217 protein-coding genes, 2 tRNA genes, 1 other RNA gene, 5 pseudogenes and 1 riboswitch (2 of these 226 running past the window's edge) are annotated in these 230,686 nt (G+C 32.3%); of the genes and pseudogenes, 80 read left to right on the forward strand and 145 right to left on the reverse strand.

Annotated elements, in window-relative coordinates:
• The 6 genes from EQ029_RS08910 to rihC form a co-directional block, all read left to right on the forward strand.
• Positions 1-114, forward strand: partial view of a DUF5011 domain-containing protein gene (locus EQ029_RS08910; protein ID WP_011276172.1) — the 3' portion only. The gene continues 204 nt to the left of window position 1, outside the view; only the last 114 of its 318 coding nucleotides appear in the window; its start codon lies beyond the left edge, outside the window; it ends in the stop codon at positions 112-114.
• Between the two features lie 295 nt (positions 115-409).
• The gene (qoxA, locus tag EQ029_RS08915) at positions 410-1,534 is read left to right on the forward strand and encodes a cytochrome aa3 quinol oxidase subunit II (RefSeq protein WP_011276173.1); all 1,125 of its coding nucleotides are present in this window, start codon (positions 410-412) and stop codon (positions 1,532-1,534) included.
• Positions 1,534-3,522: a cytochrome aa3 quinol oxidase subunit I gene (qoxB, locus tag EQ029_RS08920; protein ID WP_011276174.1), complete on the forward strand. Its 1,989-nt coding sequence runs from the start codon at positions 1,534-1,536 to the stop codon at positions 3,520-3,522. Before qoxA ends, qoxB begins: the two co-directional genes overlap by 1 nt.
• Positions 3,512-4,117 (forward strand): cytochrome aa3 quinol oxidase subunit III, encoded by a 606-nt coding sequence (gene qoxC / locus EQ029_RS08925; RefSeq protein ID WP_011276175.1) that lies wholly within the window; start codon positions 3,512-3,514, stop codon positions 4,115-4,117. Before qoxB ends, qoxC begins: the two co-directional genes overlap by 11 nt.
• Positions 4,114-4,404 (forward strand): cytochrome aa3 quinol oxidase subunit IV, encoded by a 291-nt coding sequence (qoxD, locus tag EQ029_RS08930; protein WP_011276176.1) that lies wholly within the window; start codon positions 4,114-4,116, stop codon positions 4,402-4,404. The genes qoxC and qoxD overlap by 4 nt, the downstream gene beginning before the upstream one ends.
• A gap of 142 nt (positions 4,405-4,546) precedes the next feature.
• A complete protein-coding gene (rihC, locus tag EQ029_RS08935; protein ID WP_011276177.1) occupies positions 4,547-5,446 on the forward strand; it encodes a ribonucleoside hydrolase RihC in 900 nt (299 codons plus the stop codon).
• A 62-nt stretch (positions 5,447-5,508) separates the two neighbouring features.
• Here rihC and EQ029_RS08940 read toward each other — a convergent pair whose 3' ends face one another.
• Positions 5,509-6,684 (reverse strand): serine hydrolase domain-containing protein, encoded by a 1,176-nt coding sequence (locus EQ029_RS08940; RefSeq protein ID WP_011276178.1) that lies wholly within the window; start codon positions 6,682-6,684, stop codon positions 5,509-5,511.
• A gap of 458 nt (positions 6,685-7,142) precedes the next feature.
• Here EQ029_RS08940 and EQ029_RS08945 point away from each other — a divergent pair, with 458 nt between their 5' ends.
• The 4 genes from EQ029_RS08945 (at position 7,143) to EQ029_RS08960 (ending at position 13,787) form a co-directional block, all read left to right on the forward strand.
• Positions 7,143-8,399, forward strand: coding sequence for an LCP family protein (locus EQ029_RS08945; RefSeq protein WP_057504778.1), 1,257 nt, complete (start codon positions 7,143-7,145; stop codon positions 8,397-8,399).
• 18 nt (positions 8,400-8,417) lie between these two features.
• Positions 8,418-8,888 (forward strand): DUF2538 family protein, encoded by a 471-nt coding sequence (locus EQ029_RS08950; RefSeq protein WP_011276180.1) that lies wholly within the window; start codon positions 8,418-8,420, stop codon positions 8,886-8,888.
• 138 nt (positions 8,889-9,026) lie between these two features.
• Positions 9,027-9,449 carry a GNAT family N-acetyltransferase gene (locus tag EQ029_RS08955; RefSeq protein WP_037557885.1) on the forward strand — a complete coding sequence of 141 codons (423 nt, stop codon included), beginning with the start codon at positions 9,027-9,029 and terminating at the stop codon, positions 9,447-9,449.
• A 252-nt stretch (positions 9,450-9,701) separates the two neighbouring features.
• A complete protein-coding gene (locus tag EQ029_RS08960) occupies positions 9,702-13,787 on the forward strand; it encodes a GW dipeptide domain-containing protein (protein WP_053022722.1) in 4,086 nt (1,361 codons plus the stop codon).
• Between the two features lie 284 nt (positions 13,788-14,071).
• Here EQ029_RS08960 and EQ029_RS08965 read toward each other — a convergent pair whose 3' ends face one another.
• Complete coding sequence (locus EQ029_RS08965) at positions 14,072-14,491, reverse strand: MarR family transcriptional regulator (RefSeq protein WP_053020233.1); 420 nt, start codon at positions 14,489-14,491, stop codon at positions 14,072-14,074.
• Positions 14,492-14,677: 186 nt separating this feature from the next.
• Positions 14,678-15,118 (reverse strand): TspO/MBR family protein, encoded by a 441-nt coding sequence (locus EQ029_RS08970; RefSeq protein WP_230197429.1) that lies wholly within the window; start codon positions 15,116-15,118, stop codon positions 14,678-14,680.
• Positions 15,119-15,358: 240 nt separating this feature from the next.
• Here EQ029_RS08970 and EQ029_RS08975 point away from each other — a divergent pair, with 240 nt between their 5' ends.
• Complete coding sequence (locus EQ029_RS08975; protein ID WP_011276185.1) at positions 15,359-16,366, forward strand: acyltransferase family protein; 1,008 nt, start codon at positions 15,359-15,361, stop codon at positions 16,364-16,366.
• 128 nt (positions 16,367-16,494) lie between these two features.
• Complete coding sequence (locus EQ029_RS08980; protein WP_057504779.1) at positions 16,495-17,658, forward strand: aminotransferase class I/II-fold pyridoxal phosphate-dependent enzyme; 1,164 nt, start codon at positions 16,495-16,497, stop codon at positions 17,656-17,658.
• A gap of 102 nt (positions 17,659-17,760) precedes the next feature.
• Here EQ029_RS08980 and menB read toward each other — a convergent pair whose 3' ends face one another.
• From menB to EQ029_RS09000, 4 genes are read right to left on the reverse strand one after another with little or no spacing between them, the layout of a single operon-like run.
• Entirely contained in the window at positions 17,761-18,579 is an 819-nt protein-coding gene (gene menB / locus EQ029_RS08985; protein ID WP_011276187.1) for a 1,4-dihydroxy-2-naphthoyl-CoA synthase, read from the reverse strand.
• The gene (menH, locus tag EQ029_RS08990) at positions 18,572-19,375 is read right to left on the reverse strand and encodes a 2-succinyl-6-hydroxy-2,4-cyclohexadiene-1-carboxylate synthase (protein WP_011276188.1); all 804 of its coding nucleotides are present in this window, start codon (positions 19,373-19,375) and stop codon (positions 18,572-18,574) included. Before menH ends, menB begins: the two co-directional genes overlap by 8 nt.
• The gene (gene menD, locus EQ029_RS08995) at positions 19,362-21,032 is read right to left on the reverse strand and encodes a 2-succinyl-5-enolpyruvyl-6-hydroxy-3-cyclohexene-1-carboxylic-acid synthase (protein WP_057504780.1); all 1,671 of its coding nucleotides are present in this window, start codon (positions 21,030-21,032) and stop codon (positions 19,362-19,364) included. The genes menH and menD overlap by 14 nt, the downstream gene beginning before the upstream one ends.
• A complete protein-coding gene (locus EQ029_RS09000) occupies positions 21,022-22,389 on the reverse strand; it encodes an isochorismate synthase (protein ID WP_011276190.1) in 1,368 nt (455 codons plus the stop codon). The genes menD and EQ029_RS09000 overlap by 11 nt, the downstream gene beginning before the upstream one ends.
• Positions 22,390-22,568: 179 nt before the next feature.
• On the opposite strand from EQ029_RS09000, the gene EQ029_RS09005 reads away from it, so the two are divergent.
• Positions 22,569-23,507 carry a 1,4-dihydroxy-2-naphthoate polyprenyltransferase gene (locus tag EQ029_RS09005; RefSeq protein WP_016931372.1) on the forward strand — a complete coding sequence of 313 codons (939 nt, stop codon included), beginning with the start codon at positions 22,569-22,571 and terminating at the stop codon, positions 23,505-23,507.
• Positions 23,508-23,605: 98 nt separating this feature from the next.
• Here the strand turns inward: EQ029_RS09005 and EQ029_RS09010 are convergent, their stop codons facing one another.
• Positions 23,606-24,160 carry a GNAT family N-acetyltransferase gene (locus tag EQ029_RS09010; RefSeq protein ID WP_016931371.1) on the reverse strand — a complete coding sequence of 185 codons (555 nt, stop codon included), beginning with the start codon at positions 24,158-24,160 and terminating at the stop codon, positions 23,606-23,608.
• 186 nt (positions 24,161-24,346) lie between these two features.
• Between EQ029_RS09010 and EQ029_RS09015 the strand changes: the two genes are divergently transcribed.
• The gene (locus EQ029_RS09015; protein ID WP_011276193.1) at positions 24,347-24,577 is read left to right on the forward strand and encodes an NINE protein; all 231 of its coding nucleotides are present in this window, start codon (positions 24,347-24,349) and stop codon (positions 24,575-24,577) included.
• Between the two features lie 78 nt (positions 24,578-24,655).
• On the forward strand, positions 24,656-24,757 hold the full coding sequence (locus tag EQ029_RS12785; protein ID WP_011276194.1) for an SAR1012 family small protein: 102 nt from the start codon (positions 24,656-24,658) through the stop codon (positions 24,755-24,757).
• A gap of 76 nt (positions 24,758-24,833) precedes the next feature.
• Here EQ029_RS12785 and EQ029_RS09020 read toward each other — a convergent pair whose 3' ends face one another.
• Positions 24,834-25,052: an IDEAL domain-containing protein gene (locus tag EQ029_RS09020; protein ID WP_011276195.1), complete on the reverse strand. Its 219-nt coding sequence runs from the start codon at positions 25,050-25,052 to the stop codon at positions 24,834-24,836.
• Between the two features lie 213 nt (positions 25,053-25,265).
• Here EQ029_RS09020 and EQ029_RS09025 point away from each other — a divergent pair, with 213 nt between their 5' ends.
• The 6 genes from EQ029_RS09025 (at position 25,266) to EQ029_RS09050 (ending at position 28,053) form a co-directional block, all read left to right on the forward strand.
• Positions 25,266-25,850 carry a competence protein ComK gene (locus tag EQ029_RS09025; RefSeq protein WP_011276196.1) on the forward strand — a complete coding sequence of 195 codons (585 nt, stop codon included), beginning with the start codon at positions 25,266-25,268 and terminating at the stop codon, positions 25,848-25,850.
• 152 nt (positions 25,851-26,002) lie between these two features.
• A tRNA-Asn gene (locus EQ029_RS09030) sits at positions 26,003-26,077 on the forward strand.
• 3 nt (positions 26,078-26,080) lie between these two features.
• Positions 26,081-26,169 (forward strand) — tRNA-Ser (locus tag EQ029_RS09035).
• A 593-nt stretch (positions 26,170-26,762) separates the two neighbouring features.
• On the forward strand, positions 26,763-27,236 hold the full coding sequence (locus EQ029_RS09040) for a PH domain-containing protein (protein ID WP_011276199.1): 474 nt from the start codon (positions 26,763-26,765) through the stop codon (positions 27,234-27,236).
• Positions 27,237-27,306: 70 nt separating this feature from the next.
• A complete protein-coding gene (locus EQ029_RS09045; RefSeq protein ID WP_011276200.1) occupies positions 27,307-27,882 on the forward strand; it encodes a hypothetical protein in 576 nt (191 codons plus the stop codon).
• 87 nt (positions 27,883-27,969) lie between these two features.
• Positions 27,970-28,053: an Ltp family lipoprotein gene (locus tag EQ029_RS09050; protein WP_227528431.1), complete on the forward strand. Its 84-nt coding sequence runs from the start codon at positions 27,970-27,972 to the stop codon at positions 28,051-28,053.
• 47 nt (positions 28,054-28,100) lie between these two features.
• Here the strand turns inward: EQ029_RS09050 and lplA are convergent, their stop codons facing one another.
• Positions 28,101-29,090, reverse strand: a complete 990-nt coding sequence (gene lplA / locus EQ029_RS09055) for a lipoate--protein ligase (RefSeq protein ID WP_016931368.1) — start codon at positions 29,088-29,090, stop codon at positions 28,101-28,103.
• A 200-nt stretch (positions 29,091-29,290) separates the two neighbouring features.
• Here lplA and EQ029_RS09060 point away from each other — a divergent pair, with 200 nt between their 5' ends.
• Together EQ029_RS09060 and EQ029_RS09065 are read left to right on the forward strand one after the other, a co-directional pair.
• Positions 29,291-29,467 carry a YkvS family protein gene (locus tag EQ029_RS09060; protein ID WP_011276202.1) on the forward strand — a complete coding sequence of 59 codons (177 nt, stop codon included), beginning with the start codon at positions 29,291-29,293 and terminating at the stop codon, positions 29,465-29,467.
• Between the two features lie 16 nt (positions 29,468-29,483).
• Positions 29,484-30,086, forward strand: a complete 603-nt coding sequence (locus tag EQ029_RS09065; protein ID WP_011276203.1) for a CPBP family glutamic-type intramembrane protease — start codon at positions 29,484-29,486, stop codon at positions 30,084-30,086.
• On the opposite strand, the pseudogene EQ029_RS09070 reads toward EQ029_RS09065, so the two are convergent.
• The 8 genes and pseudogenes from EQ029_RS09070 to EQ029_RS09105 form a co-directional block, all read right to left on the reverse strand.
• Positions 30,069-31,755 (reverse strand): annotated as a pseudogene (locus EQ029_RS09070) (IS1182 family transposase). The gene EQ029_RS09065 and the pseudogene EQ029_RS09070 sit on opposite strands and share 18 nt — an antisense overlap.
• A gap of 321 nt (positions 31,756-32,076) precedes the next feature.
• Complete coding sequence (locus tag EQ029_RS09075; RefSeq protein ID WP_016931306.1) at positions 32,077-33,588, reverse strand: bifunctional metallophosphatase/5'-nucleotidase; 1,512 nt, start codon at positions 33,586-33,588, stop codon at positions 32,077-32,079.
• Between the two features lie 113 nt (positions 33,589-33,701).
• The gene (locus tag EQ029_RS09080) at positions 33,702-35,060 is read right to left on the reverse strand and encodes a TrkH family potassium uptake protein (protein ID WP_011276205.1); all 1,359 of its coding nucleotides are present in this window, start codon (positions 35,058-35,060) and stop codon (positions 33,702-33,704) included.
• 18 nt (positions 35,061-35,078) lie between these two features.
• Positions 35,079-36,998, reverse strand: coding sequence for a S1C family serine protease (locus EQ029_RS09085; RefSeq protein WP_011276206.1), 1,920 nt, complete (start codon positions 36,996-36,998; stop codon positions 35,079-35,081).
• 249 nt (positions 36,999-37,247) lie between these two features.
• Positions 37,248-38,045 carry a TerC family protein gene (locus tag EQ029_RS09090; RefSeq protein WP_057504912.1) on the reverse strand — a complete coding sequence of 266 codons (798 nt, stop codon included), beginning with the start codon at positions 38,043-38,045 and terminating at the stop codon, positions 37,248-37,250.
• 298 nt (positions 38,046-38,343) lie between these two features.
• The gene (locus EQ029_RS09095) at positions 38,344-39,906 is read right to left on the reverse strand and encodes a peptide chain release factor 3 (RefSeq protein WP_033079602.1); all 1,563 of its coding nucleotides are present in this window, start codon (positions 39,904-39,906) and stop codon (positions 38,344-38,346) included.
• Positions 39,907-40,161: a YueH family protein gene (locus tag EQ029_RS09100; RefSeq protein ID WP_011276210.1), complete on the reverse strand. Its 255-nt coding sequence runs from the start codon at positions 40,159-40,161 to the stop codon at positions 39,907-39,909.
• The gene (locus tag EQ029_RS09105; RefSeq protein ID WP_057504913.1) at positions 40,151-41,635 is read right to left on the reverse strand and encodes a UDP-N-acetylmuramoyl-L-alanyl-D-glutamate--L-lysine ligase; all 1,485 of its coding nucleotides are present in this window, start codon (positions 41,633-41,635) and stop codon (positions 40,151-40,153) included. Before EQ029_RS09105 ends, EQ029_RS09100 begins: the two co-directional genes overlap by 11 nt.
• A gap of 415 nt (positions 41,636-42,050) precedes the next feature.
• Between EQ029_RS09105 and EQ029_RS09110 the strand changes: the two genes are divergently transcribed.
• Both EQ029_RS09110 and ltaA read left to right on the forward strand, forming a co-directional pair.
• Positions 42,051-43,226, forward strand: coding sequence for a diglucosyl diacylglycerol synthase (locus tag EQ029_RS09110; RefSeq protein ID WP_057504914.1), 1,176 nt, complete (start codon positions 42,051-42,053; stop codon positions 43,224-43,226).
• Positions 43,204-44,400, forward strand: coding sequence for a lipoteichoic acid biosynthesis MFS flippase LtaA (gene ltaA / locus EQ029_RS09115; RefSeq protein WP_029376686.1), 1,197 nt, complete (start codon positions 43,204-43,206; stop codon positions 44,398-44,400). The genes EQ029_RS09110 and ltaA overlap by 23 nt, the downstream gene beginning before the upstream one ends.
• Before the next feature lie 88 nt (positions 44,401-44,488).
• Here the strand turns inward: ltaA and EQ029_RS09120 are convergent, their stop codons facing one another.
• Entirely contained in the window at positions 44,489-44,998 is a 510-nt protein-coding gene (locus EQ029_RS09120) for a YjcG family protein (RefSeq protein WP_011276214.1), read from the reverse strand.
• Between the two features lie 180 nt (positions 44,999-45,178).
• Positions 45,179-45,943 carry an esterase family protein gene (locus tag EQ029_RS09125; RefSeq protein WP_016931310.1) on the reverse strand — a complete coding sequence of 255 codons (765 nt, stop codon included), beginning with the start codon at positions 45,941-45,943 and terminating at the stop codon, positions 45,179-45,181.
• Between the two features lie 286 nt (positions 45,944-46,229).
• Between EQ029_RS09125 and cozEa the strand changes: the two genes are divergently transcribed.
• Entirely contained in the window at positions 46,230-47,315 is a 1,086-nt protein-coding gene (gene cozEa, locus EQ029_RS09130; RefSeq protein WP_011276216.1) for a lipoteichoic acid biosynthesis protein CozEa, read from the forward strand.
• Between the two features lie 123 nt (positions 47,316-47,438).
• On the opposite strand, the gene fabI is transcribed toward cozEa, so the two are convergent.
• The 7 genes from fabI to EQ029_RS09165 all read right to left on the reverse strand — a co-directional run bounded on the left by fabI (position 47,439) and on the right by EQ029_RS09165 (position 54,471).
• Complete coding sequence (fabI, locus tag EQ029_RS09135; protein WP_011276217.1) at positions 47,439-48,209, reverse strand: enoyl-ACP reductase FabI; 771 nt, start codon at positions 48,207-48,209, stop codon at positions 47,439-47,441.
• A 325-nt stretch (positions 48,210-48,534) separates the two neighbouring features.
• Entirely contained in the window at positions 48,535-50,379 is a 1,845-nt protein-coding gene (locus EQ029_RS09140; protein ID WP_011276218.1) for a monovalent cation:proton antiporter family protein, read from the reverse strand.
• A 9-nt stretch (positions 50,380-50,388) separates the two neighbouring features.
• Complete coding sequence (gene mgtE, locus EQ029_RS09145; RefSeq protein ID WP_053031017.1) at positions 50,389-51,774, reverse strand: magnesium transporter; 1,386 nt, start codon at positions 51,772-51,774, stop codon at positions 50,389-50,391.
• A gap of 21 nt (positions 51,775-51,795) precedes the next feature.
• On the reverse strand, positions 51,796-52,659 hold the full coding sequence (locus EQ029_RS09150; RefSeq protein ID WP_053031013.1) for an RluA family pseudouridine synthase: 864 nt from the start codon (positions 52,657-52,659) through the stop codon (positions 51,796-51,798).
• A complete protein-coding gene (locus EQ029_RS09155; protein ID WP_011276221.1) occupies positions 52,656-53,465 on the reverse strand; it encodes an NAD kinase in 810 nt (269 codons plus the stop codon). Before EQ029_RS09155 ends, EQ029_RS09150 begins: the two co-directional genes overlap by 4 nt.
• Positions 53,466-53,477: 12 nt before the next feature.
• Positions 53,478-54,107: a GTP diphosphokinase gene (yjbM, locus tag EQ029_RS09160; RefSeq protein ID WP_011276222.1), complete on the reverse strand. Its 630-nt coding sequence runs from the start codon at positions 54,105-54,107 to the stop codon at positions 53,478-53,480.
• 16 nt (positions 54,108-54,123) lie between these two features.
• A complete protein-coding gene (locus EQ029_RS09165; RefSeq protein WP_011276223.1) occupies positions 54,124-54,471 on the reverse strand; it encodes a UPF0738 family protein in 348 nt (115 codons plus the stop codon).
• Positions 54,472-54,716: 245 nt separating this feature from the next.
• Between EQ029_RS09165 and EQ029_RS09170 the strand changes: the two genes are divergently transcribed.
• From EQ029_RS09170 to yjbH, 3 genes are all read left to right on the forward strand, one after another.
• Positions 54,717-55,298, forward strand: coding sequence for a CYTH domain-containing protein (locus EQ029_RS09170; protein ID WP_011276224.1), 582 nt, complete (start codon positions 54,717-54,719; stop codon positions 55,296-55,298).
• 87 nt (positions 55,299-55,385) lie between these two features.
• A complete protein-coding gene (locus tag EQ029_RS09175) occupies positions 55,386-55,751 on the forward strand; it encodes a truncated hemoglobin YjbI (RefSeq protein ID WP_011276225.1) in 366 nt (121 codons plus the stop codon).
• 23 nt (positions 55,752-55,774) lie between these two features.
• On the forward strand, positions 55,775-56,572 hold the full coding sequence (yjbH, locus tag EQ029_RS09180) for a protease adaptor protein YjbH (protein ID WP_037535471.1): 798 nt from the start codon (positions 55,775-55,777) through the stop codon (positions 56,570-56,572).
• A gap of 407 nt (positions 56,573-56,979) precedes the next feature.
• On the opposite strand, the gene pepF is transcribed toward yjbH, so the two are convergent.
• From pepF to spxA, 4 genes are all read right to left on the reverse strand, one after another.
• Positions 56,980-58,788: an oligoendopeptidase F gene (gene pepF / locus EQ029_RS09185; RefSeq protein ID WP_011276227.1), complete on the reverse strand. Its 1,809-nt coding sequence runs from the start codon at positions 58,786-58,788 to the stop codon at positions 56,980-56,982.
• Positions 58,789-58,852: 64 nt separating this feature from the next.
• Complete coding sequence (locus EQ029_RS09190; protein ID WP_033079607.1) at positions 58,853-59,812, reverse strand: competence protein CoiA; 960 nt, start codon at positions 59,810-59,812, stop codon at positions 58,853-58,855.
• 100 nt (positions 59,813-59,912) lie between these two features.
• Entirely contained in the window at positions 59,913-60,635 is a 723-nt protein-coding gene (gene mecA / locus EQ029_RS09195; protein ID WP_033079608.1) for an adaptor protein MecA, read from the reverse strand.
• Positions 60,636-60,833: 198 nt separating this feature from the next.
• Positions 60,834-61,229, reverse strand: a complete 396-nt coding sequence (spxA, locus tag EQ029_RS09200; protein ID WP_011276230.1) for a transcriptional regulator SpxA — start codon at positions 61,227-61,229, stop codon at positions 60,834-60,836.
• 288 nt (positions 61,230-61,517) lie between these two features.
• On the opposite strand from spxA, the gene trpS reads away from it, so the two are divergent.
• On the forward strand, positions 61,518-62,507 hold the full coding sequence (trpS, locus tag EQ029_RS09205; RefSeq protein ID WP_011276231.1) for a tryptophan--tRNA ligase: 990 nt from the start codon (positions 61,518-61,520) through the stop codon (positions 62,505-62,507).
• 15 nt (positions 62,508-62,522) lie between these two features.
• Here the strand turns inward: trpS and EQ029_RS09210 are convergent.
• A pseudogene (locus tag EQ029_RS09210) lies at positions 62,523-64,191 on the reverse strand (IS1182 family transposase); the annotation flags it as partial.
• A 329-nt stretch (positions 64,192-64,520) separates the two neighbouring features.
• Between EQ029_RS09210 and EQ029_RS09215 the strand changes: the two are divergent.
• Entirely contained in the window at positions 64,521-65,834 is a 1,314-nt protein-coding gene (locus EQ029_RS09215; protein ID WP_138927307.1) for an ISL3-like element ISSha1 family transposase, read from the forward strand.
• Positions 65,835-66,082: 248 nt separating this feature from the next.
• Positions 66,083-67,784, forward strand: a pseudogene (locus tag EQ029_RS09220) (IS1182 family transposase).
• Positions 67,785-67,872: 88 nt separating this feature from the next.
• On the opposite strand, the gene EQ029_RS09225 reads toward EQ029_RS09220, so the two are convergent.
• From EQ029_RS09225 to opp3b, 5 genes are read right to left on the reverse strand one after another with little or no spacing between them, the layout of a single operon-like run.
• Positions 67,873-69,531: a peptide ABC transporter substrate-binding protein gene (locus tag EQ029_RS09225; RefSeq protein ID WP_033079765.1), complete on the reverse strand. Its 1,659-nt coding sequence runs from the start codon at positions 69,529-69,531 to the stop codon at positions 67,873-67,875.
• A gap of 27 nt (positions 69,532-69,558) precedes the next feature.
• Positions 69,559-70,503, reverse strand: a complete 945-nt coding sequence (locus tag EQ029_RS09230; protein WP_011276234.1) for an ABC transporter ATP-binding protein — start codon at positions 70,501-70,503, stop codon at positions 69,559-69,561.
• Entirely contained in the window at positions 70,496-71,575 is a 1,080-nt protein-coding gene (locus EQ029_RS09235; RefSeq protein ID WP_033079766.1) for an ABC transporter ATP-binding protein, read from the reverse strand. The genes EQ029_RS09230 and EQ029_RS09235 overlap by 8 nt, the downstream gene beginning before the upstream one ends.
• A 17-nt stretch (positions 71,576-71,592) precedes the next feature.
• Entirely contained in the window at positions 71,593-72,660 is a 1,068-nt protein-coding gene (opp3C, locus tag EQ029_RS09240; RefSeq protein WP_033079767.1) for an oligopeptide ABC transporter permease, read from the reverse strand.
• The gene (gene opp3b / locus EQ029_RS09245) at positions 72,660-73,586 is read right to left on the reverse strand and encodes an oligopeptide ABC transporter permease (protein ID WP_011276237.1); all 927 of its coding nucleotides are present in this window, start codon (positions 73,584-73,586) and stop codon (positions 72,660-72,662) included. The genes opp3C and opp3b overlap by 1 nt, the downstream gene beginning before the upstream one ends.
• A gap of 250 nt (positions 73,587-73,836) precedes the next feature.
• On the opposite strand from opp3b, the gene EQ029_RS09250 reads away from it, so the two are divergent.
• Complete coding sequence (locus EQ029_RS09250) at positions 73,837-74,214, forward strand: DUF3899 domain-containing protein (RefSeq protein ID WP_057504878.1); 378 nt, start codon at positions 73,837-73,839, stop codon at positions 74,212-74,214.
• A 72-nt stretch (positions 74,215-74,286) separates the two neighbouring features.
• Here the strand turns inward: EQ029_RS09250 and fabF are convergent, their stop codons facing one another.
• Positions 74,287-75,531, reverse strand: coding sequence for a beta-ketoacyl-ACP synthase II (fabF, locus tag EQ029_RS09255; protein ID WP_011276239.1), 1,245 nt, complete (start codon positions 75,529-75,531; stop codon positions 74,287-74,289).
• 13 nt (positions 75,532-75,544) lie between these two features.
• Positions 75,545-76,486: a beta-ketoacyl-ACP synthase III gene (locus tag EQ029_RS09260; RefSeq protein ID WP_016931174.1), complete on the reverse strand. Its 942-nt coding sequence runs from the start codon at positions 76,484-76,486 to the stop codon at positions 75,545-75,547.
• Positions 76,487-76,691: 205 nt separating this feature from the next.
• Here EQ029_RS09260 and EQ029_RS09265 point away from each other — a divergent pair, with 205 nt between their 5' ends.
• Entirely contained in the window at positions 76,692-76,886 is a 195-nt protein-coding gene (locus tag EQ029_RS09265; protein ID WP_011276241.1) for a YjzD family protein, read from the forward strand.
• A 293-nt stretch (positions 76,887-77,179) separates the two neighbouring features.
• Here EQ029_RS09265 and clpB read toward each other — a convergent pair whose 3' ends face one another.
• From clpB to EQ029_RS09280, 3 genes are all read right to left on the reverse strand, one after another.
• Complete coding sequence (clpB, locus tag EQ029_RS09270; protein ID WP_057504879.1) at positions 77,180-79,789, reverse strand: ATP-dependent chaperone ClpB; 2,610 nt, start codon at positions 79,787-79,789, stop codon at positions 77,180-77,182.
• 294 nt (positions 79,790-80,083) lie between these two features.
• Positions 80,084-81,910 carry an acyltransferase family protein gene (locus EQ029_RS09275; RefSeq protein WP_011276243.1) on the reverse strand — a complete coding sequence of 609 codons (1,827 nt, stop codon included), beginning with the start codon at positions 81,908-81,910 and terminating at the stop codon, positions 80,084-80,086.
• A 446-nt stretch (positions 81,911-82,356) separates the two neighbouring features.
• Positions 82,357-82,665, reverse strand: coding sequence for a metal-sulfur cluster assembly factor (locus tag EQ029_RS09280; RefSeq protein ID WP_033079770.1), 309 nt, complete (start codon positions 82,663-82,665; stop codon positions 82,357-82,359).
• A gap of 200 nt (positions 82,666-82,865) precedes the next feature.
• Here EQ029_RS09280 and EQ029_RS09285 point away from each other — a divergent pair, with 200 nt between their 5' ends.
• Positions 82,866-83,690, forward strand: coding sequence for a Cof-type HAD-IIB family hydrolase (locus EQ029_RS09285; RefSeq protein ID WP_011276245.1), 825 nt, complete (start codon positions 82,866-82,868; stop codon positions 83,688-83,690).
• Between the two features lie 81 nt (positions 83,691-83,771).
• The gene (locus tag EQ029_RS09290) at positions 83,772-85,094 is read left to right on the forward strand and encodes a CoA-disulfide reductase (RefSeq protein ID WP_011276246.1); all 1,323 of its coding nucleotides are present in this window, start codon (positions 83,772-83,774) and stop codon (positions 85,092-85,094) included.
• Between the two features lie 73 nt (positions 85,095-85,167).
• Here the strand turns inward: EQ029_RS09290 and EQ029_RS09295 are convergent, their stop codons facing one another.
• The 8 genes from EQ029_RS09295 to EQ029_RS09330 form a co-directional block, all read right to left on the reverse strand.
• On the reverse strand, positions 85,168-85,569 hold the full coding sequence (locus EQ029_RS09295) for a YisL family protein (RefSeq protein WP_011276247.1): 402 nt from the start codon (positions 85,567-85,569) through the stop codon (positions 85,168-85,170).
• 365 nt (positions 85,570-85,934) lie between these two features.
• Positions 85,935-86,840 (reverse strand): fumarylacetoacetate hydrolase family protein, encoded by a 906-nt coding sequence (locus EQ029_RS09300; protein ID WP_033079771.1) that lies wholly within the window; start codon positions 86,838-86,840, stop codon positions 85,935-85,937.
• 125 nt (positions 86,841-86,965) lie between these two features.
• Positions 86,966-90,643, reverse strand: a complete 3,678-nt coding sequence (addA, locus tag EQ029_RS09305; protein WP_053020160.1) for a helicase-exonuclease AddAB subunit AddA — start codon at positions 90,641-90,643, stop codon at positions 86,966-86,968.
• Positions 90,636-94,124 carry a helicase-exonuclease AddAB subunit AddB gene (addB, locus tag EQ029_RS09310; RefSeq protein ID WP_037570615.1) on the reverse strand — a complete coding sequence of 1,163 codons (3,489 nt, stop codon included), beginning with the start codon at positions 94,122-94,124 and terminating at the stop codon, positions 90,636-90,638. The genes addA and addB overlap by 8 nt, the downstream gene beginning before the upstream one ends.
• Positions 94,125-94,286: 162 nt before the next feature.
• A complete protein-coding gene (gene lepB / locus EQ029_RS09315) occupies positions 94,287-94,859 on the reverse strand; it encodes a signal peptidase I (protein ID WP_011276252.1) in 573 nt (190 codons plus the stop codon).
• Between the two features lie 14 nt (positions 94,860-94,873).
• Positions 94,874-95,398 carry a signal peptidase I gene (gene lepB / locus EQ029_RS09320; protein WP_053021626.1) on the reverse strand — a complete coding sequence of 175 codons (525 nt, stop codon included), beginning with the start codon at positions 95,396-95,398 and terminating at the stop codon, positions 94,874-94,876.
• A gap of 4 nt (positions 95,399-95,402) precedes the next feature.
• Complete coding sequence (locus tag EQ029_RS09325; RefSeq protein ID WP_037557736.1) at positions 95,403-95,975, reverse strand: TVP38/TMEM64 family protein; 573 nt, start codon at positions 95,973-95,975, stop codon at positions 95,403-95,405.
• Between the two features lie 229 nt (positions 95,976-96,204).
• Complete coding sequence (locus tag EQ029_RS09330; protein WP_011276255.1) at positions 96,205-97,536, reverse strand: glucose-6-phosphate isomerase; 1,332 nt, start codon at positions 97,534-97,536, stop codon at positions 96,205-96,207.
• Between the two features lie 333 nt (positions 97,537-97,869).
• On the opposite strand from EQ029_RS09330, the gene EQ029_RS09335 reads away from it, so the two are divergent.
• The 3 genes from EQ029_RS09335 to EQ029_RS09345 all read left to right on the forward strand — a co-directional run bounded on the left by EQ029_RS09335 (position 97,870) and on the right by EQ029_RS09345 (position 101,597).
• Positions 97,870-99,072 carry an argininosuccinate synthase gene (locus EQ029_RS09335; protein ID WP_053021625.1) on the forward strand — a complete coding sequence of 401 codons (1,203 nt, stop codon included), beginning with the start codon at positions 97,870-97,872 and terminating at the stop codon, positions 99,070-99,072.
• Positions 99,065-100,447 carry an argininosuccinate lyase gene (gene argH / locus EQ029_RS09340; RefSeq protein WP_011276257.1) on the forward strand — a complete coding sequence of 461 codons (1,383 nt, stop codon included), beginning with the start codon at positions 99,065-99,067 and terminating at the stop codon, positions 100,445-100,447. The genes EQ029_RS09335 and argH overlap by 8 nt, the downstream gene beginning before the upstream one ends.
• A 187-nt stretch (positions 100,448-100,634) precedes the next feature.
• Positions 100,635-101,597 (forward strand): glycerophosphodiester phosphodiesterase, encoded by a 963-nt coding sequence (locus tag EQ029_RS09345; protein ID WP_065427463.1) that lies wholly within the window; start codon positions 100,635-100,637, stop codon positions 101,595-101,597.
• A 151-nt stretch (positions 101,598-101,748) separates the two neighbouring features.
• On the opposite strand, the gene EQ029_RS09350 is transcribed toward EQ029_RS09345, so the two are convergent.
• The 6 genes from EQ029_RS09350 to EQ029_RS09375 all read right to left on the reverse strand — a co-directional run bounded on the left by EQ029_RS09350 (position 101,749) and on the right by EQ029_RS09375 (position 109,133).
• On the reverse strand, positions 101,749-102,993 hold the full coding sequence (locus tag EQ029_RS09350) for a Glu/Leu/Phe/Val family dehydrogenase (protein WP_053022329.1): 1,245 nt from the start codon (positions 102,991-102,993) through the stop codon (positions 101,749-101,751).
• 107 nt (positions 102,994-103,100) lie between these two features.
• Positions 103,101-104,291, reverse strand: a complete 1,191-nt coding sequence (locus EQ029_RS09355) for an ornithine--oxo-acid transaminase (protein ID WP_057504880.1) — start codon at positions 104,289-104,291, stop codon at positions 103,101-103,103.
• 409 nt (positions 104,292-104,700) lie between these two features.
• On the reverse strand, positions 104,701-105,828 hold the full coding sequence (locus EQ029_RS09360; protein WP_011276261.1) for an NADH-dependent flavin oxidoreductase: 1,128 nt from the start codon (positions 105,826-105,828) through the stop codon (positions 104,701-104,703).
• A 28-nt stretch (positions 105,829-105,856) separates the two neighbouring features.
• Entirely contained in the window at positions 105,857-107,620 is a 1,764-nt protein-coding gene (locus EQ029_RS09365) for an IS1182 family transposase (RefSeq protein WP_428843960.1), read from the reverse strand.
• Positions 107,621-107,909: 289 nt separating this feature from the next.
• Positions 107,910-108,290 carry a S1 domain-containing post-transcriptional regulator Ygs gene (ygs, locus tag EQ029_RS09370; protein WP_011276262.1) on the reverse strand — a complete coding sequence of 127 codons (381 nt, stop codon included), beginning with the start codon at positions 108,288-108,290 and terminating at the stop codon, positions 107,910-107,912.
• A 246-nt stretch (positions 108,291-108,536) separates the two neighbouring features.
• A complete protein-coding gene (locus tag EQ029_RS09375) occupies positions 108,537-109,133 on the reverse strand; it encodes a peptidylprolyl isomerase (protein WP_016931161.1) in 597 nt (198 codons plus the stop codon).
• A 68-nt stretch (positions 109,134-109,201) separates the two neighbouring features.
• Between EQ029_RS09375 and EQ029_RS09380 the strand changes: the two genes are divergently transcribed.
• The 9 genes from EQ029_RS09380 to EQ029_RS09420 all read left to right on the forward strand — a co-directional run bounded on the left by EQ029_RS09380 (position 109,202) and on the right by EQ029_RS09420 (position 116,826).
• Entirely contained in the window at positions 109,202-109,582 is a 381-nt protein-coding gene (locus EQ029_RS09380) for a kinase-associated lipoprotein B (protein WP_011276265.1), read from the forward strand.
• A gap of 133 nt (positions 109,583-109,715) precedes the next feature.
• Complete coding sequence (locus EQ029_RS09385) at positions 109,716-112,127, forward strand: Na+/H+ antiporter subunit A (protein ID WP_037559131.1); 2,412 nt, start codon at positions 109,716-109,718, stop codon at positions 112,125-112,127.
• Positions 112,108-112,536, forward strand: a complete 429-nt coding sequence (locus tag EQ029_RS09390) for a Na(+)/H(+) antiporter subunit B (protein ID WP_016931159.1) — start codon at positions 112,108-112,110, stop codon at positions 112,534-112,536. The genes EQ029_RS09385 and EQ029_RS09390 overlap by 20 nt, the downstream gene beginning before the upstream one ends.
• Entirely contained in the window at positions 112,536-112,877 is a 342-nt protein-coding gene (gene mnhC1 / locus EQ029_RS09395) for a Na+/H+ antiporter Mnh1 subunit C (protein WP_011276268.1), read from the forward strand. The genes EQ029_RS09390 and mnhC1 overlap by 1 nt, the downstream gene beginning before the upstream one ends.
• Positions 112,870-114,369 carry a Na+/H+ antiporter subunit D gene (locus EQ029_RS09400; RefSeq protein WP_011276269.1) on the forward strand — a complete coding sequence of 500 codons (1,500 nt, stop codon included), beginning with the start codon at positions 112,870-112,872 and terminating at the stop codon, positions 114,367-114,369. The genes mnhC1 and EQ029_RS09400 overlap by 8 nt, the downstream gene beginning before the upstream one ends.
• Positions 114,369-114,848 carry a Na+/H+ antiporter subunit E gene (locus EQ029_RS09405; RefSeq protein ID WP_037559134.1) on the forward strand — a complete coding sequence of 160 codons (480 nt, stop codon included), beginning with the start codon at positions 114,369-114,371 and terminating at the stop codon, positions 114,846-114,848. The genes EQ029_RS09400 and EQ029_RS09405 overlap by 1 nt, the downstream gene beginning before the upstream one ends.
• A complete protein-coding gene (locus EQ029_RS09410) occupies positions 114,848-115,138 on the forward strand; it encodes a Na(+)/H(+) antiporter subunit F1 (protein ID WP_011276271.1) in 291 nt (96 codons plus the stop codon). Before EQ029_RS09405 ends, EQ029_RS09410 begins: the two co-directional genes overlap by 1 nt.
• A complete protein-coding gene (locus EQ029_RS09415) occupies positions 115,116-115,472 on the forward strand; it encodes a Na+/H+ antiporter subunit G1 (RefSeq protein WP_011276272.1) in 357 nt (118 codons plus the stop codon). Before EQ029_RS09410 ends, EQ029_RS09415 begins: the two co-directional genes overlap by 23 nt.
• A gap of 187 nt (positions 115,473-115,659) precedes the next feature.
• A complete protein-coding gene (locus EQ029_RS09420; RefSeq protein ID WP_037559145.1) occupies positions 115,660-116,826 on the forward strand; it encodes an NAD(P)-binding domain-containing protein in 1,167 nt (388 codons plus the stop codon).
• 203 nt (positions 116,827-117,029) lie between these two features.
• On the opposite strand, the gene EQ029_RS09425 is transcribed toward EQ029_RS09420, so the two are convergent.
• The 6 genes from EQ029_RS09425 to EQ029_RS09450 form a co-directional block, all read right to left on the reverse strand.
• Positions 117,030-117,407 (reverse strand): PaaI family thioesterase, encoded by a 378-nt coding sequence (locus EQ029_RS09425; RefSeq protein ID WP_037559148.1) that lies wholly within the window; start codon positions 117,405-117,407, stop codon positions 117,030-117,032.
• Positions 117,408-117,429: 22 nt separating this feature from the next.
• The gene (locus tag EQ029_RS09430; RefSeq protein WP_037559151.1) at positions 117,430-118,749 is read right to left on the reverse strand and encodes a Na+/H+ antiporter family protein; all 1,320 of its coding nucleotides are present in this window, start codon (positions 118,747-118,749) and stop codon (positions 117,430-117,432) included.
• A 189-nt stretch (positions 118,750-118,938) separates the two neighbouring features.
• A complete protein-coding gene (locus EQ029_RS09435; protein ID WP_037559153.1) occupies positions 118,939-120,408 on the reverse strand; it encodes a M17 family metallopeptidase in 1,470 nt (489 codons plus the stop codon).
• A gap of 210 nt (positions 120,409-120,618) precedes the next feature.
• A complete protein-coding gene (locus EQ029_RS09440; RefSeq protein ID WP_037559155.1) occupies positions 120,619-121,827 on the reverse strand; it encodes an NAD(P)/FAD-dependent oxidoreductase in 1,209 nt (402 codons plus the stop codon).
• Positions 121,828-122,192: 365 nt separating this feature from the next.
• Positions 122,193-122,552 (reverse strand): HesB/IscA family protein, encoded by a 360-nt coding sequence (locus tag EQ029_RS09445; protein WP_037559158.1) that lies wholly within the window; start codon positions 122,550-122,552, stop codon positions 122,193-122,195.
• 12 nt (positions 122,553-122,564) lie between these two features.
• The gene (locus tag EQ029_RS09450) at positions 122,565-122,810 is read right to left on the reverse strand and encodes a YuzB family protein (protein WP_037538976.1); all 246 of its coding nucleotides are present in this window, start codon (positions 122,808-122,810) and stop codon (positions 122,565-122,567) included.
• A gap of 354 nt (positions 122,811-123,164) precedes the next feature.
• Here EQ029_RS09450 and EQ029_RS09455 point away from each other — a divergent pair, with 354 nt between their 5' ends.
• Positions 123,165-124,229 (forward strand): NAD(P)/FAD-dependent oxidoreductase, encoded by a 1,065-nt coding sequence (locus tag EQ029_RS09455; protein ID WP_037559160.1) that lies wholly within the window; start codon positions 123,165-123,167, stop codon positions 124,227-124,229.
• Positions 124,230-124,310: 81 nt separating this feature from the next.
• Here EQ029_RS09455 and EQ029_RS09460 read toward each other — a convergent pair whose 3' ends face one another.
• Positions 124,311-124,631 (reverse strand): YuzD family protein, encoded by a 321-nt coding sequence (locus EQ029_RS09460; protein WP_037548965.1) that lies wholly within the window; start codon positions 124,629-124,631, stop codon positions 124,311-124,313.
• Positions 124,632-124,734: 103 nt separating this feature from the next.
• Here EQ029_RS09460 and EQ029_RS09465 point away from each other — a divergent pair, with 103 nt between their 5' ends.
• Positions 124,735-124,977: a NifU family protein gene (locus EQ029_RS09465; RefSeq protein WP_002433501.1), complete on the forward strand. Its 243-nt coding sequence runs from the start codon at positions 124,735-124,737 to the stop codon at positions 124,975-124,977.
• Positions 124,978-125,058: 81 nt separating this feature from the next.
• Here the strand turns inward: EQ029_RS09465 and dltD are convergent, their stop codons facing one another.
• The 8 genes from dltD to EQ029_RS09505 form a co-directional block, all read right to left on the reverse strand.
• Positions 125,059-126,249: a D-alanyl-lipoteichoic acid biosynthesis protein DltD gene (gene dltD, locus EQ029_RS09470; RefSeq protein WP_037559165.1), complete on the reverse strand. Its 1,191-nt coding sequence runs from the start codon at positions 126,247-126,249 to the stop codon at positions 125,059-125,061.
• Positions 126,246-126,482, reverse strand: a complete 237-nt coding sequence (gene dltC, locus EQ029_RS09475) for a D-alanine--poly(phosphoribitol) ligase subunit 2 (protein ID WP_011276285.1) — start codon at positions 126,480-126,482, stop codon at positions 126,246-126,248. The genes dltD and dltC overlap by 4 nt, the downstream gene beginning before the upstream one ends.
• 15 nt (positions 126,483-126,497) lie before the next feature.
• Complete coding sequence (gene dltB, locus EQ029_RS09480; protein ID WP_037559168.1) at positions 126,498-127,712, reverse strand: D-alanyl-lipoteichoic acid biosynthesis protein DltB; 1,215 nt, start codon at positions 127,710-127,712, stop codon at positions 126,498-126,500.
• A complete protein-coding gene (gene dltA / locus EQ029_RS09485; protein ID WP_057504910.1) occupies positions 127,709-129,166 on the reverse strand; it encodes a D-alanine--poly(phosphoribitol) ligase subunit DltA in 1,458 nt (485 codons plus the stop codon). The genes dltB and dltA overlap by 4 nt, the downstream gene beginning before the upstream one ends.
• 14 nt (positions 129,167-129,180) lie before the next feature.
• A complete protein-coding gene (locus tag EQ029_RS09490) occupies positions 129,181-129,309 on the reverse strand; it encodes a teichoic acid D-Ala incorporation-associated protein DltX (RefSeq protein WP_103262005.1) in 129 nt (42 codons plus the stop codon).
• A 440-nt stretch (positions 129,310-129,749) separates the two neighbouring features.
• On the reverse strand, positions 129,750-130,715 hold the full coding sequence (locus EQ029_RS09495) for a 2-hydroxyacid dehydrogenase (RefSeq protein ID WP_053030970.1): 966 nt from the start codon (positions 130,713-130,715) through the stop codon (positions 129,750-129,752).
• A gap of 17 nt (positions 130,716-130,732) precedes the next feature.
• On the reverse strand, positions 130,733-131,524 hold the full coding sequence (locus EQ029_RS09500) for a TIGR01457 family HAD-type hydrolase (protein ID WP_037559179.1): 792 nt from the start codon (positions 131,522-131,524) through the stop codon (positions 130,733-130,735).
• Positions 131,524-131,958 carry a DUF86 domain-containing protein gene (locus EQ029_RS09505; RefSeq protein ID WP_037559183.1) on the reverse strand — a complete coding sequence of 145 codons (435 nt, stop codon included), beginning with the start codon at positions 131,956-131,958 and terminating at the stop codon, positions 131,524-131,526. The genes EQ029_RS09500 and EQ029_RS09505 overlap by 1 nt, the downstream gene beginning before the upstream one ends.
• A 102-nt stretch (positions 131,959-132,060) precedes the next feature.
• Here EQ029_RS09505 and EQ029_RS09510 point away from each other — a divergent pair, with 102 nt between their 5' ends.
• A complete protein-coding gene (locus EQ029_RS09510) occupies positions 132,061-132,327 on the forward strand; it encodes a DUF3055 domain-containing protein (RefSeq protein ID WP_037548938.1) in 267 nt (88 codons plus the stop codon).
• 72 nt (positions 132,328-132,399) lie between these two features.
• Here EQ029_RS09510 and EQ029_RS09515 read toward each other — a convergent pair whose 3' ends face one another.
• The 12 genes from EQ029_RS09515 to sufC form a co-directional block, all read right to left on the reverse strand.
• Positions 132,400-132,792, reverse strand: coding sequence for a YutD family protein (locus EQ029_RS09515; RefSeq protein ID WP_011276293.1), 393 nt, complete (start codon positions 132,790-132,792; stop codon positions 132,400-132,402).
• Between the two features lie 108 nt (positions 132,793-132,900).
• Entirely contained in the window at positions 132,901-133,821 is a 921-nt protein-coding gene (gene lipA / locus EQ029_RS09520; RefSeq protein WP_029376689.1) for a lipoyl synthase, read from the reverse strand.
• A 132-nt stretch (positions 133,822-133,953) separates the two neighbouring features.
• A complete protein-coding gene (locus EQ029_RS09525) occupies positions 133,954-135,276 on the reverse strand; it encodes a bifunctional metallophosphatase/5'-nucleotidase (RefSeq protein WP_011276295.1) in 1,323 nt (440 codons plus the stop codon).
• A gap of 21 nt (positions 135,277-135,297) precedes the next feature.
• The gene (locus EQ029_RS09530; RefSeq protein ID WP_011276296.1) at positions 135,298-136,125 is read right to left on the reverse strand and encodes a sulfite exporter TauE/SafE family protein; all 828 of its coding nucleotides are present in this window, start codon (positions 136,123-136,125) and stop codon (positions 135,298-135,300) included.
• A 13-nt stretch (positions 136,126-136,138) separates the two neighbouring features.
• The gene (locus EQ029_RS09535) at positions 136,139-136,987 is read right to left on the reverse strand and encodes a DUF72 domain-containing protein (protein WP_011276297.1); all 849 of its coding nucleotides are present in this window, start codon (positions 136,985-136,987) and stop codon (positions 136,139-136,141) included.
• A gap of 124 nt (positions 136,988-137,111) precedes the next feature.
• The gene (locus EQ029_RS09540) at positions 137,112-138,185 is read right to left on the reverse strand and encodes an NAD(P)H-dependent flavin oxidoreductase (protein WP_011276298.1); all 1,074 of its coding nucleotides are present in this window, start codon (positions 138,183-138,185) and stop codon (positions 137,112-137,114) included.
• Positions 138,186-138,479: 294 nt separating this feature from the next.
• Positions 138,480-139,160 carry a hypothetical protein gene (locus EQ029_RS09545; RefSeq protein WP_011276299.1) on the reverse strand — a complete coding sequence of 227 codons (681 nt, stop codon included), beginning with the start codon at positions 139,158-139,160 and terminating at the stop codon, positions 138,480-138,482.
• A gap of 206 nt (positions 139,161-139,366) precedes the next feature.
• Positions 139,367-140,764, reverse strand: a complete 1,398-nt coding sequence (sufB, locus tag EQ029_RS09550) for a Fe-S cluster assembly protein SufB (protein WP_011276300.1) — start codon at positions 140,762-140,764, stop codon at positions 139,367-139,369.
• A 179-nt stretch (positions 140,765-140,943) separates the two neighbouring features.
• The gene (gene sufU, locus EQ029_RS09555) at positions 140,944-141,405 is read right to left on the reverse strand and encodes a Fe-S cluster assembly sulfur transfer protein SufU (protein ID WP_011276301.1); all 462 of its coding nucleotides are present in this window, start codon (positions 141,403-141,405) and stop codon (positions 140,944-140,946) included.
• A complete protein-coding gene (locus EQ029_RS09560; RefSeq protein WP_172458783.1) occupies positions 141,395-142,645 on the reverse strand; it encodes a cysteine desulfurase in 1,251 nt (416 codons plus the stop codon). The genes sufU and EQ029_RS09560 overlap by 11 nt, the downstream gene beginning before the upstream one ends.
• A gap of 40 nt (positions 142,646-142,685) precedes the next feature.
• Entirely contained in the window at positions 142,686-143,993 is a 1,308-nt protein-coding gene (gene sufD, locus EQ029_RS09565; RefSeq protein ID WP_011276303.1) for a Fe-S cluster assembly protein SufD, read from the reverse strand.
• A gap of 177 nt (positions 143,994-144,170) precedes the next feature.
• Complete coding sequence (sufC, locus tag EQ029_RS09570) at positions 144,171-144,932, reverse strand: Fe-S cluster assembly ATPase SufC (protein WP_011276304.1); 762 nt, start codon at positions 144,930-144,932, stop codon at positions 144,171-144,173.
• 354 nt (positions 144,933-145,286) lie between these two features.
• On the opposite strand from sufC, the gene popT reads away from it, so the two are divergent.
• Entirely contained in the window at positions 145,287-146,138 is an 852-nt protein-coding gene (gene popT, locus EQ029_RS09575) for a polyprenyl-phosphate transporter PopT (RefSeq protein WP_011276305.1), read from the forward strand.
• A 92-nt stretch (positions 146,139-146,230) separates the two neighbouring features.
• Here popT and EQ029_RS09580 read toward each other — a convergent pair.
• Positions 146,231-147,908 (reverse strand): annotated as a pseudogene (locus EQ029_RS09580) (IS1182 family transposase).
• 287 nt (positions 147,909-148,195) lie between these two features.
• The gene (locus EQ029_RS09585) at positions 148,196-148,390 is read right to left on the reverse strand and encodes a CsbD family protein (protein ID WP_011276307.1); all 195 of its coding nucleotides are present in this window, start codon (positions 148,388-148,390) and stop codon (positions 148,196-148,198) included.
• Positions 148,391-148,558: 168 nt separating this feature from the next.
• Here EQ029_RS09585 and EQ029_RS12600 point away from each other — a divergent pair, with 168 nt between their 5' ends.
• Positions 148,559-148,723, forward strand: a complete 165-nt coding sequence (locus tag EQ029_RS12600; RefSeq protein ID WP_016931019.1) for a hypothetical protein — start codon at positions 148,559-148,561, stop codon at positions 148,721-148,723.
• A gap of 47 nt (positions 148,724-148,770) precedes the next feature.
• On the opposite strand, the gene EQ029_RS09590 is transcribed toward EQ029_RS12600, so the two are convergent.
• The 7 genes from EQ029_RS09590 to EQ029_RS09620 all read right to left on the reverse strand — a co-directional run bounded on the left by EQ029_RS09590 (position 148,771) and on the right by EQ029_RS09620 (position 153,284).
• Positions 148,771-149,586: a MetQ/NlpA family ABC transporter substrate-binding protein gene (locus tag EQ029_RS09590; RefSeq protein WP_011276309.1), complete on the reverse strand. Its 816-nt coding sequence runs from the start codon at positions 149,584-149,586 to the stop codon at positions 148,771-148,773.
• A 20-nt stretch (positions 149,587-149,606) separates the two neighbouring features.
• On the reverse strand, positions 149,607-150,302 hold the full coding sequence (locus EQ029_RS09595; protein ID WP_053031113.1) for a methionine ABC transporter permease: 696 nt from the start codon (positions 150,300-150,302) through the stop codon (positions 149,607-149,609).
• Positions 150,295-151,320 carry a methionine ABC transporter ATP-binding protein gene (locus tag EQ029_RS09600; RefSeq protein ID WP_057504673.1) on the reverse strand — a complete coding sequence of 342 codons (1,026 nt, stop codon included), beginning with the start codon at positions 151,318-151,320 and terminating at the stop codon, positions 150,295-150,297. The genes EQ029_RS09595 and EQ029_RS09600 overlap by 8 nt, the downstream gene beginning before the upstream one ends.
• 84 nt (positions 151,321-151,404) lie before the next feature.
• A riboswitch (SAM riboswitch) is annotated at positions 151,405-151,510 on the reverse strand.
• Between the two features lie 57 nt (positions 151,511-151,567).
• Positions 151,568-151,864, reverse strand: coding sequence for a thioredoxin family protein (locus EQ029_RS09605; RefSeq protein WP_011276313.1), 297 nt, complete (start codon positions 151,862-151,864; stop codon positions 151,568-151,570).
• Positions 151,857-152,243 carry a toprim domain-containing protein gene (locus tag EQ029_RS09610; RefSeq protein ID WP_011276314.1) on the reverse strand — a complete coding sequence of 129 codons (387 nt, stop codon included), beginning with the start codon at positions 152,241-152,243 and terminating at the stop codon, positions 151,857-151,859. The genes EQ029_RS09605 and EQ029_RS09610 overlap by 8 nt, the downstream gene beginning before the upstream one ends.
• 191 nt (positions 152,244-152,434) lie before the next feature.
• Positions 152,435-152,815, reverse strand: coding sequence for a glycine cleavage system protein GcvH (gcvH, locus tag EQ029_RS09615; RefSeq protein ID WP_011276315.1), 381 nt, complete (start codon positions 152,813-152,815; stop codon positions 152,435-152,437).
• A gap of 115 nt (positions 152,816-152,930) precedes the next feature.
• On the reverse strand, positions 152,931-153,284 hold the full coding sequence (locus tag EQ029_RS09620) for an arsenate reductase family protein (protein WP_011276316.1): 354 nt from the start codon (positions 153,282-153,284) through the stop codon (positions 152,931-152,933).
• 141 nt (positions 153,285-153,425) lie between these two features.
• On the opposite strand from EQ029_RS09620, the gene EQ029_RS09625 reads away from it, so the two are divergent.
• Positions 153,426-153,749 carry a thioredoxin family protein gene (locus EQ029_RS09625; protein WP_011276317.1) on the forward strand — a complete coding sequence of 108 codons (324 nt, stop codon included), beginning with the start codon at positions 153,426-153,428 and terminating at the stop codon, positions 153,747-153,749.
• Positions 153,750-153,919: 170 nt separating this feature from the next.
• Here EQ029_RS09625 and EQ029_RS09630 read toward each other — a convergent pair whose 3' ends face one another.
• Entirely contained in the window at positions 153,920-154,459 is a 540-nt protein-coding gene (locus EQ029_RS09630; protein ID WP_011276318.1) for a nitroreductase family protein, read from the reverse strand.
• A 70-nt stretch (positions 154,460-154,529) separates the two neighbouring features.
• On the reverse strand, positions 154,530-155,255 hold the full coding sequence (aroD, locus tag EQ029_RS09635; RefSeq protein ID WP_037558439.1) for a type I 3-dehydroquinate dehydratase: 726 nt from the start codon (positions 155,253-155,255) through the stop codon (positions 154,530-154,532).
• A gap of 162 nt (positions 155,256-155,417) precedes the next feature.
• Here aroD and EQ029_RS09640 point away from each other — a divergent pair, with 162 nt between their 5' ends.
• The 3 genes from EQ029_RS09640 (at position 155,418) to EQ029_RS09650 (ending at position 157,343) form a co-directional block, all read left to right on the forward strand.
• Positions 155,418-155,840 carry an organic hydroperoxide resistance protein gene (locus EQ029_RS09640; protein ID WP_016931015.1) on the forward strand — a complete coding sequence of 141 codons (423 nt, stop codon included), beginning with the start codon at positions 155,418-155,420 and terminating at the stop codon, positions 155,838-155,840.
• Between the two features lie 262 nt (positions 155,841-156,102).
• The gene (locus EQ029_RS09645; protein WP_011276321.1) at positions 156,103-156,594 is read left to right on the forward strand and encodes a GNAT family N-acetyltransferase; all 492 of its coding nucleotides are present in this window, start codon (positions 156,103-156,105) and stop codon (positions 156,592-156,594) included.
• A gap of 131 nt (positions 156,595-156,725) precedes the next feature.
• On the forward strand, positions 156,726-157,343 hold the full coding sequence (locus EQ029_RS09650; RefSeq protein WP_011276322.1) for a LysE/ArgO family amino acid transporter: 618 nt from the start codon (positions 156,726-156,728) through the stop codon (positions 157,341-157,343).
• 186 nt (positions 157,344-157,529) lie between these two features.
• On the opposite strand, the gene EQ029_RS09655 is transcribed toward EQ029_RS09650, so the two are convergent.
• Positions 157,530-158,138 (reverse strand): histidine phosphatase family protein, encoded by a 609-nt coding sequence (locus EQ029_RS09655; RefSeq protein WP_011276323.1) that lies wholly within the window; start codon positions 158,136-158,138, stop codon positions 157,530-157,532.
• Between the two features lie 227 nt (positions 158,139-158,365).
• On the opposite strand from EQ029_RS09655, the gene EQ029_RS09660 reads away from it, so the two are divergent.
• A complete protein-coding gene (locus tag EQ029_RS09660; protein ID WP_011276324.1) occupies positions 158,366-158,608 on the forward strand; it encodes a hypothetical protein in 243 nt (80 codons plus the stop codon).
• Here EQ029_RS09660 and EQ029_RS09665 read toward each other — a convergent pair.
• Positions 158,600-158,803, reverse strand: a complete 204-nt coding sequence (locus EQ029_RS09665) for a sterile alpha motif-like domain-containing protein (protein WP_033079647.1) — start codon at positions 158,801-158,803, stop codon at positions 158,600-158,602. The genes EQ029_RS09660 and EQ029_RS09665 overlap by 9 nt on opposite strands.
• Positions 158,804-159,353: 550 nt before the next feature.
• Here EQ029_RS09665 and tsaA point away from each other — a divergent pair.
• The 3 genes from tsaA to lnsA all read left to right on the forward strand — a co-directional run bounded on the left by tsaA (position 159,354) and on the right by lnsA (position 160,521).
• A complete protein-coding gene (gene tsaA / locus EQ029_RS09670; protein ID WP_011276325.1) occupies positions 159,354-159,611 on the forward strand; it encodes a type II toxin-antitoxin system antitoxin TsaA in 258 nt (85 codons plus the stop codon).
• Between the two features lie 22 nt (positions 159,612-159,633).
• Positions 159,634-159,822: a type II toxin-antitoxin system toxin TsaT gene (gene tsaT, locus EQ029_RS09675; RefSeq protein ID WP_011276326.1), complete on the forward strand. Its 189-nt coding sequence runs from the start codon at positions 159,634-159,636 to the stop codon at positions 159,820-159,822.
• A gap of 117 nt (positions 159,823-159,939) precedes the next feature.
• Entirely contained in the window at positions 159,940-160,521 is a 582-nt protein-coding gene (gene lnsA, locus EQ029_RS09680) for a lipoprotein N-acylation protein LnsA (protein ID WP_011276327.1), read from the forward strand.
• A 47-nt stretch (positions 160,522-160,568) separates the two neighbouring features.
• On the opposite strand, the gene EQ029_RS09685 is transcribed toward lnsA, so the two are convergent.
• Positions 160,569-160,805: a hypothetical protein gene (locus tag EQ029_RS09685; RefSeq protein WP_016931008.1), complete on the reverse strand. Its 237-nt coding sequence runs from the start codon at positions 160,803-160,805 to the stop codon at positions 160,569-160,571.
• Between the two features lie 169 nt (positions 160,806-160,974).
• On the opposite strand from EQ029_RS09685, the gene EQ029_RS09690 reads away from it, so the two are divergent.
• Positions 160,975-161,721 (forward strand): membrane lipoprotein lipid attachment site-containing protein, encoded by a 747-nt coding sequence (locus EQ029_RS09690; RefSeq protein WP_037558435.1) that lies wholly within the window; start codon positions 160,975-160,977, stop codon positions 161,719-161,721.
• 68 nt (positions 161,722-161,789) lie between these two features.
• Here the strand turns inward: EQ029_RS09690 and EQ029_RS09695 are convergent, their stop codons facing one another.
• Positions 161,790-162,398 carry a GNAT family N-acetyltransferase gene (locus EQ029_RS09695; protein ID WP_011276331.1) on the reverse strand — a complete coding sequence of 203 codons (609 nt, stop codon included), beginning with the start codon at positions 162,396-162,398 and terminating at the stop codon, positions 161,790-161,792.
• Positions 162,399-162,534: 136 nt separating this feature from the next.
• Here EQ029_RS09695 and EQ029_RS09700 point away from each other — a divergent pair, with 136 nt between their 5' ends.
• From EQ029_RS09700 to EQ029_RS12605, 5 genes are all read left to right on the forward strand, one after another.
• The gene (locus EQ029_RS09700; protein WP_011276332.1) at positions 162,535-163,281 is read left to right on the forward strand and encodes a poly-gamma-glutamate hydrolase family protein; all 747 of its coding nucleotides are present in this window, start codon (positions 162,535-162,537) and stop codon (positions 163,279-163,281) included.
• Positions 163,282-163,356: 75 nt separating this feature from the next.
• Positions 163,357-163,644, forward strand: a complete 288-nt coding sequence (locus EQ029_RS09705) for a hypothetical protein (RefSeq protein ID WP_011276333.1) — start codon at positions 163,357-163,359, stop codon at positions 163,642-163,644.
• A 245-nt stretch (positions 163,645-163,889) separates the two neighbouring features.
• Positions 163,890-164,114 carry a hypothetical protein gene (locus EQ029_RS09710; RefSeq protein WP_011276334.1) on the forward strand — a complete coding sequence of 75 codons (225 nt, stop codon included), beginning with the start codon at positions 163,890-163,892 and terminating at the stop codon, positions 164,112-164,114.
• A gap of 127 nt (positions 164,115-164,241) precedes the next feature.
• Positions 164,242-164,973, forward strand: a complete 732-nt coding sequence (locus EQ029_RS09715; protein WP_037558430.1) for a hypothetical protein — start codon at positions 164,242-164,244, stop codon at positions 164,971-164,973.
• Between the two features lie 198 nt (positions 164,974-165,171).
• Positions 165,172-165,348, forward strand: a complete 177-nt coding sequence (locus EQ029_RS12605) for a hypothetical protein (RefSeq protein ID WP_011276336.1) — start codon at positions 165,172-165,174, stop codon at positions 165,346-165,348.
• An 875-nt stretch (positions 165,349-166,223) separates the two neighbouring features.
• Here the strand turns inward: EQ029_RS12605 and EQ029_RS09720 are convergent.
• From EQ029_RS09720 to EQ029_RS09780, 13 genes are all read right to left on the reverse strand, one after another.
• Positions 166,224-167,231 carry a hypothetical protein gene (locus EQ029_RS09720; RefSeq protein WP_138927308.1) on the reverse strand — a complete coding sequence of 336 codons (1,008 nt, stop codon included), beginning with the start codon at positions 167,229-167,231 and terminating at the stop codon, positions 166,224-166,226.
• A 343-nt stretch (positions 167,232-167,574) separates the two neighbouring features.
• Positions 167,575-167,936, reverse strand: a transfer-messenger RNA (tmRNA) gene (ssrA, locus tag EQ029_RS09725).
• Positions 167,937-168,142: 206 nt separating this feature from the next.
• Positions 168,143-168,613 carry an SsrA-binding protein SmpB gene (gene smpB / locus EQ029_RS09730; RefSeq protein WP_011276368.1) on the reverse strand — a complete coding sequence of 157 codons (471 nt, stop codon included), beginning with the start codon at positions 168,611-168,613 and terminating at the stop codon, positions 168,143-168,145.
• A gap of 24 nt (positions 168,614-168,637) precedes the next feature.
• Positions 168,638-171,016 carry a ribonuclease R gene (gene rnr / locus EQ029_RS09735; RefSeq protein ID WP_037558391.1) on the reverse strand — a complete coding sequence of 793 codons (2,379 nt, stop codon included), beginning with the start codon at positions 171,014-171,016 and terminating at the stop codon, positions 168,638-168,640.
• 42 nt (positions 171,017-171,058) lie between these two features.
• On the reverse strand, positions 171,059-171,799 hold the full coding sequence (locus EQ029_RS09740) for an alpha/beta hydrolase (protein ID WP_033079637.1): 741 nt from the start codon (positions 171,797-171,799) through the stop codon (positions 171,059-171,061).
• A gap of 225 nt (positions 171,800-172,024) precedes the next feature.
• Positions 172,025-172,258 carry a preprotein translocase subunit SecG gene (secG, locus tag EQ029_RS09745; protein ID WP_011276371.1) on the reverse strand — a complete coding sequence of 78 codons (234 nt, stop codon included), beginning with the start codon at positions 172,256-172,258 and terminating at the stop codon, positions 172,025-172,027.
• A 67-nt stretch (positions 172,259-172,325) separates the two neighbouring features.
• On the reverse strand, positions 172,326-172,796 hold the full coding sequence (locus EQ029_RS09750) for a hypothetical protein (protein WP_016930998.1): 471 nt from the start codon (positions 172,794-172,796) through the stop codon (positions 172,326-172,328).
• Between the two features lie 265 nt (positions 172,797-173,061).
• The gene (eno, locus tag EQ029_RS09755; protein ID WP_037558390.1) at positions 173,062-174,366 is read right to left on the reverse strand and encodes a surface-displayed alpha-enolase; all 1,305 of its coding nucleotides are present in this window, start codon (positions 174,364-174,366) and stop codon (positions 173,062-173,064) included.
• A gap of 154 nt (positions 174,367-174,520) precedes the next feature.
• On the reverse strand, positions 174,521-176,038 hold the full coding sequence (gene gpmI, locus EQ029_RS09760) for a 2,3-bisphosphoglycerate-independent phosphoglycerate mutase (protein ID WP_033079636.1): 1,518 nt from the start codon (positions 176,036-176,038) through the stop codon (positions 174,521-174,523).
• Positions 176,039-176,040: 2 nt separating this feature from the next.
• A complete protein-coding gene (gene tpiA, locus EQ029_RS09765) occupies positions 176,041-176,802 on the reverse strand; it encodes a triose-phosphate isomerase (RefSeq protein WP_011276375.1) in 762 nt (253 codons plus the stop codon).
• Between the two features lie 127 nt (positions 176,803-176,929).
• The gene (locus EQ029_RS09770; RefSeq protein WP_033079635.1) at positions 176,930-178,120 is read right to left on the reverse strand and encodes a phosphoglycerate kinase; all 1,191 of its coding nucleotides are present in this window, start codon (positions 178,118-178,120) and stop codon (positions 176,930-176,932) included.
• A gap of 163 nt (positions 178,121-178,283) precedes the next feature.
• Entirely contained in the window at positions 178,284-179,291 is a 1,008-nt protein-coding gene (gene gap / locus EQ029_RS09775; RefSeq protein ID WP_057504672.1) for a type I glyceraldehyde-3-phosphate dehydrogenase, read from the reverse strand.
• Between the two features lie 51 nt (positions 179,292-179,342).
• Positions 179,343-180,356, reverse strand: coding sequence for a sugar-binding transcriptional regulator (locus EQ029_RS09780; RefSeq protein ID WP_057504671.1), 1,014 nt, complete (start codon positions 180,354-180,356; stop codon positions 179,343-179,345).
• A gap of 336 nt (positions 180,357-180,692) precedes the next feature.
• On the opposite strand from EQ029_RS09780, the gene EQ029_RS09785 reads away from it, so the two are divergent.
• A complete protein-coding gene (locus EQ029_RS09785) occupies positions 180,693-180,911 on the forward strand; it encodes a hypothetical protein (protein WP_033079633.1) in 219 nt (72 codons plus the stop codon).
• Between the two features lie 66 nt (positions 180,912-180,977).
• Here EQ029_RS09785 and EQ029_RS09790 read toward each other — a convergent pair whose 3' ends face one another.
• Positions 180,978-181,709 (reverse strand): DUF4887 domain-containing protein, encoded by a 732-nt coding sequence (locus tag EQ029_RS09790; RefSeq protein WP_037558389.1) that lies wholly within the window; start codon positions 181,707-181,709, stop codon positions 180,978-180,980.
• A 207-nt stretch (positions 181,710-181,916) separates the two neighbouring features.
• On the opposite strand from EQ029_RS09790, the gene EQ029_RS09795 reads away from it, so the two are divergent.
• From EQ029_RS09795 to EQ029_RS09805, 3 genes are all read left to right on the forward strand, one after another.
• Complete coding sequence (locus tag EQ029_RS09795) at positions 181,917-182,096, forward strand: hypothetical protein (RefSeq protein WP_033079631.1); 180 nt, start codon at positions 181,917-181,919, stop codon at positions 182,094-182,096.
• Between the two features lie 305 nt (positions 182,097-182,401).
• Positions 182,402-183,301: a TIGR01777 family oxidoreductase gene (locus tag EQ029_RS09800; RefSeq protein ID WP_016930991.1), complete on the forward strand. Its 900-nt coding sequence runs from the start codon at positions 182,402-182,404 to the stop codon at positions 183,299-183,301.
• 22 nt (positions 183,302-183,323) lie between these two features.
• On the forward strand, positions 183,324-183,509 hold the full coding sequence (locus EQ029_RS09805) for a hypothetical protein (RefSeq protein WP_076684465.1): 186 nt from the start codon (positions 183,324-183,326) through the stop codon (positions 183,507-183,509).
• Between the two features lie 68 nt (positions 183,510-183,577).
• Here the strand turns inward: EQ029_RS09805 and clpP are convergent, their stop codons facing one another.
• From clpP to fakB1, 21 genes and pseudogenes are all read right to left on the reverse strand, one after another.
• Positions 183,578-184,165 carry an ATP-dependent Clp endopeptidase proteolytic subunit ClpP gene (gene clpP, locus EQ029_RS09810; protein WP_016930989.1) on the reverse strand — a complete coding sequence of 196 codons (588 nt, stop codon included), beginning with the start codon at positions 184,163-184,165 and terminating at the stop codon, positions 183,578-183,580.
• A gap of 628 nt (positions 184,166-184,793) precedes the next feature.
• Positions 184,794-185,738, reverse strand: a complete 945-nt coding sequence (whiA, locus tag EQ029_RS09820) for a DNA-binding protein WhiA (RefSeq protein ID WP_016930988.1) — start codon at positions 185,736-185,738, stop codon at positions 184,794-184,796.
• A gap of 131 nt (positions 185,739-185,869) precedes the next feature.
• Positions 185,870-186,856 (reverse strand): gluconeogenesis factor YvcK family protein, encoded by a 987-nt coding sequence (locus EQ029_RS09825; RefSeq protein WP_016930987.1) that lies wholly within the window; start codon positions 186,854-186,856, stop codon positions 185,870-185,872.
• A complete protein-coding gene (gene rapZ / locus EQ029_RS09830) occupies positions 186,853-187,767 on the reverse strand; it encodes an RNase adapter RapZ (RefSeq protein WP_011276388.1) in 915 nt (304 codons plus the stop codon). Before rapZ ends, EQ029_RS09825 begins: the two co-directional genes overlap by 4 nt.
• 198 nt (positions 187,768-187,965) lie before the next feature.
• On the reverse strand, positions 187,966-188,907 hold the full coding sequence (gene trxB / locus EQ029_RS09835) for a thioredoxin-disulfide reductase (RefSeq protein WP_016930986.1): 942 nt from the start codon (positions 188,905-188,907) through the stop codon (positions 187,966-187,968).
• Between the two features lie 63 nt (positions 188,908-188,970).
• Positions 188,971-190,410, reverse strand: a complete 1,440-nt coding sequence (locus EQ029_RS09840; RefSeq protein WP_016930985.1) for a tetratricopeptide repeat protein — start codon at positions 190,408-190,410, stop codon at positions 188,971-188,973.
• Between the two features lie 16 nt (positions 190,411-190,426).
• Complete coding sequence (locus tag EQ029_RS09845) at positions 190,427-190,906, reverse strand: acyltransferase (RefSeq protein ID WP_016930984.1); 480 nt, start codon at positions 190,904-190,906, stop codon at positions 190,427-190,429.
• The gene (gene lgt / locus EQ029_RS09850; RefSeq protein WP_016930983.1) at positions 190,903-191,751 is read right to left on the reverse strand and encodes a prolipoprotein diacylglyceryl transferase; all 849 of its coding nucleotides are present in this window, start codon (positions 191,749-191,751) and stop codon (positions 190,903-190,905) included. The genes EQ029_RS09845 and lgt overlap by 4 nt, the downstream gene beginning before the upstream one ends.
• A gap of 3 nt (positions 191,752-191,754) precedes the next feature.
• Positions 191,755-192,690: an HPr(Ser) kinase/phosphatase gene (gene hprK / locus EQ029_RS09855; protein WP_011276393.1), complete on the reverse strand. Its 936-nt coding sequence runs from the start codon at positions 192,688-192,690 to the stop codon at positions 191,755-191,757.
• A 336-nt stretch (positions 192,691-193,026) separates the two neighbouring features.
• A complete protein-coding gene (gene uvrA / locus EQ029_RS09860; RefSeq protein WP_016930982.1) occupies positions 193,027-195,861 on the reverse strand; it encodes an excinuclease ABC subunit UvrA in 2,835 nt (944 codons plus the stop codon).
• Positions 195,862-195,868: 7 nt separating this feature from the next.
• Positions 195,869-197,854, reverse strand: a complete 1,986-nt coding sequence (gene uvrB, locus EQ029_RS09865) for an excinuclease ABC subunit UvrB (protein ID WP_057504670.1) — start codon at positions 197,852-197,854, stop codon at positions 195,869-195,871.
• 450 nt (positions 197,855-198,304) lie between these two features.
• Entirely contained in the window at positions 198,305-198,532 is a 228-nt protein-coding gene (locus EQ029_RS09870; protein ID WP_011276396.1) for a CsbA family protein, read from the reverse strand.
• Between the two features lie 5 nt (positions 198,533-198,537).
• A complete protein-coding gene (locus EQ029_RS09875; RefSeq protein WP_016930980.1) occupies positions 198,538-199,179 on the reverse strand; it encodes a YfbR-like 5'-deoxynucleotidase in 642 nt (213 codons plus the stop codon).
• Between the two features lie 206 nt (positions 199,180-199,385).
• On the reverse strand, positions 199,386-200,204 hold the full coding sequence (locus tag EQ029_RS09880; RefSeq protein ID WP_016930979.1) for an oxidoreductase: 819 nt from the start codon (positions 200,202-200,204) through the stop codon (positions 199,386-199,388).
• Positions 200,205-200,604: 400 nt separating this feature from the next.
• Positions 200,605-201,462, reverse strand: coding sequence for a COG3942 and LysM peptidoglycan-binding domain-containing protein (locus tag EQ029_RS09885; protein ID WP_029376648.1), 858 nt, complete (start codon positions 201,460-201,462; stop codon positions 200,605-200,607).
• A 260-nt stretch (positions 201,463-201,722) separates the two neighbouring features.
• Positions 201,723-202,839 (reverse strand): peptide chain release factor 2 gene (gene prfB, locus EQ029_RS09890; protein WP_100208218.1). Its coding sequence is split into 2 segments (ribosomal slippage): positions 201,723-202,766 and positions 202,768-202,839, totalling 1,116 coding nucleotides; the frame shifts between segments, so codons are not numbered across the junction.
• Between the two features lie 103 nt (positions 202,840-202,942).
• Positions 202,943-205,480, reverse strand: coding sequence for a preprotein translocase subunit SecA (gene secA, locus EQ029_RS09895; RefSeq protein ID WP_016930976.1), 2,538 nt, complete (start codon positions 205,478-205,480; stop codon positions 202,943-202,945).
• Between the two features lie 430 nt (positions 205,481-205,910).
• Positions 205,911-206,489: a ribosome hibernation-promoting factor, HPF/YfiA family gene (gene hpf, locus EQ029_RS09900; RefSeq protein ID WP_016930975.1), complete on the reverse strand. Its 579-nt coding sequence runs from the start codon at positions 206,487-206,489 to the stop codon at positions 205,911-205,913.
• 61 nt (positions 206,490-206,550) lie between these two features.
• On the reverse strand, positions 206,551-207,225 hold the full coding sequence (locus EQ029_RS09905) for a ComF family protein (RefSeq protein WP_016930974.1): 675 nt from the start codon (positions 207,223-207,225) through the stop codon (positions 206,551-206,553).
• Positions 207,218-208,474 (reverse strand): annotated as a pseudogene (locus EQ029_RS09910) (DEAD/DEAH box helicase family protein). Before EQ029_RS09910 ends, EQ029_RS09905 begins: the two are co-directional and overlap by 8 nt.
• Positions 208,475-208,619: 145 nt before the next feature.
• Positions 208,620-209,486, reverse strand: a complete 867-nt coding sequence (fakB1, locus tag EQ029_RS09915) for a fatty acid kinase binding subunit FakB1 (RefSeq protein ID WP_057504669.1) — start codon at positions 209,484-209,486, stop codon at positions 208,620-208,622.
• A 143-nt stretch (positions 209,487-209,629) separates the two neighbouring features.
• On the opposite strand from fakB1, the gene EQ029_RS09920 reads away from it, so the two are divergent.
• Positions 209,630-210,271 (forward strand): YigZ family protein, encoded by a 642-nt coding sequence (locus EQ029_RS09920; protein ID WP_011276405.1) that lies wholly within the window; start codon positions 209,630-209,632, stop codon positions 210,269-210,271.
• 60 nt (positions 210,272-210,331) lie between these two features.
• On the opposite strand, the gene EQ029_RS09925 is transcribed toward EQ029_RS09920, so the two are convergent.
• The gene (locus EQ029_RS09925; RefSeq protein ID WP_011276406.1) at positions 210,332-211,417 is read right to left on the reverse strand and encodes a glycosyltransferase family 4 protein; all 1,086 of its coding nucleotides are present in this window, start codon (positions 211,415-211,417) and stop codon (positions 210,332-210,334) included.
• A 364-nt stretch (positions 211,418-211,781) separates the two neighbouring features.
• On the opposite strand from EQ029_RS09925, the gene gdpS reads away from it, so the two are divergent.
• From gdpS to pepT, 4 genes are all read left to right on the forward strand, one after another.
• Entirely contained in the window at positions 211,782-212,852 is a 1,071-nt protein-coding gene (gene gdpS / locus EQ029_RS09930) for a GGDEF domain-containing protein GdpS (protein WP_011276407.1), read from the forward strand.
• A 223-nt stretch (positions 212,853-213,075) separates the two neighbouring features.
• A complete protein-coding gene (locus EQ029_RS09935) occupies positions 213,076-213,837 on the forward strand; it encodes a threonine/serine exporter family protein (protein ID WP_011276408.1) in 762 nt (253 codons plus the stop codon).
• A gap of 16 nt (positions 213,838-213,853) precedes the next feature.
• Complete coding sequence (locus EQ029_RS09940; RefSeq protein ID WP_011276409.1) at positions 213,854-214,348, forward strand: threonine/serine exporter family protein; 495 nt, start codon at positions 213,854-213,856, stop codon at positions 214,346-214,348.
• A 14-nt stretch (positions 214,349-214,362) separates the two neighbouring features.
• Positions 214,363-215,592 carry a peptidase T gene (gene pepT / locus EQ029_RS09945; RefSeq protein WP_016930971.1) on the forward strand — a complete coding sequence of 410 codons (1,230 nt, stop codon included), beginning with the start codon at positions 214,363-214,365 and terminating at the stop codon, positions 215,590-215,592.
• A gap of 75 nt (positions 215,593-215,667) precedes the next feature.
• On the opposite strand, the gene EQ029_RS09950 is transcribed toward pepT, so the two are convergent.
• The 3 genes from EQ029_RS09950 to EQ029_RS09960 form a co-directional block, all read right to left on the reverse strand.
• Positions 215,668-216,789: a glycerate kinase gene (locus EQ029_RS09950; RefSeq protein ID WP_011276411.1), complete on the reverse strand. Its 1,122-nt coding sequence runs from the start codon at positions 216,787-216,789 to the stop codon at positions 215,668-215,670.
• Positions 216,790-217,098: 309 nt separating this feature from the next.
• Positions 217,099-217,419, reverse strand: a complete 321-nt coding sequence (gene ytxJ, locus EQ029_RS09955; RefSeq protein WP_011276412.1) for a bacillithiol system redox-active protein YtxJ — start codon at positions 217,417-217,419, stop codon at positions 217,099-217,101.
• A gap of 132 nt (positions 217,420-217,551) precedes the next feature.
• Positions 217,552-218,427, reverse strand: a complete 876-nt coding sequence (locus EQ029_RS09960) for an EMYY motif lipoprotein (RefSeq protein WP_011276413.1) — start codon at positions 218,425-218,427, stop codon at positions 217,552-217,554.
• Between the two features lie 109 nt (positions 218,428-218,536).
• On the opposite strand from EQ029_RS09960, the gene EQ029_RS09965 reads away from it, so the two are divergent.
• From EQ029_RS09965 to EQ029_RS09975, 3 genes are all read left to right on the forward strand, one after another.
• Entirely contained in the window at positions 218,537-219,052 is a 516-nt protein-coding gene (locus EQ029_RS09965; protein WP_011276414.1) for a GrpB family protein, read from the forward strand.
• Positions 219,053-219,141: 89 nt separating this feature from the next.
• A complete protein-coding gene (gene murB, locus EQ029_RS09970) occupies positions 219,142-220,065 on the forward strand; it encodes a UDP-N-acetylmuramate dehydrogenase (RefSeq protein WP_011276415.1) in 924 nt (307 codons plus the stop codon).
• Positions 220,066-220,097: 32 nt separating this feature from the next.
• The gene (locus tag EQ029_RS09975; RefSeq protein WP_029376644.1) at positions 220,098-220,412 is read left to right on the forward strand and encodes a CHY zinc finger protein; all 315 of its coding nucleotides are present in this window, start codon (positions 220,098-220,100) and stop codon (positions 220,410-220,412) included.
• A gap of 57 nt (positions 220,413-220,469) precedes the next feature.
• On the opposite strand, the gene EQ029_RS09980 is transcribed toward EQ029_RS09975, so the two are convergent.
• The 8 genes from EQ029_RS09980 to nrdI all read right to left on the reverse strand — a co-directional run bounded on the left by EQ029_RS09980 (position 220,470) and on the right by nrdI (position 229,323).
• Positions 220,470-221,507: a ferrated catecholamine ABC transporter substrate-binding lipoprotein SstD gene (locus tag EQ029_RS09980; RefSeq protein WP_046464730.1), complete on the reverse strand. Its 1,038-nt coding sequence runs from the start codon at positions 221,505-221,507 to the stop codon at positions 220,470-220,472.
• 154 nt (positions 221,508-221,661) lie between these two features.
• On the reverse strand, positions 221,662-222,699 hold the full coding sequence (locus EQ029_RS09985; RefSeq protein WP_011276419.1) for a ferrated catecholamine ABC transporter substrate-binding lipoprotein SstD: 1,038 nt from the start codon (positions 222,697-222,699) through the stop codon (positions 221,662-221,664).
• A gap of 115 nt (positions 222,700-222,814) precedes the next feature.
• On the reverse strand, positions 222,815-223,597 hold the full coding sequence (locus EQ029_RS09990) for an iron ABC transporter ATP-binding protein (RefSeq protein WP_011276420.1): 783 nt from the start codon (positions 223,595-223,597) through the stop codon (positions 222,815-222,817).
• On the reverse strand, positions 223,594-224,553 hold the full coding sequence (locus EQ029_RS09995; protein WP_011276421.1) for an iron chelate uptake ABC transporter family permease subunit: 960 nt from the start codon (positions 224,551-224,553) through the stop codon (positions 223,594-223,596). Before EQ029_RS09995 ends, EQ029_RS09990 begins: the two co-directional genes overlap by 4 nt.
• Complete coding sequence (locus EQ029_RS10000) at positions 224,543-225,511, reverse strand: ABC transporter permease (RefSeq protein WP_011276422.1); 969 nt, start codon at positions 225,509-225,511, stop codon at positions 224,543-224,545. The genes EQ029_RS09995 and EQ029_RS10000 overlap by 11 nt, the downstream gene beginning before the upstream one ends.
• A 249-nt stretch (positions 225,512-225,760) precedes the next feature.
• Positions 225,761-226,729: a class 1b ribonucleoside-diphosphate reductase subunit beta gene (nrdF, locus tag EQ029_RS10005; protein WP_011276423.1), complete on the reverse strand. Its 969-nt coding sequence runs from the start codon at positions 226,727-226,729 to the stop codon at positions 225,761-225,763.
• Between the two features lie 127 nt (positions 226,730-226,856).
• The gene (nrdE, locus tag EQ029_RS10010; RefSeq protein ID WP_011276424.1) at positions 226,857-228,962 is read right to left on the reverse strand and encodes a class 1b ribonucleoside-diphosphate reductase subunit alpha; all 2,106 of its coding nucleotides are present in this window, start codon (positions 228,960-228,962) and stop codon (positions 226,857-226,859) included.
• Positions 228,925-229,323: a class Ib ribonucleoside-diphosphate reductase assembly flavoprotein NrdI gene (nrdI, locus tag EQ029_RS10015; RefSeq protein ID WP_011276425.1), complete on the reverse strand. Its 399-nt coding sequence runs from the start codon at positions 229,321-229,323 to the stop codon at positions 228,925-228,927. Before nrdI ends, nrdE begins: the two co-directional genes overlap by 38 nt.
• Positions 229,324-230,111: 788 nt before the next feature.
• Here nrdI and EQ029_RS10020 point away from each other — a divergent pair.
• Positions 230,112-230,686, forward strand: partial view of a DMT family transporter gene (locus EQ029_RS10020; RefSeq protein WP_037558382.1) — the 5' portion only. The gene runs 310 nt beyond the window's last position; the window shows 575 of its 885 coding nt (coding positions 1-575); it begins with the start codon at positions 230,112-230,114; its stop codon lies off the right edge, out of view.

Consider the following 230,686-nt stretch of genomic DNA (forward strand, 5'->3'; position numbering starts at 1 on the left):
ACTGTAGATGGTCATGTTGATACTTCTAAAGTAGGCAAATATAAAGTGAAATATAATGTCATTGATTCAGATGGTGCAGAAGAAACTTCAACTCGATACATAGAAGTTAAATAATATGACAAATTTTTGAGATGAGATGAATAATCTCATCTTTTTTTGTGTCAAAAAACCTTGAAAACACTGAAAATGATAACGTTTCTCAACTATATGCGTATTTCACTTAAATTTGTCATTTTTCACAGAATAGACACATAATTTTAACAAATCTTACATTCCCCGTCATTCCTATTGTTTCTAGTTGTTTCCTATATATAATTATAATTTTTTTCGGATAAGTACTTGTAAATATTGCGTAATAAACTAAAATTAATGATAAGCCCTACATTTGTAGTATTAGGAGGTCAAAAAAGTGTCAAAATTTAAGTCTTTGCTTCTAATGTTCGGCACGCTAATTTTACTTAGTGGTTGTTCGAATGTTGAAGTATTTAATGCAAAAGGGCCAGTAGCAAGTAGTCAGAAGTTCTTGATTATCTATTCAATCATCTTCATGCTTGTTATTGTTGCTGTTGTACTTACCATGTTCGCTATTTTTATTTTCAAGTATAGCTACAATAAAAACAGCGAAACTGGTAAGATGCACCACAATTCTTTAATTGAAACAATTTGGTTTGTGGTACCTATCATTATCGTAATTGCTTTATCTATTCCAACAGTTAAAACTTTATACGATTATGAGAAACCACCAGAAAGTAAAGAAGATCCAATGGTTGTATACGCAGTAAGTGCTGGATACAAATGGTTCTTCGCTTATCCAGAACAAAAAGTTGAAACTGTTAATACTTTAACTATTCCTAAAAATCGTCCTGTAGTATTCAAATTACAAGCTATGGATACGATGACAAGTTTCTGGATTCCTCAATTAGGTGGTCAAAAATATGCCATGACTGGCATGACAATGAATTGGACTTTACAAGCCGATGAAACAGGTACTTTCAGAGGACGTAACTCAAACTTTAATGGTGAAGGTTTCTCTCGCCAAACGTTTAAAGTTCACTCTGTAGACCAAAGTGAATTCGATTCTTGGGTTAAAGATGCTAAGAGCAAGAAAACACTTAGCCAAGATGAGTTTGATAAACAACTCTTACCAAGTACACCTAATAAAGAATTGACATTCAGTGGTACGCATATGGCATTCGTTGACCCTGCAGCTGATCCAGAGTACATCTTCTACGCTTACAAACGTTACAACTATGTTCAAAAAGATCCTAACTTTGTAGCTGAGAAAGACTTGTACAAAGATGTTACTGATAAACCACAAAAACCAGCTCGTAAGGTTCAAATCACTAACGCTAACTATAAGCGTCATGGTATGAAACCTATGATTCTTGGTAACAATGATCCTTATGATAATGAATTCAAGAAAGAAGAAGATCATAACTCTAAGGAAATGGAAAAAATCAGTAAAAGTGCAAAAGACGAAAATGCGTCTAAATTTGGTAGCAAAGCAGACAATGATCATGGAGGTGGACATTAATGAATTTTCCATGGGATCAATTGCTCGTTAAAGGTAACTGGATGATTACAATGGCACAAATTGGTGCGCCATTCCTAGTTATTGGTTTAATCGCAGTAATTACTTACTTCAAGTTATGGAAATATCTTTACAAAGAATGGTTCACATCCGTAGACCATAAAAAAATCGGTTTAATGTACTTAATTTGTGCCGTACTTATGTTCGTTCGTGGTGGTATTGATGCATTACTATTACGTACTCAATTAACAATTCCAGATAATACTTTCTTGGAATCAAATCACTATAACGAAATATTCAGTACGCACGGCGTTATCATGATTATCTTTATGGCTATGCCATTCGTATTTGGTTTATGGAACGTAGTCGTTCCACTACAAATTGGGGCTCGTGATGTGGCGTTCCCAGTTATGAATAACATTAGTTTCTGGTTATTCTTCGTTGGTATGATTTTATTCAACCTTTCATTCATTATTGGTGGTTCACCAGCAGCTGGTTGGACAAACTATGCACCATTAGCTGGTGAATTTAGTCCAGGCCCAGGTGTTAACTATTACCTAGTCGCAATTCAGATTTCAGGTATTGGTACTTTAATGACTGGTATTAACTTCTTCGTAACAATACTTAGATGTAAAACACCAACAATGAAATTCATGCAAATGCCAATGTTTACTGTAACAACATTTATTACGACTTTAATCGTAATTCTTGCGTTCCCAGTATTCACAGTTGTACTTGCATTAATGACTTTTGACCGTGTATTTGGAACTGCATTCTTTACAGTTGCCGATGGCGGTATGCCAATGTTATGGGCAAACTTCTTCTGGGTATGGGGGCACCCTGAGGTTTATATCGTTATCTTGCCTGCATTTGGTATTTATTCAGAAATTATTCCAACATTTGCTCGTAAACGTTTATTCGGACACCAAAGTATGGTGTGGGCAACTGCTGGTATCGCATTCTTAAGTTTCTTAGTTTGGGTTCACCATTTCTTCACAATGGGTAATGGTGCTTTAATCAACTCATTCTTCTCAATCTCAACAATGTTAATCGGTGTACCAACCGGAGTTAAATTATTTAACTGGTTATTAACATTATATAAAGGACGTATTACGTTCGAGTCACCTATGCTATTCTCATTAGCCTTCATCCCTAACTTCTTATTAGGTGGGGTTACAGGTGTAATGTTAGCGATGGCATCAGCTGACTATCAATACCATAATACTTATTTCTTAGTAGCTCACTTCCACTATACATTGGTTACTGGTGTTGTATTTGCCTGCCTAGCTGGTTTAATCTTCTGGTATCCTAAGATGATGGGTTACAAATTAAACGAAAAATTAAACGCATGGTGCTTCTGGTTATTCATGATTGGATTTAACGTATGTTTCTTACCACAATTCATTCTTGGATTAGACGGAATGCCTCGTCGTTTATACACTTATATGCCTTCTGATGGTTGGTGGTTATTAAACGTAATCTCTACTATTGGTGCATTATTAATGGCTGTTGGTTTCCTATTCTTAGTAGTAAGCATTGTATACAGTCATATCAAAGCTCCACGTGAAGCTACTGGAGATAACTGGGATGGTCTTGGACGTACTTTAGAGTGGTCTACTGCTTCTGCAATTCCACCTAAATACAACTTTGCTATCACTCCAGATTGGAATGACTATGATACATTTGTTGATATGAAAGAACATGGTCGTCATTATTTAGATAACCATAATTATAAAGACATTCATATGCCAAACAATACACACACAGGTGTAATTATGGGTATATTCATGTTATTAGGTGGTTTCTTCTTAATCTTCGAAACTGTAATCCCTGCTGCAATCTGCTTAGTAGGTATTCTTGGTTCATTAGTTTACCAAAGTTTCGTACAAGATCATGGTTATCATATCCCTGCTTCTGAAGTTGCTGAAAATGAAGCTCGCTTAAGAGAAGCTCGTATTAAAGAAAGGGAGGCTGTAGGTCATGAGTCATGATACAAATACTGTTGATTCACGTACGCACGAAGGTCAATTAAATAAACTTGGCTTCTGGATTTTCCTTACAGCCGAATTCTCATTATTCGGTACCTTGTTCGCAACGTTATTAACGTTGCAACATGGTGGCGATTATGCTGGCAAAATGACAACAGAATTATTCGAGTTACCGCTTGTATTAATTATGACGTTTGCCTTATTAATTAGTTCTTACACATGTGGTATTTCAATTTATTACATGCGTAAAGAAAAACAAAACTTAATGATGTTCTGGATGATTCTTACTGTCCTTTTAGGTCTAGTGTTCGTTGGATTCGAAATTTACGAATTTGCTCACTATGTTTCTGAAGGCGTAACACCACAAATTGGATCTTATTGGTCTAGTTTCTTCATCCTATTAGGTACACACGGTGCTCACGTATCATTAGGTATTGGTTGGATCATTTGTTTATTAATTCAAGTGGCTACACGTGGTCTTAATAAATATAATGCTCCTAAATTATTCATTGTAAGTTTATACTGGCACTTCTTAGATGTTGTTTGGATCTTCATCTTCACTGCCGTATATATGATAGGGATGGTGTATAGCGGATGAATACAATCGTAAAACATACAGTCGGCTTTATTGCCTCAATCGTCTTGACGTTATTAGCAGTTTTCGTAACTCTATACACAAACATGACATTCCATGCTAAAACAACAATCATCTTTGGCTTTGCTTTTATTCAAGCTGCAGTTCAATTATTAATGTTCATGCACTTAACTGAAGGAAAAGATGGTCAAGTACAATCGTTCAAAGTTATCTTTGCGATTATCATCACATTAGTGACTGTTATTGGTACGTATTGGGTTATGCAAGGTGGACATTCTCACCACTTATAATTTAATATTTATCTCACACAAAGAACCTGTTATGAAACTCGTCAGAGTTTCAAACAGGTTCTTTCTTTATGCTTTCATATCATACCTGATTTAAGTTATCTTTAATTTAAATCATTTATTGTGAAGGAGATGCATTTGAATAATGACTTTACCTATAATCATAGATACTGATCCAGGAATTGATGATGCTGCTGCATTGAGTGTTGCCCTATTACATCCATTCTTCGATGTAAAAATGATTTCCACAGTCAATGGAAATGTCAGTATAGAAAAAACGACTTCTAATGCTCTGAAATTAAAAGCTTTCTTCAATAGTGACGTACCTGTTCACAGAGGTTCTGCAAAACCGTTAATTAATAAAGCAATAGATGCAAGCCAAGTTCATGGAGAAAGTGGTATGGATGGATACGACTTCCCATCTATATCAAATGACCAATTAGCTTCTACTAACTCAATATCTGCAATGAGGGAGATACTTTTACATTCAGACACCCCTATTACGCTTATAGCGTTAGGTCCACTTACGAATATTGCTCTATTGATAAGTACGTTTCCTGAAGTTAAAGATCATATTAGAGAAATTGTCTTAATGGGAGGAAGTTCAGGACGAGGTAATGTAACGCCACTTGCAGAGTTTAATATCTATAGTGATCCTGAATCAGCACATATTGTATTTGAGAGTGACCTTCCCATTACTATGATTGGACTTGATTTAGCACGACAATCGCTGTTAACTCATGACTATTTAGCATCATTTGAGCATTTGAGTAGAACAAGTGCAATGCTCTATCAAATCTTTCAACATTATAGAGAGAATGACTTCGCTAAAGGGTTAAAATTATATGATGTCTTCACTGTATTATATTTACTTGATCCTGAAAGCTATGAAACGATACTAGCTAGTGTACGAATTGAATTACATGGGACATTGACCAAGGGAGCTACAGTTGTTGATTACGACTCCCACTATCCAAATTGTAAAATTGTTACTTCAAGTATAAATAAGAACTACTGTTCAATATTTAAAGACACAATTAAATAATTCATTTAAATTAAAAAAGCTATAACAAAATGCATTTTTATTACATTTCGTTATAGCTCTCTTTATTTGGTTTCATAAATATTTTGACCGAGTAATTGATAATAAATATGAGAAATAATTGACTCATTTGACACTTTAGAATAATCAACTTTATTCGTAGCCAGTACAATAATATAATCTTCATTAAAATATACCGTGAATATTTGACCGAAAAACACACCATTAATTCGATTGACTTGAGGAGTCGAATAGAATCCATATCTATAAGATTCTGGATATTTAGTGCTTCCAATTTCTTGGAGTAAAGATGTTGTAACTGCTTGATTGAAAATATTATTTTGCTGTAAATCATTAACTAATCTAGCCATATCATGTGTAGACATAAATAAATTTCCTGCACCATAATATTGATCTAATGTATTAGGTTTCATCGTTTTTAGTTTCTCATTTTTCACTTTATATCCAGTAGCCATATTCTTTTTATAAGGCTTTTCATTAAAGAAAGCACTATGCTCTAAATGATAGGGTTCTGCTAAGAATTTATAATAATTTTCCACATAAGAATGATGCGTTACTGCTTCTATAACTTGCGCAAGAACTAGATAGTTAGCATCGTTATATAAATGCTTATGATAATATTTACTATTAATCCCTCTTCTTTGAATATCATGAACTGCCCCATCTAAACTCTTTGTATTAGGATTAGCACTAAATTTATATAAACCACTTCTATGTAACATTAAATCTTTCAAGGTAATAGTTTTATTTGTCTTAAACCAAGGCAAATACTTAGTAACAGGGTCATTAATATTAATTTTGTTTGATAATTCTAAGTGCTTGAGTATTAAGCCAGTAGTGAATTTTTGAGCTGATCCAATTAAATACATCGTATTTGCATTGCTTTTTTTCTTACTGCTAATATTTTGATAACCATAACCTTTATCAAGCATTAATTTTCCATCTTTTAAAACTGTAATTGATCCATTGAAATGGACATTTTTTAAATACGTATTAATTTGTTCAATATTATCATCTTTTGCTTGAACCGTTTTGAGCTTATCGACTGTTTTGTGGTTTTTATCACGATGTTCTATATAAGCCTTATTATCATTAACATTGTTATATTCACTGTCCTTGATACTATAGTTAGTAACTTTAATGACGAATAATATAATGAGAAGTATTAAAACAATTAATACTAAAATAAAAGCTATAATTTTTAATTTGTTATTTTTCATGGGGTCCCTCTTACGTCTAATTATAGAAGTATATCTAAATTAAAACCTATTCTATCTAAATCATTTTTTATTCGTTTAATATTTTATATTATATAACACAACACCATTGAATTCATCTCTTTAATCATACACCTATAATTTTTTATTACATCGTACTTTAGTATGATAAAGTGTTATCTAATATTGCTTTATCATCTTTTGTAAATTCTATTTTAATAATGTAAATTTTGTATTAAACTTAAAGTTGTAATTCTCTCCAAAAAGTAATACAATTTAAGGCTATGAGAGTATACATTATATATAATTGCACCATCCTTACAACTTTGAATACAAGCAAAAAATAAAAAATATAAATTTATTTTTGATTTTATACTTCATGTTAAATAAAAATATAACGATTTTTATTTTTCAAATCATAAAATCTCTTATAAAAGATAATATGTATAGGAGCAAATGCTATGAACCGATTTTTAAAATATTTTATGATGCTACTTACATTAGTACTAATCGTTGTTCCTGTAATTTTTATCATCAATTTGTATAAAACTTCTGAAAGTGCAATGCAAGCCTCATACGATAAATCTGATTCGAAGCGTCAATCAAACATACGTGAAGGAAAAGTAAATCCTTCTAAAGATGCTGTTTCAATCTTATTTTTAGGAATTGATGATAATGAAGGTCGTCGTAAAAATGGCCAAACTACAGAACATTCAAGAACGGATTCTATGATTCTTTCTACCTTCAGTCCTGAAAAGCGTCAAATACGATTACTTAGTATCCCACGTGATACGATTAGTTATATACCAAAAGTTGGTTATTACGATAAGATAACTCACGCACATGCTTACGGAGGACCTGTAGCAGCTATGGATTCTGTCGAGGCGACATTAAACGTTCCTGTTGATTACTATGTTCGAGTAAATATGGATGCCTTCGTTGAGGCTGTTGATGAACTTGGCGGTATTTATTATGACGTCCCTTACGACTTAAATGAGCCTAATACAGACGATAGCGGTAGAATTAAAATTAAAAAAGGCTATCAAAAACTTAATGGTGATGAAGCGCTAGCCGTTGCAAGAACACGACATCATGATTCTGATTTAAAACGTGGCGAAAGACAAATGGATTTAATTAAATTATTATTCCAAAAAGCTAAGAGCCTTGATTCATATGACAAATTAGATGATTTAGTACAAATAGTTGGGAAAAATGCGAAACATAATTTAACTTCTTCTGAAATCAAATCTCTAGCATCTATGTACTTATCTGACGACATTGAATTTAAAAAATCTCAACTTAAAGGTAAAGATGATTACTTACAAAATATTTACTATTATAATCCGAGCGTAAGTAGTATTATGAAATATTCAAATATATTGCGTTCTGATTTAGGACTATCTAAAATAACAGATAAGGATGAATTCTTAGATCAACGCGTTATTAAACATTACGGTACACTTATACCACTTACACCTCTTGATCAGTCTTTATTGAAAAATAATCAAAAAGATTCATCTTCTTCTGATGATAACAACGATGATTCAACAAATTCAGATAACAATAATAATATACAATCATCTGAAGAAAATAGTTCAAACTCAAATGAAGGTATTGACCAAAGTAGTCAAGGTAGTACTCAAAGTGATAACTACAATCAGACAAATAATTCTAATTCATTCAATAACAATCAAGATCAAATGAATCAAATTTACTAATTGAGAGGAGCACAAACTATGTCACGTAAAACATATGAAAAAGCTGCTAACATTAATGGTATGTTTAATGTTTTAGAGCAACAAATTATTCATAGCAAAGACATGGCATTATTTAGAAGTGAATTCTTTTACGTTAATCATGAACATCGTGAAAATTATGAAGCATTATTAGTCTACTATGGTGAAAATTCTGTTAATCCAATTGTAAATGGTGCTTGCTACATTCTTGCTTTGCCAGAAATCTTCAATAAAGTAGATGTTTTTGAATCAGATTTACCGTTCTCATGGGTTTATGATGAAAATGGTATTACTGAGACAATGCAAAGTATTAGCGTTCCTCTTCAATATCTTATTGCGGCAGCATTAGAAGTTACTGATGTAACATTATTTAAACCTTCAGGCTTTACAATGGGAATGAATAATTGGAATATTGCTCAAATGAGAATATTTTGGCAGTACAGTGCGATTGTTCGCCAAGAAGCCTTATAATCAAATAATTTCCACTCCTTTTTACAAATTTGTTGTAAAAAGGAGTTTTTTTATATCTTTAAATCATATAGAATAACTTTATACTTTTATAAATTTAATTTTTGCAACTTTTAATAATTACATATATGGGGGGGTAAGATGTTTGAAATAGTAAAAAACAAAGATATGTTATCAGAATGCTTTTATATTAGAAGAGAAGTATTTGTGAAAGAACAAGGTGTTCCCTTGGAAAATGAATTAGATTCATTTGAGGAAGAATCTATACATATTATTGGCTACGACAAAAAACATGTACCTTTTGCATGTGCGAGATTTAGACCTTATAACAACGCAGCAAAAGTAGAAAGAGTTGCTATTTTAAAACCTTACAGAAAAGATGGATATGGCAAAACAATGATGCACGCTATTGAACGTTTTGCAAAAGATAAAGGATACAATCAATTAGTTTTAAATGCTCAAGTACAAGCTCAAGGCTTTTATGAGAAACTAGGTTATATTCAAACTGGCCCAGTTTTTATTGAGGAAAATATCGATCATATAAAAATGTATAAGAATATTTAAACTATTTATATTCTAAATTCATAGAGTGCATGTAATTAATTAAATAAACTATCTCATTTTTTTAATAGTAGCTTAAACTAATGTATTTTAAATTATCATTGCTTAGCAATATCGTCCTTAGTAAAACCATAATTTGTTCACTATTTGTAAGAAAGTATTAAAGTTAGTTTACAAATAAGTTAAATCAAATCATAGTCAAAATTTTAATACTATAATAGCATTGTAATAATAAAAATAATGAGGAGTAACAATATGAAAAAAAAGTTTAATTTAAAATTTCCTTCGATGATTGCGATCACATTATTTGGTGCTGCATTTACTTCACAACATGCACATGCAGCTGAAGCGAATCAAAATTCGAATAATACAAATAATGTTATTGATGATCAACAAAATATAGAAAATGCTGAGCAAGCTAAAAAAGAAGTAACTAATTCAGCTCAAAATGTATCAGGGGTACAAACGTATCAAAACCCTTCTGATGTTAAAGCATCTGTTGCTACAGTAAGCAAAACGTATGATGCTAAATTAGATAATTTAGCGACAACACAACAGACTTCACAAGATCAACAAAGTACGCAAAATCAAAGTACTGCTAACACAAGCGCTACTAATTCAAATAGTGAGCTAGCTAAGGTTCAAGATAACGAGCAAGAAGTTTCAACTTCAAATAAATCTGATCAAACAACTAATATTAATAACACACATAGTAATACTGATGCTAATAAGCAAACATTGCAAGCTTCTAAAAACGCTTTATCATCATCTCAAGTTCAGTCAAATGATGATACGTCTGCTAATAGTAATCAAAACACTACACAATATGTTAATAATCAAATTGATGAAAGTAGCTCTAACTCACAACAAGAGAATAGTCTAACTTCATCAAATAAGAATCAATTGAATTCATCATCTGTTACTCCATCACAATCTAATCAAGTGGCTCAGTCTAACAACCAAATAGAGTCTAAGCAAAGCAGTGATAAGAAAGTAAGTACTTATAGTAATAATGATAATAATGCAACTCAAGTAAACGTAGATCAAGCTAAAACATCACAAGAAGCTAATACTAAGAATGCATCAGCATCAAAAACAACTCAAACATCTACAAGTAACAGTACACAATCAGGTTATTCTGGATTTAGATCTGTTGGTGGCAAAGGTGGTCCTGCTACTTCAGTAAAAACAGTTAAACGTTATGCAGCTAAAGCAACTACATCATCTTTACCGAAATATAAACCACAAGTAAGTTCATCAATCAACAATTATATTCGTTCGAATAACTTACAAGCACCTAAAATCGAAGAAAACTATTCATCTTATTTCCCTAAATATGGATATCGTAATGGTGTTGGCAAACCTGAAGGTATTGTAGTTCATGATACAGCTAATGATAACTCAACAATCGATGGCGAAATTAATTACATGAAAAACAATTACAATTCAGCTTTCGTTCATGCATTTGTAGACGGTAACCGTATTATAGAAACTGCCCCTACTGACTACTTATCATGGGGTGCGGGTCCAAATGCTAATGGTCGTTTTATAAATGTTGAAATTGTTCATACACATGACTATGCTTCATTCGCTAAATCAATGAATAACTATGCAGATTATGCTGCAACACAATTACAATATTACGGATTAACACCTAATAGTGCTGAAAATGATGGTCAAGGTACAGTTTGGACTCACTATGCAATTAGTCGATTCCTAGGTGGTACTGACCATTCTGACCCACACGCTTACCTACAAAGCCATAATTATACTTATAATGAATTATACGATTTAATTAATGAAAAATATTTAATTAAAACAGGCCAAGTAGCACCTTGGGGTACTACTTCAAGCAGTAGTAGTTCATCGAATACCAATAAAGGTGGTTCTAGTAATAGTGGTTCCACTACTACATCACCTAAATTAACTGTTAAGTCTAATAGTGGCTTAGCTCAAATTAAAACTGATAATAGTGGTGTTTACACAACAGTTTATGATGATAAAGGTAAAGCTACTAACCAAGTTCATAACACTTTATCTGTAACTAAATCTGCCACACTTGGTAAAGATAAGTATTATCTAGTATCTGACTACAATAGTGGTAAAGTTTACGGTTGGGTTAAGCAAGGAGAAACCGTTTATAATACAGTAAAATCTCCTGTAAAAGTAAACCAATCATATAATATAAAATCAGGTGCTACTCTATATACAGTGCCATGGGGTAACTATAATCAAGTAGCTGGAACTGTTTCAAAATCTAATACAGCACCATTTAAAGCAACAAAGTCTCAACAAGTTGGCAAAGCCACTTATTTATATGGGTCTTTAAATGGTAAAAATGGATGGGTTAGCCAAGCATTTCTATCTAATATAACTAAACCATCTTCTGGAAGTAAAACACCTACTGTAGATAATACTTTAAAAGTATCGAATCTTAAGAATACATTAGGTCAAGTTTCTACTAAGAATAAAGGAACGTATACAACCGTTTATGATAAAAATGTGAAAGCTAACGCAACTATTGGTGGAAAAACGTACAACATTACTAAGAAAGCTACGTTGAACAATAAAGATTATTACTTAATTTCTGATTATAACGGTAATACTTCACGTGGTTGGGTACCTGCTTCAGAAATTTCTGTTAAAACTACAACACCTAACAAAACTAATGCCACTTATTACGATATTAATGGAAATGCAAATATTTACGACACACCTTGGGGAACAGCTAAACAAGTTAAAGCTACAGTACCTTCAAGTGGTAAACAGTTAAAATCAATTGATAACCTTAAAGTTGGTAACGAAACTTACTTACACGGTGTAATCAACAATATTTGGGGTTGGATTAAATCAACTGATGTTAAACAAACACCTAAAGTAAATGCTAAATTTGCTGTAAACACTAAAGCTACTAAGCCATCTACTGCATCAACTCAAACTGTGTCTAAAGTAGCTCAAGTTAATGCGAACAACAGTGGTGCACGTGCAACTGTTTATGATAAAACAGGTAAAAATGCAACTAAGTATGCTAATCGTACTTTCAACGTTTCTAAAGAAAAAACAATTGATGGTAATACTTATGTGTTACTTCAAAATACTACGACAAATACACCTTTAGGTTGGTTCAATGTTAAAGACTTGAAAGTTCAAAACTCTAGTTCTGAACAAAAAACATCAGGTACTTATAAAATTAACAACAAAAATAATGGTCTATACTCAATTGCATGGGGTACAAACCAACAACGTTTAGATAATAAAGATTTAGCTAATAAATCATTTAAAGTATCTAAATCAGTTGTTATTGGAAACACAACTTATCTATACGGTACAGTTAACGGTAAAACTGGTTGGATCGCTAAGAATGATTTAACTTCATCAAATATTTCATCAGATAATGGTGAAAAATATCAATATGAATTTATTATCAACACAACTAATGGTTATTACTATGATGACCCTAGTTCAGCTAAAGCAACTTCATTAAAAGCTTTTAATGAACAAATTTTCCAAGTTACAAATCGTAAAGTCGTTAATGGTAAAACTTGGTATTATGGTAAATTAAGTAATGGCAAATATGTATGGATTAAAGATACTGATTTGAAAAAAGAATTAGTTAAATATTCAAAATCATATAGAACATTAAATCAAGTTGTATCACTTCAACAAAATGCGTACGGGGCTCCACCACAAGTTCAAAGAAATGGTTATGGTTGGTCAAACGCAACTTATAGTGAAATTAAAAATGCTATGAATACAGAAAAATTAGCTAAAGATGATACGCTTAAATACCAATTCTTACGCTTAGATCGCCCGCAAAATCTTTCTGTAGCAAGTTTAAATCAATTACTTAAAGGTAAAGGTGTTCTTGAAAATCAAGGTCAAGCATTCAGTCAAGCTGCTGCTACTTCAGGTATCAATGAAATTTACTTAATTGCACATGCATTAATTGAAACTGGTAATGGTCAATCTCAATTAGCTAAAGGTGCAAACATCGTAAATAATTATGTTACAACTAAAAGTGCTACAAAATATCATAATGTATTTGGTATAGCTGCTTTTGACGCTAATCCACTATACAATGGTATTAATTATGCTAAGCAAGCTGGTTGGAATTCAGTATCTAAAGCGATTATTGGTGGTGCTAAATTTATAGGTAAAGACTATATTAAAGCAGGCCAAAACACGCTATATAAAATGCGTTGGAATCCAGACCACCCTGCTACACACCAATATGCAACTGATATTAATTGGGCTAATGCTAACGCTCAATATTTAAAACAACTTTATAATGAAATTAAAGCTGTTGGTAAATATTTTGATATCTCAAGCTATAGTAAATAAATAACTATATTCACTAATAAATTGAATGAGACATAAAATTCTCATTTGAATTACCAAGATTCTAGGACATTAAGTTCTTGGACAAATTAAAAAGACAATTTCTATTGATAATCTATAGAAATTGTCTTTTTATAATTATTTTAATTATATATGTTGCTAGTTCGTACAATTTTAAATATTGAATTAAAAGTTATATTCTTTATGCCCATTTTACTATACTAAAAAAGCCCTATCGCTATAATGATCATTTGGATAAATTCATTAAGACAATAGGACTCATTTATTTAAATATATATATGACGACTATTTAGCTTATCTAATAGTTGATTTAAACTTTGAATTTCTTCCTTACTTAGACACTGACAACGTGCTTCTATTAACTCACATCTTGCCGTATTGATTTGTTGAATCAAATTACGAGCTTCTTCTGTTAGGTATAAGTCTTTGCAACGTAAATCTTCATGGGATTGTAGACTAGTTATATATCCTTTTTGCACTAATTTCTTAATCCATCTAGATACAATGGATTGTTCTCTACTAATCTTCATCGTTAAATCATATTGCGACAATCGATCATAACTATATAAAATTCTCAATAGTTCTAATTGATCATTTGTAATATCTGTACGTTGTCCAAAACGTCTATTAACCAAATTAAGGTCATTATTAGTTAGTGTAATAAGTATTTCTAGTTGATTATACATTGTTGTTCTACTCCACTTTTGTAATTGATAATACTATTATACTATGATTTTTTTATATGTCATGTACTTTCAATATTTTGTCACAATACAATTCTAAATAATTCAATTTTAATTTCATTAAGTTTTAAAGCAACTCGCTAAATATATATTTAAACTATGAATCATTGATTAAATCCATTGCTATTGTTATTTATAATTAGGATTGTCCTTGTTAAGGTAATAATTACCGGCATTTAAATAACTTGCAAATGCAGACCAAAGTACGTATGGAATCTGTAATAATCCAGCCACTCGATGTATTTTAAACATTGATACTGCATTAGTAACTACTGAGATAAACAACATGATACTCTCAATGAATGCAATACCTCTTACTTTCTTTTTAAAATAAAGTATCGACCATAAATAGTTTAAAGTTAACTGCGTATAATGTGTCACTTTAATTCGAGTTGTCTTTGTTTTATTTTTAGTAGTGATTAAATAAGAAACGCCCATTAATAAATATAATATTGGCCAGGCAATCGGAAATGCTTTTGTAGGTGGAGAAAATGGTGGTTTTCTAAAATTTTTGTAGTCCTGTCGTGATTCCTTTGCTATGATTCGACCGATGATACTCCCACCTACCATTGAATGTATCAGCTTAATTATGTCTTTTAATATGTTAATGTTGATCCACTCCTTTAATGTGATAACTTGCTCTTCCCTATTATGCAAATACTATTCATATTTAAATCTAATTTTCTAAAATCAAATAGAATTTACATACAAATAATAGTTATTACCCAACATTTCATCCTAAATTGTTGCATTTCAATGTTAATATATACTAAATTAAATACAGTTATTAATTAAAAAGGAGACAATCGTATGTCGATGGATACAAAAAGAGATTACTTTTTCGATAACGCGCGCGCCATCCTTATCTTTTTAGTCGTATTCGGTCATATGATTCAACCTTATACTTCTGAAAGTAAATATTTATCCGCATTATATTTGTTAATTTATAGTTTCCATATGCCATCGTTTTTATTTATCTCTGGATACTTTGCGAAACATTTAGATAAACCACATTATCTAGAGAATGTAGCTAAAAAGTTAATCGCACCTTACGCTATATTTTATGCATTCTTTTCTATCTATTATTTTGTAACTGGTAAAAGTGATGCAATTCAAATGGACCCTTTTAATCCTGTATTTGCTTTGTGGTTCTTACTTACATTATTTTGTTTCCATGTCATCCTTGTCATAGTACGTCGCTATAAAGCGTATTATGTGTTACCTGTCGCTTTGATTATTTCAATACTTGCAGGTTTTTCTGATGATATCGATGGTTATATGAGTATTTCAAGAACAATCGTATTTTTCCCGATTTTTTATGTTGGTTATTTAACAACGCGAGCGCATACTCAATTATTGAGAAATAAAAAATTAAGGCTAATTTCAATCATTGTACTTATTATATTTTTCATCGTTTACTATATACACCCAATCAATTCAGATTGGCTTTTGGGTAGTAGTCCCTATACTTCACTTGAAAATAATAATGAAGATGTGTACAGCCCATTGAAAAGACTATTGCTATACTTCGTTATCTTTGTAGCTATGTTCTCATTTCTCAATTTAATGAGTAATCATAAACGTGTTTATACTTATATAGGAAATCGCACAATGTACGTCTATTTATTACATGGTTTAGTTATAGGTATAGTTAGAGGATTGGAAATATATCCTTTTAAAGATCATATATCAGTATTCACTTACGGTTATTTAATTCTCATTTCAGTATTAATTGTATATTTACTATCGACGAACTTTGTTTGTAAATGGACGAATCCTTTAATTAATTTAAAGAAACCTTCTTCTTTTAGAGGATAATAAAAAAATTTAATACAAACGGACTTGCCAAATTATGGTGACTCAAAAATATGTTATTATAAGATTATTCTAAAAATTTTGTAGTAACATTCAAGGTTACTATAATTTGGTTTTTTGAGGTGTAAAAAATGAAATTATCTTTAAATACGAATTCCAAATTTTTAAGAGCACCAAGTATACGCCAGTTCTCCAATCGTATGAAGTACATTGATGATTGTGTAAATTTAACGATTGGTCAACCCGACTTTCCTATGCCAGATGTGGTAAAAGAGGTATACATCAATGCGATTAAAGAAGATAAAACGAGTTACTCACACAATAAGGGATTGCCGGAAACTCGACAGGCAATAAGTAATTATTTCAAAAATAAGTACGGTTTTTATTATAGTGAAGAGGAAATCATTATTACGAATGGCGCGAGTGAAGCGCTTGATACATCATTGCGAAGTATTATCGAACCTGGAGATGAGATATTAATTCCAGGACCTATTTATGCAGGCTACATTCCTTTAGTTGAAACATTAGGTGGTAAGCCTATTTATATAGATACTACAAATACAGAATTTAAAATCACTCCAGAATTAATTGCACAACATTACACTGATAAAACAAAAGCAATTTTGCTGAATTATCCTACGAATCCAACTGGTGTGATATTAGAACGTGATGAAGTAAAAGGCATTGTAAATTATTTGAAAGAAAAAGAAATTTTTATTATTAGCGATGAAATTTATGCAGAAAATACTTTCAAAGGTAGTCATGTCTCATTTGCAGAATTTGAGGAAATTCGTGATCAATTATTACTTATTGGTGGGTTAAGTAAGTCTCACTCCGCTACCGGTATTCGTATAGGCTTCTTACTAGGTCCTGAGTACCTAATTGAAAAGTTAACATTTATGCATGCATATAATTGTATATGTGCAAATGTACCGTCACAAATCGCATGTATTGCTGCACTTAATGAAGGATTAGATGCGCCTCAATACATGAACCGAGCTTATATAGAGCGTCGTAACTATTTAGTAAGTAAATTAAAAGAATTGGGCTTCGAATTGGATGCTCAACCAGAAGGTGCTTTTTATATATTCCCAAGTATTCGTAACTATACTTCTGATGATTTCGATTTCTGCGTCAAAGTGCTTGAAGAAGCACACGTAGCAATGGTTCCCGGATCATCATTCACCGATATGGGTAAAGGTTACATTCGTATCTCTTATGCATATGATATGGATGTCTTAAAAGAGGGTATGCGTCGATTAGAAAGATTCTTAAAAGCAAACTACAATAAATAACCTTAATTAAAAAAGGACACTTAAAATAGTGGTTAACTGTCAATCAGTTTATCACTATTTAAGTGTCCTAAAATTATACATTTTTATATTACCGTTACTGATTTATGGGAATTTAGGGAATTGATCGAAGTCTGGATCACGTTTTTCTTTAAACGCGTCACGACCCTCTTTAGCTTCATCAGTAGTGTAGTAAAGTAATGTAGCATCTCCTGCCATTTGTTGTAATCCAGCCAAGCCATCAGTATCCGCATTCATAGCAGCTTTTAAGAAACGTAAAGCAGTTGGAGAATGTTTCATAATTTCTTTACACCATTGAACTGTTTCATCTTCGATTTGATCTAATGGTACCACTGTATTAACTAAGCCCATGTCTAAAGCTTCTTGTGCATTATATTGACGACATAAGTACCAAATTTCACGTGCTTTTTTATGACCAACGATTCTTGCTAAGTAACCAGAACCATAACCAGCATCGAATGAACCTACTTTAGGACCTGTTTGTCCGAAAATAGCATTATCAGCAGCGATTGTTAGGTCACATACTACGTTTAATACGTTACCACCACCGATGGCATAACCTCTAACCATTGCGATAACTGGTTTAGGAATGACACGGATTAAACGTTGTAAATCTAATACATTTAAACGTGGGATTTGGTCTTCGCCTACATAGCCACCGTGTCCACGTTTCTTTTGGTCACCGCCAGAACAAAATGCTTTGTCACCTTCACCTGTTAAGATGATTACAGAAATATTTTGATCATCACGTGCACGACTAAATGCATCAATCATCTCAGCTACTGTTTTAGGTGTAAATGCATTTCTTACCTCAGGTCGATTAATCGTTACTTTAGCAATTCCTTCGTAGAATTCATATTTTATTTCATCATATTCTCTAAGTGTTTCCCACTGTCTAGTCATTTTGCTCCTCCTTTAAAAAAACTAATACTATTGTATCAAATTCCGCTTTATCTTCCACATGAATTGTATGACCTACATTTGAAAAAATATGGATTTGACTGTATTTCATACCCTTATTCATAGCTTGTCCAGTTTTTACAAATTTTTGGTCTAATTCACCAGTTAAAATAAAACAAGGTATTTGAATATTACCAATTTGTTCCCACAAATTAGGCATTTGACCAGTGCCATAATCACGCAATGCTTTTGCTAATTTATGTGGATCTTGGGATAATCGCATTTCTCTTATAGCCGACTTTTTATCTTTATCTAGTTCATATTGCGTATAAAATAATGGTAATTTTTCCCAATCATTAACGAATACCTCTAACCCAGCAATATCTAATACTTTCGCTCTTGCTGCATCTATTTGTTGACGCTCATGTCGATTATTTTCATCTTTGATTCCTGGAGAACTACTTTCAATTATCAATTTTGACAAAGAGCATTTACCGTACACCGCATAATACAAGGCCACTCTACCACCCATTGAATATCCGAGTAAAGTAATATCATAAGATTTGTATATATCTAATAACTCATCTAATTGTGTCGTAATGTATGGAAAGTCCCAAGTTACATCAATTGGTGATTGATCTTGTCCATGCCCTGGTAAATCGATTGTAAGAACATTAGCCTCCTGTGAAAAATATTGAACATCATCATTAAACGTACGACTATCACTAATAAAGCCATGTAAAAGTACTAATAACTGATTTGAATTGTTTTGTGATTGATAGAAGTTATAGTGTAACATTTAGAATACCACTCAATTTCTTATATAGAATTTGATGTTGTGACATATTGTCATCACGATTGGTTACCATTTCGTAAATATGTGAATTCACATGTGATAGCTTTTCTTGAGTGAAATCTGCCACAGTATTAAATCGTTTGAATGTAAAATCATAAAGTAATGCTGTATATTCAAAATTCAATCCAGTCGGCGTTCCAAACAAACGTTCAAAATATGCTTCAGCAGATGCTTTTTGTGGAAGATATGAGAATATACCGCCACCATCATTATTAAGTAAAACTATATTTAAATTAATATTATTAATTTTAGCCATTAAAAGACCATTCATGTCATGGTAGAATGCTAAATCGCCGATTATCAGCGTGATTTTCTTGTGTACAGCCATTCCAATTGCAGTTGATACAACTCCATCGATACCATTTGCACCGCGATTCGCATATACTTCAACTTCACTATTATAAAGTAGATTATCGATATCACGAACTGGCATACTGTTACTTACAAAAATAGCATCGTCTTTAGTTAATTTATCAATTAAAATTTTTACAAATGCCGCTTCATCTGTTGCATTTGTCATATGTTTATCGATTGTATTTCTAGCCTGTGATTCAAGTGTTCGCCACATGTTTATCCAGTCTTTTCGATCGACAGCTGCTTCTTCGATAAGATTTCTAAAGAAATCATTTGCAGATATTTCGTATGAAATACTCGGTGGCGTTGGAAATACATCTATCTTGTCATTATTCTGCACTAAAATTTGATATGCATTTGTGCGCTTAAGCCATTGATTTAATTTTTTTGAGATAACAGGTTTACCAACTCTTATTACGAAATCAACATCTATGTCGAGTCCTGCACGATAGTATAAATCATATGTCGTAATCACATTTGGATGATTATACTTACGTAATTGACTTAATGGATCTGCAAGTATAGGTATGTCATGCACGGTCGCATAAGTAAGTATTTGATCGATAGCTTGATGTTGCATATCACCAACTATTATTAACCCTTTTTTCTCTTTTAATATATGTCTGATGTCTTGAACATTAATATTTTTTTGATAATGCGGCAGCTTTTTAGAATAAGATGTTAGCCACTCTTGTCTTTCTAAGTTAGGTGTTAATGGCTCTCTAAATGGTAAATTAAAATGGATAGGACCTCTATGTGGACCATATAGATACTGACTTGCAATTTGCATTTGATAATAAATTGCGTCTAGCATGTAATCAGTACCATCTGCTACAGGCATATCAAATTGAAAATTAACATAATTTGCGAACATATTAACTTGATTAATTGCTTGTGGTGCCCCCACACTTCTTAATTCATGTGGACGATCACTTGTTAATACAATTAAAGGTATACGACTGATTTGGCTCTCTGCAATTGCTGGTGTATAATTTGCCGCCGCAGTCCCAGAAGTACATAAAATAGCTACAGGGCGTTCGCTACCTTTTATTAAGCCTAAAGCAAAAAACGCTGCACTACGTTCATCAGGATGTATCCATGTCTTAATATTAGGATGTGCTTCAAAAGCAATGGCCAATGGCGTTGATCTTGAGCCGGGACTAATTACAACTTCACGTACTCCATAGACATATAACTCCGAAGCAAATGTATATACTTGTTTTGTTAGTGCTTCATTATGATTCATTCTTATCTACTACTCCTAAAGCATTCATCATCGGTGAAAATTTAACTGCAGTTTCAGCCAACTCACTATCAGGGTCAGAATCTTTTACGATACCACACCCTGCAAATAACGTGGTTTGGTTTTGTTTTATTAACATTGAGCGTATTGCTACAATAAATTCACAATCATCATTCATGTCGATATAACCAACTGGTGCACCATATAAGCCTCGTGTTCCAAATTCATTTTCTTCAATAAATTTGAGTGCTTCATTTTTAGGATAGCCACCTAAAGCTGGTGTAGGATGCATTTCATCAATTAATCCTATAAAGGAATTGTTTTTCAACTGACCTTGAATTTGAGTATATAAATGATATAGATGGTCGTTTTTTAAAATATTAGGTGAATGATTATATTCAATATTATCAACATAAGGCTTTATGTCATCTAGAATACTTTTAACTACAAAATCATGTTCATCTAAATTCTTTTTATCTTTTAGAAATGCTTGTATATTTTTTTCATCTTCGTCTATGTCGTTAGATCGCTTAATCGTACCAGCTACAGCTTTTGTAGATAGAACACCGTCTTCTACTTTTAAAAGTTGTTCTGGCGTTTGTGAAAAGAATACAGATTGATTGGATTCTAAAATGAATAAATAGCTGTTTCTTTCGCTTTGTAATGCTCGATTAAGCACATAAGGTATACTAATTGGTTTATCAAATTTAATCATACGACGTCTTGCAAGAACGATTTTTTTAGTTTCATCAAGCTGAGCAATCGCATCCCTAACGAGTTCTTTCCACTCATCAACATAGATATCTTCCATTCGTAAGATATTCCCCAATGTTTCATCATGTTCAGCTTTAGCAATTTGAGTTTCTTCAAAGTAATTCACTACTTCTTTAAACTGTTCAATATCAAATTGGGCTCTTTCAACTGTATATGTCAGATAAGTAGTTTGTCCGATATTTGATATTAAAACTTGAGGTATTACAAAATGATTAATGCCAAATTCACGCCATTCATCATCAGATTTATGGCTAGAAAATTGAAATCCTCCTATGACTTTCAAATGATGCTTTTCTATATCCGGGTGTACCAATTCAATATCTTTTTTAAATTTTTCCCACTCACGAAAGATCGATTGCTTATTATCAAAGTTATTTTTGAATCTTTGAACAGCATGATAGCCGAAAAATGAAGACGCATTATCATTTAAGCGAAAATAGAAGCGATCTCCTGCCTGAGATTCTGTTAAATTGAACAATTCATCAGGTGCAAGTTCTCTATCAATTTTCACTTCAACAGATATCCAGCTTTTGTTACTTTCATATATTGACTCAATAATGTCATCTTCCTTTATATTCGCAGCCATTCATTTCACTTCTTTCATTATCTATTTTTTCTCATTACAATATTGTATCATTTTTAACTATTTATGGTGGCATAATTGCTTAATCTTCTAGAGAAATATTTCACGTTGATTGACCTTTATTTACTATTCCTTTAAAATACATATATTAAAACAATATACAATAAGAGGTAGATCAAATTATGGCAAATCAATATCAACAATATTCTACTGTTAGAAAATATTGGCATTTGATGCGACCTCATACTTTAACTGCCGCTGTTGTACCGGTTTTAGTTGGTACTGCAACTGCAAAACTTTTTTTATTAGGTAGTCAAGATAACATCAAGTTCATGTTATTTATTGCAATGTTAATCGCTTGTTTACTTATCCAAGCTGCAACAAACATGTTTAATGAATACTATGACTTTAAAAAAGGTTTAGATGATCACACATCCGTTGGTATCGGTGGTGCTATCGTAAGAAATGGTATGAGTCCAAAACTTGTCATGAATCTAGCAATTGCTTTTTATATCGTTGCTGCATTACTTGGTATCTTTTTAGCAGCGAATAGTTCATTTTGGATCATTCCAGTAGGAATCGTTTGTATGGCAATTGGCTATTTATATACAGGTGGCCCAATGCCAATTTCTTGGACACCTTTTGGTGAACTGTTTTCTGGTTTATTCATGGGTATGATTATTATTTTATTAGCGTTCTTCATACAAACTGGCAATATCAATAGCTTTGTGGTTTGGATTAGTATTCCAATAGTAATTACAATTGGTCTAATTAACATGGCTAATAATATACGCGACAGAGTCAAAGACCAAGCGAGTGGACGTAAAACTCTACCTATTTTATTAGGTAAACGCGCTTCAATTACATTTATGGCAGTTATGTATATCATTGCATACGTTTTCGTTGTCTATACTGCATTATTTGTAGATGGTGGTTCACTATTTTATCTACTTGTATTGTTATCATTCCCTATGCCAGTTAAAGCTATTCGTCGTTTCAAAAAGAATGATACACCTGCAAGTATGATGCCAGCTATGGCTGCAACTGGAAAAACAAACACAATTTTTGGTGTATTATACGCTTTAGGTATTTATATTAGTGCTTTATTAGGTGGAATTTAATATATTATTAGACAGATTTTAAATATTCACTAGTAAGATAATACGGGGTGAGGCAATGAAACTAATTAGAGTTTCTGTCTCCTCCGTTTTATTTTTACCTATTTTGAATAAACCATATGTAAATATTGATGGCCATACAATTCTATATCCTCAGTCCATTTAAAACCTAAGCGTTCGTATAATTTCTTAGCTCTAGGATTATCATAGTCACAACTTAAGCTCCACTTTCTATCTGGGTATGTAGATATTAAATAGTTAAATAATTTAGTTGCAATACCCTGTCCTCTATATTCCGAGAATGTTGCAACAGCCTCAATGTACCATTCATCATCTTTAGATTCTTTCAAAGGTAATGGCGTACCTAGTGCTTTTATGTCTTCTTCCAACGGTAATTTATTCCATGCTGCTTCTAACTCTAATTCTTTATCACCCTTATATGCTATGATGCATCCCGCAACATGATTGTCTTGCTCATATACCCAAATGTTATTATAATTCGTTCTATAATTAATATTGACTATACTTTCTTCAATTGCATGAATAACACGTTCTTTAGTGATTTCTTGTACAATATCTAGTTCCATATCATGCCAAATGATATAACATAATTCCGCTATTTGCTTACTGTCGCTCGGACGTGCTTTTCTGATCAATTTACCGTTCTCCTCTCCATAAGTTTTTGTTAACTATATTATATAAAATTTACAAATAATAATAAATTAATTGCAGTAAATTGAAACATATTAATTGTGATTATAATCATTTTTTCAATCACCTTAGTAATATTTGATTTAATTTTTGAAATGCTTAAAATATGAGATTAAGGAGGCAACAAAGTTATGAGAGTTAATAAAACATTATATGTATTATGTTCTTTATTTCTGGGTGGTGTCGGCATTCATAAATTTTACGCAGACAAAGTGTGGCAAGGCGTGCTTCATTTAGTGTTCTTTTGGACTACTATTCCAACCATTATTTCAATTATCCATGGTATTATCATAATCTTTACAACTAAAGCTGATCAAAATGGCTATATATTTATACCAAATAACCGCCATCCAAAAATTTAATCAGTAATTTTAGAAATTATCTTTAATAATGTGTAGAACGGGTAAACTCAAATAAACATAAAAAAGGAGTAAGCTAGTATGAATATTATCAAACGCGTACTTAGAATTGTTATAACAGGATATTTAGTAAAATGGATTCGTAATAAAATTGAGGGAAAATCAAACGGTGGTCAAAAATAAAATGTAAAAAGGTCTATTCGCTAACTTTGATTTAAGTAGTGAATAGACCTTTTATAATGAGTTACAGGATCCTAATTTACTCATTGAGAAATGCCTCCAGATTTTTATATTCAGTGGTATAGTTGATAAATTCTTCCTCGTTCTTATTAATCAACGCTTCATCAATCAATTTCATTAACTGTTTCTTTCGTCCCTGACGAAGTGCCTCTTCAATGACTAGCTCAACGCCTAAATCATTAACTGTCGTTACAAAATCTTCTAGTGTCGTATTCTTGACATTCGTGTTGTGATTCATTGTAATCACTGCCTTTCTTTTTTGTATAAGGATAGTATACAAGCTTTTATTTTTTAAATCAATCGAATATTCTGACTTTTCACAAAAAATAAGTGTAATTTTATATGTAATGATTATCTTGACAACATATAAAAACTTTATATAATAAATTTATATTATTAATCGTTGAGTTTTTAGCGCTTAATAATGATATAAATTTAAGGAGGTTAAGAGATGACAAATATTTCTCAAAGCCAAAATACTGTATATATTATTCGAAAAGGAGATATGATAATCAAACCCGTCATTGATGATTATGAGCAAACAAAAGGATCAGAAATATGGAAATATGATTCCACAATAGTTTCAAGCCCATTCAAAACTCAAAAAATCGTCGAACGCTCATGTAAATTTTATGGTAATAGCTATATTAGTAAGAAATCCGAAACACAACGAATTGCCGGCATTACTAGTAAACCACCTATTTTATTGACTCCTCTCTTCCCCACTTATTTTTTCCCTACGCATTCAGACCGTTTAGAAGAAAACATGTGGATTAATATGCATTATGTACATGAAATTAAACCTCTTAAAAATCGAAAATGTAAAATTATTTTTGCAAATCATCAAACATTAACACTTAATGTTTCCTACCACAGTATTTGGCACCAATACTCTAACTGCATTTTTTATTATTACATGGTCGATAAACAATCTCGTATGAAGTCAAACAATCCAGAAATGCCAATAGATTATGAGAAAACGACTTTAAATATTTTCGAAGCACTTTCACATTATTCACTATTACAAGATAAATAGTTTTACGTTTAATTTTAAATCATACGGGACTTTTATATTAATATAGTGTAAATGTTCCGTATATTTTTTAAATATAATCCCTTGCAAATTTTAAGTTTATTGATATAATAATATTTGTGCTCATAGAGATACATTATATAAATACATATTATTCCGCAGTAGCTCAGTGGTAGAGCTATCGGCTGTTAACCGATCGGTCGTAGGTTCGAATCCTACCTGCGGAGCCATATGGAAACGTACTCAAGTTGGCTGAAGAGGCGCCCCTGCTAAGGGTGTAGGTCGCGAGAGCGGCGCGAGGGTTCGAATCCCTCCGTTTCCGTTCATTAGTAAAAATCTATAAAATTTGTTAACTCAAATCATTAAAGAACGTTGATATATAAACGTTCTTTTTATTTTTCTTAAAAATCTGAAAAAGTCTATTTTAAAAATTTTTGTCAACGAGTGGACAAAGTGGACATAATTTGAAAGTTCGTTGTCCACTTTTGATACCCCCCATGATTTTATTCATTCTAAAATCACGAAGTTATACCACCATCTTTAAGTAGTTGTTCCTAGTATTTAAAACTATATGCATGATTGTTTTGTCTTTTTTGACATTGATTACCCTACTCTACGTACACCTTTTTAAGAACACCTTAATTATTACTAATATTGATCTAAAATTAAAGATTTTTTTCGTTATCACTAACATTTTTATATTTCGCACTATTTTTTAATGTTATAATCTTATTGTAAATCGTTAAATTGTATAAATGAATATTTTATATAAATTAAGTGAAGCGTACGAAATGGATATACATAAAAACAATAAAATTAAATACGGTAACAACACTTATTACAATAATTATTCTATTATGTTTGAATCATTACGAGTGTTTGGATATGAAAATTTAAATTAAAGGAGTTTTTCTCATGGCTAACAAAACTAAAAATGTAGATTTGATAAAAGATGTGTTTTTACATGATAACGAAACAATTATTTATGCAATATTTGGTGCTTATAAAACTAAATCTCTTGGTAAAAATACAATAAGACATGGTGTTCTAGCAGCCACTGACGAAAGAATAATCTTTTGCGCAAAACGATTGAGTGGATACGATTCTGAAATTTTTCATTATGGTAAAATTAGTACTTTTGAATTAAGCAAAATCTTAATGTGGAATACTATTTCTTTTTATTCAAGTGGTAATAAGGTTTCTATGAAGTGGGTTAATGATAAAGATTTAGACAAATTTATAGAATTTGTAAACAAGAATGTTGAAGGAAGTAATAATTCTCTAGGTCTTATTGATCAAGCAACTCATTCAGATAATGACTTACAACCTCTTGAAAAAATTAAAAAATTAAAAGAGTTATTAGATATGGATGCTATTACACAGGAATAATTTGATAAGAAAAAACAGCAATTGTTAAATTCATAAATTGTTATGTCTTAATTATTAAAGGAGATATATAATGAAAAAGTTTTTAGTCTTATTATTTACTAGTTTCTTAATTCTAGGTGCATGTAGTAATAAAGATTCATCAAGCGAAAACTCAAATAAAAGTTCTATAAATAAATCAGATAAAAAATTACACGATAATAAAAAGAAGAAAGATAAATCAAAAGAGAAAAAGAAAGAATATAAGAAAAATTCTTCTAGTAAAGAAAATCAAGCTAGCCAAGAACAAGCACAATTACAACAAGATATCACACAAGTGCCACAACAAAATAACCTACAATCTACATCTCAAGAACAAAGTTCTCAACAAAAACAACAAACTAATGCTAATAATCAACAAACTCAACAAAGATACGACTATGACCACAATGGCGTATATAGAACTCCTGCTGAACAAAAAGCACATGAACAGTGGATTAAGGATCAAGTAGAATGGAACAAGCAAAATGAAACTAGAAAACAAAAGTTACAAGATGAATATTTCAATCTTTCAGATAAAATGTATGAAGATAGAGTTAGCAAAGCCGAATATAATTCTATGGAAAAACGTCAAAATGAAATATTAGATGAAGTTCGACCTATCAACTGAAATACACTACAATGGTTGCTCAATTAATGTTGATTTTTTAATCTTGTATTAGAAATTTTGCAAAAATGAATCATTGATAAAGAAACAATTTATAATCAACTCACTTCTAGCTACGGTGAAAAATTCACACAAAAAGAAGCGCAATATGCTATTGACCATTTAGATAAATAAAAATATAGCGGCTATAGAATTAACTCCTCAATAGCCGCTTAGTTATATTAATAAGACATTAATTTTAAGATAGCCTCTTTCTCAATATCACCGAAATAATGATAAAAGTCAAAGTCTTCCATAGCTTCTTTAATATGCGTATAATCATGTAACGCCCCTATTAAAGCATTCTCTAATTCAGTGACATCTCCTTCACCAAAGAAGTCTCCAAAGATTCTAGCATGTTCAATTTTGCCTTTTTTAACATCGAATTTAATTTGTACAAAGCCTTTTTCAAATTTTTCATCGCGTTCAAAATTATATTTAGGATTTCGCCCGTAGTTCCAATCCCATGTACGGTATTTCTCATTGCTTAATGCTTCAATATTCTTCCAGTCTTCATCTGTTAACTTATATTCTTCGACTTCATGTTCACCAAAGATTGTTTTCAAAATGATTTGTTTAAAGTCATCAATGGAAATCGATTCATCTAAAAATTCGTCGATATTTGCTACACGCTTACGCACTGACTTAACACCTTTAGATTGAATTTTTTTAGGATTAACTTTCAATGCATTTTGTACTTCTCCTAAGTCACTATTTAACATTAATGTACCGTGACTAAACATTCTATCTTTAACTTTAACCATGGCATTCCCTGAAATTTTAGCTTGCCCTACTTGAATATCATTACGACCAGTCATTTCAGCATCTACACCCATTGATTGAAGTGCTTGTACAATTGGCTCTGTAAACTTTTTGAAATTATGGAAGCTATTATCATCATCATCTGTAATAAAACTAAAATTTAGATTACCTTGGTCATGGTATACAGCGCCACCACCTGAAATACGGCGTACAACATGTATGTTATTTTCACCTACATATTGTTTATTAACCTCTTCTATAGTATTTTGATTTTTTCCGACAATGATAGACGGTCCATTTACATAAAATAGAAAGTAACTGTCATCCGAAGGTAAATGTTTTAACACGTACTCTTCCATGGCAAGGTTAATTGTAGGATCAGTAATATTATTATTGCTTACAAATTTCATCTATATCTCTCCTTTGACTCTCTCGTATATGCCCTTAGTTTAGTTATGCCTTATATTTAGTTATTTTGCCAATTATTTACTCAAATTTGACATTATTTTCATAATTAAAATATTATTTGCCATTTTTAGCATATATTTGTTTATTATTATGCAAATTTTTAGTACAATATAGCCTAGTTATGAATTTAGGAGGACTCCGTATGACTGTTGCAGAAGTAGGAAATATCGTAGAATTTTATGACGGTTTAAGAGGCCGTGTTGAGAAAATTAATGACAATTCAGTTATTGTAGACTTAACAATTATGGATAACTTCAATGAATTAGACTTACCAGAAAAAACAGTTATTAATCATAAACGATATACTATCGTTGAATAAGAAGGTATACATTAAAATGAAAAATATATCAAAAGCTTTAATTTGGTTTATAGCAAGTTTCATTGTATTCCATTTGATTTTATTTGTTATGTGGGGAGAGCATCAAGAGTACTGGTATCTATACACTGGTATTATGTTAATTGCAGGTATTAGTTATGTATTTTACCAAAGAGATATAGAATCCAAACGACTTTTAACTTCTATCGGAGTTGGTATCGCTACAGGTATCGTCTTGGTTATAATACAATTAATTTTTTCATTACTTTCACCACAAATAACATATGCAGAACTTATTAAAGAATTATCAAGAACAGGTGTTTATTTCAAATGGCAAATGTTAGTGACGTTAATTTTTGTAATTCCTTGTCATGAGTTATACATGAGAACTGTTTTGCAAAAAGAACTAACTCAATTTAAATTGCCTACTTGGTTAATCATCTTGATTACTGCATTATGTTCTAGTTCTTTATTTATTTATTTAGATAAATGGTGGATAGTGGCATTTATTTTTGTAGCTCAATTAGTATTATCATTGAGTTATCAATATACACGTCGCATCGTAACTACCTCTTTAGGACAAATTGTGGCAATTATACTATTATTAATATTTCATGGATAAAAGAGTCCGGGACATAAAGTTCTTGGATAAGTGAAAAAAAGACAATTTCTATTGAAATAATATAGAAATTGTCTTTTTTATAAATTTTTTGATTATTTTCAGCTCGTTGAGCTACTACTTTTCTTATATTAAGTGCCATTAATACAAAACCAAGTTCTCTTTTGACTTTATTGAGTCCTCGGACAGACATCCGAGTGAAACCCAAAATAGCCTTCATAAATCCAAAAACAGGTTCCACATCAATTTTTCTTTGACTGTAGATATTTTTTGTTTCTGGTTCTGAAAGCTTTTTGTTAATTTGGGATTTAAAATATTCCCAGTTATAATTCTTCATTATTTTTTTGTTTGTTTTTGAATTGAAGTTCATACATTGATTTTTCAGAGGACATTCTGAACAATCATCACATTCATATAATTTGAAGTCTCGCTTATAACCATACTTATCATGACGATAGGCATATCTTTTAAAACCTAGCCGTTTATTATTCGGACAAATGAATTCGTCATTAATTTCGTCATAGTTCCAATTTTGAGTATTAAAGATGTCACTTTTATATTTTTTAGTTTTATCTTTTATAAACATTCCATATGTTATGAGTGGCGTTCGATTAAAGTCATCTATAATTGCCTTATAATTTGATTCACTACCATAACCTGCATCAGCTACAATATATTCAGGTAAATGACCGTAGGTCTCTTGAATTGAATTTAAAAATGGAATCATCGTTCTAGTATCCGTTGGATTTTGATACACATTATAAGATAAAACAAATTGGGAATTTGTCGCTATTTGTAAATTATACCCTGGCTTAAGTTGTCCATTTTTCATGTGATCTTCTTTCATTCTCATAAATGTCGCATCATGATCTGTCTTAGAATAACTATTTCTATCCTTTAAAATAGATTTTTGAAATTCGTATCGATACTTTCGCTCAAAATAATCATTGATTTGCTTTTTGTATTTTTTGATTTTAGTTCTTTTGAGACGTATTTGTTTTCTTGTTTTAGTACATTTTTCATTGTTGATATGTTGGTTTAAATCTTCGATTTCTTTATCTAAGTGACTACCAATCAAATCTATTTCTTCTTTTGTTAATTCATTATCATGATCTTCTTTAATTTCCGGTATGATTTTATTGGTTACCAATTCATGGTAGAGGGCTTTAGAATCCTCATTCATCTTTGATTCATGGTTTTGAATACTCTTTTTCCATACAAATGTATATCGATTGGCATTTGCTTCAATTTTTGTACCATCAATAAAAATAGCTTTATCATCTATAAGATTTTGTTTTACACACTGACTGTAAAATTGAATAAATAAAGATTCTAATAAAGCATCTACTTTTGGATTTACTCTAAATCGATTAATTGTTTTATAAGAAGGTTTTTGATTTTGTGATAGCCACATCATTCGGATGCTATCATTAAGCATTTTTTCTATTTTACGACCTGAGAATACAGATTGTGTGTAGGCATATAGAATCACTTTTAACATCATTTTAGGATGGTACGAAGTTGCACCACGGTGATGTCTGAATTCGTCGAATTCATTGTCAGGAATTGTTTCAACAATATCATTTACATGTCGTGAAATATCATTTGTGGGGATAAGAACTGAAGTTTCCATTGGTAGAGTAAGTTGAGTCATGTTATAATTTTTATACATAAGGCACCTCGTTAATTTAGTTTAGTGATGTTTATTAAATTATACGAAAGTGCTTTATTTTTTTAAAGTATTACAATGTAAAATTACATATAAATACAAAGTATTTTGGCGAGACTCTTGAGGGAACAGGACAAGCTGAAGACTACAGGCTGAAGCTGTCCCCTAAGAAAGCGAGCCAACAATACGGAGTATTGTAAATAAAGAAGCCAGTAAATGAATTTGTTAAAACTCATTTACTGGCTATTTCTCTAGGGTTTATGTCCCAGACTCTTTTTGAAGTAATTTACAATTTAAATACGTTTACTTATATGAGTACTATTTTTAATACGCTACTGAAAAATTAGAGTCCAACTTTAAATAATAATCAGGTTGATTTAGCTTTTCAGCGATAAGTGAACTCATCGGTCGATCATATGTGGAATGAAGTATTGATTCATCTTCCAAGTATTGACGATAATTTCTATAACAATAATCTGTCATTGTAACTCTATACTTTTCATCTAACTCAATATTTTTTATATTCACTCTATCAAAACGAGGCGCTGACATATCTACCTCATAATCAAATCCTTGCCACAATGTACATAATGTTTCATCAATAATAGTCATACTTAATTGATTTTGCTCAAATTGAATATAAGAATAAGTATATTCAAGCATTTTTTTAATTTGATGGCCTCTAAGTGTTATATCTATTGCTTTATCAGGGTGTGGATAAGCATTATAGACATCCTCATTAGTCACTATACCTTTTAATCCCTTTTCGCCATTTTTAGGCACGTTAATACAAGTAATATTATTCACATAGGCTAAATGTAGACTATCATGTAATAATTGTATAAATGGATGTGGACTACTTAGTAAGTCTTCCAAGCCATTAACCTGTAAATCGACTTTATTCTCTGAAACAATATCCTTTGACCAATGTTCTAAGGCTTTACGATCATAATAAGTTGTCTCAAGTAATTCCTGATCTTCTGGAAACTCACTTAAATTAATTACTGTAGATTCAATATCTTCTTTTTCGAACGAGTTCGTACGTTTTTTAAATTTAATTTTGACATGTACTAACTCTTGAGCATCTTGTCCTGCTTGAACATATACTGTTTCAAAATCATTACCTATAATCGTTTGATGCTGGTGCGCTGTTATCATTAAATCGATCACACCTATTTCCTTCATTATTTTTTCCGCTTCATGAGAACCTTTTCTATGTCTTGTATTTGTTTGATTTATTTTATATAGTCCTCCATGATAGATTACAATTAAGAAGTCAGGATGTTCACTTTCATGTATATATCTAATCCAGCGTTTAGCAGATAATAGTGCTTTTTCAATACTAACCTCTTTCTCCATTTCAGCGAATTCGTTTTTCATTAATCCATCTGCAGTTAAACCTACAATTGCGATTCGAACATTATCGTATTCTTTAATTATATAAGGTGTTGAGAAGTATGGTTCCTTTGTTAATGCAAATTCTATATTCGCAGATAACCATTGAAACCTTGATAGTGATACTGCTTTAGTCAAAAATGATAATCCAAATTTAAAATCATCCGGACTTATACCACTAGCATCATACTGCATAGCATTCATTAATTTAATCATAGGATGACGTTTATAGGGTGCGACAATAGCATAATAATGCGCAGCCAATGAGCCAGCTACACTTCCCCCACTATCTAATAAAATGACTTTATCATTGTTTTCTCTAATATTTTTAACATAGGTACCAGCACGATATATATTTGATCCAAAATCTCCATTCATAAAATGACTATGCATATCTGATGTTGCCAAGATATCTATATTTATATGTTCATTTTTCTCCAATTTACACACCCCTTATTTAAAGCTAGTTTAACATTTATTAATCTGTTGGTGCTATTTATTTCTAATCAAAAAAGCATTCTCAGAATTAATAATTTCTGAGAATGCTAATATATTTAACCAATTTGAACACGTTCTTTAGGATAATGGTATTTATCCGGTTCCTTACGTCCAGCTATCATAATAATAAATGAAATTAAACCAACACGACCTATAAACATTAATATCATTAGTATTACTTTAGTAAGTCCACTAATATCGTCTGTAACACCTAAAGATAGACCACATGTTCCAAAGGCTGACATGACTTCAAAGAATACTTGTAAAAATGTTAGATTTGTTTTTTCAGTAGCGAGAATAACAATCATACTTACAAATGTTAGAATTGATGCCATAGTAAATACGGCGAATGAACGTTGAATATCAACTACATGTATTTCTCGATTGAACACTTTTATAGCTGTTTTTTCAGCATTATTATTAAAGTTAATTACAAAGAGAATTAGTATCGCAAATGTAGTTGTACGTATACCACCACCAACTGAACTTGGAGATGAACCAATAAACATGAGGATACTCATTATTACATTCGTTGCATCACTAAAGTTTGTTACATCAATGGTTTGTAATCCAGCACTACGTGTTGTTGCAGATTGAAATAATGAATAAAATAAGGATTGATGCCAACTTAATCCTTTAAAAGCATGGTGATGTTCTAATGCTAATATGGCTAAAACACCAAAAACAAATAAAAATAGATATGTGCATGTAGTTATTTTGGTAAATAGTGAAAATCTAAAATGGCTGACCCTATTCCTTACATATGCTCTGATTTCAAGTAATACAGGAAATCCTATTGATCCTAATACGATTAGAAACATAACAATCGTTTGAACAAAATAATCCTTAGCGTAAGGTATTAATGATTGCCCTGTGATATCTAATCCACCGTTAGTAGTAGCAGAGACAGACACAAATAAACCTTGCATGAGTGCATTTTTCAAATCTGGATTATCTCTATAGAAATAAAATGCTAATAACAGTGCACCTATAAATTCTATTGTTAATATCGTTTTGATGATTTCTAATATCAGCTTAACGGTTCCACTCATTGTATCTTTATTATTATCTAACATAATTAATTGGCGTTCGCGGATACCTATATGTTTCCCTAACACAACCCATAGTACTGTACCAATCGCCATGACACCAATACCGCCTATATTAAGTATGATTAATATAATAATTTGGCCAAATGTTGAATATGTATCTACTATGTTAACGGGAGATAGTCCAGTAACACTAATGCCTGATACAGCAACGAATAGCGTATCGATTGGGCTAACATCCACACCATGTTTATGCACAAATGGGAGGTTTAATAATAAAAAAGCGACAACTATGGCTATCAAATAATATAAAACTATCCCCTGTTGAGGGCTAGATTTTTTAAGCAACTTACTGAAAATAGACACTCATTTGTCACCTCAACATTATTTCAATTTTATTCTTATCTCTTGAGATTTTCCTTCTCTATAAATTTTAGCCGACAATGTTTTTAAGTCTTGTCTATGATTAAAAATTATTTGTCTATACTGTAAATTATTTTGAATTGATTTACTATCTAATTCTACAACTACATCACCAATTTTTAAACCTGATTTTTTACCTAAACCATTTTCTTTTAACTTTTCTACTACGATTCCATTTTGAACATCTTCGGGCACTTTTAATAAATTTCTTTCATAAGGCATTAAATCTGAAACATTTTTAATTCCAATACCAGTATTGGGATATTGAATTTCACCTTTTTTCTCTAGTTCCTCAGCAATTTCTCGTGCAGCATCTATTGGAATTGCAAAGCCCATGCCTTCAATATTAGGCATATTTATTTTTAACGATACTAAGCCTACTAATTCTCCAACTCTATTGACGACAGCACCTCCTGAATTACCCGGGTTAACTGAAGCATCAATTTGAAATGTATTAACCCATTCATCATTCTTATTATCTTTATCGAAATCGACAGGTACTGCCCTATTTAATCCGGAAATAATACCTTTCGTCACTGTATTTTTAAAATCATTTCCAAGTGGATTACCAACAACTAGGATGGATTCACCTAGCTTTAAATGTTTTGAGTGACCTATTTTAATTGGCTGCATGTTTTTATTTTTTATCGTTGCTTTAAGCACTGCAATATCTGACCACATATCTCTCCCAACGACTGTAGCAGTAGCTGTTTTATCATCATCATATGTAATATTTACTCTTTTATTACTTCCAACTATATGTGTATTGGTTAAAATAAAAAAAGTATCGTCTACAGCTTTGTAGACGACACCTGAACCAACTTCATTATTTGAGTTTATATTTGTTTTATCAATTGTTTGTGTTGTTATGTTCTTAGGTGTGTCATTCTCAATTGTTACCACTGATTTAACAGCAGTTTCTGCATTCTTCATTGTTGTTGTGTATTTTGTATCATTATTACTACTTTGTTCAATACTACTATTTTGGTTCATCGTTGAGATAATTGCACTAATTAGTATAACAATTAATATGATTGCAACTACTATGACTATTTTAAGCCAATGCAATTTTAAAAAGTCTTTTACTTTGTCCATCGTATCATTGTTCTTAGGCTCATTTTCTAAGTGTTCATTTTCTTCTAACTTATTAGAATGAGCTAAATTTTGACTAGATGCTTTCTTTAAGTCTTGATTATCTTCAACTTTATTGTTTTTATCTTTAGTATAGGAATTTAATTCCTTGTTAGAAGTTTCATTAGAACTTGCTTTTTGTTCCTTTTGTTCAATTTTTTGACTTTTATTTGTTTCTAAAACGTCTTCCGATGATTCTTTAGTTTCTTTATGTTTTTTAGTTTGTTCACTTTTATCAAGATGATTAACTTCACTTTTATTAATATTATCTTGTTTTTGTTTGCCTTTATTCTTTTCAACTCTACTATATTTAGGTTCTATTTCATCGTGTTTGGAAGAGGCAGAATTATTGTCTTCTTTCTCCTGTTTTTCCATTTCGTCAGTAGGTTTAGTTACCTTATCATTATTTTCTTTATGTTCATTTTTTAGTTGTTGCTCTTCAGGTAGTGTTAAATGATGCGTGTTAGTATCATTTAATTCTTGATCAGATTCATTATCAGATCGTAATTTAGCTAAATGTTGTTGCTGGTGAATTTCTTCTTGTGTTAATTTCTCAATTCTTGCTTTTCGCATGTTATCTTTAACACGTTCTTCATTAACTTTTGCTTGTTCTTGCTCTTTTTTGGCAAGTCTCTCACGTTGTTCTCTCTCTCGTTCTAATCGTTCTTCACGTTCTTCATTATGGAAATACTCATGTCGTTTTCGACGATACTGTTCACGTGGTATTACGTGTTTTTTATCATTATCCAAAGGTGTCCACTCCTATCGACTAACTCACAATCTATCATGCTAACGTTAAATTATGTTTTATGGTTGTGGCTTTATTTAAATTATTCATTAACTAAATTTTAATATCAATATCGCCAATTAGCAATGAATTGAAGGTTCAAAATTAAATTTTTCTTATCAAATCACTAAATTGCACAAATGATAATAATAAAGCCTTTTAAACTTAATGATATACATCAAATCTAAAAGGCTCGAATCACTTATTTAATACTATTTATTGGCTTTCTTCTTGTTGCTACGTACTGATGTTAACCAACCGATTACGACTAAAAGAATCATAACTGTCCAGAAGATAGCTTGCCATAATGTACTATGAGGGAAATGTTCAGGTAAAATACCTATATCTTCATGAGCAAGTACTATAACAACTAATTTAATACCTACCCAACCTACAATTGCGAAGGCAGCTCCTTCTAATCCAGGATATTTATTTAGTAAGTCAACAAACCATGTAGCGGCAAAACGCATTAGAATAACACCGATCATTCCGCCAATAAACATTACTGAGAATTGACCTAAGTCCATGCCACCAAAATGAATGCCAACTTCAGGTAATGTAACAGCAATTGCCATCGCTGCTAACATTGAGTCAATTGCAAAAGCTATATCTGCAAATTCAACTTTTAAAACAGTGCCCCAAAATTGCATAGGTCCGACTTTTTTCTCAACGCCAGACTCGTCAAAATGATGGTCGTCACCTTCAGGCTGATCTTCATTTTCTTTGTGGAAGAATTGCCAGAGATTTCTTATTGACATAAAAATTAAATACGCGGCACCAAGTGCTTGGATAAACCAGAAATTTGCGATAACACTAATTAAGAATAAGGCAAGAAAACGGAATACAAATGCACCTAGCAAACCATAAAATAACGCTTTTTTACGTTGTTCAGGTGGTAAATGTTTTACCATAACAGCCATTACAACCGCATTATCAGCTGCTAATAACCCTTCTAAAAATACAAGAACGAGAATTACCCATAAGTAAGGTAAAATTAAACTCGGATCCATAGTGGACAGCTCCTTTTTGTTTTAATACAAATAAAGAGACCTATGCTAAATAATAGCAAAGGTCTCACTTAGCAAATAAATGCCCACTTTACCGGAAGATAATACTTCGTAATGACGATAAAGCGCTAACCATCAAGTAGTTGATGGTCTTCAAGTTACTCCCCTCTGACAAATTGTCATAGGTATTCATTTGTTAAGTGTATTATACACTATACTTAATATAAATAAACAATTAACGTATAACAAATTGTCTATTTAAAGAGATATTTTTAAATACCCATTATTTTCAATCATAATCTTATAAAAGACTATACAATTTAATTTCTGGGAATTTTTCTTCGAACCAGCGTGTTGCAAATTCATTTTCGAATAAGAAGACGAAATTATCATATCTATCTTTCACTAATATAGAACGAGACGTGTTCATTTTATCTTGTATATCATCTTCGTTTTCAATCCAACGCGCAATTTTTCTACCAACAGGTTCCATAACAACATCAACGTTATATTCGTTTTTCATTCGATGTTCAAACACTTCAAATTGTAATTGACCAACGGCACCTAAAATAATTTGATTAGTGTGAAGCGTTTTATAATATTGGATTGCTCCTTCTTGAACAAGCTGTTCAATTCCTTTATGGAAATGTTTTTGTTTCATTACGTTTTTAGCTGAAACTTTCATAAATATTTCCGGTGTGAATTGAGGTAAATCTTGGAAACTATATTTTTGCTTGCCACCAACTAAAGTATCTCCAATTTGATAATTACCTGTATCATATAAACCAATGATGTCTCCAGCTACTGCATGGTTAACAGTTTCTTTATCGTCAGCCATAAATGATGTTGAACGCGTAATTTTTTGTTTTTTGCTCGTACGTTGTAATGTTACATCCATACCACGTTCGAATGCACCACTAACAACACGCATAAACGCAATTCTATCACGATGTTTAGGGTCCATATTAGCTTGAATTTTGAAAATAAATCCAGAAAATTCATCATCAAATGGGCTTACTTCAACTTCTTCATTTGTCTGACGTGCATTAGGCATCGGTGCATGATCAACATATGCATTCAAGAAGTTTTGAACACCGAAGTTAGCTAATGCAGAACCAAAGAATACGGGTGTTAATTCACCATTTAATAGCGCATCATTATCAAACTCTTCACCTGCTTCTTCTACAAGCATAAATTCTTCGATAGCTTGAGCAAATGCACTGTCATTACGAATAGCATGCTCTTCTTGTAGTTCATAATCATCATTTAAATGTAAAACATTTTCTTCATCTCTAAATGGTTCTATAGATTTAGAATCACGATCGATAATACCAAAGAAATTTTGACCCATACCAATTGGCCAGTTCATAGGATAAGTATCAATGTTTAATGTTTCTTCAATCTCATCTAATAATTCAAATGGCTCTTTACCTACGCGGTCCAATTTATTAATGAATGTAAAAATTGGAATTCCTCTCATTCTACAAACTTTAAATAGCTTTAAAGTTTGAGGTTCAATACCTTTGGCACAGTCAATAACCATCACTGCACTATCCACTGCCATTAAAGTACGGTAAGTATCTTCTGAGAAATCTTCGTGTCCTGGTGTATCTAATATATTAATTTTGTAATCATCATAGTCAAATTGCATTACTGAACTCGTTACTGAAATACCACGTTCTTGCTCCACTTTCATCCAGTCACTAGTTGCAAATTTACCTGTTTTTTTACCTTTAACTGTACCCGCTTCTCTAATTGCACCACTAAAATATAACAACTTCTCAGTCAGTGTCGTTTTACCAGCATCCGGGTGAGATATTATGGCAAACGTCTTTCTTGATTCAACTTCTTCTTTTAAACTCATCTATTGATCTCCTTTAAAATCATTCACAATCCAGTTTGTTAAATTCGAAGCAATTTTGATTGCTTCATTTTCCTCGATAAAAGCAAATAATTGCATTACCAATTCTTCTTTAACATCATTACTGTCCATATTCAAATCAAGTTCTATTGACCAAAATATATCTGGAATAGCCAACATGATTTGATTTTTATCTTCACTTATATATAAGTAAACATTAACAATTTCGTCATTTATAGATAATTGTTTAATGTTCACTTGGGCCACCGCCAAATTTTTTGTATGCCGCTTCAAGTCCAATTAAATCATCTCTATGTGGCACTTTAATATGTCCAGGCATGATTTGATAAGGTTCTCTTCCTTTAGAAGCTAATACTACTGTATCGCCCGGTTCAGCTATATCAATGGCATGTTTGATCCCTTCAGCTCTATCATCAAATTCAACATAATGATTATGTGTTGCGCCTTTAGCTAGTTCAGCAGTCAACATTTTAGGATCATCATTAGCAGGATTATCTGGCGTAAATATTACGTAATCTGCTCTACAAGCTACTGCGCCCATTTCAGGTGTTTTAGTTAAGTCACGTTCTCCAGCCATTCCAATTAAAAAGATTAATTTTTGTTTCACGAAAGGTTTTACTGCATCTATAAGTTCATTCATTCCGTCAGCAGTATGTGCATAGTCAATAATTAAATCAATTGGTAGCGAAGGATCTAGAACTTCCAAACGCCCTTCAACTGGCTCTAAATTCTCAACTACTCTGACGATATCTTCCATAGATGTTCCTTTACTCCAGACGGCAATCATGGCAGCCATAATATTTGAAATATTAAATTTACCTACATATGGTGTTTTAACACTGTAAGTACCTATAGGCGTATCGAAATCAAAGTGAACACCTTGTAAAGATTCTTGAATATTTTTAGCCATAAATTGAGCGTCATGGTCTATTCCATATGTAAATATTTCATATGGTGTAACTGATGCTAAATATTTGGAGAAATCATCATCATTATTTAAAACAGCATATTTCTCTTTCGATAAATCTTCTCCCAGTTGACTAAATAACAATGATTTAGCATGTCCATAGGCTTCCATTGTGCCATGAAAATCTAAATGGTCTTGTGTTAAATTTGAGAATATCGCAACATCAAATTCTACACCTCTTAATCGCCCTAGTGATAAACCGTGACTAGATACTTCCATAGTCATAGCTTCCGCATTTTCATCAACCGCTTGCTTAATCTTTTTAGTTAAAGACACTGTTTCTGGAGTTGTATTGGCACCTCTAGTTTTATGTTCATTTATTTGGAAACCATTTGTTCCTAAATATGCGCTTCCTTTACCTAAACCTCTATAAATAAGATGAATCATAGTAGCAATTGAAGTTTTGCCATTAGTGCCTGTCACACCTATTGTAGTTAATTGATGGCTAGGAAAATCATATAAAGTATGTGCTAACAGGCTAGCAACTCTTAATGTATCTGGTACGATAACCTGCGTCACGTCACCGTTAATGTCTTGTTGATGGTTAACCACAATGACTTTTGCACCTTGATCAACAACATTTTGACAAAATTTATGGCTATCAACTGTATAGCCTTTTGATGCGACGAATATACTCCCTTCACTAGCGGTACGTGAATCTGTAGTGATATCAGTAACATTTATATCTAAAGTACCTATTACTTGTTTAACTCGTATTTTTTCGAACAACTCATTCGCATTCAAAATGTATCGCTCCTTTTTTTACAATAATTTTATTATACACGTTTTGAAGTTGTTGATAAATTTATAATCATTAAAATATTGATTAGATTTAATACGAACTTGATATGTTTTACACCTCACACTAAAGATTTCATTAATATAATTGAAGGAATTATTAATTAATAGTTAATTATTTTAAAATTTCCTATATATATCACTTTAATTCAATACTTTTAAATCTATTAATGCTAGGATAGTTATATAAAGATGATGTTAACTTCCTTAATATGCTATAATGCACTATAAATGAATTTTATACTTTCAGTAGAGGGTATATATATTATGATAACTATGTAAGTATGTTTATTGCTACTATAGTTAAATCAGAATGCGTTATTGCGTGTTTTAAATTTAAATTAATGGAGGGTGACTATTAATGGTTACTCAAAATAAAAAGATATTGATTATTACCGGCTCATTTGGAAATGGACATTTACAAGTGACACAAAGTGTTGTTAATCAACTCAATGAAATGAACTTGTCTCATCTATCAGTTATTGAGCATGATTTGTTTATGGAAGCACACCCAATCTTAACTTCTATTTGCAAAAAATGGTATATCAATAGCTTTAAGTATTTTAGAAATATGTATAAAAACTTTTATTATAGTCGCCCTGATGAATTAGATAAATGTTTTTATAAATATTATGGATTAAATAAATTAATCAATCTACTACTTAAAGAAAAACCAGACTTAATCTTATTGACATTCCCTACTCCAGTAATGTCAGTGCTAACAGAGCAGTTTAACATAAATATTCCAATCGCAACTGTTATGACAGATTACCGTCTACAAAAAAACTGGATAACGCCTAACTCTCATAGATATTATGTAGCTACTGACGATACTAAACGTGATTTCGTCAATGCTGGTATCCCTGCTTCTGATATAAAAGTGACTGGAATACCTATTTCCGATAAATTTGAATCTGACATCGATAAAGTGGCTTGGTTGAAGAAACATAATTTAAATCCTGATAAACCAACTATTCTGATGTCTGCCGGGGCATTTGGTGTATCAAAAGGATTTGACTATATGATTGATAACATCCTTCAGAAAAGTCCACAATCACAAATCATAATGGTTTGTGGTCGTAGCAAAGGGCTAAAACGTACTTTAGAAATGCAATTTAAATCATATGACAATGTCCTTATTCTAGGATATACAAAACATATGAATGAATGGATGGCATCAAGTCAACTTATGATTACAAAACCAGGTGGCATAACGATTTCCGAAGGTTTAACACGTAGTTTACCAATGATCTTCTTGAATCCGACTCCAGGTCAAGAACTTGAAAATGCATTATATTTCCAAGATAAATCATATGGCAAAATCGCGAATACACCTGAAGAAGCTATAGATATTGTTTCTGATTTAACAAATCACGAGTACCGCTTACAAGCTATGACTAATAAAATGACTGAAGAAAAGGTTAACCATTCAACTTATAGACTATGTACCGATTTATTAAATATCTTGGACAGTTCATCACAACAACAAGAAATATATGGAAAGGTTCCTTTATATGCCAGATTCTTCGTTAAGTAATAAAGGAATTAGTAAAAACTTCAAGATAATGCTCGTTATTTTGTTCTTAATGGAGTTTGCACGGGGAATGTATGTATTAAGTTACGTTAATTATTTACCAACCGTTACCTCTATTGCTGTTGCAGTGACTTCAGCGGCATTATCAATTCACTTTATATCCGATGCGGCAACGAATTTTGTCATCGGATTTCTTTTGAAAAAATTTGGTACTAAGCTAGTATTAACCTTAGGTTTTTTATTAGCTTTTATTAGTTTATTCTTAGTCATTTGGTTCCCAACTAATCCAATAGTTATCATTTTGAGTGCTATCATGTTGGGGATTGCTGTTAGTCCTATATGGGTTATCATGTTATCTAGTGTAGAAGAAGCACAACGTGGTAAACAAATGGGCTATGTTTACTTTGCTTGGTTATTAGGGTTACTCGTAGGATGGGCATTTATGAATGTTCTAGTTAAATTACATCCTACTCGATTTGCATTTATGATGTCACTTGTTGTAGTCATTGCATGGGTATTGTATTATTTTGTTGATATTAAATTAACAAATTATAATACTAAACCGGTTAGTGAACAATTAGGACAAATCGTTGATGTTATGAAACGTCACTTAGTGTTATTCCCTGGTATTTTATTACAAGGTGCTTCTATTTCAGCATTGCTACCTATACTACCTACATATGCTACAAAGGTAGTAGGCGTAAGTACTATTGAGTACACCATTGCCATCGCCATAGGTGGTGCCGGTTGTGCCTTTTCAATGTTATTCTTATCTAAGATTATTGATAAAAATAGTAAAGGCTTTATGTATGCAGTTATTTTTACAGGTTTTATACTATTCACAGCATTTATCTTCGGTTTATCTTTAGTAACAAATATCCTTATCGTTTGGATTGTAGCGATATTTATAGGTTTAATGTATGGGATATTATTGCCTGCATGGAATACATTTATGGCAGGACAAATTGATCCCGCTGAACAAGAAGAAACTTGGGGCGTATTTAATAGTGTTCAAGGATTTGGTTCTATGATAGGTCCTTTATTTGGAGGCTTAATCGCTCAATTTTCTAATGGTTTAAATAATACATTTTATTTTTCTGCAGCAATCTTTTTAGTATTAGCGATATTCTACGGTGTTTATTTTGTAAAGTATCGAGGCAAAGCAAATCGTTTCTAATAAAAAGTAGATAAAACACTAAAAATCTAGTTAATGTACATCATACACTGTACATTAGCTAGATTTTTATTTTACATATTATTTAATTTTACGCTAACTTAAAAGTATCAATCACTTTCCATTTATCCTCTTCTTCGTCATAGCGTAATAATGAAAGTTCTTCAATTTTTTCTTTAAGGTCTACCCCTACTAATTCTACTTGACCAAATATATCCTCGAATTCTTGGCTTGTTAAACCTTGAGCAATCGTAAAGTGTGGCACGAATGGATGCTCAGCTTCACCATGAAAATCTTCAGTATTAAATAAATTGAAAAGTTGTTCTAATTCATCAGTTTTAGCAACTTTAAAATAAATTACATTGTTAGTTGGTTTAAAACTTGAAGCTTTTGTAGCATGAACATCTACAGGTCCGAAACCTTCTAATCTTTTTTTAACTTCTTCTTTTACTGAATCTAATTCATCATCATTGATTTCAAAGTGTGATTTGATCGTAATATGAGGCATGATACGTGCATACTCAGTATCATAACGTTTACGATAACCATTCACTTCATCTTGAAATGATTTTGACGGAATTAATGCTAATCCTATATTCATTGAAATTCCTCCTTTGTTTAACATATTACCATTATAGCAAAATTCTATATTTTACGTTATTAGTTAGCAGAACTTTTTTGAAAAGGTTTACAATATCTAAACAATTTATTTCGTAGTATTGTACATTAAATAATCTCAATTACATCTTAGCATTGATTATCCTATTAAAAATACAAGTAATTAAACCTCATTTGACTCTTGTGTAATTAGCTCATCGCTTAAATAATATTTAAGTATGTCTGATAATAGAGGTTTCCAAGATTTCCAGTTATGTCCACCCTCAAATTCTAAATAATGATATGTGAGCCCTTTGTCTTTAATTACTGTTGCTAAATCTCTATTTGGCGTTAAAAAGTTTGCACGTTCTCCAGTTGTTGGCAAAGCAAAATCTTCTTCTTCTAAACCAATAGCGTGCCAAATAGACAATTCACTATATTGTATACACTTATTAAATTTATCTATTACAGTTTCATCTGAATGCGGGCTAAGCATTGCTACTTGACTGAAAATAGTTGGGTAAGTCAAGGCGGTTAAAAGTGCTATACTACCAGCAAGACTATCTCCCATTAAAATTCTGGCATTACCTACTTTATAAGTTGGAAACGTCTTATCAATAAATGGTAGCAACTCTTTACCAACAACTTGTACTGTTTTATGACTTCTAGTACCCTGCGGATGGAATTCTTCTCTACGTTTATCAACATCTTCATAATGAAATCCAATTATAATGGCTCGTTGAATTTCATCTTCTCTTCTCAACCGTTCATATTCACGTTGAAGTCTTCCAAATCTTAAAAAATCTAGCCCGTCAAAACATATAATGACTTGATACTTAAATAATTCAGAGTAATCTTCAGGCAAATATACTGATAATGTAACATCTCTTTCTAAGATATTACTATGTAATATATGTTTATTAATTTTGCCTGGTTTGAAATTCGACATGATATTGACGCCCCCTAAATAGAATATACTTATTGTATCAAGATAATGATGACTTTTAAATCTCTGATAAAAATCTAATGTTTCATACTCACGAAATTTGGTAATTTATACAGAGTTATAACACTTTTTCAAAATGTAGCTCTATATTTATTAATTTCAATATTAAATATGAACTTCATTAATCTCAGTGTACCTCTCTAGAAGTTAAAATTTCCCTTTTTAACGCGTCTTAATTGATATATACTAATTAAATAATGAACAAATGAAAATAGGAGGACGTAAGCTTATGCTTAACAAAGTTTGGTTCCGAACAGGAATTGCCCTAGTTATCTTGTTCGTGCTAATTAAATTGTTTATGGAAGTACAAAGTGTTTTTGCACCTATTGTAACCATTATCGGTTCTGTATTTCTTCCATTTATGATTAGCGGATTTTTATTCTATATCTGCTTACCTTTCCAAAGTATTCTTGAAAAGTGGGGTTTCCCACGTTGGGCAAGTATCACTACAATTTTTATTGGTTTAATTGCTATTATTGCTATCGTAGTCGCATTTATAGCACCAATTATTATCTCTAACGTGAATAGTTTAATCAAAGCAACACCATCACTGCAAAAAGAAGCTGAACATATTGTTAACTTCTCACTTACGCAAATGGATAAACTTCCAAGTGATGTAACAGATAGAATTAATTCTGCTGTAAAATCAATTGGTGATAGTATGACTGGAATTTTGGCTAATTCATTTACATACTTAACGTCATTTATTTCAACTGTCTTCTTACTTATCATGGTACCGTTCTTCTTAATTTACATGTTAAAAGATCATGAAAAATTCATTCCTGCTCTTGCTAAATTTTTCAAGGGAGAACGTAAAGTATTTGTAGTCGACTTAATGAAAGATTTAAACTTCACATTAAAATCATACATTCAAGGACAAGTGACTGTAAGTGTTATTTTAGGGGTCATTTTATATATTGGTTATACCATTATTGGTTTACCATATACACCTTTATTAGTACTATTTGCTGGTGTAGCTAACTTAATACCTTTCTTAGGACCATGGTTATCATTTGCACCTGCAGCTGTGCTCGGTATCATAGATAGTCCTACTACTTTTATTTGGGTTTGTGTTGTTACATTAATCGCTCAACAACTTGAAGGTAATGTGATTACACCAAATGTTATGGGTAAATCTTTAAGTATTCACCCACTTACAATAATTGTTGTTATTTTAGCCGCAGGAGATTTAGGTGGTTTCACACTTATTTTAATTGCCGTACCACTCTATGCAGTACTTAAGACTATTGCGAGCAATGTCTTTAAATATCGTCAACGCATTATTGATAAAGCTAATAGCGACGTTAAAGACTAGATTGATATAAATTTAAAAAACGTTTCAGTAGTGAACTTGAATTTACAATGCATTCAAGTTCACTTCTTTTTGTAAACATAAAAAAACTTGGTGCTGTACACACCAAGTAATTGATTTAATTTATTATTTTATTGCGTGGAAACCACTATCTACATGGATATTCTCACCAGTTACGCCACTTGAGAAATCACTCAATAAGTAAGCAGCTGTTTTACCTACTTCTTCTTGATCCACATTTCGTCTTAATGGTGCACGTTCTTCAATTTCTTTAAGGATTGTGTTGAAACCACCAACACCTTTAGCACTTAACGTACGAATTGGACCAGCAGAAATAGCATTTACTCGAATGTTGTCCGGGCCTAAATCATAAGCTAAATATTTAACATTAGCTTCTAAACTTGCTTTAGCTACACCCATCACATTATAGTTTTGAACGGCAAATTCACCACCAAGGTATGTTGTTGCAACAATACTACCACCGTTTGGCATTATTTTCTTCGCTTCGTGCGCAACAATTGTTAATGAATATGAACTGATATCTTGCGCAAGTAAGAAACCTTCACGTGATGTTTCAGAGAAACGTCCACGTAAGTCTTCAATATTTGCAAATGCGATAGAGTGATATACGCCATCAATATTGCCTACTTCTTCGCCAATTTTAGCGAAACCATTTACTACATCTTCATCTTTTTGAACATCGATTTGATATAATTTTGGCTCTTCTTGGTTTAATTGTTCTAATAATTTTTCTAATTCTTTGCGGCTACGGTCTTTACGATAAGTGAAAACAAGTTTAGCCCCTAATTGATCTAATACCTTTGCAACGCCAAATCCGATACTACGTTTATTAGCAATACCCATAATTACGAAGGTTTTATTTTCAAGATTAATCATTCGAAATAACTCCTTAATCATCGTTTTTTATATCTTAATCTCACTGTACAAACAATGTAGACTAATCTAACGTTATTATTTTACCATTTTTGCTTCATAATTATAAAGCAATATTATTACCTGGTCATATAGGAAATAGGCTGGGACAAAATAAAATGTCTCAGCCTATTTTATCATTTTGTCAGTAGCTGACTGATTTGAAAATGCGCTTGAATCAAGCTTTTTTCAAACCTAGTCATCCTTGCCGTGGTAGTACAACGAAATAAATTTTGAGAAAATATTATTTCTGTCCCACTCCCAGACGTCTAATATTGATTTTTCTATATTAATAATAAAACTCTAGATCTGATTTTAACTCATCTACGTATTCTTTTGAACCAGTCACGATAAGTCTATCTTTGTATCTAAGTTGTGTATCACCATGAGGCACGATTGATTCATTATTACGAATAATTCGAACGAAGATAATATCTCCGCCAAATGGGAAATTACGTAGTTGAATATTTTCATATTGATGATTTAACATTTCAATTTCATACAATGATGTTTCAACATTGCTTAAAATGTTTAACATATTTGGTGTTTCAATTAAGCCTTGTAGGAAGATTTTATTACTAATGAAATTACTGAATACTTCAATACCTTCACCTTTCATTTCTTCATCTTCGTTACTATTTTCAAGTCGACAAATTACGCGTTTAACATCATGTGCTTTGGCTAATTTTGCCACATCACGGTTAAGACTATCATCATTAGCAGAACAAACTACGATGTCTTGATTGAATAACCCTAATCTTTCTAGGAGTTGTTCTTCATAATTCGCTATTTCTACAACAGTTATATGGTCAGATAAATTACGCTTATCTCCTAAATCTTTGCGATAATATAATGTCACATTATATAAGTGTGGTGACAAGTTCTGTACAATTGGAATCGTCAATTGATTCTTGCCAATTAATGCAATATCAATTTTACGATTAGCCTCATCTGGAATTGGAAACATTTTCTTGAAAATAATCGGTACAAACACACACGTGATGATTGCACTTAAAATCAATATGCCTGACATTTCAGATGATATTGTATTCAATTGCTCTGCAATTTTAGCAGATGCAATAACCAATGATAATGTTGAAGTAAGTAAAAATGCTGATGCTATCGTTGTCTTATTATCAAACCAACGTCTAATAAAGAAAACTGGAATTAATTTTGAAATAATAAAAGCTAGAATGAGCACCGGAATAATTAATAATAATGATGGTTCTTTAATTAATGACGGAATATTTAAATCAACACCAACCATGATAAAGAAGATTGGAATAAAGAACCCGTATCCAAATGAATCAAGTGTATGCACTAATTCTTCATCTGGTTTCAGCAAGGAAACAACCACACCAGCTAAGAATGCGCCTAGTATATATTCAGCGCCTACACCCTCTGCAAGTGCAACTAAAAGAATAATTAATGCAAAGATTGCTCTTATACCTATTTGTGTAGTACCACCAATTAAGCGATGTAAAAATTTCATACGCTTAAATACAACGCCTAATATATAGAAAATAGCAGTAAATACAAGTAAAATTGCTGAAAGCCAAACTGAACCATTACCACTACCATTGATACCACCGTAAATAGTTAACAGTACCATCGTTACTAGGTCAGCCAATACGGCTACTAATAATATAAATTGACCGATAGTTGTACGCATTATATTCATTTCTTTTAAAGTAGGCACTACGACACCTAGTGATATCGTTGATATGATAATTATCATTAATAAAACATCATCTACGAGTCCTAACCATTTGAACGCGTAAGCTAATATTACTGATATAATCATAATAAATGCGAATACGGTTAGCGCTAAATTAAGATGGCTTGGTACATCTTTTTCATGTTTGTTCGTACCTTGTCGATTTCTCTTATCTTTTTTAAAAGTGCTAAAGTCAATCTCTAATCCACTTAAAAACATTAAAAAGATAAAACCCAACGTTGATAATATGTTGAGCATACTATCTTTATGTACTAGATTTAAGAAAGACTGTCCAATAATAATACCCATGATGATTTCGGCTACAACCACTGGTAAAAAATTGATGTTCAGTCTATTTATAATAATTGGTGTAAAAAATGCTGCTAGAACTACAATGACTAGTGAAAAGAACTCCATTTTGTCCCCCTATGTTAAATATGACATGAATGTTGTTGCTAAACCAAAGTAAATTAACATACTTACAATATCATTAATTGTTGTAATAAATGGTCCGCTGGCTACGGCTGGATCAATATTCAGTTTATTCATAAATAATGGAATCATAGAACCAACTAACGTACCAACCGTCATTGCAATAGTAAGACTGCCTCCAACTATTAGTGCTAAAAATGGTTGTCTATATATAACAACGATGATAATAAATAAAACAGTGGCACAAACTAATCCTGAAAGCAAGCCACTTCCCGCTTCTCTTAATGCAACCTTAAATTTACTTTGTTCATCAATTTCCCCAGTAGAGATATTACGTACAGACACCGCAAGTGATTGTGTACCAGAATTTCCGGACATACCACTAATAATAGGTATAAATGCAGCTAATAATGCAACTTGTGATAATGTTGCCTCAAAACTACCTAATATAGTAGCGGTAATCATTCCTAAAAATGTAAGAATGATAAGCCAAGGTAATCGTTTAGTAGCAGTTTTCACAACAGAATCATTTGTTGAGTCAATATCAGATACCCCAGCTAAACGAGAGTAGTCTTCACTGGCCTCTTCATCCATAACATCTAGAATATCATCAATTGTAATAATACCAAGTAAATGTTGTTGATAATCTATTACTGGCATTGCAATAAAGTCATAATCTCTCATTTTTTGAGCTACATCTTCTTGGTCATCTGCGACATTAACACTAATGACACGTTCACTCATGATATCTTCGATGTAAGCATCATTTTCTGCCACGATTAAATCTCTTAAAGATAATACACCAACTAATTGTCCGTCCGTGTTTACGGCAAAAATAACATAAATCGTTTCGGCATCTGGTGCTTGTTCTTTTACTAACATTAATGCTTCTTTAACCGGAGTATTGACATCTAAAGAGATATATTCCGTCGTCATGATACCGCCGGCTGTATCTTCTTCATAATGTAATAGATGCTTAATTTCATTAGCATCTTCACGGTTCATTAATGTCAGTAAACTAGCTACTTTGGGTTTCGAAAGTTCATTTAATATATCTACAGCATTATCTGAAGACATCTCTTCTAAAACTTTACTAGCATAATGTGCATTCATCGTATCAAAAAGGTCTTCATATGCTTCATCATCAATTTCTAATTGTTCAAAGAATTCCCCTACCTCTTGAGGTGATAAAAATTCAAATATCTTTTGTCTATTTTCATTTGAAGTATCTTCAAAATATTCACTTTGTTCATATTCGTGCATTGCTAGAAATTCTTCTCTAAATCGATCAATGTCGTCTTGTTTTAAAAGATCATCTAACAAATTTTGGTTATATACTTCATCTTTATTATAGTCATTATTTTCTATTTCTAATGACAACGTCGACACCTCCAAATCTTATTATAATTCTGCATAAATATTTTGTAGCCATTTATAATCTATTTCTATCTCAATTTCTCTATTATAAATTGGATGTATGAATGTCACTTTATAACATTGTAAAGATTGCGTATGAATTTTAGGATGACTTCCTCCATATAAATCATCACCAACAAGAGGATGTCCTAAATAATTAAAATGAACACGTATTTGATGCGTTCTTCCAGTATGTAATTTAATTTCACATAAACTCGCTTCAGGTTTGGTCATTACTGTTTCATATGAAGTCTTTGCGTATTTTCCTGAAGCATCAACTTTCCTAGTAATAATACTCTGGCTATCTCTAGCAATCGGTTCTTCTATAACACCACTCAATTGCATTTGACCATAACATACACACATATACCTTTTATCTATTGCACTCGTCGTCATTAAATGATGGATATGCCCATGCTTAGCAAATATTACAATGCCTTTAGTGTTACGATCTAAACGTGTAACAATATGCGGTACGATCGATGTATCGATTAACTGACCAACATTTAAATAATAAAGTACACGTTCTATCAAACTATCGTGCGGATGTTCTCTTGACGGAGTGCTATTTAAATAGTTTGGTTTTGACACGATGATTAAATAATCATCTTCATACAATATTTCAATTGGATTACGTGATGGAATCAAATATGAGCTAGGTGTTTCATCAGGTAACATAATAGTTAACTTATCTCCTGCCATCATCATTTTCCTGACAGTTACATGACTGTTATTAATAATTAAAGCGCCATTATGTTTAATGGCGCTAATTGTCTTTTTAGAATATTGGTGACGCTGCAAAAAAGACTTAAGCATTTCATTATGCTGTATCACATATTCAAATTTCATCGTCCATCTTCACTTTCAATGAATGAATCATGTACTCTTTTCCAAAATGGGAAAGGTCTAAATCTAGCAAAACGCACTTTCTCATTAGCCACTCTAAACTGAATACCATTGACATTTTTATGTTTTAAACTAACATGATCAATTGTTGTTAAAATGGTATCGTGATTAACAGGTGTGATTAAACATGTATGATGCTTTGGCAAAACAAGTGGTGAACCCACTGTTCTAAATACTCTATTATTGATAGAGGCTATTTCTGCAATCTGCATAGCTTCAAGTGAGGGATGTATTAGTGCTCCACCTAATGCCTTATTATAAGCAGTTGAACCTGAAGGGGTTGATATACATAAACCGTCACCTCTAAAACGTTCAAATTGCTTACCACGAATGCCCACATCAACTACAAGTGTTGAACCATTTTCCGTTTTCATTGTTGCTTCATTTAAAGCTAAATAACGTGTTTCATAACCATTATCATTGTATCTGACAATAATTTCTAATAATGGATATTCAATGACTTGAAATTCAGAGTTATTAATTTCAATAATTAATTTCTCAACTTCATGAGGTAACCAATCAGCATAAAAACCTAAATGTCCTGTATGTACACCTACAAATGCCACTTGAGAAAGCATGTGGCTGTATTGATGAAAGGCTTGTAATAAAGTTCCATCTCCACCTACCGAAATAACAATTTCTGGATTAACGGCATCTTCTACCATGTGGAAATCTTTCATATGATTTATCATTTTATGCTTTAATGCATTGGATTTTGAATCACCTTTAGACAAGATAGTATAACGCATCCCCACACCTCATTAGTCATGTTTTTTTGCACGTTTTTGAGAATAATATTTCTGTGCTTCTTGAATTTCATCTTTAATCTCAGACATCTCTTCATCTAGAAGATATGCCGCTTCAGCTGCACGCTCAAGACGATGCTGAATTTCCGCTGGATAATCCCCGTCATATTTATATCTTAATGTATGTTCAATTGTAGCCCAGAAATTCATTGCTAATGTTCGTATTTGTATTTCCGCTAAAATGGCTTTCTGACCGTTTAATGTTTCAATTGGATATTCAATAATCACATGATATGAACGATAACCACTTTGTTTTGTGTTATTGATGTAGTCACGTTCCTCAATCACTTTGAAATCTTGTCGTTGTCTCAGCATATTAACAACCACATCGATATCGTCCACAAATTGACACATCATTCTAAGACCAGCAATGTCGTACATCTCTTCACGTAGTCTATCAAACGGTATACCCCTTTTATTCGCCTTATCAATAATACTCGTAATTGGTTTTACTCGACCAGTAACGAATTCAATGGGTGAAGCATCTTCTCCAACTTCATATTGCTTACGCAAACCTTTTAATTTTACCTTTAATTCATCAACGGCTTGTTTATATGGTGTTAAAAATTGATCCCATTGATTCATATTGTTTCACTCCGCTTCACTTTAGGTCAAAAGTTTCTTCAACAGCTGAAACAAACTCCTTACCATAGTTATTATTTCCTTCAACATTCTCAAGTATGTAATCTAATTCCTCTTGAAAATGTTCTAAAACCAAGTCATCGTTTACTATTAGTTTCTTGCCTCTATTCTCATGCAACATGGACCATGTTTCTTGAACGAAAATCAAGTAATCATATGATTGTCCGTCATCTAATAAGTAGGCAAATCCGTAATTATCACTATCAACAAGCATTTGCCCTACTTCTACTAATCCATCAGTTGGATCTTCTGAGTAGCAATAAATGCCATCATCTTTAATTTTAATTTCATTTACATAAATACGCATGCTTGTTCCTCCTTATTATTCTTTATTAGTTTAACATAATTTAACTGTATAACACACGTTTGAAATGCACTTCTTACTCGTCTATCCACTATTGAATGAAGCTCATTATGTCGTGACAAATCAAATCATTTTATAAACTATACTTAAGTACTCAGATTTACCTTTTCATTCATATATAATTACTTTAAATATTTATATAACTCAGTCATAATGAATTACAATAAATGGATTTAGAGGTGCAAATTATGGCGACGAATAATGAAATAGAATTTAAACAATTACTAAGTAAAGATGTATACGATAAATTTAAATATACTTTTTTTGAAGATAAAGAACCTTTTATTCAAATAAACTACTATATTGATACTCCTAACTTCACATTGCGAGATCATAAATCCGCATTACGAATCCGAGTTAAAAACGACACATATGAAATGACCTTAAAAGTGCCCGCCGACGTAGGTTTGATGGAATATAATCATATGGTTAAACATATACCTAAAACAGGTGATGTAATATTTAATAACTCACTACCAGAAGATATACGAGAAATTGTCGAATCATACGGTATTAATGACAACGAATTAACTATATTAGGCGCATTGAGAACAGCTCGTTTAGAAACAAACTATAAAAATGAATTGTTAGTATTAGATCGAAGTGATTATTTCGACAAAGTTGATTATGAGTTAGAATTTGAAGTTACTGACTATAACAATGGTTTGAAAAAATTTCATAGTTTATTAGAAGAATTTAATCTTGAGCACACCGTACCTAACAATAAAGTTCAACGTTTCTTTGACTATAAGAATCAAATTGACAAGTAGCAGTACGTCGCTGTAAAAAGTCAAATTACTTTTAAATGTAAAAATTCATGTTATATTAGTAATATATTAACGGAAATTGGTGATATTATGTCTAAAACGCCATACGATATTATAGGTGAAACAGCACTTTATAATATGATTGATCATTTCTATGCTCTAGTTGAGAAAGATGACAGAATCAATCATTTGTTCCCTGGGGATTTTGCCGAAACGAGTAGAAAACAAAAGCAATTTCTCACTCAATTTCTAGGTGGACCAAACCTATATACTGAAGAACATGGACATCCGATGTTAAAAAAGAGACATATGGAATTTAAAATTACAACTTATGAAAGAGATGCATGGTTAGAAAATATGCATACTGCAATAACCGAAGCACAGTTTCCAGCTGGTGTTGGAGAGTATTTATATGAACGTTTACGTCTAACCGCTAACCACATGGTAAATTCCTAAATATAATTGAAGGTGAGTAAAACATGGCTGAAGAACTAAAAATTGTAGACAATAGAAGTCGTGAAGATGCTAATCTGTCACCTGTAAATAAAATTGAAATTTATTCATTTTTTGATCCATTTAATACAGATTGCTTTAAATTATCAGCGATTATTTCTAAATTAAGAATTGAATATAATCAATATATCCGTATCAGACATATTCTAAACCCTTCATTGAAAGTACTTACTAAGTGCCAAGCGCAAAGTACATCTGATTTTGATAATATCGCCTTAGCTTATAAAGCGGCTGAATTACAAGGTCGTTTAAGAGCGGAACGTTTCATCCATTTAATGCAAAATGAAATTATTCCTAAGAAGGATATTATTACGGAAGAAATGATTTGTGACTGCATCATTAATGCAGGTTTAGATTACAATGAATTCAAAGAAGATTTACAAAAAAGCAAATTAACCGAAAGTTTAAAAATAGATTTACACATTGCTCGAGAAATGGAAATTGAGCAAGCACCTTCACTCGTATTTTTCAGTGAAGATGTTCATGAGGAAGGCCTGAAAGTAGAAGGATTATATCCATATCACATTTACACATATATTATTAATGAATTAATGGGTACGCCTATTGAAAAAAATCTTCCACCTAAAATTGAGCATTATATTCAAAAGAAACAACTCGTTACTATGGAAGAACTATTGACCATATATGAGTGGCCCGAAAAGTTAATGACAAAAGAACTTAAGAAATTAGCGTTACAACAAAAAGTAGAAAAACTTCAATATCCTGAAGGAGATTTTTGGCAATCAAAAATGCCTAGAATATAGGATAGCTAACAATAGCCATTCAATGATGATTATATTCATGCATTGGGTGGCTTGTTTTTGTGTACACATCAATTTAAGGTTGAACGACTCTGTTTCTATTATTGTTATATAAATCAATTGCAATGTATAGTAGTGGCGTCGAAGTACAATGAAAAATTTATATACAATGAGGAATTCATTGATAGTGGTAGTTATTAAAAAAGAGTATAAAAAAACGCCGTGTCTGATTACACGACGCTAAACAAAGGGGATGGGAGAAATTTTTCACTTCAAACAAAGGGGTATGTTTGTTATGTGATTAATTTCATGTTCATAATATAACACGCTAATATAGGTGTTTCAATATTAAAGACCCCTTATTTTAAAATTGTCACAAACTTGACATATTGTAAACGGATACAGTCATTCTAAGCTTTCATAAGTTTTTCAAAAGTATCTAATTTTTGTTCAAAGACCTCACAAGCCTGCTCAATAGGTTCTGGTGAAGTCATATCCACACCGGCATTTTTCAGAATCTCAATTGGATAGTTAGAACTTCCTTTTTTCAAGAATTCATTAATATATCTTTCAACTGCAGGTTTACCCTCAGTTAAAATTTGATGACTTAAACTTTGAGCTGCACTATATCCAGTAGCATATTGATATACATAGTAATTCATATAGAAATGAGGGATTCTTGACCATTCTTTGCTAATATTGTCATCTGTTTCAACAACATCACCAAAGTATTGTTTATTCAATTTAGCATATTCATCATTCATACGTGTTGCAGTTAATGGTTCGCCTGCTTCTTCAATTTGATGAATTTTATGTTCGAATTCTGCGAACATAGTCTGACGGAATAAAGTCGCTCTGAATCTTTCAAGTTCTTGATTTAATAATAATAAACGACGTTCATCGTCTAAATGTTTATCCATATAATCACTTAGTAATGCTTCATTACAAGTTGATGCAACTTCAGCAACAAAGATTGAATAATCACTAGAATTAGATGGTTGATGTTTACGACTGAAATAACTATGTGCTGAATGACCAAATTCGTGGATAAGCGTATATAAATCAGAGACAGTATCTGACCAATTTAATAAAATGAATGGATTAGTTAAATGTGCACCAGATGAGTAACCACCTGATCGTTTACCTTTATTTTCATAAACGTCGACCCATCGATTATTCAAACCTTCTTTTACTACATCAAGGTACTCTTCACCCATAGGTTCTAACGCTTTTAACATCCATTCTTTTGCTTCTTCATAAGGCATTTCAAATTTAACGTCCTTAACCATTGGCGTATATAAATCGTACATTTTCAGCTCATCAACAGCTAATAATTCTTTTCTTAGTTTCGTGTATCTGTGCAATAATGGTAAATATTTATGCACAGTTTTTACTAAATTATCATAGACTTCTTCTGGTATATGATTATTACTTAACGCACGCTCACGAGCTGTTTTATAGTTATGTGTTCGAGCATTAAAGACATTCTTCTTAACTTCCCCTGCTAATGTTGAACCTAGAGTATTATTATAAGCACCGTAAGCTTTATATAAATTATTATATGCTGATTGACGTAACTCGCGATCATCAGATTCTAAATATTTGATAAAAGTTCCTTGTGTTAATGGATGTTTTTCACCATCTTTATCTACTGCATCTTCAAATTCTAAATCTGCATTACTAAACATACCGTACACATTACTTGGTGTAGATAGTGCATCTTGAGCCTCAGTAAGTAATCTCTCTTGCTCGGCATCTAAAATGTGTGGTCGTTTTTCATTGATAAGTTTTAAATCAAATTCATAACGTTTTAAGTTGTCATTAGTTTCGATAAATGATTGAAGTTTATCTTCATCAATTTGAAGAATTTCTGGTACTAAGAAACTCCATGCGGAACTAATTTTAATTATAAGTTGATGTGCACGTGACTCGAATCCTGTATATTTATCGTTTGAAGTATCTTGGTCTTGTTTTAAATGTGCATAGACATATACTTTCTCTAGTTTAGTACCAATTTCATCTTCTAATGCAAGCGCATCACATAATGTATCAGCGCTATCTGCTAAGTGCCCTTTAAATTGCTCTTCTTTACCTAGATAACCTTCAACCTCTTTTAATGCTTCTTCAAAAGCTTCATCATTTTTAAAAATCGTTGTTAAATCCCACGTATCATTTGGATATTTACGTTCTTGCTCTTCTCTTGTTAATTGTTGACTCATATAGTAAACCTCCTATAATAACTAATGTTATAATTTTCTCATTATTCCCTATGAATTGCACGTTTTAACTATATTTAATGTAATGATTAATAAGTTCTGAGACAACACAATCCATAGAAATAGTGTTAAGGTACATCTGCCTAAATTTAAGAAAGGCTTTTAAACACTGATGTACATCAAACTCTTGTTCATTAAATAATTTAAATTGTAATTGCCACTGAACTGGATGATTCTCAATATAAAGTTGATAAGGGAATATGTAGCCGAAGTTATGATAAACAGCTTCATCTGTTAATCTTAACTGGTATATTGCGCTTAACGATGGTTCAAGGACGGAATTTTTCCTTCTACATTGATTCAAGTAATAATGTATTTCAGATTTAGTTAGCTTGAAAATGTGTTGATATGGCGTAGACATGATACTAATCTGATTCACTAATTCGTTGATTTCAATTACTGTTTGTTTTGCGATAAATTGTTTGCCACCAATATGCTGAATTTGACTATATAAAACAACACACTTGTTCTTTTGATTCCATACATATAAACACCTATTTATTGGATGTATAAAATGTGCTTGAAATGAATTGAGATATAGTCTCCCCCTATGATATCGACAATCTTGAATTAACCAAATGACTTCCATATTCAGCTGTTTAAATCCCTTTGTTCGTTCTATGATCTCTTCAATATCTATTCTAGAAAATTGAATTTCAATTACGTATTTTGAATTCACTAGTATGTCTGGGTATTGTTGAATAGTTGGACAATAAGGTTCAATTTGAACGCGATAATGTAGTTGTGATAACATCTTCGCAATAAAACACTTTACAAAGTAATGTTGTTCGGATTCTTGTTTTGCACAATAACATACGCTATCAACCTTATGCGCGAAATGCGGGATATTTTTTGTGCCACACTTTAATAGTAGTTGTGAGCTACAATGCGGACAAAAATAGCTGTCCTGTTTCTTTGCACGATGTGCATATACTTGCTCGCCTTGTTGATTTATAGCGATTAACATAAATTTCACTCACCTCATAAGATTAAACGTATGAAATGGTGATTTTACTTCTCAACACAAAAAACCGAAGCAATATTCATTGCCTCGGTAAAAACTTTCATTATTCAACTGTGTCTGGGAAATAACGTCTCACTTGAGCAGTTACATTATGACTCATAATAATCTTAGCATAATCATTTAAGTATACTTCAGTTTTATCTGTTGGATATGCAAACTCTAACACCTGACTATAACTATCGTTAATCATTTCTTGACTGACTGATTCATCAAAGTGAATAGCATAGTAATATTTATTGTCATTCATATATAATAAATCTTCAAATTCATCAGTTGATAAATTATGGTGATATGCATAACTAATAACTTGCTCTAAATCATCAAATTTAACGATAACTGTTCTTATGTTCGGACGTTGTTTCGTTTGTTTTTGTTCAGACTTATGAGAGTGCTTTTGTTGTTGTGCTCTTTGTTCGAATAAATCTTCAATGCTCTCTTCATTTTCTAATGTATTTGCAAGTAATTCGTTAACTTGTTCTTCAAATTGCTCGTTTGCATCTTCATCAGACATATTCATAGCTTCTTCATTTTTAGATTTAGAAATCGTAACTTCCACACCTTTTTCAAAGGCATGTACTTGTATCCAAAGAGGCCCTTCAACTACGAAGTCTTCTTCTTCATTGATTTCATCCATCATTGACCAGAAGAATTCTTCGCCTCTTTTACGGTTAGTCCATAAATCTTCTCGACTGAATCCTCTAGCTTCAATATCACTATAAGTTATAAATAATTTGACTGTTGTGTCATCAACGCGTTCTATTCTCATATCATCTCACTCCTTACAGTCGATGAATAGTAACCATATTGTATTAGAACGTGGTGGAAATTACAATTTATTTGTTTGATTAAATTTAACTATTTTACGATCGTTATATATACTAACATATTCCCTTTTTGAGTTACAAAAAACAGCACTAAAATAGTGCTGTTTCATATTATTATAATCTTCAATTAAATTTTAAAATTAATCAACAAGACGTTGCGCTTCTTGTAATTGGAAAGTACGAACCTTTCTAGGTAAGAAACGTCTAATTTCATCTTCGTTATAGCCAACCTGTAAACGTTTTTCATCTAGAATAATTGGACGACGTAATAGTCCTGGATTATCTTGAATGATCGCATAAAGATCTTGTAGTGGTAAAGAATCAATATCAACATTTAATTTTTGGTATGTTTTAGAACGAGTAGAAATAATCTCGTCAGTACCGTCTTCAGTCATTTTTAAAATTTGTTTGATTTCATCAATTGTTAAATGTTCAGAAAAAATGTTACGCTCCGTATATGGAATGTCATGTTCTTGTAACCATGCTTTCGCTTTACGGCAAGATGTGCAACTTGGTGAAGTAAATAATGTTACCATACATCTCACTCTCCTATTGAATGAATATTATTCATTATTTTTGAATTTATTGATTAAGAAATGTTAATTTATTTAGTCCTCTTAACCTTACAATGTTAGTATAACCAACTAACATTAAAATTAAATGAGAAAATCCTAATTTTTCTGAGAAATCTCAAATTTTCTAAAAACCTAAATTTAAAGGCTTAGAATTAACGTATAACTACATACTAACATAACTTACATTTTAAAGAAATACTGTTATAATTTAAATAATATGAATTAAAACTAAGAAAGTAGGCATCTAATATGGAGACATTATTTTCAGGAATTCAACCTAGTGGAATACCCACAATTGGTAATTATATTGGGGCATTAAAACAATTTGCTGATGTACAAAATGATTATGATTGTTATTTTTGCATCGTCGACCAACATGCTATTACAGTGCCTCAAGATAAAATCAAATTACGTAAACAAATCCGTCAACTTGCGGCTATTTATTTAGCATCTGGCATAAACCCAGAAAAAGCTACCTTATTTATACAATCTGAAGTACCAGCACACGTGCAAGCAGGTTGGATGCTCACAACAATTTCAAGTGTTGGAGAACTTGAACGTATGACTCAATATAAAGATAAAGCTCAAAAACGTACTGACGGTATTCCAGCAGGATTACTAACTTACCCACCATTAATGGCTGCAGATATTGTGATATACAATACTAATATTGTTCCAGTTGGTGAAGACCAAAAACAACATATGGAATTAACACGTAACTTAGTCGAACGTTTTAATAGTCGTTATAATGACATTTTGGTTAAACCAGAAATTCGTATGCCTAAAGTAGGTGGTCGCGTCATGAGTTTACAAGACCCAACGAAGAAAATGAGTAAAAGTGATGATAATCAGAAAAACTTTATTTCATTACTAGACGAGCCTAATGTGGCAGCAAAGAAAATTAAAAGTGCTGTAACAGATTCAGATGGAATTATTAAATTTGATCGTGATAATAAACCAGGTATTTCAAATTTATTAACAATATACTCTAGCTTAACAAATGAATCTATTAAAGATTTAGAAGCTAAGTACGAAAATGAAGGATACGGTAAGTTCAAAACAGATTTATCAGAAATCGTCAAAGATTTCTTAATTAACTTCCAAGAAAAATATAATGAATTTTACAATTCAGATAAATTAGATGACATCCTAGATCATGGTCGCGATAAAGCTCAAAAAGCGTCATTCAAAACATTGAAAAAAATGGAACGTGCTATGGGACTGGGACGTAAAAGATAATACATTAGTAATATAAAGAGTCCGGGACATAAAGTTCTTGGATAAGTGAAAAAAAGACAATTTCTATTGAAATAATATAGAAATTGTCTTTTTTATAAATTTTTTGATTATTTTCACCTCGTTGAGCTACTACTTTTCTTATATTAAGTGCCATTAATACAAAACCAAGTTCTCTTTTGACTTTATTGAGTCCTCGGACAGACATCCGAGTGAAACCCAAAATAGCCTTCATAAATCCAAAAACAGGTTCCACATCAATTTTTCTTTGACTGTAGATATTTTTTGTTTCTGGTTCTGAAAGCTTTTTGTTAATTTGGGATTTAAAATATTCCCAGTTATAATTCTTCATTATTTTTTTGTTTGTTTTTGAATTGAAGTTCATACATTGATTTTTCAGAGGACATTCTGAACAATCATCACATTCATATAATTTGAAGTCTCGCTTATAACCATACTTATCATGACGATAGGCATATCTTTTAAAACCTAGCCGTTTATTATTCGGACAAATGAATTCGTCATTAATTTCGTCATAGTTCCAATTTTGAGTATTAAAGATGTCACTTTTATATTTTTTAGTTTTATCTTTTATAAACATTCCATATGTTATGAGTGGCGTTCGATTAAAGTCATCTATAATTGCCTTATAATTTGATTCACTACCATAACCTGCATCAGCTACAATATATTCAGGTAAATGACCGTAGGTCTCTTGAATTGAATTTAAAAATGGAATCATCGTTCTAGTATCCGTTGGATTTTGATACACATTATAAGATAAAACAAATTGGGAATTTGTCGCTATTTGTAAATTATACCCTGGCTTAAGTTGTCCATTTTTCATGTGATCTTCTTTCATTCTCATAAATGTCGCATCATGATCTGTCTTAGAATAACTATTTCTATCCTTTAAAATAGATTTTTGAAATTCGTATCGATACTTTCGCTCAAAATAATCATTGATTTGCTTTTTGTATTTTTTGATTTTAGTTCTTTTGAGACGTATTTGTTTTCTTGTTTTAGTACATTTTTCATTGTTGATATGTTGGTTTAAATCTTCGATTTCTTTATCTAAGTGACTACCAATCAAATCTATTTCTTCTTTTGTTAATTCATTATCATGATCTTCTTTAATTTCCGGTATGATTTTATTGGTTACCAATTCATGGTAGAGGGCTTTAGAATCCTCATTCATCTTTGATTCATGGTTTTGAATACTCTTTTTCCATACAAATGTATATCGATTGGCATTTGCTTCAATTTTTGTACCATCAATAAAAATAGCTTTATCATCTATAAGATTTTGTTTTACACACTGACTGTAAAATTGAATAAATAAAGATTCTAATAAAGCATCTACTTTTGGATTTACTCTAAATCGATTAATTGTTTTATAAGAAGGTTTTTGATTTTGTGATAGCCACATCATTCGGATGCTATCATTAAGCATTTTTTCTATTTTACGACCTGAGAATACAGATTGTGTGTAGGCATATAGAATCACTTTTAACATCATTTTAGGATGGTACGAAGTTGCACCACGGTGATGTCTGAATTCGTCGAATTCATTGTCAGGAATTGTTTCAACAATATCATTTACATGTCGTGAAATATCATTTGTGGGGATAAGAACTGAAGTTTCCATTGGTAGAGTAAGTTGAGTCATGTTATAATTTTTATACATAAAGCACCTCGTTAATTTAGTTTAGTGATGTTTATTAAATTATACGAAAGTGCTTTATTTTTTTAAAGTATTACAATGTAAAATTACATATAAGTACAAAGTATTTTGGCGTGACTCTTGAGGGAACAGGACAAGCTGAAGACTACAGGCTGAAGCTGTCCCCTAAGAAAGCGAGCCAACAATACGGAGTATTGTAAATAGGCTCTATAATAAATTGGACTGATGACTAAAAATCATCAGTCCAATTTTTATGTTTGAATACAAAAATGGCGCAATTACCTATATAATTATTAGCTACCAAACAAAATAAAAAGAAAGGTAATGCGCCTATGTGTAAGTCTATATTAAATACATTAAGAATTAAAGATAAAAATCTAAATTTTTCAGATGAAGTGATTGAGAAAAAACATAAAGGACGAATGAGCTTGTTTTACTATGCCGAGCTCACTTATCAACCTACACATTGTGAAAATTGTTCAACTAAAAATGAAAATTTCTCAATAGTAAAAAATGGTAAGAAAACCTCAACGATTACTTTACTTAAAATTATGGAAATGCCCGCTTATTTAGAACTTCAAAAACAAAGATTTTATTGTAAATCATGTGACAGTCATTTTACTGCTAAATCTAATATTGTCGACGCTCATTGCTTTATTTCTAATAAAACAAAACTTGCAGTTTTAGATAAAGCACAAGAATACCGCTCTCAAAAATCTATCGCTAAGTCATGCTTAGTATCATCAATGACTGTGTCTAGAGTGATTAATCAAGCGGCAAGCGACGTAGGTCAGTCTTCTTTTGATGCTTTACCTGAACACTTAATGATGGACGAATTTAAAAGTGTTAAAAATGTAATCGGAAAAATGAGTTTTATTTATGCAGATGCTGTATCGCACCGCATCGTAGATGTGGTAGCGGATCGTAAGTTAAAATCGCTAAAAGATCATTTTTATCGCTATTCTTTGAAACTCAGACAAAAAGTCAAAACAGTCACGATTGATATGTATGAACCATATATGTCACTAATCAAACAATTATTTCCTAACGCGAAGATTATTATTGATCGTTTTCATATTGTTCAATCTTTAAATCGAGCGTTAAATATGTCTAGAGTTCATGTAATGAATTGTTATAGAACCTCTAATAGACCGCTTTATAATAAATATAAAAGTTATTGGAAACTATTTCTTAAACCTTTTGAAACGCTAGAAGCATTTAATTATCATAAAGTCCATTTATTTAAAGAGTGGAAAACCGAAAAAGGCATTATAAATTACTTATTAGGTGTAGATGTAGAACTATTTAATACATACCACTACGTTCATGAGCTAAGAAGATTATTAAAAGAAAATCAAATAGAGAAATTTAATCATAAACTCTTTTCTATTCATCTTTCAGATGTGTGTCCTAAATTACGCCCAGTCATTAGAACTTTAAGACGATTAGCAGCTTTCATTGAAAATACTATGACATATTCTAACCTGACCAACGGTCCGTTAGAAGGAATTAATAATAAAATCAAACTCATTAAAAGGGTATCTTTTGGTTATAGAAATTATGATAATTTACGTAATCGAATTATTATAACTTCGCGACTATTTGCGTCAACAACAAAAAAAGAGAGTCTGGGACATAAACCCTAGAGAAATAGCCAGTAAATGAGTTTTAACAAATTCATTTACTGGCTTCTTTATTTACAATACTCCGTATTGTTGGCTCGCTTTCTTAGGGGACAGCTTCAGCCTGTAGTCTTCAGCTTGTCCTGTTCCCTCAAGAGTCTCGCCAAAATACTTTGTATTTATATGTAATTTTACATTGTAATACTTTAAAAAAATAAAGCACTTTCGTATAATTTAATAAACATCACTAAACTAAATTAACGAGGTGCCTTATGTATAAAAATTATAACATGACTCAACTTACTCTACCAATGGAAACTTCAGTTCTTATCCCCACAAATGATATTTCACGACATGTAAATGATATTGTTGAAACAATTCCTGACAATGAATTCGACGAATTCAGACATCACCGTGGTGCAACTTCGTACCATCCTAAAATGATGTTAAAAGTGATTCTATATGCCTACACACAATCTGTATTCTCAGGTCGTAAAATAGAAAAAATGCTTAATGATAGCATCCGAATGATGTGGCTATCACAAAATCAAAAACCTTCTTATAAAACAATTAATCGATTTAGAGTAAATCCAAAAGTAGATGCTTTATTAGAATCTTTATTTATTCAATTTTACAGTCAGTGTGTAAAACAAAATCTTATAGATGATAAAGCTATTTTTATTGATGGTACAAAAATTGAAGCAAATGCCAATCGATATACATTTGTATGGAAAAAGAGTATTCAAAACCATGAATCAAAGATGAATGAGGATTCTAAAGCCCTCTACCATGAATTGGTAACCAATAAAATCATACCGGAAATTAAAGAAGATCATGATAATGAATTAACAAAAGAAGAAATAGATTTGATTGGTAGTCACTTAGATAAAGAAATCGAAGATTTAAACCAACATATCAACAATGAAAAATGTACTAAAACAAGAAAACAAATACGTCTCAAAAGAACTAAAATCAAAAAATACAAAAAGCAAATCAATGATTATTTTGAGCGAAAGTATCGATACGAATTTCAAAAATCTATTTTAAAGGATAGAAATAGTTATTCTAAGACAGATCATGATGCGACATTTATGAGAATGAAAGAAGATCACATGAAAAATGGACAACTTAAGCCAGGGTATAATTTACAAATAGCGACAAATTCCCAATTTGTTTTATCTTATAATGTGTATCAAAATCCAACGGATACTAGAACGATGATTCCATTTTTAAATTCAATTCAAGAGACCTACGGTCATTTACCTGAATATATTGTAGCTGATGCAGGTTATGGTAGTGAATCAAATTATAAGGCAATTATAGATGACTTTAATCGAACGCCACTCATAACATATGGAATGTTTATAAAAGATAAAACTAAAAAATATAAAAGTGACATCTTTAATACTCAAAATTGGAACTATGACGAAATTAATGACGAATTCATTTGTCCGAATAATAAACGGCTAGGTTTTAAAAGATATGCCTATCGTCATGATAAGTATGGTTATAAGCGAGACTTCAAATTATATGAATGTGATGATTGTTCAGAATGTCCTCTGAAAAATCAATGTATGAACTTCAATTCAAAAACAAACAAAAAAATAATGAAGAATTATAACTGGGAATATTTTAAATCCCAAATTAACAAAAAGCTTTCAGAACCAGAAACAAAAAATATCTACAGTCAAAGAAAAATTGATGTGGAACCTGTTTTTGGATTTATGAAGGCTATTTTGGGTTTCACTCGGATGTCTGTCCGAGGACTCAATAAAGTCAAAAGAGAACTTGGTTTTGTATTAATGGCACTTAATATAAGAAAAGTAGTAGCTCAACGAGCTGAAAATAATCAAAAAATTTATAAAAAAGACAATTTCTATATTATTTCAATAGAAATTGTCTTTTTTTCACTTATCCAAGAACTTTATGTCCCGGACTCTCAATATTTGGACTCATCAGTCCGATTTGACGTAGAGCCTGTAAATAAAGAAGCCAGTAAATGAATTTGTTAAAACTCATTTACTGGCTATTTCTCTAGGGTTTATGTCCCAGACTCTTTATATTATTCACTTTTCCTTTTTTTACCTGTTTCACGATCAATAGTTTTATCTATATACACGTGCTTAAGTGTAGTATCTGGGCCTACTTTGTGATACTGTAACCCTCTAACTTGTGGATTAGTTAAATGTGCTTCACCTTTTTGATATATAGGTGCAACTGGTGCGTCGTGAAGTAAAATACTTTCAGCTTTTTGTAAAGCTTCATTTCTCTTATCAGGTTCACGTAGTAAAGAACCATTAGCTTCTTTGATAAGATTATCGTATTCTTCGTTACCCCAATCAGTATTATTTTGAGCATTACCTTTTGTCATTATTTCCAAGAAAGCCGTTGGGTCTGGATAGTCAGGACTCCACCCTGCATATGACGTTTCATAATTATTTGCTAACTCTAGAGTAATTTTTTGTTTAAATGGCATTTGTTTAATTTTTAGAGTAACACCAGGTAAATTTGTTTCAATCTGCGATTTTATATATTCAGCAGCAATCTTCGCTGCTGGGGTGTCTTGAGTATTCATAGTAAAAGTAAATTCTTTTTTACCTAATTCTTTTTGCGCAATTTCCCAATTTTGTTTTGCTTCTTTGGTATTATATTTTAATGGAGATGAAACTGTACTTGCGAAATCTTTGCCGTCTGGTGTTTTAGCAGTTCCAATACCAGTGAAATTATCTGAGGCTAAAGAACCGTCATTTAAAACAGATTTTACATATCCTTTTTTATTAATAGCTTGCGCAATAGCTAATCTTAAGTGTTTATTTTTAAATTCCGGAACTGTTTTTTCATTCATTTTAATATAGAATGTAGCAGCAGTTAAACGATGGTTCAATGCTTTACTATTTTTATATTTGTTAACCTGCTCAGATGTTACGATTGTATCATCAACTGAATCTGTATCATATAATGATGCACCAGCTTGTTGATCTTTTAGTACTTTATAATTTACTTTATCTAATTTAACATTCTTTTTATCCCAATACTTGTCATTTTTTACAAGTTGAATTTTATCTTCCACTTGCCAATTAATTACTTTAAAAGGCCCATTATATACTGCTCTATCGGCTTTTGTACCATATTTTTCTCCATATTTTTTGGCAATTTTAGAATTTTGAGGATCAAAAGTATTTAAAGCCAATAGTTCATTTATATAAGGCACAGGTTTTTCTAATTCAACTTGAAGTTTATATTTATCTAGTGCTTTAATTCCTAATTCACTCACTGGTTTTTTTCCTGAATTAACTAAATCAGCATTTTTAATATCACTCATTATGTAAGCAAATTCAGATGCTGTTTTGGGGTCCACAACTTTTCTCCATGCATAAACAAAGTCGTCCGCAGTTACTGGGTCACCGTTAGACCACTTAGCGTTTTTTCTTAAATTAATTGTTAAAGTTTTGCCCCCGTTACTTTTTTTAGGCATTTCTTTAGCTACACCTAAAGTAACCTTATCGCCTTTATCAATTGAATATAGGCCTTCAAATGCTTGGCCAGCTATATCTCCTGATACTGCATCTGTAATTAATGCCGTATCTAAAGTACTTATATCTTGTGTAATAACTTTTCTAAAGACTTGGCCATCATCTGAATATAAACTTTTATTATTACTACAAGCTGAAAGTACTAAAACCACTATTAATAAAGTTGCTATATATTTTAAAGATTTCATAGTAAATTCATCCTCCTTCCCCTGCATTTAAACGCTTTGCGTTTGATGTTCTTGTTTTAATTGAGCAGCTTCTTCATCAGTTACAAAAACATAATGATCTGGTCTTATTTCCTGAAGTTTTCGCTCAGAATTTTTAGATTCATCTTCTTGATATGCTACACGTTTACGTGTTCTCTCACTATCTGGGTCAGGTTGAGGAATCGCTGATAACAATGATTTCGTATAATCATGTAATGGATGATAATAAATTTCGTCAGCTGAACCTAATTCAACAATTTTTCCGAAGTGCATCACTGCGATACGGTCTGAAATATATTTAACCATTGATAAGTCATGCGCGATAAATAAGAAAGTAATACCTCTTTCTTTTTGTAATTTCAACATTAAGTTTACTACCTGAGCTTGGATAGATACATCTAACGCTGAAATAGGCTCATCCGCAATAATAAATTCCGGTTCCACTGCTAGTGCACGCGCGATACCGATACGTTGACGTTGTCCACCAGAAAATTCGTGTGGATATCTATTCGCATGTTCTTTACTTAAACCGACCGTTTCAAGTAAGTCATAAACACGACGTTTACGGTCTTTTTTACTGCTTGCTAATTTATGAATATCAATACCCTCTGCAACGATATCCATTACTTTCAATCTAGGATTTAATGAAGCATATGGATCTTGGAAAATCATTTGAATTTTTTTATTAAACTTTAATAAATCTTTACGCTTAGAAATTTTTTGAATATCCTGTCCTTCATATAAAATTTCTCCACTTGTAATATCATTTAGTTTAATAATTGCTTTACCTGTAGTTGATTTACCACATCCTGACTCTCCAACTAACCCTAATGTTTCCCCTTTATAGATATCAAAAGATATGTCCTCAATGGCTCTTACTTCATTACGTTTACCTTCATTAAAATATTGTTTTAAATTTTTAATTTCTAATAACACTTCATTATTTTTATCCATCGAACGACACCCTTTCTACTTGACGTGGTTTGTCGTAATTATTCGGCATTTGACGCTGTCTTTTTACAACCATTTCTGGCGGTTTTACTTTAGGAGCTCTCTTATCTAATAACCATGATTTAACAAAATGTGTTGGTGATACTTTGAACCATGGTGGCTCTTGTTTAAAATCAATATCTAAAGCATATTGACTTCTACGTGCGAATGCATCTCCTTTAGGAGGATGAAGTAAGTCAGGTGGTGTTCCAGGAATAGCAATTAATTCTGTATCATTACTAGTAGTTAAATCAGGCATTGATGATAATAATCCCCATGTATAAGGATGCTTTGGGTCATAGAAGATTTCATCTACATCTCCTGTTTCTATCATTTGACCTCCGTACATAACAGCTACTCTATCTGCAATATTTGCCACAACACCTAAATCATGGGTAATAAATATAATTGATGTATCAATCTTTTTCTGCAAATCTTTCATTAAATCTAAAATTTGAGCTTGCATTGTTACATCCAATGCTGTTGTTGGTTCATCTGCAATCAATACTTTAGGTTCACAAGCTAAAGCTGTTGCGATTACAATTCTCTGTCTTTGACCACCAGAGAATTGATGTGGGTATGCTTTGAAACGTTTTTCAGCATTAGGCAATCCAACTAAATTCAAAATTTCTAAAGCACGTTTTTTTGCTTCAGATTTACTATAATTACGATGTTTAATTAAAGGTTCCATTACTTGTTTCCCAATTTGCATCGTCGGATTGAGTGATGTCATTGGATCTTGGAATATCATCGAAATATCTTTTCCACGTAATTTAATTAATTCTTTCTCAGATTTATTTGCTAAATCTTCACCAAGAAAATCAATTGCACCTTTTTTAATACGGCCCGCATCTCCTTGGAATAGCTTTGTAATCGCTTTAGTGGTTACTGATTTTCCAGAACCAGACTCTCCCACTATTGCTAACGTTTCCCCTTTGTTCAAATAAAAATCTACGCCTCTAACCGCTTGCACTTCCCCAGCAGTAATATCAAAGGAAACATGCAAGTCGTTGACTTCTAATACTCTTTCTGACATAACGTGTGCCTCCTTTATTATTTACGCATTTTAGGGTCAAATGCATCGCGTAAACCATCACTAAATAGATAGAAAAATAAAATTAATAAACTTAAAATTGTTGCTGGAATGAATAACTCGTGTGGATGAATTAATAACATTGCACGACCATCATTAACTAAAGATCCTAATGAGGTTTGTGGTGCAGGAACACCTATACCAATGAAACTTAAGAATGCTTCAAAGAAAATCGCACTTGGGACAGTAAACATAGATGTTACTACTATAGCCCCTAATGTATTAGGGAGAATATGTTTAAAAATCAAGTTGACTTTTGATGCGCCTAAAGTTCTTGATGCCATTACAAATTCTTGGTTTTTTAATTTTAAGAATTCACCACGAACAACCCTACTCATACCTAACCAACCTGTGATTGACATGGCTAGTATAATCGTCCAAATAGAAGGTTCAAAAATAAGTACGAATAAAATTACTACAATAAGGTTTGGAATTGAAGCAATGATTTCCAAAATACGTTGCATTACATCATCTACTCGCCCACCAAAAAATCCTGAAATAGCGCCATATACTACTCCGATAAAAATATCTAATAAGGCAGCCACAATACCAATAACTAGAGAAATTTGAGTGCCTTTCCATGTACGTGTCCATAAATCTCTACCAAGTTGATCTGTTCCAAACCAATAATTTTCTTTAGCTCCCACTTTTGCATAAGCATCTTTACCATCAGAACCTGTACCATCAAATGGTAAAAAATGAACTTTGTCTAATATGGGAATTTTTGCTGGAAGATTTCGATAATCGACATTTTGTTCAGCAAAATCATGTTTACTTATTAGTGGACCAACTAAAGCTAAAATTATTATAAGTATAAGGCCAATCATCCCTATTACAGCAAGTTTATTTCGTTTTAGCTGTGCCCATGCATCTTGCCAGAAATTTTTACTTTCTCGTTGCATTTCAGGTTCTTTATTTATATCTAAATCTCTAATAACAAAATCAGAAGCTGCAATGCCTTCAGAGGTATGTGTCATCGCCGCGTTTGAATGATCATCCAACGGCTTTTCAAATTTATCATTTGTCATTATTTTTTACCTCCTTGCACACGAATTCTAGGATCAATAATTCCGTAAAGAATATCTACAATAAAGATTGAAACAATAAATAATGTACTAAATAATATTGTTGTAGCCATGATAACTGGGAAATCATTGGTTGTAATCGATCTAACGAATTGGTCCCCAAGACCTGGTACTCCAAAAATATTTTCAATAGTCAATGTACCAGTTAATATACTTGCTAACATTGGTACAATAATAGTAATAATTGGAATTAATGCATTACGTAATGCATGTCCAAATAGCACTCTTAAAGAAGAGTTACCTTTTGCACGTGCTAATAATATGTAATCTGAACTTAATACTTCTATCATTTCTGCTCGAATATACCTTGCTACTGTTGCTAAAACTGTCGCAGACAATGCTAGTGAAGGTAAGACTGCTGTTGAAAATCCTTCCCACCCAGCTACTGGGAACCAACGTAAACGTACTGCAAACACATATTGTAAAAGTACGGCTAATACGAATGATGGTACTGATACTGCGATTACTGAAATTATAGTTGTTGTATAATCTACCCAAGTATTTTGTTTAGTAGCTGCTGCTACGCCAAGGATTAAACCTAAAATAACCCCGATAATCATAGCTGTAATACCCATTTCCATAGAAGGAATCAATCTCGGTTTTATAAGCTCCCATACCGGTTGATTATGATACTGGAATGAATACCCAAAGTCTCCAGTTACGACATTCTTTAAATAATGAAGATATTGAATGGCAACTGGATCATTTAAACCATACTTTTCATTAAGAATCGCCTTTTGCTCAGCACTTAGTTTCGCATCGTTAAATGGTGAACCGGGCATTAATTTCATTAAGAAAAATGTAATTGTAATAATAATGAAAAGCGATAAAAACATGTATCCCAAACGTTTAAAAATATATCGCGTCATTAAATAACCCCCTTATTGAATTTTCAAAATTAACATTCCCTTCAAAATTTTCAGAAATATTTAGTAACATTATATATATAATTTGCATATAATTGCAATATAATTTTCACAAAATTAAAAAAGTAAGCGTTTAAATAAAAACATTTTAAGGAGTACTTTGACAATCTTTTTTATTCTAACTATAAATAAGAATATATATTTTATAAAATTTAAGTTACAATAAATTAAACCGTCAACTGGGGGCTTTATTATGAAGAATTTAAAGAACTGGATGATATGGTTGATAATTACTCCCATTTTATCTATGATACTGTGGATTATATTTACAAATCATAGTTTTGTTTCATATATTAATACACTTTTTTATTTGTCTCTTACTATATTCATCTCCATTTTTTTCATTTTATTAGTTCAAGAGGGCATTTTTGATGCAACGAGCTATGGTTTTAGAAGAATAAGATATCAACTATCGTCTCGCTCAAAAAAGAGAACAATGGCGGATGATGAATTTTTAAATCCTCAACAAGTTAAAAAGGAACATTATTTTATATCTACATGGATTGCTCCAGCTTTGATATGTAATATTGCATACTTTGTGATGACAATAATAATTTCATTTCTACTTTAAATCATTCTACATACAAAAATAGACCAAGGACATTATCAATTAGTGTCCTTGGTCTAATATCATTTTTCAAAATTAATCTTCAAATTTCTTAAATACTAATACAGCATTATGACCACCAAATCCAAGACTGTTACTCATTGCATAAGTAATTTCTAAATCTTGCGCTTCATTTGGAACGATGTCTAGATCACATTCAGGATCTGGTGTATTCGCATGAATAGTTGGTGCGACTTTAGAGTCACGAATAGATAATGCTGAGAAGATAGCCTCTAAACCACCAGTAGCACCTAATAAATGACCAGTCATTGATTTAGTAGAGCTAACTTTTAGTTGATTAGCAGCATCTCCAAAGGTATTCTTGATCGCTCTAATTTCATACATATCACCTACAGGTGTACTTGTGCCATGTGCATTAAGATATTGAACATCTTTTGCTTCAATACCTGCATCATCAAGTGCTGCTTGCATTGCACGTGAACCACCTTCACCTTCAGGAGCGGGAGCTGTAATATGATATGCATCACCAGTTGAACCATAACCAACTATTTCAGCATAAATTTGAGCACCACGTGCTTGTGCCGATTCTAATGATTCAATCACTAAAATACCAGCACCTTCACCCATAACGAAGCCATCTCGACCTTCTTGGAATGGACGACAAGCTGTTTCTTTATCATCATTTGTAGATAAGGCACGACTAGCACTGAATCCTGCAAGTGCCATGTGTGTAATTGGCGCTTCTGTACCACCTGTTATCATCGCATCTGCATCGCCACGTTGTATGATTTTAAATGCTTCACCAATTGAGTTTGTACCAGTTGCACATGCTGTAACTGTAGAACCATTTGGCCCTTTTGCACCTAAATCAATTGATACTTGGCCGGTTGCCATATCAGGAATTAACATAGGTACGAAGAATGGACTTACTCTTCTTGGACCCTTATTTTGAAGTGTTGTATGTGCTGTTTCAAACGTTTCCATACCACCAATCCCTGAACCAATCCATACACCTATGCGATTAGCAGTTTCATCATTGATTTCCAATTTAGCATCTTCAACTGCTTGACGTGCTGCAACTACCGCATATTGTGTGAAACGGTCCATACGTCGAGCTTCTTTCTTTTCAATATGGTCTTCAATATTAAAATCTTTAAGTTCACCTGCTAAATGAACATTATAATCTTCTGTATCTATTCTAGTAATAGTATCGATTCCATTAACACCTTTCAAGGCATTTTCCCAACTTGTCTGGGCATCATTGCCAATAGGTGATAATGCACCCATACCAGTAATTACAACTCGTTTATTCTCAGTCATACATTATATCCTCCTATTTACCCCATTTGATAACCATAGCGCCCCATGTTAGGCCACCACCAAAACCTACTAATACTAGTGTGTCATCATCTTTTATTCTTCCATTTTCTAATTCTTGTGAAATACTTAAAGGTATTGAGGCAGCAGATGTGTTACCAAATCGATTAACAGATACACTCATCTTTTCTCTCTCTATACCTAGTCTTTCTCGAGCTGATTCCATAATTCTAATGTTTGCTTGGTGAGGTATAAACATATCAATATCATCTGATTGTAGACCAGCTTTATCAACCACTCGTGTTGATGCTTCACCCATAATTCTTACCGCAAACTTGAAGACTTCTCGTCCGTTCATTACTAGTTTACCAGTATCTTTGTTTAAGTATAAGTATTTTCCACCGTTACCATCAGATCCCATTTCATAACTAATGATACCTCGTCCTTCTGAAACTTCTCCAATAACTACTGCACCAGCGCCATCACCAAAAAGGACTGCTGTTGAACGATCTGTTAAATCAGTAATCTTAGATAATTTGTCTGCACCTACTACCAGGATATTTTTATAATCACCTGATTGAACATATTGTTTTGCTGTAATCATAGAATACATAAATCCAGAACATGCAGCTAATTGATCCATTGTTGGTACTTTACGTGTACCCAATTTTTCTTGCAATATATTGGCAACCGATGGGAATGGCATATCTCCAGTAGCAGTTGCAACAATAATCATATCTATATCAGCAGGTGTGATTCCTGCATCTTCAATCGCTTTTTTACTAGCTTCGAATGCTAAGTCAGATGTATCTTGATCTTCACTAGCCCAGCGTCTCTCTTTAATTCCAGTCATTTTAGAAATCCATTCATCTGAAGTTTCTAAAAAACTTTCGAAATAAGCGTTATCAACGACTTTCTCTGGCGCATATGCACCAAATCCTTTTATACCTACGTTCATGAACGTACACCTTCTTACTTCATTTTTTAATACCAGGTATTAATTTAACACATTTTTTTACCACTACTCAAGTAGTTACCCTTTCACAAATACAGATTTCATTAAATAAAATTGATTACAAATTTTTATCAGTTATCTGCTATCTCTATACAAATAGATTACTTTACTTTAGAATGAAAGTATATAAATAATGGAGGTCATCGGTATGAAATACCTCGTAACTTTTATTTGGGCAGTCATCTTATTACAAATGGTTAACTTTGTATTAAATAGTTTAAATGGCGGTGGAACATTAAACTTTATCACGCCAATAGTTCTAGCAGTTATCTTTACAATTGTAATTGCTATTCTAGCTGCCATGATTAAACCAGATGATTTTACCCGTTCAGGTAACAGATAGTCTTATTACTACATAATAATACAATACGTTAAAAACGCTTGGAATTTGAATTTAAAACTCAAATTTCAAGTGTTTTTCTATATTAAACTAGATATAGATGAACCCTTAACATTATAGCGATACATTACAACCTTCAAGTCTTTGAAAAAGTCTATGAAGTGAGGAATTACTTATTCTTACTAATCTTTAGTTTAAGTTATAACTAGGGCAAGTGAATGCAACAATACACTGAACTGAACTTAAAAAAACCTAGAAAGTGCTCATCACACTCCCTAGGTTTACCTAAACATTCATTATTCATTTTCAGGCTTTTGTACATCAAATGTTAATTCATGATCATCATTTATATCAACTTTTACCACAGTACCTTCAGGCATGCTTTCTTTAATCATCATACGTGCTAATGGTGTTTCAATTTGTCGTTGAACAAAACGTTTCAATGGTCTTGCACCAAATTGTGGTTCGTACGCTTCTTCGCCTAACGATTTTTTCGCGTCATCAGAAACTTCAATAGAAATACGTTGATCCATTAAGCGTATATTTAATTGAGTTAAGATTTTATCAACAATCATACTCATATCATTAATAGATAATGGTTTAAATAATACTATATCATCCATACGGTTTAAGATTTCTGGTTTAAAGAATGCATGTAAGCTATCCATTACAGCTTTTTCAGTTTCTTCAGTAATGTCACCAGTATCTTTAACATTCTCAAGTAATACTTGTGAACCGATGTTACTTGTCATAATAATGATAGTGTTTTTAAAGTCAACACTGCGTCCTTTAGAATCAGTTAAACGACCTTCGTCTAATATTTGAAGTAAAACGTTGAATACATCACTATGTGCTTTTTCAACTTCATCTAATAAAATGACTGAATATGGATTACGTCTAACCGCTTCTGTTAATTGTCCTCCTTCATCATGACCTACATAACCAGGAGGGGCACCAATCAATCTAGAAACTGAATGTTTCTCCATATACTCACTCATGTCGATTCGAATCATGTGTTTCTCAGAATCAAACAATGATGCAGCTAATGATTTTGCTAATTCAGTTTTACCTACACCAGTTGGTCCTAAGAATAAGAAACTACCAATCGGTCTATTAGGATCTTTAATACCTGCACGTGCTCTTACAACAGCATCAGATACTAAATCTACTGCTTTATCTTGACCCACAACACGTTCGTGTAAGATATCACTTAGATTTAATAATTTTTCTCTTTCAGTTTCAACTAATTTTGATACTGGAATACCAGTCCATTGACTTACGATGTCTCCAATTTCTTCATCAGAAACAACTTCACGAATCATGCGTTCGCTGTCACCTTGTTCATCTTGATAAGCTTCTTCAAATTCTTTTAATTCTTTTTCTAATTGAGGTATTGTACCATATTGTAATTCTGCTGCTTTTTCTAAATTACCCTCGGTTTGTGCATCTTCTAGAGCTTGACGACTGCGATCTAATTCAGCACGTTTTTCTTGTACTTTCGCAATTATTTCTTTCTCTTGTTCAACACGAGATTGTAAAGACGCTTGTTTTTCTTTTTCATTTGAAAGTTCTTCTTGTAATTCTTCTAAACGATGTTTACTTGCGTTGTCAGATTCATTTTTCAAAGCACTTTCTTCAATTTCTAATTGCATAACTCGACGATTAACTTGGTCTAATTCAGTTGGATTTGAACCCATTTCTGTTCGAATAGTTGCACATGCTTGGTCAACTAAATCGATTGCTTTGTCAGGTAAAAATCTATCAGTAATATATCGATCTGATAATTCAGCTGCTGCAACTAAAGCACGGTCTTGAATACGTACACCATGATAAACTTCATAGCGTTCTTTTAATCCACGTAAAATTGAAATTGTATCTTCTACATCTGATTCACTTACGCCTACTTTTTGGAAACGACGTTCTAATGCAGAATCTTTCTCAATATATTCTCTATATTCATTTAAAGTAGTTGCACCAATACAATGCAATTCACCACGTGCTAACATCGGTTTCAACATGTTACCAGCGTCCATTGCACCATCTGTTTTTCCTGCACCAACCAACATATGAATTTCATCAATAAATAAAATAATGCGTCCATCTGACTCTTTTACTTCTTTAAGTACTGCTTTAAGTCGCTCTTCAAATTCACCTCTAAATTTTGCACCAGCAACCAATGCGCTTAAATCTAATTCAAAAATTGTTTTATCGAGTAATGATTCAGGCACATCTTTTCGTACAATTCGTTGCGCTAAACCTTCAACAATTGCAGTTTTACCTACACCAGGTTCCCCGATTAATACTGGATTGTTTTTTGTTTTACGACTTAAGATTCGAATTGTGTTACGAATTTCTTCATCCCTGCCAATAACAGGGTCCATTTTACCTTGACGTACTTCTTCTACTAAGTCACGACCATATTTTTCTAAAGCTTCATAATTTACTTCTGGATTTTGTGAAGTCACATGATTTCCCCCTCTTACTTTAGTTATTATTTCTTTCACTACTTCTTCTTTATTTCCAACAAATTGTTTAGTAGTATCATCAATATCCATCGCAGCACGAAGGACGTGTTCCATTGAAATATATTCATCTTCATATTCTTTCATATATGATTCAGCTTTATTTAATAATTCATTTGCTTTAGCTCCTATATACTGTCCATATTGAATATTATCTCCTTGTACAGAAGGATAATTTTTCAATTTATTTGTATACGCTTGATTTAATTCATCTGTATCTATATTTGCTCGTTCTAATATGCTTTTAAATAAACTATCAGTTTCTTCTAAAGTTCCTTTTAATATAGCTTCAATTTCAATATTTTGTAATTCGTTTTCTTTACTCAATTCAACCGCTTTTTGTAATGCACCTTGAATTGCATATGTCATTTGATTAATATCCAAATTTATTCACCCCTATATATTTGATAAGAGCAAGGTCAATTAGTTTGTTTTGACTTTGACTTTCTTTGACCTTAATTACATTATAGACCCTCTTAAATGATTACGCAACACTTACACTCAACTTTTAAAAATTTCTCAAACTGCCTGGTCAAGCTAGTTTGACGTAATTAGTGAGTTTCTTTTATTACTTGTTTTATCACACTTTTTTTGTTATAAACATCAAATATACGTTAAAACTGCAAATAAAATAAACCAGTTCAATGATTTAAAATCACTAAACTGGTCTAGAATGAATTATTTGTTTTTTGAATTTTTCTTTATAGTTTTGATTATTTCATCGGATAAAGCTTTTACACCACTATTTTCAAGATGCACACCATCTGGTGCAAAATATTCAGAATGTCCAGCAGATCGTTGGTACCAATCCACTAAAGTTACATTCTTATGCTTCTTAGCAGCATTAGCTAGTTGTTTATTCACATTATCCTGCCAATCTCGAGGAACACGTGTATTAACAAGGTAAATTTGTGCTTTACCAAACTTATTAATTAATTGATTTAATTCTTCCTCTGTAAAATCACCATTTGTACCTAGTTCTAAAACGACTTTATCTGATGGTTTATTATAATTTGAATAATTGCCTGCTATCGACAACGCTTCTTGTAGGTGACGCCCAACTTTACCATCAATAGTTGCTTTAGGTACTTGAGATTTAAATTCTTCACCAATATCTACCATCACTGAGTCTCCAATAAGTAATGGACTAATATTAGTATAAACTTGTTTTTTACTTTTACTATTACTACTCGAGCCATCGATTTTTATATTTTCCCCAGGCATCATTCTTACTAAATATTTATCTTGATCATTCGTGTTGAATGAATTTGCTTTGTTATCAATTTCATCTTTTCCAAAACGATCAAAGACACCTAAGAATAACAATACTATCGGTATCACAGCAATAATTGACACTATTGTTCTAATAAATTTAGGTCGCTTTAAATAATTGAATGAAAATGCCTTTAAACCTTCTCGTCTAAATGGTGTTTCAATATAACGATATGATAACTCAGCAAATAAAACTGTAAGTATGATATCAACAAAGTACACATAAATAGGAAGTTGCCCATCAACAAAATGAATGTGTATAAAACTTATGACAGGAAAATGCCATAAATATAAACTATAAGAGCGTTTACCTATATAAACAAATATACGATGACCTAATACCTTTGCTAAGATACTAGAAGGGTGTACGACACTAGCAATAATAAATAATGTCATACCTGATATGAGATAAAATCCACCATTATAAATCCATGCACTAGTATCTTTCACTGTAAAGAATAAGTAGATAAGTATTATTAGCCCTAAGATGCCTATACCATCAATAGAACGTTGCAATACTTTTGGTGGATTGGCTTTTAATTTAAATGGTGGCCATACAAATGCTAATATCACACCCAATAATAACGTTTGCAAGCGAGTATCTGTCCCAAAATAAACTCTCGAATACCCAACATTGGGTTGTGAAATAATGACCATCGCTAATAAAGAAACTAAAGAAATAATCCATAATATCAAAGTAACATTGCGATATTTTTTAATCGTTAAGAGTAAAATGACCAACACAAATGGGAAGAACAAATAGAACTGTTCTTCTATTGCAAGTGACCACAAGTGTTTTAATGGCATAAATGAAAATTGTTCGAAGTAGTTAACATCTTTGGCAATATACCACCAATTCGACACATAGAATAATGCAGCGATAATATCATGTTTTACTCGAACGATTTGTTGTGGTTCAAATATTAATGTAGCAATCCCAACAACGATTAATAGCGCAACAACTGCTGGAAGTAACCTTTTAACTCGTCGAATCCAGAATTGTTTAAGGCTAATAATACCTCGCTCTTCGTATTCCTTTAAAAGTAAACTTGTGATTAAATATCCAGAAATAACGAAGAAGGTATCTACTCCTATGAAACCACCTGTAAGCCATTTCCTGTTTAAATGGTAAATGATAATACCTAAGACAGCAATTGCTCTTAGTCCATCTAAACCAGGCATGTAACGCATTTTAGTCTTACGTTGTTTCCCTTTTTCAAAATCTTGTTTCATTGTTCACATTCTTTCCCTATCAAATAATAAATTTTAATAAATTCATTAATTACTAAAGCACTGAAAATCAGGATAAAACGAAAGCCGATGATCAACAACATGAAAAAATATGATTTAAGTTAATATTCTTTTATATTTTAATGTATATGATTGAATCGAGTTTTATACTTAGATGTCTGAGCTTGAACTATAATAATATTTTATAAAATTTGACGCATTTATTATTATTTTTCATAAATGCAAGTACAATTTAAATTATTTTATATTGTAATTCTTATGTATTGTAGTATAACGCTTAAACAAATTCAATTTATATTACAATTATGTCATTTATTAACTTAACTTTGTCACTAAAAGCATTGAAAATGAACATTTAAATAGTTTCTATTATAAATAAAAAAACAATAGTACATCCTAGTTGTGTACTATTGTTCAAAAGCGATCAATTAGCTAACGCCTAATGCAATTTTAGCGTATCTTGACATCATATCTTTGTTCCAAGGTGGGTTCCAAACAATATTAACCTCTGTGTCTTGTATTTCTGGAATCTCAGCTAATACTGTTTTAATTTGTTCGATAATTTGTGGTCCAAGTGGGCAACCCATTGATGTTAAAGTCATTTCAACTGTACATAAACCATCATCATCAACATTCACTTTATATACTAAACCTAAATTAACGATATCAATACCTAATTCAGGGTCAATAACCATTTCAAGTGCACCTAGGATACTGTCTTTTAATGCCTCTTCCATTAGTATCACCTCTCATTATTTATCTTTACACTAATATATCAAATATCCGACAAAACGCCAATAAAATGCTATGATACAACTAAGCGAATAAAGACGTTATAATAACATTATAAAGTTGATTTATGTATCAATTTTAAGAGCATTTAATATGAAATGATAATGTATTTTATTCTATAGATATGTAGCTTAAGGAGAAATATATGAAACCTTATTTAATTTGTTTAGACTTAGATGGGACATTATTAAATGATAATAAAGAAATTAGTGACTATACTAAGCAAGTACTTACAACATTAAAAAAGCAAGGTCATCGCATTATGATTGCGACTGGAAGACCATACCGTGCAAGCCAAATTTATTATCATGAATTAAACATGGACACACCTATTGTAAACTTCAATGGGGCTTATGTTCATCATCCTAAATCAGATGATTTTAAAACGACACACGAGGTTCTAGATGTAGACCTTGCTAGAAACATGATCGAAACACTTCAAAAAGCAAAAGTTACAAATATTATTGCTGAGGTTCGCGATCACGTGTTTATTAATAATCATGACCCTAGATTATTTGAGGGTTTTTCAATGGGTAATCCTAAAATTGAAACAGGTAATTTATTAGAAGAATTAGATGAAGCACCAACGTCGTTATTAGTAGAAGCAGAAGAGATTTACATACCTAGAATCAAGCAAATGTTAACGCGTTTCTATGCAGAGAATATTGAGCACAGACGTTGGGGCGCGCCTTTCCCAGTAATCGAAATCGTTAAACGCGGGATTAGTAAAGCGCGTGGGATTGATCAAGTCAAAGACTATTTAGGAATTGAACCTTCACATATTATAGCCTTCGGAGACGAGGATAATGATATTGAAATGATTAAATATGCTAAATATGGTATCGCAATGGACAATGGTCTAGATGAATTAAAACATATTGCAAACCATATTACTTATTCAAATAATGATGATGGTATCGGCCGTTATTTAAATAATTTCTTTAAATTAAATATACCTTATAAAGGTTAAACAACAATTCTTAAAGTGAGACAAATGTATACTTTTATAATGTCTCACTTTTTTAATATATTTTTTCTGGAGGAATGTATGATGCGTAAAATAATTGTAGTCGGTGCGGTCGCCGGTGGTGCAACCTGTGCTAGCCAGATACGACGTTTAGATAAAGACAGTGAAATTACTATTTTTGAAAAAGACCGCGACATGAGTTTCGCAAATTGTGGATTACCCTACTTTATAGGTAACATTGTTAATGAACGTAAAGATGTTTTACCAATTACGCCAGACGTGTTTAAAGAAAAGAAAGATATTACAGTTAAAACATATCATGAAGTAATTGCTATTAATGATAAAGATCAAACAGTGACAGTAGTAAATCGTCAAACGAATGAAAAATTTGAAGCGAGTTATGACAAATTAATATTGAGTCCTGGTGCAGGTGCTAATTCTTTAGGATTTGATAGTGATTACATATTCACTTTACGCAATATGGAGGATACTGATGCCATCGATCAATTTATAGATCAACATCAAGCTAAAAAAGCATTAGTAGTAGGAGCAGGTTATATTTCATTAGAAGTCTTGGAGAATTTATATGCTAGAGGATTAGATGTTACTCTAATTCACCGCTCTGAAAAAGTTAACAAGTTGATGGACCAAGATATGAATCAAGTTATCTTCGACGAGTTAGATTCGCGACACATACCTTATCGATTAAATGAGGAAATTGTAAGTGTTAAAGATCATCTGGTTACTTTTAAATCAGGAATTCAAGAAGACTTCGATATAATTATTGAAGGCGTTGGCACACATCCACATTCGAAATTTATCGAGTCATCTAACGTAGCATTAGATGATAAAGGCTTCGTTAAAGTTAACGATAAATTTGAAACGAATATCCCAAATATTTATGCTTTGGGTGATGTGATTACCTCTACCTACCGTCATGTAAATCTACCCGCACAAGTTCCATTAGCTTGGGGAGCACATCGTGGCGCAAGCGTCATTGCAGAACAACTAGCTGGTAATAAAAACATAATTTTTAAAGGTTTTTTGGGTACCAATATCGTTAAATTTTTCGACTATACATTAGCAAGCGTCGGCATCAAAGTCGAAGAATTAACACATTTTGATTATCAAATGGTTGAATTAAATTCTGGCACTCATGCAGGTTATTACCCTGGAAATACTAATGTCCACTTACGCGTTTACTTTGACACAAATAATCGTCATCTTTTACGTGCTGCCGCAGTAGGTAAAACAGGTGTTGATAAGCGTATTGACGTATTATCAATGGCAATGATGAGCGAATTAACCATTGATGAATTAACTGAATTTGAAGTGGCATACGCACCACCTTACAGTCATCCAAAAGATTTAGTTAATATGATTGGTTACAAAGCTAGAGATTTATAAAAAGTAGCCCTTAAATGATTACTGCAAATTCGATCATTTAAGGGCTATCCCTATATCATTAATAATTTAAATTTTAACTAATTCCAAAAAGGCTACTAATTGGACCCCATGGTAGGATGATACCTAACGACATAGTAATAATTATTAAAATAATTGTTGCCCAGAATAAACCATGACTTGCTTCGTGTTTCTTGCGTTTAGCAATAGATACTTCCATTAGTGCAACTACCGCTATACCACAAAGCATCTTCAATGTTAACAACATATGGTTGCCTCCACCACCATGGCTAGCAGCCATGAATTCTTGAATTAACAACCAGAACCCTGAGAATAAAGTGAGTAACATAAAGACTCTTAATGCCATTTGTAATGGTTTAAACATAGGTGTAGGACCTTGTGATTTTGAAATATGTAAAAATGCAATTACATATAAAATAATTGTCAACGCCCAACTTGCAATATGCATATGTAACAAGACCGAATTCCCCCAATACTATTTATTACCTTTTTACTTACCTATCATATCACATAAACACTTGAACGTATTGTTAAACGATATAAGAGATGGGTGTGGAACTAAAATAATGGTTTTGTAGAATTTCCATGTGAAATTCTCTTTGCTGGGGCCCCTGAATTAAAACGCTTGTAACAAGTACGCTTTTATTTCTGACAACTATTGGCAATATATAATTAGAGCCTGGGACATTGATTTATGTCCCAGGCTCACCTGCATTTACTGATTAGAATTAAGAAGTACTTATAATATAAGATGTCTCAATTCAATCATTTATTATGAACTAATTATGATAGACAATCCTTATAGCGTTTTTGAACTATTAATTAATCTTTAGCAATATAAGTAGTTAATGTACCAATATTATCAATAGTAACTTTTACTTCATCACCAGGTTGCAAGAACTGAGGCGGTTGTAAACCTGCACCTACTCCAGCTGGTGTGCCAGTAGCAATGATATCTCCTGGATGTAATGCTACATATTTAGAAATTTCTTCAATTAAATCATCAATTTTATTAATCATTTGACTTGTATTACCATCTTGACGAATATCATTATTAACTTTAGTTACGATATTAACATTTTCAGGTGTTGGTAACTCATCCTTAGTTACAATATAAGGTCCCATTGGGCAACCACCTGTCAAACTTTTAGATAGAAATGCCTGATCTTGTTCATTTTGCGCCTTACGATCAGTAATATCATTAATAATTGTATATCCGTAGATGTAGTCTAATGCTAATGCTTTCGGAATTTTTTCTCCAGATTTACCGATTACGATACCTAATTCACCTTCGTAATCTAATTGATCAGTGATATCTTTATGATTTGGAATTGTTGATTCATCACCTGTTAATGATGATGCTGCTTTGGTAAATACGTATAATCGTTGTACCTCATGATTTAATTCACTTGCGTGATCTTGGTAATTACGACCGAATGCAATAACATTATTTGGTGGTGTAACTGGTGGTAAGAATTCAATGTCATTAAAGGCGATTTTGAATTCATCTGCTTTACCACTATCTTCAGCCGCTACAACTGCTTTACGTACTTGTTCTTGGAAATCTAATGTTTGGTTTTGTTGTAATCCCTCTAATAATGTTTGAGGGTGGAAATCACCTTCTCCAAATTCCGCAAATACCTTTTTAAGATCCCAAACTGCGTCTTCACGCTTAACTTTTACGCCGTAAGATTCAGCGTCTTTATAATTGAATGATAGAAATTTCATTCAGTATCAACTCCTCATCTATATCTTAATACATATTATAACTTTAATCTTTGCTAAACCACAAATATATATGTCTGAAATTTTAGAAATTTAATACACACTTCATTTATTGGATTAAAAACCTATTAAACATCTTCTTCAATACTCATTTGACCAAATTGGAAGAAATAAAGGTAACCGTATACTTTAGAATTTAAAATCGTTTCTAATGTGTTTTTATAATATTTCATTTGAATTTTATACTTATCACGAAGTTGTATACCTACCTCTTCATCTGTCATACCTCTACGCTTATTAAATGCATCTGTTTTGTAATCTACAAAGTAATATTGATCGTCTTTTAAAAATATTAAATCAATCATACCTTGAATAATTGACACATCTTCATCTGATTCAGGCATTTCATCTACACGCGCTTGATTTACGACAAATGGTAACTCTCTATAAACTTTGTCAGCTTGTGTAATAGTCATATACAAGTCACTTCTAATAAAATTCATAACTGCTTCAAATTGAATATCTTTTTTAGCATCTTCTTCAATAATATGCTTTTCAATTAATTCATTAATATAGTCATTCAATTCTGTTTCAGTTATACGCGTTTCTTTAAATGGTAGATGTTGCATGACTGTATGCATTAAAGTACCAATTTCATTTGCTTTACGCTTTTTATTTTCACGTAAAAACTTAGGTCTCTCATAAGTTGATACACCTATACGGTACTGTCTTACCCTTTCGTAACTTGTACCACTTTCTTCTGTTTCTAATTGACGCTTTAATTCTGAAACAGACTGTTTAGATGGTTTCTCCGTATCTTTTAAATACGGATATTTAAATGACAATTGATCATTAATTTGTTGTTTTAATGTCTTATCATGCGAGCCTTCTACTTCTAAATCTGAAACATCGCGACTTTCTTGTTCTGATTCACTGTCCTCAATCGAAAGTTCTTCAAATTGTGCAATTTTAATATCTACAGTAGGACGCAGACTCTCATCTAAATTATCAATGGATTTCTCAAACTGATACTCTGGTAATAAAGATGTAGATTGGTATTTAGCCAAAATACTATATATTAAATCAAAAGGTCGATCTGCTGATAACCGCTTATGCAATGCAATTTGATTACCTGAAATTGGCAATCGCTCAAGTTTTTCTAATGTTTCTTCCTTATCAATAGTACCAATAAGAATGAGTTGCTCTTTCGCTCGCGTTAAAGCTACATACATCAATCGCATTTCTTCAGAAATAAGTTCTTTTTCAGTAATTGATTTAATGACAACTGACGATAATGACGGATAGGTTACATTTTGTTCTAAATCAAAATAATCAATACCTAGACCATATTTTTGATTTAAGATGAGTGGTTTACGTAAGTCGCCTTTATTAAAATTCTTTGAAAGTTCCGAATAAATAACATATGGGAACTCTAAACCTTTACTACTATGAACTGTCATCATACGTACCACATTATCATTAGGACCTATAACATTCTCTTCACCAAAGTCTTTATTGCGTTCTATTAGTTCGTCAATAAATCTTATAAATTGATACAGCCCTCTAAAACTTGAATTTTCAAATTCTACTGCTTTATTAAACAATCCATATAGATTCGCGCGTCTACCTTTACCACCAATAAGACCACTAAAATATTGAATAACGTAATGATCATTATAAAACTTATCAATTAGTTGATACACAGGATGAGATTGACTATATTCTTGATACATGTTTATATCATCCATAAAATGTTCTAATTTCTCAACTAACAAAGGGTTCGCTTCTTGATCTTTCATATAATGCAATATAGATTGATAGAAATAATCATCGTTCATACTTTGAACTCGAATGTTTGCTAATTCATCTTCCGTAAATTGGTATATAACCGATCTCATCAATCCTACTAAATATATATCTTGTAAAGGATTATCAACGGTTCTTAAAAATGATAAGACGAGACGTACTTCAGTTTGTTCAAAGTACCCTTCCTTACTATTTACATGGAACGGAATATTATAGTCTTTAAATACATGTTGTAAATTGCGCGCATTTTTCAACCCTCTTTCAAGTATGACGATATCTTTGAAAGTAGCTTGTCTATAAGTTTCTGACTTCATATCATAAACTTGTTTATGCTCAATAATATATTTAACTTGCTCAGCAATATAGCGAGCTTCTTGTTCTGACTTTTCTAAATCATTATCGCTACTTTTATCTTGAATTAATGCATGTAGTTCAAGAGGCATAGATTTATCAGAATATTTAGTAGCACCAAAATAAAGTCTCGCATCAGCATCGTACTCAATTTCACCTACTTCTTCATCCATCATATGGTCAAATAAGTAGTTTGTTGTGGCGAGTACTTCTTTACGTGAACGGAAATTCTTAGATAAATCGATACGTAACCCTGATTGATCGCCATCTTTTGTGAAACGATGATATTTATCCATAAATAACGTTGGATCAGCCTGTCTAAATTTATAGATAGATTGTTTAACGTCACCTACCATGAATAAATTCCCATTAGATTCGTCACCACGTTTAATTTTAGATATGATTGCTTCTTGTACTTGGTTCGTATCTTGGTATTCATCTACTAAAATCTCTTCAAATTGTGATCGATATTCTTTAGCAATAGGCGAAGCATTGCCCTCTTGGTCAGTTAATATTTGTAAAGCGAAGTGTTCATAATCAGAAAAATCCAGTACATTGCGACTACGTTTTTTTTCAGCAAAGCCATTAATAATATCCTTAACGATTTGTACAAGGTATTGAATTCTAGGAGCCAAACGTTTCATATCTACTTTTAAATCTTCATAAGAACGCATTAGATACTTATTTTTTACTTCCGATAATAGTTTTTTATAATCATCATAAAAATCTTTAGCGTTTGTTAAAAACTGAGAACTTATACCTTCATCTTCATTAGTATCTTTTAATTTTTTTGTTATTGTAGGCAATTTTTCAGAGGTATAATTAATGATTTCTTCAAAATTTATCACATTACCCTCAATCATTTTTTCGCATTTAAATTTTTCTAGCTTGATAACATCTAAATGCTTTTCCGCCTCTATACAATTTAGAAAGTTATTTTCCGCTTCTAACAAAGTATGATATGCAGCTTTGATATAAATTTTCGATAATCTTTCTAATTCGTCTAGATATAATTTATGTTTATTATCGTCCGTGTAAATTTCAACTAATGAATCCAACCACTCAAACGGTGAAGGATTGGCTATACTGAAATTATAGAAACGTTTTAACAAATCTCTAAAATTATCATCATTACGATCACTTGATAATTGTTCTACTAAAGTAAGAAATTCAATATCCGGTGTATCATAATGTTTTTCTAAAACTTCATCAATAGACTGTTCAAGTAACAGCACATTCTCTACATCACTAATTGTGCGAAAATTAGGATCCAAATCAATGACATCATAATGCTGTTGAATAATCTTTAAACAGAAGCTATGTAATGTCGAAATTTGTGCTTGATGAATTTTAATGCGTTGATTCTTTAAATGTTCATTGTTAGGATTTTCTATTGCCGCTTGTTGAATACGCTGATCAACACGATGCTTCATTTCTCTCGCACTTAAATTAGTAAAAGTAACAACGAGTAACTTATCAACATCTATTTCATCTCTAATGATTTTTTGAATAATTCTTTCTACTAATACTGCAGTTTTACCAGACCCCGCTGCTGCAGCTACTAATATATCTTGACCATTAGCATATATACTCTTCCACTGTGCATCTGTCCATTGAGCATCTTTAGGTTTGATGGGGATGTTATTCATTATGATCACCGCTTTCTAACTCGACATCTTGTATTGCTTTGATAGGATCTATAGTTTCATCTACATGGCGATAATGTTTACTATCAATAATAGTATCCACATGGCACACTGATTGAAAATTACAAAATTGGCATGGTAATTGGTCATCGAACTTAAGTGGTGCAACTTCGGTATGACCTTCCATAATATTTGTAGCAGTCTTTATAAAGTTGTCTTTATTATGTTTGATAAATTTATGAATTGTTGTTTCATCAGCGACACTGCTCCCCCTACTTCCAATACTTCCGTCTTTCTTCAGGCTAACTGGAACAATGTCGGATTTACCAATTTCTTCTAAACGAATATCCAATGCGTCTACTACATCCATATCGCTATTAACTAAGCCACGTAATTTATATTCTTTTAAAAATGCTTGTTCAAGTTTGTCCTGTGTTAAAGCATCATCTTCCAATTCTCCCCAGTCTTTAAAACTGAGACGTTCATCATGTACATGGAAATACAATAGGCCACCTGGTTTAATTTCATTAGATAATCCCAGACGTTGGGCATTTTGCAAAGCAATATCCATATAAGTCATCATTTGCATTTGTTTACCATAATAAACCTTTTTTAAATCTAATTTCGCACTGGGATTAGATGACTTATAATCAATAATATTAATGTAGCTCTTATCATCTTTAGTGTAAGCATCTATACGATCAATTTGTCCTCGTATATTAACTGGAATGCCTTGTTTTGTAATTAATGGTTGTGCAATAAGTTCTTCACTGTTGTTCGGTGTCTTTCTAAACCCTGCTTCGAAACGTTGTGGTTTGAACTTTGTATTTTTATTTTGATAGCGTAATGCTTTCAAAGTACTTTCGACAATGACACCAATTCGTTTTGACACATACCGATAGTATGCATTTGAATCCATGAGATTAAATTGGACTTGAGGTAAAACATTTTCTAAAGCTTCAACAGTTAAAGCATGTATCTTCTTATTATCAAGATTTTTAAAGTCTCCATCTACCTTATCCGAAATATACTTCAATGCTGTATGGAAAATATTTCCTAAATCAAAATTTTCAAGCTTATATTTCGTACGCTCATTTAACCTTAAACCATGATTCGCATAATGTTTAAACGGACAATCATTATACCCTTCAAATCTAGATACACTTGCGTTAATTGTTGAACCATATAAAGATGCAGCCAATGGTTCATCTAATTTCACTGTTTCGTTGTCATATGTCAACGCAGTTAATAGGTACTCTAAACCGTTATTCAATTTGTCATTATCACGCATGACTTGATAAGCATCAACCCATACATCAGCGACCATCTCTGCCTCTAGCCAAGCTTTTAAAGATTCGAATAAGACGACTTTAGTTTGATGTGGATGCTCCATTAACGATAAAGGTTGTGCATTATGTTGATAATGAATATTCATTACTTCTAACCCATTGAACAACCCTTGTATTTGGTCTATAAATGGACTTTTTTCTTTATCCTCACCTTGTGCACCCATTAAACTATATGAAAATGTAACTTGTTCACTGCCTCGTGTCATTGCAATATAACAAACAAACGCTTCATCCATTTGTAAGATATCTGATGTAGGACTTAATTCAACTTGTGCTTGTTGTTCAAACACTTTCTTTTCTTCATCTGTTATTAGACTAGAAGAAGAAACCGGTTGCGGCATAGCACCATCGTTCATTCCAACCATATAAATATGTTTTTTATTGTCTACTTTCGCTAAGTCCATTGTCCCTATACTCACTTGATCGAGGGTTTGAGGAATCATTACAAATTCTAATTGTTCTAAACCAATATCAAATACCTCTAAAAAGCGTTTAAGAGTCATTTCTTCATTATCAAATACAGTGACTAAATCATCTAAAATTTGAATAAGTCCATTCCAAATTTGATCTATTTCTTCAGCTTCTTCATGACGACCATCGACGTCCAATTGGTCACGGTGAGTCATTAAATATTTAGGTAAATCAAATGCCTCCATTGTCTCATAGAAAGCTGTCGCAAAACCTCTCACATTTTCTGCTTCGTTCATTGCTTTTTCAAAAGTTAATATTTTATCAATAATATCATTTTTTAAATGAACTACTTGCTCGAAATCTTCTCGCTCTTCAGTAGTTAATTTATGTTCTTTACGTCCCATTTTCGTAAAGTTATCAATACTAAACAGTTTTTCATCAAGCCAACGTTTGCCATAAACACCACGTTCAACGACAAAGTTCTCTAATAAATCAATTAAATATGCACTATCCTTAAAGTGATTAGTTAGAATATTGGTTTTAATTAAACGCATCATAGGACTAATATTCCAGTTTGTTTGAATAACTTCCAAAAGTGAGCGTACCATTTCCATGATCGGATGGTGTGTCATTGATCTTTTAGTGTCAATATTAAATGGAATATCGTACTGTGGAAGAACAGAGTCAAATAAATATGCATAAGCTTCATCACGATACAAGATAGCAATGTCTTGATATCTATATTGCTTATCACGTGTATCTTTAATAATTTGGCGAGCTACTTCATTAACTTCTTCACGTATACTTGAGGATTCTAAAATATTAATACTGCCATCGTAAGCGATAGGATTAATTTGCAATGCGTCAAATTGTTGTTCCAGTTGTATTAAATCTTTATTGTTAAAACGATATTGTTGTTTAAAGAATTGTTGTTGTAATTCTATGTTTAAATCTTTAGCAATTTCCTTTAAATGTGTTAATACCTCTGAGGGTTTTCTGAATAAACTAAATGGATCTTCATTACCATCAGTTGTTAAAAGAACAGTAACTTTTTTGGCGCTTTGAACGAGTGCTTTAATAATTTGATATTCCAATGTAGAGAAGTTGTGGAATCCATCTATGTATACCTCTGCTCTTTTAATCCATTCTGATTGACTTAAAATATCAATAAAATGATTTAAACTATCCTCTGAAGTAATAAATTCGCCATTTATGCGTTCCTCAAAATACTGATAAATAAGCGATATATCTTCTAATTTATGTCTAGTTCTCGTCTTCAAGTCATTATCTTGCAAAAATGTATGTAAATGTTCTGGCGTAACAGAATATTTCTTAAAATCTTGAATTTGTTCACTTAACTTCTCACTAAAACCATAATAATTTACTTGTGATTGATATAGTTTTAATTCCGATTTATGTTGTTGAACTAAATCATAAATCATCATCTCGGTAGCCGCTTGCGTTAGTCGTTCTTCAGTTAATCCTCCAACCTCTTGAAAAACTCTATAACTTAAGCGTTCAAAGTGAAGCACTTCAGTTCTTAGACTTCCATTCAATTCTTTATCATTAACAAATGCTTGTTCTAATTGAAAAGTACTCTGTGTTGGTGCTATTAAAACAATTGGATCGCCTAGAGGATCCTCTTTCATTTGTTGCTTAATATTATCAATCATATGATGAGATTTGCCTGTCCCTGCTCTGCCAATGTATGCGTTCAACTCCATTATGCCCACACTCCTTTGAACTTATTTTAACACAGAACATACGTTCTTAAAAATGTTTTGTTAGGTCGAAATATTGAACAAAAAAAGACTGGCGGAATCTCTATGAACATTCCATTACCAGTCTTGCTATGTTAAAAATTAATTCATTAATACTAATTTTCCTTATTTTTCATTATCTGGATTAAAATTAAACTTAAATTCACTGAATGGCCAAAATCTAAATGATACTTTACCAACAATTTGATCTCTATCAATTAAACCAAACGCCCTACTATCCTTACTGACTTCTCTGTTATCACCTAAAACTAAATATTTACCTTTTGGTATGATATTTGATTTAGGATTTGCATTTAGTAAATCTTTAGTTTCAAATGAACCCGTAATATATTCACCTTGTTTACGTTTTTCATTGTAATCAAGATAAGGTTCATTTATCTTTTTACCATTAACATATAGTTTATCATTTTTATAAATAACGTTATCGCCAGGTACACCAATGACACGTTTAACATAATCGTCTTGTTGATTCGCATGAAATACGATTACATTACCTTTTTTTATGTCTCCAACTTTATATCCTAGAATGTTAACCATGACGTGTTCGCCATCTTTTAGTGTTGGATCCATTGAATCGCCTTTTATAGTATATGATTTAGCTACGAAGTTAACCATTACCCATACAAGTAATAAACCTACCGCTATGGCAACAATCCATTCAACTATTTCTTTCTTCAATTTTAACACCTCCTCTACTTATTAAACTGATAGGTAAATTCTTTAAACGGATAATACTTTAAACTAACATCTCCTACGATATCGTCCTTATCTATTAATCCATATGTTCTTGAATCACTTTGTTTATCACCATTATCATTTAAAATAAAATATGAATTTGGCGGAATAATATCACCATCAGAATCATGTAAATCTCTTATTGCAAAATTATTAATATCTCTATTTTTAGCATAAAATTTATTAACTTGTCTATCATCTCTATACAATTTACCGTTTCTAACTTCAATTGATTCACCTGGCTTGCCGACCAATCTACCAAAGTGTAATTGATTATTATGTCGATACATGATAATATCTCCATCCTTCAACATGTTAAAGGTAACTTTAATTTTATTAATAATGACACGGTCACCTTTATTCAAAGTTGGTGACATATCATCAGTTTGAACTACAGCACTTTTAACTAAGAACATTTGTATAAACATGACAAACAGACAAGCAAATAGGAATGCTACAATCCAACTTGTCACTCTACGCACTTTGTCACTCCTTGTCTGAACCCATGAAATAGCCCTCGACTTTCTTACCAACAAACCATAACGCTATAGTAACTATTAATACCATTATTGCTCTAACAGGATGTGTGAAAAATGAGGTTACACTTTTTCCCATAATCGCCAAAAATGTAATAGAAATTAACTTAGATATAAGTAAAATTATAAAATAATATTTGCCTCTAATATGAGAGAAACTTGCCACAAAATTAACTAGTGTATTAGGTGTAAACGGAAAACACATTAATATAAATATTGGTACTAAGCCCTGTCTATCAATAAAATGAATAAGGCGTTCAACTGATCGTCTTGATTTAATCCGCTTCATAAAGTTAGCATTAACAAATTTTCTACAGAAAAAGAACACTGTATAAGTACCTGCTACAACACCTAACCAACTAATAATCGTACCTGCTATAAAGCCATACGCATGAACACATAAAATAACATACAATGTTAAAGGAAGTACTGGCACAATGGCTCTAAAAAATAAAATAATAAATCCAGCCAGATAACCAAAACCTTGTAATAAATCAAACCATTGTTCAATTTGATGAAACATAGTTACATCAAATCCTTCCTATTGGATTAACAGTTATTATTTCATAGAAATATTGTACACTGTTTCATTTATAAATCTACCTATATAATAATAAATCAGTCACAGGTAGTAGTTAGAACTCATTCCTTAGCTTTAATATAAAGATATATATTAGAAAAGTCGATACGGAATTTAATCCATATCGACTTTGTAAGACATATTTAATTGACGCTATTGAATGACTAGAGAATTATAAACGCTCTTCTAATTCTTTCTTCTTATCTTCAAATCCAGGTTTACCTAATAATGCAAACATGTTTTGTTTGTATGCTTCTACTCCAGGTTGGTTAAATGGATTAACACCTAATTGATATCCACTCATTGCACACGCTAATTCAAAGAAGTATACAACATAACCAAATGTTTCTTCGTCTAAGCGTGGAATATTCACAACAACATTAGGAACGCCACCATCAGTGTGAGCTAATAGTGTACCTTCAAATGCTTTAGTATTAACTTCATCAATTGTTTTACCTGCTAAGTAATTTAATCCATCTAAATCATCACTATCTTCTTCAATTGTAATATCGTGTTTAGGGTTGTTTACTTTTACAACTGTTTCAAATAAGAAACGACGTCCTTCTTGGACATATTGACCTAATGAATGTAAGTCAGTTGTATAGTTTGCACTAGATGGATATATACCTTTAAAGTCTTTACCTTCAGACTCACCATATAATTGTTTCCACCACTCATTGAAATATTGCATTGACGGTTCATAATTAATCAACATTTCAGTAGTGTATCCTTTGCTATATAAAATATTACGGATTGTCGCATATTGATAAGCAATATTTTCATCTAATTTATCTGATGATAATTCTTTACGCGCTTTGTTTGCACCAATCATAATTGATTCAATATTTATGCCAGCTGTTGCAATCGGTAATAGACCCACAGCAGTTAATACAGAATAACGACCACCAACATCATCTGGTACTACAAACGTTTCATAACCTTCATTATCTGCTAATTGTTTTAATGCACCTTTTGCTTTATCTGTAGTAGCAAAGATACGTTTTTTAGCTTCTGCTTTACCATACTTATCTTCAACTAATTGTTTAAATAATCTAAATGCTACTGCTGGTTCTGTAGTTGTACCAGATTTAGAAATAACATTTACTGAAAAATCTTTATCTGATAAGTAGTCTACTAATTCTTTAGTGTACGTTGATGATAAATGATTACCCACGAATACAATTTCAGGGTATTCATTTGAATTGCGGAATGATGAAGTTAACATTTCAATAGCAGCACGCGCACCTAAATATGAACCTCCGATACCAATTACTACTAATACATCTGAATTAGATTTTATACGTTTTGATGCTTCCACAATTCTTGAAAATTCTTTCTTATCATAGTCTTCCGGAAGATTCACCCAACCTAAGAAATCACTACCTGCACCAGTACCTTCGTGAATCGTTTTATGAATTGTTTTAACGATATCTTGTTGTTGATCAATTTCATGTTGACCAAAGAATTCCAATGCTTTTCCATAATCTAATTGAATATGAGTCATTTTATAAAAGCCTCCTGTATGTCCTTGTTGATTTAATTTTACTAACTTTAAGCCTTCTATTCAATTGACATGACTGACTATTCGAATATTTTCAAATTAATTCAACAATTTTAAGACATTTTTTAATAATTTTAAAATGAATAATTTCTAAATAAAATAATACTTATATTTCCATATCAATATGTCACATATCCTTTTATACAATTGATATGTTGATGATAAGAGTATTTTCAAATTTTTGTATATTTATGTAAAAAAATGGTTTTATTTTCATTTAATATCTGTTAGTATAAATTTATATCAATTTTCAGAAAAATTATGAGGTGAATTTTAATGAAAGAGAAAATCGTATTAGCATATTCAGGTGGATTAGATACAAGTGTAGCCGTTAAATGGCTTATAGATAAAGGCTATGATGTCGTAGCTGTATGTTTAGATGTTGGTGAAGGTAAAGATTTAGATGTTGTATATTCTAAAGCACTAGATATGGGTGCAGTTGAGTGTCATATTATTGATGCTACTAAAGAATTTAGTGATGACTTTGTAAGTTATGCAATCAAAGGTAACTTAATGTATGAAAATAGTTATCCACTCTTATCAGCTTTATCTCGTCCACTTATCGCTAAGAAATTAGTTGAGATTGCTGAACAAACTAATTCTGTCGGTATCGCGCATGGTTGTACTGGTAAAGGTAATGACCAAGTTCGTTTCGAAGTTGCTATTAAAGCATTAAACCCTAACCTAAAAGCATTTGCGCCAGTAAGAGAATGGGGTTGGAGTCGTGAAGAAGAAATTGATTATGCCATTAAACACAATATCCCTGTTGGCATCAATCACGATTCTCCTTATTCAATTGATCAAAACTTATGGGGTAGAGCAAATGAGTGTGGTATTTTAGAAGATCCGTATGCTGCCCCTCCAAAAGACGCTTATGATTTAACAGCAGAGTTAGAAGATACACCAGATACACCTGATGAAATTATCCTTTCATTTAAAAACGGTGTTCCAGTTCAATTAAATCATCAAGATTATGACTTAGATCAATTAATATTAACTTTAAATGAATTAGCTGGAAAACACGGAATTGGACGTATCGACCATGTAGAAAATCGTCTAGTTGGTATTAAATCTCGTGAAATATATGAAACTCCAGGTGCAGAAGTAATATTAAAAGCACATAAAGCACTTGAAACATTAACGTTAACTAAAGATGTAGCTCATTTTAAACCAGTGATTGAAAAACAATTTGCTGAACAAACTTATAATGGTTTATGGTTCTCACCATTAACTGATAGCTTAAAATTATTCATTGATAGCACGCAACAATATGTTGAAGGTGATGTTAGAATTAAATTATTTAAAGGTAATGCCATTGTTAATGGAAGAAAATCTCCATACACGCTATATGATGAAAAATTAGCAACATACACTAAAGAAGATGCATTTAATCAATCGGCAGCGGTAGGTTTCATCGATATTTATGGTTTACCTACTCAAGTAAATGCATATCTTCATGGAGGTTATAGTAATGAGTAGTAAAGCATGGGGTGGCCGTTTTCAACAACAGCCGGAAGATTGGGTAGATGAATTTAATGCTTCCATAGATTTCGACCAAACATTGTTGGATGAAGATGTCCAAGGTAGTATTGCACATGCTACCATGTTAGCTAATCAAAATATCATTTCACAAGATGATAAAGACGCAATCATTAATGGCTTAAAAGAGATTCAACAAGACTTTCATAATGGGAAGCTTGCGTTTAAAAAATCGCTTGAAGATATTCATTTAAACATTGAACATGAACTCATTCAACGTGTCGGTGACGCTGGAGGTAAGTTGCATACAGGTCGTAGTAGAAATGACCAAGTGGCTACTGACTTGCATCTATACGTAAAAAAAGAAGTACTTGAAATTCAAGACCTTATTCGATCATTCCAAACATCCATTCTTAAACTAGCTCAATCACATGTGGATACAATCATGCCAGGATATACACACTTACAACGTGCTCAACCGATTTCTTTTGCACACCATGTTATGACATATTTCTGGATGCTAGAAAGAGACTATTCACGTTTCGTTGATAGTATGAAACGTATTGATATTTCACCATTAGGTGCAGCTGCATTAAGTGGTACAACACACCCTATCGATAGACACGAAACGCAACAATTATTAGAATTTAGTTCAGTTTATGAGAATAGTTTAGATGCAGTGAGTGATCGTGATTACATTATTGAAACTTTGCATAATATTTCATTAACTATGATTCATTTATCACGTTTTGCTGAAGAAATTATCTTTTGGTCTACGGATGAAGCGAAATTCATTACCCTATCTGATGCTTTCTCTACAGGTTCATCTATTATGCCTCAGAAGAAGAATCCAGATATGGCAGAACTTATTCGTGGTAAAGTAGGACGTGCTACAGGACATTTAATGAGCATGCTTGTAACATTAAAAGGGTTACCACTTGCATATAATAAAGACTTACAAGAAGATAAAGAAGGTTTATTTGACTCAGTACGTACTATAAAAGGTTCACTACGAATTTTTGAAGGTATGTTAGATACAATGACCGTTAATACAGACCGTTTAAACGAAACTGTGCATCAAGACTTTTCAAATGCAACGGAATTAGCTGATTATTTAGTAGCTAAAGATGTACCATTTAGAAAGGCGCACGAAATTGTTGGTAAAATTGTCTTTGAGTGCATTCAACAAGGTATCTATTTATTAGATGTACCTCTTGAACGTTACAAAGAATTAAATTCAAATATAGATCAAGATGTTTATGATTATCTTAAACCGGAAAACTGTCTTAGCCGAAGAAAAAGTTATGGTTCAACAGGCCAAGACGCAGTACGTCATCAACTGAAAGTTGCTGAAAAATTATTAAATAACGATTAATTTTAGAGGTTGGGTATGGGCCAACGAATTCTGAATGAATTCTATCCATTCTCAACCTTTTTGTTAAATATATTGAGTGAACATTAATTATATTATAGTTATTTAAAGCTTCTGCAAATTCACTTTCTTACACAAAATATCACTGATAGATTTTAATTATACATTTAACTATGAAAGGATGAGTTTGTTGAAAGCAAGTAATAAAGGTATCATTTCATGTTTAACAGTAGCCAGTTTGAGTCTAGCGATTATACATACGCCCGTTGAAGCAAGTGGTGGTGAATCATCAAACACTACAACTACGAACCTAACTAATGCATCTAAAACTCAAAACAATCATACTAATTGGTCAAGAAATTTAACAGGAGAGCGCCATACTACTATTGCACATCGTGGTGCTAGTGGCTATGCACCAGAGCATACTTTTGCAGCGTACGATAAAAGTCATAATGAATTAGGTGCCTCATATATTGAAATAGATTTACAACGCACTAAAGATGGTCATTTAGTTGCAATGCATGACGAAACAGTTGATCGTACAACAAACGGCTCAGGACGTGTCGAGGATTATACATTAGCTGAATTAAAGAAATTAGATGCAGGTTCATCATTTAATGAACAAAATCCTCAATTAGCCAAAGATAGTTATAAAGGTGCTACAGTTCCAACATTAGATGAAATTTTGACACGTTATGGTACAGATGCCAATTATTATATTGAAACAAAGCAGCCTGATGTTTATCCTGGCATGGAACAACAACTGCTAGACACACTAAACCGACATAACATGCTTACTTCAAATTCTCTAGAAAATGGACATGTCCTGGTACAATCATTTTCAGAAGCTAGCTTATTAAAAATGCATCAATTAAATTCAAATGTGCCATTAATACGCCTATTGGATAAAGGTGAATTAGCTCAACAAAGTGAAGCAGATTTACAACGTATTCGTTCTTATGCAATTGGTGTCGGTCCTGAATATAGCGATTTAAATGCACAAAATACAGCTCATTTAAAAGACTTAGGTTTTCTCGTACATCCATTTACGGTGAATGAAACTGCCGATATGCAGCGCTTGAACCAATACGGTGTTGATGGTGTCTTTACAAACTATGCTGATCAATATAAAGCAATAAGTTCACAAAAGTAAGTAAAAGTTTTAATACAGTCCGCTACTGCGAATTTGCAAAATAGCATCATTATATAATGTAAGTCTCAGGCTCTTGAATCAAAACAAAAACGCTATAACTTGTTTCATTCCCATAACAAGCTATAGCGTTTATTTATGTTTATATATCGGTTTATGCCCAACCACGGTAGCGAGCTGCTTCTGCAGTACGTTTAATACCTACAATATAAGCTGCTAGTCTCATGTCAATTTTTCTATTTTGTGCTAATTCGTAGATTGTATCAAACGCATCTACTAATTTTTCACGTAATTTATCGTTAACTTCCTCTTCAGACCAATAATAACCTTGGTTATTTTGCACCCATTCGAAGTATGAAACTGTTACACCACCAGCACTTGCTAGTACGTCTGGTACCAATAAGATACCACGTTCAGTTAAAATTCGTGTAGCTTCAGGTGTAGTAGGTCCGTTAGCCGCTTCAACAATAATATCGGCTTTAATATCATGCGCATTATCTTCAGTGATTTGGTTAGAAATCGCAGCTGGTACTAGAATGTCACAATCTAACTCGAACAATTCTTTGTTAGAAATTGTGTTATCGAATAAGTTTGTAACTGTACCGAAACTATCACGACGATCTAATAAATAATCGATATCTAAACCTTCTGGATCATGTAATGCACCATAAGCATCAGAAATTCCTACGACTTTTGCACCCATGTCATATAAGAATTTAGCTAGGAAACTACCTGCATTACCAAATCCTTGGATAACTACGCGAGAACCTTTGATTTCCTTACCACGACGTTTAGCTGCTTGTTCAATAGCAATCACTACGCCCAATGCAGTTGAACGATCGCGTCCTTGTGAACCACCTAATACGATAGGTTTACCTGTAATAAAACCAGGTGAGTTAAATTTATCTAAAGCACTATATTCATCCATCATCCAAGCCATAATTTGAGAGTTAGTAAATACGTCTGGTGCTGGAATATCTTTTGTAGGACCAACGAATTGAGAAATTGCACGTACATATCCACGAGATAAACGTTCAACTTCATGAATACTCATTTGACGTGGGTCACATACGATACCACCTTTACCACCACCGTATGGTAAATTAACAATACCGCATTTTAAAGTCATCCACATAGATAATGCTTTAACTTCTTCTTCATCTACTTCAGGATGGAAACGAACCCCACCTTTAGTTGGACCAACAGCATCGTTATGTTGAGCACGATAACCTGTAAATGTTTTAACAGTACCATCATCCATGCGTACTGGGATACGAACTTGTAAAAATCTTAATGGTTCTTTGATTAAATCATACATACCATCGTCAAATCCCAATTTGTGTAAAGCTTCTTTAATGATACTTTGTGTAGAAGTCACTAAATTATTATTCTCAGTCATGATCACTTTCGCCTCTTTTTAACAAATGATTTCGCTTTCATACATATTGTAACACATGTCTTTGCTTTTTAAAGGGTTTTCAAAATGAATGTTACAACTTTTTGAACTTAATTAAATACGCTTCTGATTCTATCTAATGCATCATCTAATTCTTCTTTAGAAATAACTAAAGGTGGAGCAAATCGAATCACCGTATCATGAGTTTCTTTACATAATAGTCCTTTTTCTTTTAATGCTTCACAGAAAGGTCTAGCATTTTCATGTAATTCAACACCAATAAATAGACCACGACCACGTACTTCTTTAATAGCTGGGTGATTAATTTTTTGTAATTCAGATTTAAAGTATTCCCCTAATTCATGTGAACGGCCAGGTAAATCTTCATCTAATATGACATCTAACGCAGCGATTGAAACGGCACAAGCTAATGGATTACCACCAAACGTAGAACCGTGTGAACCAGGTGTAAATACATCCAGTACTTCGTTATCAGCTAAGACTACAGAAATAGGTAGTGCGCCGCCACCAAGCGCTTTTCCTAAAATATAAACATCAGGTTTAACATTATCCCAATCAGTAGCAAATAATTTACCAGAACGTCCTAAACCAGCTTGAATTTCATCGGCAATAAATAGAATATTATGTTCATCACATAATTCTCTGATAGCTTTTAAATAACCTTCAGGTGGGATATTAATACCTGCTTCACCTTGAATCGGTTCAACTAAAATAGCAGCTGTATTCTCATTAATAGCTTCTTTTAATTTATCAACATCACCGAAATCTACTTTGCGGAAACCATCTAATAACGGACCATAACCACGTTGGTACTCAGCTTCTGATGATAAAGATACTGGCGCCATAGTACGACCATGGAAGTTACCATTAAATGCGATAATTTCAGCTTTATCTGGTTCAAGACCTTTTACATCATATGCCCAACGACGTGCAGCTTTCAATGCAGTTTCAACTGCTTCCGCACCAGTATTCATTGGTAGTGCTTTATCTTTACCTGATAATTTACAAACTTTTTCATACCATTCACCTAAATTATCACTATGAAAAGCACGAGAAACCAAAGTTACTTTGTCAGCTTGATCTTTAAGTGCTTGAATAATTTTAGGATGACGGTGTCCTTGGTTAACAGCTGAATAAGCTGAAAGCATATCCATATATTTATTACCTTCTGGATCAGTTACCCAAATACCTTCCGCTTCTGCAACAACGATTGGTAGTGGTACGTAGTTTTGAGCTCCATAATGGTTTGTTAATTCAATGATTTGTTCTGACTTAGTCATAATATCTCCCCTTTGCTTAATTTATATTAAAACTAATTGCCATACGATTACGGCTTTCGATGTCATATACAAAGAAGTATATTCGCAAAATTAATAAGAGCACTAAATGACTCATTGTTACATCAAATATGCCCTTCGTTTCTAAATGAAAGCCCTTACAGATATAATGACATACCTATCAATATTTTTACAAGCAAAATATTAAAAATTTTCCGATAAATAAAATGAATTAAGATTCCTTTGGTATTTACATAAAAAAAGATTATGACAAGAATGATTGCCATAATCTATTATAAACTCTAAGTTCATCTACATTTATCAAATTAAATTTATAAAGATATTTTGAACATCTTCTTTTTAACTAGATTAAAACTAACCGCAAAGTTTAACATTTATTCACTCATTAATACTATTTATCTTTACGAGGTAACGGATAAAAACCTTGGTTAAATTGTTTCCACAAATTAGGTGTTAATTCATGCTTATCTTCACGATGAGGGTCAAATTCTGATAAAATTTCATCTTCTTTTCCTTCTTGAATTTTGCTGATGAAATTATAGTCTAATAATATTTCACGACCAAGTGCTACGAGTTCAACACCTGTTGATTCAATAGCGTCTAATGCATCATCAGCTGTAAATACAGATCCTACACCAATAACTGGGATACGACCATCCACCCATTGGTGAATTAATTTCAATCGCTCTTGTCCTGCATACTTACCTTCTCTTGTAGTTGAATGAATATCTCCAAGAGATATATGAACATAATCAATTGATTTTTCAGTAATTGTATTAATTAATTGTTCGGTAATTTCCATTGAAATACCTGGTGATTCAGCTTCTTCAGGAGAAAGTCGATACCCTACTATGAAATCATCGCTCGCATATTCTGATTTGGCCTTTAATACTTCATCTATAACAGCAGTTGGAAACTTCATGTGATCAGACCATTCATCATTTCTTCTATTATAATATGGAGATACAAATTGGTGAATTAAATAGTGATTAGCACCATGAATCTCTACGCCATCAAACCCAGCTTCGATTACTCGACGCGTTGCTTCACCGAAATCTTTAATTGTTTGTTCAATTTCTTTAGGGGTAATTTCTCTAGCATCATGTTCATGTTGTTGTCCGAAGCTTTTTAAAGTGATAGGACTTGGTGCAACAACATCTCCATTCGGTGTTAAATTAGCTAATGCTTGTGCGCCACCATGATGAATTTGAACTAAAGCTTTAGCACCATTCTTCTTCATAGCTTGTGCTAAACGCTTGAGTCCTTCTATATCTGAATCATGCGCAACAGAAGGTTGTCCTGGAAAAGCTTTACCAATATCGTTAACATTACTTGCAGCATTGATAGCTAAGCCAACATCTTTAGAGCGCTTTTCAATATACGGTATTTCCACGTCAGAAATTGTACCATCATCATTAGATGAAATATGCGTTAATGGAGCCAATACAAAACGATTTTTTAATTCAACCCCATTTGGCAAAGTTACGGTTTCAAATAATTTTTCATATTTTTTATTCATAGGTAAGTCCTTTCCTTTTTAATTATGACTAGACTATAGCACGCAGAATTAAAGCTCTTCCAATATTCTGCTTGACTGTACATGCATATATTTGTGTCGCTTTTTTATAATCAAACGCATAAAAAAGAGTCCGGGACATAAAGTTCTTGGATAAGTGAAAAAAGACAATTTCTATTGAAATAATATAGAAATTGTCTTTTTTATAAATTTTTTGATTATTTTCAGCTCGTTGAGCTACTACTTTTCTTATATTAAGTGCCATTAATACAAAACCAAGTTCTCTTTTGACTTTATTGAGTCCTCGGACAGACATCCGAGTGAAACCCAAAATAGCCTTCATAAATCCAAAAACAGGTTCCACATCAATTTTTCTTTGACTGTAGATATTTTTTGTTTCTGGTTCTGAAAGCTTTTTGTTAATTTGGGATTTAAAATATTCCCAGTTATAATTCTTCATTATTTTTTTGTTTGTTTTTGAATTGAAGTTCATACATTGATTTTTCAGAGGACATTCTGAACAATCATCACATTCATATAATTTGAAGTCTCGCTTATAACCATACTTATCATGACGATAGGCATATCTTTTAAAACCTAGCCGTTTATTATTCGGACAAATGAATTCGTCATTAATTTCGTCATAGTTCCAATTTTGAGTATTAAAGATGTCACTTTTATATTTTTTAGTTTTATCTTTTATAAACATTCCATATGTTATGAGTGGCGTTCGATTAAAGTCATCTATAATTGCCTTATAATTTGATTCACTACCATAACCTGCATCAGCTACAATATATTCAGGTAAATGACCGTAGGTCTCTTGAATTGAATTTAAAAATGGAATCATCGTTCTAGTATCCGTTGGATTTTGATACACATTATAAGATAAAACAAATTGGGAATTTGTCGCTATTTGTAAATTATACCCTGGCTTAAGTTGTCCATTTTTCATGTGATCTTCTTTCATTCTCATAAATGTCGCATCATGATCTGTCTTAGAATAACTATTTCTATCCTTTAAAATAGATTTTTGAAATTCGTATCGATACTTTCGCTCAAAATAATCATTGATTTGCTTTTTGTATTTTTTGATTTTAGTTCTTTTGAGACGTATTTGTTTTCTTGTTTTAGTACATTTTTCATTGTTGATATGTTGGTTTAAATCTTCGATTTCTTTATCTAAGTGACTACCAATCAAATCTATTTCTTCTTTTGTTAATTCATTATCATGATCTTCTTTAATTTCCGGTATGATTTTATTGGTTACCAATTCATGGTAGAGGGCTTTAGAATCCTCATTCATCTTTGATTCATGGTTTTGAATACTCTTTTTCCATACAAATGTATATCGATTGGCATTTGCTTCAATTTTTGTACCATCAATAAAAATAGCTTTATCATCTATAAGATTTTGTTTTACACACTGACTGTAAAATTGAATAAATAAAGATTCTAATAAAGCATCTACTTTTGGATTTACTCTAAATCGATTAATTGTTTTATAAGAAGGTTTTTGATTTTGTGATAGCCACATCATTCGGATGCTATCATTAAGCATTTTTTCTATTTTACGACCTGAGAATACAGATTGTGTGTAGGCATATAGAATCACTTTTAACATCATTTTAGGATGGTACGAAGTTGCACCACGGTGATGTCTGAATTCGTCGAATTCATTGTCAGGAATTGTTTCAACAATATCATTTACATGTCGTGAAATATCATTTGTGGGGATAAGAACTGAAGTTTCCATTGGTAGAGTAAGTTGAGTCATGTTATAATTTTTATACATAAGGCACCTCGTTAATTTAGTTTAGTGATGTTTATTAAATTATACGAAAGTGCTTTATTTTTTTAAAGTATTACAATGTAAAATTACATATAAATACAAAGTATTTTGGCGAGACTCTTGAGGGAACAGGACAAGCTGAAGACTACAGGCTGAAGCTGTCCCCTAAGAAAGCGAGCCAACAATACTCCGTATTGTAAATAAAGAAGCCAGTAAATGAATTTGTTAAAACTCATTTACTGGCTATTTCTCTAGGGTTTATGTCCCAGACTCTTAGCGTGTTAACAGTCAATCAATTATTACGAATCGCACGTTTAGACTGTTTAATCCAGACCGGTAGGCGTTCTTCAAGTGTTTGAAACCCATACTTTTCTGTTTCTTTAATTTCATCTAATACTGACTGCTTTTCTTTTTTTCGTTCATAATTCTTAAAGTAATCATTATCTTTAAGAGACAAATTTAGTTTTCCTTCATCATCAATTGATAAAATTTTTGCTTTAACGATTTGTCCTTCTGATAGAAATTTTTTTAAGTTGTGGACGTAATCATCCATAATTTCAGAAATATGGATAAGTCCTTCAGTATGGTCAGGGGTCTCAACAAAAGCGCCATACGGTTGAATTCCAGTCACACGCACTTTAATATGCTGACCTTCTTTATAGTGATTATTCAACTTGATAACCCCTTACTTCGATTTACTTAACATAATTATAATAGCATAAATCACAAACTTGGACTAACTATAAACCAATAAAAATCCACATTTTTTCAAAAATATAATAACCCTTTCGACAAATACTAAATTAACGTTCGCATTTAAGGTTATCGTTTTAAAAATTGCAATTGAATTGAAAGTTAAACCATAAAAAAACGAATCGACATCAACCGTCGATTCGAAAGATTTGTTCATAATCAATTATTATTTATCTTCTACATCAATAGATTCAATAACTACATCATGTACAGGTTTATCTTGTGCACCTACTTTAGTATTTGCAATATCTTCTAAAGTTGCTTCGCCTTCAATTAGTTGTCCGAACACAGTGTGTTTTTGATCTAACCAAGGCGTGCCACCATTATCCGCATATGCTTTGGCAATCGGTTCAGGCCAGCCACCATCTACTAATTGGTTAACCATAGATTCTGGAACTTCTTTCATTTGAACAACAAAGAATTGAGAACCATTTGTGTTTGGTCCTGCATTTGCCATTGAAAGCGCACCATATAAGTTAAAAGCCTCTAAAGAGAATTCATCTTCAAAAGAACCTCCATAAATACTTTCACCACCCATACCAGTTGCTGTAGGATCTCCTCCTTGAATCATGAAGTCATTAATAACACGGTGGAAAGTAATACCGTCATAATAACCATTTTTAGCGTGTGTCACAAAATTTTCTACAGTTTTCGGCGCGATATCTGGGAACAACTTAAATGTCATATCGCCTTTATTTGTATGCATAACAACTTTAATTTCATTGTCTTGTATTTCTTTGTTTAGTTGTGGATAGTTAGTCATTTCAATTCTCCATTCATGTTATGATGATATAGATACATCTTAACACATTTGAAAGGAAGTAATATAGCATGTTATACCGATTCTCACATAAGACTGGCGCTTACGGCGTTACTATTAAAGAAGAGAATGACGACCAAGTTCTAGTTCAAGTTGAACAAGTGATTAAACATCCAAAACAAGGTGATTTACATAATCCAGGACAAACTGAAGGTGTCTTTTTCCATGAAAGACGTGCTCTAAGTCACTTTGAAAAACGTTATGCAACGCGTTCACAATTGCGTGAGTTTAATGTTGAAGAAATGACTTATGAAGCGTCACTTCAACAAGCTATTACAAAAATGGAAAATGATTTAAAACAACAAAATACTGAATTTGCAAAACAAGCCTTAAACAATCTTGAAAATTTAAAAAATGACTATTCAATTCAATATAAACAAAAATTTTTATAGGTCATTTGAACGTGTTTCTTCTTATTTAACAAGTTCTGAAAAATCACTACTCATATGAGTTTTCGGCGTTTTTCAGAACAATATGATTCATGTATAATATATTGCATAAATATTTTTTAAGGAGGATAACATAGTGAGTTTGTTACATATTGCGGTCATTTTACCGTTAATATTTGCACTCATTATTCCAATTCTATATCGATTCTTTAAAAAGATTCATTTAGGTTGGTTTGTATTACCTATTCCTGTTGTCTTATTTATCTATTTCTCATCTCTTATTTCGACTACTCAGTCAGGTAATACAGTAATAAAAACATTAAACTGGATGCCACATATAGGTATGAATTTTGATTTATATCTTGATGGCTTAAGCATTTTATTTAGTTTACTTATAACAGGTATAGGATCGTTAGTGGTTTTATATTCCATTGGTTACTTAAGTAAATCTGAACAACTTGGTAATTTTTATTGTTATTTATTACTATTTATGGGTGCAATGTTAGGCGTTGTCCTTTCAGACAATTTAATTATTTTATATCTATTTTGGGAATTGACTTCGTTTTCAAGTTTTTTACTTATCTCTTTCTGGAGAGAAAAAAAGGCATCTATTTATGGTGCACAAAAGTCATTAATCATTACCGTATTTGGTGGATTAAGTTTATTAGGGGGATTCATTTTAATTTCTCTAGCAGGTGATTCACTTAGCTTACACGAGCTAATTGCTAATGCATCTGAAATTCAACATAGTCCATTATTTATCTTCGCAATGGTACTTATTATGTTGGGTGCATTCACTAAATCTGCACAAGTTCCATTTTATATTTGGTTGCCTGACGCTATGGAAGCACCTACCCCAGTCAGTGCATATCTACACTCGGCAACAATGGTGAAAGCAGGATTATATTTAGTTGCTCGTGTTACACCGCTTTTTGCGATATCACAAGGATGGATTTGGACAATTACTTTAGTTGGTCTAATCACGCTTTTCTGGGCATCTTTAAATGCCACAAAACAACAAGATTTGAAAGGTATACTTGCCTTCTCAACAGTATCTCAACTTGGCATGATTATGTCGATGTTAGGTATTGGTGCCGTAAGTTATCATTTCGAGGGAAGTCAAAGCCAATTGTACATTGCTGGATTTACTGCAGCAGTGTTTCATCTAGTGAATCACGCCACATTTAAAGGTGCGTTATTCATGATTACAGGTGCTGTAGATCATGTTACAGGCACAAGAGATGTTAAAAAACTTGGTGGTTTACTAACGATTATGCCTATTTCATTTACAATTACTGTTATTACAGCATTAAGTATGGCAGGCATTCCACCGTTTAATGGCTTCCTTTCTAAAGAAAAATTTCTTGAAGCCATGATTGAGATTTCTCACGCTAATGTTTTCAGTTTAGATACATTAGGTATTGTTTTTCCTATTTTAGCTATTGTGGGTAGTATATTTACATTTGTTTATTCAATTAAATTTATTATGTATATTTTCTTTGGTAAACATCAACCGAATGCTTTACCTAAAAAAGCACATGAAGCTTCAATATTAATGTTATTATCTCCAATCATTTTAGCAGTACTCGTTGTTGTCTTTGGGTTATTCCCTGGATTATTAACGCAATCTATTGTAGAACCAGCGACAACTGCAATTAGTGGTATGAGTAATGTTAATGCGGAATTCCACTTATTCCATGGTATTACGCCTGCATTTATTTCAACATTAATTATTTGGATATTAGGTATTCTTTTATTACTAACATTTAGTTATTGGATCCGACTCTTACACGCTCAGCCAACACGTTTAACGTTAAATCATTGGTATGATTCTACTGGAAAATACTTGCCTAATTATTCAGCGAATATGACGAATAGTTATGTAAATGGTTATGTTAGAGATAGCTTAGTCATTATATTCGGTATGCTTATTGTCGTTACGATTGTGACGCTACTAAGCGTTCCTTTTGACTTTAATTTTAAAGATATAAATAATATTCATATTTATGAAATAGCGATTTTAATATTATTAATTATCGCAGCATTTATGGTTGTTATTGCTAAATCACGTTTATTTAGCGTTATCATGCTAGGTGTGGTCGGTTATTCAGTATCTGTGTTATTTGTATTTTTCAAAGCACCAGACCTTGCCTTAACACAGTTCGTAGTAGAATCGATTTCTACAGCGTTATTCTTATTATGTTTCTATCATTTACCTAATTTAAATCGTTATAATGAAACACGATCATTTAAATTAACGAACGCACTTATTTCAATTGGTGTCGGACTTGTTGTCATTATCTTAGGTTTAATTGCGTACGGAAACAGACATTTTACATCTATTGGAGAATACTATAAAGCACATGTTTATGATTTAGCTCACGGTAAGAACATGGTAAATGTCATACTTGTTGACTTCCGTGGTATGGATACTTTATTTGAATCATCTGTATTAGGTATTGCAGGTTTAGGTGTGTATACAATGATTAAGTTGCGTCGTAAACATCAATCAAGTGAGGTGAAAAGTGATGAACAGACAGAACAATAATTTAATGTTTCAATATGCCGCTGTTATTATCGCCTTTCTAATCGCCTTATTTGGGGTCACTTTATTCTTTGCAGGACATTATACACCTGGTGGTGGCTTCGTAGGTGGCCTACTATTATCATGTGCACTAACTATCATCGCAATTGCGTTTGATATTAAAACGATGGAAAAGGTATTCCCGTGGGATTTTAAAATTTTAATTGGAATTGGCTTATTATTCTGTGTTGGTACTCCATTAGCGAGTTGGTTCTATGGTGAAAACTTTTTCACACACACGGAATTTAATATACCGTTGCCCCTACTTCAACCTGTTCATATGAACACACCGATGTTCTTTGATTTCGGAGTTCTTTGCGCAGTAGTTGGAACGATTATGACAATTATTATAACGATTGGAGAGAGCGAATAGTGGAAATAATCATGATATTTGTATGTGGCATCCTCGCTTCAATTAGTGTCTATCTCGTTTTATCTAAAAGTTTGATACGAATTGTTATGGGGACAACTTTAATTACACATGCATCAAATTTATTTTTAATTACTATGGGTGGATTGAAACATGGCGAAATGCCAATCTATGAAAAAAATATTAGTCAATATGTCGATCCTATCCCCCATGCATTAATACTAACGGCAATCGTTATCGCGTTTGCGACAACTGCCTTTTTCTTAGTCTTAGCATTTAGAACATATAAAGAATTAGGTACTGACAACGTAGAAAGAATGAAAGGAGTTTTAGATGATGATTGAAAATAACTTAGTCGTCCTTTCATTAGTCGTACCTATCTTTACAGCAATTATATTGGTCTTTTTAGGACAACGTTATCGTGCGAAACGATATGTCACTTTAACTGGTCTAGTCCTGACACTAATTGTGGCAATAATCAATTTAAGAAATGTATATGTCGATGGTCCGCTTAAAGTAGAATTGGGTTCTTGGCCTGCACCTTATGGCATTATCTTTTTACTAGATAGTTTTAGTGCAATGTTGATTGTGACTAGTATCATTATCACCATTTTAATTACTGCATTTTCAAGTACCACAGCAGGAATAGATAGAGAACGTTATTATTATCACTTCTCTATCACATTTATGTTAGTAGGAATTATAGGTGCATTTACAACTGGAGATATATTTAACTTATTTGTATTTTTCGAAGTCTTCCTAATGTCATCTTACGCACTACTTGTACTAGGTGGCACTCAAATTCAATTACGTGAAACTGTCAAATACTTATTAGTTAATATAGTTACCTCAACATTCTTTGTAATTGCAGTAGCGATTTTATATTCCATCGTTGGTACGTTAAACATGGCAGATATTAGTGAAAAATTATCTACATTGTCTAACACACATGGCGGACTCTTAAGTATAGTCTTTATTTTATTTATCTTCGTGTTCGCAACTAAAGCTGGTGCTTTCCCTATGTACGTATGGTTGCCAGGTTCATATTATGCACCACCATTTGCAATCATTGCATTTTTTGGTGCCCTACTAACAAAAGTAGGCGTATATGCGATTTTAAGAACTTTGAGCTTGTTCTTCCACAACACAATGAGTTTCTCGCACTATACAATTTTATTCTTAGCGTTATTAACGATCATTTTTGGTTCAGTAGGTGCGATTGCATACGATGACACTAAAAAGATTATTATTTATAATATCATGATTGCTGTCGGAGTTATCTTAGTTGGCGTAGCAATGATGAATGAAGCAGGTATTATAGGTGCGATTTACTACACAATTCATGACATGTTAGTCAAAACTGCCCTATTTTTACTTATAGGTGTGATGTATCAAATTACGAAATCTACAAGTCTTAAAGACTTTGGCGGTTTAATTAAACACTACCCTGTACTAGGATGGACTTTCTTCATCGCAGCACTAAGTCTCGCTGGTATACCGCCTCTAAGTGGTTTTTATGGTAAATATTACATTGTACAAGCAACCTTTGAAAAAGGGTTTTATGTAAGTGGTATTATCGTTTTACTTTCAAGTTTAGTTGTACTATATTCAGTCATTCATATTTTCTTAAAAGGCTTTTTCGGGAAACCTAAAGGTTATGAGCCTACTCAAAGTGTTAACGTTAAACACGCAACTACTATTTCAATAATTGCTGTCGTCATCACAGTCGTATTTGGATTATCTGCTGATTTATTATATCCATTAATTTCTGAGGCGGCTCAATCGTTTTACGATCCTAGCATCTATATTGAGAGTGTCTTAGGAGGTAGATCATAATGGCTATTCAAATTATTTTAAACTTTATCTTAGCTTTTATTTGGATTTTCTTAAGTGGTAGCTATACATTAAATAACCTCTTACTCGGTTTCATACTAGGACTCGGATTTGTATATTTATTTAGTAGAATATTACCAGGAAGATTTTATTTCATAAAAATTTATAAGATATTAAAATTAGCGGTTGTATTTTTTGTAGAATTATTAAAAGCTAATATCGACGTCTTAAAAATTGTTCTACAACCTAAACTTAAGAATGAACCAGGATTCTTCGTATATCACACTGACTTAAAAACTGATTGGCAAATCGTTTTATTATCTAATTTAATAACATTGACGCCTGGAACAGTCGTATTAGGTATAAGTGATGATAGAAAAAAAATATATATTCACTCTATAGATTTTAGTACTAAAGAAGAAGAAGTTGAAGGTATAAAATCTTCATTAGAGAGAGTAGTTAGAGAGGTGGGCGAAGACTAATGTTAAAAATCATCATGATTATTGCTTTAATTGTTGTTGCAATATCAATGTTAGCGATGTTTGTTCGTATCATCAAAGGTCCCACATTAGCCGATAGAATTTTAGCACTTGATGCAATCGGTTTACAACTAATGGCGTGTATCGCCTTATATAGTATATTCATAGGTTCAGAATATTTACTCGTAGCTATTTTATTAATTGGTATTTTAGCCTTTTTAGGAACAGCCGTCTTCTCAAAATATATGGATAAAGGTAAGGTGATTGAACGTGATAACGAACATCATCATTAGTTTAGCTGTTATCTTTGTCATTTTAGGAGCTATTATAAGTGCCGTTACTGCTATTGGTATTATAAGATTAAAAGATATTTATTCGCGTGGTCATGCTGCAGGCAAATCAGCAACTTTAGGTGCTATTTTCCTATTGTTTGGCACATTCTTATACTTTATCGCTACAGATGGATATATTAATATGCAGTTAATCTTTGGTATTCTTTTTATTCTTATAACTGGCCCACTTTCAAGTCATTTAATAATGAGAGCAGCTTATAATAATAAAACACCTTATACTAAAGATACGAAGATCGATGAATTAAAAAATGAATTTAAAGATAAGATGATTTAACTAATACATCAACTTACTAAATTGAAAAAGTTCTTATAGCAAACTTTATATAGCTCAAGTCACAATTGCGGGTGGAGACAGAATTCAAAATGATTTCTGTCCCCGCCCTTTTTTTATTGTCTAGTCTACATATTTATGATAATATAAATCGTAATTATTACGTTTTAAAAAAGAAAGAAGTGTTATTATGCATTGGACAATTATCGGTGGCGGTTTACAAGGTACAACAATTGCGATTCAACTAAGAGAATTAGGGCTATCTAGAGATAAATTAACAATTATAGACCCTTATGCCACACTATGTGAACAATTCAATGATTTTTCTCATCGTATCAGCATGCCCTATTTGCGTTCACCAATTGTACATCACATCCACCCTAACCCATTCCATTTAAAACAATTCGCTAAAGTTCAACAATATGCGCACGGTACATATGGTCAATACCAACGTCCACAAACAGATATGTTTATGCATCATGTTCACGAACAAGTTCATCATTATGATTTAAACGAAAATCATATTCAAGGCTATGTAGAAGCATTAGCGAAGAAAGATGGTCAATGGCAAATACAATTAAATGATAATCGAGTCATACACACGGATTGCGTTATATTAGCAAATGGATGTACGCATAAACCCTATATTCCTAATATTTATCAAGATGCTGATGATGTGTGCCACATTTTCGATAAATCATTTAATACAACTATGTATGGACATAGTTCTCACGTTATAGGAAGTGGTATTTCTGCTGCCCATTTAACTTTAAAACTTATAAATCAATCTCATGATAAAGTTATTCATTTATGGATGAATAAAGACATTGATATCCAACATTTCGATGCAGATCCAGGTTGGTTAGGTCCTAAAAATATGAATCACTTTTTAAATATTGAATCTTCTTTAGAACGGCAGTCTATCATTCAACACGAAAGACATAAAGGTTCAATGCCTAGAGAGTTATATTTACGACTTAAGAAACATATTCAATCTGGACGACTTATAATTCATAAAGAGAATATTTTATCAGTTGACCAACATCAAATTCATACAGAACAAGCGGCTATCCCTTATGATTTCATTTTATTAGCAACCGGTTTTGAACCAACACTATTAAAACAGCCTATGATTCAATCATTAATTAAAAATGAAGATGCTCCATTAACACGCTGTGGATTACCTTCCATTAGTTCTGAATTAGAGTGGTTACCTCAATTGTTTGTGTCAGGTGGTTTAGCAGATTTAGAACTGGGTCCTTTTGCTAGAAATATCATGGGTGGAAGAGAAGCCGCTCAAAGAATTAAACAGGCTTATAAACGTTTATCGGCTCAACCTATCCAAAAACATGCTTAATTTCATTAGAAGTAATTGTCAACGTAACAACTATAAACTATTTTTAAATACGATCTCTTGTATATTTCTTATAAAAAAGCAGGCGTAGGATAGAATTCTTTATGAATTCACCGTCCCACGTCTGCGTTTTTTCTTAAACAAATACTTTTATAAGTAGGATATTTAAAACAATGCTTAATCGAACTAAAGCAGCGTTTGGTATTTTATTGCTTTAAAAGTTTAATTCCAATTGTTCCTCTCATAACACTTATCAATTGGCCTTGTTCACTTTTTATTTCTATATTCCAAACTTGAGTTGTGCTTCCTTTATGAATAATCGTTGCTGTAGCAATAACACGACCTTCTTTAACCGAATGAATATGGTTAGCATTCATTTCTAAACCTAGTGGTATGAACGATTTCGTATCGATTAGATTAGCAGCGCCTAATGAACACGCTGTTTCACCTAAAGCAATTGTTGCACCACCATGCAAATAACCGAATGGTTGTTTAACTTTATCAGTAACAGGCATTGAAATTACTACTTTACCCTCTGATGTTTCTTCAATCTGCATTTCGAAAGTTTCCAATAAGTTAGTCATTTAATTGTTCACCTCATTACACCTATAATATCATAGCTGCAATCGTACCAAATACCATTAAAGGTATATTATAGAATAAGAAATTCGGGATACATGTATCGCGAATATGATCATGCTGTCCATCCACATCTAACCCAGCTGTTGGCCCTAGCGTAGAATCACTTGCAGGAGATCCTGAATCACCTAAAGCACTCGCAGTTCCTACTAAAGCGATTAGAGCCATAGTACTTAAGCCGAGTGAAGCACCAAGTGGAATAAATAATGTTGCAATTATAGGAATCGTTGCAAATGATGAACCAATTCCTAAAGTTACAATTAAACCAATAATGTACATGATGACAATACTTAATAACTTGTGACCATTTGAAATGTCAGTCAAACTTGATACTAATTTTTCGATATCTCCTGTTGCATTCATGACACCTGCGAAACCATTAGCTGAAAGAATAACAACACCTATAAATGACATGATTTTAATACCTTCAACAAATTGACTATCCAATTCTCTCCATTTGTAAACACCCGAAATAAAGAATACGAGTACACCTGCTAATGCACCAAAAATCATTGAATCAGTAAAAGTTTGAACTAAGAATGTAGCTAATATAGCGACTATTGTAACTACGAGTACATACGGTTTAATTTCATTAATTGTATTCTCATCTTCTACATAAGTTTCTGTTTTATATTCTCGTGGTTTACGATAATAAAACATACCCAAGATTAAACCAACTATATAACCAAGTGAAGGAATCAACATGCCTTTCCAAATCATATTAAATTCGATAGGGTGATGTGCTTTTTGGAAACCGCTTTGAATAATTTGGTGGAAAATCTGTCCAAAGCCATATGGTAATAAGACATAAGGCCAACACAAACCAAAGCCGATGACTAGAGAAATAAGTCTTCTATCAATTTTTAAATCATTAAACAGACTTAATAGTGGCGGTATAACTATTGGAATGAAAGCAATGTGAACCGGTATAAGGTTCTGACTCATTATACTCATCGCGAGTAAAGCTATGATAATAATGATTTTTACTTTTATTCTTGATAGTCTGCTATTTTCAGAGTGAATTGCGCGGATTATCTTAGTTACAAGATAATCTGTAATACCACTATATGAAATCAATGCTGCAAATCCACCCAATAATGCATAGCTTAGCGCTACCTCGGAACCGTCTACAATATTTTTTCCAAATACACTGATTACCTTTTCAACACTCATTCCAGAAATGAGACCGCCTACTAATGCACTAATGAACAGACTAATAACTACATTTAGTCTACATAAGCATAAAACAATCATTAATAATACGGCTATTACAACTGCATTAAACATAACAACACATCCTTTATCTCTCTACCGAACTAAAGTATTTAATATGTTCCTTATCATACCAAGTAGCTGGTACGTTGTCAATGTAGAATTACATTCTAAGTTAATAAGATTATTCATATTAAATAAGGAGTAGAAACACGCAATAGCACATGTTTCTACTCCTTAACCAAATGATTTCTACTTTTCTATTTATCTTAACCAATTTAATACAGTAGTAATCATACTGCCAGTTGGGCCTTTTGGACCTTTATAGCTAGTCTTGTTAGTTGTCGCAGGACCAGCAATATCGAAATGGATATGTGGTGTAGATCCACTAAAATGAGTAATAAATGTGGCTGCAAAGAGTGCTTTTCCATGACCGTTTGTATGATTGACTAAATCTGCAACGTCAGATTGACGTATTAATCGTTGCTCAGTTTGAGTCATAGGTAATTCAAAAGCATATTCATCCATTTCTTTAGCACTAACTCGTATTTCCTCAATCTCTTTATCTGCATTAGAGTTAAATAAAGCTGCTTTATCTTCACCTAGTGCTGCAACTGCAGCTCCTGTTAATGTAGCGAAATCTAAAATAATCTTAGGTTGAAATTGATTAGCATAGAATACAGCATCTCCTAGTACTAAACGCCCTTCCGCATCACTATTTAACATTTCAACTGTTTCACCACTCAATGCCGTCAATACATCATCAGGTTTCATTGCATTACTACTTATCATATTTTCAGCAGAAGCAATAACTCCTACAATATTGATAGGAATTTGCAAGCGTGATATCGCATCAATCATTCCAACTACATTAGCTGCGCCACACATATCAAATTTCATAGTCTGCATACCTATCTTCGATTTAATGCTATAGCCACCTGAATCATATGTAATACCTTTTCCTACTAATGCAATTGGTGCGTCTTCACTGTCACCACCATTATATGTCATAGTTATTACAACTGGAGGATTCTCCGACCCTTTACCAACAGCATGAATAAGTCCGAATCCTTCATCTAATAATTGTTTTCCATCTTTAATATCAACTTTTACTGATGTTTCATCAAAGTGTTGCGTAACCTGTTCAGCAAAATAATTAGGCGTTAGTATATTAGGTGGCATATTGCTATAGTCACGTGCAACATTAACCGATTGTCCGATTATAGCACCATTGATAAAATATCGATGTAAGTCCTCTTTATTCGTACTTATGTTTAACTCTAATTGATAGGGTGCAGATTTATCAGATTTATAGTTGTCAAAACTGTAAACTGCCTGTTCACTTTGTAGTCCCATAACCTCTGCGACTTTGGTTTGCTCTATTTTCTTTGAAATCAATGTATCGAATAATACATCTGCTTCAGTTACACGTTCTTCTTTTAAAAATTGAAATAAATTGCCGAAAGCTCTCAATAGCGTACCATAATCAAGCGTCTTTAAATTTCCTAATCCAACAGTAATAAGTCGTTTTGATGAGTCTTTTAAAGGTAACAAAGTTGAAGATATTTTACCTAATTGACTGCTAATTAAATGATGATGACGGTATGTATCAATTTGTTTTGTTATATCTTCATTATTGTAATTAATATAACCAAGTTGATTGATGTGATCAGGCAACCCTATAATAAATACTTCTGAATTTAAAACTGTATTACTTATATTGAAATTAACCATAACCTCTACACTTCCTTTTTATATCATATAAAAGAAGGAGTGGAACAGAATTCACAATGAATTCGTTATTCCACCCCCATAAGGATGACTAGAAATGAGAAAAGCTTGATTTATACGCTTTTTCAGTTCAGTCAGCTACTGCGAATTGGCATTGTAGCTTTAAATTAGTATTTATTTTCAAAATCATATTAGATAATTTATATGAGAAACTTAGAATTTACCTTTTTTGAATGCTAAGCCTACGCCACCGATTTTGAATACTGCACGAGTATCGATAACTTTTTTCATGAATGCAGCTTTTTTACCAGTAATGTCTCTACCGTATACGATACCAACACCATCATGTGCACCTAATGAACATACAGTACCACGATCAACATATTCAAAGTCTGTAGCTGCTTGACCGTTTAAGATGTTTTTAATGCTTTTCGCAACGTGTTCACCTTGTTGCATTGCAATTTGTGCTGTAGTTGGTAATGGACGTTCTTCACCAGCTGGGATGAATGCTGAAACGTCACCAATAACAAAGATATCATCATGACCTTCAATAGTTAAATCTTGTTTAGTCACGATACGACCACGTTTAACACCTTCAAATGATTCTTCCATTAATTTACTACCACGAACACCAGCAGCCCAGATTGCTGTACCAGCTTCTAATTGTTGTTCTTGATCATTAATTTTAACTACGAAACCTTTTTCGTTACAAGCAACGATTGGTGTAGCAATTTTGAATTCAACACCACGGTCTTCTAGGTAGTTAACTGCGTAATTAACTAATTCATCAGAGAACATTGGTAACATTTTTGGCGCAGCTTCAACACAAGTTACTCTAACTTTGTTTTGATTAACACCGTATTTATTACATAATTCAGGAATTCTTTCAGTTAATTCACCTAAGAATTCGATACCTGTAAAGCCTGCACCACCAACTAAGATAGCTAAGTCTTTATCATCTTTTTCTTTAGAAGCTGCGTAGTTTGCAAATTTATCTTCGATGTGACGAGATAATTTACGTGCAGTTTCAATATTTTCAATTTGGAAAGCATAGTCTTTCATACCATTAATTCCAAATGTTTCACTTTCAAAACCTAATGCTACTACTAAAATGTCGTAATCATAGATACCGTGATTTGTTTCTACTTTTTTAGCGTTACGGTCGATTTTAGTTACTTCTGCATTGATAAATTTAACTTTATCTTCTTTAATTACACTTTCAATTGGGTAAATTAAATCTTCATAGTTTAATGTACCAGCTGAAGCTTCATGTAACCAAGTTGCTTCGTAGTGATATTTATTTTTGTTAATTAATGTAATATCCGCTTCGTCAGCAGAAAGTTCTTTTTGTAATTTAGTTACTGTTTGTAAACCAGCATAACCTGCACCTAAAACAAGTACTTTTTTACGATCTTGTGCCATTTCATTCACCTAAGCTTTCATAATTATTTTCTTAAATGTAGAAAAAGGCTACAAATTTCAGAACATAACAAAGTTCAGATGTAACAATATATTTTACCTTAATATATGTTTATCTGATTCATTCAAAAGACTTTGCACTTAACCTATTGTTCATCCCCATTTATAGTCTTAGTCAACACTTTCATTTTCAGTTCGATTTTATGAACTTTAGTTCACAAAAAAGACAAAGTTCAATCCATCTTCAATTCTATAGTTTTTATAGTTCATTTTCAAGCAACAACAAGACTATTATTAAAATAATCATATTATCCTGAAAATTACTGTCTTAAAGTATTACTCTTAGTGATAAATTACTTGCAATTATATTAGCATTCTTCCGGATTTCCAGCTACTTTAGCAGTTCTAAATGAACTACCACAACCACATGAAGCGATTGCGTTAGGGTTTTCAATTTGGAATCCTCCACCCATTAAAGATTGTTTGAAATCAATTGTCGTACCATTTAATACAGGCACATCATATTTGTCTACTAATACTTTTAATCCATAAAATTCAAGTACTTCATCATTTTCTCCTGGTTGTTCTTCAGCTGACATACCATATGTCAGACCTGTACAGCCACCACCGTTTACTTTAATCTTTAAATATCCATCTGCCATGTCATTACTTTTCAACATATCTTTTACTTCATAAGCTGCCGCTTCAGTTAATGTTACAGTTGACATAAACCATTCCTCCTATAATAAGTTAGTAAAGTCATTCTCTTCTATATGTTTATAAATATTATTTAATAACTCATCTGGTGTATCACCTTCAACAGTATCACCATCTACCAATGCATACAACCCACATGAACATACGCCACAATTATTTAAACATCCGTATTCTAATACATCCACATCAGGATCATTCTCAAGCTTATCGTAAACGTAGTCTCCGCCTTTTGCCATATTTGAAATGCAAAATTCGACTAATGGAAACATACTTCACCTTCTTCTTCATTTTTTTAATTATATTATTATAACAAATCTTGATTTGGCCTGCATTGTCCTCGCTCATCATTTTTATATTATTTGGAACAACAATACACACCTATATCTTTAGCTTAGTTTCGTTACCACACATTTCATTGTAGTCATTTTGAAAAAAAGATATAATAACCATATACATATATCATACACTTTATTGTTAGGGGCAATAAATGTGGTGGATAAACTACTTTGATTGTTTGAAATTTTTAAATAAAAGTTTAAATAATTTACTAAAGTTTGCTTAATTCAAAGGGTATTAGTCAAAATCATTTCGGAATAACAAATTTTTATAAAGGGGTATAACAGATGAAAAATTTAGTATTACTTGGTGGCGGCTATGGTAATATGCGTATCATGTCGCGTATCTTACCTGATGCATTACCAGAAAATTATACTTTAACGTTAATTGATCGTATGCCATTCCATGGCTTGAAACCAGAATTTTATGCTTTAGCTGCGGGTACTAAGTCTGATAGTGATGTTCGTATGAACTTTCCTGATTCAGAACGCGTTAATACTATTTATGGGGAAATTAATGATATTGATTTAGATGCTCAAATCGTATCTGTTGGTAATACAAAAGTAGATTATGATGAATTAGTTATTGGCTTAGGTTGTGAAGATAAATATCATAATGTTCCTGGTGCTGAGGAATACACGCATAGTATTCAAACACTCTCCAAGGCACGCGAAACATTTCATAGTATTAGTGAATTACCTAGTGGCGCTAGTGTAGGTATTGTTGGTGCTGGCTTAAGCGGCATAGAGTTAGCAAGTGAGCTTCGTGAAAGTCGTGAAGATTTAGAAGTCATACTTTATGACCGTGGTGAGCGAATTTTAAGGAATTTTCCTGAAAAATTAAGCAATTATATCGCTAAATGGTTCCGTGAAAACAATGTTAAAGTAGTGCCTAATTCTTTAATTGATAAAGTGGAACCAGGAAAAATTTATAATAGTGGTACACCAGAAAATGTTGATTTAGTTGTCTGGACTGCTGGAATTCAACCTGTTGAAGTTGTAAGACATTTACCGATTGATATCAATCGAAGTGGACGTGTCATCATCAATCAATATCATCAAGTGCCAACATATCTTAATGTATTTATAGTCGGAGATTGTGCTGATTTACCTCATGCACCAAGTGCACAATTAGCTGAAGTTCAAGGTGATCAAATCGCTAATGTACTTAAGAAACAATGGAATAATGAACCATTACCAGATAAAATGCCTGAATTAAAAGTACAAGGTTTCCTTGGTTCTCTTGGCGAGAAAAAAGGCTTTGCCTATATTATGGACCGTACAGTTACCGGACGTCTTGCTCATATACTTAAATCGGGCGTCCTATGGTTATATAAATATCATAATGGTTAATAATAAAATAAGGGGTAGGATAGAATTCATGATGAATCCTATCCTACCCCGACCTCTTTTTCTCAAGAATTATACTTTAAATTAATTTGCAAAATGTTTATCTACAAAGTTTGTAATTTGCTTTGTTTGAATATAACCATCTGCTACATACTCATCATTCATTGTAATTAAAGGATAAAATAATTCATCTTCCTCAATTTGTTCAATATACTGTTGGTCATGATCACTTAGATTATCTGTTTGATTTTGAAAATCAATGTATGTGTATTTAAATTGAATGTCTGGATACTTTCTTTCTAATAAAGGTTTAATCCATTCAAATGTATTAATAGATGTTGGTGCATTGACGCAACTTGCACATACGACATCAGCGCCATATACTACCACGCTTACTTTAGTCATACTCAAATCCCCCGTTTTGTTTTATAGATTTTTCTTTCTTTATCTATTATAATAAATTAATAATGAATTTATGAAGTAATTTACTTGAAAGGAGACATATCTCATGCCTACTGAGAATGCAACGATGTTTGATCAAGTAGCTGAAGTCATTGAACGTTTACGTCCATTTTTATTACGTGATGGTGGAGACTGTACATTAGTAGATGTAGAAGATGGTATTGTGAAATTACAATTACACGGAGCTTGTGGTACTTGTCCTAGCTCAACAATCACATTAAAAGCCGGCATTGAACGTGCGTTACACGAAGAAGTTCCAGGCGTTATTGAAGTTGAACAAGTATTCTAAGCGTCTGAAATATAATATATATATTCAATAAAGCACCAACGCGCAGAGTTCTTAAACTCTGCGCGTTGGTGCTTTTGTTAATTATTGGTGTTCATGTTGTTTATTATGATCTTTGTTATGCGGGTTTTTGTCACCATTCATATGTTGAACAATATGTTGGTTCATGTGAGCCCAACCTTTCCAACCTACGTGAACGACATCACTAAGAACATATTTCTCATAATCTTTATCTGACATATCATACACCTTACCACCATGTGCTACTACAGTTTGATGTATTTTCTTATAGACTGGTTCTCTTGTTGAGCGTTCAATACCTAAGTGATCATACCATTTACCATTCACCGGTAAAATAACGTATTGTACGTTTGCACCTGCATTATGCATTGTATCCACTAACAATGATAAATCATTAAATTCTGGAGAGTTCATTTTAAACTCATATTTACGATGATTCATTGGCTTTTTATGCATAAGTTTTTCCCAATATTCATTACGTATTCCATAATTATTTGATGATGAGCGTTTCTCACCTAATGTCACAGCTTTATCTTGCATTTCCTGCCATGATACATTTGGCTCAGTCACAGGTTTCACATGTGATAATGGCGACTTATCTAATGAGAAGTAAGTTTTAATCGCTTCAATTTTTAATAACTGATTCTCTTTAAAGCGAGAAACATAGTTACCATCTACTTTACCGTGATTATTTACGACGTCTTTCAAGAATTCTTTATTCGACGCACTTTTAAATTGTAATAAGCGTTTGGCATATCTCTCTTTTAATTCTGAAGGCATATCTTTTTGTTGAAATAACTGATTAATTTGATTTGGTGTTGTACGTGCTGCAAAATCACGATCATTAACACCATGCGTACTAAACCATTGTGGTGAAATAATAAATGTCATCTTTTTCCCTTTTAGTTGATCATATTGACCAGCTAATTCAATTGCATTGATTAAATCTGTATTACCACCCGTACCAATTAGAAAAATTGGTTTAGTATGTTTTCTATGATTTAGAGCAAGTGCAGGGTTAAATGGATCTAATTTATTCAGTTCACTTGACCCATATATTGGATAATATTTATCACTACTAAATAGTTTATTTTGAATGAGCGTACCTTTAAGAACTTGATCTGTTAAAGATATTCTATTATTAGCGACAGCCTTGTTTGTAACTAATCCAGTAAACCAGCTAGCAGGCATTAATACGAAGGCTAGAAATAAAATGCCGCTAATAATAATTGGTAAAAATGGTTTTAATTTCATCGTAATTCTTCTAATGCTTCAACAATTTTGTTTGGAGTTGCCCACTCATCACGATCGAAATCCATGATAGATACTTCAATGCCTAATCTGTTTTGAATCTCAAGTAATAAACCTACCGTTTGGAATGAATCGATGATACCCTCTTCGAAGATTTCAACATCAGGATTCTCTTTTACAACATCATTTTCTGCCACATCAGCTAATAAATCTAATACTTGTTCTTTAAATTCCATAATTTATGACTCCTTTTAAATTAATTTTCCTGAAAAGATTAAAAATCCAAATGCTACAAAATGGAAAGTAATGATAATACTCAACGCTGTAGTAAAACCATTTTGCCAACGTGGTGGATGTTTCTTTCTCCAACGTTCATAGTATCCATAACCAATAAACATCAGTCCATGGTAAATACCATAAACGATATAGAATAACTCTAAACCATGCCACACACCCATGATAAAGAAGTTTAAGAAGAATGCGAAATTAGACATCGCAAATTGACTTTTAAATGTTTTTTTACGTGACATATAGAATAATGTACGCATATAAATACAATCTCTAAACCAGAACGATAATGACATATGCCATCTATTCCAGAAGTCTTTTATATTTTTGGCTTTGAAAGGTTGCTTGAAGTTAGGCGGTGTATTAATACCGTATAAATAACTTACTGCTACAGCAAATAAGCTGTATCCTGCAAAATCAAAGAATAAATAGAAACTATAAGCATACATATATAGCCATTTATGAGTAAATCCATCTAGATTCATTAATAATGGATGAATTACATAAACATTGATTAAATAAGCGATAATATACTTGTATAAAAATCCAAGCATAATCATGTGTATCGCTTTGGCAACCATTTCCCTATATTGTTCACTTGTAGGAACCTTTTTATCGTCTTTAACAAAACGTTTATAGCGATCAATTGGCCCTGAAGACACCGTTGGGAAGAAAGAAATGAATTGGAATAATTTCCCAACTTTGATCTCTTTAATAGATCCATCTCGAATCTCCATAATTAATTGCACACTTTTAAACGTTACATAAGAAATACCTAGGAAACCTACAAATTCTATAAGCTTGTGTTCATGGAAATGAATTTGTTGACCACCTAGCCATGAGCTTTGTAATACTTTAACAATCGCTAATGGCAAAATGGATAAAATCATTACAATGACAAATTTGCTAAATGTATTACTCTTCTGTCTTGATTTATAATAACCCATAATTAATAACACTTGCCATATGAGATAAATTACAAAACTGATGAGTTGAATACTTAAATATTTATTACCGAATAAATTATGTTTATCTGATGAAAAGATGATGACAATCATAATTACAGTACTTAAACCGTTATAAATATAGCTTCGCTTACCTAAAAATCCGAGTATGATGACTGGTAAAAGTACTATAAATGCAACTAAGAAGAAGGTAAACGTGCCATATGGAATCATGCGTTAATATCCTCTGCGACTTGTTTACGATCAAGCTTTCCGTTTGACGTTAATGGTAACTGTTTCATCCAAACAAATTTTCTCGGAATCATATATTCAGGTAAGCGAGATTTTAGTTCAGATTTAATTTGTCTTGTCATTTCTAAATCATCTTTAACTTCTTCAGTCGGAACGACAGCACCGATTAAATGTATTACTTTATTATTTTTATATACTGGAACGACAACAGTTTCTCTAACAAACTCTGATTGTCTAAGTTGCGTTTCAATTTCTTCCAATTCCATTCGGTAACCGTTAAGTTTAATTTGGAAATCAATTCTTCCTTGAATGAACCATTGTCCATCTTTCTCGATGGCTTTATCACCCGTATGATATATACGAAGTCCATCTTCAAAGTTAAATACCGCATCGGTTTTTTCTTTGTTATCTAAATACCCAAGACTAACACTATTACCTTTAATAACAAGTTCACCTTCGTCTGTTGTAAACAATGATGTGTTAGGTCTTGAAACACCAACAGGTAGCGGGTTATAAGCTTCAATAATTTCAGGTGTCAATTTAATACCTGTAACAGCTACTGTCGCTTCCGTAGGTCCATACGTGTTATAAACCACTGCACTTGGATATCTATCTAAAAGTGCTTTCGCAGTTCTATGAGGTAAGATTTCTCCACAGAAGAAGAAATGATTCAAGCTTGTGTAACTTAATTCGTTAAGGTTAGGTAATAGCAAGCACATTTCCATAAATGATGGTGTAGATACCCATGCATTGATTGGTGTATTAACTAACATTTCATTGAGTAATTTAGGTTTATTGATCATTTCTTTATCTACTAAATTAAGTGTGCCACCTGATGTTAAACAAGGATAAATTGCCATGACTGATAAATCGAACGAGAATGGTGCTTGATTTAACCACTCTTGTGAACCTTCTGATTCATTAAGCGATACCATCCATTCTGCAAATTCTATTAAATTTGCATATTCGATCTGAACACCTTTAGGCTCACCTGTTGAACCAGATGTAAAAATAGTATATACAACATCCGTTAATCCCATTTGACTGTCAAATAGTGTTGGATTATCAGAACCTTGGATACTTTGAATTGTAAGTTCTTGTATATTGGAATAATTTAATTGTGTATCTGTTGTGTTAAATATAATGTCCGGTTGTACTTTATTTATAATCATATTCACACGTTCACTTGGTACTGAAGTGTCAATAGGTACATAGCCACAACCTGCTTTGATAGCACCTATCATTCCCACTAACATGTAAGGTGACATATGTCCATAAACGATTAACGGCTTATGATTATCTTGTAATAGATGCGCTAATTTACTAGATTCATCCATTAATTGTTGATATGTTAATTCTTCATCTTTATGTCTAACTGCTACACGTTCAGGATCACTTTGACCGAAGTCATTTATTAAATTTATGATATCTGTCATAATTAGACTCCTTATTAAAATTCATTATAAATGAAATTATTATGTGTATCGCCGGAACCATAAATTAGGTACAGCGCAATAAATATCGCTAAATATAAAAGTGTTAATAAATAAGGTTTAGCTTTCTCATAATATTTCATCATCTTATGATTTTTCTCTTTCAATGCACTATTGCACCTCACTATCATTTCAAATATCGGAGTGAAGTATTCGTCCTACTCCTGAGTTAAAACCGAATTCACGAAAACAAAACAAAATTCATTAAATATAATTTTTATATATTATATATTCATCTTATTATAATTAAAATTTGATTTTAAGGCAAATTAATTTTCCCACTTCAAACTATTGTGCTAATGATGCTAAATTAACACTTAAAAAATTAATAAGATTTTATGCGTTAATGTTACTATCAACAACACTGCATTAGTGGCAATGATGAATTCAAATGACAATAATTATATTAGTACCAAATAGTTAGCTTAACAATTACATACGGTATAACAAAACTGTTAGTTATAATAAAAGAACCTCTATCGTTCATGGTTAAATCTTTACCTAAACGTTAGAAGTTCTTTAAAATTTATTTATTAGTAATCGGAGTCAACGGTTTTTCTCCTTTTAATATCGCAGCAATGTTATCAACACATAATTGAATCATTCGATCTCTAGTTGCCACAGAAGCACTACCTATATGCGGTAATATGACTGCTTTCTCCATTTTTAAGAGAGGGTGATCAAGTTTACTAGGTTCCTCACGTAAGACGTCTAAACCACATCCACCAATTTCATGATTGTTCAATGCATCAATTAGAGCATCCTCGTCTACAATTGCACCACGGCCGATATTAATGAAGATTGCATCGTTTTTCATTTTTGAAAACGCATCTTTATTAAACTTATTCTCTGTTTCAGGTGTCAATGGCGCAGTACATACGACAAAATCACTGTCTTCTAATAATGTATCAAAGGATACATAACTTGCATTAAGTTCTGATTCTGCATCTTCATGTCTTGAACGATTATGATACAAGATAGTTGTATTAAATCCTTGAAGTCGACGTGCAAAACTCTTTCCAATATCACCCATACCATAAATACCTACAGTTGAACCATGAACATCCTTACCAGATAATAAGTATGGTCCCCAGCTTTTCCATTCACCATCTTGTACATATTTTTCCGCTTCAACAATACGTCGTGCCACAGTTAACATTAACGTAAACCCTAATTCGGCTGTCGTTTCTGTAAGTACTTGAGGTGTATTAGTAACGACTATACCTTTTTCTTGAGCTAACTTAACATCAATGTTGTCAAAACCAACCGCCATATTTGCTATTACCTTTACATGTTTAGCGTGTTCGAGACATGTGGCATCAATCTTTTCACTTAATGTGATGAAACATGCATCAACATCTTCTAATTCTTTCAAAAATTGCTCTCTAGGCATAGGTTCAAATGCTTCTTTCCACATTTTAACGTCGCCGAACTGTTCCAATTGCTCTATGAAACGATCTGGAATTTGACGTGTGACTAGAATTTTAACCATGTCATGCCACCCCTCTTTTATTTTTGGGCATTTCTTTCTAATTCTGAAATTGCTACATTTAAGTCTTTAAATGAATATGTAGGTTGTTGGTCTTTTTCTTTTAGTTCTTCATAAGTCGTTACACCAGTTTGTACATGAATTGTGTCAACACCAACATTAATACCAGACATGATATCGGTATCATACAAATCGCCAACCATTGCTACGTCTGATTTATCTAATTTCAAGATGTCTAAAGCAATATCCATAATGACTGGCTCCGGTTTACCAATAAATTGTGGTGCTTGACCTGTAGATACACTAACTACACTTGTAATCGCACCATTACCTGGTAAGAAACCACGTTCTTTAGGAATCGATACATCAGGGTTCGTTGAAATAAATCTTGCACCCTTACGTACTGCAAGCGTTGCCACAGCTAATTTTTCGTAAGTAACGTTTTCATCTAAACCAATCGCAACATAATCAACGTTTTCATCATCTTTTACAGTTAATCCAGCTTCAGTTAAAGCTGTGCGTAAGCCACTGCCGCCAAGCATGTATACCGTAGCATCACTTTTCTCATCTGCAATATAATTTGCTGTTGCTAAGGCAGACGTTACAACTTCCTCAGGCTTCGCATCAATATTCATTTCTTTTAATTTTTGCGTTACCTCTTCAGGCGTCTTTGTAGAGTTGTTTGTAACATATAAATGCGGGATTTGATGATTGTTTAAGTAGTCAATAAATTGTGCTGCACCATCGATTTCATCTGTACCTATATACATAGTTCCATCTAAGTCAATTAAATATCCTTTATAATTTTTCATTACTTGTTATCTCCTTTTCCAAAAGCGGTAACTGGAACATTCTCTTTCTCAAGGAACTGAGTTACCTCTTGAATAAACTGTTCATAATAAGGCAAAGCCTCGTCAAATAATGGCTGAATCTTACTATTATCAAGTTCTGTATAATGGTGTGCGAACTGCTTTCTAATGTCAACTGTTTCATTAACATATCGTTGAGTAGATTTCGAAATAACACCTTCTAGTTCAAGAATATCGATGACATCTTTATAATTTCCTGGATCCCTCAAGATAAAACCATCAATAATCATATTACCTATATCCACAGATGATTCAATTAACATTTGTGCGATACGTTCAAATGCATAATGATTTCCTTTATTCGATTCATAATCTTTAATTAATTGATTTAAGTAAGTTAATTTTAAAATAAGCTGATCTTTATCTACAAAATACATATCCTTCACCTCTTAATATGTCTATCATATCACAGTTTTGCATAGGTCTTCATTTGTCGTTATACTTAATTAAAAATACAAGATAAAAGGAGTTCTACTCTTATGATAGATATGTACTTATATGATGATGAAGAACAAAGCCAAGTACAGTTTGTAGGCTTTGTAGGTGAACATAGCCGTTATGATTTAATGCTCGTTCAAACAGATCGTCATTACGGTAAGACACTTGTGCTAAATATGCAAACAAACAAATTCGGTATTATCGGGACAGATGATATTGAAGAAGAAGGATATATCGCGCATATTCTAGGTGTGAGTCAAGAAGAAAGTGATGAAATCATTGAATATCTTAATCAAGTCATTCAATAATTACTATTTTAAAAGCTGTGAAAAAATCTCTTCTCTTAGATTTCTTCACAGCTCATTTTATTAATTCTATAGTTACTCATCTTGGTGCTTAACTTCCTGAATGGTAGGTTTAATTTTAACATCATGCAATTTATCTTCAGAATCAGACAAAATAACATCCTCTTCATCATGATTTAATTGTTGTACCTCTTTGTTAGATAAATGACGTAAAACAAAATAAGGACAACCGAAATTGCAATATTCTAATATATAATCTTGAATACTCGAAAAACGTTTCGAGATTTCAGCTTTTTTATTCGTATCCTTATAGAAACCTTTTAATCGTAATTGATCATATCCAAAATCCCCTACAATAAAATCATACTTATCTAATATATCTGAATATCTCGATGCAAATAATTCTTCATCAAAGCATGATCTATATTCTTCAATGATTTCAAAATATTGTTGACCTATCTTAATCATAATTTGTCACCTTTAACTCGTATAATAAAAACTTAGATTACACAATTCAATTTAAAATGTGCAACCTAAGTCTCTAAAAACTTAATCTAAACCGTTTAATTGTTCAAATTAATTTTGTTGTAATTTTTCTTCACCTAAACGGTGTTTTTCTTTAGCCGCTTCATTTACTTGTTCGTCGGCATGATAAGAACTACGTACCATTGGGCCAGCTTCACAGTGTTTGAAACCTTTGTCCATAGCTACTTTTCTTAATTTACCAAATTCTAATGGTGTATAGTATTTTTCAACTTTTAAATGCTTACGTGATGGTTGTAAATATTGACCAATTGTTAAAATGTCTACATCATTTGCACGAAGATCATCCATTGTTTCATAAATCTCTTCAATCGTTTCTCCTAAACCAACCATTAAGCTTGATTTAGTAGGAATATCTGGTTGCAATTCTTTAGAACGACGTAAGAACTCTAATGTTCTTTCATATGTTGCACGTGCACGAACTCTTGGTGTTAAACGACGTACTGTTTCGATATTATGGTTTAAGATATCAGGTTTAGAAGCCATTAATGTTTCAAGTGCTTCATAGTCACCACCCATGTCTGATGGTAAGATTTCAATTGTAGTGAATGGATTACGTTCACGTACTTTACGTACTGTTTCAGCATATACGTTAGAACCTGCATCTCTTAAGTCATCACGTGCAACTGCAGTGATAACAACGTGTTTTAAATTCATTAACTCAACTGATTCTGCAACACGTTCTGGTTCATTTAAGTCTAGTTCATTAGGTAATCCAGTTTTAACTGCACAGAAACGACATGCTCTTGTACATACTGCACCTAAAATCATAAATGTAGCAGTACGTCTAGCACCCCAACATTCATGTATATTTGGACACTTTGCTTCTTCGCAAACAGTGTGTAAGTTCTTTTCACGCATCATCTTCTTGAGGCCAATATAGTTTTCGTTCGTGTTAAGCTTAATTTTCAACCAATCTGGTTTACGTAAGATTTCTTCATTTTTAGTAGCCATAACCACGTATACCCTCCTGTATAATATATCTTTTCCTATTATAACGAAATTTACATTAAATTAAAACGTAATAAACCACAAATTTCAACCTTGAATTTAATTCTATTCTATACATAATTTATTTGTGTTATTCTATTGCAGTCTCAATAACTTATCTTTAAAGATATCTCTAAGGAACTGAGGCATAATATAATCAATTGACTTCCCTTTCAATATAGGGAAATATCTACCAAACGTATACATATCAACTGTTCCTAAAGTGTATATTTTATCATCAACTACCGCTTCACCATTAACAAAGAATCTATTTTCTGACTGGATAAAACCGCAATTATATAAAATATAGCCTCCAAATATATCTCCTCTAAAACCTAGTCCTTGAGCATGTTCATGCATATATTCTTGCTTCTGACTTTTTTCAATTACTTTTTTCAATTCACTACCTGTCAAACGTACGCGCACTAGATTAATTGGATGTGGCAACATTTTATGAATATCATATTCCGTTAGTCTATCCGCTTCAATTCCTTTTACAATTAAACCAGCATTTATGATAGTACAATCTGTATTAGTAAATTCAAATACACTTTCAGCTAATAAATAAGTCGTTTTAGTAATGACATCTGTTTTACTATTTAAGTTGATAGGATAATCAATCACCGGTTCACTCATCAATGCCTTTCCTTCTGACTCATAATCTGTTTCAACCATAGGTAATGTTTCAACCGGATAAATAATCGCTTCTTTACTAACAACCTTTTTATTTTCAATAGTTAAATTAACTTCACCTAAATAATAACCATATTTACCAGCAGCTGCCATAAGTACGCCATTATTCATTTCACCCTCATCAAAATGATGGTGTGTATGACTCCCAAAAATCACATCAATTTCAGGAATCTCTTGGCATAACTTTTCATCAAAAAAGATGCCTACATGACTCATCACAATAAGTACATCATAATTACCCTGTTGATTAGCGATTTCATCTTTAATCGCTTCTAAAGGATCCGTTACAATCCAATCAAGAGCTCTGTAAAATGGTGTGAAAGGTGCTGTTGCCGCTACAAATAAAATACGTACGCCTTCAATTTCTTTAATACATGATGAGGCTATGTTATGAGGTAACTTCCCTTCTTCATCGATAACATTTGTACAAATGACGTTAAATGTCGCATTATTATATAAATTATTTAATGCTTCATGAGAGATGGTCATACCTTCATTATTACCTATCGTCGCAATATCACACTGAGCCTCATTAAGCAAGTCGATATTCTTGCGACCTATCGTTGCTTGAGTCACTGGTGCTGATAAATCCACATGGTCGCCTATATCTAAATAGAGTGAGGGATGTTGAAGTTTGGGTCTATGTTCTGCCATATAAGATGTTATACGTGCATATTCGTTTAAATGACTATGAATATCGTTCGTGTGAAAAATGGTTAACTTCACTTAAATTCCCCCTATATTTATTTAAAGAAAAGATTTAATAATTAAGTATACACCCATTATCAACATAACCGTACGTAATAGCGTTACAACAGTTTCAGATTTAATCGAGTGGTTAACACGTACTCCAATTTGGGCGCCGATATAACTTGAAATAATAAGAATTATAGAATATGACCATGCAACATGTCCTTGTAAAATGTGACCTATAGAACTCATAACACTTGAAAAGAAAATCATCATCATGCTTGTACCAACTGCAACGTGTGGTGGAAATCTGAAAACAATTAACATTAGTGGTGTCATTAATGCGCCACCACCAATTCCGAATAGACCTGTTAAAATACCAATGAACAGTGTCGCAACAAATGCAAATAAAGGTGGTACGCTATAGTGATATGTCTTTCCTTCAGAATCAACATACGTTTTACGATATTTCTCTTTATCAAAAATCTTAAACGGTTTGATTTTATGTCTCACCATTAAAATAATTGAAACAATAATCATAAAAATACCGAAGTATAAATTGAAAGACTCTAAAGTAAGATATCTACTTAAAAACGAACCTAACAATGAACCTGGTAATAATCCAAACAAGAAGATAGAACCATTTTTAATATCTACCTGCTTCGTCTTTAAGTAGCCTAAGGATGAAGATAAGCCTGTGACGATTAGAATCACCGATGATGTTCCTATCGCTATTTGTGGTGTAATACCATGTAAAACATCGTGTGTAACGCCCAAGTATACCAGTGTTGGAACAATAATGATCCCACCACCAATACCTACTAATGACCCTAAAATAGCAGAGAAAAGGCCGATAAGCACTAATAAAATAATTGTCACTAACATTATATTTCGCCTCTTAGAATAATTTTAATTGTTGCGGAGCTAAACCTGTGTATTCAATATCTAACATATCCTGATATGTTTTAGCGTTTTGAGCAGCATGCCCACCCGAGTTATTATTAAATACGACATAAACCTTTTTAGCTTTTTGTTCTATAATTCTAACTTTATTAGCTAAATCGGTAAGCTCTTCTTTGTTGTAGTTATATAAGTATCTCACATCACGCCACTCTTGGTCGGTCATGTCTTTTTTGGTCCAGCCTTGTCTATTTCTTCCATGATAGCGTACAAAAGCCGTCTCAGTAGTAATACGATTAACTAGTGGTATTGAGCCTTCGCGCACTTGTGGCTCATCTACTACTGAATGGATAATGTGGTGCTCAGTTAAAAATGACAGCGTTTGTTCCTTAAATTGATCGTTAAACCATGATTGATGTCGAAACTCGACACAAATCGGTACATCATCCAATTGTTGACGAACATACAAGATATATTTGATATTTTGTGCCGTACAATCAAACCAAGGTGGAAATTGAACTAAGACCATAGCTAGTTTGTGATGATCTATAAGTGGTTGTAGCATTTGTTTGAATTGCTCGAATAATTCACTTCTTGTTTCTGCGTAATCTTTATAATCTGCATGTAGTGTAAGTGCTTGATGAATCTTCACTATAAATTCAAAACGATCAGGTGTTTCTTTAATCCATTTCATGATATTTCTTTCAGGTTGGATGGCGTAGTAAGATGCATCAAGTTCAACGATTGGAAAGTGACTAGCGTATGTTTGCAACTTATCTGATTGTCGTTCTAAATCCTCATATAAAGAATCGTGATCTCCCCATCCAGTAAGACCTATATTTATCATTTTTATCACCAGCTATATGATACCATATTCAATTTTATGATATCACTTGTTCTATATCATCTTTACATTATCTTATTATTTTCGGAAATGTTGCATTCTCATGCACACTCTATTTTTCTAAAAATCATCGAACAACCGTTAATAATGTTTTTACTTGTTCAACAAGTCGATCCATCAATTGATTGACATGTTGTGACGTAGCTAAACGTGGCGATTGACCACTCCACATATGCGTCCATTCACGATGCCCTGTGGAAGCGGCTGTCTTTCTAATAGAATTAGTTAGTTGATTTTGTACAGGATATGGCGGTATGTTCCCTTCGTATTGTTTCATCGTCTCTACAAATTCATTGTTGATACCGCGTGCTGATTTACCACTAAATACGTCAGTGACTATTGTATCAGTCTCTTTACTATGAAGCACTGCTTGTTTAACTAATTGATTTGCGCCACTTTCTTCAGTAGTTAAGAAAGCGGTTCCCATTTGTACACCTTGTGCACCTAGTATCTGACTAGCTAATATACCACGACCATCCATAACACCACCTGCAGCAACAACTGGTATCGATACATGATCAACTATCTGTGGTATTAAACTCATTGTTCCTATGAGCGGTTCACGCTGATTGTTGGTTGTTAAAAATGACCCCCTATGTCCACCTGCTTCACTGCCTTGAGCAACTACAATATCCATACCTGCATGCTCATTTGCAATTGCCTCATCTACAGTAGTAGCTGTACCAATTAAAGTAATTTTAGCACCTTTTAATTGTTCAATGATTTCTTTTGACGGGATACCAAAGGTGAAACAACATACTGGTACTCTATATTTAATCACAGTTTGAATTGCACTTTTAAATTGTTGTTCTTCAGAAATATTGACTACTGGCTCTTCAAGATTTAATGCCTTACGATAGGGTTTCAGCCAAGCATTCATATGTTCGACTTGTTCATTAGTGTATGATTGATGACTTGGTACAAACAAATTCACACCAAATGGTTGTGATGTTAATCCTTGCACTTTTTGAATTTCTTGCTCTAACTTTTTTGTAGTAAAGTAGCCCGCTCCAATACAGCCTAAACCACCTTTATTACTTACAGTTGCAACAAGTTCCGCAGTTGTACTACCAGCCATACCTGCTTGAATAATAGGATATTGAATATTTAAAGATTGCGTTAGTTGATTGTTATACCACATTTAAAATCACCTTTTCTTTATTTTAGGGTAATTACTATGCTTATTTCACTTAAATAATTATTCAAAGTATTCCCTACTCCCATTTTCAGTAAACTTTGCTAATTTTTGAAAAAATAAAAGCAAGGACTGAACTTATGTAAAGTTAGCCTTGCTTATAAAATGATGATTTTACAATAGTGCACTTGTTAAAAAGATAATTATTTAATTATGCAGACATCACATATTTATGTATTTCAAAAAGATATTTAAAATTAGGAAAGTTTCTAAATTTGATACTTATCTAATTATTAATTTTTAAATCGAAATCAAAAATAAAAATTGCCATAAACACAAAATCATTGGTCGAAATACTAGACCGGGAAATTTGCCTCTTTTATTCCATAACACTACGTCAACAATGAAATAAATGACAATTAAAAACGCTGAGATTAAAAACATAAAGCCTCCAAACCCTAACAAATTATCAGTAGTTTTGGTCAATTCTTGCGCCATCATCCATTCCTTACTATGTATAAATCTTACTTTAGTTGACCAAGCAACTATTAGAAAAGCAGCTCCAATTGAACCTGACCATGCAATTATATTAGCCGATTGCAATTCGTCTTTCATATCTTTCATTTCTTGCTTGGTAACTTTGTTAGTTTTACCGTGTCCAGTTTTCACAAATTCTATTTTTGTTTTGAATGGCCGTTTTACCAAATAATGACTCGATAAATAACACATCAATAGGAACGGAAGAAGTGTTGCGACAAAAACCAAGTTGTAAGTATGGATATCTTCTCCTGTAAAATGTATTAGCAATTCAAGTAATGATGAATAAAATAAAAATATTCCTAAATACCAAATCTTCTTTTTCTTTTGAATCTGCCTTAGACTGATCATTGCTATAAAGATTAAGCCAATTGAACCTAAAAATATAGCAAGATATTCAATAATGATAATCAAAGAATACCAATTCGCATAAAAGTCAAACATTGTAGAGTCCTCTCAAAACATGTATTTTGATAAATCAATTACTTTTTTTAATATTATATATAAATATATCATAATAAAAATAAATAATTAATATAAATAAGTGTTAACTATTTTGAGATATAAAAAAGCACCAAAGCATTCACTTAGTTAGAACACTTTGGTACTTGTGATTGTTATTAAGAAAAAGTTAATAGTATGAGTTAAAATTAACCGATACTACCTTCCATTTCAAATTTGATTAAGCGGTTCATTTCTACTGCGTATTCCATTGGTAATTCTTTAGTGAATGGTTCAATGAAGCCCATAACGATCATTTCTGTCGCTTCTTCTTCTGAAATACCACGGCTCATTAAGTAGAATAATTGTTCTTCTGATACTTTAGAAACTTTCGCTTCATGTTCTAATGAAATATTGTCATTGAATACTTCATTATAAGGAATAGTATCTGAAGTAGATTCGTTATCTAAAATTAAAGTATCACATTCAATATTAGAACGTGCACCTTTCGCTTTACGTCCGAAGTGAACGATACCACGATAAATAACTTTACCACCATTTTTAGAAATAGATTTAGATACGATTGTTGAAGATGTGTTTGGTGCTTTATGAATCATTTTAGCACCAGCATCTTGTACTTGACCTTTACCAGCAAAGGCGATAGATAATGTACTACCTTTCGCACCTTCACCTAAAAGAACACAGTTTGGATATTTCATCGTTAACTTAGAACCTAAGTTACCGTCAACCCATTCCATGTTACCATTCTCATGAACAAACGTACGTTTTGTAACTAAGTTATAAACGTTGTTAGCCCAGTTTTGAATTGTAGTATAACGTACGTGTGCATCTTTATGAACGATGATTTCAACTACTGCTGAGTGTAATGAACTTGTTGTATAAACAGGTGCAGTACAACCTTCAACGTAGTTTACTGAAGCACCTTCATCAGCAATAATTAATGTACGTTCGAATTGACCCATGTTCTCTGAGTTAATACGGAAGTATGCTTGTAATGGTGTATCTAATTTAACATTCTTAGGTACATAGATGAATGAACCACCTGACCATACTGCTGAGTTTAATGCTGCGAATTTGTTATCAGCTGCTGGAACAACAGAAGCAAAGTATTCTTTAAATAGTTCTTCGTTTTCACGTAAAGCACTATCAGTATCTTTAAAGATGATACCTTTTTCTTCTAATTCTTTTTCCATATTATGATATACAACTTCTGATTCATATTGAGCAGAAACACCTGCTAAATATTTTTGTTCAGCTTCTGGAATACCTAATTTATCAAATGTACGTTTAATTTCTTCAGGCACCTCGTCCCATGAACGTTGAGTATGCTCTGAAGGTTTAACGTAGTATGTGATGTCATCAAAGTTTAATTCTGATAAATCGCCACCCCATTGAGGCATTGGCATTTTGTAGAATAATTTTAAAGCTTTTAATCTGAAGTCGAGCATCCATTCAGGCTCTTCCTTCATTTTTGAAATTTCTCTAACGATATTTTCTGTTAAACCACGTTCTGATCTGAAAATGGAAACATCCTCATCGTGGAAACCATATTTATAATCTCCAACATCAGGTGCTTTTTTAGCCATTTCAATCACTCCTTAAATATATTTAAAACGACGTGCGTGAGATTTTTAATATTCATTATTGTCTATTGCCATTGTAACAATATGCAACCTTCATAAAAAGTCAAAAGTGTAAAAAGTTAAAGTTGGACTTTAGAAATTGCTATCTATCATCACTATAAAGTTTCACATACGACTAAAGTTTACTCTTCTGTCGTACCTTCTGCTTTACCTTCCTTTTCAACTGTTCCTTTTTCAAGTGCTTTCCAGGCTAATGTTGCACACTTGATGCGTGCTGGGAATTGAGATACACCTTGTAGTGCTTCAATATCTCCCATTTCTTCAGTGATTTCATAGTCTTCACCAAGCATCATCTTAGTAAATTCTTGACTCATTTGCATTGCTTCACCTAGAGAATGACCTTTTACCGCTTCAGTCATCATAGATGCACTAGACATCGAAATAGAACAACCTTCTCCTTCGAATTTAGCATCATTAATAATGCCGTTTTCAATATCAAACGTTAATCTAATGCGGTCACCGCAAGTAGGATTGTTCATGTCTACAGTCATTGAGCCATTGTCCAAAACGCCTTTATTTCTAGGATTCTTATAATGATCCATAATTACAGATCGATAAAGTTGATCTAAATTATTAAAATTCATAAGAGAAAAACTCCTTCGTTTGTTTCAATGCTTCAACAAGTTGGTCTACATCTTCTTTAGTATTGTATACATAGAAGCTTGCACGTGCAGTAGATGATACATTCAACCATTTCATTAACGGTTGTGCACAATGGTGTCCAGCTCTTACAGCAACACCTTCTGTATCTACTGCTGTAGCAACATCATGTGGGTGGATATCAGCCAAATTAAATGTGATAACACCGGCACGACGTTCTTTTGGAGGACCATAAATTTCAAGTCCTTCAATAGATGACATTTGTTCATAGGCGTATTCTGTTAATGCTTTTTCATGTTCATGAATAGCATCAAAGCCTAATTTCTCAATGTAGCGAATGGCTTCACCTAATCCAATTGCTTGAGCGATAATAGGTGTACCAGCTTCAAATTTAGTAGGTAAATCTGCCCATGTAGCGTCATATTTACTTACAAAGTCAATCATATCTCCACCAAATTCAGCTGGTTCCATTTCTTTTAATAAATCACGTTTACCATATAACACACCGATGCCAGTAGGTCCTAACATTTTATGACCACTGAAACTGAAGAAATCAGCGTCTAAATCTTGAACATCTATTTTCATGTGAGGTGCTGATTGTGCACCATCGACACTAATAATTGCACCATGCTCATGAGCAACTTTAGCGATTTCTTTGATATCATTAATTGTACCTAACACATTAGATACATGTGCAATCGCTACAATTTTAGTATTATCATTTATTGTCGCTTTAACATCCTCAAGTCTTAATTCACCCTCATCTGTCATAGGAATGAATTTTAATGAGGCATTTTTACGTTTAGCTAATTGTTGCCATGGAACAATATTGGCATGGTGCTCCATTTCAGTAACAACAATTTCGTCGCCTTCTTCAACATTGGCATCTCCGTAACTGCGCGCAACAATATTAATTGCTGCAGTTGTTCCTCTAGTAAAGATGACTTCTTCAAAGTATTTAGCGTTAATGAAACGTCTTACAGTCTCACGAGCACCTTCGTATCCGTCAGTAGCAAGTGAACCAAGTGTATGAACACCACGGTGTACATTTGAATTATAACGTTTATAATAATCATCCAATACGTTCAACACTTGAACAGGTGTTTGACTGGTAGCTGTAGAATCAAGGTATGCTAATCTTTTTCCATTAACTTTTTGATCTAATATTGGAAAATCTTTGATGATTTCCTCAACATTTAATGAAGTTTCGGCCACTTTTTTCACGACCTTTCTAATATTAAAAATCTCTTTTAGATTTATATGTTTATTTATTTACTTTAAGTTCAATTACTTCTCTTAATTGACGTTTAACGTCTTCAATTGGTAATTCACGTACTACAGGATCTAAGAAACCATGAATTACTAATCGTTCAGCTTCTTTTTGAGAAATACCACGACTCATTAAGTAGTAAAGTTGCTCAGGGTCAACTCGGCCAACAGACGCTGCGTGTCCTGCTTCTACATCATCTTCATCAATTAATAAGATTGGATTCGCATCGCCTCTCGCATTCTCAGAAAGCATTAAGACACGTGACTCTTGGTTAGCGATAGATTTCGTACCGCCATGTTTAATATATCCAATACCATTAAATACAGATGATGCATTTTCACGCATAACGCCGTGTTTTAAAATGTAACCATTAGTTTCTTTACCGTATTGAACAATTTTAGATGTTAAGTTGATTTTTTGGTCACCAGTACCGACAACAACTGATTTAAGTTCACTTGTTGAACGGTCACCAATTAAATTAGTTGTATTATCAATGATTTGACTACCTTCATTCATTAGACCTAATGCCCAATTAATTGATGCATCTGCTGCAGTAGTACCACGACGAATGATATGACCAGTAAATCCTTTATCTAAATAGTCAACTGAGCCATAAGTGATATTTGAATTAGCACCGGCAATAACTTCTGAAACAATATTTAATTGGTTACCTTCACCACTTGCAGTTGATAAATAGTTCTCAACATACGTTACTTCAGCGCTTTCCTCAGTAACAATGATCACGTGGTTAAAGAAACTAGCATTATCATCATCATGTAACACAACATATTGAATTGGATCTTCAACAACTACATTTTTAGGCACATAAACAAACACGCCACCATTAATTAAAGCTGTATGCAATGCAGTTAAACGATGTTCATCAACACTCACTGCATCTGTCATTAAATATTTTTGAACTAACTCCCCGTGATTAATTAAAGCTTCTGATAATCCTTCAATTATCACACCATTTTTTTGTGCTTGATCTGATACTTGAGTATAAGCTAAAGCATTATTATGTTGAACAACTAAATTTTTAGTGTTTTCAACGTCTATAATTTTTTTAATAGCTTCTGGAAGCTCTGATAAATTACTGAAAGATTGACCTTTAACTTCATGTTGTTTAAATGAATCAAAGTCCCATTTTCTTAATTTAGTTTTATCTGGTTTTGGCATTTCTAAAGTTTCTGTTAATTTCAACGCTTTTTGACGTAACTCAGTCATCCAAGAAGGTTCATTGTGCGCTTTAGAATAATCAACAAGTTGTTCCTCAGAAATGTTTAAAGTTTCAGTTGTCATAACTCTCTTTTCCTCCTACTTGATGAAAAATTTTAGCGACTGTAGATATTTCGTATACTTAAATGATTAAGTTTATACGATGTCTAAGTCTCACATGTTTAATCGTTGATATTAATGCAATGTTTCACATTAACACCATGTTTCTAGTTTCATCATTTAAAATAAACGATTGCTAGATTATTCTTTAGCACCGAATTCTTCTTTAACCCATTCATAACCTTCTTCTTCAAGACGTTTAGCTAGTTCAGGACCTCCTGATTTAACTACTTTACCACCGTACATAACATGTACTTTGTCTGGTGTGATGTAGTTTAATAAACGTTGATAGTGTGTAATCATTAAAGCACCAAATTCTTCGCCACGCATTTCGTTGATACCTTTAGATACAACTTTTAATGCGTCAATGTCTAAACCTGAGTCGATTTCATCTAGGATGGCAAATTTTGGTTCTAACATCATTAATTGTAAGATTTCGTTACGTTTTTTCTCACCGCCAGAGAAACCTTCATTTAAGTAACGTTGTGCCATATCTTTATCGATATCTAAGAAATCCATTTCTTTATCTAATTTTTTGATAAATTGCATTAAGTTGATTTCTTGTCCTTCTTCACGTTTCGCGTTAATAGCTGAACGCATGAAGTCAGCATTTGTCACACCAGTAATTTCTGATGGATATTGCATTGCTAAGAACAGACCAGCTTTTGCTCTTTCATCAACTTCTAATTCTAAAATATTAACGCCATCTAGTAACACTTCACCTTGAGTTACTTCGTATGATGGATGTCCCATAATCGCTGATGATAATGTTGATTTACCAGTACCATTTGGTCCCATAATTGCATGTATTTCACCTGTATTAATAGTTAAATTAACACCTTTTAAAATTTCTTTATCTTCAATAGACACATGTAGGTCTTTAATTTCTAATGTTGATGACATTTATATTCCCTCCGTAAAATATAAAGTTTTCTTAACTAGTTTATAATAATTTTAATTTGTAGTCAAAAAGACTTTGTGTACTTTAATACACTTCATTATAACGTAAATAGCCCTTAATATAAACTTATTAAAACTCTAAATTATAGTGATTATCTATCTAAAATAATTTTTATTTGATACTCAATTTTTTCTCGCAACTGATAATCAAAGGCTTATTGTTCTCAATAGAAATATTTCCGACACAAATGTTATTAATTTAGCGCGATTTTTATAAAAATTATATTTTTACAAACTGAATATTTTATAATTATTCAAAATTCTGTTATGATGCTATTTAATTGAAAGGAGACATTCATGCAAAATTTTAAATGGATAAATATATTAAAAGGGTTTGGTATGGGAACAAGCGATTTAGTTCCTGGAATAAGTGGAGGAACCATTGCCTTACTATTAGGCATATATGATGGATTCATTTCTTCAATTAGTGGCTTATTCTCAAAACGATTTTGGCCTAGTTTAAAGTTTTTACTTCCTATTTTAATAGGTATGGCTTTAGCTATCGGTATATTAAGTAATCTAATCAATTATTTATTAGAACATCACCAAGTAATTACAATGTTCTTCTTTACCGGTTTAATTATTGGTATCATCCCTTATTTACTAAGAACTGTGAAATTTAATAAAACGTTTAAAGCAAAACATTATAGCATTATGGTAGTAGGCATTATCATTTTAGTAGTAATTACATTAATGAATTCAGGTAATCAAAGTGCTGATACATCACTAGATTTATCATTCGGTCTTATTATTAAATATTTCTTAGCTGGTGCGTGTGCTTCAAGCGCAATGTTATTACCTGGTATTTCCGGATCGTTTATGCTACTAGTATTTGGTGCTTATGGAACAATTATGTTAGCCATTGCTGATTTAGTTAAATTGAATTTCGATGGCCTACCATTATTAATTGTTGTAGGATTAGGTGTGTTAGCAGGGTTTTTATTATCAAGTCGTATTATTAAATACTTCTTACATCATCATTTCTATACCACATTCGCATTAATAACTGGATTCGTTATCGGCTCCATATATGCTGTATTCCCTGGTCTTCCTCAAACTGGTATTGAGTGGACACTTTCAATCATCACTTTAATCATTGGATTTGCAGCTAGTTATTGGATTGGTCAAATTACTGATGATAATGTGTAATTAATTTTAAAATATTATATAAATATTTATAATGAAACGGACCCATAAGGTTAATCTAATGGGCCCGTTTTTCTGTTAAATTAAAATTCATTTTAAATTGAAAGAGTCCGGGACATAAAGTTCTTGGATAAGTGAAAAAAAGACAATTTCTATTGAAATAATATAGAAATTGTCTTTTTTATAAATTTTTTGATTATTTTCAGCTCGTTGAGCTACTACTTTTCTTATATTAAGTGCCATTAATACAAAACCAAGTTCTCTTTTGACTTTATTGAGTCCTCGGACAGACATCCGAGTGAAACCCAAAATAGCCTTCATAAATCCAAAAACAGGTTCCACATCAATTTTTCTTTGACTGTAGATATTTTTTGTTTCTGGTTCTGAAAGCTTTTTGTTAATTTGGGATTTAAAATATTCCCAGTTATAATTCTTCATTATTTTTTTGTTTGTTTTTGAATTGAAGTTCATACATTGATTTTTCAGAGGACATTCTGAACAATCATCACATTCATATAATTTGAAGTCTCGCTTATAACCATACTTATCATGACGATAGGCATATCTTTTAAAACCTAGCCGTTTATTATTCGGACAAATGAATTCGTCATTAATTTCGTCATAGTTCCAATTTTGAGTATTAAAGATGTCACTTTTATATTTTTTAGTTTTATCTTTTATAAACATTCCATATGTTATGAGTGGCGTTCGATTAAAGTCATCTATAATTGCCTTATAATTTGATTCACTACCATAACCTGCATCAGCTACAATATATTCAGGTAAATGACCGTAGGTCTCTTGAATTGAATTTAAAAATGGAATCATCGTTCTAGTATCCGTTGGATTTTGATACACATTATAAGATAAAACAAATTGGGAATTTGTCGCTATTTGTAAATTATACCCTGGCTTAAGTTGTCCATTTTTCATGTGATCTTCTTTCATTCTCATAAATGTCGCATCATGATCTGTCTTAGAATAACTATTTCTATCCTTTAAAATAGATTTTTGAAATTCGTATCGATACTTTCGCTCAAAATAATCATTGATTTGCTTTTTGTATTTTTTGATTTTAGTTCTTTTGAGACGTATTTGTTTTCTTGTTTTAGTACATTTTTCATTGTTGATATGTTGGTTTAAATCTTCGATTTCTTTATCTAAGTGACTACCAATCAAATCTATTTCTTCTTTTGTTAATTCATTATCATGATCTTCTTTAATTTCCGGTATGATTTTATTGGTTACCAATTCATGGTAGAGGGCTTTAGAATCCTCATTCATCTTTGATTCATGGTTTTGAATACTCTTTTTCCATACAAATGTATATCGATTGGCATTTGCTTCAATTTTTGTACCATCAATAAAAATAGCTTTATCATCTATAAGATTTTGTTTTACACACTGACTGTAAAATTGAATAAATAAAGATTCTAATAAAGCATCTACTTTTGGATTTACTCTAAATCGATTAATTGTTTTATAAGAAGGTTTTTGATTTTGTGATAGCCACATCATTCGGATGCTATCATTAAGCATTTTTTCTATTTTACGACCTGAGAATACAGATTGTGTGTAGGCATATAGAATCACTTTTAACATCATTTTAGGATGGTACGAAGTTGCACCACGGTGATGTCTGAATTCGTCGAATTCATTGTCAGGAATTGTTTCAACAATATCATTTACATGTCGTGAAATATCATTTGTGGGGATAAGAACTGAAGTTTCCATTGGTAGAGTAAGTTGAGTCATGTTATAATTTTTATACATAAGGCACCTCGTTAATTTAGTTTAGTGATGTTTATTAAATTATACGAAAGTGCTTTATTTTTTTAAAGTATTACAATGTAAAATTACATATAAATACAAAGTATTTTGGCGAGACTCTTGAGGGAACAGGACAAGCTGAAGACTACAGGCTGAAGCTGTCCCCTAAGAAAGCGAGCCAACAATACGGAGTATTGTAAATAAAGAAGCCAGTAAATGAAATTGTTAAAACTCATTTACTGGCTATTTCTCTAGGGTTTATGTCCCAGACTCTTTATGATATAGACAAATTATTTGTTATCGTTATTACCTTTTACTTTATCGATAAGGTCGTTAGCTTTATTTTTAACGTTTTCAACTGCTTCTTTGGCTTTACCAGAAGCTTTATCGTTTTGACCTTCTTTTTCTAAATCTTTATTGTCAGTTACGTTACCAACAGTTTCTTTTAAGTTACCTTTTGCTTGTTCAAATTTATCTTCAGCCATTTAAAATTCCTCCTTGATTGTCTGTATCTTCACTTAATGATTAAATACCCCTATAATCTTATCATTAAACACCTTATTCATAAATTTTATATATTATAGAATATTTTCATTCTATTGAATAATTCTTATATAATGACACTGTAACAATAAAATTAAAGGGGGTATATGATGAAATTTATTAATTTTACCGCTATGACTGAAAGTGGTTTAACTAAAAAAGTAAATCGCTTTTTAGAGGAGAACCCGTATATCGAAGTTATTAAATTTGATTATACAATGGGATCTGGTGGACAAGGCGTCGGTATATTGTATAAGGACAGAAAATCTTTCTAAATAATAGAAACTCCGTAATCAAAATGGTTACGGAGTTTCTTTCATTATTATTTCGCTGGTACAACTGCACCTTTATATTTGTCTTTAATGAAATCTTGGATTTCTTTAGATTGTAACACTTCAATTAAAGCTTTAATTTTTTCATCATCTTTATGTCCTTTTTGAACTGCGATTAAGTTAGCATAAGGGTTGTTATTTGGTTTTTCAATAGCAATTGAATCTTTTTGAGGGCTTAAACCTTGATCAATCGCATAGTTAGAGTTGATGATTGCAGCATCTACATCTTCATTTTGATAGATTTTTGGAAGATATTCTGCTGATTGTTTACTGTTGAATTTAATGTCTTTTTTGTTTTCAGTGATATCTTCGAATTTAGCATCTTCGATTTTTACACCTTTTTTAATTTTAATTAATCCTTCATCAACAAAGAATTTTAAGAAACGTCCTTGTTCAGCTGGGTTATTTGATACATAAACTGTTGCACCTTTAGGAAGGTCTTTTAAACTTTTATATTTTTTAGAGTAAACAGCCATTGGTTCTAAGTGAACTTTACCTGCGTCTTCAATTTTGTATCCTTTTTCTTTACTTTCAGTTTTTAAATAAGGTACATGTTGGAAATAGTTAGCATCCAATTCACCTTTATCTAATAATTTGTTTGGCGTAGTGTAATCATTAATTGTTTTAATTTCTAAGTCATAGCCTTTCTTTTTAAGTAAAGGTTTAGCCTTTTCAAGAATTTCAGCGTGAGGTGCTGGAGATGCGCCTACAACAATTTTTTTATCTTTATCCCCACTACCATTACCACAAGCTGCTAAAACGACTGTTAATGTTAATACTAAAAATAAGCTTAAAAGTTTTTTCATTGAATCATTCCTCTTTTCTTTTAGCGTTTGTCAATTTTATTTGTAATCCAATCCCCAATAAATTGAATTATAAATACGATAATTAAAATAAATACAGTTGAAACTAAAATGACATCGTTTTGGTTACGAGTGAAACCTGTTAAGTAAGCTAAGTTACCTAAACCACCTGCACCAATTACACCTGCAATTGCAGTAGAACCAACTAATGCGATTGCTGTTACAGTAATACCTGAAACTAGTGCTGGCATTGCCTCAGGTAGTAATACTTTTCGGACAACTGTCCAAGTACTAGCTCCCATTGACCAAGCCGCTTCGATAACACCTTTATCTATTTCTTTGAAGGCAATTTCTACTAATCTTGCATAGAATGGTGCTGCACCAATAACTAGAGCTGGTAAGGCACCAGTTGGACCACTTATTGTTCCAAGGATCACACTTGTAAATGGAATTAATAACAAGATTAAAATGATAAATGGAATCGCTCGGAATAAGTTAACAATAAATGAAACGATGCTATAAAAGACTCTAGCACCTTTAGAATTACTCTTAGCTGATAAGAATAATAATACTCCTAAAATCAATCCAAAAATAAATGCGAAAATAGTTGAAACTATAGTCATATATAATGTTTCATAAATGGCTTGCCATACTTCAGGCCATTGGACGTTAGGCATTGTAATCATCTCTTTAAAAATATCACCATAAGATTTATCCATGCTTAACCACCTCCACATTTACATGTTGCTGATGTAAATCTTCTTTAAATGTCTCAAACTCTGTTTCAGCAATATGTGGAATATGAACCACCAAGAACCCGACAGAACCACCACGGGTATTTTTTATGTTTGCTTCAAGAATATTTATATCAATGTTATGCGTTTTACTTATGTAAGATACAACTGGTTCAGTCGTATTACCACCATTGAAATTAAGTCTAACAATGTATGCATCTGAATCTAATGGTTCTAGATGTTTGATTGATTCTTCAAAATCATCATCCAAATCATCTTTCACAAATCGTCTTGTAACTTCATGTTGTGGATTTTCAAATACTTGCGTTACTTTACCTTGCTCAATTACACGTCCACTTTCCATAACGGCTACTTCATCACAAACACGTCTGATAACATACATTTCATGAGTGATAATCACGATTGTAAGGTTTTCACGTTCTTTAATTTTTAGCAGTAGGTCTAAAATCTCATCTGTTGTTTGTGGATCTAATGCGCTTGTAGCTTCGTCACATAAGAGGACGTCAGGTTCATTAGCCAAAGCTCTTGCAATACCCACACGTTGTTTCTGCCCACCTGATAATTCTGATGGATAAGCATTTTCTCTGCCATTTAAACCAACAAGGTCAATTAATTCTTTCGCCCTTTCATTTGCTTTGGTTTTAGAATACCCTGCAATTTCTAAAGGGAACGTGATATTTCGAAGTACTGTTCGTGACCATAATAAATTAAAGTGTTGGAATACCATACTTACTTTTTGTCGTTTTCTTCTTAATTCTGCTTTTGAAAGTTTGTTAATATTATCGCCATCTATAATAATATCGCCAGAAGTAGGTTCTTCTAAATTATTGAACATTCTGATTAACGTACTTTTACCAGCACCAGAGAATCCGATAACTCCGAAAATAGAGCCCGTTTCTATATTTAAGTTAACGTTATCAACTGCTAGTACATCTTTATCTTTAGTGTGATAACGTTTTACAACTTGATTTAACTCAATCACGTTTAGTGCCTCCTTAAAAATCATTATGTAATTAAAAAATGCTTTCTCACTTTAGCAAAGTTGAGAAAGCATTGATTCATCTTTCTCTCATCTTCTAAAGTAATCAACTTTATGTGAATTGGCACCATTTCTATAACTAGACGGTTGCCGGGCTTCATAGGGCACATCCCTCCACCTCTCTTGATAAGAATTTTCGCACTATTTAATTAATTTATATCCTACCATTGCACTATAATTTCGTCAATAATTATTTTAACTTTTCTAACAAATAAGGAACAGATTGAAAAGCATAGATTCTATCTATTTCTATATCTTTATTCATTACTATTAGAACAGGAACTGACATAATTTTGTTACGCTCACTATATTTAGGATGGTAATTCAAATCGATTTTTTTAACGGGTAATTGTAGTATTTCATTCGCAATATCTAGCATTCGCTCTGACATTTTACAAGTACCACACATCGGTGTGTATCCAAAAATTAGATGTTTTTCTTTATTAAAATTCTCACAAATATCTTCTATTTCTACAGATTTACTCATGCATGATTACTAACCTTTCAGTCGTTAAATTAGGAATTAGACGTTTCTCTTTACGAACTGTAAAACCATGTTTACTCAATACATGCGCAAGATAATTCTTTGGGCATCTAGCTACCTCACAAAATGTTTTATCCACATAGATATGTTCACATTCGCTAAGATGACGTTTAAACCATTTTCTTATCTTTTCACCTTCGTCATCTGAGTCTGCTAGAACAAAGACTTGCTTTTCATATAATGTTTCAATCATGTCATCTAATTTATCAATACTCATTGTACCATGCGTACAAATAATATTTATAGGTTCAGCGATGACTTGTTGTACTCTCTTCTTATCAGATTTGCCTTCAACAATAATAACTTTATTTAAAATTGCCATGATAATCCACCTTCTAAGTCGATAATAAACAATCAGTTACTTTTTCACAGAACGCTAATAGATTAAACATTATTTACGATTACTTAACATTTTATATCAACAAAGTATAAATTTTAAAATTTGTTGATTATTATTTACAAAAAATAGGCAAAATAAAAACTCCATGACCGCAATCAAGGAGTTTAAATTAATTATTCACCAATCATTTCTTTGTATTGATCAGCTGATAATAAATCATCTAATTGGCTTTCATCGCTAAGTTCAACTTTAACCATCCATGCTTTCTCATATGGTGATTCGTTAACAAACTCAGGACTATCTTCTAATTCTTCATTTGATTCAACAACTTTACCAGATACTGGCGCATATAATTCAGAAACAGTTTTAACTGATTCTACACTACCAAAAGTATCCCCTTCGTTGATTTCGTCATCAACTTCTGGTAATTCAACGAATACGATATCACCTAATTCACCTTGTGCGTATTCAGTAATACCAATTGTTACTGTGTTGCCTTCAACTTTTACCCATTCATGTTCTTTAGAATATTTTAATTCGCTCGGTACTGCCACGAGAATCCCCTCCTAAAATTAATTACAATTTAATGATGCCATACCGTAAGTTTTCATTCAACTATTAAAACAAAAAGTTACAATAATTTATATAATTAGAATTTGTAATTTTAAACTATAACCAAATTTCTTTGTATTGATCTTCTTTAAATCCTAATGTGATATTATCTCCAGCAATAGCTAATGGTCGTTTAACTAACATGCCATCTGAAGCTAATAAATTTAATTTTTCATCAGTTGATAAATCTTTTAATTTATCTTTTAACCCTAGTTCTTTATATTTAGCACCATGGGTATTAAATAATTTATTAACCTCTACACCTGTTTTATCGATAATTTCTTCAAACTCTTTTTTAGTTGGTGTGTGTTGTACAATATCAATTGGTTCGTAACTTACGCCATGTGTATCTAAAAATTTTGCGGCTTTTTTACAAGTTGTGCAATTTGAATATTGATAAAATTTAATCATTCAGATGTAACCTCCTATTCTGTCTTAATTTAAATATATCAGATAATCTATGTAAACGCTCTATATTTTAAGCTTAATTTTTCAATTAAAGGAAATTATTCGTTATAATACATTTAGTAATTATCTAAAGGAGCGTTTATTATGCAAAGTATTAATACAACTGATGCGTTTAAATCAACAATTGAAAGCGATAAACCAGTTATCGTAAAATTTGAAGCTGGTTGGTGTCCTGATTGTAAATCTATGGACATGTGGATTGATCCAATCGTCGAAAAATATAATGACTATGATTGGTATACTGTTAACCGTGATGAACTCGAAGATGTAGCTGCAGATAATGATGTAATGGGTATTCCTAGCTTATTAGTATTTGAAAATGGCAATAAACTTGCGCATTTACACTCTGCTAATGCTAAATCACCTGAACAAGTAGAATCATTCTTATCAGAAACATTTAATAAATAGGATATAGAATAGTTATCTAATTTGAAAAATTAATTTGATGATACTATTCTGGCATAGATGACTAGAACTGAATAAAGTTTGTTATAGATGCTTTCTCAGTTCTGTTAGCTATGCCCGTGTAATAATAAAGACGGTTGAGACATTTATTTGTCCAGCCGTCTTTATTAATTCTAGTATTTTGAAATTAAATGTTTGTTTTTACGCGGTGCTTTTGGTGGCACTTCTTCTAAATCTGTTAGGTAAAGGAAACCTGCAATGACTTCATCTCCATGAACGCCAAATACCTTACGAACTTTTGGTTCAAAAATGTAAGGTGGTGTCTTCCAACATGTACCAATCCCTTGTTCATGTAATAGAAGCATTAAGTTTTGAGCATACGCACCCATCGCAAAAAAGTTTTCACGATTTTGTCGTTGTCTTGGGTCAGTTTTAAGTACTAACACTAACATACCACCAAGATTAGTCACATTATTATAATGATCTTCTTGTTTCTCAGGATGATTTGGAAATGCAAAATGCGTTACATCCCTGCTCATTTCACCTAATCTATCTTTGGCTATATGGATAATTCTCCATGGTTCTCGCATGCCATGGTTTGGAGCATCTGCAGCTTTTTCAATCGCTTGATAAAGCTTATCATCATCTATTGTCATATCATGTTTGAATTTCTTTATACTTCTTCTTGAAGCAATTGCCTCTTGTAATTCCACAATTATCGCTCCTTATTGTTGATAACTCTTCTCAATTATAAAACCTTTACCTATTAATTTCAAATGTATCTTAATGATTACTATAAAATAATAGTTGTTGTTTTAAAGTTTTAACATGTATTTGTCCAGGGGCTTGGGGCTCACCTAAACATCCATAGGATACAGTGCCTCCAAACACACCTTGAGCTGTTCTACTAACTAAGCCAACTTTAGACATAGAAATACCAATCACCTTAGCATCAAGAGTGTCAGCACTTGTTGCTACTGCTTCAAGCAATGTAGCTACGTCTTCTTTGTCTTGTGGCATGACAGCTATTTTGACATAATCTGGGTTCAATTGATTCATTTTATAATATGTGAATTTTAAAATATCTATATCAGGTGTTTCTTGAAAATTATGATAAGATATAACAACTTGTTTATTATATCGGTGTGCTAGGTTAATTAAATCACGATGCGCAAAAACGTCAAAATCACTATCCCATTCAATATCAATCATTTGGCAATGATGATTTTTAATAATTTCTTTTAATAACGTCATGTATGCTTCATATTTCATTTCACCTTTACCGCCTTGTGAGACCGTGCGATATGTTACCAAGACGTTAACGTTTATATTTAATTCTTGTAGTCGTTCTAAATTGGATTTAAGCAACTCAAGATGTCGATCTTCCCATTGGTCAATTCGTAATTCAATTATATCAATATCATCACTATATTCTTTGATGTTATCTAATGTTACTGTATCCAGTAATTGATTGGGAGCAACTGTGGCAGCAACTTCAACATTCGTCATAACGATCCCTTCTTCCTCAATTTAACTTGTATTTATTTTAAACTAAAGGCCGTCACTCTCCAACCTCGAGTAACATACTTTTCAATAAAATTAATAATCAATGATTTAAAAATATGTAAATGGGTAAATAATAAATGTATACGAATTTAGGAGGTAATAATAATGGCAGTTCAATATGAAACAAAAGCTACAAACGTTGGTGGACGTAAAGGACATGTAAACACTGACGATAATGCAATAAATGTAGATGTATTACCACCACAACAAGCAGACGGAAACGCAACTAACCCTGAGCAATTATTTGCTGCTGGTTACGCTTCATGTTTCAATGGTGCGTTCGATCTTATCTTAAAACAAAATAAAGTACGTGACGCTGAACCAGAAGTTACTTTAACGGTTCGCCTTGAAGATGATCCAGATGCGGAAAGTCCAAAATTAAGCGTAGCGATTGATGCTAAAGTTAAAAATGTATTGTCTCAAGAAGACGCTGAAAAATATCTTCAAGATGCACACGAATTCTGCCCATATTCTAAAGCAACTCGTGGTAATATCGATGTTGATTTAAACGTTCAAGTAGTAGATTAAATTTATTTTTAATCATGTACTAATAATTTTAGACACAAAAATCTTTTAGGGATTTTTGTGTCTTCTTTTTTTGTGAATTTTTCCAATTTAAGTTATTCTATAAATACAGTAAATAAAAAACTTTATAAATCATTTATACATATTAAAAATCAAATAGTTTTTATAAAATTATTTTTACTTCAATCTTTTGAGTTCACCCCATTATTTATATAATTAATGAAATTTTAAAAACGTTATTCTATGACAGGTATAGGAGGCCATGATGACAAATATTCGTATACTTAAACATGATGATTTAGACCATTATACTCAATTATTATCAAGCAATACGCACACTTATTCGTGGGACAAGGTCTATCTCGAAAACATTTCAAACAATGATCTCAAACAAATGCTATATGATGATGATGAATTTTGTAATATTATCGGTGCTTTTAAAGATGATAAACTTGTAGCATGTGTTACTTTGCGTCAATTAAGGCAAGTTGGAAGTTCACACAAAGCCATGATAGAGAATTTATTCTTACTTGATAAAAAAGATGAAAGTACAATTTTAAATTTAATGCAATTTGCTATAGATTACGCTAAATCTCGCAACATTGAAAAATTGATGACTTGTGTAACTTCTAATAATATTAGTGGCAAAATCTTTTTCTCATCAATGGGATTTGAAACTTTGGGTCTCGAATCGAAGTCTTCAAAAATTGGTGACGAATATTTCGATGTTCATTGGCTATTGTATGATATCGTTTAACCCCCTATTTTAACTATACTTTTTAAAAATTTTTCTCTAGACATTTAATTTATAGCCTTTATAATAATTGATATATTCTAAATTTTCAGATTTTATAAAATTTAAATACACTTAAGTCTAGGGGTATTATATTGTTACAAGCTATTTTACACGGAGTATTATTAGCTATAGGCTTAATACTACCATTGGGGGCTCAAAATATATTTGTTTTTAACCAAGGCGCTAACCAAACAAAATTTAGGCGTGCACTTCCTGCTATTATTACAGCTGGTTTATGTGATTCTTTACTCATTATACTAGCAGTGGTTGGCGTGTCCCTTATACTTATGTCATTTCCAATACTTCAATTGATTGTTTACATAATAGGATTAGTATTTCTACTCTATATGGCGTGGACATTGTGGCATGAGCAAAGTAGTGACATTGATGAGCAAGGTGGCATATCACCTGCAAAGCAAATAAGCTTCGCACTTTCTGTTTCATTACTTAATCCTCATGCAATTATGGATACCATTGGCGTAATAGGTACAAGCGCTTCTGCCTATGATGGCTCTGAAAAGATAGCATTTACTGTTGCGACAATTAGCGTTTCATGGCTATGGTTTATATTTCTAGCTATTGCTGGTCGTACTGTAGGCCATTTTGATAAATCAGGTCGCCTATTGATTCTACTAAATAAAATTTCAAGTATTATTATCTTAATCGTTGCATTCATGATACTTCAAAAAATTTATCAACTCATATTTTAAAAATTTTTTCTTAATTATAGTAGTAGGCTAGAACTTAAAATAACTTATCATAAGTGTTTTTAGGTTCTAGCCATTTCTGTTTTGTAGATTTAAAAAGGAAAAAATCTCTACAAGTAATTGTCCTTGTAGAGAATGTTGAGTTAATATTTTATTTTTTGACTTGTGTCTATCTATATTTGCTATATTTTAATTTTCATATTTAGTAATTTCTTCGTTTTCTGGATCAATCTTTTCAATAAACCGAAATTCGTTATTTCTATATTCAAATTTTAAAATATGACAATTTCCAATAAAGTAATTAATTGCTTCTGTATCTCCAATAACTTTTCTTAAAAATACGTCAATCGTAGTTCCATGACTTACAACTAAATTTGAATCACTATCTGATGTACGCATTATTTCAGTTAATGTACCTATAAAACGTTCTTCCACTTCATTTTTAGACTCTCCGTCAAACACTACTAAACGATCCCCAAAAGCATCTTTAATATCATAATTTGCGTTTAGTAAATCATTACTTTCGCCTTCTAAAATACCAAAATGCCATTCTTTGAGTCCCTTTAAACGGTTATAGTCTTGGTTTGGTGCGACGCATTCCAATGTATCACATGCGCGTTCAGAGCTAGATGAATATAAATTTCCAAATGAAATATTATGTTCGTTAAAATATTGACCAGCTTGTTTGGCTTGAGAGATTCCTAAACTTGTTAAAGGAGAGTCACTTGCCCCCTGCACCTTACCTCGTAAATTAAACATTGTTTGTCCATGTCTCATTAAATAAAGTGTTTTTGACATTGTATACACCTCAAACTTAGTTTTTGTTTCAAATTTCTGACATTAATTGAATGCTTTTATTTGTTATTAACTGTTCTTAAGTACAATTGTATTTTCGAGTAATAGTATACATTAATTTTTTAATTTTCAAAAACAAGAACATAGAAAAAATTTATAAAGTGGTTTGAGTACCGTCATGGTGGGTATAAATTATTATAAGATTCACAATTCTAAAAGGAGTGTCTTTCATGAGCGACCATAATCAATATAATTATGTTAATCCAAATAAGCTCTCGTTAGATTGGGAATGTTTAATCATAAGTAAAACAGATATGTTATTAGATGGTGTTCCAAAAGAATTAATTAATTCTTGGATGGACAGAAATATTATTGAGCCTTTTTCAATAAAAGATAATGAAATTAACTTTAAAACTAAAGATGTGTGGAATGCGCTAAACACCCAAAATTGGTATTACGCTCACTCAAATTAATTTATAAAGACTTATTGCTCTATTAGTACTTTCAATAAGTTGATGATCGACGTAGTTAGACATAACATACGACCTAATAGCTTTGTTATTCCGTTCGTGTTTTGGAAACTCACAGTCGTTTTCGATATATTGAGCTAAACTTCCTAGAGGTGTATCATCGTTTATAAACCCAATTATAAAATCATAGAATGTCATAGTTCCCCTCCTCAGTTTAATTTATCTCTCTTAAAATATTTCATTATTAATATTGTCTAAACATATAAGATAACTCAACTTTAACATGTAATTAGCAACTTTTGCTTATTTCTAGTATATAACTCATTGCATTAAATATACTGTTTAAGATTATTAAATCATTTACCCAATAATTAATCACTAAATTTGTTATTTATTAAGATGGTAACTTGTCGTAATTGTTACAATATGGTGAAGAAATCGAAGTTCATTTGTTTAGTTATGTAGCTTCACGCAAAAATGAAAATAAATATTAAAACATTTATCAAAAGTTATAAGGGATGTTGTGTCAACCGCTTCATTAAGTCGGTTGACATTTTTGTATATAAAGAAGATTAAATATAAGTTTGATATTTATTATTGCTCACTTTTACAATATTAGCAACTAAATTTTTGACAAATTCTAATATTAGGATAAAAACATACAATTACTTTGATTAACTCATTCTACCGGTATACAATAAATGATATGATTATATAAAGTTTAACTATTTAATAAGAGGTGACACCCATGAATAATAATAAAATTTTTTGGATAAATATTTTTATGACGCTATTATTTTTGGGTTTCAATATCATTGTCACTTACAATGCAGACTTAGATGATTTCTTCTGGCTAATTCCAGGACTGACAATTAGTGGTATCACAATTGTACTAAGCTTAAGTACTGCGCTCATTTGCAAGAACCTGGTTAGCGAAGTTATTTTTCTAATCAATATTGTTATGCTTTTATACTACATTTATCCTATGGTATATACATTCTTTTAATATAAATTTAGGAGGCTTACGCATGAGTTTGCATTTAACTATATTGTTATGGCTTGGTATCATTTTTGTAATAGCAGCCTCAATTATATTGGGCTTATTACTTAAATCTAAAAAAGAAGAACGTAAAGAATCATATTTAGGTTTTACCGTAATATTTTATATTTTTGGATTTGCTTTACTCATCTACGTATTCATATTTGGTATATTATAGCGTAGAATTAAAGAACAAAATGACATTGTTATTTTTGTTCTTTTTTATTTATATCTATATGTAATATTCATTAATAACTCATCAAATATGATTTGTTAATTTCTAAGGAGTATCAAAGTGAAATATTCAATTTCTCCATTTATAAAAATATTCTTTGTTACACTGATAATTCTTATAACTTTTCCAACACACTTATTAGCTTATACGAGTAACTCTAATGCACTTTCACCAACTGAAGATGATTTTGATTTACAACCAGGTGATATTATACTCACTAAGGGCCCAGTTTTATTTGGTTTCTTTGGTCATTCTAGTATCGCACTTGATCACGATACCGTTTTACAAATAGAAGGCCCTGGGGACAAACCCATTACAGAGTCATTCCATTCTTTCAAACAACGATTTGGTGAAGGCAAAGATGATTGGATTAAAATCTACCGTTGTTCTATGCCTGGAGCTGGAGAGAGAGCCGCTAAATGGGCTGAAGAACACTATAAAGATACAGATAAGACATATCTAGTCACTTTAAATCTTAAAAGTGAAAGATTTACATACTGTACTAAGATTATTTATCAAGCTTATAAATATGGCGTAAGTAAAAATTCAATTAACGAACATGGCTTACTCATCATTTCTCCATACGCGCTTGTAGATAATTTCACGAAAGATTATCAACTCAAATTAGTTAAACAATACTAAATATCTATAGTAAAAAGAGTAGCTTTGAAATAGCTACTCTTTTTTAGTTAGACAGTTTCCTTGAAATAATTTATGAAATGCTCATTTTCTTCTAATAAATCAATATAAGAAATAGAGCTAAACGGGATAATACGTGTACAATTTTTTAAAGGATAGATGATAATTTCATTTTCATAATCTAGATGAATATCATTTTCTAACACCATTTTTTTAGAACCCACTACAATCGCAATTGCTTTAAAATCATTATTATCAAAGTACTTTTTTAATAATTTTTTATCCATGTTATCTCACATCCTATTCACTTCATATTTACCATTATTTTGTAAAATAACAATGAAATTAGCGTATAATTTATGTAAATATATCTTTTAAAATATTTTCAAAAATTCAAAACATTTACTAGTCATTTCATTATAAAATAATATTATATTAAATTTAGGAGTGACTATATTGAAAAAAGTTTTATTTACATTATTATTAGGTCTTTTTATATTAACTGGTTGTAGTTTTTCGAATGAAGATAAGGAAGAAGATCATTCTAAATCTAAATCTTCCTCACAGAATAAAAAAGAGAATGATGATACTAAAAAGAAAAATGATCAACATTCTGATTCTAAGTCATCAAAAAATGATACAGAAAGCGATGATGAATCTACTGATCAAAGCAATGAAGACAGTTCTTCCAGCGAACAGCAATCTACTTCTAACTCGTCTTCTCAGAATGCAAAGCAAATCGATATTCACAATATAACAGACCGCGCCACATTAGAAGCAGTTATTAACAGCAACAATTACTCTGAAATAGATAAAATTGCTGCATATAATAGTGCAGTTGCAAATGGTGTTATTCCACAAGGTAATGTAATGGAAGGCCCTGCAAGTGAAGCTTATGCAAGTTCACTACGCGTGGAAAGTGGTCAAGAAAAACCTGTTTATGATCAGTCTAACCAGTCTTCAGAAGAAGAAAACATAGACGATCCAAATGCAGAAATCAACGCTGCAACTAATGAGGATGAATACGTAGATGCTTTGAGAAAAAAATATAACGGCGGTTTATCTTCTGGAGAGATTCAAACTAAGCATGCAATTGAACAAGGTTATTATGATGGTGATGATGCTGAAGAAGTTTATCAAACAATACAACAACGAGAACAAGATATAGCTAACGGTAAATACGATAAATATAAGAATAATTAATAAAGTTCATGGACTTAGAGAGAGGCAAGCTATCACATGTTAAATATATGATGTGACTATGCCTCTCTCTATTTTACTTCTTTTCTCATTTGATATAGATAGTACGGTTTCTTATTAATTTCTCCAACAATTTCAAATCCCATTTTTTGATATAGTTTCAATGCTGCATCATTATCTTGTACTACTGTTAAAGAAAGTTTACTGAAGCCTGATTCTTTAGCTTTTTGTTCAGCAAAATTTAATAATTGTTGCCCTACTCCTTTTCCCCTTGCATTAGGCATAGTCGCTAGCATACTAATATGGTATTCATCTTCATTACCCTCGTCCATCGTTACAAGTGAATAAAAGGACTTCGGATGTGAAATGATTGATAAGAAAGGTTTCAACTTATTCATTGAAATTATTTGAAGTACTGTTGGCGTCATCGCTCTATCAATCTTTTTTAAAGGATTGCACGTTATAGCCCCAAGCACTTGATTATCTTCAAGAGCTACAAATGACATATCATGACTAAAGCGATTCGCACGATTTTTCCAAAGTTGTTGTAAGTCATCAATAATTTCATTATCACTTGACTTACCTAATATAATTTTAGCCATGTCATCTATTGCCGAGTAAATTAACTGACCCCCTTCATTATGGTGAGGCTTCGCTGATTGAATTGTTATTTTCGTCACTTTCATTCCTCCTTATTTCAATTATTTACTTATTTTTCTAAATTAAACAATATTTGAGCTTATCAGTAATATAATTTATAATATAAAAGTTAAATTACACATTTTTATTATTACAATCAATATAAAGGAAGGTCATATGAGAAAAAGAAAAAACTGGTATTCTAAATTATATTATATTTTTATTTCTGTCATAATTATTACTATTATAGTTATTGCATTTATACTTTATAAAACGCGTGAAGATAAACAAAATCGTTCATTAGATTATTATTCAAATTTCGAAGAGCTAAAAGAAAACACAACAGAAGGTAAAGATTGGCGTATTAAAACGAAAAATCGTAAAGATAATCACATTCTTGTCACAGCTATACATGGCGGAGGTATTGAACCAGGTACAACTGAACTTGCACGTCGTGTAGCCAATATAGGTGAATATGATTTTTACACATTCGAAGGATTAATGCCAAAGCATAACGAACGCTTGCATATCACCTCAACTGTGTTTGATGAACCGACGCTATTAAAAATGTTAGACCACTCAGATGAGACAATATCCATTCATGGCTATTCTGGTGAAGACCCTATTGTTTACGTTGGTGGTAAGGATAAAAAATTAGCGAAATCTATCACAAAATCATTAAAAAATAAAGGATTCACCGTTCAAAAGAGTCCTAAAGGTATTGAAGCAACATCTTCATCTAACATTATTAATAGAAGTGATAATGATTCGGGCGTTCAACTTGAATTAACTACTGGTCAAAGAGCATTATTCTTTAAGGATAAACAATTAGATCAAAATATAAGAAAGAACCCTGACAATTACACACATACATTTTACAAATTCGCTAAAGCAGTTAATAAAGGCATTGAAGATGCACAGTAGTTTATTAACCCCTACGCTACGTTTTCAATCATATTTAATTTGGGTATAACGTACTATAGTGAGGGGGAACATGTCATGTTAGATTCATTAACTCAAGAACAAAAATATACGATAGCTAAATTTTATAAATTATACATGGAACGTTCTAATGAAGGGCAATCTGAAAGTGAAGCGAATTATTTTGGAGATAGTATAAAAGCACAAGATGATTATTTCTGTGATCGTGAATACGATGATTTTTTAGAGAATTGTAAAGTTCTAATCGATCATGGTTATCTTGAAGGACAACTTACAGCAGATAGAATTGATGACATTACCGTTACTAACAAAGCTTTTACCGAAATAGAGCAAAGTTTTAAATAGTTAAACTGCTGTGCCTAGGACATAAGTGAAATAATGATGCGAATTTTCAAATTCGTAGTAGCTGACTGAACTGAAAAGGTGCTTAAAATCAAGCTTTTTCAGTTGTAGTCATCCTTGCGAGTGAGGCCCAAGCAAAGAGAATTTCATTAAGAAATTCTACAAGCAAAGCAAGTTGGGAGGGGGACGATGAATTTAAAAAAATTCTATCCTACTCCCAGTTTTATTTTTACGAAAAAGGTGAATATATGACTAACTGGAAAATAAATAATCAATCACAAAGACATTTGATGATTCAAGAACATGCGAATGAAATATCTATTGTTGAACCTTATCATAATGGATCTTTCAAAATATTAGCTGAAATTAACTTAAATCAAACATCAAACGAAGCACAACTTAACGATGAAAACTTATATGTATCTGTAAGTAAAGAGCATAAAGAGATTAACATTTTCGATAAGGTGAAATAGCTTGATTAATTATACGTTTACACTACTGTTTTTAAATAGTAATTAGATGTTAACTACAAGGTAATATGTATTATATTATATGTGTAGTACAATACAATTAATGATGTAAATTTAATGGAGGTAGCGTATGGAGAAACTGTTGTTCTATACAGGCACGGTATTACTAATTATTGCGATTATATTAATCTTGTTCGCTATTGTGGCAGTATTTAAAAATAAGAATTATTTTAAATATTTTGCGATGGCTATTACGATTATTCTACTAAGTATACTTGCTTTAGGCATTCATAAAATGATTGAAAGTAATAATCCATCTAAAAATCAAGCAACTCAATCTAAAGATAAGCAATCTAAAGAGGATAAATCATCTAAAGATAAAAAGAAAAAAGACAAAAAAAATGACGACAAAGATGATAATAATGTTACTCAAGAAGAACAAAATCGTTCTGAAGAAACATCAACTAATGAAGAATTAAATACTCAAGAACAACAAAGCTCACAACAAGAGCAACCAACAACTGAAGAATCAAATAACGAAGCACCTTCTACTCAACAAGATACTACACAGGATAATACTGTAAACAATCAAAATAATACTTCTTCTAATAATAATCAAAATGCGAATCAAGCAAACGACACAAATCAAAACTATAATCAAAGTAATAGAAATAGTAATAACAATGGTGATAATAGCGGTTCAAACGGAAATGTTTCTACAGAGGATAGTTCAAGTACTGAGAATCAGTCTAATGAAAATCAAACACAGACATATTCAGAAAATAGCTCCGCTGAACAATCTGAAAATGGCGAAGCAATAACTGAGACTAATACAGATGAATCAAATAATAGTGCAAACTAATTAGTGTAATCAATATATAAACTAATTAATTCAATTACTTTTACCGGGATAATCAACTTTTCGACTTATCCCGGTATTTTTTAATTTAAATTATCAAATATTATTAACTGTTGAATTTTTAGAAAAGTGTGACATACTTATAGTAATAATATTTATATCAATTAGATATTAAATATAATTAAATAAAGGGTGACACTTATGAAGAAAGTAGCTTTTGTACTACTCTCAAGTTTTTTACTATTAGGGGCATGTGGTAACAATGATGATTCAGTAGATAATGTTAAAAAAAGTTCTCACAAAAAAGACAACCCTAAGGCTCATAAAGATAAAGGCGAATCAGATCGTACAGATGGTAAAAAAATCAACGATAACTAATAGCAAAACAAGCATTTACATGTTTCTTTAATTGAAACGTAAATGCTTGTTTTTTTGTTTTTACATATGCCTAAAACGATACGTTGACTTACTTTCAATTGTGATCTTTATCAAATAGTTTTCCGACATCTTTTAATAAATCTTTACTTCCTAGCCATGTTGAAAGAGATGACATCGTAAAACTAATCGCTTTCGTTAATAATTCCATATTACAACAGCTCCTTTACTAACGAGTTGTCTTAATTCATCATGCTGACTTTAGTCTGCTTACAATATATATACCACATCGAAATTGGATGTAACATCATTGAAGCGTGGTACAGAATTTTAAATCCTTTGTAACCCCAGCTTTCTTTGCTTGTGGAATTTCTTTTCGAAATTCTCTTTGCTGGGGCCCCGAACCACAGCTTTCTTTGCTTGTGGAATTTCTTTTCGAAATTCTCTTTGCTGGGGCCCTGACTGTACTGAGAAAAGCTTAATTTAAGTGTCTTATCAATTCAGTGAGCTACTGTAAATTTGCCAAATAGCATTATCATATTATTTATGTTCAAGAATCTTTAAAAAGCGTTAGAACCTTTCGTTCTAACGCTTCGTCTACATTTATTGAAATTTACATTTCAATTCCGATAATCAATGTATTTGTTTTAAAGTCCACGCACGACCGTTGACTAAAAAAAGTGTAAGTTAACCTTACGCTTTCTTCTAAGTTATTTAAAACTTATTCTTAGCTATGCAATGTATTTCGGTTTATAACGTCCACACATTGTCGTTGACATTTATATTATAATATTTTTATTAAATATATCAAGGCTAATAAATGTAATATAATTTAGTTGTACTCATCCAATATATTTTGGATATGACTATGTTGCTTATCAAAAACGCTTAGTCCATGATTTAAATAGCTTGTTGTTCTGAAATTTCACATTATACATCGTGTATCTATTAATAGAATTTACGATATCATTTACAATCTTTGTATTAACATGCGATCTTAATAATTCGTCTATCTCTATTTTACATTCATTATAAATTGTAGTGATATCAATCACATTTTGTACGTCTAATAGTTTTGTTATTTTCACTCTGCATTCAGCAATTAACATCTTATCTGCCTTTTCTTTGGCCATAATTTTTCTTTTTTGACTATTACGTGCTTCAGCCTCTTTTAATAATTGCTGTCGTTTTAACTCTCGCTCTTTTCTTAATGCTTCTTGTTCTTTTTCTCTTTGAATACGTCTTTCTCGTTCTAGTTCTTCTAGATACGCAAGATATTTCTTTTTATGAAAATAATCAATCAAAGCAAAGACTTTCTGTTCGATGTTAGTGGGCAAAGCCATACTATACTTTTTAAAATCATTAATTAATTCAATATTCTTTCTCGTAATAGGCTTTGATGAATTCGAATTAAAATCTTTCACATCTAACTCAGAGATCGTAGTCCACTCTTTATACATGTTTATAACTTTAAAATGATGCTCTGAATCATTCATTAATTTCTCATGATTTAAGAGTATATCATCCAACCAATCATCTAACAGAAATATATTCTTTCTAACCTGATATGCAATACGATTTGGAATGCCACTATGTTCTTTAAAATGTTCAATCCCAAGTTTCATAATTGTGTCTTTTGACTTTGATCGAAGTATATATTGATACTTTAATTCTTTTCCGCATTCACAATATAACGGCGTATCATTACAACACGTTCGGTAATTTTCATTTACTTTAAAGTCGATAAGTTCCCACTCTTCTGAATAGCGATACATATCATTGATTAATATATTCTTTTTTCTGTATTTATAATACTTAAACAGTATTTCTCTTTGGTTATCAGTTAATTGACTGATTAAAGCATGTCTATGTTTCTCGTTATTCACATATCTCAAATAACCACCTCTTCTACTTAAAAGGTTAACTTTAGTTCATTACACATTAATGTGATGGTTTGATTTTCTATGTTAGCATATGTAAAAAAGAGATATGACTAATCACTCATTAATCATATCTCTTTATCAACACTATGATATTCAATTATAATGCCTAGTCTCATAGCAGACGGCTACTACTGTACATGATTTTGTTTTTTAAAGTCCACGCATGGTCGTTGACTTAATTATATTATAATATTTTTATATAATAAATAAAACATTTATATGTATTAACCTAGAAACGTTTAAATACAAAACAAAAAACCTATAACCACAAGGGTTATAGGCTATATAGTGGAGACGGCGGGATTCGAACCCGCGTCCAGAGGTCCTGATACACACCTTTCTACGTGTGTAGTCTATTGATGAATTTCGCATAATAGTAAGCAACAGACAACCAGTATTATGCTAGTTTGATTGGATTTCTTCTAAACAGACTTCAAACGGCAGTGTTTAGCATATCCTACTAGGGTTGAATCGCGTTAACAGCACGTAGGAGATGCTGTTAGGCGATGCAGAGTGCTATTACGCAGCTACTGCGAAATTATTGTTTGATTTGTCAGTTATATTTACTGAAATGTGTTGATGTCGGAGACAACCCTCCGACACGCTTAATGTGCTCGAGGGACCCCTGTCGAATCCAAAAACGCCCCCGTAATAAAATTTATAAATCATTACAATACGTAGTGACTGACTGAACTAAGAAAGCAATATATAAAGCAATTCTTAGTTCTAGTCATTCATACTAAAGTGAAATAACACAATCGAAAGAATCCTACTTCACTCTCTATCTAACGTATTTTTTTATTCACAACATCAGTTATCATACCAAATAGCACCAGATTAAGCAACAAACACGCTTAATAACGGTCTTTGATTGCACGATCAACATCACGTTTCATTGCTTTATCTTTTAAAGCTTGACGTTTATCATGTATTTTCTTACCACGTGCTACGCCTAATAAGACTTTACATTGACCATGTTTTAAATAAAGTTTTAATGGAATAAGTGAATAGCCAATTTCTCTCGTACGTTCGCCAAGTTTAATAATTTCCTTCTTATGAAGTAATAACTTTCTAGAACGTAAAGGGTCATGATTGAAACGGTTACCTTCCTCATAAGGTGCAATGTGCATATTATTAATGAACATCTCGCCACGTTTAACTTGCGCATAGCTATCTTTCAAATTGGCACTACCACGACGAATAGATTTAATCTCTGTTCCCTTTAAAGCAATACCCGCTTCAATTGTATCTTCAATATTATAATCATGTCTGGCTTTACGGTTTTCAGCTAGTGTGCCGGGTGATTTCGTTTTCTTCTTAGCCATTAATCTGTGTCACCTCTTTGCTGATTATTTTTTCTTACGACGTGATTTTTTCTTCACACTTTTATCTTTATAGAATGGTTTGTGATTCGTTTTACCTTGTTTATCACGACTACGTTGGTTTTTACCTTTTCGTTGCTTGCGCTTTTTCTTCTTGCCTTTATGATCATCATCTTTAAATTTATCTAAGGACTTGCCACGTGTTTTAGCTTGAATCGTTTTACCTCTCGATGGTCGTTGACTTCGATCATTTTTTGGCAATGGCATACCAACAATTTGGAAATCAATTATTCGTTCATCTACATCGACATGTGTGACTTTCACTGTAACTTGATCGCCTATACGGAATACTTTTGCTTGACGCTCACCAATAAGTGCCATTTGACGTTCATCAAATTGATAATAATCATCTGTCATATTTGAAATATGAACCATACCTTCAATTGTGTTAGGTAGTTCGATAAACATACCGAAATTTGCAGCAGAGCTTACAATACCTTCAAATTCATCACCGATATGTTGAATCATATACTCAGCTTTTTTCAATTCATCAGTATCTCGTTCTGCTTCAATTGCACGACGTTCACGTTGAGACGTGTGCTCAGCTAATTCAGGTAATTTATCTTCCCATTTGTGTAATTCTTTGTTATTCATTGAATTATCGATAAGATATTTTCGAATTAAACGATGAACTGTTAAGTCCGGATAACGTCTAATAGGTGATGTGAAATGCGTATAATATTCTGCTGATAAACCAAAGTGACCTAAGTTTGTATCATCATAATGTGCTTGTTGCATTGAACGTAACATCATTGTTGAGATAACCATTTGTTCAGTGCGACCTTCAACTTCTTCTTGGATAGATTGTAATGTTGAAGGATGAATATCTTCACCCGTACCTTTAATCATAATTCCAAAGTTTGTAATAAAGTCGAAGAACTGTCTTAAACGATCTGATTTTGGTTGTTCGTGAACACGGTAAATGAAAGGAACTTCAAGTTTATTGAAATGTTCTGCCACCGTTTCGTTAGCAGCTAACATAAATGATTCAATTAAACGTTCACCTTCGCCTCGCTCACGTAAAACCACATCAGTTGGTAAGCCTTCGTTATTCACTAACACTTTAGCTTCACTAATATCAAAGTCAATTTCACCACGACGTTTACGCATTTGGATTAAACGATTTGATAAATCTTGTGCTAAATCAAGCATTGGTGTAATTTCTTGATACTGCTTACGCACGTCAGGGTCCTTTTCAGTGATAATTTGATTAACCGCATCATAAGTCATTCTGTAATTAGAATGGATGACACTATCAAAAATGTCATGTTTAACCACTTCGCCTCGTTCATTGATTTCCATACGACAACTTAGTGTTAAGCGATCAACTTCTGGGTTCAATGAACAAATACCGTTACTTAATCGGTGTGGAATCATTGGAATCACTCGGTCTACTAAATAAACACTTGTCGCTCTATCGTAAGCTTCTTTATCAAGTGCTGAGTCTTCTTTAACATAGTAGCTGACATCCGCAATACTTACAGTTAATTCAGTGTGACCATTTTTTAATTTTTTTACACTAATAGCATCGTCTAAGTCTTTTGCGTCTGCACCATCAATGGTAATAGTTAACTCGTCACGCAAGTCTGTACGACCTTTAATTTCATCAGGCTTAATCTCTTCAGGGACCGCTTCGGCTTCTTTCAATACATTATCAGGGAATTCGATTTCGATACCGTGCTGATAAATGATTGATAAGATATCTACTCCTGGGTCATTTTTATGGCCTAGAATCGCAAATATATGTCCTTCAGGATTATCTGTACCATCTGCATACTTCGTAATTTGAACGAGTACTTTATGACCATCTACCGCACCAAGACTTTGACCTTTCGGAATGAAGATGTCTTGCATAATGCGTTTATCATCTGGGATAACAAAGCCAAAATGTTTCGCTTCACTATAGGTACCGACTACTTGAGTGACAGAATGTTTCTCGATTGATTTAACTTCGCCTTCAATTTTACCTTTATGCTCTCCTTTAGACTTCTGTATTTCTACAATAACTGTATCACCATCTAATGCGCGATTAATCTTAGTTGGTGGAATAAAGATATCATCCATATCTTCTTGTTCAGGACGTAGGAATGCAAAGCCCTTCTTATTTTGACTTAATGTCCCTTTAATTAACTTAGAATTTGAACTTTTATGCGATTGTTTGCGTTGGTATCTATCTGTTTTAGTTCGTTCAACTAAACCTGCTTGTTCAAGTTCTACTAGCACCTTTATTAAATCTCTAAACGAGTCGGCACTATTAAGACCTAAAGCATCTTGAAAATCAGATACCGACATCGGTTCGTAATCAGGTTGCTTTATGATTTCTTCAATGGATTGCTTTAAATTCATCATGCCCCTCCTTTCTTCTTTCGTTTAATTTTTTTAAATTTATTATTCAGACCAATCTAAAGATTCTAAGAAACTGTATACATCTTCGAATACTTGTTCTTTTTCTTTATCGATTGTAATGACATGACCTGAATTCGCATACCATTTGATGTCTTTTTCATCTGAGTCGACATTCTCGTATATATAATTTGCTGATTGAGGATTAATCATTTCATCATTTTCAGCTTGTACTACTAAAATTGGATCTAACACTTCATCGATTTCGTTTCTAACGTTATTTAATGTTTCGCTTAACTCTTTTAACGTTTCAGTAGGATGGAAGTCTTCCATTTCTTTATCAATCGTTGCTTGATCTTTGCCTTCATATTTTTTGAAGTTTCTTGCATATTCTAAAAAGCCTTCGTATATAGCACCTTGCGTTTTACCTTCAGCGGGTGCACACATAGTTACAATACCCTTTACAGGACGATTTAAGCTCAATTTCAATGCGAATACACCACCGAGAGATAAGCCTGCTACGGCAATGTCTTCATAGCCTTGGTCTACTAAATAATCATAACCATCAAGCACATCTTTAAACCATACATGTGGGCTTGATTTTAGAATTTCTTCAGGTGGTGCAGCATGCCCTTCGTATTGAGGCGCATAAGAAGTGTAGCCTTTCTTCTGTAAGAATCTCCCTAATTGTCTTACGTCTGATGAATTACCTGTAAATCCATGTAGAAGTAAGACTGCTCGTTTCCCTTCCTCAAAGAAAAACGGTTGTGGTAATTTAATTTGCATTCAAAATCCCTCTTCCATTATTATCTCAAAATTATTCTTGCGTTATATTTTTTAATTCAAATACAATGCTTCGTATTAATATTATAATTAACTAAATATTCCCTTACTATCTCGGAAATATGCATTATTTAAAATCGGACCTTAGGTCTCCTGACTAAATATCAATGACGTCGTCCGTCACTATTCATTATAAATAAAAAAGCCCGACATTAACATCGTCGGACCTTATAAACCAAAGTAACTGATACCAATCATTATTAAAAAGAAAATGACTGCTAAAATAATTGTTAATCTATGCAAGAATAAATCGACGCCACGTTGTTTTTGTTTACCAAATAACTGTTCTGCGCCACCACTAATAGCACCTGAAAGTCCATTACTTTTACCTTCTTGGAGTAATACAACAGTGATTAATGCAATACAATCAATAATTAATAGTACTATGAAAAGTGTATGCATGAAAATTGTCCTCCATTCATTATATACGTTCCGAATTATATCATATACTAGTCTTTATAATCAATGACTATCGATTAAACGTACTCTTACGGATGATTGAAATAACTAGCATGTATAATGCTAATACTGTAGAGCCCACAATTACGATTATAATAGGAATAATAAACAACACTGATTTAGCTGTTATTATCGCATTAATAACCATAGTTACGTTTACTAATGTAAATAATACATTTGAAACATAGACTGCAAACATAAACCACCACAGATATTTATGTCGATTCCATAATGCAATGACACCTGCTAAATATGCCAATATATACATAATGCCAGTATATCTAAAGCTATTTAATATATTAGCTACTGCACTATCACTTGCTTTCTGTCCTGCCTGTGATAATAGTGTCTTAGCTGTTAACGTATCTAATGCAATAAAGTTATGGATGATCAATAAAATACATAAAATTAAAGAACTGTAGCCTATTAATTTACCTGCATTGCGTTCTCTTTGACTAGGTTGATTAAGTTGATTCTCCATCTTTATTTCTCCTTCTTTTATATACATAACTATTATATCAGTTTGTATACCTAAATTAAATCTGTTCCATGTTCGTCAAGAATCATTAGTAGGTTAGATATATATGATAAAAGCTACATTAATGATTTTGTCATTATGATTTCACAATTTAGTTAATCACTTACATTGTTTAATAATTAAAAAACCTGCCACAGTCTCAACTCTGTGACAGGTAATACATAAGCGTGAACTCTATTATTGTTTTAAATAGGTTAAATTATTAGACTTATTTGTCTAAGTTGTAGAATGATTTGATACCATCGAATTTAGCAGTTTCAAATAATTCATCTTCAATACGTAATAATTGATTGTATTTAGCAATACGGTCAGTTCTTGATAATGAACCAGTTTTAATTTGACCAGCATTAGTAGCTACTGCGATATCAGAGATTGTAGTATCTTCTGTTTCACCTGAACGGTGAGAAACTACTGCAGTATATCCAGCTTTTTGAGCCATTTCGATTGCTTCGAAAGTTTCTGTTAGAGTACCAATTTGGTTAACTTTGATTAAGATTGAGTTACCAATACCTTGTTCAATACCTCTAGAAAGAATTTCAGTGTTAGTTACGAATAAATCGTCACCTACTAATTGAACTTTATCACCAATACGATTAGTTAATTGTTTCCAACCGTCCCAGTCATTTTCATCCATACCATCTTCGATAGTGATGATTGGGTATTTACCAATTAATTCTTCTAAGTAGTCAACTTGTTCAGCTGCGCTACGTTTTGCACCATGTTCACCTTCGAATTTAGTGTAATCATATACGCCATTTTCGTAGAATTCAGATGATGCACAGTCAAATCCTAAGAATACATCTTCACCAGGTTTGTAACCTGCTTTTTCGATAGCTTTAATGATTGTTTCTACAGCATCTTCAGTACCTTCAAATTTAGGAGCGAAACCACCTTCGTCACCTACTGCTGTTTCTAAACCACGCTCACTTAAGATTGATTTTAAGTTATGGAAGATTTCAGCACCCCAACGTAATGCTTCTTTGAATGATTCTGCACCTGTTGGTAAAATCATGAATTCTTGGAATGCGATTGGTGCGTCTGAGTGAGAACCACCATTAACGATGTTCATCATAGGAACTGGTAATTGTTTACCGTTGAATCCACCTAAATATTTGTATAAAGGTTGACCTAATAAGTCTGCTGCTGCACGTGCAACTGCGATAGATACACCTAAAATAGCGTTTGCACCTAATTTACCTTTGTTAGGTGTACCGTCTAATTGAATCATCATTTTATCAATAGATACTTGATCTAATACTGAAAATTCACCTTCAACGATTTCTGGTGCAATAATTTCGTTAACATTTTCAACAGCTTTAGTAACACCTTTACCGCTATAACGTGATTTATCTCCATCACGTAATTCAACTGCTTCGTGTTCACCTGTAGAAGCACCTGATGGCACTAATGCACGACCGAAAGCACCGCTTTCAGTTAATACTTCAACTTCAACTGTTGGGTTACCACGTGAGTCTAAGACTTCGCGAGCATAAACATCTGTAATAATTGGCATGTGAAAAATCTCCTTTAATTTAGATTCTAAAGCTATTATAGCTTGATTTAATCTTTAAATAAAATATTTATATCAGATAAGGACTGAATCCCTAAAGTTTCAAATATCGCATTAGGGATTACAATGTTCTTACCATTTATAACTGTACTAATTTTTAGTGTTTAATAAGTGATTCACCAGTCATGTCTGATGGTTGATCTACATTTAATAAATCTAATAGTGTTGGTGCTAAATCTCCTAGACGACCAGTTTCACGTAATGTAACGCCTTCTTTAGTTACAATAACAGGAACCGGATTAGTCGTATGAGTAGTCATTGGTTGATCATCATCTGTTAATACTTGGTCAGAGTTACCATGGTCAGCTGTAATAATTGCATAACCATTCATGTCTAAGATTTTATCAACAACTTCACCTAAGCATTCATCCACTGCTTCAATTGCTTTAATCGTTGGTTCTAACATACCACTATGTCCAACCATATCAGGGTTAGCAAAGTTTAAGATAATTAAATCTAAATCACCTTTATCTAACTCTTCTAATAACGCATCTTTAACTTCATACGCACTCATTTCTGGTTTTAAATCGTAAGTCGCTACTTTTGGTGAATCGATTAAACGACGACGCTCACCTTCAAATTCTTCATTACGTCCACCACTCATAAAGTACGTTACATGTGGATATTTTTCAGTTTCAGCAATACGTAATTGTTTTAAGTTGTTATTTTGAGCAACTTCACCAATTGTGTTTGTTAAATCCACTTTCTCGAAGACAACTTCAGCATCTACATTATCATTATATTTAGTAAATGTTGCGTAGAATAAATCGTTGACTTGTTCTACTTTGAAACCATCAAAGGCTTTGTTAGTAAATACTTCTGACAACTGAGCTGCTCTATCAGGGCGGAAGTTGAAAAAGATAACTGCATCTCCATCATTGATGCCATTATTTTGACCTTCAACGATAAATGGTTCTACGAATTCATCTGTTAAATCATTAGCGTAGTTAGCTTCAACGCCTTCTTTTGCTGAAGCATAAGTAGGCCCTTCAAAGTTACGGATAGCATTATATGCTTTTTGTTCACGGTCCCAACGTTTGTCACGGTCCATTGCATAATAACGACCAGAAATAGATGCGAATTGACCTACACCTAATGATTTAAATTTGGCTTCTGTGTCTTCAATATATTTTAGTGCTGATTTTTGGTCTACGTCACGACCGTCTAAGAATGCATGTACATAAACTTTATCTAAACCTTTTTGTTTAGCAAGATCTAACAATGCAAATAGATGTTGGTAATGACTGTGTACACCACCATCAGATAGTAATCCAAAGACATGTAATGCAGAATCATGCTCATTAACATGTTGCACGGCGTTATTTAACACATCATTTTCAAAGAAATCGCCATCTGCGATTGATTTATTGATACGTGTCAAACTTTGGTAAACAATACGTCCTGCACCAATGTTCATATGACCAACTTCTGAGTTGCCCATTTGGCCTTCTGGAAGACCTACGTCTAAACCACTTGCTTCAATTTGTGTAGTTGGATATTTACTGTAATAGCGGTCAAAATTTGGTTTATGCGCTTGTTTCACAGCATTACCATGTTCACTTTCACGATTAGCGAAACCATCTAAAATGATTAAAGCTGTCGGTTGTTTAGCCATAATTATTTTGCACCTTCTAACAATTGTACGAAATCTTCAACTTTTAATGATGCGCCACCTACTAATGCACCATCAATGTCAGATTGAGCCATGTATTCTTTAACGTTGTTAGGTTTAACACTACCACCGTATTGAATACGTGTTGCGTCAGCAACATCTTGACTAGCCACTTTCGCTACTGTTTTACGCACGTGAGCACACATTTCATTAGCATCATCAGAAGTAGCTGATTTACCAGTACCGATTGCCCAAATTGGTTCGTATGCAATAACAACTTCTTTAAGTTGCTCTTCTGATAAACCTTCTAATGCTTTTTCAACTTGATTGCTAACGATTTCATTAGCTTTGCCATTTTCGCGTTCTTCATCTGTTTCACCAACACAAATAATTGGTGTCATGCCATGATTAAATACCGCATGTGCTTTTTTATTCACATCTTCATCTGTTTCATGGAATAATTCACGACGTTCTGAGTGTCCAATAACTACGTATTTAACACCTAAGTCAGCTAATGCCACTGGAGAAGTTTCTCCTGTGAATGCACCATTATCTTCAAAATAAGTGTTTTGAGCACCAATTTTTAATCCTTTTGCTTTGCCATCATTCACTAATGAAATTAGTGCATCTAATTGAATTGTTGGTGCACAAATTACTGATTCAACTTCTTTTTCATCAGGTAATGTTGGTAAATTATTAACGAAGTCTTTAGCTTCTTTAACTGTTTTGTTCATTTTCCAGTTACCAGCTATGATTGGTTTTCTCATTGATTACACTCCTATATATTTAAAATTGTAATTTTAGCATTAAATAAATTTTTAAGACGTAAAGTCTTATTCTTTATACATTTTCCCTTGAAAATGCTTAGAAAAACGTACACCTTTTATAAGGTGATTATTTATCATTAATTGCTTTAATTCCTGGTAATTCAATACCTTCAAGGTATTCTAATGATGCACCGCCGCCAGTAGAAATGTGTGTGAAGTCATCTTCAAAACCTAAAGAAATTGCAGCAGCTGCTGAGTCACCACCACCGATAATTGTAGTAGCGTCTTTTAAGTTAGCAATGGCTTTACATACACCGATTGTACCTTGAGCAAAGTTACTAAATTCAAATACACCCATAGGTCCATTCCATACTACTGTATGTGCACCTTCTAATTCTTTAGAGAATAATTCAACAGTTTTAGGGCCAACGTCCATTGCTTCTTGATCAGAAGGGATGTTATCAATTGATACTTCAGTAATTTCAGCGTCATTTGAGAATTCTTTCGCAACTTTCGCATCTACTGGTAAAACAATTTGATCGCCGTTACTTTCAAGTAATTCTTTAGCAAAGTCGATTTTGTCTTCTTCTAGTAAAGATAAACCAATTTCTTTACCTTGTGCTTTTAAGAAAGTATACGCCATTCCACCACCAATAAGAATTTTATCAGCGATATTTACTAAGTTTTTAATAACACCAATTTTGTCAGATACTTTTGCGCCACCTAAAATTGCAACTACTGGTTTATGTGGGTCGTTAACAACACCACCGATAAATTTAATTTCTTTTTCCATTAAATAACCAGCCGCTGTTTCTAAATGAGTTGAAATACCAACGTTAGATGCATGTTCACGGTGAGCTGTACCGAAAGCATCATTTACAAATACATCGCCTAGTGATGCCCAATATTTACCTAATTTAGAATCATTTTTAGATTCTTTTTTTCCATCTAAATCTTCGAAACGTGTATTTTCAACTAATAATACATCGCCTTCACTTAAGTTTTTGATAGCTGATTCTAATTTTTCACCACGTGTTTCAGGTACGAAAGTAACTTCTTTACCTAATTTTTCAGATAAAGCATCAGCAACAGGTTTTAATGTAAGACCTTCTTTATCACTTTCTTGTTTAACTTTTCCTAAGTGAGAAAATAGTACTAATTTACCACCTTGTTCGATGATATATTTAATTGTTGGTAAAGCCTGAACAATACGGTTATCATTTGTGATCTTACCGTCTTTTAAAGGTACATTGAAATCAGCACGTTCTAAAACAACTTTCCCTTTTAAATCTAAATCAGAAACAATTTTCTTTGCCATTATAATTTCCTCCTCTAAATAGGAATTACTAATATAAAAATAAGCGGAGAAGCGTTAGTGCTCCCCGCTTACTCATAAGCTAACTTATTTCAATAATTTGTACAAGTGTACTGTGAATAGTACATCCATACTGAGCACAAGTTTATTTAACTATGCTTCTAAATTATTTAGATAATTCTGCTAAATATTCTAAAGTACGAACTAATTGAGCAGTGTAAGACATTTCGTTGTCATACCAAGCTGCAACTTTAACTAATTGACGGTCACCAACAGACATTACACGAGTTTGAGTAGCATCGAATAATGAACCGTAAGTCATGCCAACTACGTCAGAAGAAACGATTTCGTCTTCAGTGTAACCAAATGATTCGTTTGAAGCGTTTTTCATTGCTTTGTTAACGTCTTCAACAGTAACGTCTTTTTCTAATACAACTGTCACTTCAGTTAATGAACCTGTAGCAACTGGTACACGTTGAGCACCACCGTCTAATTTACCATCGATTTCAGGAATAACTTTACCGATTGCTTTTGCAGCACCTGTTGAGTTAGGTACGATGTTTTGAGCTGCTGCACGTGCACGACGTTTGTCACCTTTTTTATGTGGACCGTCTTGAGTCATTTGGTCACCAGTGTATGCGTGAATAGTTGTCATTAAACCTTCAACTAAACCAAATTCATCACTTAATACTTTAGCAACTGGTGCTAATGAGTTAGTAGTACATGATGCACCTGAAACAACTGTTTCTGAACCATCTAAGTCATTGTGGTTAGTGTTGAATACGATTGTTTTTACATCACCTTGAGCTGGTGCAGAGATTAATACTTTTTTAGCACCTGCATTGATGTGTGCTTCTGCTTTTTCTTTATCTGTATAGAAACCAGTACATTCTAATACTACGTCGATATCTAAATCGCCCCAAGGTAATTTGCTTGCATCTGGTTCTTCGTATGATTTAACTTCTTTACCATTTACGCGGAAACCACCATCAACAACTTCAACTTCTCCTGTGAAACGACCTTGCATAGTGTCATATTTTAATAAATGAGCTAACATTTCGTCGTCTGTTAAGTCGTTTACTGCAACTACTTCAATACCTTCTACGTCTTGAATTCTTCTAAATGCTAAACGACCAATTCTACCAAAACCATTAATTGCTACTTTTACTGCCATTATAATGGCCTCCTTTAAAATGATATTTAAAAAGCTTTAAACTTTTTATTACTAATTTAATATTACCTTTGCTGCTGCTTCATCAGTAATTAAAACTGTATTTTTAGGTGCAATACTTAAGTAAGCTTTAATTGCTTCACCTTTAGATTGTCCACCTGCAACAGCGAAAATAAAATCTTTGGTTTCTAAATCTTCAAGTTGTAGTCCTATTGTCTTTACTTTATAGACTACATTTCCTTGAGTGTCAAAATAGTAACCGAAAGCTTCTGCGACGGCTTGATGATGTTGAAGGCTTTCAATCACCTGTTCTGACGATTGTCTACGATACGCCATCTTCAGCGCATCACCAATACCGTGAATTGTTATATTTGCTTGTTTAATTTTATCTAATGTATGAACCACAGAGGGTTCCATCAGAAGTGTATTATACGTTGATTCACTTACATTATCTGGTACATAAAGTGTTGTATAATAACCACCTGTTTGTTGCGCCATGCTCGCTGAAATCGTGTTAGCTTGATAAATAACATTCTCACCAAGGCCACCACGAGCTGGTACGAAAAATACATTGAATGGTAGAAGATGCATGGCTCGGCTTACATTTGCCATTGTTGAACCACCTGTTACCGAAACAATAGCGTCTTCATATAAGATGTTTTCCAATAATTGTCCAGCTTGTCTTCCCATTTCAGATTTAACATTTTCTTGAGCATCTGCATCACCAGGTATTACGTGAACTTCTTTAATACCAAAAGTTGACTTAATTTGATCAGCTAATTGATTATCATCAGTATAAATATTGAAATATTCATTAAGCTGATTCAAAACTGACTTGCCTTCTTCAGTGATTTCCATTCCAGTCGATTTAACTTGAATCAAATCTTGCTTTTTCAACATATCAGTTTCAGATCTTAGGACACGTTCGGTAATATCCATGTGCTCACTCAAACTTCTTCTACCTACTGGTTGATTATTTGAGATAGTAGTTAAGATAGAAAAGCGTCGATACATTTTATCAATTAGATCAGGTATCAACTTCTGTTGAATTTTAATCAAGTCCTTCACTACTACCTTCCTCCTTTATATATAAAAGGTAACCAATAGCATAAACCTGGTTTGACTTATTGTGTCCCGCGTGGGACAAAATCTAACCTCTTTACACTTGCAATAGTACTATTGTGTTGTTGAAAATGCAAGAGAAAAACTCTAATATTTAAAATTATCTGTAAAATCCTCTAATTTAAGTAGTATTTCCTTTTTATAAAGTGGTGCAAAGTTTAATTTAACCCTTATTTTATAGTATTACCCTTTAAGTTTAGAAACTATTCTTTTGCTAAACGCTTTCTTGTTTAAACTATTTTAATTTACAATATAAGAAATTCATTTAAGGAGGATGAAGAAATGGCTCGAGAAAATGATAATAATGTAGAAGTCATTGACCCTGAAGATCGTAGATATAAAGATGATAATTATTTTAATGGTAATGATCATAATGAACGTAACAACTATTCAATAAGATATCATTATGGTTGTGGTTGTCCATTTGGTTGCCTTTCTTCACTAATCATTTCTATTTTGCTTTCAATTATTTTTACCTTTTTACTCAATTGGATGTTTTAAAAAAGTAAAAAGTGAGACTTGAAACATGACTGTTTCAAAATCTCACTTTGATAACTACTAACTATATTATTCATTACTATTTGATGATTCTTGGCTTGACTGACTTTGACTAGACGTAGCACTTCGTTGTGAAGTTTGTCTTGAGGTTGATTGCTGCGTAGACGACTGAGTTGTTGATCGTTGTTGGGTCTGTGGTGATTGTTGCGTTCTAGTTTGATTGCTTGTCTGGTTACTATTAGACTTATCCGTATTTGACTCACTAGAATTATTATCACTACTATTATTACTGTTACTTTCTTGAGTTGCTTGTTCTTTAGTGCGAGTTTCTTCTGTTGTAGCTTCTTCTTTAGTTGTTTTCTCTTGTGTTTTTTCTTCCTTAGTCTGTGCTTCTTTGGTTCTTTGTTTCTCTTCCCTTGATGGTTGTTGTTTAGTTCTTTGCTGAGTTGAAGGTGTTGCTTGTTGTGTCTGACGTTGTTGGGTTTGCGCTGTTTGCTGCGTAACATTCTCTTGAGTCACATTCGAACTATCTTCACTTGTTTTTTTATCTTTATCTGACTTATCCTTCTTGTCTTTATCTTCTTTGTCTTTTTTATCATTTTTATCTTTGTGCTCTTCAGTTGATTGATTGTTTAAGCGTTCACTTGAACGATTTGAATGATCTACAAATGCAAAAATCGCAAATGCTAATCCGCTTAATAATAATAAAACGATAATCGTACTAATAAGTTTCGAAATGCCACTCATTTTTTTCTTTTCCGGTTCACCAAAGTCATCTCTATTTCTATTGTTCTTAGACATAAGTTACCTCACTTTAATATATTAAAATTGTCTAGTCCCCTAAATGTAGCATATAATTTTACAGTAATTCGCGCGGAAATGAAATAAAAAGGTTTAAGACATTAATTATAATGATGCATAATCACTTATATATGATAACATCATAAGTAATTACAAACATCAATTATGCAAATTTAATTTTATTATAATGTGAAAGTGTGAGACATAATGAAAAAATTTGTTTCTGAAGATATATTTGAAGATGAAAATGTCCCTAAACATAATCTAAAATCTATGATGTTGAATAATGATGATTATGATGACAGTCATACATCTCAGTTTGACCTTATATTTTTATTAGTCATTTTCATTCCTCTAATCATATTATTCTTAATCTTTATTCATTAGTACTATAATAGATATACAAAGAGCCCACACGATTCTCGCATGGGCTTCTACTAAAGGGAGTCAAAATTGACCTTCGTTTATTTTGTGTAGTCTATGGGGTATACTCAGTTTACTCAAAGATATTGAAATCTACTATAGCGAAGGTACAAATTAATTATAACTTAACTTTAGATAATTTAAATCCTGTTTACAGCTTAGTAAATGACATATTATTGACTAATCATTGTACATTTTTTGAACAACAAAAGTTCAATGATGATAATAGAAAGGCTATCTTAATACTATAAATTAATAGAGGTGTAAATATGAAGCAATTCTTAATAACTGGCGGAACTGGAATGGTAGGAAGTCAATTAGTAAATGAATTAAAGAATCGCGATGTACATATTACAATACTAACTCGTAGTGATAAGCAAAGTGATGATCCAAAGATTTCTTATGTTAATTGGTCAAAAGACGGTTGGATGTCCCTAGTTCCAGATATAGATGTTGTTATTAATTTGGCTGGTGCAACTTTAAATAAACGCTGGACACCATCATATAAACAATTGATTATGACTAGTCGTATTCAGTCAACTCAAGCACTTGTCGATTTATTTAGCGACCGAGAACATAAACCTGAAGTGCTCTTTAATGCTAGTGCGATGGGTTATTATCCACCTAGTTTATATCATACTTATACAGAAAAATATCAAACACATCCGTTTGATTTTCTATCTGATGTGGTTTATCAGTGGGAACGTTTTGCTAAACGCTTTGAGTCATTTGGTACGCGAGTAATACTTGGCAGATTTAGCATGATTTTATCTGATGATGGAGGCGCCTTACAGACGATGAAGCTTCCTTATAAATTCTTCGTAGGTGGTAAATTAGGATCTGGATTCCAATGGTATTCATGGATTCACATTAATGACTTAGTACGCGCAATTCTATTCACAATCGATAATCCTAAAGCAAAAGGTCCATTCAATATGGCTGCACCAATTGCTGAACGCCAAAATTTATTTGGGTACACACTTGCGCGTGTCATGCATCGCCCTCACGAAACGTGGGTGCCATCATTCCTAATGCGATTAGCACTTGGTGAAATGTCTACGGTTGTTTTAGATACGCAAAAGGTATTACCAAATAAACTGGATGCGCTCGGTTTTACATTTAACTATCCTAATCTAAAAATTGCTTTCGAAGATTTAATAGATGCATAATAATTTAATTGGAGTTTTAAAAATGAATGACGAGAAATTAACTTATATTCTACTTATCATCGCAAGTCTATTTCTTATACTCAATGGTGTTTTCGCTTTCGAACATAATTTAATAATTATTTTAATGTCCATATCTTTCATTTTAATTGGCATTATTTTATTTATTATATCTATTCGACTGTTCCTAAAACATTCTTCAAACAATTAAAATAGTCATAAAAAAACGGGGAGTGTTAGTTTAAACACCCCCCATTTCTATGCCATGGTTAAATTTGATTATTTTTCTTCTGGTTGCATAACATTATCTATTAAACCATATTCTTTAGCTTCGTCAGCAGTTAAGAAGTTATCACGATCAGTATCTTTTTGAATTTTTTCAATACTTTGACCTGTACGTTCAGCTAAAATTTTGTTTAATTTTTCACGTGTTTTTAAAATGTGGTTAGCAGCAATTTCGATTTCAGTTGCTTGTCCTTGTGCACCACCTAATGGTTGGTGAATCATAACTTCAGCGTTTGGTAATGCAAAGCGTTTACCTTTTGCGCCAGCTGCTAATAGGAATGAACCCATTGATGCAGCCATACCGATACAAATTGTTTGTACATCTGGTTTAATATGTTGGATTGTATCATAAATTGCAAATCCAGCAGTGACACTACCACCTGGAGAATTAATATATAGATAGATGTCTTTCTCAGAGTCTTGAGCTTGTAAGAATAATAATTGTGATACAATTGAATTTGCTACATTATCATCAATTGCAGAACCTAACATAATAATACGGTCTTTCAATAAACGTGAATAAATATCGTATGCGCGTTCACCGCGATTTGTTGTTTCAATTACTGTAGGAATTAAATTCATTTATATTTCCTCCTTGTGATTAACTGTTAATTAGTATTTTACATCAAAAGTCAAAAATGGTCAAAATTTAAACTCATCTAGCACTAAGAAAAGTTGACCATATTTTAATAGATTTTGTACACTATAAACATACATTCAGATTGTACTTTTAAAATAACAATTAGTACAGAAATTTGTCTTTATCATTTAATATCTCCTCGTAGTGTAACGGATAGCACGTAAGATTCCGGTTCTTAAGATAGAGGTTCGACTCCTCTCGAGGAGGCTAATAGCTTTAATTATGCACATTTTAATTTCAAGAATGGAAGTGTGACAGAATTCTTTTTAAATTCGTCGTCCCTCTCTCAACTTGCTTTGCTTGTAGAATTTCTTAGTGAAATCCTCTTTGTTGGGGCCCCGCCCGCAAGGATTACTAGAACTGAGAAAAGCTTGATTTAAGCGGCTTCTGAGTTCAGACAGCTACTGCGAATTTGCAAAATAGTATCATCATATTATTTATGTCCCAGGCTCGTTCTTTTTTATTTGTCTTTTAATTAAAAACCAAAGAAAACTAAATTTCAGGGACTTTTCAGGGATCCAAGTCCCTAGTTCTAAAAAAAGAACTCGCCAATCCATGACGAGTTTATACTTATAATTCTATTTTTTCACCACTTCGAATTTTGTCTGCAAGTTCATTTAACTTTCTTAAACGGTGGTTGACTCCAGATTTAGATATCGGACCAGTCGATATCATTTCTCCTAGTTCTTTTAAAGAGATTTCTTGATGCTCAACTCGAAGTTTGGCAATCTCTCTTAAGCGATCAGGCAAATTATCTAATCCGATTTCCTGATTAATTAACTGAATACTTTCTACTTGTTTCATAGCGGCACTTACAGTCTTATTAAGGTTTGCAGTTTCACAATTTACTAAACGATTCACTGAATTTCTCATATCCCTAACAATTCGCACATCTTCAAACTTCAATAATGCTTGGTATCCACCTATTAAACTTAGAAAATCAGAAATTTTTTCAGCTTCTTTTAAGTAAGCAATACTACCCTTTTTTCGTTCTAAATGTTTAGCATTTAATCCATAACTATTCATTAATTTAGTTAAACCTTCAGAATGATTCTCATATTGAGAAAATATTTCTAAATGGTAGGATGATGTCTCTGGATTATTTACAGATCCTCCAGCTAAAAATGCGCCTCTTAAATAACTTCTACGCATTTCATCATCTTTAATCATGCTAGCATCAATATCGTGAACAAAAGTACCATTCTTTAATATACCAAGTTCATCTAGAATTTCTTTAGCTCGCACTTTTGTACGACAAATATAAATATTATTTTTCTTTAATTTCATTTTTTTACGAACTAGAATTTCCACTTCTACATTAAATATGCGTTTAATTAATGAATAAATTCTTCTAGCGGTCGTAGCATTCTCTGTTTGAACATTAATTACGAATTGTTGATTAGATAGGCTAAGTGCACCGTTCATACGAATTAATGCGCTAAGCTCTGCTTTGGCATTGCTTTCATCAACATCAATGCGTGTTAATTCATTCTTCATATCTGATGCAAAACTCATCACATTTCCCCCTCTAATCAATTATATATATACATGTAACTAACATCCTATATAGTTGCACTATATTACGCGAATACATTAATAAACATACGCCCTATATCATACCATAGTTATACAGATGATTAGAAGTGTTATTTTTTAGGTCTAAATTGAATCGTACTTGTCATTTCAAGTGCTAAATCATAGATCAATCTTGCTAAAACTTTAGTATTGTGACGTACTAAATGATCATCTAATATTTCGACTAAATTAGATGACGTAATCATTCTAATATTATGATCTGTAATTTTATGTTCATCCATAACAACCGGTTTAGCATTACGCTCTCTATAACGTTCTAACACTTTATCATCGTATTTATCATTACTACAGATGACATAATCAATAAAATCACTTCCAGCATGTTTATGTATCGCTTGAATATGGTCCATAACATCGTAATCTGATGTTTCTCCCGGTTGAGTCATAACATTAGATATGTATAATTTAGGTGCTTTAGAACGTAAAATAGCTTCTGACATACCTTTAACACATAAATTCGAAATAACACTTGTGTATAGTGATCCAGGTCCAAGCACGATTAAATCTGCATCTTCTAATGCGTCAATTGCTTCTTCCATAGGTTCAACATTTTCAGGTTCTAAAAAAACACGATCAATACATTTGTTTTTCTTTGGTATTTGAGATTCTCCTCGTACAATTTCTCCGTCTTCTAACACTGCGTTTAGCATAACATTAGTATTCGTTGAAGGAATCACTTTACCTTTAATATTTAAAATCTTACTTAATTCTTTAACTGCATGACCGAAGTCATTCTTTATATTTGTTAAGGCTGCTAGTAATAAATTACCTAGTGAGTGTCCTTCGATTTGATTTTCTTTAAATCGATATTGAAATAATTCTTCTATGACCGGTTCAGCATCGCTTAGTGCTGCGATAACATTTCTAATATCACCTGGAGCAGGTATATCCATCTCACTACGTATTTTACCAGTACTGCCACCATCATCAGCTACAGTAACGATGGCCGTTATATCAATGGGGTACTCTCTCAGCCCCCTCGCCAATACTGATAGGCCTGTTCCACCGCCTATGAGTACAATCTTTAATTGTTTCATTTTCTCACGCCACTTTCGATATGTGCATCTCTGTGATGAACATAGACATTATAATCAAATATTTCTGTTAATTCTTCACCAATGCGTTTAGCTAACGCAACAGAGCGATGTTGACCTCCTGTACAACCTATTGCAATTACTAATTGTGATTTACCCTCTTTTTTATAACCTGGTATCATAAATTTCAGTAAATCCATTAATTTTTCGAAAAATATTTCAGTTTCTTTCCATTTCATAACATAATGGTAAACTGGTTCATCTTCTCCTGTCATCGGTCTTAAGTCTTCAACATAATAAGGATTTGGGAGGAAACGGACATCAAATACTAAATCTGCGTCTTTTTGTATACCGTGTTTAAAGCCGAAACTTGATACATTGATACTAAAGGATTTAAAATTCTCATCTTCAAATTTTTCTTTCACTCTAGCTTTAAGTTCTTTCGTCGTCAATTGAGTTGTATCTACAATATAATTAGCGATTGTACGAATATTGCTAAGCAATTGCTTTTCTTCTAAGATTGAATCCATCAAAGACATTTGTCCATTTTCATTTAAAGGGTGAGCTCGTCTAGATTCTTTGTATCTAGAAATTAGTTTTTCTGTTTCCGCCTCTAAAAACATGACATCTACAATTACATCGTTTCTACTTTTGATTGCATCAATTTCTTCTACTAATGATTTAAATAATTCTTTACCTCTTAAATCTATAGCAATAGCTACTTTTTGCAAAGAAGGATTACCTTGTTCCATTAATTCTACAAATTTAGGGAGTAAAATAGGTGGTAGATTATCAACACAGAAGTAACCAATATCTTCTAAACATTGTATGACCACTGATTTACCCGCACCGGATAGACCTGTTACTACTAATAGTTCACTTTTACTCATTTCATTTTCTTTATGGTTCGTCATTTTGACACCGCCTAGTTAATCTTTTTAATATATACATACGTTTTAGAATATCGTTAATTTACTTTCATAATATCATATGAGCTACTTATCGTAACTATTATTGCGATATCTGAATCTAATATTGAATTAAATAAAAAAGGCTAGAATTCATGCTTTAATCACTATATGATGTGACTGCATGCTCTAGCCTAATCTTATTTATGCTTCTTGCTTATCTTTTAATTCTTCAATGTAATCAATAGCACTTTGTGCTGCTATACTACCATCACCCGTAGCTGTTACAATTTGACGTAAACCTTTATCTCTAACATCACCAGCCGCAAATATACCTGGCACTTTCGTACTCATATTATCTTCAGTTACAATATAGCCCATATCATTCGTAATTCCTAGATTCACAAATGGTGCTGTTAATGGTTTCATACCAATGTAGATGAACACCCCATCTGCATCTAAAGTTTGTTCAGAGGCATCTTTGGTAGAAACAAGTGTTACAGAACCTACTTTTCCATCTTTTTCATTAATCGATTTTAAAGTATGACTCCATATAAAATCGATTTTGTCATTTTTAAACGCACGATCTTGCAAGATTTTTTGTGCTCTTAATTCATCTCTTCTGTGTACAATTGTAACTTTATCTGCGAATTTAGTTAGGAATGCACCTTCTTCAACGGCAGAATCCCCGCCACCTATTACAAATAAGTTTTTATTTTTGAAGAATGCACCATCACATACTGCACAATAACTTACACCGCGTCCACCTAGTTCTTGTTCACCAGGGACACCAATTTTTTTATATTCAGCACCAGTTGAAATAATTACCGCACGAGCTGTTATCTCTTTATTGCCTAAATTAATTTCTTTATAGTCACCTTTATCTTCAATTGATTTAATATCTCCATATTGATATTCAGCACCGAATTTTTTAGCGTGTTCGAACATTTTAGTTGATAAATCTGGACCAGTAATCATTTCGAATCCTGGGAAGTTCTCTACTTCCTCTGTATTTGCCATTTGTCCACCAGGCATGCCTCGTTCAATCATTACTGTGCTTAAATTTGCACGTGATGCATAAACTGCTGCAGTCATACCGGCTGGTCCAGCACCGATAATTGCAACATCATAATTTATTTCAGTCATTTTTATGCCTCCTACGTTTTTAATATCATGCGCATTATATATTAATATTTGAAATCTTTAAATTTATATGCTCAACAATTGATCAATTGCGTTATCTAACTTATAACGTGATATATTAAACAATTCCATAATTTTCTTTTTAGTCATATGGCTATGATAATAACGATGATATAGATAAGCATGTGCAGCTACATATCTGTCAACTTCACTAAAATCAACATCGTTCGCAATTAACCCTTCACCTTTATCAATCCAACTTATAAATAATTCCGTATCTTTCTGTATGTCGTCCATTTCATATAAACTCACTAAACCTTTGTGAATGAAATCTAATTTATTTAAATGCAGTCCCTGTACTAAATAAGTAAGGTAAAGTTTTTCATAGTCATTCATTGTTTCTAAAATAGACCAAATCTCTTGAGTCATTAATATTTCTTTACCATTTAATTGATTTAATAAAAACACACCATAAAGTCTATAATGGCTATCATCATCTAATAACAGTGGTAATATTTTTTGATCAAATGTTTGTTTACTCTCTTCAAGTACCCAAGGTGCGTAGCCCACATCAACTTTAGAAATTTGCAGTAACTTCTCCCAAAATACTTTACTCTGTTCTTTATTTCCGAGGTAATAATAATTAAAGCTCAATGCATTAAACATTTGAATTGAGGCAAACTTACCTTTTTTATAAAGTGGTAATAATATTTGTTGAGATGCATCGTACTGTTTTAAATAGCTTAGTACTATGCCTAATTTAAAACTTTCATCATCATTCATTGGTACTACTTTACTTAATATTTTAAGATATTTGTGATACTTATCTTTTTCATTCGTATTGTAAAGTAGCAATGTATAGTGACATAGTGCATGTACATCTGAATTATCTTCAGCCAATAACGCTTCAAACATATCTTTAGCAATTTCATATTCACTTAAATACAAATAGCACATTGCTAATAAGTTGCGAATGACTCTATGTTCTTGAATTTTCTCATCTTGATTCAAAATATATTTACGTGCATCTTGTAATCTTCCTTGAGAAAATAAATATTGGAATAGTAATTGCGTTGAGAAAAGTTGTGCTTCAAGTTGAATTTTATCTTCACTCATATAAGACACTTCGAATGTTTTTTCTAATTCTTCTCGAAAGTCAGTATCATCAGTTAAAATCACATAATTAATACCAAACAAGAAGGCCTTGTTTGGCTCATTAAGGTCAATGTTTAATTGACTAAGTTGATAGAAACTGTCGGCAACATGATTACCTTCAATAATGCTGTCATAAAACAAATGCTCAGCTCGTCTACCTAAATTAAGTTTATTTAAGCAATAAGCATACTTTAATTTAATATCAAAATCTTGTGGTGACAAATCAAGCACTTTTTTATAGTATTCTACTGCCTTATTAAAATCTTGCATTCTATATTTTTGATCAGCCATTTTACGATAAAATGGTTCATCAAATTTCATCGAGATAATTTTGTCATTGTTTTGCGCCATTCTTTGTCACCTCTCTTTATTTATGATGTATTTGCATAGGATTGCCATATGCAATGGCATAATCTGGTATATCTTTTGATACAACTGTTCCAGCTTTAACGACTACATGATTACCAATATGTACACCTGGTAGAATGGTCGAATTTGCACCAATTAATGTATGGTCACCAATGTACACTGGGCCATAGCGATATTCATCCACTAATACTTCGTGCGTTAATATTGTTGTATTATAACCAATTACAGAATTATTGCCAATTGTAATGAGTTGCGGATAAAAGATGTCAAGCATTACTTTATAGGCAATAGCAGTATGTTGTCCAATGGTCATGTTCAATAGATTAATATATATCCAACGTTTCCATTTTAAATTTGGTATAAAACGACATAATTCAATAAGCAATGTATTGGTAAATACTTTGGGAAAACGTACTAAACTATAAATCCGCCATAGCGGATTAATCTTATGATGGTCTTCTTTAGTTAACCGTCTCATGATTTCACTTTCGCCTTAGAGCTATTCCAAGTTAACGGACCTGCTTCTTTGTACAATGGTGGCTGGTATTTAATGCGACGATAAATTAAAATAACCAAACCAATTATGATTAAAATAACTGATACCAATTGCGCTACTCTAATATGACTTGTTAGCATTAAACTATCCGTTCTTAACCCCTCTACAAAGAAACGTCCAATTGAATACCATATTAAATACAGTGTGAATGTTTCACCTACGCGAAGATGCTTTCTAATTGTAATTAATATGATGAATCCCAATATATCCCATATAGATTCATATAAGAATGTTGGATGGTAGTATATCCCTTCAATATACATATTACGAATAATAAACTCTGGAATATGTAAATTTTCTAAAAAGGTTCTTGAGACTGGACCCCCATGAGCTTCATGATTCATAAAGTTACCCCAACGTCCAATACCTTGAGCTAAAATAATGCTTGGTGCCACAATGTCACCAATTTGAAATGGATTTAAATTTTTAATTTTACATACAATAATACCAGTGATAAATCCACCTAAAAGACCACCATGTATTGCAATACCGCCATGCCATATCATTGGAATTTCAAAAGGGTTTTGGGCGTAATATGGCCATTGAAAAATCACGAAATAAATACGTGCAGTGATAAACCCAAAGATGGCACTGTAAAAGATGACGTCAACAAGCGTATCTTTATGTAAACCAACATATTTCAAGCTTTCTTGAGCTATGAAATAACCAATAAGGATTCCTACCGCAATAATGATACCGTACCATTTTATTGAAAGTGGACCTATGCTAAATGCAGTAGGATCAATATAATTCAGATTAAAAAGCATGTTCTAGTTCTCCTTGCTTTGATGACCTTTTTTTAAGATTTCTTCATTTAAACGTTGATTAAATTCTTCAGCTGTATTAATCCCCATTATATTTAAACGATAATTCATCGCTGCGACTTCTATAATGACTGCAACATTTCGTCCTGGTCTTACAGGAATTGTTTTTTTAGTGATTTCTGTATCAAGAATTTGTAATGTTTCTTCATTCAATCCAACTCGGTCATACAGTTTATCTTTATCCCAATTTTCAAGGTTAATGTTAAGACGAATTTGTTTTTGTGTGAGGATTGACCCCGCTCCAAATAATGTCATGACATTGATGATACCGAGACCCCTAATTTCTAGTAAGTGCTCAATTAATTTAGGTGGTGTCCCTATTAATTCATCTTTAGTTATTTCACGAATTTCTACGTTATCATCAGCTACGAGTCGATGACCTCGTTTCACTAATTCAAGTGCAGTCTCACTCTTACCTATACCAGAATCTCCAGTGATTAACACACCCACACCATAAACATCGACTAACACACCATGTAATGATGTTGTCTTAGCTAATTCATGTTCAAGGAAGGTCGTTAATCGACTCATTAAACTTGTAGTTGCATCCTTTGATACGATGAGTGGTGTATCCATTTCTTGAGCGGCATCAATCAGCTCTTGCGGAGGTTCTAATCCTCTTGTCACAATAATTGCAGGTGTTTCAGGACGACATAATTTTCTCATACGTCCATGACGTTCCTCGTCTGGTAACAAATTATAAAACGATAATTCTGTAGTACCTAGTAATTGAATTCGGTCTGCAGCATAGTGTGAAAAATATCCAGCCATTTCTAGACCTGGTCTAGAAATATCCGTATTTTTAATAGGTTTATGTAATCCTTTTTCACCTGTAAACAATTCTAATTTAAGTAATTTGACTAATTTCTCTGTCGTTAACATGAGTTCACCTCAAAATTTTCACTTGAATTCATTCACCTATTATCATATCAAAAATAAAGACAAGATTAATATAAAAAAGAAGAAATCCTAATATATTTGTTTCATATACACCTTAGATTGCTTTTAAATGATTAAGGGAACAACATATAGTTTGTATTGGATTACTTAACCTCACTTATTGAATTTCTTATTACAATTCCCTTTGTTGAGTTTGATGTTTAGTTATTAAAAAAACTGAGAAAAGCTCGATATGAGCGTCTTCTCAGTTAAGTCAATTAATGCGAGATATCTATGACCCCTTAAATTACTATTAATTTCCATAATCTATAATTTAATTTATTCTACTTTATCTCGTTCAAGTACCGTTTTTAAATATTTACCTGTGTATGATGATTCAACATTTGCAATCTCTTCTGGTGTACCAGTAGCTACTAGTGTACCACCACCATCGCCACCTTCAGGTCCTAGATCAATAATATGATCTGCTGTTTTAATGACATCTAGATTATGTTCAATAATCACAACTGTGTCACCGTTTTCGACTAGACGATTAAGCACTTTTAGCAAACGACTAATATCATCGACGTGCAAACCGGTTGTAGGTTCATCAAGAATATAGATGGAACGACCAGTTGAACGTTTATGCAATTCAGATGCTAATTTAACACGTTGTGCTTCTCCTCCTGATAGTGTTGTAGCTTGTTGTCCAAGCGTGATGTAACCTAAACCAACATCTACAAGTGTTTGTAATTTACGATGTATTTTAGGAATGTTTTCAAAGAAATACGTTGCTTCTTCCACTGTCATTTCGAGCACTTCAGCAATATTCTTACCTTTATAAGTAACTTCTAATGTTTCACGGTTATAGCGTTTTCCATCACAAACTTCGCATGGAACATACACATCAGGTAAAAAGTGCATTTCAATTTTAATAATGCCATCACCTTTACAAGCTTCACAACGCCCACCTTTAACATTAAAGCTAAAGCGTCCTTTTTGATAACCACGAATTTTCGCTTCATTAGTTTGAGCAAATACATCACGTATATCATCAAATACGCCAGTATAAGTGGCTGGATTAGAACGTGGCGTTCTACCGATAGGAGATTGGTCAATTTCAATAATTTTATCTAATTGATCAATACCTTCAATACTGTCAAAGGCGCCCGGTTTAACTTTAGATTTATTTATTTTTTGAGCTAATGATTTATATAATACTTCATTAACTAGTGAACTTTTACCTGAACCAGACACACCTGTTACAACTGTCATTACAGACAATGGAATATCTACATCTACACCTTTTAAGTTATTACTTCGTGCACCTTTGATACTAATTTTGCGATCAGTTACTTCTCGACGATGTTCAGGAACGTCGATACGTTTCTTACCGCTTAAATATTGTCCTGTTAAAGATTTCTTATCTTTCATGACTTTACTTGGTGTGCCACTAGAGACGATTTCACCACCATGATTACCTGCACCAGGACCGACATCTACGAGATAATCAGCTGCTCGCATAGTGTCATCATCATGTTCAACAACAATAAGTGTATTGCCCAAATCTCGCATTTCTTTTAATGTACTTATCAGACGATCATTATCACGTTGGTGTAAACCAATAGAGGGTTCGTCAAGCACATAAAGTACCCCTGTTAAGCGTGAACCGATTTGTGTCGCTAATCGAATACGTTGTGCTTCACCACCAGAAAGAGTGCCTGACGCACGATTAAGTGTTAAATATTCTAATCCAACATTATTTAGAAATGACAATCTTGAAATGATTTCTTTTAAAATTTGATTTGCAATAGCTCTATCTTGTTCTGAAAGCTCAATATTTTCATAGTAATTTAATGCATTCTTGATAGAATATTCGACAACTTCTCCAATATTATATCCACCAACGTAAACAGATAGCGCTTCTTTACTTAAACGTTTACCGTGACAAGTTTCGCAAGGCAGTTCAGTCATGTATTTACTCATTACTTCACGTGTATATTCCGATGGTGATTCATGATAACGACGGTCAATGTTGGCAACAACACCCTCGAATTTCATTCTTCTATGACGTGTCCCACCGTTACGACTGTGGAAAGAGAAATCAATTTCTTTATCACCTGAACCATTCATTAATATGTTTTTCTGTCTATCAGTCAACTTTTTATATGGCTTATCCATATTAATTTTATATACTTCGCATACGCGTTTTAATAAAGTTGGGTAAAAATCAGAGCTCGTAGGTTCCCATGGTTCAATCGCACCTTCATTTAGAGTCTTATTAGGGTCTGGAACTACCAAATCAAGATCGACTGTTAATCTTTGGCCTAAACCATCACAAGTTGGACAAGCACCAAACGGGCTATTGAAACTAAACATTCTAGGTTCTAATTCACCAATAGAGAACCCGCAAATTGGACAAGCGTGATTCTCAGAAAATTTAAGGTCCTCTCCATCAATTACATCGACAGTAATATTGCCATCAGCTAATTCTAAACCTGTCTCAATTGAATCTGCTAAACGTGTTTCAATACCATCTTTAACTACCAAACGGTCTACGACTACCTCGATAGTATGGTTTTTATTTTTATCTAATTCAGGAACCTCATTGACATCGACAATATCGCCGTCAACTCTAAGACGTACATAGCCTTTTTTACCAATATCTGCGATAAGTTTCTCATGACTACCTTTTCTATGAGAAACAACTGGCGCTAAAATTTGAATTTTAGTGCGTTCTTCAAGTTCTAAAATGCGATCAACCATTTGTTGCACAGTTTGAGATTCAATTTCAATATTATGATTAGGACAATATGGCTTGCCTATTCGTGCGTATAACAAACGAATATAATCATAAATCTCCGTTACCGTTGCTACTGTTGAGCGGGGATTTTTACTTGTCGTCTTTTGGTCAATTGAAATAGCTGGTGATAATCCCTCTATCGTATCGACATCTGGTTTATCCATTTGCCCCAAAAATTGACGCGCATATGCACTTAATGATTCTACATAACGTCTTTGCCCTTCAGCATAAATCGTATCAAATGCTAAAGACGATTTACCTGACCCAGATAACCCTGTCATAACAATTAATTTATTTTTTGGAAGTTCAATGTCTACGTCTTTTAAGTTATGTGCACGTGCACCCTTTACTATAATACTTGGTCCCTTCATTTAACTGTCACCCTTCTGCTTTTAATTCAAATAACATATCTCTTAATTCTGTTGCTTTTTCAAAGTCTAAATCTTTAGCTGCTTTTTTCATTTCTTTTTCTATATTTTCAATTGTTTTTTGTCTTTCTTTTTTGGTCATTTTCTTAGGTAATTCGGTTTGTTGTTTTTCATTTGTTTCATCATTATCAACCGTAGCACTAATAACATCATGAATTTTCTTATTAATTGTTTTAGGTGTGATTCCATATTTTTCATTATGTGCCATTTGTATATCACGACGTCTTTGTGTTTCATCAAGCGCATACTGCATCGAATCGGTAATTTTATCGGCATACATAATCACTTCACCTTTCTCATTTCGTGCAGCACGACCTATCGTTTGAATTAATGAGCGATTTGAGCGTAAGAAGCCTTCTTTGTCTGCATCTAAAATAACAACTAATGAAACTTCCGGTATATCAATTCCCTCTCTTAATAGATTGATACCCACAACTACATCATACGTACCCATTCTTAAGTCACGAATAATTTCAATACGTTCTAACGTTTTAATCTCTGAGTGTAAATAATTAACTTTAATACCCGCTTCTTTCATGTAAGTCGTTAAGTCTTCACTCATTTTTTTAGTTAACGTTGTGACTAAGACACGTTCATCTCTATCAATACGTTCTTGAATTTCACTAAGTAAATCATCAATTTGATTTTTAGTTGGTCGAACATCAATTTTAGGATCTAAAAGACCAGTAGGACGGATAATTTGTTCAATCATTTCATCGGTATGTTCAATCTCATAAGGTCCTGGTGTAGCTGATACATATACCAATTGATTCGTTTTTTGTTCAAACTCCTCAAATTTTAATGGTCGGTTATCCATCGCACTAGGTAATCGGAAACCATGATCTACTAGCACTTGCTTACGCGCACGGTCACCATTAAACATCCCTCTTATTTGTGGCAATGTAACGTGAGACTCATCGATCATTACTAACCAGTCATCACCGAAATAATCTAGTAACGTATAAGGTGTTGAACCTAAAGGTCTTAACGTTAGATGTACAGAATAGTTCTCGATACCCGAACAGAATCCCATTTCTCTCATCATTTCTAAATCATAATTCGTTCGTTGCTCTAGACGTTGTGCTTCTAATAGCTTATTCTCATCTTTTAATTCTTTTAATCTCTCTTCTAATTCCTTCTCAATACGTTCTATGGCAACTTTCATTTTTTCTTCACGTGTTACGAAGTGAGACGCCGGGAAAATCGCGAAATGTTCACGTTCGCGAATGACTTCTCCCGTTAAATAATTAACTTCTCGAATTCGATCAATTTCATCGCCAAAAAATTCAACACGAATACACATTTCTTCACGTGAAGCTGGGAAAATTTCCACCACGTCGCCACGTACTCTAAATGTACCACGTTGGAAATCAATATCATTTCTAGAATATTGTACGTCTACGAGTTTACGAAGCAGTTCACTTCGATCCATTTCCATACCAACTCGAACACTTACTACTAAATCTTTATATTCTTCCGGATTACCTAAACCATAGATACAGCTGACACTGGCTATGATAATGACATCATCACGTTCAAATAATGCACTTGTGGCAGAATGTCGTAGTTGGTCAATTTCGTCATTAATTGAGGCATCTTTCTCAATAAACGTGTCTGTAGAAGGTACATAGGCTTCTGGTTGATAGTAATCATAATAACTAACAAAGTATTCTACTCTATTTTCAGGAAAAAAATCCTTAAACTCACTATAAAGTTGTCCCGCTAATGTTTTATTGTGTGCAATGATGAGCGTTGGTTTCCCCACTTCTTTAATAACATTACTCATTGTAAATGTCTTACCTGTCCCAGTGGCTCCTAAAAGCGTTTGATGACGCTTTCCTTCTTTAACACCTTTGACTATTTTCTCTATTGCTTGTGGTTGGTCCCCTTGTGGATCAAACTCAGAATTCAATTTAAACGGGTAATGTTCCACCATTCTGATAAGCCCTCCTCGAATTAAGCATTCTTAACTATTTTTTAAAACTATGGTGTAAATAAATGATGTACGAATCTTTAACAATGATTTGTTTAAATTTATATCTTTATTCTTAATAAAAATTCTACTGAAATAGCTTAAACGACCTTATTAAGTGAAATTCATAAATTCATTCACTTTATAATTTTCTATTATTTGTAAACTACGCTCACTTAAGACTATTTTATCAAACATATAAATAAAAATACAAACGTTTGTTCGCTTACGTTTGTATTTTCAAAAACATTTATTCTTATTTTATATTCCACTAATGCGTGTGATTTATTCATATATAATTTAATGACGCCCGCTCTTAAATACACTTTAAATTTTCACTTCCATTTGGACAAATTGTGCATTTACACTATAAACCAACTTACAGTAACATTCAAAAGTTCTGTTTAATAATGTTTAGTCTTGATGCTTATGAAATTCAAGGTTATCTATGATGACATATCCAGCTAATAAGGATACTACATCGATAAAGATTATCCATTCATTGTGAAAGAACCCTTTGTAAATTGAAGCAGCTATCAAAATTAATGTCACAATAACACCAACCCATTTACTTCGAGTTATGACACTAAACAACACGACTAATACACATGGAAAAAATGCAGCTAAAGCGTACCAAATCATTTATCTCACCTACTTCTTCGATTTAAAATCGCCATAGTAGTTTCTCGCAATTCTGCTCGAGGAATGAAGTTTTCAGTTAGCATTTCAGGTATGACATTTTCTATGAAATCTTGAACAGAACTTAAGTGATCAAATTGCATGATTGTTTCCAAGCTGTGTTCATAAATTTCAAAGAATAAGTCCTCGGGATTACGTTTCTGTATTTCACCGAACGTTTCATACAATAAATCAATTTTGTCGGCTACGGATAAAATTTGACCCTCTAACGAATCATCTTTCCCCTCTTGTAGTCGTTCTCGATAAATATCTTTATAAGGTTCAGGTATTTCTTCATTAATAAACGTGTCCACCATATCTTGTTCAACTTGAGAAAACAACATTTTCAATTCAGTTTTAGCGTACTTCACTGGTGTTTTAATATCACCAGTAAACACTTCTGCAAAATCATGATTTAGTGCTTTTTCATATAAACTTTTCCAATCAATAGTATTACCATGATGTTCTTCTACAGTCGCTAAATATTGTGCAATCTTAGTAACTTTAAAAGAGTGAGCAGCAACATTATGTTCAAAATATTTAAATTTACCTGGTAAGCGAATTAATTTCTCTAAATCAGAAAGTCTCTTAAAGTATTGATGAACACCCATTTTACCTTACCTCCATACTCTATTAAATAAAGATTATACTTACATTTATTATATCAATCAACATTTCAATGAGAAGTGTCAATTCTTTATACATTGTAAATGTTGAAAAAGTATAAAAAATAAGACCCTCAGCATAGTTTCACACTTAAATGAACTATCGAGGTGTCTTATGTATACAATTTGTCGAATGATTATATTACGATTCGTTAAATTGAATTTGAAGCTTTCATCATTTTATCGAATACTTTGGTTGGCAATATAGCATGTAAAAACACAAGAGGTTTAGCTGCAAATCCTATTAGATAACGTGGTTTAGGTTTATTACTATCTATGGCTTTTGAAATCGCTTTTGTGACTACCATTGGATTTGAAAGCAAATTAGAATGATATTGCTTCTTCATACTTTGAGCCACTTTCATCGCAGTAGCTTCATAGGCACCGCCTTTTGCAGAATCAGCTAATTTATCTGCAGCGATGATACCCCAATCTGTTTTAATCCCACCTGGTTCAATAATAGATACTTCTATCCCGAATTCCTCTACTTCCATTCGTAAAGCATCGCTAAAAGCTTCTAATGCATATTTCGTAGCATGATACCAAGCGCCAAAATAAGTTGTAAGTCGTCCACCCATAGATGAAATATTAATGATATGTCCTGATTGTTGTGCTCTCATATGTGGTAAAACGAGCTGTGTAATACGTGCTAAACCAAATATATTTACTTCAAATTGCTGTTTCGCTTCTTCAATTGTGACATCTTCGATTGCACCATATGAACCATAACCAGCATTATTAACGAGTACATCAATTCTTCCTTCGTTTGCGATAATTGTATCGATTGCCGTTTTGATTGAAGCTTCATTTGTTAAATCTAGTTTTAATGGGTTCACCTGTTTTATATTTTCAAGGCTTTCTATCCTACGACCAGCGCCATAAACTATATTTCCCTGTGCTGCTAAATATTCTGCTGTTTTATAACCAATACCACTCGTTGCTCCTGTAATTAAAATGACTTTTCCCAACATTAATTCCACCTTATTATTCTATTTTGAAAACACAATTATGCGTAAAAAGCGCAAAACTATTATTAAATATTCGTTTACATCGAGCTTACTCCAATACATAACAATTATTTCATTTTTCTTTTGTTACCCAATATATACTAGTTACATAGAAATGTATTGTGATAAGTACTTTAATTAAAGATTAGATTATATTCCTAAAATGTACACAAAGCGGTTACTAACTATTTATATACAATAAAACACGCCCTTGCTCTAACTATGTCTCGCTAATTCGTTTAATCTTCCTATAAATTTCTATAAAACGGCATACCGTATAAAAAAGAGTTCAATAACTATGCTAAATTGCATAGCCATTGAACTCTGACATCTGAATATATTAAAAATAATGTCTATAAATTTGTTAGTGAATAAAATTATAGCTTGAAGTGTTTGTAATTGTTCTGTTTGTAACATGGTTATAATGACCATTCCAGTTCATTTCTGAAACATATACTGATCCATCTTGATTAACATGTTCCACGACACCTACATGACCATAATAACCAGCAGTTGTTTGGAAAATAGCACCTACTTCTGGGCGATTATCTACTGTTAATCCGGCATTTTTTGCTGAGTATGCCCAGTTATTGGCGTTACCCCAATAACTACCAATTGAGCGTCCTAATTGTTGTCGACGATCAAATGCATAGTATGTACAATTTCCGAAACTATAACGATTACCTTGATTGGCAGTTGTAACATGTTGATACGATACTGGTGTATTCACTGGTGAATGGTATGAATCGTGCGTAGTAGTTGTAGGTGCACTTGTAGGTACAATATTGTAACCAGTCACATTTGTTGTGCTAGCACTTACCGATTGAGCTACCACATCTGATTGATTAAATGCTATTGTTTCTGCATAAGTTTGTGCATAATTGATCTCTTTATTTTCTAATTTTGCTGCACCTTTTTCACTTACTGCAATTAAGTCACCTGGATGAATTAATGCAGTTACACCTGGATTAAAGTTATATAATTGTTCAAGTGATAAGTGATGTGATAACGCAATTTGGTATAATGTATCGCCAGCTTTAACTTTAACGATATCTTTATTTGTTAATCCTAGATTTGTTTCTTGCTCCACTTGACTATTATTATTATTTGATTGTTGTGAAGTTGAAGGTGTTGAATTTGTATGTTCTTGTGCATTAGCTAAACCACTTAAACCTGCTAAAGCTGCAATAGAAGTCAATGTTACTGTAAGAGTCTTATTAATCATGTTGTCATTCCTTTGTTGTTTTATATTATTATTCTTTTATACTGTAGCACAACATATTTTGTAGAAGTTCAATGTTATCGGCTTGTAATATAAAGGTTAAAAAGGACTTAAATAACATTTGAAATTGTATACTCTAGTAATAAAAAACATTTCAATTTACATCTACTTAGCTATTATTTAGATTTTCAAAAAAATAAGGAGTAAGATAAAGAATTCAAAACGCACTCTATCTCACTCCTATTTTCAATTCTATTACATTAATTGTCACTTTGATTCATTGTATATCTTAGATAAGATTCAATGAATGGTCCAATCTCCCCATCCATGACTGCATCAACTTTACCAGTCTCTTCATTTGTTCGATGATCTTTTACCATTGAATAAGGATGGAAAACATATGAACGAATTTGGCTTCCCCAACCAATTTCTTTTTGTTCACCACGTATTTCAGCCATTTCACGTTCTTGCTCTTCTAATTTTAATTGGTATAATTTGGCTTTTAACATTTTCATCGCTGCTTCACGGTTTTTAATTTGTGAACGTTCATTTTGGTTATTAACTACGATGCCTGTTGGATGGTGCGTAATTCGAATTGCAGATTCTGTTTTATTTATATGCTGACCTCCAGCACCTGATGCTCTAAATGTATCTACTGTAATATCGTCAGGATTAATTTCTATTTCAATTTCATCATTATTAAATTCCGGAATGACATCACATGAAGCAAATGACGTGTGACGGCGCCCAGATGAATCAAATGGAGAAATTCTAACTAGTCTATGAACACCTTTTTCGGCTTTTAAATAACCATACGCATTATGCCCTTTAATTAACAATGTGACACTTTTGACGCCCGCTTCATCACCTGGTAAATAATCAACAGTTTCAACTTTGAACCCTTGTTGTTCACCATAACGTTGGTACATACGTAGTAACATACTAGCCCAGTCTTGTGATTCAGTACCTCCAGCACCCGGATGTAATTCTAAAATTGCATTATTCGCATCATGAGGACCATCTAATAATAATTGCAATTCAAACTGATCAACTTTCTCTTTGAAGTCGAGAACATTTTGTTCTAAATCACTCTTTACATCATCATCTAACTCTTCTTGTAATAATTCCCAAGTTGCCGTCATATCCTCAACTTCTTCTTCTAATTCATGATAACCATTTACAACTGATTTTAATGCATTATTTTTATCAATAACCTCTTGTGCTTTATTCTGATCATCCCAAAAGTCAGGTTCAGTCATCATTTCTTCATATTCTTGAATATTTGTCTCTTTATTTTCTAAGTCAAAGAGACCCCCTAATTTGTGCTAGGTTGTTACGATATTCATCTATATTTCGCTTAATTTCAGATAATTCCATATTTATCTCTCCTATTCTTACCTAATTCATATTTGATTGGATATGTAAAAAGTAGGAGCGTGAATTCTATTTCACAACTCCCACTTATTATTGAACATAAAACCTATTCTTCTTTTCCATGGCAATTTTTATATTTCTTGCCACTACCACATGGACATGGGTCATTACGACCAACTTTGTCGCCTTTAACAATAGGTTGCTTTTTAGCTTTTTCTTTGCCATCTTCAGCAGAGACATGTTGAGCTGTTCCAAAGTCAGTTGTTTTCTCTCTTTCTATATCTTCATCAACTTGAATTACAGATTTAAGGATGAATTTAGATGTATCTTCCTCAATATTTTGCATCATCATATCAAATAACTCATGACCTTCATTTTGATAATCACGAAGTGGATTTTGTTGTGCATATGAACGTAAATGGATACCTTGACGTAATTGATCCATAGTATCAATATGATCTGTCCAGTGAGTATCTATAGAGCGTAGTAATATCATACGCTCAAATTCAGCCATTTGGTCACCAATTTTGGCTTTTTGACTTTCATATACTTTTTCAATTTTAGACCAAACTACTTCGAAGATGTCTTCAGAATCTTTACCGTTAATTTCTTCTTCTTTAAGATCGCCTTCTTGTAAAAAGACATCATTAACGTAATTTATAAACGGAGCGTAGTCAGGATTGTCATCTTCTTCACTTATATGATAGGTCACACCACGTTGTAATGTAGAACGTAACATTGCATTAACTAATTGTGAACTATCCTCTGAATCAATAATATTGTTTCTTTCATTGTAGATAATTTCACGTTGTTTACGTAATACTTCATCGTATTCAAGTATACGTTTACGTGCATCAAAGTTATTACCTTCAACACGTTTTTGAGCAGATTCAACAGCGCGTGATACCATTTTTGATTCAATAGGAGTTGAATCATCCATGCCTAAACGATTCATCATTTTTTGAAGTCTTTCAGAACCGAAACGAACCATTAATTCATCTTGAAGTGATAAATAGAAACGACTATCCCCTCTATCACCTTGACGACCAGAACGACCACGTAATTGGTCATCTATACGTCTAGATTCATGTCGTTCAGTACCAATAACTGCTAAACCGCCAATTTCTTCTACACCTTCACCTAATTTAATATCAGTACCACGACCAGCCATGTTTGTCGCTATTGTCACAGCACCTTTTTGTCCTGCATTTGCAACAATTTCCGCTTCACGCTCATGGTTTTTAGCGTTTAATACATCGTGTCTAATACCACGCTTTTTAAGTAAATTAGAGATATATTCACTTGTTTCAACCGCAACAGTACCTAAAAGAACGGGTTGACCTTGTTTATGTTTTTCGACTACGTCTTCAACGACTGCATCAAATTTACCTTTTTGACTAATGTAAATTAAATCAGATTTATCATCACGTTGAACAGGTTTATTCGTAGGAATTTGTGTAACCGTCATATTATAAATATTACGGAATTCTTCTTCCTCTGTTTTTGCAGTACCAGTCATACCAGCTAATTTATTATACATACGGAAATAGTTTTGGAAAGTAATGGATGCCATTGTTTTCGATTCATTTTGAATTTTAACGCCCTCTTTAGCTTCTATCGCTTGGTGAAGCCCTTCAGAGAAACGACGACCAGGCATTGTACGTCCAGTAAATTGGTCAACAATGAGTACTTCTCCATCAACAACCATGTAGTCCACGTCACGTTGTAATGTTACGTGTGCTTTTAATGCTGTATTAATGTGACTAATAACTTCCACATTCTGTACATCATATAAATTTTCAATTTTAAACATACGTTCAGCTTTGTCTGCACCTTGTTCAGTTAAATGAACTGCTTTTGTCTTTTCATCATATTTATAATCATCTTCAGCTTTTAACATTTTGGCGAATACATTCGCTTGTGTATATAACGACGTAGATTTTTCTGCTTCACCAGAGATAATTAAAGGCGTTCTAGCTTCATCAATTAAAATAGAGTCCACCTCATCGATGATCGCAAAATGTAATGGTCTCATTACACGCTCTTCAGCATAGTTCACCATATTATCTCTTAAATAATCAAATCCTAATTCATTATTCGTACTATAAGTAATATCTTGAGCATAGGCTTCACGTTTTTCATTCGTTGATTTACTATTTAAATTTAATCCTACAGTTAGGCCTAAGAATTCATATAACTCTGCCATTTCTTCACTTTGAACACTAGATAAGTATTCGTTAACGGTGATTACGTGCACACCACGTCCTGCAAGCGCATTTAAATACGTAGGCATAGTCGCTGTTAAAGTTTTGCCTTCACCAGTTCTCATTTCAGCGATATCACCTTTATGAATGGCGATACCACCCATTACTTGTACTTTATAAGGTGTCATATTAAAGACACGTTTTGACCCTTCTCTTACTAAAGCATATGCTTGAGGTAAGATTTTATCTAGATAGTCATTTTGTTTTTTTACATCTTCAATTTCTTGTACTTCTTGTTGAAATTGCTTCGTCTTATTTTTAATTTCTTCATCAGTTAAGATAGCCATATCTTCCTCTAATGAAAGTACTTCATCGGCTATTTTACTTAGACGTTTAGTTTCTTTTTTATTGCCGTCAACAATTTTTGATAAAAATCCCATTACGTCCGCTCCTTTAGCTTAAAAACTGTTTGGCTTACAACAATTTATCATATCATTTATACTTTAGAATTTATACTTAAATACTCATATAAGTGCGACGCTTAATTGTGCGCAACTTAAATAACTTACTTCCTTTTTCCCCTAATTTAAATCGCTAAGCCTAATTTATGATTTAAATATCCAATTACTTCATTACATTAGCACAGCATGATATTAGCGTCCACGAATTACTATAGTATAAGTTACAAAAAAGAGTGGAACAGAATTCATTTTGAATTCATCGTCCCACCCTTATAAGAATAACTATAACTGAGTATATTTGATTATTATTACCTTCTCAGCTTAGTTATATCTGCAAATTGTCATTATGAACTTAACACCATAAATATATTTCAAAATTGATTTAAATTAATAACTTACTATTAATCAATTATTCAGTCGTTTCAATTAATCCATATTTACCGTCTTTACGTTTATAAACAATACTTGTACCATCTGTTTCACGATCAGTGAAGATATAGAAATCATGCCCTAATAATTCCATTTGTAATACTGCTTCTTCAGAATCCATTGGTTTTAAGCTAAATTGTTTAGAACGGATAATCTCAATTTCACTATCATTTGTTGGTTCAGCATTAACGTCATCAACAGTTTCTGGCGGTGCTTCTTGTACTTCAGCTACAAATGCTTCTGGTTCTCCATGCGTTTTATGCTTACGATTAACACGTGTTTTATATTTACGTACTTGACGTTCTAATTTGCTAGTAACTAAGTCAATACCTGCATATAAATCATCATGTCTTTCTTCTGCTCTTAATGTAACATTCTTCAATGGAATTGTTACTTCGATTTTAGTTGTAGAATTTTGATACGTTTTTACTTTTACGTGTGCGACTGCATTAGGCACATCGTTAAAATAACGTTCAAGTTTACCAATTTTGTCCTCAATATAGTTGCGGATGGCATCTGTAATAGTGAGGTTATCTCCATGAATTTCAAATCTAATCATAGCTATCTCTCCTTTAACCTCTTATGTTGGTAATTCTTACTATTATAATACCACGTTTAACCTATCTTGAAAACGTAAACACTTTGAATTTTCTGACATTTTTATCGTATAATTTACACCCTGCATGATGAATTGTTAATCCCGTTGTATAAATATCATCAACGAGTAATATTTCTTTATCAGTTAAATCCACATCTTCTTTAATATAAAAAGGGTTCATAGCTTTTGCTCGCTCTACTTTCCCAAGTTTTGACTGTTTGGGACGCAATTCAGTTGCCAATAGGTTCGAATATTGAACCCCCATTTTTTCTAATACTGTTGCGACTGGGTTAAATGTTCTTTGAGTGTCTCGTTCAATTGGAGATGGAATTGGTACAATCAGATCATAAGATGTTTTTGGTAAGTTGAGTTGTGAGGCTATAACCTCAGCTAAATAATAATCTTTCATTAGTTTGTATTGCTGTATCATTTCTTTCATAATACCGGAATATTGGTAGTCACAATAAAGCTGTTCCATTAGTTTAAAATTTTTAGCTAAAAATTGACAATCCAAGCACTCATTTTCTTTGATATCCCGATAATTTAAGCACTTAGGACAACGTTGGTCATTCTTAATTAATTTCACACTATCCCACATTTCTAGACATGATGAACACATACGTTTAGGTACTCGATAAAAGTTAAAAACATCAAGCGGTTCATATATTGGTAATCCACATTGTATACATTTAACCAATTACCCACCCACGTTCTATACCTAATCGATTCATTTTTTTTATTTCTCTTTTAGCTTGTATCATAGCTATACTCACACCTTCATGCATAAATATCACTTTTCCTGTAGGTGCTCCTTGTTTACGACCAACCCGCCCCGCAATTTGAATAAGTGCAGCCTTTTCAAAAGTATGTGCATTGATGACAATGACATCTAATTGTGCCATTGTGAAACCTCTTTCTAAAATTGTTGTCGTAAAAACGATAGCATGTTCACCGTTTCGAAGTGCTTGAACTTTGCTAAATCGTAGTGCATCTTTGCTTGAAACATAGATTAAATCTGAAAAGTGGTAACGATAATGTTGGTACGTCTCTACCATCAATTCAATATTGTTAAAGAATACTAGTGTGTAACGTTTTTCTGTAATTTGATTCATTAAAATTCTTTTCAATTTAAGTTGTATATGCTTAACGTTTAATTTGAAATATGTGAAATTGGGGACTGGTAGTGGATGTTTATGAAAACGCGCAGGTAATGTAATGATTTACTCAGAAGACAAACGATTCAACAGCTCTTTCGGAGGTGTTGCCGTCATAAATATGTGGCTATGTTTTTGTTTTGATGATAACCGAATTGCCTCCATAAGCCGAGGATCCATTGATAAAGGAAAAGCATCAACTTCGTCGATAAATATAACATCAAAGTGAGATTTAAATCTAAACAATTGATGAACGGTTGCAACGATGAAGTGACCATTATATTGTTGTTGGCTACTTTGGTGTAATACATCTATGTCTTCTGAAATGAATGCTTCTTTAATGCGCAAACTAATTTCTACTACAACATCTACTCTTGGGGATACTATGGCTACATTAAACCCAAGTTGGCGCGCTACTCGTATACCTTCATACATCATTTCAGTCTTACCCGCACCAGTAACCGCATATAATAATAATGGGTGAAGCGTTTTAATTGCTTGTACAATTGCCTCTGAAGCATATTGTTGTTGTTCTGATAATTGAAAGAGTAAGTCGTAATGTCCTTCAGAAATAGTATTCTCACTTTGTGTAATCTTAAATTCTGTAATATTGTCCATGCGCCCTAATTGTATACAATACCTACAATAAATTATACGTTCTTCTGAAAAAGGTGTTTCATATTCATACATATAACGTTTATCTGTATTGCCACATTGAAGACATTGATAACCATCATCTGTAGCGATAATACCAGGTGTAACTTGAGTAACTGTCTCATCACTTAACGTCACATCTGGACTTACTAACTTTCCGTAAAATTTTATTACGAATCACTCCTTATAAAATAAAAAAGCCTAAAAGATGTTAAAAAAGTATTGAAACACTATATGCTAAACAATACTTTCTTTAACACTTTTAGACTTTAATTATCAACAATTAATTAATTTCGATTTTTCTTGGGAAATATCCTAAACCTAATCCGCCTGAACCAAGGTGAGATGCAATAACTGGTCCAAATTCTGAATACTGAATATTGATGTTTGGATAAGTTTCTTTTAAATGGTTATAAAAGTCTTTACCTTCATCAATTTTATCACCATTAATTACAAAAACGGTCACTTCATCAATGTCTTTAATAATTTCAAAGATATTCTCTTCTAATGTATTAAATGCACGTTTTTTAGTACGTATCTTTTCAAAAGGATGAATTTTGCCATCTTTTTCGAAACGAAGTACAGGTTTCATTTTTAATAATGTTCCAACCCATGCTTGAGCACCAGTTATACGTCCGCTTTTTTGTAAATTCTTAAGATCATCAACAATTAAGTAAGCGCCAGCTTGTTCTCGGATTTCTTTTAATTCTTCAATAATTACTTCTGGTGTAAATCCTTTGTCAATGAGTTCTTTAGCATAGATTGTATAACTTCCTTCAATCATCGCTGCCAATTTACTATCAAACGTATGAACATTGACACCCTCTACCATTTCTCCAGCTTGTGTAGCTGATTGATAGCTGCCACTTATACCACTTGATAAAGCAATCACAATAATATCAGTGTAACCTTTATCTCTTAACTTCTCATAGTTCTCAATCCATTCCCCAATAGCCGGTTGACTTGTTGTTGGGAATGTTTTAGATGAGGCCATTTTATTATAAAAACGTTCAATTGGTACATTATCATTCTCAGTAAACGTTTCTCCATCATCAAATGCAACACTTAATGGTGCAATAGGTATCTCATATTGGTCCATAAAGTCTTGCGGTAGATACCCAGTTGAATCTGCCATTAATGCGATTTTCATAGTAGTCCTCCTCAATTATACTCAAAGCTATTATAAATTATTTTGATTGAAAAAGAAATTCATAATCAGATATTTATTCATTTAAAATGAAGCGTGTATAATAAAGGTCAAATATCCTTTTTATTTACTGGAGGTGAACAACTTTGAGCAATGATATTATTACGATTAAACAGGAACATTCGATTGAAAATGTCATTAATAAATCTAGATTCATCGCACATATCAAACCTGTTTCATCAGAGGATGAAGCTAAAGCATTCATAAACGAAATTAAGCAACAACATAAAGAGGCTACGCACAATTGTTCAGCATATACAGTTGGTGATCAAATGAATATTCAGAAAGCCAATGATGATGGTGAACCAAGTGGCACAGCGGGTGTCCCTATGCTTGAAATATTAAAAAAATTAGACGTACATAATGTTTGTGTCGTTGTTACTCGATACTTTGGGGGTATTAAACTTGGCGGTGGCGGACTTATACGGGCATATAGTGGTGCTGTTAGAGACGTCATTTATGATATAGGACGTGTAGAACTGCGTGATGCTATTCCTACTACCGTGACTATCAATTATGATTTAACTGGAAAGTTAGAATATGAATTGGCCTCTACAACGTACTTTCTAAGAGATACCACTTATACCGATAAGGTTAGTTATCAAATTGATGTCGTACAAACTGAATATGATGACTTTATTGCATTTTTAAATAAGAACACAGCTGGTAATTTCGAATTGCATGAAGCGGACGTAAAGAAATTACCTTTTGATATACCCACTAATTAATAAAAAACCTTGTTTGTATAACACTACCTAATCATTTAAGTAGTTATTACAAACAAGGCTTTATTTTTTATCATGTTGATCAACACCATTATCACCGTGATGTTGTTCATTCTTTTTTGTTATTAAATTAAGTATCGGACGGTAACTATCATCAATCAAACCTGTAAATTCAACAATCAATTCAATTGTGATAACAATTAAAATGAACATTAGGAGTACACCTAAAGGTTGAGATAAGTATAAAATGATACTTGATAAACTAAATAAAATCGCTATTGAATAAATTAATAATACTGTTTGTCTATGGCTATATCCTAAAGCTAAAAGTTTATGATGCAAATGCGATTTGTCTGCTTGCATAATATGCTGACCATTTCGCATTCTTCGAATCATTGCAAATAACGTATCAATAAATGGTACAGCTAAAATCACAATTGGGAAAAACAATGAAATAAATGTAATGTTCTTAAAACCAAGTAAGGATAGAAAACCAATGATAAATCCTATCAGTAGCGCTCCGCTATCCCCTAAAAAGATCTTAGCCGGGTGAAAGTTGAAACATAGAAATCCTAATAATGATCCTATTAGTACACTACAAATCATGATAATAAATACATTAGCTTGTAAAATCGCAATAAAAGCAATTGTAATTAGACCAATTGCAGATACTCCAGAAGCCAGTCCGTCTAAACCATCAATTAAATTGATAGCATTAGTTATCGCCACAATCCAAATAATGGTAATCGGTATACTTAATATTCCAAAATGAATTGTCGGGCCCATAGGAAACGAAATAAAATCTATTGTAATTCCATAAAATGCTACGATTGAAGCTGCGACAATTTGACCAATCAACTTTAAAATAGGCTTCAAATCATAAATATCATCAATTAGTCCTACTAAATACATAACTATAGCCCCCATAACTAAGGGCTTAACTTCTCTTTCAATCGGATGTCCAAGCCAGATTCCTATTAAGAAAGAAAGTAGTATAACAGTACCACCCAATACTGAAACTGGTTTTGTATGTACTTTTCTAAAATTTGGCCTATCTACTAAATCAAATTTAATAGAGACCTTTATAATCATAGGTGTTAATATTAAACTGATTACCAATGTTACAGCAATAAGTAGTAAAGTATACATCAGTTCACCTTCAATAAATCTCTTTTAATTTTACATATTTGCGAGTTATCTATTCATTCTATTTAAACAATTTTCAAATCATTTTTGTATTGGACTATAGTTGTAAATTACTAACTATTCTTTAAATAGTTCATTAAACTTCAACTATTTTACCCTATTTCTTCAAATTAATCCTTATTTTTTAATTAATTGTAAATTTTTTGTAAAGATAATCAATTTATATCATATCATTTCAGTATTCATTTGAATATAAAAGTTCAAATATTCTATCTATTTTATTTATGTTATCTGATACAACTTAATGACAAATGGTAAGTTTTCACTTACAATAACTAATGGTTAAATTAAAGGAGTCGATTCCAATATGATTGAATCTATCATTTATAATGTTGCAGTTATGGTAGCTGGCATTTATTTATTTCATCGATTACAATATTCCGAAAATAAAATAATGGTCTTTTCAAAAGGCTATGTCACTGTATTAATGACGATTGTTGCACTGCTACTTGCAGCTTATCCAATTCCATTCCATCAAGAGTATTTAGTTCATTTAACATTTGTCCCATTGTTATTTTTAGGACGCTTTACTAATATGGGCTATACGCTTGTATCGGCAGTTATCGTTGCTTTAGTAGAAGTGTTCGCATTTGGAAACTCACTTCTTTATGGTGTAGTACTTATTGTAATAGGTATCATTGTAAGTATGGTTGGACCTTTTTTAAAACAAAATGACATTGTAGCTTTAGTTATTTTAAATTTGATTAGTGTTATTATTTTACTTATTTTATCTATCTTTAGTCCGCTATATGATCTTACAGAAATCGCATTTTTAGTCCCAATTTCATTCGTTTTAACCATCGCTTCTGCAATTACATTTGTCGATATGTGGCACTTCTTCTCATTAGTCACACGCTATGAAAATGAAGATAAGTATGACTATCTTACTGGACTAGGTAATGTAAAAGAATTTGATAGACATTTAAATCATGTATCTCAGATTGCTGAGGATAAAAATGAAAGTCTTGCCTTATTATTAATTGATATAGATGGTTTTAAAGATGTAAATGATACGTATTCACATAAATCTGGAGATGCTGTGCTCAAACAAATGTCACAGTTATTGAAGAATTATGTACCAAAGCAGTTTCAAATTTTTCGTAATGGGGGCGAAGAATTTTCAGTCGTGATTCGTAATTACTCATTGGATCAAAGCGTTAAATTAGCTGAAAATATTCGAACAGGTGTTGAAAAGTCTTCATTCCACTTACCAAATAAGGAAGTCATAAAATTATCTGTCTCTATTGGTGTAGGTTACCTATCGCAAGATGACCATAAATCACAACGAAAAGTCTTCAAAGATGCCGATGATATGGTTCACGTTGCTAAGAATGAAGGTCGTAATCAAGTGATGTTTAATCCAATCATTAAGTTATAGAAACGTAAAAGAAGTCAACATATTGATTAACCAAATTATTAATATATCTGGTTATCTAAATATGTTGACTTTTTTTATGTAATTATACTTAATTTCATGTTAGCAACGGCCTAGATGTAGTATGAATACCTAGCGTACTATTGCAAGTTGCGTGTGCAAGTTGTACACTTCAAATTGTCTATTGAAATAAATTTAATTATCTAATGTTACGGAGGTGCCGTTTATGTCAGATTCAATCACTATTATCGATGAAAATAAAGTGATTGATGTAGTTTTAATAGCTGGTAGAATTCTGCTAGAAGCTGGTGCGGAAACTTATCGTGTTGAAGATACGATGAATCGTATAGCTCATAGTTATGGTTTACATGATACATATAGCTTTGTAACATCAACAGCCATTATCTTTTCACTCAATGATCGAACAAATACACGACTTATTAGAATCCGTGAACGTACTACAGATTTAGAAAAAATCGCACTCACTAATAGTTTATCTAGAAAAATTTCCAGAAATGAATTAACCATTGATGAAGCAAAATCTGAATTTATTCATTTGCGCCGAGCATCATTGCAATATTCATTTTTACTAAACTTTTTTGCTGCTGCAATTGCCTGCGGATTCTTTTTATTCATGTTTGGCGGTGTAGCATCTGATTGCTGGATTGCTGTTATAGCTGGTGGAGCTGCTTTTCTCACTTTTAGTTTAGTACAGCGTTTTATTCAAATTAAATTCTTTTCAGAATTCGTTGCTTCCGCTGTCGTCATCACGATTGCAGCCACATTTACCAAACTTGGTATTGCCACGAATCAAAATATCATTACCATTTCAAGTGTAATGCCGCTTGTACCTGGTATATTAATTTGTAATGCAATTCGAGATTTAATGGCTGGTGAATTATTAGCTGGGATGTCTAGAGGCGTGGAAGCTGCATTAACTTCATTCGCCATCGGTGCTGGTGTAGCCATCGTTTTACTAATTATTTAAGAAAGGCTGTTTATAAATGTTATTTTATTTATTCCATTTTACAATTAGTTTCATTTCTACAGTACTCTTCTCAATTATCTTCAATGCACCGAAGCGACTACTCGCAGCATGTGGTTTTGTAGGTGCTGTAGCATGGACAATTTATCAATTCACTGTAGATATGGATTTAGGAAAAGTAGGTGCCTCATTTCTAGGAAGTTTAATACTCGGGTTACTTAGCCATGTTATGAGTCGTCGTTATAAGCGCCCTGTGATCATTTTTATAGTGCCCGGAATTATTCCACTTGTTCCAGGTGGAACTGCATATGAAGCAACACGTTATCTAGTCTCAAATGATTATACACAAGCAGTGAATACTTTCTTAGAAGTTACACTTATTTCTGGTTCAATCGCATTCGGCATTTTAGTAGCAGAAATCCTCTACTATATTTACACACGTATAAAGCAGTATTATGATAAAATTAAAGGTAAAACATATAGAAAATCTTATAATATGAATAATAGAGTCTAAGGGGATGTCTTGCTATGAAAGCACAGCTTATAGATAGATTATCACGTTACGTAAAAATCGATACACAATCTAATCCGGAATCTTCAACTACACCTTCAACTGAGAAGCAATGGGATTTATTGCGTTTATTACAACAAGAACTTGAAGGTTTTGGCTTAGAAACGAATCTCGACGACAATGGATATTTATTTGCGACGTTAGAAAGCAATGTATCTTTCGACGTCCCTACCGTTGGGTTCCTGGCACATGTTGATACATCACCAGATTTTAATGCCAGCAATGTGAATCCTCAAATTGTAGAACAATATGATGGTAAAACAATTAAATTAGGTGATACTGGTCGAGTATTGAGCCAAGAAACTTTTCCAGAATTAAAAAAACTTATAGGTCATACGCTAATGATTACTGACGGCACATCACTGTTAGGTGCAGATGATAAAGCTGGAGTTGTCGAAATCATGGAAGCAGTAAAATATTTAATAGAGCACCCAGAAATCAAGCATGGTCGAATCCGTATCGCATTCACGCCAGACGAAGAAATTGGACGAGGTCCTCATAAATTCGATGTGGAACGTTTCAATGCAGATTTCGCTTATACAATGGACGGCAGTGAATTTGGAGAATTACAATTTGAAAGTTTTAATGCCGCTGAGGCTAAGATAACTACACATGGTGTGAATGTCCATCCAGGATCTGCTAAAAACATCATGGTCAATGCTATCTCATTAGGCCATCAATTTCATAGTCTACTACCCGCTGGCGAAGTTCCTGAACGTACGGAAGACTATGAGGGATTTTATCATTTGATGAAATTCGAAGGTAATGTTGAAAAAGCAACATTACAATATATCATTCGTGATCATGATAGAGAATCATTCGAATTACGTAAGAAAAAATTATTAGAAATTCGTGACGATATTAATGTCCATTATGAAGATTTCCCAGTAAAAGTAGATATAGAAGATCAATATTATAATATGGCTGAAAAGATTGAACCACATCCATATATTATTGATATTCCTAAAAAAGTGTTCAATGATTTAAATATAGAACCAAACACTGCACCTATTCGTGGTGGAACTGATGGTTCACAATTATCATTTAAAGGCTTACCAACTCCTAATATATTTACAGGTTGCGGTAATTTCCATGGACCTTTTGAATATGCATCTATCGATGTAATGGAGAAGGCAGTGCAAGTCATCATTGGTATTGCTCAAGAAGTCACACATCACCATAAATAAATATAATAAATAAGGCAAACCACAATTACCATGCTTATATAGGTAATTGCAGTTTGCCTTTTGTTAGTTATTCATTTATGCATTATTTAATGTCGTTTTTAATAATCTAAGTGCTTGAACAGTAAAGTGTCGGATTTGTATACCCATTTTAAAGTCTGTGTATCTTTCTGGCATCTCAACGAAAGTATTAAACATTGCTGTAACATGGTACTGATCAAAGACATCAAATTTGTCATCAGTCGCACAAATAGCAATCGCAGGTTTATCATGTTTTTGCGCTAATTCTGCAATTGTTAAAGTTGTTGTTTCAAGTAAGTGATCCTCTTCTTTAACACCTTCACCAAAGATGATTAAATCCGCCTGAGAAACTAAATCATCTAAATGTGTTATTTGGTTAACCAATTCATGACTTGTTAATATTTCAGCATCATACAATCCATTTAATAATGCTGCAATACCACCACCAGCGCCGCCTCTTTCGATAGGACCCATAGCAATTTTCATTTCATTTTTAACAAGCTCACTGAAGTACCAAATTAAATTATCTATTTCTGCAGCTTTTTCTCGTGTCAATTGATGTGTTTCATACGTCTTCATAATTTCACTATGCTTACCATATAATTTACTAGAAAAATCAGACATCAATTGAATATGTGCATCCTTGAAATTTTGAGGTATTGCAGAAAAATCAATTCGACGAATAAATTTAATCACTTGAGCACCTTCACGTGCATCTAGAAGTTCTCCTTCATCATTATAGAATTGAGCACCTAAAGCTTGCATCATCCCAATACCACCATCGAAACTATCGATGCCACCAAGTGAAATAACAATGTTATCGGCTCCATTATTCAGTGCATCTATAATTACTTCTCCTAAACCGTAACTTGAACGTTGTTCAACCGGTTTTTGTCCTTTTATAAATAAATTCCCCTCAATTATAGTTAATCCTTGTTCAGTTTGACCATAAACTGTTTCGACTTCCTTCATATCCGCATCATGCACATTCACTCTATATTTCGTACCTGATTGCCATAAGAACACCGAATCCATTAATTCATGACGCCCATTAAATAATGGCACTTGTACAATATCAGCATCTTCAATTTGACTGGCTACCGCTTCTTCAACGAAACGATTCGCTTGATAACTTGAGATTATACCGTTAAATTCATCCATTGCTACTAATATTTTCATCTGTTAATCACCTCATGCCATTTTCTTTATTTATATATTGATTTAGATGTTATACATTCGACTTCACTTTCACATTATACATGGGTTGTCTCTACTTTTCATAATAATAGCTGTTGCAAATAGATAAATAAAAACAGGAGTGACACGGAATTCATCTAGAATTCATTGCCCACTCCTGCATGGATGACTAGAGCTGAGAAGCCATTGTGTGGCCAGTCTCTCAGATTTGTCAGCTACTGCGCTTTATAATGCAGTCTAAACTATTTTTTTAACCTAATCGCGTTTACTATTTTTAATTGTTGATAGTTGTTATTCTTCAGCTTGAGCTAATGAAGATACATTAATATCACTGTGACTAGCATTCCAAGTTGCTTCTCCATCAATAAAATAGAATGCTTGTGGCGATTCATGTTTCACATTTGTCTTTTCAGCGATATAGTCAGAAAGTTTTCTTTCTTCTTGAACGACTAAGTAATAGCCATCCATATCTCTTTCATATAAAAATTTATTAAATTGATCGTATGCATCTGCTGAGATTGGACAAGTATCACTATGTTTTAATACAAATACATATTTATTATCTTTAAGTACTTGCTCAAACTGGTCAATCGAACTCAGCTTTATAGCCATTCTATTCACCTCTAAAATTATTTATGCCCATGTTGCTCTTTATAATCATTATAAACTACTCAATGGGTTCAATTATACACATTTCAAAGTCCATTGTTAACCAAAAATTTTAATTTTATCAACTATGTCTATCTATTGCTTTTTTAACTTTTTCAAATCTTCGTAAAAATCATTATTATCCTTACTTAATTCTTTACCCGTTTTCGGTAACTTTTCTACATCAATTTTAGAAAGTTTTTTCTCTATTTCAATTGTAGTTTCTCGCGTATCATAGTAATTCAATAAATTATAATACATTTCAATCGCATTTTTGCGAGCACTGTTGACTTTTGGGTCAGTAATATTGGTTTGGTTTAATTCTGAAATTTGCTTCTCAATTAACGGTTTAATATGTTCGTCAATTGCTTTCTTAGAATTACTATCATCACTTTCTAAGTATTTTTGTGCAGCTTCTTTAAGATTTTGATTGTTACTTTCAATTTTAGATGTTAACTGATTGGCATCTTCTTGATTATTTGCCTTTTTAATTTGCGTTTCTACTTGTGAGCGATTACTTTCAAATAACTTTGTATAATCCAAGATATCTTCATTCGCCTTAATTGACTTATTACATAAATCTACAAAGGTTTTAATATCATATATAGATTGTTTTTCCTGTTTTACATTTTCTAAGTACTTGTTCTTTAAGTCTTTAACATCTTGATGTTCAGCTGGTAATTGTTTAGCTGACTTTTCATATTTTTTAAATTGAGGAATTAAGTGTTTGTTAATATCTTTCTTTAGTGCTTCAAACTCTCTTTTATTCTTATCAGTGGTGTCCGTCTTGCTCAATTGATCCAATTGTTTCAAGTGAATCTTGTCCATTAAAGTTTTAAGATCTTCCTTCTCATCTTCAACCTTATTAAGTTGTGTTTGAAAATCCTTTAAGTCCGCGCTACTTTGATTGCCACATGATGAGAGCAATATGCCACATATCAACATTATAGAAAGTATTGCTAATTTCTTCATAAATGCACTCCTATCAACACGTATTATACCTAAAGCTATTTATATTGAAAATGATTTGTGTTATAGTATTTCAGAATTTGTCAAAACTTATAATTTAAAGGAGATACGAATGTACTCAACCGTTCAGCCTTTTATTCATGGCGACACTCAATCTGAATATGACACATTATATCAAACAACTAAAACATCATTATTCAACTTGCTAGATTCTCCTGTAAAGTTCGCGCAACATATTGGAGGCACAAGTCATTTTAATTATGCAACTGAACCCATTTTAGATGTTTTAATTGGTGTAAATAATTTACATGATATCACAGCTCTAGATGAGAAACGATTAAATTATTTAGGCTTTTATCGTCTCCATCACCCTTATAAAAAGAAAGTTATGATGGCTAAGTTCAATAATATGATTGATTTGAGACAAACCATTCGCCTACACATCATTCAAATGGACACAACCTTATTCAAACAGTATATTGAAGTAGACAAAGCACTTGCAACACAATCAGATATAGCACGTCACTTTTCAGAAAAAAAGGTTTCTATTATCCAACATACTAATTATATAAGACCATACGAAAATCAAAAACAGAAATACTTTGAAGATATATTTCAAAAGTTGTAAAACTTTGAATTCTGTTGTCGTTTTCGCAAATCATCTATAAAATTGCTATAATAAAAATTAGATTATAGAAGAGAAGAAAGGATGTACTTATGTTAAAGCAAGAAGACATCTTACAAGATTTAAAATCCTTAATACCTGAAGATATTATTAAAGTAAATGAACCTTTAAAACGATATACATACACCGAGACAGGTGGAAATGCAGACTTTTATTTATCTCCCACTAAAAATGAGGATGTACAAGCTATTGTAAGATACGCTAAAGAAAAAGATATCCCGGTCACATACCTCGGAAATGGGTCAAACATTATTATTCGTGAAGGCGGCATTCGTGGTATTGTTATTAGCTTATTATCATTAAATCATATTAATGTTTCTGATGATGCTATTATTGCTGGAAGCGGTTCTGCAATTATAGATGTTTCACGTGCTGCTAGAGACCATGTGTTAACAGGTTTAGAATTTGCTTGTGGCATTCCAGGTTCTGTCGGAGGAGCTGTTTACATGAATGCTGGCGCATATGGTGGTGAAATCAAAGATTGTATCGACTACGCGCTTTGTGTTAATGAAGAAGGTGATTTAATTCAATTTACTAATAAAGAATTAGAATTAGATTACAGAAATAGTATTGTACAAAAGCAACATTTAGTTGTACTTGAAGCTGCATTCACACTTGAACCAGGAAAATTAGACGAAATTCAAGCGAAGATGGATGACTTAACTGAACGTCGTGAGTCTAAACAACCACTAGAATATCCATCATGTGGTAGTGTGTTCCAAAGACCACCCGGTCATTTTGCAGGAAAATTAATACAAGATTCTGATTTACAGGGTTATCGCGTTGGTGGCGTAGAAGTTTCTAAAAAACATGCAGGATTCATGGTTAATGTAGATAATGGAACAGCTACTGATTATGAAGATTTAATTCATCACGTACAAAAAGTAGTGAAAGAAAAATTCGATGTCGAACTTCATCGTGAAGTTCGTATTATTGGAGAGCATCCTAAAGAATAGCAACTATATATGTTGATGGGAGACGATGAATGATGCCAAAGGTTTATGGCTCACTTGTAGACAATGAAACACGATGCACACATTACCATACTTTTTTAGATGTTATAGCAATAAAATTCAAATGCTGCAATAAATATTATCCGTGTTATCAATGTCACGAAGAACACGAAACACACCCTATCAAAAGATGGTCAGAACAAGAATTTGATGAAAAGGCAATTATGTGTGGTGTATGTAAACATGAAATGTCTATTCAAGATTATATGATGACAGAGCTATGTCCTAAATGCCAAGCACATTTTAATAGTCGTTGTAAATTCCACTATCATTTATATTTTGAATTATAATAAAGGCTTAGTAACGATTGAAAGATTGTTACTAAGCCTTTATACTTTACGTTTTTATTATTTTAATTTTTTCAAGATTTGATTTAATTCATCAATTTGTTTGATTGTTGTTGAAGTTGAACCAGCGCTAAAGTACCATAGTTTAGGATCTAATTCGTATACATTACCATTTTTAACTGCATTTACATCTTTAATTACATCATTAGATAACGTTTGTTTTGCACTTGATTTGCCACTTACAACTTGTCCTCTATCCATTGCTAAGATAATATCAGGATTTTTACTTGTAATATACTCATTATTAATATTTTGGCCATGTGGACTTGCTTTGACATGCTCATCTGTAGGTTTAAATCCTAATGTATCGTAGATTAAATCTCCAAATCTACCTCCTGGTCCAAATGTAGATAATTCGCCTTCGTTAACTAAAAGATACATTGTTTTCTTATCTAATTTTTCAACTTTCGCTTTTGTATCCGCTATTTTTTTATCCAACTCTTCAATTAATGATTTAGCTTTATCTTCTTTACCATAAATTTTTCCTAATTTAGTTGTTACAGATTTCATATCATTTATATAGTTTTTCTCACTGGCACCAACATAAACGATTTTAGCGTCTGGTGCAGCTTTTTTAAGTTCATCTATATTCTTCACTGTTGCTGTTCTTCCAGAAATATAAATGACCTCTGGTTTAGCTTTAGCTATTTTATCAAAATTAATTTGGATTAAATTACCAGTATTGATGTATTTATCATCTTTGAATTCTGAAAGAAATTCAGGTAACGCAGCATTTTTTTCACCTTTAGGTAATCCAATAATGCGGTCTTGAACGCCAAACACTTTTAATACATCGACGGCACCATAATCAAAGACAATTGCACGTTTTGGATTCTTGGGCACATCAACAGTTTCTTTAATTTTTTTGGCATCACTTTTATCTTTTTTCTCGCCTCTTGTCTTATAATTATTTTCAATTTGAACGATGTCTTTATTGTCAATCTTCTTCGAAGTATCATTGTTACTGTCAGAGCTTTTACCACACGCTGTTAAGACTAAAGCAAGACTTAATATTAAAAACAAAATTATTTTCTTCATCGTTGCAACATCCTCTTGTTGTATTATTAAGTGATAACGATTATCAATATCACTTAAAATTATATTACTTTCTTATAAAATAATTTTCAACACTAATTTCCTCCAAAAAAATATCGCCCTATTCAGGGCGATATTGAAAACTTATACTATCAATTTATTTATCGACTACTTCTTCTAATTCATCAATTTGTTTCATAGTTGTTGTAGTTGAACCAGAAGCAAAGTACCATAATTTAGGATCTAATTGATATACTTTATCATTTTTAACTGCTTTAACGTCTTTAATAACATTATTACTTAACACTTTTTTAGCAGTTGATTCTCCGCCTACAACTTCACCACGGTCCATTGCTAAAATAACATCTGGATTATGCTTGCTAATATATTCATTATTTACGTTTTGGCCATGTGGACTATTGCTAACATTTTCATCTGCTGGTTTAAAGCCTAATATATCAAATACTAAGCCACCAAAACGACCTTTAGGACCAAATGTTGATAATTCACCTTCATTTACTAATAAATACATTACAGTTTTATTGAACTTCTTAGTTTCATCTTTCATTTCAGATATTTTTTCATCTAAGTCTTCATTAATGTCTTTGGCTTTATCTTCTTTGTCGTAAATTTTACCTAAGTTTTCAGTGTTTTTCTTCATGTCTTTAACTAAGTTTTTCTCATCCGCACCTACGTAAACGATTTTAGCGTCTGGTGCAGCTTTTTTGAATTCATCTAAATTCTTCTGATTTGCTGTTCTACCTGAGATAAATATAACTTCTGGTTTAGCAGCAGCTACTTTGTCGAAATTAACTTCTTTAAGATTTCCAGTGTTAACATATTTATCATCTTTGAATTCTTTTAAGAAATCAGGTAATGATTCGTTGTTTTCACCTTTTGGTAAACCTTTAACTTTATCAGCCACACCTAATTCTTTAAGTACATCTAAAGCACCATAATCTAAGACTACTGCATTTTTAGGGTTTTTAGGAACTTCAACAGTATTGCTTACTTTCTTAGCGTCACTACCATCTCGTTCTTTACCTGAAGCTTCGAAATTATTTTTAATTTTCACAGTTTCTTTTGAATCTTTGCTGTCACTCTTAGAACCTGAATCATTACTACTTGATCCATTACTACAAGCTGATAATACTAATACTAAAGATAATACTAAAAATAAGACTGTTTTTTTCATATGTACGACTCCTCTAAAAATATTTAACCTTTATGCTGCGCATCAATTGGACTTCTCTCTTGTCTACGTCTTTGAATAGCATCACCCCTTTGAAATATAAGGTTAAATTATTTAATTATAAAAGTGAGTCAAAAGTGTCTTCATCGTAATACAAACAAATTCGTTGTCCTCTAATTTCTTCGATATGAACATCCATCTCGTATAATTGTTTTAAAATCTCAGCTTGTATAACGTTATCTTTTGTATCTGCTTTGACAATTTCACCATTTTTCAGTGCAATGATGTCGTCTGAATAGCATGAAGCAAAATTTATATCGTGTAGAACAATGACAATCGTTTTATTTAAGTCTTTGCAGAGGCGGCGTAACGTCTGCATGATCTGTACAGAATGTTTCATATCTAGGTTGTTTAACGGTTCATCTAATAATATATAATCTGTATCTTGAGCAATTGTCATTGCAATATAAGCACGTTGTCTTTGACCACCAGATAACGTTTTTATATTTCGATGACGAATGCTCTGGAGTTGCAATAAGTCTAAGGCATATTCAACTTGTTCATAATCTTCTTTCTTCATACGACCTTTTGAATATGGAAATCGACCAAAATTAACTAATTGCTCAACTGTTATATTCATTTCTGTATGATTCGTTTGCTTTAAAATACTTAATTTTTTAGCTAAATCATCATTTTTATAATCTACGACAGCTTTACCTTCAATCTTAATTGTTCCCTTTTCATACTCAAACAGACGACTAACAGCAGACAGTAAAGTACTTTTACCCGCGCCATTAGGTCCTATAAGCGATGTTAATCTACCTTTTTGAATGTCGACGTTAATATTTTTTAAAATTGGCTTATTCTGTATAGCTTTGTCTAAATTTTTAATTTCAATCAATTTGCACTTCTCCTTTTGACAAGTAAGTAAATGAAGTAACTTCCACCGATTAAATCAATGATTAAGCTAAACTCTGTTGTAGCTTCAAATAAGTTCTCAACGACCCATTGCGCCATAAATAAACTAATCCAACTAATTAATATCGTCGCTGGCAATATATATTTATGTTCATATGTCTTCATTAATTCATGGGCTAAATTTACAGTTAACAATCCTAAAAATGTAACAGGACCAACTAAAGCAGTGGAAATAGAAACTAATAGTGCCACTAATATGAGTAGCAAGCGCGTCATTGACTCGTAAGAAACACCTAAATTGATTGCTTGTGCTCTTCCAAGTAGTAGTACATCTAAATATGGACGCATTATCACGGTAATAATAATTAAGACAAGCAATAAACATGTAGATACTAATACCAACCGTGAGTTTGATGCTTCAAAACTCGCAAACATGGCACTTTGAACCGCTAAGAATGACTCAGGATCCATGATTAACTGAATAAAGCTAGTAATGCTTCGGAAGAATGTTCCTAAGATGACTCCTACAAGTAAAATGAAATATACTGAGAAATGTCCTAATTTAAACATGCCTTCAAAAAGCAATAATGAAAATAAGACCATCGCAATTAACGTCACAAAAAAGTTTAAATACACATTTGTAATCACTGCAGCTTGTGTACCAACTAAAAAAACTGGCAACACTTTTACAAATAGATAAACAGAGTCGAGACCCATGATTGATGGTGTTAATAATCGATTCGTCGTAATCGCTTGAAATATAACAACTGATGCCCCTATAGCACCACCAACAATGAGTATGAGTATTAATTTTCTTAATCGACTCTGAAATTGATATTGAAAAATTTCAAAGTCTAAACCTACTAATAAGTAAAATGCTGCCATGCAAATTGTCGCAATAATTAATATGATGATTTTCTTGTTAGAACTAATTTGCATAATGCTTTCTACCTTTCATTAGTAAGATTAGGAATATCACTGTCCCAAATACACCTATCGTTAATCCTATATTAATCTCATAAGGATAAACGATTAATCTACCGATGATATCAGCGAATAATACAAATATTGACCCTAACATCAACGTATGTGGAAGTGCATTTTTCAAATGGTCGCCTCTATACATTGAAATAATATTAGGTACAATGAGACCTAAAAATGGCAAAGTACCTACAGTAACAACAACTAAAGCCGTCAATGCTGCTGTAATAAATAATGCAATGTTTATAATTTTTTCATAACTTACTCCCAAATTATGACTAAAGTCTTTCCCCATACCAGCAATCGTAAAATGATTCGCAAAAATAAAAGCGATAATGAGTAATGGAACTACAAGATAAAGCACTTCATAACGTCCGCTTGTGATAATTGCAAAGTTACCATTCATCCAGTTGCCAATACTTTGCAATGCATTGGTTCTTAACGCAATAAAAGTAGTAAAGCTAGATACAATACCACCGATCATAATTCCTAATAATGGTACGAAGATAACTTCTTTAACACGAATCAAATTAATTAACTTCACAAATAAATATGTCCCTGCTAAACTCAATCCTACTGAAAATAGCAACTTGATTAGGATGTGACCTTTCGGAAAAAAGATAAGCGAAATCAAAATACCTAACTTGGCCCACTCCATTGTTCCTGCCGTAGTCGGACTTACAAATTTATTTTGCATCATCTGTTGCATAATTAATCCTGCTAACGCGAGTGAACTACCTGAAAGTAGGATACTAACCGTCCGTGGAATACGACTTGAGAACAAAATATTTTGTTGCTCTTCACTTAAGTGGAAAATATCTGAAAGAGAGAGCTGACTCACTCCAACAAATAAGGAGACTATAGTTAAACAAACTAATAAAATAAGTAAAACATAACCCTTAAATAAAAACTTCACTAATAATTCTCCTCATCTTGCTATACGTATTGAAATGATAATCGTTACCAACGATAATGATTATCATTGTCGTCAATATTAATATTAAAGATTACAGACGTGGATTTCAATAGTATTTTTATACATAAGTAAATATTTATTTTTGTCCAAATACGATGTACTCTTTTTAATACAAAAATAAGCCACTAAAATCGTAGTTGTTATCAACAACACTGAATCTAGTGGCTTATTAATGTTAATCTTTAATAATTAATTATCAAAAATGAAATCTTCGTCTTGTAAGGCTTCTACATTTAATGCCAATGTGTATCCGTCACCTTTAACTGAGAAGAAATCATGGTTTTTAGTTGTAGTATCTAATGCATTTTCAATGATAGGATTAAATTCTTTTTCTTCAAAGTATGGTTCAAAGCCTAAGTTAGATAATGCTTTGTTTCCATTGTATTGTACATAGTTCAATACATCTTCACTTAAGCCGATATCATCGTATAACATATGTGTATAAGATACTTCATTAGCGTATAAATCTTCTAATAATTTATACATCTCTTTATCTGCTTTTTGTTTTTCATTTTCAGATAGTTCGTTACGTAAACTTTGAGCATCTAATCCTGTAAACACACCATGGATCGATTCGTCTAGTAAAATCTTTCTAATGATTTCACCAGAAGTAGTCATTTTACCTTGTCCAGCTAAATATAAAGGATAATAGAAACCAGAGTAGAATAAGAAGGTTTCTAAAAATACACTTGATACCCTTGCAATATATTGATCATATATAGAGGCTTCTTTGCCCCACAATTTGTGATAGTTTTCAATAATTTTATCAGATTTATATTTTAAATGAGGCTCTTCTATTACCCAAGTATCTAGTAAATAGTTTGTTTCACTAGATGGAAGTAAAGTTGTAAATATATGTGAATAACTTTTCGCATGAATTTGTTCCATCATTGCCATAAATGAATACACTGCTTTTTTACGTAAGTCTGTTGTGTGTAACATAATCAACGGCATACCATCATCTGCTTGATGTGTATCCAACCCTGTTAATCCTGCTAACGCACGTTTGAATGTATTCTTCTCGTCTTCAGTTAGTGTCTTCCAACTTGCAATATCTTTTGATACTTTAAATTCTGTTTCTACCCACATTTGAGAAATATTTTGACGCCAAAACATATTCGTCATATCTTCTTGGGTATTCCAATTGACGGCCTTCATTTATAAATCCTCCTTAATTACTAAAAAGCAAATCTCATTCGTTTGGAGGATAAGTTGAGAGTCATTTTTAAGTTTTGACTCTACAACCTTCCTCCTTTTTAAAATTTGTTATCTTAAGTTTCTTAAATTAGATAGCACAGCTTGTACATTCTTCTACACTCAATAATTTATTACGAGTATAATATAGCGATTTAAGCCCTTTATGGTGAGCATAAACATATAATCTTGATAATTCACGTGTTGAAATTTCAGAATTCACATATAAAATTGTTGAAATACCTTGGTCCACGTGTGTTTGAATCGTAGCGATTAAATCTATTAATTTCATTTGGTCAGTATTGAATGCTGATTTATAATACCACATTGTTTCAGGAGACAAGAATGGCATTGGATAAAATGTTTCAGCATTACCATAAGTACGACGTTCAATTTGATCAACAATTGGCATAACTGAACTTGTTGCATTTTGTACATATGAAATACTTTGTGTAGGTGCAATTGCAAGTCTATATGCATGATATAAACCATGTTGTTGAACTTGTTCTTGTAATGCTTTCCAATCTTTAGCAGTTGGAATATCAATATGATCAAATAGTCGTTTCACTTTCTCAAATTTAGGTTCAAATTCTTGAGAAGTATAAAACTCAAAGTATTTACCACTAGCATAATCTGATTGTTCAAAGTCTTGGTATACTTCCCCACGTTCTTTCGCAATTTCCATTGAACGTTCTATTGAATAATAGTTCATCATCATGAAGAAAGTATTTGCAAAGTCTTTAGCTTCCTCTGATTCATATCCTATTTTATTTTTAGCTAAATAGCCGTGTAAGTTCATTACGCCAAGACCGACAGAGTGTAACTCACTGTTAGCTTTTCTCACGCCTGGTGCATTTTGAATATTTGCTTCATCACTAACTACTGTTAATGCATCCATACCTGTGTGAACAGAATCTTTAATTTTACCTGTTTCCATCACATTTACAATGTTTAATGAACCTAAATTACATGATATGTCGCGTTTAATTTCGTCTTCAATACCATAATCATTAATCACTGATGTCTCTTGTAATTGGAAGATTTCTGTACATAAATTACTCATTTTAATTTGACCAATATTTGAATTGGCATGAACTTTGTTAGCATTATCTTTAAACATTAAGTATGGGTAACCTGATTGTAATTGTGTTTGCGCAATCATATTCAACATTTCTCTTGCGTCTTTTTTCTTCTTAACGATATTTGGGTTTGCAACCATGTCGTCATAGTACTTTTCTAAATCAATATCATCTAATGTTACACCATATTCTTGTTTAACCGTATGTGGTGCAAACATATAGAAATCTTTGCCTTCTTTTGCTAAATCAAAGAATTTAGATGGCACTATAAGACCAGTAGAAATTGTTGATAAACGTAAGTCTTCATCAGCATTTACCTTTTTAGTGTCTAAGAACTCTTCTACATCATAATGGAAGATATTCAAATATACTGCACCTGCACCTGGACGTTGGCCTAGTTGATCAGCATAGCTAAATCCGCCTTCTAATGCTTTGGCAACTGGTAGCACACCTTTGGCTACACCTTTAATACCTTTGATAGCTTCACCACGAGCACGTAATTTAGAAAGATTTATTGCTACACCACCACCAATTTTACTTAATTGCTTGGCAGTAGAATCAATGAAATTGATAGAGTTCAAACTATCATCTACCTCTAGTAAGAAACATGATACTAATTCACCACGACGTGCGCGACCAGCATTCAAGAAAGTTGGTGTTGCAGGTTGATAACGTTGTTCGACCATTGCTAAGATAAATTGTTTCGCTTGCTGCTTATTACCATCCGCTAAATATAGTGCAACGATTGCGACATGTTGATTATAATCCTCTAGATATTGTGATTTATCATTAGTTTTTAGCGCATAATCTTTATAAAACTTACTAGCAGACATATAGCTTGCAAATTCAAAGTTGATAGATTTGGCGAATTCAGTGATTTCAACTAAATCTTCTTCGCTATATTTGTCAAAGACATTAAAATAAAAATTATTATCTACTAGATAGTGTAAACGTTCAATCTCACTGTCAAAATAAATTGTTTTGTCATGGATTTCTTCTAGATAAACCGCTAATGCTTCTTGATCTTTCTCCAAGTTAAAGAAACCATTGTCTTTACGTTTCGTAACTTCATTATTTAGTTCAATATGATTGTACTTTTTCTCGTTCATAATTTTCATTGAAATGCCCCACCTTATTTTTAAATTCAATAACATCTTTATTAGAACCTTGTACTTCAAATTTCATTAATAAAGGTACATGATATTCTTCGGAAATTGTTCTACCCGCTTTCGCAAAGTTTTGTCCCCAGTTACGGTTACCACTTGCTGCAACAGCGCGTAAATTATGATGATTAATTTCTAAAAACGATTGTACTTCTTTAGGCACTTCACCAAATCCAATTGTTCCCGTAACTAAAATATAAGGTTCTTCAAATGGATCTGTACAATTATCCTTAGTAATTTCCATTACATCTGAAATTTCACTTCGTTTAATAAATCTTCTTACATTACCTGAAAAAGAAAAATAAACTACTTTCATTGGAACGCCTTCTTTCGTCAGTCCATAATATTAATTAAAAAGAAGTTCTCTTAATAGATAAGAAAACTTGCTAGACAATAAATGCGACATATTTTAGACATTTAATTGGATGTCAACTAGCTGATGATTAATATACTAAAAGAAGTGACTTTCATTTCTAGCCACTACATGTAGTGTTCAGACTAAAATTTCGAGACTATTTCATCTATATGCTCGTTCGTATTAATAGTATTAAATTAGGAATTTCAACTTAAAATCAGTGTGAAATTGCCTTTAAAATGAATAATTTGTATAACACAAACTTTTTATACAACCACAACATGTTGTGGTTCGTTTCAAAATTTAATACTATATTCTGTGTTTCATTATACAGAATTGCTCTCTCAATTAAAAGTAACTATTTCGTGACAAAAGTTCGGAAAAACGTCTGAATGTGCATCAGACCAAACTTAAATTGGCGCAAATAATTATTTTCGAATATTTGATGTGTTTTAGTTGCATTTTTAGCAGCTAAATAAACCATTGAATTGTCGGCATTCTTGAAGACCAATCATTTAAATTATCAATATATTTTGCGCAATTATTCAAATGTTAATTATAATTTGCTTCAAAAACACGAATATAACATTTGTAAAAAAATAGCATTTAACGTGTTTTTAATATAAACAGAACATTTGTTCGCATTAAAATAATAATACATCTTGGTATTATTTTCAAGTATTTATGCATTAGCATTTGAATTATGCTACTATATATACGGTAATTTTTTATAAATGAGGCGATTAACCTTGAATCCAAAAGTTAAAGGTATTATTGCAATTTTAATTTCAGCTGTCGGTTTTAGTTTTATGTCAGTCTTTTTTAGACTCGCCGGAGATCTACCTGTATTTCAAAAATCCCTAGCTCGAAATTTTGTTGCAATGTTCATACCATTATTCTTCATATTTAAATATAAGCAACCTATGTTTGGGAAATTAAGTAGCCAACCTCTTTTAATTTCCCGATCTACACTAGGCCTTATAGGTGTCCTATTAAATATATACGCTATAGATCATATGGTGTTAAGCGATGCGGATACACTGATGAAACTCAACCCTTTTTGGACGATTTTACTCAGTTTAATTTTTCTTAATGAGAAAGTTCGAAAATATCAAATCATTGCTATGATTGTAGCAATCTTAGGTATGTTATTTATCGTTAAACCAGAGTTTTCTTCAACAATGATTACTTCTTTAGCTGGATTATTTTCTGGTATTTTTGCTGCCTCTGCATACACATGTGTTCGTGCATTAAGTACCAGAGAAGCACCATATACTATTGTTTTTTATTTTTCATTATTTTCAGTTGTCGTTTTAATACCGTT

The organism is Staphylococcus haemolyticus, assembly GCF_006094395.1.
GTDB lineage: Bacteria > Bacillota > Bacilli > Staphylococcales > Staphylococcaceae > Staphylococcus > Staphylococcus haemolyticus.

What these genes read in the sequence shown, in the direction of transcription:
- EQ029_RS09795 (WP_033079631.1), top strand. Translation starts at nt 181,917, where the DNA reads ATGAAAAAATTTGTTTCTGAAGATATATTTGAAGATGAAAATGTCCCT.
- EQ029_RS09935 (WP_011276408.1), top strand. Translation starts at nt 213,076, where the DNA reads ATGTCAGATTCAATCACTATTATCGATGAAAATAAAGTGATTGATGTA.
- rihC (WP_011276177.1), top strand. Translation starts at nt 4,547, where the DNA reads ATGACTTTACCTATAATCATAGATACTGATCCAGGAATTGATGATGCT.
- addA (WP_053020160.1), bottom strand. Translation starts at nt 90,643, where the DNA reads ATGAATAACATCCCCATCAAACCTAAAGATGCTCAATGGACAGATGCA.
- EQ029_RS09825 (WP_016930987.1), bottom strand. Translation starts at nt 186,856, where the DNA reads ATGAAACAATTAAAGATTGTACTCATAGGCGGTGGAACAGGCCTATCA.
- EQ029_RS09940 (WP_011276409.1), top strand. Translation starts at nt 213,854, where the DNA reads ATGTTATTTTATTTATTCCATTTTACAATTAGTTTCATTTCTACAGTA.
- EQ029_RS09455 (WP_037559160.1), top strand. Translation starts at nt 123,165, where the DNA reads ATGAAAAATTTAGTATTACTTGGTGGCGGCTATGGTAATATGCGTATC.
- EQ029_RS12600 (WP_016931019.1), top strand. Translation starts at nt 148,559, where the DNA reads ATGAAATTTATTAATTTTACCGCTATGACTGAAAGTGGTTTAACTAAA.
- EQ029_RS09535 (WP_011276297.1), bottom strand. Translation starts at nt 136,987, where the DNA reads ATGATAAATATAGGTCTTACTGGATGGGGAGATCACGATTCTTTATAT.
- EQ029_RS09710 (WP_011276334.1), top strand. Translation starts at nt 163,890, where the DNA reads ATGACTAACTGGAAAATAAATAATCAATCACAAAGACATTTGATGATT.
- aroD (WP_037558439.1), bottom strand. Translation starts at nt 155,255, where the DNA reads ATGACGAATGTTGAAGTTGCTGCCACAGTTGCTCCCAATCAATTACTG.
- EQ029_RS09215 (WP_138927307.1), top strand. Translation starts at nt 64,521, where the DNA reads ATGTGTAAGTCTATATTAAATACATTAAGAATTAAAGATAAAAATCTA.
- lgt (WP_016930983.1), bottom strand. Translation starts at nt 191,751, where the DNA reads ATGCTTTTTAATCTGAATTATATTGATCCTACTGCATTTAGCATAGGT.
- EQ029_RS08960 (WP_053022722.1), top strand. Translation starts at nt 9,702, where the DNA reads ATGAAAAAAAAGTTTAATTTAAAATTTCCTTCGATGATTGCGATCACA.
- tpiA (WP_011276375.1), bottom strand. Translation starts at nt 176,802, where the DNA reads ATGAGAAAACCAATCATAGCTGGTAACTGGAAAATGAACAAAACAGTT.
- EQ029_RS09390 (WP_016931159.1), top strand. Translation starts at nt 112,108, where the DNA reads ATGAACAGACAGAACAATAATTTAATGTTTCAATATGCCGCTGTTATT.
- EQ029_RS09450 (WP_037538976.1), bottom strand. Translation starts at nt 122,810, where the DNA reads ATGTTTCCATTAGTCGAATTTTGCATTTCAAATATGGCAAAAGGCGGA.
- EQ029_RS08980 (WP_057504779.1), top strand. Translation starts at nt 16,495, where the DNA reads ATGAAATTATCTTTAAATACGAATTCCAAATTTTTAAGAGCACCAAGT.
- EQ029_RS09585 (WP_011276307.1), bottom strand. Translation starts at nt 148,390, where the DNA reads ATGGCTGAAGATAAATTTGAACAAGCAAAAGGTAACTTAAAAGAAACT.
- EQ029_RS09335 (WP_053021625.1), top strand. Translation starts at nt 97,870, where the DNA reads ATGAAAGAGAAAATCGTATTAGCATATTCAGGTGGATTAGATACAAGT.
- EQ029_RS09610 (WP_011276314.1), bottom strand. Translation starts at nt 152,243, where the DNA reads ATGGCAATTTTAAATAAAGTTATTATTGTTGAAGGCAAATCTGATAAG.
- EQ029_RS09015 (WP_011276193.1), top strand. Translation starts at nt 24,347, where the DNA reads ATGAGAGTTAATAAAACATTATATGTATTATGTTCTTTATTTCTGGGT.
- spxA (WP_011276230.1), bottom strand. Translation starts at nt 61,229, where the DNA reads ATGGTAACATTATTTACTTCACCAAGTTGCACATCTTGCCGTAAAGCG.
- EQ029_RS09125 (WP_016931310.1), bottom strand. Translation starts at nt 45,943, where the DNA reads ATGTCGAATTTCAAACCAGGCAAAATTAATAAACATATATTACATAGT.
- EQ029_RS09805 (WP_076684465.1), top strand. Translation starts at nt 183,324, where the DNA reads ATGAATGACGAGAAATTAACTTATATTCTACTTATCATCGCAAGTCTA.
- EQ029_RS09380 (WP_011276265.1), top strand. Translation starts at nt 109,202, where the DNA reads ATGTTATACCGATTCTCACATAAGACTGGCGCTTACGGCGTTACTATT.
- EQ029_RS09265 (WP_011276241.1), top strand. Translation starts at nt 76,692, where the DNA reads ATGAAATACCTCGTAACTTTTATTTGGGCAGTCATCTTATTACAAATG.
- ytxJ (WP_011276412.1), bottom strand. Translation starts at nt 217,419, where the DNA reads ATGGCTATAAAGCTGAGTTCGATTGACCAGTTTGAGCAAGTACTTAAA.
- hprK (WP_011276393.1), bottom strand. Translation starts at nt 192,690, where the DNA reads ATGTTAACGACAGAGAAATTAGTCAAATTACTTAAATTAGAATTGTTT.
- EQ029_RS09065 (WP_011276203.1), top strand. Translation starts at nt 29,484, where the DNA reads ATGAAAAATATATCAAAAGCTTTAATTTGGTTTATAGCAAGTTTCATT.
- EQ029_RS09640 (WP_016931015.1), top strand. Translation starts at nt 155,418, where the DNA reads ATGGCAGTTCAATATGAAACAAAAGCTACAAACGTTGGTGGACGTAAA.
- EQ029_RS09150 (WP_053031013.1), bottom strand. Translation starts at nt 52,659, where the DNA reads ATGAAATTTGAATATGTGATACAGCATAATGAAATGCTTAAGTCTTTT.
- EQ029_RS09500 (WP_037559179.1), bottom strand. Translation starts at nt 131,524, where the DNA reads ATGAAAAATTATAAAGGATATTTAATTGACTTAGATGGAACTATGTAT.
- EQ029_RS12605 (WP_011276336.1), top strand. Translation starts at nt 165,172, where the DNA reads ATGAAGAAAGTAGCTTTTGTACTACTCTCAAGTTTTTTACTATTAGGG.
- fakB1 (WP_057504669.1), bottom strand. Translation starts at nt 209,486, where the DNA reads ATGAAAATCGCATTAATGGCAGATTCAACTGGGTATCTACCGCAAGAC.
- EQ029_RS09770 (WP_033079635.1), bottom strand. Translation starts at nt 178,120, where the DNA reads ATGGCAAAGAAAATTGTTTCTGATTTAGATTTAAAAGGGAAAGTTGTT.
- EQ029_RS09540 (WP_011276298.1), bottom strand. Translation starts at nt 138,185, where the DNA reads ATGTGGTATAACAATCAACTAACGCAATCTTTAAATATTCAATATCCT.
- EQ029_RS09250 (WP_057504878.1), top strand. Translation starts at nt 73,837, where the DNA reads ATGAAGAATTTAAAGAACTGGATGATATGGTTGATAATTACTCCCATT.
- EQ029_RS09090 (WP_057504912.1), bottom strand. Translation starts at nt 38,045, where the DNA reads ATGGATCCGAGTTTAATTTTACCTTACTTATGGGTAATTCTCGTTCTT.
- menB (WP_011276187.1), bottom strand. Translation starts at nt 18,579, where the DNA reads ATGACTAGACAGTGGGAAACACTTAGAGAATATGATGAAATAAAATAT.
- EQ029_RS09095 (WP_033079602.1), bottom strand. Translation starts at nt 39,906, where the DNA reads ATGAGTTTAAAAGAAGAAGTTGAATCAAGAAAGACGTTTGCCATAATA.
- EQ029_RS09870 (WP_011276396.1), bottom strand. Translation starts at nt 198,532, where the DNA reads ATGATTTGGTACGCTTTAGCTGCATTTTTTCCATGTGTATTAGTCGTG.
- EQ029_RS09365 (WP_428843960.1), bottom strand. Translation starts at nt 107,620, where the DNA reads ATGTATAAAAATTATAACATGACTCAACTTACTCTACCAATGGAAACT.
- sufC (WP_011276304.1), bottom strand. Translation starts at nt 144,932, where the DNA reads ATGTCATCAACATTAGAAATTAAAGACCTACATGTGTCTATTGAAGAT.
- EQ029_RS09275 (WP_011276243.1), bottom strand. Translation starts at nt 81,910, where the DNA reads ATGAAACAAGATTTTGAAAAAGGGAAACAACGTAAGACTAAAATGCGT.
- gpmI (WP_033079636.1), bottom strand. Translation starts at nt 176,038, where the DNA reads ATGGCTAAACAACCGACAGCTTTAATCATTTTAGATGGTTTCGCTAAT.
- dltB (WP_037559168.1), bottom strand. Translation starts at nt 127,712, where the DNA reads ATGATTCCATATGGCACGTTTACCTTCTTCTTAGTTGCATTTATAGTA.
- EQ029_RS09445 (WP_037559158.1), bottom strand. Translation starts at nt 122,552, where the DNA reads ATGTCAACTGTAACATTAACTGAAGCGGCAGCTTATGAAGTAAAAGAT.
- EQ029_RS09465 (WP_002433501.1), top strand. Translation starts at nt 124,735, where the DNA reads ATGCCTACTGAGAATGCAACGATGTTTGATCAAGTAGCTGAAGTCATT.
- rapZ (WP_011276388.1), bottom strand. Translation starts at nt 187,767, where the DNA reads ATGACGAACCATAAAGAAAATGAAATGAGTAAAAGTGAACTATTAGTA.
- EQ029_RS09155 (WP_011276221.1), bottom strand. Translation starts at nt 53,465, where the DNA reads ATGCGTTATACTATCTTGTCTAAAGGTGATTCAAAATCCAATGCATTA.
- EQ029_RS09495 (WP_053030970.1), bottom strand. Translation starts at nt 130,715, where the DNA reads ATGGTTAAAATTCTAGTCACACGTCAAATTCCAGATCGTTTCATAGAG.
- EQ029_RS09420 (WP_037559145.1), top strand. Translation starts at nt 115,660, where the DNA reads ATGCATTGGACAATTATCGGTGGCGGTTTACAAGGTACAACAATTGCG.
- uvrA (WP_016930982.1), bottom strand. Translation starts at nt 195,861, where the DNA reads ATGAAGGGACCAAGTATTATAGTAAAGGGTGCACGTGCACATAACTTA.
- tsaA (WP_011276325.1), top strand. Translation starts at nt 159,354, where the DNA reads ATGAATAATAATAAAATTTTTTGGATAAATATTTTTATGACGCTATTA.
- menD (WP_057504780.1), bottom strand. Translation starts at nt 21,032, where the DNA reads ATGAATCATAATGAAGCACTAACAAAACAAGTATATACATTTGCTTCG.
- EQ029_RS12785 (WP_011276194.1), top strand. Translation starts at nt 24,656, where the DNA reads ATGAATATTATCAAACGCGTACTTAGAATTGTTATAACAGGATATTTA.
- EQ029_RS08945 (WP_057504778.1), top strand. Translation starts at nt 7,143, where the DNA reads ATGAACCGATTTTTAAAATATTTTATGATGCTACTTACATTAGTACTA.
- EQ029_RS09000 (WP_011276190.1), bottom strand. Translation starts at nt 22,389, where the DNA reads ATGGCTGCGAATATAAAGGAAGATGACATTATTGAGTCAATATATGAA.
- EQ029_RS09300 (WP_033079771.1), bottom strand. Translation starts at nt 86,840, where the DNA reads ATGAAATTTCTATCATTCAATTATAAAGACGCTGAATCTTACGGCGTA.
- opp3b (WP_011276237.1), bottom strand. Translation starts at nt 73,586, where the DNA reads ATGACGCGATATATTTTTAAACGTTTGGGATACATGTTTTTATCGCTT.
- EQ029_RS09645 (WP_011276321.1), top strand. Translation starts at nt 156,103, where the DNA reads ATGACAAATATTCGTATACTTAAACATGATGATTTAGACCATTATACT.
- EQ029_RS09060 (WP_011276202.1), top strand. Translation starts at nt 29,291, where the DNA reads ATGACTGTTGCAGAAGTAGGAAATATCGTAGAATTTTATGACGGTTTA.
- EQ029_RS09330 (WP_011276255.1), bottom strand. Translation starts at nt 97,536, where the DNA reads ATGACTCATATTCAATTAGATTATGGAAAAGCATTGGAATTCTTTGGT.
- EQ029_RS09515 (WP_011276293.1), bottom strand. Translation starts at nt 132,792, where the DNA reads ATGATTAAGATAGGTCAACAATATTTTGAAATCATTGAAGAATATAGA.
- secG (WP_011276371.1), bottom strand. Translation starts at nt 172,258, where the DNA reads ATGCATACACTTTTCATAGTACTATTAATTATTGATTGTATTGCATTA.
- EQ029_RS09025 (WP_011276196.1), top strand. Translation starts at nt 25,266, where the DNA reads ATGACAAATATTTCTCAAAGCCAAAATACTGTATATATTATTCGAAAA.
- smpB (WP_011276368.1), bottom strand. Translation starts at nt 168,613, where the DNA reads ATGGCTAAGAAGAAAACGAAATCACCCGGCACACTAGCTGAAAACCGT.
- EQ029_RS09120 (WP_011276214.1), bottom strand. Translation starts at nt 44,998, where the DNA reads ATGAATATAGGATTAGCATTAATTCCGTCAAAATCATTTCAAGATGAA.
- EQ029_RS09375 (WP_016931161.1), bottom strand. Translation starts at nt 109,133, where the DNA reads ATGACTAACTATCCACAACTAAACAAAGAAATACAAGACAATGAAATT.
- yjbM (WP_011276222.1), bottom strand. Translation starts at nt 54,107, where the DNA reads ATGAATCAATGGGATCAATTTTTAACACCATATAAACAAGCCGTTGAT.
- trpS (WP_011276231.1), top strand. Translation starts at nt 61,518, where the DNA reads ATGGAGACATTATTTTCAGGAATTCAACCTAGTGGAATACCCACAATT.
- EQ029_RS09260 (WP_016931174.1), bottom strand. Translation starts at nt 76,486, where the DNA reads ATGAACGTAGGTATAAAAGGATTTGGTGCATATGCGCCAGAGAAAGTC.
- EQ029_RS08970 (WP_230197429.1), bottom strand. Translation starts at nt 15,118, where the DNA reads ATGGTAGGTGGGAGTATCATCGGTCGAATCATAGCAAAGGAATCACGA.
- rnr (WP_037558391.1), bottom strand. Translation starts at nt 171,016, where the DNA reads ATGAATTTAAAGCAATCCATTGAAGAAATCATAAAGCAACCTGATTAC.
- EQ029_RS09685 (WP_016931008.1), bottom strand. Translation starts at nt 160,805, where the DNA reads ATGGATAAAAAATTATTAAAAAAGTACTTTGATAATAATGATTTTAAA.
- dltA (WP_057504910.1), bottom strand. Translation starts at nt 129,166, where the DNA reads ATGACAGATATCATAAATTTAATAAATGACTTCGGTCAAAGTGATCCT.
- EQ029_RS09840 (WP_016930985.1), bottom strand. Translation starts at nt 190,410, where the DNA reads ATGGCGCAAAACAATGACAAAATTATCTCGATGAAATTTGATGAACCA.
- yjbH (WP_037535471.1), top strand. Translation starts at nt 55,775, where the DNA reads ATGGCTGAAGAACTAAAAATTGTAGACAATAGAAGTCGTGAAGATGCT.
- clpP (WP_016930989.1), bottom strand. Translation starts at nt 184,165, where the DNA reads ATGAATTTAATTCCTACAGTAATTGAAACAACAAATCGCGGTGAACGC.
- hpf (WP_016930975.1), bottom strand. Translation starts at nt 206,489, where the DNA reads ATGATTAGATTTGAAATTCATGGAGATAACCTCACTATTACAGATGCC.
- EQ029_RS09995 (WP_011276421.1), bottom strand. Translation starts at nt 224,553, where the DNA reads ATGCAAATTAGTTCTAACAAGAAAATCATCATATTAATTATTGCGACA.
- EQ029_RS09705 (WP_011276333.1), top strand. Translation starts at nt 163,357, where the DNA reads ATGTTAGATTCATTAACTCAAGAACAAAAATATACGATAGCTAAATTT.
- EQ029_RS09140 (WP_011276218.1), bottom strand. Translation starts at nt 50,379, where the DNA reads ATGGAGTTCTTTTCACTAGTCATTGTAGTTCTAGCAGCATTTTTTACA.
- EQ029_RS09020 (WP_011276195.1), bottom strand. Translation starts at nt 25,052, where the DNA reads ATGAATCACAACACGAATGTCAAGAATACGACACTAGAAGATTTTGTA.
- EQ029_RS09005 (WP_016931372.1), top strand. Translation starts at nt 22,569, where the DNA reads ATGGCAAATCAATATCAACAATATTCTACTGTTAGAAAATATTGGCAT.
- EQ029_RS09655 (WP_011276323.1), bottom strand. Translation starts at nt 158,138, where the DNA reads ATGTCAAAAACACTTTATTTAATGAGACATGGACAAACAATGTTTAAT.
- EQ029_RS09665 (WP_033079647.1), bottom strand. Translation starts at nt 158,803, where the DNA reads ATGACATTCTATGATTTTATAATTGGGTTTATAAACGATGATACACCT.
- EQ029_RS09045 (WP_011276200.1), top strand. Translation starts at nt 27,307, where the DNA reads ATGAAAAAGTTTTTAGTCTTATTATTTACTAGTTTCTTAATTCTAGGT.
- EQ029_RS09700 (WP_011276332.1), top strand. Translation starts at nt 162,535, where the DNA reads ATGAGAAAAAGAAAAAACTGGTATTCTAAATTATATTATATTTTTATT.
- EQ029_RS09625 (WP_011276317.1), top strand. Translation starts at nt 153,426, where the DNA reads ATGCAAAGTATTAATACAACTGATGCGTTTAAATCAACAATTGAAAGC.
- trxB (WP_016930986.1), bottom strand. Translation starts at nt 188,907, where the DNA reads ATGACTGAAATAAATTATGATGTTGCAATTATCGGTGCTGGACCAGCC.
- EQ029_RS09800 (WP_016930991.1), top strand. Translation starts at nt 182,402, where the DNA reads ATGAAGCAATTCTTAATAACTGGCGGAACTGGAATGGTAGGAAGTCAA.
- EQ029_RS09430 (WP_037559151.1), bottom strand. Translation starts at nt 118,749, where the DNA reads ATGTTTAATGCAGTTGTAATAGCCGTATTATTAATGATTGTTTTATGC.
- EQ029_RS08965 (WP_053020233.1), bottom strand. Translation starts at nt 14,491, where the DNA reads ATGTATAATCAACTAGAAATACTTATTACACTAACTAATAATGACCTT.
- EQ029_RS09750 (WP_016930998.1), bottom strand. Translation starts at nt 172,796, where the DNA reads ATGGAGAATCAACTTAATCAACCTAGTCAAAGAGAACGCAATGCAGGT.
- dltC (WP_011276285.1), bottom strand. Translation starts at nt 126,482, where the DNA reads ATGGAATTTAAAGAACAAGTATTAGATTTATTAGCTGATGTGGCAGAA.
- EQ029_RS09545 (WP_011276299.1), bottom strand. Translation starts at nt 139,160, where the DNA reads ATGTTTGACTTTTATGCGAATTGGTATTCTTTGATTATCATTATTGAA.
- EQ029_RS09405 (WP_037559134.1), top strand. Translation starts at nt 114,369, where the DNA reads ATGGCTATTCAAATTATTTTAAACTTTATCTTAGCTTTTATTTGGATT.
- EQ029_RS09530 (WP_011276296.1), bottom strand. Translation starts at nt 136,125, where the DNA reads ATGTTAGTGACAATTATTTTATTAGTGCTTATCGGCCTTTTCTCTGCT.
- cozEa (WP_011276216.1), top strand. Translation starts at nt 46,230, where the DNA reads ATGCTTAACAAAGTTTGGTTCCGAACAGGAATTGCCCTAGTTATCTTG.
- EQ029_RS09165 (WP_011276223.1), bottom strand. Translation starts at nt 54,471, where the DNA reads ATGCGTATTTATGTAAATGAAATTAAAATTAAAGATGATGGCATTTAT.
- EQ029_RS09285 (WP_011276245.1), top strand. Translation starts at nt 82,866, where the DNA reads ATGAAACCTTATTTAATTTGTTTAGACTTAGATGGGACATTATTAAAT.
- EQ029_RS09110 (WP_057504914.1), top strand. Translation starts at nt 42,051, where the DNA reads ATGGTTACTCAAAATAAAAAGATATTGATTATTACCGGCTCATTTGGA.
- EQ029_RS09590 (WP_011276309.1), bottom strand. Translation starts at nt 149,586, where the DNA reads ATGAAAAAACTTTTAAGCTTATTTTTAGTATTAACATTAACAGTCGTT.
- qoxB (WP_011276174.1), top strand. Translation starts at nt 1,534, where the DNA reads ATGAATTTTCCATGGGATCAATTGCTCGTTAAAGGTAACTGGATGATT.
- EQ029_RS09040 (WP_011276199.1), top strand. Translation starts at nt 26,763, where the DNA reads ATGGCTAACAAAACTAAAAATGTAGATTTGATAAAAGATGTGTTTTTA.
- EQ029_RS09510 (WP_037548938.1), top strand. Translation starts at nt 132,061, where the DNA reads ATGATAGATATGTACTTATATGATGATGAAGAACAAAGCCAAGTACAG.
- sufD (WP_011276303.1), bottom strand. Translation starts at nt 143,993, where the DNA reads ATGACAACTGAAACTTTAAACATTTCTGAGGAACAACTTGTTGATTAT.
- menH (WP_011276188.1), bottom strand. Translation starts at nt 19,375, where the DNA reads ATGTTACACTATAACTTCTATCAATCACAAAACAATTCAAATCAGTTA.
- EQ029_RS09325 (WP_037557736.1), bottom strand. Translation starts at nt 95,975, where the DNA reads ATGTTTCATCAAATTGAACAATGGTTTGATTTATTACAAGGTTTTGGT.
- gap (WP_057504672.1), bottom strand. Translation starts at nt 179,291, where the DNA reads ATGGCAGTAAAAGTAGCAATTAATGGTTTTGGTAGAATTGGTCGTTTA.
- fabF (WP_011276239.1), bottom strand. Translation starts at nt 75,531, where the DNA reads ATGACTGAGAATAAACGAGTTGTAATTACTGGTATGGGTGCATTATCA.
- sufB (WP_011276300.1), bottom strand. Translation starts at nt 140,764, where the DNA reads ATGGCTAAAAAAGCACCTGATGTTGGAGATTATAAATATGGTTTCCAC.
- EQ029_RS09425 (WP_037559148.1), bottom strand. Translation starts at nt 117,407, where the DNA reads ATGACTAACTTATTGGAAACTTTCGAAATGCAGATTGAAGAAACATCA.
- uvrB (WP_057504670.1), bottom strand. Translation starts at nt 197,854, where the DNA reads ATGGTGGAACATTACCCGTTTAAATTGAATTCTGAGTTTGATCCACAA.
- EQ029_RS09400 (WP_011276269.1), top strand. Translation starts at nt 112,870, where the DNA reads ATGATTGAAAATAACTTAGTCGTCCTTTCATTAGTCGTACCTATCTTT.
- secA (WP_016930976.1), bottom strand. Translation starts at nt 205,480, where the DNA reads ATGGGATTTTTATCAAAAATTGTTGACGGCAATAAAAAAGAAACTAAA.
- opp3C (WP_033079767.1), bottom strand. Translation starts at nt 72,660, where the DNA reads ATGACAAATGATAAATTTGAAAAGCCGTTGGATGATCATTCAAACGCG.
- lipA (WP_029376689.1), bottom strand. Translation starts at nt 133,821, where the DNA reads ATGGCTACTAAAAATGAAGAAATCTTACGTAAACCAGATTGGTTGAAA.
- EQ029_RS09360 (WP_011276261.1), bottom strand. Translation starts at nt 105,828, where the DNA reads ATGAATAAAAAATATGAAAAATTATTTGAAACCGTAACTTTGCCAAAT.
- EQ029_RS09460 (WP_037548965.1), bottom strand. Translation starts at nt 124,631, where the DNA reads ATGACTAAAGTAAGCGTGGTAGTATATGGCGCTGATGTCGTATGTGCA.
- EQ029_RS09175 (WP_011276225.1), top strand. Translation starts at nt 55,386, where the DNA reads ATGTCTAAAACGCCATACGATATTATAGGTGAAACAGCACTTTATAAT.
- argH (WP_011276257.1), top strand. Translation starts at nt 99,065, where the DNA reads ATGAGTAGTAAAGCATGGGGTGGCCGTTTTCAACAACAGCCGGAAGAT.
- EQ029_RS09925 (WP_011276406.1), bottom strand. Translation starts at nt 211,417, where the DNA reads ATGTATACTTTACTACTTATTGCTGTAACATTGGTAATCAGTTTAATA.
- EQ029_RS08975 (WP_011276185.1), top strand. Translation starts at nt 15,359, where the DNA reads ATGTCGATGGATACAAAAAGAGATTACTTTTTCGATAACGCGCGCGCC.
- pepT (WP_016930971.1), top strand. Translation starts at nt 214,363, where the DNA reads ATGAAAGCACAGCTTATAGATAGATTATCACGTTACGTAAAAATCGAT.
- nrdE (WP_011276424.1), bottom strand. Translation starts at nt 228,962, where the DNA reads ATGAAAATTATGAACGAGAAAAAGTACAATCATATTGAACTAAATAAT.
- EQ029_RS09605 (WP_011276313.1), bottom strand. Translation starts at nt 151,864, where the DNA reads ATGAGTAAATCTGTAGAAATAGAAGATATTTGTGAGAATTTTAATAAA.
- EQ029_RS08940 (WP_011276178.1), bottom strand. Translation starts at nt 6,684, where the DNA reads ATGAAAAATAACAAATTAAAAATTATAGCTTTTATTTTAGTATTAATT.
- EQ029_RS09350 (WP_053022329.1), bottom strand. Translation starts at nt 102,993, where the DNA reads ATGACTGAGAATAATAATTTAGTGACTTCTACACAAAGTATCATTAAA.
- lplA (WP_016931368.1), bottom strand. Translation starts at nt 29,090, where the DNA reads ATGAAATTTGTAAGCAATAATAATATTACTGATCCTACAATTAACCTT.
- dltD (WP_037559165.1), bottom strand. Translation starts at nt 126,249, where the DNA reads ATGAAATTAAAACCATTTTTACCAATTATTATTAGCGGCATTTTATTT.
- EQ029_RS09960 (WP_011276413.1), bottom strand. Translation starts at nt 218,427, where the DNA reads ATGAAGAAATTAGCAATACTTTCTATAATGTTGATATGTGGCATATTG.
- EQ029_RS09355 (WP_057504880.1), bottom strand. Translation starts at nt 104,291, where the DNA reads ATGACTAAGTCAGAACAAATCATTGAATTAACAAACCATTATGGAGCT.
- EQ029_RS09505 (WP_037559183.1), bottom strand. Translation starts at nt 131,958, where the DNA reads ATGTATTTTGTAGATAAAGATCAGCTTATTTTAAAATTAACTTACTTA.
- EQ029_RS09715 (WP_037558430.1), top strand. Translation starts at nt 164,242, where the DNA reads ATGGAGAAACTGTTGTTCTATACAGGCACGGTATTACTAATTATTGCG.
- popT (WP_011276305.1), top strand. Translation starts at nt 145,287, where the DNA reads ATGCAAAATTTTAAATGGATAAATATATTAAAAGGGTTTGGTATGGGA.
- gdpS (WP_011276407.1), top strand. Translation starts at nt 211,782, where the DNA reads ATGATTGAATCTATCATTTATAATGTTGCAGTTATGGTAGCTGGCATT.
- EQ029_RS09790 (WP_037558389.1), bottom strand. Translation starts at nt 181,709, where the DNA reads ATGTCTAAGAACAATAGAAATAGAGATGACTTTGGTGAACCGGAAAAG.
- EQ029_RS09965 (WP_011276414.1), top strand. Translation starts at nt 218,537, where the DNA reads ATGTACTCAACCGTTCAGCCTTTTATTCATGGCGACACTCAATCTGAA.
- whiA (WP_016930988.1), bottom strand. Translation starts at nt 185,738, where the DNA reads ATGAGTTTTGCATCAGATATGAAGAATGAATTAACACGCATTGATGTT.
- EQ029_RS09225 (WP_033079765.1), bottom strand. Translation starts at nt 69,531, where the DNA reads ATGAAATCTTTAAAATATATAGCAACTTTATTAATAGTGGTTTTAGTA.
- tsaT (WP_011276326.1), top strand. Translation starts at nt 159,634, where the DNA reads ATGAGTTTGCATTTAACTATATTGTTATGGCTTGGTATCATTTTTGTA.
- ltaA (WP_029376686.1), top strand. Translation starts at nt 43,204, where the DNA reads ATGCCAGATTCTTCGTTAAGTAATAAAGGAATTAGTAAAAACTTCAAG.
- nrdI (WP_011276425.1), bottom strand. Translation starts at nt 229,323, where the DNA reads ATGAAAGTAGTTTATTTTTCTTTTTCAGGTAATGTAAGAAGATTTATT.
- EQ029_RS09280 (WP_033079770.1), bottom strand. Translation starts at nt 82,665, where the DNA reads ATGGAAGAGGCATTAAAAGACAGTATCCTAGGTGCACTTGAAATGGTT.
- EQ029_RS09985 (WP_011276419.1), bottom strand. Translation starts at nt 222,699, where the DNA reads ATGAAAAAAACAGTCTTATTTTTAGTATTATCTTTAGTATTAGTATTA.
- EQ029_RS09740 (WP_033079637.1), bottom strand. Translation starts at nt 171,799, where the DNA reads ATGCAAATTAAATTACCACAACCGTTTTTCTTTGAGGAAGGGAAACGA.
- EQ029_RS09950 (WP_011276411.1), bottom strand. Translation starts at nt 216,789, where the DNA reads ATGAAAATATTAGTAGCAATGGATGAATTTAACGGTATAATCTCAAGT.
- EQ029_RS08955 (WP_037557885.1), top strand. Translation starts at nt 9,027, where the DNA reads ATGTTTGAAATAGTAAAAAACAAAGATATGTTATCAGAATGCTTTTAT.
- mecA (WP_033079608.1), bottom strand. Translation starts at nt 60,635, where the DNA reads ATGAGAATAGAACGCGTTGATGACACAACAGTCAAATTATTTATAACT.
- nrdF (WP_011276423.1), bottom strand. Translation starts at nt 226,729, where the DNA reads ATGAAGGCCGTCAATTGGAATACCCAAGAAGATATGACGAATATGTTT.
- EQ029_RS09290 (WP_011276246.1), top strand. Translation starts at nt 83,772, where the DNA reads ATGCGTAAAATAATTGTAGTCGGTGCGGTCGCCGGTGGTGCAACCTGT.
- EQ029_RS09785 (WP_033079633.1), top strand. Translation starts at nt 180,693, where the DNA reads ATGGCTCGAGAAAATGATAATAATGTAGAAGTCATTGACCCTGAAGAT.
- EQ029_RS09880 (WP_016930979.1), bottom strand. Translation starts at nt 200,204, where the DNA reads ATGTTGGGAAAAGTCATTTTAATTACAGGAGCAACGAGTGGTATTGGT.
- EQ029_RS09490 (WP_103262005.1), bottom strand. Translation starts at nt 129,309, where the DNA reads ATGATGAAATATTATGAGAAAGCTAAACCTTATTTATTAACACTTTTA.
- EQ029_RS09845 (WP_016930984.1), bottom strand. Translation starts at nt 190,906, where the DNA reads ATGAGACGGTTAACTAAAGAAGACCATCATAAGATTAATCCGCTATGG.
- murB (WP_011276415.1), top strand. Translation starts at nt 219,142, where the DNA reads ATGTTAAAGCAAGAAGACATCTTACAAGATTTAAAATCCTTAATACCT.
- EQ029_RS09660 (WP_011276324.1), top strand. Translation starts at nt 158,366, where the DNA reads ATGAGCGACCATAATCAATATAATTATGTTAATCCAAATAAGCTCTCG.
- eno (WP_037558390.1), bottom strand. Translation starts at nt 174,366, where the DNA reads ATGCCAATTATTACAGATGTTTATGCTCGCGAAGTCTTAGACTCACGT.
- EQ029_RS09230 (WP_011276234.1), bottom strand. Translation starts at nt 70,503, where the DNA reads ATGGATAAAAATAATGAAGTGTTATTAGAAATTAAAAATTTAAAACAA.
- EQ029_RS09595 (WP_053031113.1), bottom strand. Translation starts at nt 150,302, where the DNA reads ATGGATAAATCTTATGGTGATATTTTTAAAGAGATGATTACAATGCCT.
- EQ029_RS09410 (WP_011276271.1), top strand. Translation starts at nt 114,848, where the DNA reads ATGTTAAAAATCATCATGATTATTGCTTTAATTGTTGTTGCAATATCA.
- EQ029_RS09620 (WP_011276316.1), bottom strand. Translation starts at nt 153,284, where the DNA reads ATGATTAAATTTTATCAATATTCAAATTGCACAACTTGTAAAAAAGCC.
- EQ029_RS09435 (WP_037559153.1), bottom strand. Translation starts at nt 120,408, where the DNA reads ATGGTTAATTTCAATATAAGTAATACAGTTTTAAATTCAGAAGTATTT.
- EQ029_RS09190 (WP_033079607.1), bottom strand. Translation starts at nt 59,812, where the DNA reads ATGTTAATCGCTATAAATCAACAAGGCGAGCAAGTATATGCACATCGT.
- EQ029_RS08950 (WP_011276180.1), top strand. Translation starts at nt 8,418, where the DNA reads ATGTCACGTAAAACATATGAAAAAGCTGCTAACATTAATGGTATGTTT.
- EQ029_RS09440 (WP_037559155.1), bottom strand. Translation starts at nt 121,827, where the DNA reads ATGGCACAAGATCGTAAAAAAGTACTTGTTTTAGGTGCAGGTTATGCT.
- fabI (WP_011276217.1), bottom strand. Translation starts at nt 48,209, where the DNA reads ATGATTAATCTTGAAAATAAAACCTTCGTAATTATGGGTATTGCTAAT.
- EQ029_RS09235 (WP_033079766.1), bottom strand. Translation starts at nt 71,575, where the DNA reads ATGTCAGAAAGAGTATTAGAAGTCAACGACTTGCATGTTTCCTTTGAT.
- sufU (WP_011276301.1), bottom strand. Translation starts at nt 141,405, where the DNA reads ATGAATTTTAATAATTTAGATCAACTTTATCGATCTGTAATTATGGAT.
- pepF (WP_011276227.1), bottom strand. Translation starts at nt 58,788, where the DNA reads ATGAGTCAACAATTAACAAGAGAAGAGCAAGAACGTAAATATCCAAAT.
- qoxC (WP_011276175.1), top strand. Translation starts at nt 3,512, where the DNA reads ATGAGTCATGATACAAATACTGTTGATTCACGTACGCACGAAGGTCAA.
- addB (WP_037570615.1), bottom strand. Translation starts at nt 94,124, where the DNA reads ATGGAGTTGAACGCATACATTGGCAGAGCAGGGACAGGCAAATCTCAT.
- EQ029_RS09170 (WP_011276224.1), top strand. Translation starts at nt 54,717, where the DNA reads ATGGCGACGAATAATGAAATAGAATTTAAACAATTACTAAGTAAAGAT.
- EQ029_RS09980 (WP_046464730.1), bottom strand. Translation starts at nt 221,507, where the DNA reads ATGAAGAAAATAATTTTGTTTTTAATATTAAGTCTTGCTTTAGTCTTA.
- qoxD (WP_011276176.1), top strand. Translation starts at nt 4,114, where the DNA reads ATGAATACAATCGTAAAACATACAGTCGGCTTTATTGCCTCAATCGTC.
- EQ029_RS09975 (WP_029376644.1), top strand. Translation starts at nt 220,098, where the DNA reads ATGCCAAAGGTTTATGGCTCACTTGTAGACAATGAAACACGATGCACA.
- EQ029_RS09875 (WP_016930980.1), bottom strand. Translation starts at nt 199,179, where the DNA reads ATGGGTGTTCATCAATACTTTAAGAGACTTTCTGATTTAGAGAAATTA.